This is a genomic window from Bacillus sp. BS3(2021) (assembly GCF_021043345.1).
In the GTDB taxonomy this organism is placed as follows: Bacteria; Bacillota; Bacilli; order Bacillales; family Bacillaceae; genus Bacillus; species Bacillus paralicheniformis.
Genome location: NZ_JAJNDM010000006.1, coordinates 112,921 through 310,148, shown reverse-complemented (window position 1 = coordinate 310,148; position 197,228 = coordinate 112,921). Strand labels below are relative to the sequence as shown.

The window sequence follows — 197,228 nt, the reverse complement described above, 5'->3', positions numbered from 1 at the left end:
TTTCGTGAACATGGACAAGCTGCCGCTCACCAAAAACGGGAAAGTGGACAGAAAAGCCCTGCCTGAGCCGGACAGAACGATGGGAGCGGAAAGTGAGTATGAGGCGCCGCGAAATGAAACGGAAGAAAAGCTGGCAGCAATTTGGCGTGATATTTTAAAGGTGGAAAAGGCCGGTATCAACGATCATTTCTTCGAGCTGGGGGGACATTCTCTCAAAGCGGCCGCGATGGCGGCAAGAATCCGAAAGGAGCTCAAAGCGGAAATCCCTCTTGGGCAAATCTTTAAAACGCCGACAATCAAAGGATTGGGAGAATATATCAGATCGACAAAAGATAGTGTTGATTCATCTATTAAAAAAGTGGAAGAAAAAGAATACTATCGTCTTTCATCCGCGCAAAAAAGACTGTACATTCTAGGTCAAATCGAAGGGAGCGGATTGTCCTACAACATCCCTTTTACCATGAAAGTCAAGGGCTCCTTCGATATACGCCGGTTTGAGAACGCATTGCAAATTGTCATTCAAAGACATGAAGCGCTTAGAACGTCCTTCTTGATGGCGGATGGAGAGCCAGTTCAAAAGATTGAAAAAGAAGTAGATTTCAGCATCAAATCCAGCGAAATAGAGTCTCTATCCATTCAAGAGATCATCAAACAATTTGTCAGACCGTTTGATTTAAAAAAGGCCCCGCTTTTTAGAACAGAGGTGGTCAAGGTTGACGACGAGGAACATATCATTCTGTTTGATATGCACCATATCATTTCAGACGGCGCATCGATGGGGGTTTTGACAAAAGAAATTTGCGATTTGTACGGCGGAAAAGAACTGGAGCCGCTCAGCCTCCAATATAAAGACTATTCAGAATGGCAAAGGGCTTTTTATCAAAAAGATGAGATGAAAAGGCAAAAAGAGTACTGGCTCAATATTTTCAAAGGCGAGATTCCAGTCCTCAACATGCCGACGGATTACCCGAGGCCGCAAATACACAGTGTTGAAGGCGATAGAATCGGTTTTGCAATCGACGGCGAATTGACGAAGAAGCTCAAGCGGATCGCCAAAAACAACGGAGCGACCATGTATATGCTTCTTCTGGCGGCGTATACGGTTTTGCTTAGAACATATAGCGGACAGGAAGATTTGATTATCGGAACGCCGATTCAAGGAAGAAAACATCACGAGCTGAAACATGTAATCGGAATGTTTGTCAATACGCTGGCGATGAGAAATCATCCGAAGGGCGACAAGACATTCGCTGAATTTTTGCAAGATGTAAAAGAGACGGCGCTGAAGGCGTATGAAAACCAAGATTATCAATTTGACGATCTTGTCGAACAGCTTGACCTTGAACGCGACATGAGCAGAAATCCGCTGTTTGATACGATGTTTGTCCTGCAAAACTTGGAAAAAGCGGATGCTGAAATAGAAGGGCTCACATTTGAACCGTTTGAAAGCGACATCCATATTTCAAAATTTGACCTCACTTTATCGGCAATCGAAAAAGACTCGAAGATCGAATTTGATTTGGAATACTGTACAAAGCTGTTTAAAAGAGAAACGGTCGAAAGGATGGCGGCGCATTTCGTCCGTGCTTTAGAGGATATTTCCAATCGGCCGGACAAGCGGCTTGATCAAATAGAGGCCATGTCAGAAGACGAAAAAAACACATTGTTATATCGGTTTAATGATACGAAAACTGATGCTCCAATAGACAAAACCATTTGCCGGCTGTTTGCGGAGCGGGCGGAGACATCGCCTGACCAAACCGCGGTCGTGTTTGAAGATCAAAAGCTGACATATCGACAATTGCATGAGAGGTCAAATCAGCTGGCCCGGTTTTTAAGAGACAAAGGGGTTAAACCGGACACAGCCGTCGGCATCATGGTGGACCGCTCTCCCGAGATGATCATCGGCCTTCTGGGAATTTTGAAGGCCGGAGGCGCGTACCTGCCGCTTGATCCGGCATATCCTGAAGACAGGATCAAATACATCCTAGGCGACAGCCAAACAAAGTTTCTTCTGTCGGAAGAGGCGCTCATCAAAAAACGGTCCTTTATCAAAGAGGCCGGCATGATCAACATTGATATTCACGATAAACAAATTGCCGCCCTGGATGCGGCTCAATTGGAGCCTGTCAGCCATAGCGGGGATTTGGCTTACATCATCTATACTTCAGGGTCCACAGGAAAACCGAAGGGCGTCTTAATCGAACAAAAAGGGCTGAGCAATCTTGTTTCAGCAGTTGTCAAATTGATGCATTTAAACACGGACAGCAGAGTGATTCAATTTGCTTCACTATCATTTGATGCGTCAGCATTTGAAATCTTTCCGGCGCTGGCAGCCGGGGCGGCTTTAGTGTTGGGACGGCAGGAGGAAATGATGCCGGGGCAGCCGTTAACAAGCTTTATAAGACAGTATGACATCACTCATGCGACTTTGCCGCCGACCGTTCTGAATGTGTTGGATGAATTCAGATTGGAAAACCTCAAAGTGATCGTTTCCGCGGGCTCTGCTTGCACTGAAGAACTCGCAAAAAGGTGGTTCGGAAATCGGCTGTTTATCAATGCCTACGGACCGACGGAAACGACGGTCTGTGCAACGGCGGGGGTTTACGGAGGATCCGGTCGTCCTCATATCGGCAGTCCGATTGACAATACAAACGTATATGTATTGGATCAAAACCAGAAGCCTGTGCCGACAGGCGTTGTTGGAGAGCTTTGCGTCGGCGGAATCAGTCTTGCACGCGGGTATTTAAACCGGCCGGAACTGACAGCCGAAAAGTTTATTTCACATCCGTTTGTATCAGGGGAAAGATTGTACCGGACGGGTGATCTGGCCAGATGGCTGCCCGGTGGACATCTCGAGTTTTTAGGAAGAATAGACCATCAGGTGAAAATACGCGGATACCGGATTGAACTGGGAGAAATCGAGAATCAATTGCTCAAGCTTGACAAAATCGACGAAGCGGCGGTTATAGCCAGGAAGGACGATGACAACAGCGATTATTTGTGCGCTTATATCGTCTCCAAAGAAGACTGGACATCAACCGAGCTCAGTGAATGGCTCGAAAAAGAGCTCCCTCACTATATGATTCCGGCTTATTTTGTCAGACTGGATAAGCTGCCGCTCACCGCAAACGATAAAGTCGATCGAAAAGCCCTCCCTGCACCTGACAGACATGTCGCAACAGGAGCGGAATACGAAGCACCGCGGAATGACACAGAAGCTAAGCTCGTTGACATCTGGAGGGATGTTCTCGGTGCCGGAGACATCGGTATCAGCCATCACTTCTTTGCAGCAGGAGGAGATTCGATCAAGGCGTTGCAAATCGTCTCAAGGCTGTCCAGGCTTGGCCTGAAGCTTGAAATGAAGGATCTGTTCGCCAATCCGAGAATCAAGGATCTTTCCAAGTATGTTAAAAAACAATCACAGCGGCAAAATGCCAATACAATCGTCACGGGACATGCAGAACTCACTCCGATCCAAAAATGGTATTTTGCTAATAACAAAGAAGAGCTGGATCACTTTAACCAGTCATTTGTGCTCTTCAGAAAGGGCGGATTTGACGAAAGCTGTGTCAAAAAGACTTTCAATAAAATAATGGAGCAGCACGACGCGTTAAGGATGATCTATGAGGAAAAAGGCGGGGACTTCATTCAGTACAACAGAAGCTTTCAGGAAGACCTGTTCGACCTGGATGTTTATGATGTAAGAGGGCTTGATCGTCAAGCGGAAAAGGTGTATGAGCTGGCGACAAGCATTCAAAAACAAACATCGATCAGAAAAGGAAAACTTGTTCATCTCAGCATCTTCCGGGCTGATGAGGGCGACCACCTGCTCATTGTAATCCATCACCTTGTCGTCGACGGTGTATCGTGGAGAATACTGTTTGAGGACTTCGAAACATTGTACAGTCAGGCATTAAAGGGGCAAACGCTCGAGATCGGCTACAAAACGGATTCCTATCAAGAATTCGCCCGCAGGTTAAAAGCATACGCCCGCAGCCGAACCTTATTGAAGGAAGCCAAATATTGGCGGAACGTTGCCAAGGCACGTGTCCGGTTTATTCCGCCAAAGAACATATTAAAGGAAGATGTATACGAAAACAGCACGACGTTGAGCATCAAGCTCGGCAAAGAGGCAACAGCGGACCTTTTGCGAAACACGAACAGAGCCTACAACACCGAAATCAACGATATTTTGTTAACGGCATTACTAACCGGAGCAAAGGACATCACAGGGGAAAACAAACTGAAGGTCATGATGGAAGGCCACGGCAGGGAAGATATTTTAGAAGGCGTTGACATCACGAGAACAATCGGCTGGTTTACGACGATGTATCCGGTGCTTCTTGATGCAGGAGAAGAAAAAGCCCTCTCCCAACATATCAAAATGGTCAAAGAAACGTTGAGAAAAATACCGAATAAAGGAATCGGCTACGGACTCTTAAAGTATATGGCTGAAGACCCGGATTTTATCAACGAAGAAAAGGCCCGGATTTCATTTAACTATTTAGGCGAGATCGATGCCGACATGAACCGCGGCGAATTTTCCGGCTCAAGCTTCTCCGAAGGGGAAAGCATCGGCGGAAAAATCGCGAGAAGTCATTCTATCGAAATCAACGCCATCGTGATTCATCATGAGCTGGTGATTCATACAACCTTTAATCAAATGGAATACGAAAAAGATACGATCAGCCGGCTGAATCATCAATTAAAAGAACGCCTGGAACAAATCATTAAGCACTGCACGCAACAGACGGAAAGCGAAAGAACGCCGTCCGACTATGGAGATACAAATATCAGTTTAGACGAACTTGAAGAAATCAAAGGAAAATACAGTAGCGTCATTGAAAAAATCTATCCGCTTGCCAACATGCAAAAAGGTATGCTGTTCCATGCCATCGAGGATCATACCTCAGATGCATATTTTCAGCAGACGGTCATGGATATTGAAGGATATGTCGATCCGGCGATTCTTGAGGCAAGCTTTAATGACATCATGAAACGGCATGAAATCTTAAGGGCCTCTTATGAATATGAAATTGTTGAAGAACCGAGGCAGATCATCATCGAAAACCGCAGCATCGATTTCACCTATTTCAATATCGCGAAAAGCTCCGCACAGCAACAGGAAATGTTCATTGAGAGATTGATCAATGAAGATCGAAAAAAAGGCTTTGATTTAAGCAGAGATGTGTTAATGAGGGCTTACTTGCTGAAAACGGCGGAGCGCTCGTACCGGCTTGTCTGGAGCCATCACCATATTTTACTCGATGGCTGGTGCCTTGGCATCATCATGCGTGAGCTGTTTGTCATCTACGAAAACCGGATGACCGGCAAAGCCAGTCCATTAAAGGAGACGAAGCCGTACAGCGATTATATTAAGTGGCTTGAAAGACAGGATCAGAAAGAGGGCCGTCAATATTGGCGCGAATATTTAAAAGGGTATGAGGAACAGGCACAGCTGCCTACATTAACAAAACGCAAAAAAAGCAGCCTGTATGACCGCCGGGAGAAGGTCATCCATTTGTCAAAACAGCTGACAAAACAATTGAAGGCGCTCGCTGCTAAAAACAGTGTTACGCTTCATACGGTGATTCAAACGATTTGGGGCTTGATGCTTACGAAATATAATAAGATCGATGATGTCGTGTTTGGAACGGTCGTATCGGGCAGGGAAGCAAACGTAGACGGAATCGAAGACATGATCGGTCTGTTTATCAACACCATCCCGACAAGAATCAGATTCAATGAGCAGGCGCGTTTTAACGAATGTTTGCAAAAGGTTCAGGAAGATGCGATTCAAAGCAACCGCTACAACTATATGAATCTCGCTGAAGTCCAGGCTTTGAGCAGCTTAAAGAAAGATCTGATCGATCATATTCTCGTATTTGAGAACTATGAAACTGATGAACAGGACTTTGAAGAGAGTCAAATGAAGACAGGCTTTAAGGTGAATGAGATCAGCGCTGCGGAACAAAGCAATTACAGCTTTAGCATGTCGGTGACTCCTGGCGAAGAGCTCACCCTTGTTTTGACATATGACGGCAATGTCTATGACAGGGATATCATCAACAATATCGAAGGTCATATCAAAAGGGTCGCTGAGCAAGTGACGGCAAATGAGAACCGGAAAATCGCAGAGATTGACATGCTGGCGGAGGAAGAAAGAAAGACGCTTCTATATGAGTTCAACCGGACAAACGCAGATTATCCAAGGAATAAAACGATCCATCAATTATTTGAAGAACAGGCGGAACGGACGCCTGGGCATACTGCGGTCGTATTTGAAAAGGAGAAGCTCTCGTACAAAGCACTGAATGAAAGGTCAAATCAGCTGGCGGGACTGTTAAGGGAAAAAGGCGTAAAACCTGACATGATCGTCGGCGTTATGGCAAAGCGTTCTGTGGAGATGATTGTCGGAATGCTGGCGGTGCTGAAGGCCGGAGGCGCATACTTGCCGATCGATCCCGAATATCCGGAAGACCGGATCAGATACATGATCGAAGACAGCGGCATCAGCATCCTGCTGAAAAAGGCGGACAAACAGATTGACGTTGATCTCACCTGTATCGATATGAACGAAAAAGGGCTGACAAAAGACAAAGCCACAGAGAACTTAGAGCACACGAGCGGTTCTTCTGACATGGCTTATGTCATCTATACCTCAGGTTCGACCGGAAAGCCGAAGGGTGTCATGGTCAACCATCAATCAATTGTTAATACGCTTTATTGGAGGAAACAATCGTATGGCTACAGTACAGCCGATGCCACACTTCAAGTGCCGTCCTTTTCATTTGACAGTTCTGTTGAAGATATTTTCACGACGCTTATATCTGGGGCGAAGCTGGTTTTAATTAGAGATTTGCGGATGAATCCGCGTGAGATCATCGGTGCGTTGCGAACGCATAAAGCGACAAACTTGCTGGCCGTTCCGAGCTTTTATCTAAGCCTGCTCGACACGATTGAGCAGCCTTTAGAGGATTTAAGATTTATCACGGTCGCAGGGGAAGGCTTCAATGAAAGTCTGATCCGGCAGCATTTTGAAAAGCTGCCGAACGTCAAATTGTTTAATGAATACGGACCGACGGAAAACAGCGTTTGCTCAACGCGGGGCGAGCTGCAAAAAGATGACGAAAAAGTCGTCATCGGCCGGCCGATCAGCAATCACAAGGCTTATATTTTAAATCACAACCAGCAACTGCTGCCGTTGGGCACACCCGGTGAACTTTGTCTGAGCGGGGAAGGCCTTGCCCGCGGATACTTAAACAGACCTGACCTCACGCTTGGAAAATTTGTTCCAAACCCGTTTGTTCCAGGAGAAAACATGTACAGGACGGGGGATCTCGCAAGATTTTTACCTGATGGCCAAATCGAATATTTAGGAAGAATCGACCACCAAGTCAAAATCCGCGGATTCAGAATCGAACTGAGCGAAATCGAAAACCAATTGCTGAAAATAGAAGGCATTGACGCGGCGGCAGTTATGGCGCGGGAAGATCAAGCCGGCGGAAAATACCTATGCGCATATATCGTCGCGGACAAAACGGCCGGCGTTGCAGACGTCAGAAAATGCTTGTTAAAGGAACTGCCGGATTACATGGTGCCGTCATACTTTGTCAAGCTCGATCAATTGCCGCTTACGGCAAACGGCAAAATCGACAGAAAAGCGCTCCCTGAACCTAGCGGCACAATCAGTGAAGCGACGTACGAAGCACCGAGGAACCGCACAGAGGAAAAGCTTGTCTCAATCTGGGAGGACGTTTTAGGGATCGAAAACATCGGAATCAGCCACAATTTCTTTGAACTTGGCGGCCATTCCTTAAAAGCTGCGGCATTGACTGCAAAATTGCATAAAGAAATGAAGATTGAAGTCCCTTTAAGACAAATATTCGAAACACCAACAATCAAAGACATCGGTGATTTTATCGAATCCATGAAAGAAAGCCCTTATGCGTCCATCACACAAGCGGAAGAGAAAGAGTATTACGCATTGTCATCCGCACAAAGAAGGCTGTATATCCTTAATCAAATCGAACCAGGCGGCCTCTCTTACAACATGCCTTTCGCCATGAAAATTGCAGGAGATTTTGATGTCGACCGGTTCGAGGATGCTTTTCGGCAATTGATAGAAAGACATGAAGCCTTGAGGACGGCCTTTGTGATGGTTGACGGCGAACCTGTACAAAAAATCGAAAAAGAAGTCGATTTTAAAGTGAAGTACGGACGACTCGGACAGGACCGGCTGGAAGAAAAAATCAAAGCGTTCATCAAGCCGTTTGCTTTGGAAAAAGCGCCGCTTTTAAGAGTGGAAGTATTAAAAGCGAGTGGAGATGAACATGTACTGATGTTCGACATGCACCATATCATTTCAGACGGGGTATCCATGGCCATTTTCACAAGAGAACTGGCCGAGTTGTATGAGGGGAAAACATTGCAGCCGTTAACGATTCAGTACAAAGACTTTTCAGAATGGCAAAAACTTTTTTATCAAAAAGATGAGATTAAACGCCAGGAAGACTACTGGCTCAACGTTTTTCAAGGTGAAGTGCCGGTGCTGAATTTGCCGGCGGATGAAAAACGTCCGCAAAAGCGTTCGATTGAAGGAGATATCGTTCAGTTTGAAATAGACGGCGAAACGTCCGCCATGCTGAACAAACTGGCGAAAGAGAACGGCGCGACGATGTATATGTTGCTTTTGGCGGGATACACAACGCTCTTGGCGAAGTATACAGGCCAGGAGGATATCGTTGTCGGCTCACCGATCGCGGGAAGGCATCACAGCGATTTGAAACATGTCATCGGAGTGTTTATCAACACGCTGGCGATGAGGAACCATCCAAAAGGAGACATGCCATTTGCCGAATATTTAAAAGAGGTTAAAGAAACGGCGCTGAAAGCTTATGAAAATCAAGACTATCCATTTGATGAACTGGTTGAAAAACTTGATGTCAAACGGGATATGAGCAGACACCCGCTGTTTGATACCATGCTTGTTCTGCAAAACTTCGACGGCGATGAAGCGGACATCGATGGCTTGATATTCCAGCCACTCCAAACCGAGGTGAACATCTCAAAATTTGATTTGACGCTGACAGCCGCTGAGACAAATGAAGGCATTCAATGTGTTTTCAACTACAGTACAAAATTGTTTAAGCGGTCCACGATTGAAAGAATGGCGGGCCATTTGATCAATATTTTAAAGGAAGCGGCAAACGATCCGCAAATGCCGTTGAGCGACGTGAACATGCTGTCAGATGAAGAAATGCGAGTGCTTCGGGATCAGAATCAAGGACAACAAACAGATTACCCTAAAGATCAAACGGTTCATCAGCTGTTTGAGCATCAGGCTGGCAAATCGCCGGAGCAAACAGCGGTGGTCTTTGCGGATGAAAAGCTGACGTACAGGGAACTGAACGAAAAAGCAAATCAATTGGCAAGGCTTTTGAGAGACAAAGGAGCAAGCGCCGGTGCGCCTGTAGCGATCATGATTGAACCATCGCTTGAGATGATCATTTCCATGATGGCGGTACTGAAAGCCGGAGCGGCTTACGTGCCGATCGAGTCGGAGCAATTGGCCAAACGGACGAATGAGATTTTAAGTGACAGCAGAGCTGCAATATTGCTTGTCAAAGGCTCTGTCAAAGAAAACGTCGCGTTCGCTGGAGAAATCGTCAATGTTGCCGACGGTTTGATTGATGCGAAGGCCGCGTCAAACCTGTCTACATCGGGTGCAGCCGATCAGAATGCATATATTATATACACATCAGGCTCCACCGGAAAGCCGAAAGGCGTATTTATCAGACACGGGAATGTGGTGAATTATACAGCATGGTTTATGAAGGAAGCGGGTCTTACAGAAAACGACAAAGCCATGCTTGTGTCTTCATATGCGTTCGATTTGGGCTATACGAGCATCTTTTCGGCGCTGTTAAGCGGAAGCGAACTGCATATCGCACGAAAAGAATGCTATACAAATGCGCACCGGGCTTTAAAGTATATCAAAGAAAACGGCATCACCTATATCAAACTGACGCCGTCTCTGTTTAACATTTTTGTCAATGATCCGGGCTTTTCCGCCGAAAAACCTTGCGCTTCTCTCAGGCTGGTCGTCTTGGGCGGGGAGATGATCAATACAAGGGATGTTGAGACATTTTACAACCAATATCCCGATCATGTAGTCATGAATCATTATGGCCCGACGGAAACGACAATCGGCTCAGTCTTTAAAGTAATCGACCCGGAACACCTCAATTCTTTCAAAGAATATCCGGTTATCGGCACTCCGATCCATAATACGAATGCATATGTGCTTGATGAAAATATGAAACTGCTTCCGGAAGGTGTGTACGGAGAGCTCTGCATCGCAGGCGCCGGAGTGACAGGCGGCTATGTAAACAAACCGGATATCACGAAAGAAAAATTCGTCGAAAATCCGTTTGCACCGCATACAAAAATGTACAGGACCGGGGACCTTGCCAGAAGGCTGAGCGATGGAAATATCGAACTTGCAGGACGGATGGACAGCCAAGTCAAGGTAAGGGGCTACAGAATAGAACCGGAAGAAATCAAAAACAGGCTGTTGGCTCATGATGATATCAAGGAAGCCTTTATTGCTGCAAGGGAAGACCATAAAGGTGCAAAACAGCTGTGCGCCTATTTCACAGCAAACGCCGAATTACCGTTCGAGGACATCAGGACGTATCTGATGCGCGAGCTTCCAGAATATATGATTCCGTCTTCATTTGTCCAAATTGAGAAGATGCCGCTTTCAGCCAACGGAAAGATCGATACAACCGCATTGCCTGAACCGCAGCCGGGAAAAGAGACGGAATACGATCCGCCGCGGAACGAGACGGAAGAAAAGCTTGTTCAAATATGGGAAGATGTGCTTGGCATTGACAAGATCGGGATCACTCATCACTTTTTTGCAGCAGGCGGCGATTCCATCAAAGCGCTGCAAATGATCTCAAGATTATCAAGAGAAGGCCTGTCGCTAGAAATGAAAGATCTGTTTGCAAATCCGCAAATCAAGTCTTTGAGCCGATATGTCAAGGCCGAAACCGACAAATCAGCATCATATGAAACGGTAGAGGGCGAGGTTCTCTTGACTCCGATTCAACAAGAGTATTTCTCGTTGAACAAAACGGACAGGAACCATTACAACCATGCGGTTATACTTTATAGGAAAAACGGATTCGACGAGAGCATCGTCAAACGTGTATTCAGAGAAATCATCCAACATCACGATGCACTCCGGACGGTGTTTAGAGAAGAAGGCGGAAAGATCATTCAGTACAACCGGGGACCGGGCAAAAAGCTGTTTGACCTATTTGTCTATGATGTCTCGAGCGAAAACGACCAGCCTCAGAAAGTGTACCAATTGGCAACGGAGCTTCAGCAAAGCATCGATATTAAAACCGGCCCTCTGGTTAAACTGGCGCTCTTCAAAACGAATAATGGGGATCACCTGCTGATCATCATCCATCACCTTGTGGTCGACGGTATCTCCTGGAGAATATTATTTGAAGATTTGGCGCTGGGGTACAGTCAGTTATCAAATGGGGAAAAAGTCGAGTTCTATCCAAAAACAGCTTCCTACCAGGAATATGCACATCACATCACGGAATATTCAAAAACTGAAAAACTGCTTGGTGAAAAACAGTATTGGCTGAAGGCCGTTTATGAAGACGTCAAATTCCTGGAAATGAATGAAGATGCAGGTGTCTTCAAAGTTGAGGACAGCAAAACATTCAGCACGGAACTCGAAAAAGAGGAGACAGCGCGGCTTTTAAGAGAAACAAACCAAGCTTACCGTACCGAAATCAACGATCTTCTGATCGCTGCGCTTCTGGTGGCGGCAAGAGATATGACCGGGCAAAATAAATTAAGAATCACGCTGGAGGGGCATGGAAGAGAACAGGTGGCAGATGGCATCGATATCAGCAGAACGGTCGGCTGGTTTACCTCGAAATACCCGGTATTCATCGATTTGGGACAAGAAACAGACATGTCCAGAACGATTAAAATGGTGAAAGAGCACTTGCGAAACGTGCCGAACAAAGGCATCGGCTACGGAATTTTAAAGTATCTCACCCGGGACAGTGAGATCGCAAAAGGCGCAACATCACCAATCTTGTTCAATTACCTGGGACAGCTTGATGAAGACATCAACAGCGGAGAATTTTCTTCATCACACCTGTCGCCGGGAGAAGCAGCCGGAAAGGGCATCACTAGAGAACATCCACTCGAAATCAATGCGGTGGTCTTCAGGGGACAACTGGCCATTCAAACGACCTATAACACAAGAGCATACAGTGAAGACGTCGTCAGAACTTTTGCTCAAAAATATAAAGAAGCCTTGAAAGCGGTCATTCGCCACTGCGCGGAACGAGAAGAGACGGAAAAAACGCCGTCCGATTACGGAGACAAAGGCATCAGCTTAGATCAGCTTGAGGAAATCAAACTGAAATATAAAGGGATGGAAATCGAAAAAATCTATCCGCTTGCCAACATGCAAAGGGGCATGCTGTTCCACGCACTCGAAGACAAGGAATCACAGGCGTACTTTGAACAAATGGCCATCGATATGAAAGGATTGATCGATGAGCGTCTGTTTGCAGAAACGTTCAATGACATCATGGAAAGACACGAGATTCTAAGGGCCTCGATCGAGTATGAAATAACGGATGAACCAAGAAATGTGATCATCAAGGACAGAAAGATCAATCTTGACTATCATGACTTGCGAAAGCAGAGTCCGGCGGAACGGGAGCAAGTGATTCAAACGTATCGCAAAGCAGATCGGGAGAAAGGTTTTTGCTTAAACAGCGAACCATTGATCAGAGCCGCGCTAATGAGAACCGAGGATGACAGTTATACGTTCATATGGACAAACCACCATATTCTGCTTGACGGCTGGTCCCGGGGAATCATTATGGGAGAGCTGTTCCAAATGTATCATATGAAAGAAGGCGGGCAAAAACACCGGCTTGAAGAGGCAAGACCGTACAGCGATTATATCGGGTGGCTAGAGCAACAGGATAAAGAAGCTCCAAAAGCGTACTGGAAAAACTATTTATCAGGCTTTACCGAAAAATCGCCGATTTCGGTTTTGGCGAGTTCTTCCGGACATGCGAAATATAAGAGAAAAGAGGCCGTCATAGAATTCCCGCAACAATTAACCGGCCGGATCACAGAGCTTGCCAGCCGTAACAATGTCACCCTCCATACTGTTTTACAATGCATTTGGGGAATGCTTTTGGCAAGGTACAATCAAACGGATGATGTCGTATTCGGTACAGTCATTTCCGGCAGGGATGCACAAGTAGCCGGAATCGAAAAAATGGTCGGATTATTCATCAACACTGTACCGACGAGAATTAGACTGGAAAAAAGCCAAAGCTTTAAGGAACTCATCAAAAGCGTTCAGGAACAGGCTTTGGAAGGCAGGACATATCATGACATGAATCTGTCGGAAGTACAGTCGCTCAGTGAATTAAAAAGAGAGCTGCTGGATCATATCCTGATTTTCGAAAATTACGCGGTTGATCAGAGTGCATTTGAGACAAGCGGCAAACGCGGTGCTGGTTTTATCTTTGAAGAAATTCACGCCGAAGAACAAACAAATTACGGATTTAATATTGTGGCCGTCCCGGGCGAACGTTTGGTCATCAAATTGACTTATGACGGAAATATCTATCATGACCACATCATCGCCGGTATCAAAGGACACCTTCAACAAGTGATGGAACAGGTCGTCCAAAATGAAGATCAGTCATTAAACGACATCACAGTCCTTTCGGAAGCTGAAAGAAACAGGCTGTTGTACGAATGGAATGACACGAAAGCGGAATATCCGAATCAGACGATTCACCGGCTGTTTGAGGAACAAGCCGAAAAAACCCCTGAGCATGCTGCGGTTGTCTCAGGAAATGACAAACTGACGTACCGTGAGCTCAATGAAAAATCAAATCAGCTTGCCAGATACCTCAGGGACAAAGGAGTCAAAGAGGATACGATTGTCGCCATCATGGCAGAACGCTCACCGGAAATGGTGGTCGGAATCATGGGCATTTTGAAAGCCGGAGGAGCCTATTTGCCGATTGATCCCGATTATCCGGAAGAAAGGATCAAGTATATGCTTGAAGACAGCGGAGCGGCCATCATCCTTGTGGATCACAAGCAGGACTTGGGCACACTTCATCAGGAAGCCGTCGAATTAACCGGAGATTTCAGCAGTTATCCGGCTGACAATCTGGAACTGGCGGGTAACACCGACAGCCTTGCATATATCATCTACACGTCAGGATCCACAGGAAAACCAAAAGGGGTCATGATCAGGCAAAGAGGGCTGGTTAACTATATTACCTGGGCTGCCCGTGTATATGTCCAAGGCGAACAGCTTGATTTTGCCCTCTACTCATCCATTGCCTTTGATTTAACGGTGACATCGATATTTACGCCATTAATCTCAGGCAACCGGGTGATTGTGTATCAGCATAGCAGGGACGGGGAACCGCTGATTCGAAAAGTGTTCAGAGACCAAAAAGCCGGGATTGTCAAATTAACCCCGTCTCATTTAAGCCTTGTCAAAGACATGGGTGCCAGCGGATCAAGCATCAAACGCCTGATCGTCGGCGGGGAAGATTTAAAAACGGAACTGGCCAAAGAAATCACGGAGAGATTTCATCACAACATTGAAATCTACAATGAATACGGTCCGACCGAAACGGTTGTCGGCTGCATGATCTATCAATATGATGCCGGACGGGACCGGCAAGTTTCTGTCCCGATCGGCAAGCCGGCCTCCAATGTCCAGCTCTATATTCTGGATGAGCGTCAGGAAGTACAGCCGGTCGGAATTGCCGGAGAGCTGTATATCAGCGGAGACGGAGTCGCAAAAGGCTATTTGAACAAACCGGAACTGACGTCTGAAAAATTCCTGCCAAATCCGTTTTTACCGGGTGAAAGAATGTATCGAACAGGAGATCTTGCAAGAATGAGGCCGGATGGACATATTGAGTATCTGGGCCGGATCGATCACCAAGTCAAGATTCGGGGCTATCGCATCGAACTTGGCGAAATCGAGCATCAATTGTTAAGGCACAGCGATATAAAAGAAGCGGCGGTTGCCGCCAAAACAGATCAAAGCAACGATCAAGTTCTTTGCGCATACGTCGTTTCCGAAAGAGACATCACACAGGAAGACATCAAAGCGTTTTTGGTGAAGGAGCTTCCGGAATATATGGTGCCGTCCTATTTGCTGAAGCTTGATGAGCTGCCGCTGACACCAAACGGAAAAGTCGACTTGAAGGCCCTTCCAGAGCCAGATCGAAGCGCGGGCGCTTTACTGGAATATGAGCCTCCAAGACATGAGTTGGAAGAAAAAATGGCCGCCATTTGGGAAGACATCCTGAATATCGAACTGATTGGCATCAACGCCAACATATTCGATATCGGAGCGAATTCTTTAAACATCATGTCATTTGTCTCTAGGCTATATGCAGAGCTTGGCTTCAGAGTTCCGTTTAAGGACATTTTCTCCAAGCCGACCATTAAAGAGCTGTCTGATTTTCTGAAGCATGCACAAGACCTGCTGAAAGACTACACAGATGATTGCATGCAGCTGACCAGGGCGGAAGAAGGCGGCAAAAACCTGTTCTGCTTTCCGCCGGCCGCGTCGATGGGCATTGCCTACATGGGCTTGGCCAAGTTTCTAAAGCAGCATTCGGTGTACAGCTTCAACTTCATTCCATCCGCAAACAGGGTTCGAAAATACGCGGATATCATTAAAAACATTCAAGGTGAAGGGCCGTACACATTAATCGGCTATTCATCCGGCGGAATCCTGGCATTTGATGTGGCGAAAGAATTGAACCGGCAAGGATATGAAGTCGAAGATTTGATCATCATCGATTCAAAATATCGGACAAAAGCCGAGAAACATCAGTTCACAGAGGAGGAATACAGAGAAGAGATATCCAAAACATTTGAACTTGAGAAATACCGCGATGCAGAGAAATTATTGAGCGACTATTTAGTGGACTTGGTGATGAAGTCTTATGTATATATACAAAACACAGTTACAACCGGCGCAATTGACGGACATATCAGCTATATCAAGTCAAGCGACAATCAGCGGGATGAAAATATGATGATGTGGGAAAAAGCGGCGTCCAAAACCTTTACAGTCGTTCAAGGAGCCGGAACCCATATGCAAATGATCTCCAAGTCCCATCCCGACATTCTTGAAAGAAATGCAAGATTGATCCATGATATCATCAATAAGACTGTCAAAATATGAACAAAACGGCATCCTTTTCAGGGTGCCTTTTGTTTGCCTTATCAACTCTCTGTTATAATGAAAGGCAAAGAAAAGAGAGGAAATATTTCAAAAAACAAGCAGCAGCTGGTGCTGCGGTGTGAACATCTATCAAGACAAAATAAAAGCGGGTGAACCAAGTGGAAACCATTCGAGTGCTCATAGCGGATGATGAAAAAGAAATCAGAGATTTATTGAAAACCTATTTAAAAAGAGAGTGTTATGAGGTTGACGTGGCAGTTGACGGAGAAGATGCGTTAAGGCTGTTTGAACAAAACCATTACCACCTCGTGATATTGGATGTCATGATGCCGAAAATCGACGGCATCGAGGTCTGCAGAAGGATGAGGAATCATACGAATGTTCCGATCCTGATGCTGACCGCCAAAGACCTTGAAGGCGATAAAATTTTAGGACTGTCCATCGGCGCCGACGATTATATAACAAAGCCCTTCAGCGTAAACGAAGTGCTTGCGCGGATCAAAGCCATGCTGAGGCGCTTTTTGGTCCTCGGAAGCGAAAGCCGCTCCGATGAACAATCGCTGATTCAATTTAAAGGATTGACCATCGATTTGAAAACATATACGGTCACCGCGGGCGGACAGGAGATCTCTCTGACGGCGAAGGAGTTTGAACTGCTGAAGTTTTTCGCCTCAAATCCGGGGCAGGTATTTACGAAAACGCAGCTGTTTCGAAACGCATGGAGCGATCAATACATAGAAGATGACAATACGGTCATGGTGCATATCAGAAGGCTGAGAAAAAAAATAGAGCCGGACCCTTCCGATCCACAATTTATTCAAACTGTTTGGGGAATTGGCTATAAGTTTGTAGGTGAGAAAGATGCTGACCGATAAAAAGCTGCTGCTTCTCATTCTGCAATGTGCGGCGATTGCAGCACTTTTGTTCATCTATATGAAAACGGCTTCCTTTGGGGTTTTCAGCACAATGTTGTTTATTTTTCTGTTTGCCGTTACCGCGCTGCTGTTTACGATGAGGCTTCGCTTCATCGATCGCTTAAAGCTGATCGAAACCGAGCTGAAGCGCGTGGCGGATGGAAATTTAAGAAGAAGATTGCTGGCGAAAGGCGGTCAGCCGTTTAATGAAATCATTTTTTCCATTAACGAATTGATAGAGCAGCTTGAAAAAGTTCAAATCAACGCCGCAAAATCGGAAGCGGCCAGAAAACGGCTGCTGTCTAATATTTCCCACGATATCCGAACGCCGCTCACATCAATTATTGGCTATGTTGATGCATTAAAAGACGGGGTCGCGTCTTCGGAAGAAGAGAAACAGGAATATCTCAATATCCTTTCTAAAAAATCCAACAGCCTCAAGCAATTGATCGATGAAATATTCAACATGGCGAAATTGGACGCGAATGAAGTCCAGTTGAAAACAGAGTTTTTTGACCTGGCCGAAGTCGCTAGGGAAACGCTGATCGACTTTTTGCCGGAACTGAAAAAACATGACATTGATTTGAATGTACAGATCCCGGAAAAGAAATGCTCTGTTATTGCAGATCGGCTCAGCTTGATCCGCGTGATCGAAAACATCGTGAGAAACGGCATTCATTATGGAAAAGAGGGAAAAGTACTTGGAATCGAACTGACGGAATCAGAACATGAATATCAGCTTCTCATCTGGGATCAAGGTCCGGGAATTCCGGAAAACGATATTGAAAACGTGTTTGATAGAATGTACCGCAGAGACCGGTCGAGAAGCCTTGATGACGGGAGCGGCCTGGGGCTTGCCATCGCCAAATCGCTCGTCGAAAAAAACCGCGGACGCATATGGGCACAGAGCGTCCCGTGGGAAAAAACGACGTTTGGTTTTTCGCTGCCTAAACAAAACCATCTCCAATCATTTAAGAATTAATTAAGAATTGGTTAAGAAGAAGTTAAATCCTTCTGTTTATGATGTAGTTATAAGGCGAGTGAAAGAGAGTGGATCAACTTTGAACACAATTATTAAAACGACGGATCTCACGAAAATGTACGGGCCGCAAAAGTCTGTAGACCATCTCAATATCAATGTAAAACAAGGAGATATATACGGATTTTTGGGACGAAACGGCGCCGGCAAAACGACGACGATCAGAATGCTGCTGGGTCTGATCAAACCGACCAGCGGGCAGATAGAAATTTTCGGAGAGAATTTTTTCAAGAATAAAAAAGAAATTTTAAGAAGAATCGGATCTATCGTGGAAGTGCCCGGCTTTTACGCGAACTTGACGGCAAGGGAAAACCTGCTGATCAATGCGAAAATCATAGGTATCCATAAAAAAAATGCGATCGATGAAGTATTGGAGATCGTGGGCCTGCAGCATGAAACGAAAAAGCTCGTCGGCAAGTTTTCCTTGGGCATGAAACAAAGGCTGGGAATTGCAAGAGCCTTGCTTCACTATCCGGAGCTGTTGATACTGGACGAGCCGACAAACGGCTTGGACCCGATCGGGATCAAAGAAATGAGAAGACTCATTCATTCTCTCGCCAAAGAAAGAAACATCACCATCTTTATATCAAGCCACATTTTGTCTGAAATCGAACAGCTCGTCGATCATGTCGGGATCATTCATGAAGGAAAACTGCTTGAAGAAATTCCGTTTGACCATCTCAAAAAAAGAAACCGCAAATATCTGGAATTTCAATTATCCGATCAAAATAAAGCGGTCGTTCTGATGGAACAGCATTTTGATATTCATGACTACGAAGTTCACCAGGACGGGATCATCCGGGTATACTCCCATTTGGGCCAGCAGGGAAAGCTCAATAAATTGTTTGTCGAAAACGGAATAGACGTATTGAAGATTGCGATGAGCGAAGACAGTCTTGAAGACTATTTCGTGAAGTTGATTGGGGGCGGGACGATTGGCTAATTTGCTATATACCGAATTGCTGAAGCTTAAGCGGTCACAGATGTTTCTTGTCAGTATCCTGGGAGCGGCGGCAGCCCCTTTCATCTGTTTTATATCGTCTTTGGCTAAAAAAGCCAAGTACCCTGATGTACCGATTCGCTTCAGTGAGACCTTTTCCGATACCAACCTGTATATTGTGCTTTTGATCGGAGTCCCGTTGTATGGCGTGATTACATCATATTTATTCAATCGGGAATACGCTGAAAGCACGCTAAAGAATCTATTGACGATTCCTGTTTCAAGAATCAGCCTTATTGTCAGCAAATTGGTTCTGCTCCTCATTTGGATCATGATGCTGACGTTAATCGCCTGGGTGCTGACGCTGCTGTTTGGGCTGATCGGCCAGTTTGAAGGGCTCAGTTCGGAGGTTTTAATAGATGGGTTTAAACAATTTATGATAGGCGGGGCACTTCTTTTCTTCCTGGTCAGTCCAATTATATTTGTGACACTGCTGTTTAAAAACTACGTGCCCACCATTATCTTTACAATCATTATATCAATGGTCAGCATTATGGTATACGGCACGGAGTACAGCGCTTTACTCCCCTGGTCGGCGGTATGGGTGATCGCTTCGGGTACGTTCTTTCCGGAATATCCGCCCGAATATTCTTTTATCAGTGTTGCCGCCACAACCGTTCTTGGATTAGCCGCGACAATCGTTTACTTTAAAAAAATCGATATTCATTGATGCAGGAGGAGTCTAAGGGAATGTGCAACACATGTTTGTACATCCCTAATCCCGATAAAGGCTTATTGCACAATTTTGATGGATATATTTAGGATAAAAGTATAAAAAAGGAGAATGGAACATGTCTTTTTCAGAATTAAATATTGATGCTTTTCGTTTCATTAATGATTTGGGAAAAGAGTATTCGATGCTGAATCCGGTCGTTTACTTTCTGGCCGAATATATGATGTACTTCCTCGCGTTGGGTCTTGTCGTTTATTGGCTGACCCGGACGACAAAAAACAGATTGATGGTCATTTATGCAGTCATCGCATTTGTGATTGCCGAAATTCTTGGGAAAATCATGGGCTTTCTGCATTCCAACTATCAACCGTTTGCCACGCTTCCGAATGTCAACAAGCTGATAGAGCATGAAATTGACAATTCGTTTCCGAGCGACCATACGATTTTGTTTTTTTCAATCGGCTTTTTAATCTTCCTGTTTCACAAAAAGACGGGCTGGCTGTGGCTTGTGCTTGCGTTTGCCGTAGGCATTTCCCGCATTTGGTCGGGCGTTCACTATCCGCTCGATGTTGCGGCGGGAGCCCTTCTTGGCGTGTTGTCAGCTCTGTTTGTATTCTGGACAGCACCGAAGCTGTCATTTATTCATCAAATGCTGTCCCTTTATGAAAAGGTGGAACACCGGATTGTTCCTTCCAAAAGCAAATCGAACGATAAATCGAAGAACTTTTAAAGGATGAGGCTGCCTTGGATTTAGGCAGCCTTTGCTATGTGCACTCACAAATACACGATCGGCTTCTTCATCCTCCAAATCGAAGGCGGTTCCCGACAGCAAGAGTATATGACCGTCTCCATGAAGGTAGACGGTCTGTCGGGTGCTTTGTTTTTTTGTACGAATAACAGCTGTAGAATCGCTTTCCAGGTATATAGGTTCCTCTTCTTCCTCCTTTTTTCATCCCCATTATAAAAGATGCGGGCTATTCATGACGAAAATTCCAAATAATAGGAATTGAATATAAGTAAAAATATGGTATAATATCAATTACATAGGAGGTGATAATTTCCAATAGGTAATGATAAAATGGTCCATTCTGCTAGAAATCTATTTTTTCATCCATTAAAATGAGAGAACTCGGACCTTAAATTGTTTTGGATGCGGCAGTAGCTTATGGATGGCAGCTGAAGACGTACATACGAATTATCAAAAATACGGAGGGAAACGAAATGAAAAAAGCGATTTTAGGGTTTTCTTTGTCTGCGGCGCTCCTGGTTCCATCCTCATTCGCTGCGGCTGCTGGGGACGGGCAGCTGACAAGTGAGCAAAAAGAACTGCTTGAAGCCAAGACAGAATACGTGCAGTCACTTCCTGAACAGGCATCTGTCCAAAGCGGTGTGACGGCATATGCAGGAAAAAGGCTCACAATTAAAAGAGGAAGCTTCCTCGCCTGGTCGAAAGATTATATCGACTGGTACTACAACGGCAAAAAAGTATCGAAAAGCAGCGGATCGCAGGATGTCGGCTACGTCTTTCCGAATGTCGTGAGAGCAAAAGGGATTAAAAGGTATTACAAGTCTTCAGGGCTTCACAAATGGAGAGCGAAAAAAACGCTGAGCTTCGGGACCGTTACACCGTGGGGAGATGTTGAATTCGCCAGCTCAACCTTTACAGACAGAAGGTGGGTCAATAAAAAAGGAAAATACGGAAACGATTAATTTGCCGTAAGCCATTTCATACAACGCTGCTAAAAGACTATTTTGAAATTAATGGCAGCGTTGTATAATGGAGAATGTTGCAACACCATCCTGATGCAAGAAAGGATTTTTTAAATTGATCAAAATCGATGACCTGACGAAATCTTATGGAAGCAAAAAGGTATTCAACCGTCTCAACATGAATATCGAAAAAAACAAAGTCACCTTCCTGATGGGGGAAAACGGCGCCGGGAAAACGACGCTCTTGAAATGCCTGCTCAAGCTGGAACATTTCGAAGGCGGCATTCTGTACGACGGAGAGCCGCTTGAAGCCGTCAGGAGCAAAGTGCACGTTATCTATGACGATTCCCCGTTTTACGATCATCTGAGCGGATATCAAAATATTAAACTGTTGATCAATAAACCTGCCGGCAAAGAAGAGCTGGAACAATTATCGCAAAAGTTCCTCGGCCGGGCGCTGCTGAAAAAAAAGGTTAAGACCTATTCATACGGACAAAAGAAAAAGCTGGCCTTAATGATCGCTGCATTAAACAAACCGTCATATTTGTTTTTGGATGAGATATCAAACGGGCTTGACTACCGGTCCATGATGGAGCTTCAGGCGCTGATCAATGACTGGTCGAGCAGGATGACGATTGTTGCCGCCGGCCATCAGTTTGAGTTTTATTCTTCAATCGTCGATCAATTATATGTGTTGAAAGACGGTTCAGCTATCCACATAGACAATTTTAAAACGAATGGAGCAGAATTGGGCGATGTCTATAAAGAATATTTATAATATTTTCAAAAAAGAGCTTGCATTTCAATCATATTCTAAAATGCTCGTCATGTTATTGCTTCCTCTATTATTCATTTCATCCGGATACATATATGTACATTATAAAAATACAATTGACAGCTATCAGCAGTTTAAAAAGACTGAAGACGAATATAAAGAACTCGGCATCGATATTAAGCAGGCGCTGGCGTCGCCCGTCAAGGTGAAGGAAGGGGAGCTGAAAAGCGAGGATGGCGACGGAGAGATCGTCGAAAATATTTTAAGGTTTGACTATGAGAATTTCGTCTTGTCCCTCCATCATCTGGAGCCCAAGCAGTCGGTTATCATGACGCTTGAGCTGATGGGCTTCATCATTTTTCCCTTGGCTTTTACGCTGTATGCCATCTATATCTCCTCTTACGACATCAGGTTCAAGACGGTGAAAGTGAAAGCTGTCAGCCATGATTGGAAATCCGTTCTGCTGGCCAAACAGTGTTCGGTTTACATGGTGATGGCTGCCGCCGTGATCGCCGTTGTATGTACGGCATATGTGTCAAGCTTCGTCTTTTATTCCCTGGCTTCAAGGGCCATACCGGTCGGCGAGTTCACAATACCCGCTGTTTCAAAAAGCAATATCCCGCTTCAGCTCGTTGTCGTTCTGGCGGTCAGCTTCATTTTTTCGACGGTCGGATTTTATTTGGGCGTCCTCTTCAGAAGCTTTATTACGCCTGCTTTGCTGTATATCGTTTACAGCCTGCTTATCCCTGCTTTGGGGAGATTCGATTTGAAAAACCTGCTGTCTAATCTCGGGCATGCGGTTTTCAGTTTCAGCGGCGGCTTTAAACTGTTTACACCGGTGAAGGTGGACATGATTCCGGTCGTCATCATTTTAGCCGCATCTGTCGGCTTGCTGTCTGCGGTTACTTATTATATGGCGCACAGGCAAAGCAAATATGTCGTTTGAAAAAAGAGCGCAGGCACTTGCGCTCTTTTTTTGCAAGCGACGGATGCCCGTTGGCTCAGGTTTGGCAGGCGAGTGTCAAATAGTTGGAACAACAGAATCTGCCGTCTCTGGATGAGGCGGTTGTTTTGATTGAAACCTTGTTCCTCGTAAATATTCGAAAAATTCTATATAATAATAAAGCGGTCTCAGGAATTCATGCACTTTTTAGTAAACAGCTTTTGAACAGAGGGCAGGTGAGTATAATGGCGAATCAGGATTTGAATTTGCACACGTTATATACGAGTCATACCCGCGATGCCTGGGCAAATCTCGGTGGGCATATGGCGGTAGAAATGACCGAAGAGGAAGTAAAAAGGCTTGAAGGTTTAAATGACTATCTGTCTTTGGAAGAAGTCGAAACCGTTTATGTTCCGCTGGCGAGGCTGCTTTATTTACACCGGACAACTCAATATGAACGGAACACCCGGGTGAACGGTTTTTTGAACCATCCTCACGCGGCCAAAATTCCGTTCATCATCGGGATTGCCGGAAGCGTCGCGGTTGGAAAAAGCACGACGGCCCGCATCATTCAGACGGTGCTCTCCCGTTTGCAGGAACGGCTGAAAGTCAGTCTGATCACAACCGACGGTTTTCTTTATCCCAATGCGGTGCTGACAGAAAAACAGATGATGTCGCGGAAGGGGTTTCCGGAAAGCTATGATGTCAAAGCATTGCTTGAGTTTTTAAACGATTTAAAATCCGGCAAGGAAATCGTTCGCGCACCCGTTTATTCCCATTTAACGTACGACAGATTGGAAGGGGTTTACGAAACGGTTGAACAAGCGGATATCGTGATCATCGAAGGCGTCAATGTGCTGCAGACACCGACGATCGAAGACGACCGGACAAAACCGCGGGTTTTCGTTTCCGATTTTTTTGACTTCTCAATTTATGTGGATGCCGAAGAAGACCTCATTATCAAATGGTATCTTGAACGCTTTCGCATGCTCAGAGAGACGGCATTTCAAGATCCGAGTTCTTATTTCCATAAATTCAAAGACCTTGCGGACGAAGAAGCGGACCATATGGCAAAGTCAATATGGGAGACCGTCAACCGTCCGAATTTGTATGAGAACATTCTGCCTACAAAATTCCGGTCTGATTTAATCTTGAGAAAAGGCGAAGGCCACAAGGTGGAAGAGATTCTCGTCAGACGGGTGTAGAAGAGGAGGCTTGCATGATCCATCATATTGAACTGTATGTTTCAGATTTGGAAGCGTCGAAGCGCTTTTGGGGCTGGTTTCTCGGAGAGCTCGGCTATGAGGTTTTTCAACAATGGGAAGACGGGATCAGCTGGAAAGCAAACGGCGCCTATCTCGTGCTTGTGCAGGCGAAAGAGCAGTTTGTCAAAGCAGGTTATCACAGGTGCCGCGTCGGTTTAAACCATCTTGCTTTTTACGCGGCATCCAAAGAACAGGTCGACGAAATGACAATGAAACTGAGGGAGCGGGGATGCCGCATTTTATATGAAGACAGACATCCGTTTGCCGGCGGAAGCGGGCATTATGCCTTATATACCGAAGATCCCGACCGCATCAAAGTCGAACTTGCGGCGCCTTGAGGCGGGCGTACGCCGGAAGGCCGGCCTTTGACCGAGCCGGCCTGTTTTCAATTAATGCTGCATCGTTTTTTTCGAACTTAATTTGACTTTTGCTTCATCTATTTTGAGCTTCCGGAAGGCTGCCACCAGGAAAGGAACGCCGCAAATAGTGACAGCAGACAGGATTGCAAAAGTGAAAAACGGCTTTTCCGCTCCAAAGGCGTCCAGCAGCATTCCCCCCGCCCAAGGGCCGATCACGCTTCCCAGCTGGGTGAAGCCTATAGCCCCGAAGTAAGTGCCTTTCAGCTCAGGCCGGGCAATCCGGTCGACCAGTAAATCCATCATCGAAAAGAGAAGCACTTCCCCGATCGTAAACACGATAATGATCAAGACGATGGACCATAGATCGTGGAAAAACGAGAGGCTGAACAGGCTTCCGCTAATCAGCACATTTCCGGCAATCAGCGATAAAATCGGTGAAAACCGTTTGGCGATATGTACGATCGGGTACTGTACGACAAGCACGGCCAAGGCATTCAGCGTCAGCATCATACCGAACACTTTCGTCCCGTCTTCGATGAACGGGCTGGCCGCCATGTATTGTGCGAGCGTGGATGTGAAGTGGGAATACCCGAATAAACAAAGAATCGAACCGATTAGTGTAATCGTAAATACCCGGTCTTTTTTTGTCACCTCCAGCGCGTCCCGCACTTTTATACGCTTATTCCGCTCAGTTGCCGGTACGGTGTGGTGTTTAAACTGAATGACCAGCACCGCCGCATAAATAAAATAAATGAAAGCCGCAATGAAAAACGGCAGCGTCGTTTTCGAAGATCCGAGGTACAGGCCTAAAAGCGGACCGAAGACGACGCCGAGGTTGATCGCGGTATAGCGGAGATTAAAGACGAAAAGGCGCGTTTCGGGTTTGGATACGTCTGAAAGCAGCGCTCTTGAAGTCGGTTCAAACAAAGCGCGGCATAATCCGTTTAAGGCATTCATGACAAAGAATGTCCAGACATGATCGGCGAGCGCGAAACCGGCGAACACGAATGTCCAGCCGAAAATCGAAACGAGCATGATGGTTTTCCGGCCGAACCTGTCTGATAAGTACCCGCCGTAAAAGCTTGCCGCAATTCCGATCAGAGAGCTCGCTGCAATAACGGCGCCGGCAAAGCCGGAAGAGGCGCCTTTCACTTGTGTCAAATAAATTGCTAAAAAAGGGATGCTCATGGCTGTGCCCATACGTCCGAAAATGGTTCCGACAATAATGGTCCAGCTGAGCGGGTGGATGTTCTGCCATTTTTGTTTCATGATAAACTCTCCGTTACGTTTTTATTTGTTTATCATACATGAAACAAATGGCGGTGAATAGAGGAATTTCTATATGCTGGGTGATCAAAAGGAGAACAAGCCTTGATTTGTGACATAATCATAGATGACATCTTCGATATGGGCATGCAGCCCCTCATTCGGTTCCTCGATCCGCCTTTCCTGCAAAGCCAGCTTCAGGATTTCTTTTTCGCCGGGGCTGAGCGGATCGGTTGCAACATTGCGTCCGTACTGCTTCAGCGCCTGTCCGAGCATTTTTTCAATCAGTTTCTCATCCATTTGTCTTTCTCCTTTAGGAGCGCTTTTTCTTTTATCTTACTAGGAAAAAACGAGGTTCTCAAGGGAGCTTTCAATTTGAGCCATTAAACCGGATGCGGCAGCATTCCGAACTGGAATGATCCGCCATGTCACCTTCTTTCCAAAGAAGGTGTTTTTTGTTGCTTTCAGCCAGGATTTTCTTTGGATAAAATTACGCCTGGAAATCGAACGTATATTCGGAGTATAGTATTCATACACTAATTGTGCGAACATCAGTTCTTTTTGGAGGGAGAGAGATGGATTACGGTCAATATCCGTCGCGTTCGGTTTTGTGCGTTGATATGCGGAGCTTTTATGCAAGCTGTGCCGCAGTCCTGCTCGGACTTGATCCGATGACTTGCCTGCTGGCGGTTGTCGGAAACACGGAGCGGCAGGGGAGCATCGTTCTCGCTGCTTCTCCGGCTCTGAAAAGAGAGTTCGGCGTGCAAACGGGAACAAGGCTTTATCAGCTGCCGGATGATCCGCGCATCAAGCTGGTCAATCCAAAGATGGGGCTGTTTGTCCGTGTTTCTACAGAGCTCACCCGGCTGTTCTGCCGCTATGTGCCGCCTGATGCCATTCATACGTACAGCGTGGATGAAAGCTTTATTCAGGTGGACGGTGTTGAGAGCATGTGGGGAGACGCCCGAACGATTGCGATGAAAATTCAAGATGATATGGAAAGGGAGTTTGGCCTTCCCTGTGCTGTCGGAATCGGACCGAATCTGCTGATGGCAAAGCTGTGCCTTGACCTTGAAGCGAAAAAATCAGCAGACGGAGTAGCCGTTTGGGGCTACGAAGACGTGAAAACGAAGCTGTGGCCGCTGTCTCCGCTGCGCCGCATGTGGGGAATCGGCTCCAGGCTGGAAAAGACGTTAAACCGGATGGGGATTTTTACAGTCGGTCAGCTGGCTCACTATGATCTCAAGCGGCTTGAGAAAACATTCGGGGTGATGGGAAACCAGCTCTATTATCACGCTTGGGGCATCGACCTTTCAGCGATCGGAGCGCCGCTCTTGGAGGGGCAGGTCAGCTATGGAAAAAGCCAGATTTTGCTTCGCGATTATCCGAATTCGGAGGAAATCAAGCATGTCATTCTTGAAATGTGTGAAGAAGTAGCCAAAAGGGCGCGCGCCCACCGCCAGGCCGGCCGGACCGTCAGTCTTGGCGTCGAATACAGCCGCGATGAGCTTGGCGGCGGGTTTTACCGTTCAAAAACAATGGAAAGCCCTTCAAATGTCACCCTTGATCTCTACCATACATGTCTGGCATTGTTCGAGCGGTTTTATGCCGGCAAAACGGTTCGGAAAATTTCCGTCTCTTTGTCCAATATTCAAGACGACACCAATATGCAGCTTGATCTTTTTCGTCCCGATCAGGAAAAGAAGCGGCAGCTCGGGTACGTGATGGACGGCATCAGAGAACGGCACGGATCAACAGCGCTTTTGCGGGCTGTTTCCTATACAAACGCCGGGACGGCCCGGCTGCGGTCAAAATTGGTCGGAGGCCATCAGGCATAGAAAGGAGAATCATTTATGCTTCGCGACAGAGGCAGTATCAAATGGGTTTCCATGATGCTGCCTGAGCACGTGGAATTGCTCAGGGAATATCATGAAAGCCTTCAAAAACTCAAAAAACCGATCCTGGATGAACAAAAATATGAAGAATTTAATGAAATCATTTGTGAAGCGATGGCAGAAAACAGAATGTTGCAATTTGCCTATTATCGGCAGGGGGAAGTGAAAACACTGGCCGGCCGGATTCACTATGCCGACGCCCTGAAAAGGGAGCTGCGGATCGTAAGCCGGGCGGATGAAATATGCATTTTAAAGATGGAGGATATCATTGAGATTGAATACGATTGTCGTTTATAATAGAATCAGTATTCGGAGGTGGATAAAATGGTAAATGACATTCATTTGCCGACTGCAGCGTCTCATGCAAAGCCTGTTATCTTGAAAGGCGATACTTTGCATGAGGCGGGGTTATAAACAAATCGCCTAAAAAAAGCAAGGTATCATTTCTGATCATCCGGCTTTGCACCTTATTTTTAAATATAGATCCATAAATAAGGAGCTGGCAGAAATGAAGACACCTTTTATCAGAAATGACCAATATAATTTTATTAAGTTTCAAACGGACAGCCTTGTTCAGGGACATGCGAACATCAATGACGAAAACGTACTTGACGCTTTGAAATGCAATGCGCTCGATCAAGTGTTCAACCTGTTTCCTGATCTCAGCAGCGATCAAAAGTCTTTGCTGCAGAAGATGGCAGAAGTGGAAGACAGCGGTGAAGCGATGCGCTTTTTAGCCGAATTAAAGCCTCATGTCATTCCATTTCAGCGTATAACAGTAAAAACCGCTAAAAAGCTATTTTCTAAAGTGAAGAAGTTAAAGACGCCCGATTTTGAACAGATGGATTTCAGCGGATATTCCTACCTGGGATGGAATGATGCAGGATCAGGCAGAAAGTACATGATTGTGGATGCCGGCGGAAAGCTGACCGGAATACACGGCACCATCAAATCCAGCAATAAAAAAGGAATCTGCGCGATATGCAACAGGACCGAAGAGATCGGACTGTTCATGGCCCGGGTGAAAAGCGGGAAAGAAACCTATACAGACAGAGGCAATTATATTTGCTGTGACAGTGAAACATGCAATCAAAATGTGATGACGCTGGATCATCTGAACCATTTCGTCGCACAATTAACGAAAGAATAAACGAGAACCCCCCGGCTAAGCTTTAGCCGGGGGGTTTTATGATTTGGCTTTTAGCCTGCCTCTTTCGCAGCACTTCGCTCTCCGAAGAGACGGGTGGTCAGCCCGGGAACAGCCATACATAAGAATACGGAACGTCCAAGGCTGAATAAAAGAAAAGCGAGCCACAGCCCATGGTTTCCGAAAGCGGGCACAGCGGTAAAAAAGGCGGCCAGGAAGACGAGAACAGCCAAGAACATTGAATTTCTGACCGGGCCTATTTCAGTCGCTCCTGTAAAAATCCCGTAAAAAACGAGTCCGAAACTTGCGGCCAAAGGAAAGAGAGCGATCCAAATATCGTAGGTTTTCGCTGCTTCCAAAACGCTTTCAAGCGGTGTAAACAAGGGAAGGATTACACCTTTCAAAAGAAAGTAGCCGACTGAAAGCAGCGCGGCCGAGATCAGCGACCACTGGATCGAAAGGGAAAGCGTACGGGAATAAAGTTCCCGATCCATTCTTCCAACGGCTTTCCCGGCAAAAATGCTCGATGCATTGGCAAATCCGTCAAACACATAAGCCATCATATAATGAATTTGAATTAAGATCGCATTTGCGGCCAAAACTTCAGCGCCGAAGCCGGCTCCTTTAGCCGTAAACAAATTAAAAACCGTTAAAAGGCACAATGTCCGAATCAATAGATCGCGGTTGACAACCATCATTTTTTTAAACGGTTTCGGGTCGAACAAAACCTTGACGGACGGCAGCTTAAACCGCATGGCGGCATTCGTTTTCACAAGCAAGCAGCCGATCAGGCAGCCCGTCACTTCCGCAATCAAAGTGGCTAGAGCGATGCCGTATACTTCCATGTGAAAGACGTAGACAAAAACGATGTCAAGCACGATATTCAAGACGTTCATCGAAATCTGCAAAAGCAATGTCACTTTGATAAGGGACATTCCCATCAGCCAGCCGAGAATGCAATAGCTGATTAAAGCAAATGGAGCGCCCCAAATCCTCAGCGAAAAATACTGCGAGGCGAATTCAGCGGTATGGCGGTCAGGCTGTATCAGCGTCAGCGCTGCGTATTCAAGCGGTTTTTGCAAGAGAATGAACATCAGTCCGGCAAAAACCGCGATGCAAACAGGCCGGGCAAGAGCCAAAACGCTCTCTGATCTGTTTTGGGAGCCGAGCGACTGAGCAGCGAACCCCGATGTGCTCACCCGCAAAAAGCCGAGGAGCCAATACATCGTATTAAAAATCATCGTTCCGACTGCAACACCGCCGATGTAAGCAGGGGAGGAAAGCTGCCCGGCTACCGCCGTATCGACCGCCCCCAGCAAAGGAGTGGTGATCGTTGAAATGATCAGCGGAACTGCGAGTGCTAGATAATGTCTGTGATTCATCTCTTATGACCCCCCTTAGGATTCAAACACCTGAAGCAGCTTTTTGGCGTATGGGTGCCTTTCGGCAGAAAAAAGCTCTTCTTTTTTAAATTGATCGGCAATCTGCCCGTCTTTCATGACCATGATGCGATGGCTCATAAAGTGGACAGCGGCCAGATCATGGGAAATAAACAAATAGGAAAGCCCCATATCATCCTGCAAATCTTTGAGGAGGTCGAGGATCTTCGCCTGACTGGTGACATCCAGGCTTGCCGTAGGCTCATCAAAGATGATTAAAGACGGGTGAGTGCTGATGGCTCTGGCGATTAAGGCCCTTTGGAGCTGCCCGCCGCTTAATTCATGCGGATAGCGGTCAAGGAGGCTCGAGGGAAGGCCGACCATTGAGAACAGACGCTCAACCGTCAGACGGCGGCTGCCTTGGAAGTCCTTTAAAAATGGCGGTATGTCTTGTTTGGAAACATCAAGCGGCTCCATAACTGAATCGATAATATTGAGCTTTGGATTCAATGATGCGGCTGGGTTTTGAAAAACAGCCTGCAGCTTTCGGCGCAGTCTTCGGGTCTCTTTTTTGTTTATGCCGGGAAGCGGATGTTGATGAAGCCGAATCTCTCCGTGATCGATTTTTTCGAGCAGGAGAAGGCAGCGCGCGAGGGTGCTTTTCCCGCTGCCGCTCTCGCCGGCGAGCCCGAGGCATTCGCCTTTTCGAATGGAGAACGATACATTGTCAACGGCTTTGTGGCCGCAAGCGTAATGTTTTGTCAGATTGCTGACAAAAAGAACGGTTTCTGCTGAATGGGTCATCACGCACCTCCTGTTCCCGCCAGCGCCGCTTCCTTTGTTTCAGGCGCGGCTGTCAGCCTCGGCGGAGGATTTTTCAGCGGCGGGACGGCTGCGAATAAACGTCTTGTACATTCATGTACCGGTTGTCTGATTAAATCAGCGGTTAAGCCGCTTTCGACGATTTCTCCGTTTTGCATGACAGCGGTTTGATCGGCGTACCTTTTGACAAGCCGGAGGTCATGAGTGATAAAAAGGATGGCGCAGTTTGTTTTGGCGCGCATCACGGTGAGCTGTTGCAAGACGTCCGCGGCCGTGATGCTGTCTAAAGCCGTTGTCGGTTCGTCTGCGATGAGAAGCTTCGGGCGGAGCACCATCGCTTGAGCGATCGCGGCCCTTTGGAGCTGCCCGCCGCTCAATTGAAACGGGTAGCTTTCATATACTCTGTTTTCCGGCAGAGAAACCTCCCGAAAAGCGCGGAGAATCGCTTCTCTTCGCTTGTTTTTAGACCAATCGGTATGCGTTTTGACCATTTCGTCAATTTGTTTGCCGATCCGTATAAAAGGGGTGAATGCTCCGTGACAGTCCTGAAAAATACAGGCGATATCCTTTCCGCGCATGCGTCGGAGCGCTTTGCGGCCGGCTTGAAGCATCTGGCGGCCCTCAAATATCACATCTCCGCCGGACACCGTTAGTCCGTCCGGAAGCAGCCCGGCTATGGCCGAAGCGGTCAGGCTTTTTCCGCTGCCGCTTTCCCCGAGCAGCGCGAACCATTCCCCTTCATGGATCGAGAAGGAGGCATTTTTGACAATGGTGTGCTGTCGGGAGCTGATTGATAAGCCCTCAATGGATAACATCGGCATGCTAAGAAACTCCTTTCTTGTGTTTAACGTCAAACCTGTCCCTTAAACGATCACCGTACAGGTTGGACAACAGAACGATGAACATGATCGCAAGACCGGGAATCACCATAAGCTGAGGCGCATGCAAAAAGTAATGTTTTCCGTCATTCAGCATGGCGCCCCATTCCGGGTATGGAGGCTGAGCACCCAGTCCGATATAGGACAGGGCAGCAATCATTAACACCGTTTTTCCGATATCAAGTGTCGCAAGTACGGAAACGTTGCCGAGAACATGGGGCAGCAAGTGCTTTTTTAAAATCGCCCCGGAGCCTAAGCCCGTCAGCTCGGCCAAGGCGATGTAATCTTTTTGTTTTTCCGAAAACACCGTGCTGCGGACCAGCCTTGCATAGCCGACCCATTTGACAGCGACAACGGCTAATATTAAGTTCATCAGACCGGGGCCAAGCAAACCGCTTAAAACAATCGCGACAATATAGTCCGGAAACGCCATGACCGCGTCAACGATTCTCATGATCATCCGATCCAGCCGTCCGCCGAAAAAGCCGGAGACAAGCCCGACGGGAACGCCTATGAAAACGGAGATCAGAATCGCGGCCAAGGCGGTGCCGACCGTCGCTTTCGCACCGGCGATCATTCGGGAAAATATATCTCTGCCCAAATGGTCTGTCCCGAGCCAGTGCTGCAAGCTGATCGGCTGGAGACGGTTGGCCATATCTGTGCGGAGCGGATCGAACGGCAAAAAGAAGGGGACGGTGAACAGCGCCGCGGAAAACAGCAGCACGAACCACAGTCCTGTTTTGGTTCGGAATATAAGTTTGACGTTTTTTCTCATCGGCGTCCAGCCTCCTTTAAGCGAATTTCCGGATTGAGGTACCGATAGGAGAGGTCGACCAAAAGATTGATCAGGACAACCGTGATCCCCATGAAAAGAATGTACCCCTGAATGATCGGATAATCACGCTGAACGATGGCGTCAACGACAAGCTTGCCGACGCCGGGATATGCAAACAGGACTTCAATAATCACCGTGCCGCCGAGCAGGCTGCCGAGGCTGACCCCGAATATCGTGATGACAGGGACAAGACAGTGGCGAAACGCGTGAAAGAAGAAAATTCTCGCCTCGCTGATACCGCGCGCCCTGGCTGATCTGATGAAATCCTGACCAAGGCTTTCGATCAAGCTTGACCGTACAAGGCGGACATAAACGCCGGACATCGCGATCCCGAGCGTGAGAGAGGGGAGAATCAAATGTTTAAACGTTCCGGCTCCCATCGACGGCAGCCAATTCAGCCTGACGGAGAAGAGATCGATCAGTATCAATCCGAGCCAAAAGCTTGGGAGCGCGGCTCCCACTAAAGCGAGCAAGCGGCCGAGATGATCGATCCACCGATCCCGGTATAAAGCGGAAAGCGTTCCGACCGGCACGGCGATCAGCAGCATGACGAGAAGCGATGCGCCGGTCAGAAGCAATGTCGCCGGGAATTTCCGGCTGAGCTCGTCGATGACGGGTTCGTGTGTTGTATAGGATTTTCCCAAATCAAATTGGAAAAAGCGTTTAAACCAGTTCCAATATTGAATATAAACCGGTTTGTCCAAACCGAGCTCCTCTTTGAATGCCTCGATCTGCTCGTCTGTTACCGCTACATCATCTACGCGAAGCATCTGTTTCACCGGATCACCGGGAGCCGCTTTCATAAATACAAAGCTGATAAACGAAAGCAGGAATAAGAATAGAACCAGTTCAAACAGCCGCTTAGCGATCTGCTTCATTTCGTTTTCACATCCAAATCTTTCGTCAGCATATAATACTCACTTTTGCTCGTTTCCCAATTTAATACACCGTCTCGGTATGCCGTGATGTTTTCGGGAGTGACGATAAAAGAGTTCAATGTCTCCTTCTCGATCAATTCAGCTGCTTTTTTAGCAAGGCGGTCCCGCTTCTCTTTGTCGATTGTGCGGTTGAATTCCTCAATCCATTTGATCAAGGTTTGATTTTCGATGCCGCTGTAGTTTAAAGCGCCATTCGGCATATAGGCGGTGTTCAGCAAATAGCCGGCATCGCCTCTGGGCGCGGTCATCGAGCTGTATGTCGCCAAATCCCAATCATCGTTCTTCGCCAAATACTCATCGATATTTTCGACTTGTTGAATCTTAATCGAAATGCCCAGTTCCTTCGCATTTGATTCAAGAATTTGTGCGATTAAAGGCAATTCCGGACGAGACTGATAGGTTAGCAGTGTAAAAGATAAGGCTTGTCCGTCCTTCACGGCTTTGCCGTTTTCAAGCTCGTAGCCGGCTTTTTTCAGCTCAGCTTTTGCCGCTTCCAGTCCGCTCGGCTTTTGAACCGTACCGGCGGAAAACGGGAAATCCGCTAAGAAAGGTCCGTCTGCCGGCTGAGCATGCCCGTTCAAAATGCTTTCAGCGATTTCTTTGCGGTCCAGTAATGCGTCGAAGGCGCGGCGCAGGTGACGGTCAGCGAAATGATCCTTCTTTGTATTGTAGAGAATCTGGTGAACGCGCAAGCTCGGCACCGAATCAACGGTAATCGATGAATCTTTTTGAATTTGGTCAATATCCTCCACGCTCGGTCTGTAAATAATGTCGGCATCTTTTGATTGGAGAGCCATGACGCGGGCGTTTGCGTCTTCATTAAACGAAAATGTGACGTGCTTCAGCTTCGGTTTGCCGTCCCAATAATCGTCATAGCGTTCTAACTCTATTTTATGGCCGGCCTCAAAAGAGGAAACTTGAAAAGGGCCCGTCCCAACGGGCTGTTGAGAAATGTTTGCTGCGCTGACGTCAATGATCGATGTGTTTGGATGAACCAATTCTGAAGGGAATTCGGGAAAAGGCTCCTTTGTTGTAATCGTCAATGTTTGTCCTGCAGCTTTGATTTCTTTAATTTTTAAGGCGTTATTCATCGCTTTGCTCTCGCGTATCGTCCGTTCTAAAGACGCTTTTACCGCTTTGGCATCCGCTTTTTTGCCATTTTGAAACGTCAGATTGTCTTTAAGGGTGAAGACCCATGTTTGTCCGTCTTTACTTTCCCAATCCTTGGCAAGCCAAGGTTCGATGGAAAGGTCAGCGCTGATTTTGACGAGCGTTTCGCTGATGCCGGCGCGGACAGCCGTATAATTGACATCGAGATTCGGGTCAAGGGTTTGACTTGGAATATTGAAAAGAAAGGTGAGTTTCTTCTCATCACCTTTCGCTGAGTCAGCGCCTCCGGCGGAGCAGGAAGCGAGAATGAAGAGAAAAACAATCGGTATGATCATGCGTTTTGCTATGTAAGCCATCGGTTAATACCCCCAAGTAGTAATGATTTCGATTTACCCTCATTATCATAGGGGATATTTCCTTTGTTGTAAAGGAATGTTTGTTCGTGTTTGACGAAAGTGCGTGGACAAATTTTTCGGAGCCCGGCCAGCTTTTCCATATAAAATAGGTCTGCAAAAAAGAAAGCCCGAATAATTTGAAACAAGGGAGTTAATGGAACGATTTACAGGGGAAAAAAATATGCTGTTAATAAGATGTTCAAACAGCAAGTGAAAGGAGCCATAAAGCGATGATGATTACAGTAAAAATACGCCATACCGCTGAAACCGAAGGCACAGACATAGGTGACTTCACTCCTGCTGAACTCGAAAGCATCGTCCAGACGATCAGAAAATACGGAGCTTGGCTTTCACCTGATGCCGACGCAGATGATTATAAATTTACATTCCAAGACGCTAAATACAATCTCGAACAAAGAGTCTTTGAAATCATTGTGGAATAATCATATATCGACGGGGTTGACGGACACTGAATGAACGATCGGAAATGGCGTTTATTTAGAGTCCTTTTTATTTTTGCCGGGCGGGAAGACAGTCCCGATAAATGAGGAGGAGCCTTGAAGAGATTTAGCTCTTCAAGGTTCCTTCACTTTTACTTCCCGTTGACGGTCAAACCGTCTTTAATCAAGGCATTCACTTTGCTGCTGAATAAAAGGCCGACATGGCTTACGCCTGAGATTTGCACATTGTTTGCACCATCAAGTTTGGAGAGGCTGTTTAAGACGATATAGTCGCTTGTGCTGTAAATCGAAGTGTATGAGATTTTGTCATTCGGAGCGATTCCCTGAGGCGCCGTGTTTGTAACCAGCCGGTTAGCACCCCCAAGGGTAACGACATGTCCGACTTTATCTGCTCCGTCCAGATTTTTAATATAATAGAGCGTATTGGCTCCGCCCATGCTGTGGGCGACAATATCGACTTTTGATGCTCCTGTTTGATTCAGCACATGCTTGATGTATTCGGATAATGTCGGCGCATTAATTTTATTATTTCCTGTTTTATCGATAAAGTTGATGGCGTAAAGCTCACTGCTTGTCCAGCCTTGAGATTGTAAATACGATTTAATGCCGATGAAGTTATAATTGGCTCCGCCGATGCCGTGAACCATGACGACCGGATTGTGGGAAGCGGCGGAAGCTGTTGAAGGCCGGCATGAAAATACGGACACAACAGACAGCATGCAAATCAATAGAATAGATAAAAATGAATGGCGACGCATTGTTTCTCCTCCTAAAAAAGTAATAAGTTCACAACAACGACAATTCTATAAAACGAACATATGAAAACGAAGTGTAAAATTATCTATTTTTTACACTCGGAAAAAGAGCAGTATATGAAACGTTTTTTTGCCGCTGGGCGCGCCGGTATCCTATGGGGCAAGGTGAGTGAAGCTTTTTAGGGAGATGGCAAATCGATTTGTGCTGTTGAATTAGAACTAAGAATTTACTCCCATTCATCTACTGACGTATTAAAATGGTAAATTGGGAGCGGGAAACGGTATAATAAGGAAGAATATCCATTGCTTAGTTGCAGAACATTTGTGCCGATGGTCAGGTATAATGTTGAAAGGAGAGGTTAGATTTTGATGAAAACATGGGCATTGAAAACAATGTGCCTGTGCTCTCATGTGCAGTTTTTTTCCGACTGCAAAGCGGTCCGCTGCATATCAACAAAGTGTTGATTGCTTATCAGCGGAAAACGGGATTTTCGTAAAAAAAAGACGTTTCGAATGATGACAGACCGGATCAGGATCAAGTCCTGTTTACCAAAGGGGGATGAACATGATTTCAAAAACGCCGGAGCCGCCGTATTACGCAGTGATTTTCACATCGGTCAGAACGAACGGGGATCATGGCTACAAAGAGACGGCTGCGAACATGCTAAAGCTTGCCGCAGCACAGCCAGGCTTTTTAGGAGCAGAAAGCGCAAGGGACATGAACGGAAAAGGAATAACGGTTTCCTATTGGGAAAGCCTTGAGGCGATTGAAAAATGGAAGTTTCACAGCGAACACCGGCAGGCGAAGGAAAAAGGCCGAACAAAATGGTATTCTGACTTTGCCGTGCGGGTTGCAAAAGTTGAAGCCGCAAGGATTTCGGAGCGGCCCGGCCGGCCCCCGTCAGATGGCACCGGCGGGGAGGAAATGCAATGATTCAATTGTTAAATCATAAAGACCCGCACACGGCCCGCTGCATTGTAAATGTTCAAAGGCCGGCTTATGAAAAAGAAGCGGAGATTATTCAATTTCAGGGCATTCCGCAGCTGAATGAAACAGCTTTTGATGTGATGGATTCCCGTGAAACTTTCATCGGCTGGTTTGAGGGAGGAGAATTAGCCGGAATCGCTTCCTTTATACATACAGCCGAAAAGCTGACGATCTGCAGGCTGGCCGTTCATCCCGTCCATTTTCGAAAAGGGATTGCGATGGCATTGCTTCGTTATCTATTGATGGAGAAGGAAGCCGAAGCGTTTGAAGTGACGACGGGAGCGGAGAATGAACCGGCAAAAGCGCTATATCAGAAATTGGGATTTTCCGAGATTGAGCAGTATGAACCTGAAAAAGGAATTGTTCTTTCAAGACTGACGCTGAATGCGCCGAGAAAGGTTAAAGTCGTCTCCTATCAAGAGGAGTGGAAGGGCGAATTTTTCAAAGAAAAAAAGCAGCTTGAAGCGCTTTTCCAGAATGAAGTCTTGCATATTCACCACATTGGAAGCACGTCAATTCCGGGGATGAGCGCCAAGCCTGTCATTGATATCCTGATCGAAGTAAACGATCTCGGCTCCGCAGCCCGCTTCGAAAAGGGGATGAAAATGCTCGGCTATGAATCGAAGGGGGAAAACGGAATTCCGGGGAGAAGGTTCTTTCAAAAAGGAGGACGGAAGCGTACACACCATGTCCATCTGTATGAAAGCGGGCATCCCGATATCAGGCGGCATCTCGCGTTTCGGGATTATTTAATCTCGCATCCGGAGCGGGCCGAAGAATATGCTGCTCTGAAGATGAAGCTGGCGGAGATGTTTCCGCTTGACATGGCAGGCTATGTTGACGGCAAAAACGGCTGGATAAAAGAGACTGAGCACTTGGCTGAACAATGGGAAAAGGGAGGGGAGGACAGGTAAAGCCCCCTCCTGTTTCAGGCTCTGACACAAGATTCAAACGTTCCTTTGTGGCTTCCGTCACAGTAAGGCATTTTCAGCGATTTTCCGCATCTGCAGAGCGAAAAAGCGGGTTTTTCAGGGAACGGGTTTCCTTCCATATCGATCAGTTCGACGTCTCCCGTGACCCGGAAACCGCCGTTGTCCATCACTTTAATCTGCACTTTTTTAGGCATCATTCCACCTCCGAATCCCTTCATATTTATGCCTGACAGTCGGAAACGATGCGCTTTTTCCCGCTCCTGTGGTACAATGTCCGTAAACGAAATAGAGAAGGATGATATCATGCAGCTTGAAATCACTGCACAGGCAAAACAAGCCATTCAACGGGCAACAGAGCCTTATCCTGATAAAAAGATCCAGCTTCGCTATGATTCCGAGGGCTGCGGATGCGCGGTCAGCGGCGTGCCGGTTCTGTGGCTGACGGACGAATTATCGGGAAGTTGCGAGCCCCTTGAGACAAACGGGCTTCCGATTTATATTCAGTCATCGCAAAAAGTCTTTTTTGATGAAGCGATGACCATCGACTATTATGAGAAAGCGGGTGCCTTGATGCTGAAAAGTCCGGCACAGGTGCTTTCTCCCAGAATGAGTATTTTAGTGAAATAGGGTGGCGTTCGATTTGAATCAAAAGGTAAAATCTTTAAAACAAACCGCTCAAAATAAAACATGGGCGTCCTTTTTACATCAAAATCATCCGTATACACTCCTTCATTGGTCAATCGGAGGGACAGAGTCCGTCAAAAAGGATGTCTGGCTTCTTCAGGATGAAATGACTTTTGAAACAAAGGAATTCGATACAATTGAGACGGCCATCTCTTGGATCGGCGATCATATGAGCGACATTACGGATATTTTGTAGCACAAAAGAAGGCGGACGAGACTTATGCTCGTTCGCCTTCTTTACGCCGATTTGTGATCTCTTGAAGAAAGTCCCGCACCGTGTTTTTGTAGCTGGTTCTGTTTTGGGTATAGCTCATCGCGTGCGCACCTTTTTCAGCGATATAAAGCCTTTTCTCCCCCGGCTTCTTCTCGTAAAGCATTTCGCTCGATTCAGCCGGGATATAGTCGTCTTGTTTGCTGTGAATGAACAGCACCGGTTTTTTGATCTTCCCGACGACGGATAAAGGGGAGACATCACCGATGCGGTAGCCGTCCCGCCATCTCAAAAAGAGGCTGGCAAGCGGCAAAATGAAAGCTCCCGGAAGATGAAAATCTTCTTTCAGCCGGTAAACGAGCTGATCCTCAAATGTGGCAAACGGACAGTCGGCCACGTAAAAATCAGCGTCGGCATCGTCCATTCCCGCGTAAAGAAGCGTCGTGACAGCGCCCATCGATTCGCCGTGAATGCCGATCAGCGCGTGTTCGCCGTGTTTTTCCCGAAGCCAATGGACAACCGTTTTCAAATCGTTTTTTTCATAATATCCGTAGCTCGTTGTTTTTCCGCCGCTTGTGCCGTGCCTCCGGTGGTCATATATGACGGCGTTCCAGCCGAGATCAAGAAACAGATTCATATATTTGATCGAATTCAGCAAATTCATCGTCACCCCGTGGCAGATAATCACGGTGTTTTTCGTTTTGTGCGGATGGACGTAGTATCCTTTAATATTGTAGCCGTAAGAAGAAGGGAGGTTGATTTCTTCTTTCGGGAGAGCGGCAAAAGCTTTTTCGTCATAATGGCCGTCAGCCGTTTCCCGCTCGATAATGTATTCGTCTGTCCGTTTTTTAATGTACATGATTTGATTCGTAAAATAGATTCCGAGCGCGGCAATAAACAGCAAAACCGCCCCGATAGCAGCCAGCCAAATCAACATCTGATGTATTCTTCCTTTCTTAAATGCTTCTCACTTTTATCATACCACACAACGATTGGCATTTGCCGAGAGAGACGGCTCTCCGAGTGACGGCTTGCCTGAACTTTTAGATTCCTGATAAACTATCATCACAAACAGGGAGAACGGAGGACAGGATATGGGAAAGAAAAAACAAGACCCAAATGCCCGGCAGCTGCTGAAAGATGCGCTCGCCGACGATTTGAAAGATAAACTTCAGCAAATGAAGAGCGAATTGAAAGAGGAGGACGAAAAAAGAAAAGAGCGTGAGAAAGAGCGGCTCATCAAGGAAAGACAGGAAAGGGAAAAAAATAAAAGCTTTGAAGAGCTCCTCAACGAAAGCGGAATTGACGACTGGAAGAAGTATAAGTAAGAAAGCCCCGTCTGATCAAGAGACGGGGCTTTCTTATTGCTTTATTCGCGATGTGCAGTGTACACGCCGCGTTTTGTATAAAAGCGGAGTGCTTTGATTTCCTGTTCTGTCAGACCGCGTCCGCCGACAGATTCAACGTTTTCCCGAAGCTGGGATATTTTGCTCGCCCCGGGGATGACCGCGCCGACAGCCGGCTGGGCGAGAATATACTTCATCGCGGTTTCGGTCGCGGATAAATCAGGCGCCGTTTTTTCAATGTCCGCTTTTGTTTTAACGAGTTCATCGTAGGAATACGATAAATAGCCGTTTTTCTTGATCGCGGCGTTTGCATCTGACAGAGGTTTTTCTGTCAGAATCCCTTTTGCCAAAGGTCCTCTTGCAATCACGCTGATTCCATGTTCTTCAAGGAGAGAAAGCCATTCCTCAGGCCGTCTGTCCAACAAGCTGTATTGCATCATGACCGTGACGATGTTTGATTTTTTGATGTATTCCTTAATGACGTTCGGCCGAATTGAAGAAATGCCGTAATGGCGGATGACGCCTTCCTGTTTTAATTCTTCAAAAGCTTCGATCGTTTCGTCGATATTGTCTTCAATCGTGCCGCCGTGCAGCTGATAAAGATCGATGTAGTCGGTTTGCAGCCGCTTTAAGCTGTACTTGACGGCTTCTTTTATGTACGCTTTCCGGGGATCCCAGAACCAGCCCGGTTTTCCTTCCTCCCAGCGGTTTCCTGCTTTTGTCGCAAGGATCACGTCTTGGCGCCTTGATTTGATCGCTTCACCGACAATCTCTTCGTTGCGTCCAAAATCGTACAAGTCGGCAGTATCCAAATAATTGATGCCAAACGCCAAAGCTTCATCCAAAATTGACAGTGCGTGCTTTTTGTCTGTTCCGAGAGACATGCAGCCGAGGCCGACTTCACTCACCTGTAAATCGGAATGTCCGAGCGTCCTTTTTTTCATAAGCTTCACTCCTTTTTTTCTTACTTTGAACGTAATACAAAGGAGCGAAGTTTTCAACCCATCGGCATCGGAATCAGAAGTACAGCTCGAAGATGATCACGCTTAGGGCGCAAATCAAACAAACCGCGGCAGGGATGGCCGTAAAAAAAGGCTGTCGCGCCCGGAATAGGTGGGCATGAATGGCGCCTGTCATAAGCAGGGAGAACAACAGTGCCGAGCCGACAGCCAGATGCACATTCCAAATCCCGGCGATCATGCCGAGCGCTCCGGCGATTTCAAGAAATCCTGTTACTGAAAGAAACCACAGCGGGTATTGATAATGGCGCCAATGTTCCACTTGAAAAGGAACGTGCATCGCCTTGATTACGCCTCCGGTCAGCATAAATGCCGCCAATCCTGCTTTTACGAAAATAAATGCCACCATGTTCACTCCGTTTCTGGATGTTGCGGATTAACGAGCATCCCGTGGATCAAAAGATCCGTGATTTGTTTTGCGAGACTTGAGGGGGCTTTTGATCCGTCAAACAAATAGATATCGGCAAGGTGCTCAATCATGCCTGTCAGGCATTCGGCAACGGTCTCCATTTCCAGGCCGGACCGGAAGTAGCCAAGCTCCTGCTCTGCTTTCAAGTTTTCTTTCAAGGCCAGTGTTAAATCTTTTTTCATTTTGCATGCTTCCGGGCTGAGAAAAAAACCGATGCGGGTCAAATCCGGGTCCTCTGCCAAAAACCGAAATACAGCCTCTACAGCAGCCGTTACCCGTTTTGATACGTGTTTTTTCTCGATTCCTTCTTCTAAACGAAACGATTCGATCAGATTTTTTAAGTTCGCGTGAAAGCCATTGATCAGCTCGTTATAGATGGCGTCTTTGCTTGGAAAGTATAAGTAGAAAGACGGCTGAGTCAGCCCCGCTCTTTTGACAATCGTACTTACTTTCGTCTCATGGAATCCCCGGTTTGCAAATTCGTTTGCAGCAACTGTGAGCAGCCTCTTCCGGCTTTCTTTACCTTTGCGTCCTTTTTCATTTCCCACATCCATCCGCCTCCAAAATAATACTTTCAAGTAATGTTACTGAAAAGTATTATTTCATGCGATCCTTCTTGATGTCAATCAAAATCATTCGATTTTCTTTTTCAGAAAGCCAGTCTTTCACATAGTGATACATTCGTCCGTATTCCTTCAGCTTGGCGCGGATTTCCCATGCTTTCCCCGACATGACGATGCGGTTGTTCAGCCGGTAGACCTTCATGGCGCGTCCCCCTTCCATGGTGTATGATAAAATGTATGGGATCAAAAGCCAGAGCAGAACTTAGGAGATGATCAAACTGAAGCATTTAGAGGAGAAAACCATAGCTAAAGAAAAACTTTTTTCGGGCAAGGTGATCGATCTTTATCTTGAAGACGTCGAACTGCCGAATGGTAAAACGGGAAAGCGCGAAATCGTGAAGCATCCGGGCGCTGTTGCGGTGCTTGCTTTGACTGATAAAGGAAACATCATTTTGGTGAAGCAGTACAGAAAAGCGCTTGAACGGACGATCGTTGAAATACCGGCAGGCAAGCTTGAAAAAGGAGAGAAACCTGAATATACCGCGCTGCGGGAGCTTGAGGAAGAGACGGGATACACGGCGGCAAAGCTGGAGAAAATCACCGCTTTTTACACATCGCCGGGCTTTGCGGACGAATTGGTGCACCTGTATCTTGCCGAAGAGCTGACACCGCTTGAAGAAAAGCGCGAACTTGATGAAGACGAATTTGTAGAAGTAATGGAGGTGCCGCTTACAGGTGCGCTGAAACTGATGGAAACTCAGGACATCTATGATGCGAAAACGGCTTATGCCGTGCAGTATCTGGAGCTGAGAAAGGCCCTGCAAGCAAAAAAATGAAAGAAATATTCGCAGACATGCATATCCATATCGGGCGGACGGAATCAGGCCGGCCCGTTAAGATAACGGCTGCCAGAACGCTTACGCTCGACGAAATTTTGATTGAAGCAAGCGAGCATAAAGGAATGGAACTGATCGGCATTATAGATTGTCATTCACCGGAGGTGCTGGCGGAAATTGAAAAAGGGGTGTCTTCAGGCCGTTATACAGAGCTTGCAGACGGCGGAATCAAATATAAAGATACCGTGCTTCTGTGCGGGTCTGAATTGGAAATCAATGATGACAGATGCCGGGGCCCGATTCATGTGCTGGCATTTATGCCGTCGATCTCCGCAATGAAGCAGTTTTCCGCCTGGCTCTCGGAAAGGGTGACGAATATCCATCTGAGCTCCCAGCGCATCTATGAGACAGGCATCGGCCTTCAGTGGAAGGTGAAAGAGCTCGGCGGCTTGTTCATTCCCGCGCACATTTTTACGCCGCATAAGAGCCTGTATGGCAAAGGAGTCAAATTTTCGCTGCAAGAAGTGCTTGACCCGAAGATGATTGATGCGGTTGAACTCGGGCTGAGCAGCGACACCGATATGGCTTCACACGTATCCGAACTGAATCCCTATGCATTTTTGACCAATTCGGACGCCCATTCTCTTGGGAAAATCGGCAGGGAGTATAATAAGCTACACATTAAACATGCCAGCTTTCAAGAGTTTTCACTTGCTTTAAGAGGACAAGAAGGGCGCTGCATTGCCGCCAATTACGGAATGAATCCGCAGTTGGGCAAATATTTTCAAACCGCTTGTGAAACATGCGGCAATTTGCAGGAGGCAGGTGAAACGGTGTGTAAAGCGTGCGGAAGCCGAAAGTTTACAAAAGGCGTCAGCACACGTCTAATGGAGCTTTACGATCAGGATAAAAGCCCGGTCAAGCGCCCGCCGTACGTTCACCAGGTTCCGCTGCAGCTGATCCCCGGCATCGGTCCGAAAACGATTCAGAAGCTGAAAGATGCTTTCGGCACTGAGATGAATATCCTTCACCGGGTAAAAGAAGGCGAACTAAAAGAAACCATTCGTCCGCAGACGGCTGATCTCGTGATCAAAGCAAGGAACGGGGATTTAGAGCTGAAAGCCGGAGGCGGTGGAACCTATGGAAAAGTGCAGAGCTGAAGGGGGCTTTGGAAAAAGGGATGGAGTGGAAACTAAAATCGTATGAGGAATTGTCGAAGGAAGAGTTGTACCGCATCATCAAGCTTAGAATAGACGTCTTTATCGTTGAACAAAACTGTCCGTATCATGAGCTTGATCACTTAGATGAGCGGGCACACCATTTATTTCTGAGCCAAGAAGGAGAGATCGCTGCGTATTGCAGGCTGTTCCCGAGCGGTACGGCTTACCCGGAGGCATCAATCGGCCGGGTGATCGTCCGTAAAGAGGACAGGGGAAAGGGATATGCGCAGACGCTTCTTGATCAAGCGCTCCGCTTTTTGGAAGACGAGCGGGGGGAGAAAAGGGTCAAGATCAGCGCCCAGAATCATTTGCGTTCCTTTTACGGCTCCTTCGGATTTAAAGCAATATCAGACGTCTATATGGAGGACGGCATTCCGCATGTGGATATGATCAAAACGGCAGAAACCGTATGACTTGCGTTCAGAACCCCGCCTTTCTATAATAATAAGATAAAAATTTGACAGGAGAGTGGGGAACATGGCCAAAAGCAAGGCAAGGAAAAAGCGTGAGCACATGTTGAGAAGCACAGGCAGAGATGCCGCCGCATCAAGAGGCAAGGCGCCTGATTTCAGCACACACGTCAGAAAAACGAAAAGCAGGCGGGAAGAGCTTGCAAAGCTGCATATGAAACATAAACGAAAGAACCCTTATGATTTGCTTCATGAAGATCATAAGGGTTCTTTTTTTAGAAGATGCGCGAATACATGCATGTGTCCCGATGTTCGCTTAAATCATTCGAAAGGTCATCGCTTTGTAAAACGGCTTCCAGCTGAAAGCCGAGGCGCTCAGCCATTTTTTTGCTTTTCGTGTTCATGCTGTCACAGCATATCTCAAGCCGCTTGGCTTTGATGTATCCCCTCGCGAAATCAATCAGTCCGTTAAGCGCTTCGGTCATGTACCCCTGTCCGGCAAATTCAGAACTGCGCCAATAGCCGATTTCAAACCGTTTCGCTTGCCAGTTCATACGGTGAAGGCCTGTGCTGCCGACGAATTTCCCCGTTTCTTTATGGAAAATATGCATCCGTAAATCGTTGCGCAAAATAAAATCGGCCTGTGCCTGCCTGACGTTGATTTCTACATGTTCTTCCTCGGGCATTTCCCTTGCAAACGGCATCCACGGCTTGAGCTCAGGCAACGATTTTCGAATGGCGTCATGGACGGCCGCGCCGTCGCCTGCCCTTGGCGCTCTGACAAAAAGGCGCGGGGTTTCAAAACTGTCCGGAAAATCGAGTAGTATCGGATTCATCCAGGTTCCCTCCAGATATTCTTTCTATTTTCGATTGTGCCATCTTCCCATCACAATCGTGTTGTTATATGTTCCGTCAGAAAGCCGTTTGTCTTTTTTTAAAATCCCTTCTATTTTAAAGCCATGCTTTTGATACAGGGCAGAAGCCCTCTCATTTGTTTCCGACACGCGCAGGGTCATTTTTTGAATGCCTGCGGCATCAGCCCAAACAATCGATTCGTTTAAAAGGCGTTTTCCAATGCCGTATCCCCAAAATTCTTTCAATACGCATACGCCAAACTCCACTTGATGAGAGAAGCGTTTTAAATCCTGTCCGGCACATCTTGAAAAGCCGACAATCCTGTTTCGAGCGACCGCCACTAAAAACAAGCATCGGTCATGTTCGCTGTCTCTTTTGATCAGCTCTCTAAAACCCGCTTCATCAATAAAACCTTCACCCTTTTCCCTGTCCAAATATTCGGTTTCTCCATCGATCTGTACCCTTACAGCAGATAATTCCTTTGCATCTTGTTGGACAGCTGGCCTGACGATGTAGCTCAGCCCTTTACCATCAAAGCGTTTGTTCATGAGATACTCCAATCATTTTTTATATCCATTAGTCTATCACATTCCTTAGCTCGAATTTGTTTAAAATGACTGAATATAACAAAAAATGGATCGCAAATGGCGTTTCGCGGTCCTTGAGCCGGCTCGGCCGTTACCTTGAGCCCGTGCTTATACATTGCTTTCGGCAGCATAGTCAGCGGTTTTATCTCTAAGGACGCCGGGTGGATGGATGCGCATCAAAAAGATGTATGCGGCAAATGCGAGCAGCACACCTGAAAACCATGAAATATCATAGAGGGGTTTCAGGGCCGGCAAGTATGTCCCGATCAAAGACATAAACGCTCCGAGTCCAACTGCGGCAAATGCGCGGTAATTGTAGCCTTTATAGTACGTATACCTCCCGGTTAGAGAGTAGAGATCTTCGATGTTAAGCGTGCGCTTCCGGATGATAAAATAATCGGCAAGCATAACGCCTGCGACCGGCCCCAATATTCCGCCGATTGTGCCGAGAAACGAAAACACGCTCGCTTCATTCTCCATCAGCTTCCATGGGAAAGTGAACAGGGCCAAAACAGCTGTCAAATAGCTGCCTCGCTTAAAATCGATATATTTCGGCAAAAAATTGGCCAGGTCATAGGCTGGCGAGACAATATTCGCTGCAACGTTTACCGAAATGGCGGCGATGCAAAGCGTAATGACCGAAAGCGCGATCACATACGGGTTGTCAAAATGGGCGAGAATATCGACAACATCCCAAATCGGCTCCCCGAAGGCAGCCTGTGAGCCGGAGGTGACGGTAATGCTTGCAAATGCAAACAGAACGAATGTGCCCGGCAAACCGTAAAACTGCCCTCTGATTTGTTCTTTTTGAGAGGCTGCAAACCTCGTAAAATCGGGAATGTTCAAAATGAGTGTCGCCCATATGCCGATAATTCCCGTCACACCGGCAAGAAACGGCCAAATCAATTCGCCGAATGTCTGAAATTTTCCCGGCTGCGAATAAATCGGACCGAGTCCTCCCGCAATATCGACTGCCCACCACACCATTCCGCCAAAGACGAGATAAACGAGCGGGCCGGCCCAGACTTCAAACTTTCTGATCGACTCCATTCCGTGGTGAAGGACAAGCAGATGAATTCCCCAAAAGAAAGCAAATGACAAAAGCCCTGATAAATGCAATCCAAACAAGTTCCAATCGCCGCCGATGTCTTTCCAGCCGCTCCACACATTTAAGATCAGGATGTTAAGCGCCATGCTTCCCGCAAACGCTTGAATGCCGAACCACATAATCGCCACAAAACCTCTGAGAAGCGCCGGAATATTAGCCCCGTATATCCCGAAAGAAGCCCTGATTAACACGGGAAAAGGCACGCCATATTTTGTGCCGGCATGTCCATTCAATGCGAGGGCTGCATAGAGCACGACCGAAGCGACAGCGATAATCCCAAGCACCTGCCACGGAGAAAGCCCGATCGCTATCAGTCCGCCAACCGTTGCGTAAGTCGGGATGTTATGGATGCAGCCCATCCAGATCGATGCGAAATTGACCGCTTTCCATGTGCGTTCCTCAGGCTTTAGAGGCTGCAGGTCGCTGTTTGAGAGTGTACGGTCTGATTGAACTTTTTCATATTGGACAGATTTCATATAATCCCTCCGCTTATTTTTAAGGGAAAATATAACTTATTATTCTGAAAAATTCATTAGATAAACTAAACAAATGTTTCAAGGCGTTTGTTGAGGTTGACTAAACGAGCCGTTTGAAACCGTTATAAAAATATTGATTTTTATGAAACAGTTGTCTATCTCGGTCATAGGATAAAAGACCAGGTTGAAATATTACTCCGCATTGTAATGAAAGCGTTTTCTAATCGGCGGGGAAAAAGGTGAAACTGAAGGGGGTTAACAAATAATGAAGAAAATTTTATTGGTTTGCGCGGCCGGCATGTCAACGAGCCTGCTTGTCAGCAGAATGAAAAAGCATGCCGAGGCGCTGAACGAAGAGGTCGACATCATCGCACTGCCTGTATCCGAAGCCGGGACTGCCGCGTCAAGCGCGGACGTCGTACTGCTGGGGCCGCAAGTCAGGTACCAAAAGTCACAGGTTGAGGCGAGCGCGGGAGACACGCCGGTTCAGGTGATCGACATGCGCGACTACGGCACCATGAACGGCGAAGCTGTGTTGCAAAAAGCGCTGCAGCTGATGAAATAAAAAGGAGGGGAGACAGGGATGAGCGGGTTTATGGAGAAGTTTGAGCGGAACGTGGAACGGTTTTTGGTTCCCGTTGCTGCAAAACTGAACTCACAGCGCCATATATGTGCGATCAGAGATGCTTTTATTCTATCATTTCCGATTATTATGGCAGGGTCGATTATCATTTTATTGAATTTCGCTATTTTATCTCCGGACGGGTTTATCGCCAACATTTTGTTCCTTGAAAAGATATTTCCGAACTTGGCTGATTATCAGTCGGTCTTTACCCCCGTACTGCGGGGATCGCTCGATATTATGTCCATATTTGTCGTGTTTCTCGTTGCACGCAATTTAGCCATCTCAATGAAAGCGGATGAACTGCTTGCCGGATTAACGGCCGTATCCTGTTATTTTATCATTTATTCACCGTACCGCCTGATCGAAAACGAGAGCTTTTTAACGACGAAGTGGCTCGGTGCGCAAGGGCTGTTCGTTGCCTTAATCATCGGGATCCTCGTCGGTGAAGTGTTCAGCAGGCTTTCAAATGCCAAGCGCCTGCAAATTCATATGCCTCCGCAGGTGCCGCCTGCGGTTGCCCGGACATTTAAAGTGCTGTTTCCGATCATCTTCATTACAATTGGTTTTGCGATGTTAAGCTTTGCGCTATTGTCTCTGTCGAAAAACGGTTTGCATGAATTGGTGTATACCGTGCTGCAGGCGCCGTTGAGAGAGATGGGAACGAATATTTTCACTGTTGTTTTCCTTGGAATCGTCGCCAACTTTTTATGGCTGTTCGGCATTCACGGCCCGAATACAATCGCGGCGATCAGAGAAACGATCTTTGCCGAAGCAAACCTTGAAAATCTCGCTTTTGCCGCCAAAACAGGCTCTGCCTGGAACGCTCCGTTTCCTGAAACATGGGCGCTGAATGACGCCTTTGCAAACTACGGGGGATCGGGCATGACGCTGGGGCTTTTGATCGCAATATTCATCGCTTCAAAGCGCCGGGATTATAAAGATATCGGTAAGCTTTCGATCGGGCCGGGGATATTTAACATTAATGAACCTGTTATTTTCGGACTTCCGGTCGTGCTCAATCCAATCTTCATGATTCCCTTTATCATCGTTCCGGCAGTCAACACTGTCATCGGCTACTTGTTCATCAAGTTTCAGCTGATTCCGCCGATCGCATACGCTGTTCCGTGGACAACGCCCGGGCCGTTGATTCCGTTTCTCGGGACAGGAGGAAACTGGCTTGCGCTCGGGGTCGGCTTTCTTTGCCTCGCCATTTCAACAGTGATTTATCTGCCGTTTGTAATGGCTGCCAACAAGACTGTGAATACGGACAGGGAGCATTCTTCGGAAAACAGGGAGGAATCATAACGTGATCAAGGCGCCTTTTACGGGCGCCTGTCTTTTTTCAAAAAAAGTCATGCGGCTCTCTTTTCTCTCATACAATCTATTAAAATCAAAAGCACGTCTGGGAGGAAGATACATGCGGAAGCCCACAATCAAAGAGCTCATCTTTCAACATATGAAGGATCATCTGTCAATCTATTTATTTGTTTCAGTACTGTTTTTAATGGGTGTGATTTTCGGCGCGGTCATCGTCAACAGCATGACGATCGGTCAAAAAGAAGATTTGTTCTACTATTTGAATCGATTTTTTGGACAGCTTTCCGAAGGAAAAGCAGCCAGCTCAAAGGAAATGTTTTTGCAGAGCTTTCTTCATAATATGAAATATTTAGGCTTAATGTGGATTCTCGGGATTTCCATCATCGGCTTGCCCGTTATTTTTATCATGGTCTTCTTAAAAGGGATCGTCGTCGGATTTACAGTCGGCTTTCTCGTCAATCAAATGGGAATCAACGGCTTTTTCCTGTCTTTTGTCTCCGTGCTCCCGCAAAATATGCTGCTGATCCCGGCTTACTTGATCATGGGGACTTGCGCCATCGCCTTTTCGATGAGGCTCATCCGCCAGCTTTTTGTCAAACGCAGCCTTGCAGAAGCGCCTGTCCATTGGTTTGGCCGGTACGCTTTTGTGCTCGTCCTGATTCTCGCGATGTCTCTTATATCCTCTTCCTTTGAAGCATATCTTTCGCCGGTGTTGATGGAAAAGCTGACGGAGTACGTCTTGCCGAAACAGCATTAATTTATAATGATTATTAAAAAATATTCATTTTGTTTCTCAATTTATAATGATTATAGTTGGCTCCCTGCGCTTGTTTTGTTATAATAAGCTAGGTAATGCGGCGTAGGAGGGAAAGTCAATGGAAACACGTATTGATCGGATTAAAAAGCAACTGCATTCTTCCAGCTATAAACTCACCCCTCAGCGCGAGGCTACTGTAAGGGTGCTGCTTGAGAATGAGGAAGACCATTTAAGCGCAGAAGATGTATACCTCCTCGTAAAAGAGAAATCTCCTGAGATTGGTCTTGCGACAGTATATCGGACTCTTGAACTGTTAACTGAATTAAAAGTAGTGGATAAAATCAATTTTGGCGACGGTGTGTCAAGATATGACCTCCGTAAAGAAGGTGCCGCGCATTTCCATCACCACCTTGTTTGCATGGAATGCGGTTCGGTTGTTGAAATTGAAGAAGATTTGCTTGAAGACGTGGAAGAAATCATTGAAAAGGATTGGAAATTTAAAATAAAAGACCACAGGCTGACGTTCCACGGCATCTGTCATGACTGTCAGCAAAAGGAATCGGAATAGTCTAAACCGGAGAGAACCCTTTCAGCCATGAGCGGGTTCTTTTTTGATTCAGACGTATAAAACTTGTCTCATTTGGCATAAGTTTTAGTAATCGAATCAAAAGAAGGGACCTGAAACCGTATGAAAATGCTGAAAACGGCTGCCGATATGATCAAGGTGTTCGTGCTGTTTACCGGTTTTACCGTCTTGTTTTATTATGCTATGATATGGATAAATTCAGAGTATGAAAACTATCATCGGTATGATAAACCTGAAGGAGCAGCCCTCAAGGTCGCCTCGATGGAAGGGGACGAGCAGGGCAGCTGGTTTAACCGGTTAATCTTTTTTTATTTGAACGGGGAGTAGGATAGCGTGAAAGTTCATATTAAAGACTTTATCCACTACGCCGTTGTTGAACGGGGGCTTTCCCACAACACGGTTGTGAGCTATGAACGGGATTTGAACAGCTACGCCGCCTATTTAGAGGAACAGGAGCAGCTGAGCTCTTTTGACCAGGTGACAAGGCTTACCATCATCCAGTTTTTAAAGCATTTAAAAGACGCCGGAAAATCCGGTAAGACGATTGCGAGGCATCTCGCTTCCATCCGCAGCTTTCACCAGTTTCTGCTGAGGGAAAAAGTAACGGCCCAGGACCCGTCCGTCCATATTGAGTCACAAAAAACGGAACGGACGCTCCCGAAGGTGCTGTCATTACAGGAAGTCGAAACGCTTCTCGATACGCCGAAGCTGACGGGGCCGTTCGGCTACCGCGATAAAGCGATGCTGGAATTACTGTATGCGACAGGAATCCGCGTCAGCGAGATGATCGCATTAAAGCTGTCCGATGTCCATTTATCGATGGGCTTTATCCGCTGCTTCGGGAAAGGAAGAAAGGAGCGGATCGTTCCGCTCGGCGAAGCGGCGTCACATGCGGTCGGCGAATATCTGTCAAAAGCGAGGGGAAAGCTTTTGAAAAAAAATTCCGAAGACGCCCTGTTTCTGAATCACCACGGCAGACAGATGAGCCGGCAGGGGTTTTGGAAAAATTTAAAGAAAATCGCCTTGGAAGCGGGAATTAATAAAGAGCTGACGCCGCATACACTGAGGCACTCATTCGCCACACACCTGCTCGAAAACGGAGCCGATCTCCGGGCCGTTCAGGAAATGCTCGGACACGCCGACATTTCGACGACGCAAATTTATACACATGTGACGAAAACAAGGCTGAAAGACGTATATAAGCAATACCATCCCCGTGCATAGCCTAAAAGAACAGGCGAAAGCACGGTTTTTCATGTTGAGTGTGCAGCAAATTGCGGGAAGTTTCTCACTATTCCCGTTCGTATTGTCAACTGTTGTGTAAACGGTTTATACTTGGCTAATAGCGGTATTTTGGTTTTTTTATGCCAAGCGTGACAGCCTACAGCTGACAGAAAGAAAAAAAGGAGGCCGACAAATGCCTGCATTTGATTACAACCGCGTATTTTTAATTGTGATGGATTCCGTTGGAATCGGCGAGGCGCCTGATGCCGATCAATTTAATGACAAAGGCGCAGATACATTGGGCCATATTGCCGAACACATGGGAGGCATCCGCCTGCCGAACATGTCGAAGCTCGGACTCAGCAACATCCGAGAAATCAAAGGTGTCGAAAAGGCAGAAGAGCCGCTTGCCTATTACGGCAAAATGAAAGAAGCCTCAAACGGAAAAGATACGATGACTGGTCATTGGGAGATAATGGGACTTTACATAGACAAACCTTTCCAGGTGTTTCCCGAAGGTTTTCCGGACGAATTGATCCATGAACTTGAACAGAAGTCCGGAAGAAAAGTGATTGGAAACAAACCTGCATCAGGCACTGCGATTTTGGATGAGCTCGGTGCGGAGCATATGGAAACCGGCGCGCTGATCGTCTACACCTCAGCGGACTCCGTTCTGCAGATTGCCGCACACGAAGAAGTCGTGCCTCTCGAGGAATTGTACAAAATCTGCGAGATCGCGCGCGAGCTTACGCTTGACGAGAAATATATGGTCGGACGCGTCATTGCGAGGCCGTTTGTCGGCAAGCCGGGCGAATTTAAACGGACGCCGAACCGGCATGATTATGCGCTGAAGCCGTTTGACAGAACCGTAATGAATGAATTGAAAGATGACAGCTTTGATGTGATTGCGATCGGCAAAATCTCCGATATCTACGACGGCGAGGGCATTACGGAATCGCTTAGAACGAAATCGAATATGGACGGGATGGATAAGCTGGTGCAAACGCTTGACAAAGATTTTACAGGGATCAGCTTTGTAAACCTCGTGGACTTTGACGCGCTGTTCGGGCACCGCCGCGATCCTGAAGGTTACGGAAAAGCGCTCGAGGAATTCGACGCGCGCCTTCCCGAAGTATTTGAAAAGATGCGTGAAGACGATCTGCTCATCATTACCGCCGACCACGGCAATGATCCGGTTCACCATGGCACAGACCATACAAGGGAGTACGTGCCGCTTCTTGTATACAGCAAAAAGCACGAAAAGCCCGGTGCGCTTCCGCTCGCAGATACATTCGCGGACATCGGCGCGACGATTGCCGACAACTTTAAAACGAATATGCCAAAGTACGGAAAAAGCTTTTTATCCCTGCTGAAATAGGAGGAAACGACGTGAAACAGATGATTGCAAATGCCGCAGACTATATTAAAAGCAAAACAGAAATCAAACCGGCGGTCGGCCTGATTTTGGGATCGGGCCTTGGCGTGCTTGCTGATGAGATAAAAGACGCCGTTCGCATTAAATATGAAGACATCCCGGATTTTCCTGTTTCCACTGTTGAAGGGCATGCCGGACAGCTTGTCATCGGCAGACTTGAAAAAGTGCAAGTCGTCGCGATGCAAGGGCGTTTTCATTTTTACGAAGGATATTCAATGGACAAGGTAACCTTCCCGGTACGTGTCATGAAAGAACTCGGGATCGAGACTTTAATTGTGACCAATGCCGCAGGCGGCGTCAATGAATCGTTCCGTCCCGGCGATTTGATGATCATATCCGATCATATCAATTATATGGGAACGAATCCGCTGATCGGGCCGAACGATTCCTCGCTGGGTGTCAGATTCCCTGACATGTCATCCGCATATGATAAGGAACTGCGCCTCTTGGCGAAAAAAACAGCCGAAGAATTGAACATCAGTGTACAAGAAGGGGTTTACACAGCCGTCACAGGACCTACATACGAAACGCCTGCCGAAGTGCGCTTCCTCAGAACGATCGGATCGGATGCTGTCGGCATGTCGACGGTTCCGGAAGTCATCGTTGCAAAACATGCGGGCCTTCGCGTGCTCGGCATTTCGTGTATATCAAACGCGGCAGCCGGAATCCTCGATCAGCCGCTCTCCCATGACGAAGTGATCGAAGTCACCGAAAAAGTAAAAGCCGACTTTTTGCGGTTTGTTAAAGCGGCCGTCGCCAAAATCGGCTAAAACCGCCGCGAAGTTGAAATGTGAGCCAATGCAAGTTCAAATAAGAACCTGCATTGGCTCTTTCTTTTTGCCTGATGAGAAATTTTTTCCAATCAATCCGTATAAATCCAACTGGATTGGAAAAAATAGAGAGGATTACGAAATGGAGGTCTGGGTGATGAAACGTCATTTATCCAAATTGCTGATTTTTACGATAATCCTGATGACTGCGCCGCCGGCGTTTGCAAAAGAGAGCGAAAAGAAACCGTCGGAGCTTGCTGATGACGCAAAATCTGCCGTTTTAATCGAGCGGGATACCGGTAAGGTGATGTATGACAAGAACAGCCGTGAAAAGCTTCCCCCGGCCAGCATGACAAAAGTGATGACCATGCTGTTGATCATGGAAGCTCTTGATGAAGGCAAGATCAAAATGAAAGACAAAGTCAGAACAAGCGAGTATGCCGCTTCAATGGGGGGATCGCAAATTTTCCTTGAGCCCGGCGAAGAAATGACGGTTGAAGATATGCTGAAAGGGATCGCCATCGGATCGGGTAATGATGCCTCTGTGGCAATGGCAGAGCATATTGCCGGATCTGAAGAGGAATTTGTCAAAAGAATGAATGAAAAAGCCGCTGAGCTCGGCCTCAAGGATACATCTTTTCAAAATACGACAGGTCTGCCTGAAGAAGGCCATTACAGCACAGCCTATGACATGGCACTCATGGCGAAAGAGCTTTTAAAATATGAAAACATCACGAAATTTACGGGAACATATGAAGACTATCTGAGAGAAAACAGTGATAAAAAATTCTGGCTCGTCAACACAAACCGCCTCATCAAATTTTATCCCGGCGTTGACGGAGTCAAGACCGGCTTTACAAATGAAGCAAAGTACTGCCTGACAGCTTCAGCGAAAAAAGGAAACATGCGCGTCATCGCTGTCGTTTTTGGTGCCAGTACGCCAAAAGAACGAAATGCCCAAATCACAAAAATGCTTGATTTTGCATTCAGCCAATATGAAACGCATCCGATGTATAAACGCAATGAAATCATTTCCGATTTGAAGGTCAATAAAGGCCATGAGCAAAAAATAAACCTTGTCACATCGGAACCGATTTCCCTTTTGACGAAAAAAGGCGAAAATATCGAAGCTGTTAAAAAAGAAATCAAACAGAAGGAAGATATCCAGGCCCCTGTCAAAAAAGGCACAGAGCTTGGGACGCTCGTATTGAAAAAGGACGGAAAGGTTCTCGCTGAAAGCCCTCTTGTCGCGGAAAAAGACATGGATAAAGCAGGGATGTGGACGATGTTCAAGCGGACGATGACCCACTGGACGAAGTGGAGTGAATAATGCCGAACGGTCACTAGTTTTGTCACGGTGAAGGAATTTATAAAGTCTGAAGCGAAACACTCATTATCCGATTTAAACCAAGGAGGAATGAGGATGAGCCTCGGAATCGATATTCACGTCAAAGAATCCGTACTATGCATTCGGTTGACAGGTGAACTCGATCACCATACAGCAGAAACCTTGAGAAAACAAGTCAGTGACCATCTGGAACAATCCGGCATTCGCCATATTGTCATGAATCTTGCAGACCTTTCGTTTATGGACAGTTCAGGACTTGGCGTCGTGCTCGGCAGATATAAGGAGATTAAACAGCTCGGCGGAGAAATGATCGTCTGCGCCATTTCTCCTGCTGTCAAACGTTTATTTGATATGTCCGGGCTGTTTAAAATCATTCGCCTTGAGCAATCAGAGCAGCGTGCACTTGAAACGTTGGGGGTGGCGTCATGAAAAATGAAATGAATATCCAGTTCACGGCACTCAGCCAAAACGAATCGTTTGCACGGGTGACAGTCGCTGCTTTTATCGCTCAGCTCGACCCGACGATGGATGAACTGACCGAAATTAAAACGGTCGTATCCGAAGCGGTCACAAACGCGATCATACACGGTTATGAAAACTCAGGGCAGGGAGACGTATACATTTCCGTCACCCTTCATGATCATATCGTCTACTTAACGATTCGTGACGAAGGAGTCGGCATCCCTGATCTTGAGGAAGCGCGCCAGCCCCTGTTCACGACAAAGCCTGAACTCGAGCGGTCGGGAATGGGCTTTACGATCATGGAAAATTTCATGGATGATATCTCGATCGACTCCTCACCTGAGATGGGAACCACAATACACTTAACAAAGCACTTATCAAAAAGCAAAGCGCTTTGCAATTAAGGGAGATTTGTTATGGATGTGGAGGTTAAAAAAGAAAACCAGAACACTCAGCTTAAAGACCATGAAGTGAAAGAACTGATTAAAAACAGCCAGAACGGCGATCAAAAAGCAAGGGACCTCCTCATAGAAAAAAACATGCGTCTTGTTTGGTCAGTCGTTCAGCGTTTTTTGAACAGAGGCTATGAGCCTGATGACCTCTTTCAAATCGGCTGCATCGGCCTCTTGAAGTCGGTGGACAAATTCGATCTTTCCTATGACGTTCGGTTTTCCACCTACGCCGTCCCGATGATTATTGGCGAGATTCAGCGGTTTATCAGAGATGACGGAACCGTCAAAGTGAGCCGCTCGCTGAAAGAACTCGGCAACAAAATCCGGCGGGCAAAAGACGAGCTTTCCAAGTCAAACGGCCGGATTCCGACCGTTCAGGAAATCGCCGATTATCTCGAAATCAGTTCGGAAGAGGTCGTGATGGCCCAGGAAGCGGTCCGCTCTCCCTCATCCATTCATGAAACGGTTTACGAAAACGACGGAGACCCGATTACACTTCTGGATCAAATCGCCGATCAGTCGGAAGAGAAGTGGTTCGATAAAATCGCTTTGAAGGAAGCCATCAAGGATTTGGATGAACGGGAAAAGCTGATTGTTTATTTAAGGTATTACAAAGACAAGACGCAATCTGAAGTTGCCGACCGCCTCGGCATATCCCAGGTGCAAGTGTCGAGGCTTGAAAAAAAGATTTTAAAGCAAATCAAAAACCAGATGGATCAATTTGAAAGCTGAGGCTGCTCGGATGTCTAATGAAAACCCGGAACGCTCCAAAAAAGAGCGTTCCGGGTTTTTTTGTGGTAATTTATGGTCTTTTGCCGCTTGCTGAATGATAAATGGGATGTACTTCATACTACAACTATAACCATCATATAGGAAGTGACCCAGATGGAACGTCAAGTTTTTATCAGACTCCGCCACCGGCTTGAGGCCGATCCCGATGAATTGATTCTGCTCGGCCATATCGCACAGGTAGCGGGCGACCGCCGATACAAAGAAAAGCTTGAACGGCTGCCTATTTATCAGGTCAGCAAAGCGGATCAAAGCATGGTGGTGTTGGACGTGATGAAGGTGATCGAAGCTGTACATAAATCGTTTCCTGACCTTGACGTCCAAACCGTCGGCGGTTCTGAAACCATCGTGGAGATCCAATATCCGAAAAGGGGGCTGTCTCCCGTACTGTTCGTCGGCGTCTGGCTGCTCCTGTTCGTCGGTGCCGGCCTTGCTGTCATGAACTTTCATGAAGATGTCAGCATGAGGGACGTACACATCTTGCTTTACGAAATGGTGACGGGCAAGGAGAACCGCTATCCATACCTTTTGCAGATTCCGTACAGCATCGGTCTCGGTCTCGGCATGATTTTGTTTTTTAATCATTTATTTAAAAAACGGTTTAACGAGGAGCCGAGTCCTCTGGAGGTCGAGATGTTTAAATATCAGCTTGATTTGGACCATTATGTGGCCTTGCACGAAAACAAAGAAACGACAAAGGATATTCATGATCATTAGCGTGATCTTTATCATCTTTCTCGGACTCGCAGGAGGGATTGCGGTTGGATCTGGATTTGTCGCTTTTCTTACCGTGCTTGGCATTATCCCGAGACTGACTCAGCTGACGAAAACGCAAGGGTTTATCCAGGCGTATGAATGGGCTGTCATTATGGGCGCGGTGTTCGGAGGATGGGAATCGCTGAACATGTCCCGCTTTTTTTTATCCAAATGGCTGCTTGTTCCGATCGGCCTTTTTGCGGGCGTTTTCATCGGAATGCTTGCAGCGGCGCTGACAGAAGTGTTGAACGTGCTTCCGATACTGGCGAAACGCATCGGTATGGGGGACAGGATTTTGATTCTTTTAATGGCCATTGTGTTCGGGAAGATCCTTGGCTCGATGTTTCAATGGCTCATTTTTGTTCATTTGTCATAAAAGGAGGAATATGATGTCAAGTTTGAAAGATAATTACCAATCGAAAGTCAAAGCTTATCAGCCTACGCCGCCTTATGTCCTGAACTGTATCAAGGCTTTTCTTGTCGGCGGTCTGATCTGTACGATCGGCCAGGCTCTCCAGAATTTTTATATGGCCGTATTCCACTTTGATGAAAAAACAGCTGGAAACCCGACGGTTGCTACGCTCATCTTAATCTCCGCTCTGTTAACAGGCCTTGGCGTCTACGACAGAATCGGCCAGTTTGCCGGTGCTGGTTCCGCCGTTCCGGTTACAGGGTTTGCCAACAGTATGACGAGTGCAGCCCTTGAGCATAAAAGTGAAGGCTATGTCCTCGGCGTGGGGACAAACATGTTCAAGCTTGCCGGAAACGTCATCGTGTTCGGCGTTGTGGCCGCTTATATTGTGGGAATGATCCGCTTTGCCTTTGACAAGTTGTTTTAGGAGGAAAACATCATGAAATTAACAGGAAAACAAACATGGGAGTTCGAGAACCCGCTGTTTGTTAACTCAAGCGGAACAGCGGTCGGACCTAAAGAAAAAGAAGGTCCGCTTGGACACTTATTCGACAAAACCTATGATGAAATGCACTGCAACCAGAAAAACTGGGAGATGGCAGAGCGCAAGCTGATGGAGGATGCGGTTCAGACCGCGTTATCAAAACAAAATCTTAAAAAGGAAGACATCGATATCTTTTTGGCAGGCGATCTGCTCAACCAAAACGTGACAGCCAACTATGTGGCGAGGCATTTGAAAATTCCTTTTCTTTGCTTATTTGGAGCATGCTCGACATCAATGGAATCGATCGCGATCAGTTCGGCATTGATTGACGGAGGGTTCGCAAAGCGTGCCCTAGCGGCAACCAGCAGTCATAATGCTACTGCTGAAAGGCAGTTTCGCTACCCGACGGAATACGGCGGCCAAAAGCCGGGAACCGCTACATCCACAGTGACCGGAAGCGGAGCAGTCGTCCTCAGTCAGCAGCCCGGCGGCATCAAAATCAGCAGTGCAACCGTCGGAAGAGTTATCGACTTGGGGATTACCGATTCGCAGGATATGGGGTCGGCGATGGCCCCCGCTGCGGCGGATACGATCAAGCAGCATTTAGAGGATCTGGGACGCACCCCTGATGATTACGATCTGATTTTAACCGGCGACCTTTCAGGTGTCGGCAGCCCGATTTTAAAGGATTTGTTAAAAGAGGAAGGAATCAATGTCGGGACAAAACATAATGACTGCGGACTGATGATCTATACACCTGACCAGCAGGTTTTTGCAGGCGGAAGCGGATGTGCTTGTTCCGCTGTCGTCACCTTTGGCCACATTTTTAAAGAAATTGAAGCGGGAAGGCTGAACAGAGTGCTTGTTGTAGCGACAGGCGCCCTTTTAAGCCCGACGATCGTCCAGCAAAAAGAATCGATACCATGCATTGCCCATGGCGTCGTATTTGAACGGGCCGAAGGGGGGAACACTTAAGATGGAATATGTCATTGCTTTTATTGCAGGAGGATTGATTTGCGTCATCGGCCAGCTTTTGCTTGATATCTTTAAAATGACGCCGGCTCATGTCATGTCAACTTTTGTCGTATCAGGAGCGATCCTTGACGGTTTCGGCCTTTACGACCGTTTTATCGAATTTGCCGGTGCCGGGGCTACAGTCCCGATTGTCAGCTTCGGCCATTCTCTTTTGCACGGCGCGATGCACCAGGCTGAGGAACATGGCTTTATCGGAATCGGCATGGGGATATTCGAACTGACATCTGCCGGTGTATCTGCCGCTATCTTGTTTGCTTTTCTTGTTGCCGTGATTTTTAAACCGAAAGGATAAAGGATAATGCCAGCAAAACGCAAGGTCATTTTGGTCACAGACGGCGATATATACGCTGCAAAAGCAATCGAATATGCGGCAAGAAAAACGGGCGGCCGCTGTATTTCCCAATCGGCGGGGAATCCAAGCATTAAAACGGGACCGGAGCTTGTATCCATGATCCTAGAAACCCCTCATGATCCTGTATTCGTCATGTTTGATGATTCCGGACTTCAAGGTGAAGGACCGGGAGAGACAGCGATGAAATATGTAGCGATGCATGCCGATATCGAGGTGCTCGGGGTCATCGCCGTCGCTTCAAAAACTCATTATGCAGAGTGGACAAGGATCGATGTATCAATCGATGCGGAAGGTGAACTGACGGAATTCGGCGTCGATAAACACGGGGTCAAAGAGCTCGATGTCAAACGAATGAACGGTGACACGGTCTATTGCCTTGATCAGCTGGATGTTCCGATCATCGTCGGAATCGGTGATATCGGTAAAATGAACAGAAAAGACGATGTGGAAAAAGGGTCGCCGATTACAATGAAAGCGGTCGAGCTCATTTTAGAAAGGAGCGGGTATCATGAGTGCTCAAAAGCAAGAGAAGACGAACGTATTCCTTGATCCTTCTAAGAATGAAGCGTATTTCAAGAAGCGGGTCGGCATGGGAGAAAGCTTTGACCTTGGCGTACGCAAGGTCTTTATCCTCGGCCATGAAGTTCAGCTTTATTATGTCAACGGGTTGTGCGACACCCAATACATCATTCACCTGTTAAGGGAACTGGTGCATCTCAATGATAAAGAAAAAGAGTCGGGCGAGGTCGAAGACATTGTCGAAAACAGGCTTTTGAACCAGCAGGTTTCAAAAGCAGAAACGCTTGATGAAGCGGTGGACCAAGTGCTGTCGGGACTGGTTGCCATCATCGTCGAAGATGCGGGATTTGCATTTATCATTGATGTCAGAAGCTATCCGGGCAGAACGCCGGAAGAGCCTGATACAGAAAAAGTCGTACGCGGTGCAAGAGACGGGCTCGTCGAGAACATCATCGTCAACACAGCCCTGATCAGACGCCGGATCAGAGATGAACGCCTGCGCTATAAAATGCTTCATATCGGTGAACGCTCCAAAACAGACATCTGCCTTTGCTATTTGGAAGATGTTGCAGATCCCGATCTTGTTGAAGTATTAAAAAAAGAAATTGAAAATGTGAAGATCGACGGACTGCCGATGTCGGATAAATCGGTAGAGGAATTCATTGTCGGCCAAGGCTTCAATCCGTTTCCGCTTGTCAGGTTTACGGAAAGGGCAGACGTAGCCGCAAGCCATATTTTAGAGGGGCATGTCATCGTGATCGTCGATACGTCGCCAAGCGTCATCATTACGCCGACGACTTTGTTTCACCATGTACAGCATGCTGAGGAATACAGACAGACACCGGCTGTTGGGACGTTTTTAAGGTGGGTGCGGTTTTTCGGTATTTTGGCCTCCACCTTTTTGCTGCCGCTTTGGCTATTGTTTGTCATTCAGCCGTCGCTCTTGCCTGATAATTTATCGTTTATCGGTTTAAACAAAGACACTCATATCCCGATTATCATGCAGATTTTCCTGGCGGATCTCGGCGTCGAATTTTTAAGAATGGCCGCCATTCATACGCCGACGGCGCTTTCGACTGCAATGGGCCTGATCGCTGCCGTATTGATCGGCGATATCGCGATCAATGTCGGCTTGTTTTCTCCCGAAGTCATTTTATACGTTTCCCTCTCGGCAATCGGAGCGTACACGACACCAAGCTACGAGCTGAGTCTGGCGAATAAAATGGTGAAGCTGTTTATGCTGATATTGGTGGCGCTTTTTAAAGTGGAGGGATTTGTCATCGGATTAACGATTTTAACTATAGTGATGACTTCGATCAGATCATTGCGGACGCCTTACTTATGGCCTCTCCTCCCGTTCAACGGAAAAGCGTTTTGGCATGTTCTCGTGCGCACTTCCGTTCCCGGGGGAAAAGTCAGGCCGAGCATCGTTCATCCGCGAAACCGCTCCAGACAGCCGTGAAGACGGTATTCCAAGAGGCTTTTCCCCGGGGAAAAGCCTCTTTTTCAGTAATCGAATTCAGGTCTTTGGGTCCCGATGCCTCTGTATTCGTTCGCAGAGATCGCGACTGCCCGGAGGCTGCAGATGTTGTTCTGTCTTCTGATCGGATAGACGACATACAGCATTTCGCGGCCGGACGGGTCAAACGTTGACGAATGAAGGAAAACCTCGGTTCCTCTCCGCCAAAATCTCGTATTCGCCGGAGCTGTAATAATCTGCCCTTCATAAGGCTCGTAAATTCGCTGTTCATGATGTACAGCCGGCTGATAAGAGCCGTACACATCTTCCGGTGTATAGCCTGGAGCCGGGGTGTAGGGGTAACGGTTTGGATACATATGATAACCTCTTTCCCACTTCGTTTTTTTAGGTTTCATCTTTAAGATTATATTCAGGTAAATGCCTATTTGTATGGGCGATAATCTCGATTTTTCAGCTCTTTTTTTAACTGAATGGACGTTATGTATGCCTATTTCTATCAAGTGCTGTTTTCTGTTATTCTATAATCAATAGAATGGATTGGTTTTTTAGGGGATTATTCCCTTTGTAAATCAAGAAAATTTGGACAAATGGTGGTTTAGTTTTTAAAACGAAATGTTATAATACAACATAAGAATCGCACTATCATGAAGCCGGAAGATGCATCGGGCAGCAATCGGACCGCCCCTTGCACCTTTGTAGATAGAGAAAGAGGGAATGACAATTGTTTTTACATGGTACTAGCAGACGAAATGAAAGTGGACACCTCGAAATCGGCGGTGTCGATGTTCTATCATTGGCAGAAAGATATGGAACACCTCTTTATGTATACGATGTCGCGCTGATAAGAGAGCGCGCCCGAAAATTCCAGAAGGCATTCAGGGAAGCCGGTTTAAAAGCGCAGGTAGCGTATGCAAGCAAGGCGTTTTCAGCGGTCGCCATGATTCAGCTTGCCGAACAAGAGGGGCTGTCTCTGGATGTGGTATCGGGAGGAGAGCTTTTTACTGCGATCAAAGCAGGGTTCCCCGCTGAACGGATTCATTTTCACGGAAACAATAAGAGCCCTGAAGAACTAGCCATGGCTCTGGAGCATCAAATCGGCTGCATCGTGCTCGATAACTTTCACGAGATCGCCATTACAGAAAAGCTTTGCAAGCAATCAGGACAAACTGTAGACGTTTTGCTCAGAATCACACCGGGAGTTGAAGCGCACACGCATGATTATATTACGACGGGACAGGAAGATTCGAAATTCGGTTTTGATCTGCACAATGGGCAGGTCGAACAAGCCATCGAACAAGTCCTTCGCTCATCTGCGTTTAAGCTCCTCGGCGTGCACTGCCACATCGGTTCGCAAATTTTTGATACGGCAGGATTTGTTCTTGCGGCAGACAAGATCTTTGAAAAGCTCGCTGAATGGAGGGAGACTTACTCATTCATTCCGGAAGTGCTCAATCTCGGCGGGGGCTTCGGCATCCGCTATACAAAAGACGACGAGCCGCTCGCTGCCGATGTCTATGTTGAAAAAATCATCGAGGCGGTCAAAGCAAATGCCGAGCATTTCGGCTTTGACATCCCTGAGATTTGGATCGAACCGGGCAGGTCTCTCGTCGGAGATGCGGGAACCACGCTGTACACGACCGGTTCGCAAAAAGAGGTGCCGGGCATTCGCAAATATGTGGCTGTTGACGGCGGCATGAGCGATAATATCAGGCCGGCGCTTTATGAGGCAAAATATGAAGCGGCCGTCGCCAACAGGATGAACGATGCTTGTCATGATACCGTATCAATCGCAGGAAAATGCTGTGAAAGCGGAGATATGCTGATTTGGGATTTGGAAATCCCCGAAGTTCGTGACGGAGATGTGCTCGCCGTTTTCTGCACCGGTGCATACGGCTACAGCATGGCCAACAACTACAACCGCATTCCGCGCCCGGCCGTCGTTTTTGTCGAGGATGGAGAAGCGCAGCTCGTCATTCAGAGAGAGACGTATGAGGATATCGTCAAGCTGGATCTGCCGCTGAAATCGAAAGTAAAACAATAAAAAATGGAGATTCCCTCAAGGGGGTCTCCATTTTTTTATTCAAAAAGAATTTTTTCCCGTTTGCCGCATGAAGAATATTTCCCGGCCATCGGGCGGTGTTTTTTGCAAAAAAGATCATGACATGCATAGAACAGCGACCGGGCTGATTGTATATAATATTGGGAATTTAACAAAAATTTAACAAAGGAGATGGTAAAGGCAATGATCAAGGTGAAAAGGATGAGATTTGCTGATTTTGCGGATTTAGAGGCGGAGTAGATGAAACCGGCCAAAGTATCCCTACTCCACCGCATGCTCCAGTGCCTGAAGCAATGTGTTGATTGTAACATAGCGAAGTGTTTTACAGCAATAAACAGTTCTGTGAATATTTTATTAATTTCTGCTGTGATTTCATTCCCATATTCTGCTGCGGCTCATCCTGCAACACAGTCCGCTGATAAATATTCAAGCTTTGAAGAATTGAAGCGGAATGAAGATCCGGCGTCTTACCGAATGACGGAGAAGGACGCAAAAGTGCCGATGCTCATCATGGCGATCCATGGAGGCGGCATCGAACCCGGAACAAGTGAAATCGCCAATGAAGTGGCGAAAAATTATTCCTTGTACTTGTTTGAAGGGCTGAAATCATCAGGCAATAGGGATCTTCACATTACAAGCACCCGTTTTGACGAGCCGGCGGCGCTCGCCATCACTGCGAGTCACCAGTATGTCATGTCGCTTCACGGCTATTACAGTGAAGACCGCGCTATTAAAGTGGGCGGGACAGACCGCGTTAAAATCAGAATATTGGTTGATGAGCTGAATCGCTCGGGGTTTGCCGCTGAAATGCTGGCGACGGACGACAAGTACGCCGGAACCCATCCGAATAACATCGCCAACAAGTCGCTTTCCGGGCTGAGCATTCAGCTTGAAATGAGCACAGGATTCCGCCAATCTTTATTTGATCGGTTCACGCTAAAAGACAGGGCAGCGACGCAAAACGAAACGTTTTACCGATTTACAAAACTGCTGACCGATTTTATTCACGAAAACTATGAAGAAGACGGAGGGGACTTCCCCTCTGCAAAAATAAAACACCCCCTTCAATTGAAAAAGGAGGTGTTTTGGCGGTTGTGTTAACCGTTGGACTCTGAGGTGCCGCCGCCGGTGAATACGGAAACGATGGCATTCCACAGAGACACAAAGAAGTCGATCAGTTTTTGAAGGAAATTTTGTCCTTCTTCAGAATCCAGGAATTTCGTGATTTTATCTTTTGCTTTGTCAAGCTGGTCTCCAACCTGGTTCCAGTCGATATTAATATTTTTCATGTTATTAAATAAAGACATGAGAGATTTTTTCTGATCCTCTGTGAGCGTCACTCCCAGATCGGAAGCGGCGGAATCAATCGTTTTTTCCAATTCCTCTTTTGATTCGGGAACCCCGTTTTTCGAGATTTCTTCCTTGACTTTGGCCATCAGCGCTGATGCATTCTCACTGCCGATTTTCTCGCCAAGCTCTGAAGTGGTGACTAGCTCTTCATTCGCGACTTTTTTCACGTCTTCGGAGATCTTTTCGCCCGAAGTCGTTTCATAGGCTTTCATTAAACCGGTCAAAGCGGCTGTGCCTGATACTTCAAATGGTGCAGTGATATAGACTTTAGCGTCTTTTACACCGGCTGTCATCAGCGCGTTTAAATACATTTCATCCGTAATTCTGCTGATATTGTGTGTCTGCACTTCCAAACCGGTGCCTTTTTTCGCTACGGTAATCGAAGAAGAAGAAATCGCTCTTGTTCCGATTTGTGCTTTCGGTATATAATCCCCTAAATATTTATGCTCCTCATCATTTGTCACCTCGATGATGGTCGCATTTTCAGGCGCATTCATTTCTTTTAATACCTTTTGTCTGTCCTGGCTTGACAAGTCTTTCCCCAGCGTGACGATCACATCACCCACTGCGGCGTCAGCAAAGCTGACCTGCGGGAAAATGAGCAGACACAATGCTGTAAAGATTCCTAGTATCGATTTTTTCAAGCTCAATGCCCTCCTTAAAAATGCAGGCTTCAGGCAGAATTGCTGTACTTTTAAAGAAGCCTGCCGGAACGGAAATAATGCGTTCCGAAATATAGACGGATGAAAGATGAGAGAGGTTTCAAAGAAAAAAAGAGATCCATTTTTCTTCAAGTCAAATGCCCTCCGGGTATCGTATCACACCGCTCTTTTATCATTCATGATTTTCACAGGCGATTCAACCTTTTTTTAAAATCTTTTACAAAAGTGATGCAAGAGCGCCGTTTATTTCAGGTAGATTGGCTCTGTGCTTCTTTGATATGATATAATGACCCTTGTGAAATGAAAGGAGAGAATCAAGATGGCTAAAAAAGGATACATACAACTGACAAACGGCAAAAAAATCGAGTTTGAACTATATCCGGAAGCGGCGCCGGGAACTGTCGCCAACTTTGAAAAACTTGCAAACGAAGGGTTCTATGACGGGTTGAAGTTCCACCGCGTCATTCCGGGCTTCGTCAGCCAAGGAGGCTGCCCGCACGGCACCGGAACAGGCGGACCTGGATATACGATTAAATGCGAGACAGAAGGGAATCCGCATAAACACGAAGCCGGTTCTCTCTCAATGGCTCACGCAGGAAAAGATACTGGAGGCAGCCAATTCTTTATCGTCCATGAGCCTCAGCCGCACTTGAACGGCGTACACACTGTTTTTGGAAAAGTCACATCAGGTCTTGATGCTGTCACTTCAATGGAGCAGGGACAAGGCATGGAAAAAGTCGAAGTATTTGATGCATAATTAGAAAGCGAAGAAACAGCCCGCTAAGCCGGGCTGTTTTTTTGTCTGAAACGGTGTTCATTTTCCAGATGCAATAGGACCAGGGACCGATTCTTCGACCGCGTTTTGCTAGGAAATGATGATCCTAATAAATAAAATAATTGTGAAAAAATGACCCTTTATGTAAAATATATTCAAGTGAAGAGCTAGAAAGAGAACGCAATCTGTATAAAAGGAAGGGGCGTAAGGGGTGAGCGTAAAAATCCCATCGACTGCAGTCGGCGTAAAAATTAATGACTGGTATAACGCGATACGCAAATTCAATGTTACGGACGCCGAAATGCTGAAGGCAGAAATTGAGCGCGAAATTTCTCAAATGGAAGAAGATCAAGACTTATTATTGTATTACGCCTTAATGGAATTCAGACACAGAATCATGCTTGATTACGTAAAACCATTGGAAGAAGGCGAAACCCCGCCTGACTTTTCTGAAATATTAAAAGATATCGAAGATGAACAAGGAAAGCTGACAGGCCTGCTTGAATATTATTTCAATTTTTTTAGAGGGATGTATGAATATAAAAACCATGATTATATTAAAGCGATCTCTTTTTACAGGCGCGCCGAAAAAAAGCTGCTGCATGTCGAGGACGAAATAGAGAGAGCCGAGTTTCATTTTAAAATGGCTGAAGTGTTTTATCATATGAAACAGAGCCACGTGTCGATGAATTATGCGCTTCAAGCGATTGAAACCTACCAGGCGCATGAAACTTACACGGTTCGGAGAATCCAATGCGAGTTCGTCATCGCAGGCAACTATGACGATCTGGATTCGAATGAAAAAGCGCTTTCGCATCTTGAAAAGGCGCTGAAGCTTTCACAGGAGAAAGGCCAGCTCATATTGGAAGGACACACCTATTACAATTTGGGTAACTGCTATTATAAGATGGGGGATTTTAATCGGGCGGCTGAATACTTTAACAGAGCTGCTGCGATTTATCAAGAAGAGTCATCAGATATTCTCCCAAAAGCGTTTTTTAGTCTTGCACATGCATATTTCAAGCTGAAGCAGCTGGAACAGGCGGATAACGCGTTAAACAAAGGGATTGACATCGCCCGGCGATCAGACGATTCGATCTATCTATCAAAATTTCATTTTTTGAAAGCCTTGTATCTTGATGATGACGGAAGAGCTCAAATGCTGGAAACTTTTAAGCTGCTCGGGTCAAAAAAGATGTATCCCGATATTGAGGACTTGGCATTGGAAGCTGCTGAATACTATAATGAAATTGGGCGCTTGAGCGACTCTGTTTATTTCTATCAAACGGTATTCAGTGCTCGAAAACAAATGAAAAAAGGGGACTGGTCGTATGAAATCTAAACTGTTGTTAACCGCCGCTGCTTCAGTAGCAGGACTTTCTCTGGCAAGTGCTGTGCTGATGACGCAAACAGATGGTATGAAAGTCGCCGAGAGAAATGTAACGTCCGCACCGACGCAAATCGCCGAGAGAAACGTAACGTCCACACCGGTGCAAATCGCTGAGAGAAATGTAACATCCGCACCGGTACATGTTGCTGAGAGAAACGTAACATCTGCCAAAACGTCACCAATTCATATCGGAGAACGAAATGTAACATAATATTCCGTCAAAGGGCAGTGCTCGCTTATATGAGCACTGCCTTTTTTATGTCCGATAAAAAGAGGATAGGTGTGAAATAACACGTAAAAAGTCCCCTTTAGGGGATGTTTTTTGTTTATTTTTTGAAACAAAATGCAAATAAGGACGTATATCCTTGGAAGGAATGCTAAATTTTTTTATAATAAAACTTATCAGAACTAAATAAGGAGATCAATAATGAGGACTTTGGTACTGCTTAGAGGCTGCCCTGGCACCGGAAAATCTACCTGGATCAGGGATCATCAATTGAATCAATATACACTGTCTGCTGATCAGCTGAGGCTGATCCATCAGTCACCCGTGTTAAATTTGGAAGGGAAATACGACATTTCTCAAAAAAATGACGGAAAAGTATGGAAGCTTTTGTTCACCCTCCTTGAAGAAAGGATGGAAAGGGGGGAATTCACCGTTGTTGATGCCACACATGCGAAACCAAGCATGATTTCAAGCTATAAAGCTCTCGTTTTAAAGTATCGCTACAGAGCGTATGTGGTTGATTTTTCCGATATTCCGCTTGAGACCGCTCTGTTGAGAAACCGGGAGAGGGCTGAGCATAAGCGGGTGCCCGACAGCGTGGTTCACGCCATGCACGAGCGGATTTTAACCGAACCGGCGCCTTCCTGGACAACGGTCATCAAGCCGGAAGAATTTGACGATGTGATGCAGTATAAGCCGAGGCGGCTCGACAGTTATGAAAAAATACATGTGATCGGGGATGTGCACGGCTGTTTTACGGTGCTGGATTCTTATTTGAAAGGCAGACTCGAAGATGACGAGTTATATATTTTTACAGGTGATATGCTTGATAGAGGAATAGAAAACGCAAAAGTCGTTCAATTCCTGCTCAGTATCAAAGATCGTAAAAATGTGATTTTGCTCGAAGGAAATCATGATAAATATTTGAAGCAATACGGGCATGATGAAGAAACAAGAAGCAGCGTATTCAACAAGAAGACAAAACCGGAATTAGACGAAGCAGGCTTTGACAAAAAAGATATCAGGGAACTGGCCAGGCGCTTCCACCAAATTGTCTACTTCACGTATGGAGAAGATACTTACATCATCACGCACGGAGGTATTTCCGCGCTTCCTGACAACCTTCTGCTTACAGCTACCAGCCAGCTGATCAACGGTGTCGGCGGATATGAGACAGATATCGACCATGTCTTTACGAAAAATATGGAAGGGCGGAACATCATTCAAATCCACGGGCACAGAAACATGTTCCGGCTTCCAGTGCATGCAGCCGCAAAATCATATAACCTAGAAGGGCAGGTGGAGCACGGCGGGCATTTAAGGGTTGTCACCATCGATCGGTCTGGCATTCAAACACATGAGATAAAAAATGATGTGTTTAAAACGTCCGCTCCTTCGCTTGATTCTCATCACGAACACGAGGAGCTGACAGTCGACCATTTTCTAAAGCATTTGGACGAACACGATTATGTATCTGAGCAAAAATTAGGCGGAGGCATTTCCTCTTTTAACTTTACGAGGAAGGCTTTTCAGGAGAGAAAATGGGACAGCGTCAGCATGAAGGCAAGAGGGCTGTTTATCAACAGAAACACCAAGGAAATCGTCAGCAGAAGCTACAACAAATTTTTCAACATCGATGAACGCCTGACGACGAAAATGCATGTTCTCGTTAACACGCTGCGCTTTCCGGTCACTGTTTATGATAAGGCGAATGGATTTTTGGGAACGGTCGGCTACAATTCTGAAACCGATGAGCTCGTCTTCACCTCAAAATCTTATACATCGGCAAGCGGACAAAAAGACGGCCATGCGAAATGGGTGGAAGAGCTGTTTCACAAAACGTTTGACGCATCTCAGATTGAGGATATAAAAGAATATGTAAAAACACGCAATGTTTCGTTAGTGTTTGAAGTCGTGCTGCCAGAAAAAGATCCGCACATTATCGAGTACAAATCGGATAAGCTTGTCCTTCTCGACATTGTCAAAAGACAGATGAAATATGAAAAGCTGCCGTATGAAGATGTCCTCTGTTTTGCTGAGACATTTCGCGTAGAATGTAAGCAAAAAGTCATTTCTTTTGACCAGTGGACCGATTTTTATAAATGGTACCTGTCTGTGTCAAATGACCCGTCGATTGAAGAGGAAGGATATGTGATTGAAGACTCGGCAGGATTTATGACAAAATTAAAACTGCCTTTCTATCAATATTGGAAGTTCGTGCGCGGTATCAAGCACAGACTCGGCGCGGCTGCTGGTCGCTCGCCCCATCACGAGGCCCTGTTCCATTCCGAGCATGTGAAGTTTCTCGCCTGGGCCAAAACGAAAGACAGCGAGTATCTTAAAAATCAGTCCGTTATCACCATCCGAAACGACTTTTACAGCGAAACCTAAAGCGAAGAAAACAGAACAAACGGTTTCTTGGAACATAGTTATTTAGACTCAATTTTCAAGCTTGTTTTCACACACACCCCTAAACCAGAATGTACATTCGTAGGTTATAAGTAGTATTTCGTCTGAATATGAAACGATTTCCCTTCATTTTGCGTTATACTTAAAAACCACATATTTTCCGTCTGAATCGAACATGTTTTATTTCATCATTCACAGGAAATAAACATAGGATAGTTCAGAACGTGTTCTGGAGGTTTTGATCATGGGGAAAATAAGATTCAAGCTCACGGTTCTGCTCGTTTTGGCTGCCGTACTGGCCGGAGGCTTTTATTATTTAAAAAACGGAAGCGTTCAAGATGTCTCAACGGCGCTCAGCCAAACCGTCTCATCTGAGGAAAAGAACTATACCATTTATCAATATAAGATCACCAAAATTGACGGCACTGAATACCACGGGGTATCAGATAACGGAACGAAGATCATTTTCAATGCGAAAAATCTCAACCAGGATCTGTCCGACATTAAAGAAGGAGACAAAGTAAAGGCCTACTTCTCTAATGCCAACAGAATCGACGGATTAATCAAAGTCGTCAAGGTGGCAGATTAAAAACCCTCTGTTTCTCAGAGGGTTTTTTTGTGCAAGCAGTTTTCATTGCAATTTTAATATGCGGCCGCTATAATTACGCATAAGGACAAGTAAATATCGATTGTATCCTTCGGGGCTGGGTGAAAATCCCGACCGGCGGTAATAAAGCGAGAGACAGCTTTAGAGCCCGTGACCCGCTGTGCTTCGTGCAAAGCGGTGGATTCAGTGAGAAGCTGAAGCCGACAGTGAAAGTCTGGATGGGAGAAGGATGAAGAGACTATGTGAAAAATAATGATGATGCATAGTTTTATTTCTCATGCACAAAAACAACCCCCCGGATCGACATCCGGGGTTATTTTTTTGGAAGAAGGGAGGGAAATTCATGACAGATGCGCATTATATGAATCTTGCATTGGAGCTTGCGAAGCAGGGTGAAGGTCAGACAGGAGCCAATCCGCTTGTCGGAGCCGTTGTCGTCAAAGACGGTGAAGTGGTCGGAATGGGGGCTCATTTAAAATACGGCGAAGCGCATGCAGAAGTGCACGCCATTCAAATGGCAGGCCGCCATGCGGAAGGAGCCGTCATTTATGTGACGCTTGAACCGTGCAGCCATTACGGCAAAACGCCTCCTTGCGCGGAACTGATTATCCGTTCCGGTTTGAAGCGGGTAGTCGTGGCGGCCGAAGATCCGAATCCGCTCGTTTCCGGAAGAGGAATCGGGATGCTGAGAAGTGCCGGGATCGAGGTCGAAACAGGCGTTCTCAAAGAACAGGCGGAAGAGCTGAACGAAAAGTTCATGCATTTTATGCGGACAGGCCTTCCGTATGTGACATTAAAAGCAGCTGCCAGCCTTGACGGCAAAACCGCTACCGCAACAGGCGACAGCAAATGGATTACTTCTGAAGAAGCGCGGATGGACGCTCACCAATACCGAAAAAACCACCAGAGTATTTTAGTGGGATCGGGCACAATAAAAGCAGACGACCCGAGTTTGACATGCCGTCTCCCCGGTGCAGTGAATCAGCCGGTGCGTGTCGTTCTCGATACGACGCTGTCAATCCCGCTTCAGTCAAAAGTCATTCAGGATAAAGCAGCGGCAACCTGGATTTACACGACGTCCAAGGCAGATCCCGAAAAGGTTCGGAACCTGGAAAAAGAAGGTGTACAGGTAACCGTGCTGGATGCGCATGAACTTCCGGTGCGCGACGTGCTTCTGCACCTTGCAGACCAAGGTATCGCTTCAGTCTTTGTCGAAGGTGGTGCGACGGTTCACGCAAGCTTCGTCAAAGAAGGACTCTATCAGCAAATGATCTTCTATCTTGCCCCTAAATTAATCGGAGGGCTGCAATCTCCCAGCATCCTCTCCGGTGAAGGCTTTCAATCGATGAAAGATGTCCCCTTACTGCATTTCACAACCATTACCAAAATCGGCCAGGATATAAAGCTGGCGGCAAAACCGATAAAAAAATAAGGCGGTGGCATATGTTTACAGGCATCATTGAAGAAGTCGGAATGATTTTGGACATGAAAAAGGCGGGAAGCGCCATGTCTTTAGTCATCCAATCCAACAAAGTGACCGAGGATGTGAAGCTTGGCGACAGCATTGCTGTCAACGGAGTCTGCCTGACCGTAAATGAGTTCGGTTCCGGCAGTTTCACGGCGGATGTCATGCTTGAAACCCTGAAAGCAACATCACTCGGCACATTAAAAAAAGGAAGCCGCGTCAATCTTGAACGGGCGATGGCGGCAAATGGCCGCTTCGGCGGGCATATGGTGTCGGGGCATGTCGACGGCACCGCGTCTATCGTGCGCATAGAAAAAGCGGCTAACGCCGTATACTATGATTTAAAACTTGACCCTTCACTGGCCAAAATGCTTGTGTTAAAAGGTTCGATCGCCGTAGACGGCGTCAGCCTCACCATTTTTGGACTGACGGAAGATCAAGTAACAGTCTCGCTTATCCCGCACACATTGGATGAAACGATTTTTTCGGAAAAAAAGCCCGGAAGCATCGTCAACATCGAGTGCGATATGATCGGCAAATACATTTACCGGTTTCTCCACCAAGCAAAACAAGACAAACAGGCAAAGCCATTGACTGAATCGTTTTTTAAAGAAAACGGGTTTTAAATGAAAGGAGGCCGCGCGCCTATGTTTCACACAATTGAAGAAGCGATACGCGATTTGAAGCAAGGAAAAGTCATCATCGTGGTCGATGACGAGGACAGGGAAAACGAAGGCGATTTCGTTGCGCTGGCAGAATACGCAACACCTGAAGTGATCAACTTTATGGCTTCGCACGGAAGGGGTTTGATCTGCGCGCCGCTTAATGAAGAGATCGCTTCACGGCTTGACCTCCATCCGATGGTGGACGAAAATACCGATTCTCATCACACGGCATTTACGGTCAGTGTGGATCACCGCGATACAAAGACGGGGATCAGCGCTCAAGAGCGGTCGTTGACCGTCATGTCGCTGATTGATGATCACGCGCTTCCGGGCGATTTTAAAAGACCGGGGCACATTTTCCCCTTGATTGCGAAAACAGGCGGCGTTTTAAAAAGAGCCGGACATACGGAGGCGGCCGTTGACCTTGCGGAGGCGTGCGGTTCCGCGCCGGCCGGCGTCATCTGCGAAATCATGAATGAAGACGGCACGATGGCAAGGGTGCCTGAACTCAAAAAAATAGCCGACCAGCACGACTTGAAAATGATTACGATTAAAGATTTGATCGAATACCGCTACAGCAAGGGAACGCTGATCAACCGAGAAGTGAAGATTACGCTGCCTTCCGAATTCGGCACATTCAAGGTTTACGGCTATACAAACGAAATCGATGACAAGGAACATATAGCACTCGTCAAAGGCGATATACCTTTTGGAGACGAGCCTGTCCTTGTCCGCGTACACTCAGAATGCCTGACGGGCGATGTTTTCGGCTCTTACCGCTGCGACTGCGGCCCGCAGCTTGCTGCCGCACTCGCGCAAATCGAACAAGCGGGCCGGGGCGTGCTCCTTTATTTGAGACAGGAAGGAAGAGGAATCGGCTTAATCAATAAACTGAAAGCTTATAAACTGCAGGAAGAAGGATATGACACCGTGCAGGCTAATGAAAAGCTCGGTTTTCTCCCAGATCTTCGCAACTACGGGATCGGCGCCCAAATTTTAAGAGACCTCGGCGTGAAACAAATGAAGCTGCTGACGAACAATCCGCGAAAGATTGCCGGTCTCGAAGGCTACGGACTGACGATCGCAGACAGGGTGCCGCTGCAGATGGAGACAAAAAAAGACAATGAAAAGTACTTAAAAACGAAAAAATCAAAATTGGGGCATATGCTTCATTTTTAAACTAAAATCAATCACAAAAAAGGACGGGATTCATATGAATAAAATAGAAGGTCATGTAATTGGAACAGATTTGAAAATTGGGATCGTTGTGTCAAGGTTCAACGATTTTATTACAAGCAAACTTCTAAGCGGTGCAGAAGATACGCTGTTGAGACATGGGGTCAAAGCTGATGATATTGATGTCGCCTGGGTTCCCGGCGCATTCGAGATTCCGCTGATCGCCAAAAAAATGGCTGAAACGAAAAAATACGACGCCGTGATTACACTGGGCACGGTCATCAGAGGAGCGACAAGCCACTATGACTATGTCTGCAATGAAGCGGCAAAGGGGATTGCGGCGAGCAGCATGTCAACAGGCGTTCCGGTGATCTTCGGCGTATTGACGACAGACACGATCGAGCAGGCGGTAGAACGCGCCGGAACAAAAGCCGGAAATAAAGGTGCAGAAGCTGCCGCGGCAGCGATTGAAATGGCGAACCTGACCCGGTCGCTTCAATAATTACCGAAAAAGAGTTTAAAAAGGTTATAAAAATGTTTATAATGTGATGTGAAGCGACTAGCCTTCGTTAGATCCACATTTTGATATATTGAGGGGTATTTATGTTAATTCGTTATAAAAAGTCATTCGAAAAGATTGCGATGGGGCTCCTTTCGTTTATGCCGAATGAGAAGGACGTCAAGCAGCTTCAGCAGACAATTAAAGACTATGAAACGGACACTGAAAGGCAGCTGTTCCTATGGAAAGAAGGCGAGGATATTGTCGGCTGTGTAGGAGTAGAGAAAAGAGAAGAAGAAGTCGAGATCAAGCATATCAGTGTAAACCCGTCTCACCGTCATCAAGGAATCGGCAAAAAAATGGTGTCGGCCATTTCGCAAATGTTTGCACCTAAACCGCTGGTTCCGAATGAATTAACTAAAGGATTCTTTGAGCGCTGTCAGGATCACGAAAATGAAGACATCACATATAACCAATGAGCAGAGGCTTCTAGCCTCTGCTCTTTTTTCGCCGTTCGATTTGTTTTTTCCTCTCGGCAACCACTTCAGTCCGGTCTCTCAGCAGGTGTTTATCAATGATGAAGGTGTCGGGTGGATCGTTTGCTCCCCACTCATACGACTTTTTTTCACATTGTTTCCGGCATGCTTTGATCAAAGATTCATCTGTGATCGGAAGCATGATGCTTTCATAAGGAGAATGGGCTTTGATTTTTTGGTAAGTCTTCCTTAACAGCTTGATGAAGCGGCTGTAATCTAATCCGAGTGATTCGACTGCGTCTTTTTCGGACACCAGGATGCGGATGCTGTTCGCCATTAATCTCTCTGCACCGGCAAAATTGTTTCTCCGCTGATGATAGAGTGCGACTGCCAGCTGAATCAATCCAACCCAGTATAATTTCCGCTCGCCGGGATTGTCCTTTTTCCAATGGTCTTCTAAAATTTCGTGGCATTCAAAATAATCCCTTGACCCGTGGAATTCGGCCAGGTAATCGATATAAGCTTGGGGATACATCTGACATCCTCCTTTAAGTTTCCGTTAAAGTGTATCATAAGAACGGAACGGAGGAAAAATGGAGATATATCCAGGCTATGAAAAAAGCGCCCGGGTAACGGACGCTTCTCATTTTTATGTTAATAGATCCATGCCGCTCCTACAATAATCAACAAAATAAACAGAACGACAATCAAAGCAAATCCTCCGCCGTAGCCGAAGCCTTTACCTCCCATGTTGTTCCCTCCTCAGGTTTAAGATTTTACACAGTATTCTATGCAGCATACGCTCAAATCGTATAGGCGAATGCCAAAGCTTCTTAAATTATATTGGACTTCATGCAGACGCGTAATTTATACTAAAGGGTAGCCAGTTTTAGCCGGCTTAGAAGCGATTTTGAAAATGGTGAGAAATGAACATGGAATATCAGGTGAAAATCGAGGCGTTTGAAGGGCCGCTGGATCTGCTGCTGCACTTAATCAACCGCCTTGAAATAGACATTTATGACATACCTGTTGCGAAGATAACCGAGCAGTATTTATTATATGTGCATACGATGCGCGAACTTGAGCTCGACGTGGCCAGTGAATATTTGGTGATGGCTGCGACCCTTCTCAGCATTAAAAGCCGAATGCTCCTTCCAAAGCAGGAAGAGGAGCTGTTTGACGAAGAGTTTCTCGAGGAGGAAGAGGACCCGAGAGGAGAATTGATTGAAAAATTAATAGAGTACAGAAAATACAAAAGTGCCGCGCAAAATTTGAAGGAGCGCGAGGAAGAGCGGCAAAAAGCATTCGCGAAGCCGCCGAGCGATTTAAGCGACTATGCCAAGGAAATCAAACTCAGCGAGCAAAAGCTGTCCGTCACCGTTTACGACATGCTCGGGGCGTTTCAAAAGGTGCTGAACCGCAAAAAAATCAGCCGGCCGTCTGAAACTAGAATTTCAAGACAGGAAATACCGATAGAAGAACGAATGACGCAAATCGTCGATTGTTTGAAATCGTCCCGTCAAAGGATGCATTTTATGGAACTGTTCCCATACGAACAGAAAGAGCATCTTGTTGTGACGTTTTTGGCGATTTTGGAGCTGATGAAAAACCAGCTGATCATCATTGAGCAGGAACACAACTTTTCAGACATTTACATAACAGGGAGTGAAGCGATTCATGACGCTTGATATCGTGAATTGGAAAGCCATTGTCGAAGCGCTTTTGTATGCCGCCGGCGACGAGGGCCTGACAAAAAAACAGCTATTATCCGTTTTGGAGATCGATGAAGCCGAGCTTCAGGATATTATGCTTGATGTCAAAGAAACCTATGAAAAAGAAGACAGGGGCATCGAGCTTGTCGAGTACGCGGATACGTACATGCTTTCGACCAAAAAAGAATTCGCCGTCTATTTGAAAAAGCTGATTGAAGCCCCTTCAAAAGGGCTTTCTCAGGCTGCCCTCGAAGTTTTGGCCATCGTTTCATATAAGCAGCCGATTACGAGAGCGGAAGTCGAGGAGATCAGAGGGGTCAAATCTGAACGGATTCTCCAGAGCCTTGTCGCAAAAGCGCTGTTGTGCGAAGTAGGCCGGGCGGACGGACCGGGCAGGGCAATCTTGTACGGTACAACCGAAACATTTCTTGAACAATTCGGCTTAAAAACGCTTGAAGAGCTTCCGCCGCTGCCCGAAAATGTAGAAGAAGACGGGGTTCAGGAAGAAGCCGATCTGTTCTTTGAGAACTTTAACCAGACGTTCGAAGATTTAAAATAGACTCACCTTAAGGACCGAAGTATGATAATATATATTATCGTATTTTTTATGTTTAATTTCATGCATGAAAGAATACGATTGTAACAAAGCGATGAGGAGAGGGTGCCGACACCAATGGGAAAATCTATGGCAAGAGCCCAAACCGAGCAGGCAGGCGAATTTTTAGCACAGACCGTTCAGACGCTGAGCGATTATTTAAACGAAACGACGCTCTCATCCCTTGAAGCCGAAGAGCCCGGGAGCAGAGATTATTATCGCGATGTCCTCAGTAACTTGAGAAAACTGGCGGTTTACTGTGAAGAAGGGCTTCTGGCTTGCCGAATCAGGCTGAAGCAGGTTCCTTTTCAGGACGCTGCCGCCGAAAGGACGCTCTATCAGATCTATCATCGATGCATAGAAGAATTTTTTACACCGAAAAAAGATACTTGGTACGAAGACAGCAGAGCGGCCTACACGGGAAAAAACGCCATTTGCTTTCACGAACCAGCGCCGGCCTCATTAAAAAATTTGATGGCTTCGCTTGAAACAGAATATCAATCGATGAGAGAAGAATTGGAATACTATGCGACTGACTATCGGATGAAGATGGTTCAGCCGAGATCATAGCTTAAATGAACCGTGTGCCGGAACTCCCCCTTTCATGAAAGGGGGAGTTTTAATGTTGCTTGAGATTTTTCTCGGGGAATCATCCAATTGGTGTTCATAACGGAAAGACAAGCGCATAAACTTGTACAAACAACCACAAGGACGTGAGAAAAAATGCGCTTTTTTCTAAAACAGGCTGCAGCAGCCATCATCATATGCTCTCTTTTATGCTCTTCATACCAAATCGCTGAAGCACAGCCTTCCCTTCATGTCAGCGCAAGAAGCGCGATTGTCATGGACGGGCAATCCGGACGGGTATTGTTTGCGAAGGATGAGCATGAAAAACGGCGCATTGCAAGCATTACGAAGATTATGACAGCCATTTTGGCCGTGGAATCGGGCAAATTGGATGAGACAGTCACGGTCAGCGACAGGGCGGTCAAAACGGAGGGATCATCAATCTATTTGACAAGCGGGCAAAAGGTGAAGCTGAAGGACCTTGTTTACGGTTTGATGCTGAGATCGGGAAATGACGCAGCCGTTGCGATTGCTGAGCATGTGGGCGGAAGCCTGGAAGGGTTTGTCTACATGATGAATCAAAAAGCGGCCGACCTCGGCATGGAAAACACCCTGTTCCGCAATCCGCACGGACTCGATGATCACCCTGACCACTATTCCTCGGCCTATGATATGGCGCTTTTGACGAAATATGCGATGACAAACGAAACGTACCAAAAAATCGCCGGAACGAAGCGCTATAAGGCAGAAACGATGCAAGGCATCTGGAGAAATAAAAACAAGCTTTTAACAGGGCTTTACGAATACAGTACAGGCGGGAAGACGGGATATACCAAGCTGGCGAAGCGCACGCTCGTCTCCACTTCATCGAAAGACGGAACCGATTTGATCGCCGTCACCATCAATGCCCCTGACGACTGGAATGATCATATGAACATGTTCAACTATGTATACGGCCACTACAAAACATATATCATCGCCAAAAAAGGCGAGGTTCCGAAATTAAAAGACTCTTTTTACGGGAATAAAGCTTTTATTAAACGGGATGTCACATATTTGTTAAACGAAGATGAAAAAGAAGACGTGAAGGTTGACATCGAGCTTCTTAAACCGAAAAAATCGTGGCGTAAAAACAAAAAAGAAATCCCGGACATCATCGGGGAAATGAACGTCATGTTCAACGGAAAAACGATTGCAAGTGTACCGATCTATTATGAAAACGAACGCAACAAAAAGCCGAAAAAATCGTTTTTCGAGACCTTTCAATCCGTATTCCAAAAAGCGGCAGGCGGTTCATCATGGTCAATATAATCTGGGTCGGCTTAACGGTGATCGGTCTGGTGTTTGCGCTTTTCAACGGAACGGTTCAGGAAGTCAATGAGGCCGTATTTAAAGGTTCGAAGGAAGCTGTCACGATTTCGATCGGCCTGATGAGCGTCCTTGTTTTTTGGCTGGGGCTGATGAAAATCGCCGAACAATCCGGGCTTCTCGAAAAATTCAGCAGGTTGTGCCGGCCGTTCATTTCAAAGCTGTTTCCCGAGATCCCTCCGGATCATCCGGCGATGGGGTATATTTTATCCAATTTAATGGCCAACTTTTTCGGATTGGGCAATGCGGCGACACCGCTCGGCATTAAAGCAATGGAACAGATGAAGGCGCTCAACCGGAACCGCAGGGAAGCGAGCCGCTCAATGATCACCTTTCTGGCGGTCAATACGTCAAGCATTACCTTGATTCCGACGACCGTCATCGCGGTCAGGATGACATATGATGCAAAGGCGCCGACAGACATCGTCGGGCCGACCATTTTGGCGACTTTAATATCGGGAATCTTTGCGATCTTCATCGACCGATACTTTTATTATAGAAGAAAAAAGAAGGGGTGAGCATTTGGAATTCATCAATTGGCTTTCTCTGGCCCTTATCCCGTTTATCATCGCCACGATTCTGCTGTATGGTACATTCAAAAAAGTCCCGACTTATGAAGCGTTTGTTGAGGGAGGGAAGGAAGGAATCCAAATTGCGTTTTCCATTATCCCTTATTTGGTCGGTATGCTTGTAGCGATCACCGTTTTCCGTGCTTCAGGGGCGCTCGATTTTTTTATGAATCTTTTAAAGCCGGTATTTTCCGCCGTGGGAATTCCGACGGAAGTGGTTCCGCTGGCTCTGATCCGGCCGATTTCGGGAACGGCGGCGCTCGGCATGACGACCGATTTAATCGCAGTTTACGGACCCGATTCGTTCATCGGCCGGCTGGCCTCTGTCATGCAGGGATCGACAGACACGACGCTGTATGTTTTGACTGTCTATTTCGGCGCGGTCGGAATCAAGAAAATGGGGGATGCTTTAAAAGTGGGACTGCTTGCTGATTTAGCGGGGATTATCGCGTCTGTGATTATTGTAACATTGCTGTTTGGAAGCGCCTGATCAACAGGCGCTTTTTTGCTTTTTTAGCCAAAACTGTTTTACTTTTGACGTGAGAAAGGATACATTTAAGGGCGGAGTGCTTCTTTCCTAAGGAAGAAGGCGCCCGCAAACTTGTTTGTTGGTCTGGAAAAAAGTAAGATAATACATGAGGTGAAAGATATGGAACGACTTCAAAAAGTAATCGCCCACGCCGGTATTGCATCAAGGCGAAAGGCGGAGGAACTTATAAAAGAAGGGAAAGTCACGGTCAACGGCAAAACCGTCAGAGAGCTCGGCGTTAAAGTATCAAGCTCAGACCGGATCGAGGTAAACGGCGTCCAGCTTGAAAGCGAAGAACCCGTTTATTTTCTCCTGTATAAACCGAGAGGGGTTATATCAGCGGTTAAAGACGATAAAGGCCGGAAAGTTGTGACCGACTTTTTCACAGAGGTGGAGGAGCGGATTTATCCGATCGGAAGGCTTGATTATGATACAAGCGGCCTCTTATTGTTAACGAATGACGGGGACTTCGCCAATAAATTGATGCACCCGAAATACGAAATTAATAAAACGTATGTGGCAAAGCTGAAAGGCATTCCTTTAAAGGAGAATTTAAAAAAACTTGAGCGGGGCGTACGCCTTGAGGAAGGAAAGACAGCTCCGGCAAAAGTGAAGCTTTTGTCACTCGATAAGAAAAAGCAGACCAGCATCGTCCAAATCACAATCCATGAAGGGCGAAACCGTCAGGTCAGGAGAATGTTTGAAGCCATCGGACACGAAGTGCTCAAGCTGAAAAGGGAAGAGTACGCTTTTTTGAACCTGGCGGGCTTGAAAACCGGGGAAAAAAGAGAGCTCACGCCTCATGAAGTGAAAAGGCTCAGGGCATTGGCTGAACACGGTAAAGCGGCTTTCTAAATTTTCACACAACCTTCAAAAAAGGCAAATGGCAGGCAGTCATGAGATGATATAATGATACTGAATGTCTAAATGAGGGGGCGGATTATGAAAAAAAAGCGTTTTTACATTCGGACAGGCATCCTCCTTGTGCTGCTTGCAGCGCTTGGCTACACGCTGTACAGCGCCGTGTTTCAAAAGACGGAGAGTGTGGCGGTGGGGGAAAAAGCTCCCAATTTTTCGCTGGAGGATGTTGACGGCAACCGTCTCAAACTGGACGATCTAAAAGGCAAAGGGGTATTTTTAAACTTTTGGGGAACATGGTGCGAACCATGCAAAAGAGAATTTCCTTACATGGCGAATCAATATAAAGTGTTTAAGGATCAAGGGGTTGAAATCGTCGCCGTCAATGTCGGCGAATCAAACCTTGCCGTCCGAAACTTTATGAAAGACTACGGCGTCAATTTTCCGGTTGTGCTTGATAAAGACAGGCAGGTTCTGAACGCATACGATGTCACACCGCTGCCGACCACGTTTTTGATCAATCCTGACGGAGAGATTGTCAAAGTCGTGTCTGGCACGATGACAGAACGAATGATCCATGATTATATGAATATGATCAAACCAGAGGGATCGTCATGATGAAAGAAATCAAATGCGAATGCGGCCATGTGAATCCGACGGGCACCGTTTTGTGTGAATCGTGCGGAAAGCCGCTCGTCAAACAGGATGCCAAACTCCTTGACATGCGGTATGACGGAAGTGCGAGACGCTCTCAAACATATAACAAAACAATCGTAGATAAAATATGGAATTTCTTTTCGTCTGTAAAGGTCGGCGTCTGGCTGATCGTCATTACGCTGACAGCATCTGCTTTTGGAACGATTTTCCCGCAGGAAATGTTCCTGCCGCCGGGTGCGCAGGCTGATACATACTACAGCGAACAATACGGGCTTCTCGGACAAATCTATTATACTCTCGGTTTCCACAATCTTTACGGTTCATGGTGGTTTATTGTTCTGGTTGCTTCAATCGGCATATCGCTTGTGATCTGCAGCCTTGACAGGGTCGTTCCTTTGTACAGGGCGCTGAAAAATCAGGGCGTCACGAGAAATCCGAACTTTATGGAGAGGCAGCGCCTTTTCAGCCGGACAGAAGCGGACATGTCTGAAGACACCAGATCACAAATCGTCGGTAAACTGAAGAAAAAACGATACCGAGTCAAAGAAGAAAACGGAAACCTGTTTGCGGAAAAAGGCCGTTTTTCAAGGTGGGGCCCATATGTGAACCATATCGGGCTAATCATATTCCTCATCGGTGTCATGCTCAGATTTGTTCCGGGCATGTATGTCGACGAAACCCTTTGGATCAGGGAAGGAGAGACCGTGCCCATCCCGGGAACTGACGGCCATTACTACTTGAAAAACAACCGGTTTACAAAAGAAATGTACGACAGTGAAAAAGAAAAAGAAGTATTTTCAGAGGCGATTACTAAAGCAGGTGACGGTACTGTCGCAAAAACATATCAAACCGATGTTGAACTATATGAAAGAAAAAATGACAGCCTCCCGGGTGAAGCGCCTGAATTGAAGAAAGTGAAAAGCGGCAAGATCAGGGTCAATGACCCGCTGAAATTCGGTTCATATGCACTCTATCAGCTGACTTACAAGGAAGGCGAGCTCGACAAAATGGTCTTTCAGCTGATTGAAAAAGACAGCGGGAAATCTTTCGGCAAAGTGGCAATCAACCTCTTGGAGCCGAAGCCGGAATATGATCTTGGCAACGGTTACAAAGTTCATATTGCAAGCTACCTGCCGGACTTTTATTTTAACAAAGACGGGGAGCCGAGCACGCAAACGAGGAATCCGAACAATCCGGCTTTTGTATTCCAGATCACCGCCCCGGATAAGCCTAAAGGAGAAAAGAGTTTCGTTGCGATTCAGGAAACAATCGAAGGTTCTGACGACAATAAATACAAAATGAAGTTTGACCACGTCGAAACGAAAAATCTCTCAGGCCTTACCATTAGAAAAGATTTGACTTTGTGGGTGCTCATGGTCGGCGGCGCCATCTTTATGATCGGCGTCATCCAGGGGATGTACTGGCACCACAGAAGGATCTGGCTCAGAACGCTGGACGGGCATGTGCTCGTCGCCGGACATACGAATAAAAACTGGTACGGGCTGAAACAGGACTTGAAGGCCGTACTTGAGGATACGGGGATATCCGAACCGGCCGATCAAAAAGAACTGTCAAAGGAAAAAAATAAACGGCCAGCATAGGGAGGGGTTTTCATGGCAGAGTTAAGCGGCAATTTATTGTACGCGGCATTTCTCTTGTATCTCTCAGCGGTCTTCTTTTTTGGCGGCTCCATCAGGAGCAAGGCTTCAGACCGGAAGAAGAAGAACCGCTGGGCGTCGATCGCAGTGTTGATCACGATCATCGGATTTGTATGCCAGTTTGGATATTTTATTGCGAGATGGATCGTTTCCGGACACGCACCGGTCAGCAATCTTTTCGAATTTACAACTGCTTTCAGCATGATGCTCGTTCTGGCGTTCATCATCATCTACTTTATTTACAAGCTGTCTGCTTTGGGGCTGTTTACACTGCCCGTTGTCCTGCTGTTAATCGCATATGCCAGCATGTTTCCGACCGATATCACACCGCTGATTCCGTCGCTTCAAAGCAACTGGCTTTATATTCATGTTACGACTGCAGCTCTCGGCCAGGCGATTCTCGCCATCAGCTTTGTCGCCGGCGTGATCTTTCTGCTCAAGCATGTGGATCAGTCACAGCCTGGCAAAAAAACGTTCTGGCTCGAATTTGTCATGTTTATGCTTGTGACAACGCTCGCGTTTATCCTTGTCACGACCTCATTCCGCATTGGGGGCTATGAAGCGCAGTTCAAGTGGATTGATAAAGACAACCAGGAAGACGTCATGATTTACGAGCTTCCCGCTCTGATCGGGCCGAACAAAGGCGAACTTTTAACAGAGGAGAGAATGGAGCCGCTTGTCAATGTGCCGCCTATTTTTTCAGGCCGGAAGCTGAATACGGTTCTCTGGTCGTTTGGAACCGGCGCATTGCTTTACGGTGTCATCAGGCTGATCATTAGAAAACGCATCAGTCAGCTTCTTCAGCCGCTCGTGAAAAATGTGAACCTTGACCTTGTCGATGAAATCGGCTATCGATCCGTTTCGATCGGCTTTCCGGTTTTTACGCTTGGCGCGCTTATTTTCGCGATGATATGGGCACAGCTGGCATGGAGCAGATTCTGGGGCTGGGATCCGAAAGAAGTCTGGGCGCTGATTACATTTTTGTTTTATGCAGCTTATCTGCATCTCAGGCTTTCAAGAGGCTGGCACGGCGAAAAATCGGCGTGGCTTGCCGTTATCGGTTTTGCCATTATTATGTTTAATCTTATTTTTGTAAACCTTGTCATCGCTGGACTTCACTCTTATGCATGATCCGTGCGGTGCAGGAAGGTCCGGGCTTTTCGCCGGGCCTTCCGCAGCTTATCGTTTTAAATTGGGAAAGGCCATTCTTAGCTTGGCTTACGATCGCTTTTCTAATAAAATGAATGTAAGAAGATTCAAATCAGGAGGTTTACGATGGAACAGACGAAAGAGACAAAAATATTAGTAGTAGACGATGAGGCAAGAATCAGACGACTTTTAAAAATGTACCTGGAAAGGGAAAATTATAAGATCGAGGAAGCCGAGAATGGCGACGAAGCCATCGATAAAGCCCTGGGCAACGAATACGATTTAATCCTGCTCGATTTGATGATGCCAGGAACCGACGGCATTGAAGTATGCCGCCAAGTACGCGACAAAAAAGCCACTCCGATCATCATGCTGACGGCGAAAGGCGAAGAAGCGAACCGGGTGCAGGGCTTTGAAGTCGGAACCGATGACTATATTGTAAAACCTTTCAGTCCGAGGGAAGTGGTGCTGAGAGTCAAAGCGCTCTTGAGAAGATCATCGCAAACCTCTTATCTGAATACAGATACAACGGCAAAAAATGTTCTTGTTTTTTCTCACTTATCCATTGATCACGATGCTCACAGAGTTATGGCGGACGGAACCGAAGTCAGCCTGACGCCGAAAGAATATGAACTGCTTTACTTCCTGGCCAAAACTCCTGATAAAGTATACGATCGTGAAAAGCTGCTGAAGGAAGTATGGCAATACGAGTTTTTCGGCGATTTGAGAACGGTCGACACCCATGTTAAACGTCTACGTGAAAAATTGAACAAAGTCTCGCCGAAAGCTGCGAAAAAAATCGTAACGGTATGGGGTGTCGGGTATAAATTTGAGGTCGGAAACGAATGAAGTTTTGGAAGAGCGTAGTCGGTAAACTGTGGTTTACCATACTGCTTTTGGTTTCATTTGTCTTATTTATCCTTACGTTCTTTCTGCTTGAGTTTATTGAAAACTACCATGTCGATGAAGCGGAAGCTGATTTGACAAAGCTCGCCAGCAAGGTGGCCGTCATCATGGAAAACCATAAAGACCAGGAGACGGCCAGATCGATCACATGGGAGCTTGCCGATGAACTGACGAGCATCACCGTTATCAAAAATGAGAATGAATATTGGTATTCACCGCGGGAAAATCAAAAAGTGGCTTCCATTACATTAAAAGATATTAAAAATGATTCCGATCTGAACGAAGCGCTTCAGAAGCATCAAAAAGTGCAGAAGCGGACGGTCATCTCCAATCAAAAGAACGATCAGCTGATTGTCGGTGTACCGTACGGGAAAGGCGAAGATGAAGGCATGGTGTTTCTTTCTCAATCGCTTCTTGCCGTGAAAGATACGACACAGCATACGACAAGGTATATTCTCTTTGCCGCTGCGATTGCGATTGTGTTAACGACGATTTTCGCTTTCTTCCTGTCAAGCCGGATTACCTACCCGCTCAGAAAAATGCGGCAGGGTGCACAGGATCTTGCAAAAGGGAAGTTTGATACGAAGATTCCGATCCTGACCCAGGATGAAATCGGCGAGCTGGCGATTGCCTTTAACCAAATGGGGCGCCAGCTGAAGTTCCATATTACAGCGCTCAATCAGGAAAAGGAGCATTTGTCGAATATCTTAAGCAGTATGGCAGACGGCGTGATCACCATCAATATCGACGGGACGATCCTTGTGACTAACCCTCCGGCTGAACGCTTTTTACAGGCCTGGTATTATGAGCAGAACATGAATGTAAAAGAAGGCCATGAACTGCCTCCTGAAGCGCGCGAGCTTTTTCAAAACACCGTCGGCACGGAGAAGGAGCAGATGATTGAAATGACCCTGCAAGGCAGAACATGGGTGCTGCTCATGAGTCCGCTGTACAATCAGTCACATGTGCGCGGAGCGGTCGCCGTTTTGAGGGATATGACGGAGGAAAGACGGCTTGATAAGCTGCGAAAAGATTTTATCGCCAATGTCAGCCATGAGCTGAGAACACCGATTTCGATGCTTCAAGGGTACAGTGAAGCAATCGTTGACGACATTGCAAGCTCTGAGGAAGAAAAAAAGGAAATCGCGCAGGTCATCTATGACGAGTCTTTACGAATGGGAAGGCTTGTGAATGATTTGCTGGACCTTGCCAGAATGGAGGCGGGCCATATTTCCTTAAACGTAGAACAGGTGGAGCTCCGCGAATTTTTCGAGAGGGTGTTCAGAAAGTTTTACGGAGTGGCCGGTGACAAAGAAATTACGCTTTCTCACAATCTTGATCTGCACGAAGCCAAATTTGTGTTTGATCCGGACAAAATGGAGCAGGTATTAACGAACCTGATTGACAACGCGATCCGCCATACAAATGCCGGCGGCACCGTACATGTCGATGTGCAGTCAGTGCAAAGCGGGCTGAAAATCGCCGTGAAAGACTCGGGCAGCGGCATCCCAGAAGAGGACCTGCCGTTTATTTTTGAACGCTTTTACAAGGCGGATAAAGCAAGGACGAGAGGAAAAGGCGGGACGGGCCTCGGACTTGCGATCGTTAAAAACATCGTCGATGCACACAACGGATCGATCACCGTCCACAGCATGCTGAACGAAGGTACTTCCTTCACGTTTTACATTCCAAGAAATAAGCAGGATGTTGGCCAAATTTGACGAAGAATCTTGTTCCATAAGAAACAAAGAGCACCTGTTCATGAAGAACAGGTGCTCCGTTATTTGAGGGCAATTTGTATCCAAGTTGTAAAATTTCTGCTTATCCTGAAACGTTTTTGCCTTTGTTGCCGTTAAAAGAGTGGGGATTCCAAAAGACAGATGAACATCAGAGGAAATGGATGAAGGATTTGGACAAATGGACTAGTGAAAATCACATATTGACATAATTGCTCCCGTTCTGATCATCTATAAAAGGCCGTTTATTTTTTCTGCGCCTTAAAAGTCCGCCAGCGCTCCAATTGCGGACCGTCAAAGGAAGAGTTTGGTTTGGATTTATGTATAATCTCTATAGAAGGATGCGAGAAACAAAAGAGGTTTCTAGACAAAATAAACTTGAAACAGGGAATGAGTGATGACTTTATGGATAAAACCAAAATACTGATTATAGAAGATGATGAAGCAATTGCTGATTTGCTTGCTTACGGGCTGACGTCCGAAGGTTTTGAAACGTGCACGGTCAATAACGGCTCTTCAGGCATGAGGGAATTAGATCAATTCAAACCTGATCTTCTGCTGCTCGATTGGATGCTGCCTGACTGCAGCGGATTGGATATTTGCAAAACAGTGACTGAAAGCTATAATATTCCGATACTGATGATCACCGCAAAATCAGATGTCACGGATAAAATACTCGGGTTGGAATTCGGGGCCGATGACTATATTACAAAGCCGTTTGATCTGCGCGAAGTTGTCGCGAGAATTCGCACGATCCTTCGGCGTCTGGAACAAGCCTATCATGTGAACGAACGGGAAACGGAAAAAGAGGATGAGATCCGGTTTAAAAATATTGTGATCATCCCGGGTGAAAGACTGGTGAAAAAAGACGGGGCAGCCGTCGAATTGACTCCTAAAGAATATGATCTGCTGATGACTTTGGTTGATCATCGGGGAAAAGTTTTTACGCGTTCAGAGCTTTTAGAATTCATTTGGGGATACGATTTTTTCGGTGACACCCGTACAGTTGATACCCATATTCAAAGACTCCGCAAAAAGCTCGATGCAAGCGACTTGATTAAAACGGTGTTCGGTATCGGATATAAATTCGAGAAGCAGGAGGAGTAGAGAGTGTTACGGACCATCAAGGGCAAGTTTATTGTTGGCTTTTTTCTGATTTTTTCTCTCTCTTTCCTTGTGCTCAATCATACGGTTAAGAACGTGATTTGGTCGAGTAATGAAAAAATTGTAACATCGGATTTAGTCGAACTGAAAAAAAACAGTACCGCCTATGTAAACCAGGCATTTTTAATCAATCATTATAAAAACAATGAACTTTATTTCGGTGATATGGCCGATGAAATGGTAGATAATTTGAATCACTCCACAGGAAGCAATGTCGGTGTTTATACCGTGAATGGCGCATTGTTGTCTGCTTCTGATCAGAAGGCGTTTTCCCGTGGAAGTGATGAAGATCTTAAACAGGCGATCAAAGGAAAGACTGCCTATCATATCACCTATAACCGCAATAAAGCAGAAGTGTTTTTTTCATACCCGGTTGTCGTTGAAGGCACAAAAGTAGGCATATTACGCTTTTCGAAAAATTTCGACCTGCAGTATAAGCAAAGCGGAGAGATTCTGGATATTGTTTTTTACATCGCACTTGCCATATTTTTGGCGGCGTTTCTTTTCTCCTATATCCTGTCCAGACATATCACGATTCCGCTCGTCAAGCTGACAGATGCCACCTCGCAAGTCAAGAAGGGTAAACTGGATATGGATATCCACTTTAATAGAAAAGATGAAATTGGCCAGCTTGCCATCAACTTTAACGATATGATCAGCAGAATTCGAGAACAAATTTTAACTATCGAAAGGGATCGTGACCGTTTAAAGGAATTGAACGAACAAGAAAAACGATTTTTTGACAATATGACGCATGAGCTGAAAACACCTCTGACTTCCATCCAAGGATATGCAGAGATCATAAAAGATAAAGGGGAATCGGATCGGGTGTTTTTTGATAAAGGAATGAACCACATTGTTGAAGAAAGCAGGCGCCTGCATCATTTGGTGATCAAGCTTCTTGAAGTATCCCGGGAACCTGCCAAGGGCGCTCAATTTGACAGGGTCGAGGCAGGGGAAATTTTAAAAGATGTTTGCGAATCGATGAAGTTTCGGGCAGAACGGTATAAGAAAAGGATTACCTGTGACATTGAAGATGGCCTGTACGTTCACGGTCAGGTGAGCAGGCTGCGCCAGCTTTTTATCAATCTGCTGGACAACGCCATCAAATACAGCTTATCTCATTCGGAAATCTTCATTAAGGCCGAAATCGTTGGTGAAAACATTCTTTTTACATTCAAGAATCCAAGTGCTCCATTGGAAAATGACCAACACTCCAAAATGTTCCAGCCTTTTTATTCAGTCAATCAGAAGATTAAGGAAGAGGGAAGTGTAGGTTTGGGATTAAGCATTGTGAAAACAATTGTTGACGAACACGGAGGAACAATCGAGATGTTCTACAAGGAAAACCATACAATGATTCATGTTGAATTAGCTTACGCAAAGGTTGAGAAATGATGAAAAACAAACCGTTTATCATATGGGCAGGAGTGCTGTTGTTTCTGGTCATTATCGTGTCCAGTTATAATGTCGGAAAAAGATCGGAAACGATTATTATCCATAGCGGGGAAGAAAATCATAGCGATGACCAGAAGACCCGCCCTTTTCAAGTCAATACGATTTATCGCCTTCCAAAAGCAGGGCAGCTGCTTGGGTGGTCTTCACCGGATTCCGTTGTCGGTTTTTTCAAGGGAGATGGGACATCCGAACGTACAGCGCGCAGTCTTCAGCGCCTTTCCTCCCCCTATGAAAAAGCTGAAATCGTAAAAGGCATTGAAAGCAACATGTCCAACCTGAAAATGTCTCCAGACGGAAAGCGTATCGCCGGAGTCACTTTGTCATTAAGTAAGACATCAATGCAGCTGTTTTCGCCGGCGAACGGAAAAAACACAGAAATCGCCAGCATCTCCGCCAGCAATGAGGTCTATGTCCAAGATGTTTCATGGTCAAATAATAGCAGATACGTTTGTTATCTCGTTTTAGATGTTGGGCAGGGGAATCAGACAAGCCTTCGTGTTTATGATACGGATTCCGGAACGCTCAAAACGTATACATTGAATGATTTTGCGGAGAAAGATTCGCTTACGGGAGTTAACATCTCTGATAATGGACGAGATTTGCTGCTTACCGTGTTGCAGCGTTCCGACGAGTACGGGATTAGAATGGGAACGATTGACGGCAACCGCATCAAAATCCAGGACAAGCGTCTGGACAGCCGCGGCGGGCCTGTTTGGTTAAACAATGATCAATTTGTATTCCTGGACACAGGGGAAACCCTGTACGAATATGATCGCAGAAACGGCGAGCTTTCTGCTCTGCTCGAAAAAGTAACTGTTTTTAAATTCTCAAACGACTTAAAGAAAATCGCCTACTCTTTGAAGGATGAAGACAATATCTATGCAGGCAAGCTTCAAGGGAAAAATATCCTGTATGAAGAACCGATATACCACGGCACCATCCCTTCGGAAATATATTGGAGCCCGGACGGCAACAGCCTGCTCGTTAGCGCACAATACCAGTATCCTTCTATGGAGAGTGCATCGGCGCGATTTTTAGAAGAACAAGCTTATATCATCACATTTAAATAACCGATCGTTTTATACTTTAATATCAGGCAAAAAAAACCTTATTTCAGTTAAATACCGAAATAAGGTTTTTCTTTTTATCCATTCCTTTCTCACTATCCCCTTCAAGGTAATAAGTCTTATTATTTACTGATTAACATCCCTCAAAAAATGATGTTTTTCCTCTTTTTGTGACGTTTTGTTTACAAGTTGGCCGAACTTCTGCGATATCTTCCCTTTATATTTAAAGAGCATCCTTCTTATAGAACGTTGTCTTCAAATAGCAGCTTAAAAATTGTCATTTGGATGTGACGAGATTAAAAGAAACCTAGTGATTGATAATTACAGCTTAAGGAGTTGGAAAAAGTGTCAAATTCACCAAAAGAAGATCGTAAATTGAGCGCACTAGGAAAATTAGTGCTGGGTATGTTGATTGTACTGGGGGTGACTTTGTTATGCATTTCGTGGAATGCACTCGCTGGTCCAAAGCAGGAACCGCTAAAAGAAAATTCCTCCGCTTCAGCACCTGTGACGGGAGGCAAACATAAAGCAGAGAAAAAAGAAAATAAGCAAACAGCGCCGGAAATCGGAAAGGTCGTCTATTTGTCATTTGACGACGGGCCGAATCCTGCGGCTTCAGATAAAATCTTAAGTTTGCTCGATAAGTATCATGCAAAAGCTACTTTTTTCATGTTAAAACCGAATATCGAACAAAATCCCGATATTGTGAGAAAAATGGTTGAAAGCGGCCACTCTGTCGGCTCTCACGGCGTGACGCACCAAGTATCGAAAATCTATAAATCTCCTGAAAGCTTTGCAGCAGAAATGAACGATACGTTGAAAACAATCAAAGAAACGACCAACGTTGACACGCATTTGATCAGATCGCCTTACGGATCAAAGCCTTATATTACCGGTCCATTTCAAGAAGTCATTAAGCGCGACCACTTTAATCTTTGGGACTGGACTGTTGATTCAGAGGACTGGAAATCTGCAAATACAAACGGTCAATTCGTCAATAATGTGATTCAGCAAGTCAATAACCTTTCCGGTGTTGAGCCGCTTGTCGTATTAATGCATGAAAAACCGACAACTGCGGCCCATTTGGAGAAACTATTGAAATACTTTCAGGAAAACGGATATGAAATGAAGCCTATTCATGATTCGATAAAACCGGTTCATTTCAGATGGAATTAAAAAATATGACCTGGATCAACAAGGAAGGGATACTATGGTGAAAATGAGAAAAAGAAAACTAAAGATGAAAAATGTGATATTGTTCGCCCTCGCGCTAGTGATAACGATTGGCAGTGTGGTTTCATACGGGATTTACCGTACCGTCGCAAAATCAATAAATGGAATGTACGAACCTCTTCACAAGGATGCCGAGCAGAAGGATACTGCTCCGCACGATCCTATATCCATTCTCTTATTAGGGATAGATGAGCGCCCTGGTGATAAAGGACGACCGGATTCTATGATTGTGATGACGATTAACCCGGAGACAAAGAAAACGACAATGACAAGTATTCCGCGTGATACAAGGGTGTTTATCAAATCGAAGAATAAATTTTCGAAAATGAATTCGGCCTACACCTATGGCGGAATTGAAGGGACCGTTGAAACTGTAGAACAATTTTTGAACATTCCCATTAATTATTATATTAAAATCAATATGGATGGGTTTAAAGATATTGTCGATGCAATTGGCGGCATTACGGTGGATAATCGGATTGATTTCACCCTTGAAGGCGTGCATCTGTCAAAAGGAAAGCAGCATCTTAATGGCAAAACTGCTTTGACATATGCTAGGATGAGAAAAGACGATCCCCGCGGTGATTTTGGACGTCAAGAGCGTCAGCGTGAGATCATCAATGAAATCATTCATGAAGGTGCCCAATTAAAATCATTAACAAACTATCAAGAAATTTTGACAGCATTAGAAAAAAACATCAAAACAAACTTAACACTGGACAAGATGATCGATATTCAACATTCTTATAAAGAAGCTGCCAAGGATATTAAACAGATAGAAATTGAGGGTGAAGATAAAAAAGTTGACGGCTTATGGTATCACCTGGTGACTGACGAAAAGAGAAAGGAGATTTCCAAAAAGCTTCGCCAACAATTGGACTTAAAGTCATAAACGGATGAAAATCAGTCCATTTCAAAGGATCCGCCTTAAGGAACGTTCCGATTATGAGTATACGGACGCAGCTTAGTGAGAAAGCGGAAGTTCCTGTAAGCTTGGCACCTGTTCATTTAGAACGGGTGCTTTTATGCTTGTTAAGTTAAAATTAAGCTTAACTTTAGTTAAACCCCCTTTCCATTTTCATATGTTCGTAATATAGTTGTAATAGTTGTAATGTAACCTTTTAAGATTGACAAACGACAATAAATTGAACGGAGGGGTTTCAGGTGGAAGAAACCTTTCAGAAAATATATGATCAGTATCATCAGGATTTATTTCAGTTTTTATTTTATATGGTAAAAGACAAAAACCAGGCAGAAGACTTAGTTCAGGAAGTATATATCCGCGTCCTGCATTCTTATGAAACATTTGAAGGCAGAAGCAGCGAAAAAACCTGGCTTCTTTCGATTGCGCGGCACGTTGCGATCGACTGGTTCAGAAAGCAGCAGACGATCCGCCAGCGGATTTTGGGGACGTTTGACTGGGAGAAGCAAGATGTAAAAGACCGCAAGCCTCTGCCTGAGGACATCGTGATGCAGAATGAAAACCTGAAGGAAATTTTCGAGGCCCTTGACAGGTGTACGCTTGATCAAAGATCCGTTATCGTATTGCGGTTTATCCAAGGGTATTCGATCAGTGAAACGGCAAAAGCCTTAAATTTTTCCGAAAGCAAGGTGAAAACCACTCAGCACCGCGGTCTGAAAGTGCTTCGTAAACAGATGGAGCTTTTGAAGGAGGATCCAAAGAATGAAGAAGTCAGAATGGAACGAAGAACGGCTGAAGGCGTTACTAAGCCAACTTCCAACGGTTAAGGATAATCGTTCGGCAAATCAGATCTATCAAAAGCTGATTTTCGCACCAAAGCGTAAATCACCGAAAAAACGGGTCGGCGCATTTGCTGCTACAGTTTTGGTTCTCTTTCTTCTGATGCTGATCACTCCTCAATTAATCGAACAGATCAGATCTCAAAACAGCGCCGACGCCAACATTTCATCTGACGGAAAATTGGTGCAGACGGAGGCTGATGCTGCCAAGTCTGAACCTGCAAATACGTTTGTCGTCTCCCAGAATCAAAAAGACGACTATATCACCTTCGCTTTCCTTGACAAGTCCAAGTCTGTCGTTGTCCCGATAAGTCTTGAGAAAAGCATAAGCATGACGAATCTTGAAGATGCACTTCACGCATACAGCCGGCTCAAAGTGGACCAATTTACATCATTTGATACATCTTATCTTGATCAGGTGAAGTTCAAAGAACAGAAAAACGGTAAAAAACTGACGATTCAAGTAAATGAAAAAATACCGGAGCTTTCAGTGGAAGATTTCGAACGGCTGAAAAATGTGATCAACGAAACCTTTAAATGGGGTTCATATGATTCTGTTTTGTTTATTTCCGATGATGAATCTGGCGTTGAATTTGAATCATTCGGAATGCTCGCTGATATGGCGATTATGCATCAGACGCAAAAAGGCTACTATTTATATGAAAGCTCTGACGGACGCCGGTTCCTTGCACCTTCAAGCGAATCTTACGAAACGGTGCAGGAAGCGATAAAGATGATGAAAGTTAAAGAAAGCGGCACTCATTTACAACCCATTCTATCCGATGATACAAAGATTGAAGATATTCAAAAGAATGGAAAAGAACTGATCATTCAATTTTCTTCCTCCGCGAATATTGAAAATAAACCTGAAGACGTTTTGATGGTTGAAGGCCTTCTATTGACCGCCAAAGATTTCGGGTTCACAAAAGTGAAATTTAAAAATGCATCCACAACCAAGGTCGGCGCCTATGACTTGTCGAAATCTGTACAGGTTCCGTACGCACCGAATCCGATAACGATAGAAAGCTAAAAGACTCCCCGCGCGGAGTCTTTTTTTGATGTATAAAATGTATTGATTTGGAAGTATACTAAGCTGTCTCCGAATAGGGGGAATTTTACCGCAGATGCTTGTAATAGGAGGATATGGAAACCCTTGAAGATACTCAGACATCAAAACTTCCTGTTCGCGATCGCATGGCTTTCGGGGCTTGCGTTTCTCGTCACTACGCCGGGAGCGGCAGCTTCAGAGTGGATTGAACCGATTAAAGGGGAGATCACAGATCAATTCGGGACGAGAGACGGAAAACATAAGGGGCTTGACATTGCCGCTCCTGAAGGGGAAGCTGTAGCGGCAGCCGCAGACGGAACGGTAAGCAAATCGTATCAATCGGACTCCTACGGCCACGTGATATTTATCAAACATGACAACGGATATGAAACCGTTTATGCCCACTTAAGCAAACGCCTGAAAAAGGAAAAAGAACGGGTGAAAAAAGGCGAGCAAATCGGAATCATCGGCAATACGGGAATATCGACCGGAACCCACCTGCATTTTGAAATGCATCACGGTTCATGGACTGAAGATAAAAGATATGCAATCAATCCGCTGACGGTGCTTCGTGAAGAAGCGTTCCAGCAAAATTCGGTCCACGTTCATCAAAACACCGGGACAATGAGCGGTGCCGTAACTGTTCAAAAAGGGGACACGCTCTGGAAAATCAGCAAGGATAGCGGTATATCTATCGAGGAGATCATGAGAATAAACGGGTTGAAACATTCGAAGCTTAAGGCCGGCCAAACACTCCGCCTTCATGACGATGAACCGAAGACCGGCACATATGTGGTGCAGAAAGGGGATACGCTTCATCATATCGCCGAAAAAATGGGCGTTACTGTCCGGCACCTCAAAGAATGGAACGATTTGAAAGGCGAACAGATTTATCCCCGCCAGCTGCTTGAGATCAGGGAGAGTTCCTAAAAAAAACGGAACCCGAAAGGAATTTCTTTCAGGTTCCGGGGCTTTTTATTAAGGAAGGTCGATGACTTTAACAGACACGATATCCGGGATGTTTTTCAGCTCATTTAAAATATCGTCCTCAAGGTGGCGGTCAAATGAAAGCATCATGATCGCTTCTCCGCCTTTTTCTTTTCGGCCCACCTGCATAGTGGCGATGTTGATGTCATGGTCTCCTAAAATTCGTCCGACATGGCCGATAGCCCCCGGTTTATCCTGGTGGTGAATATACACAAGGTGTCCAGCCGGATAAAAATCGATATCAAAGCCGTTTAAGGCAACGATGCGACCGCCGAAGTGCGGAATGTACGTCGCTCTTAAAGAGAATGTCGTCACATCTCCGGTGACAGTCACAGAAATGCAGTTTTCATAGCCTGACTCATTGGAAGAAATTTTTTCGCTGAAGCTGATGCCGCGCTCTTTCGCGACAGTGCCGGCATTCACTTCGTTGACGGTAGCCGCGACCCTCGGCTTCAGGAATCCGGCCAAAAGGCTTTTCGTAATAAATGACGTTTCAAGCTTGGCGATAGAGCCTTCATATTGAATGGCTACATCTTGAACAGGCTCATTCATACACTGAGACACAAGGTTTCCGATCGTATTGGCAAACTGATGATAAGGCTGGATTTTTTCGAATGAATCCTTTGTCATGGCCGGAAGGTTGATCGCGGACATCACAGGATTTCCTTGCGCATATTGAAGGACTTCTTCGGAAACTTGTGCAGCGACATTCAGCTGAGCTTCTTTCGTTGAAGCGCCCAAGTGAGGAGTCGCGACCACAAGCGGATGATCGATCAGTTTTGAATCGACCGGAGGCTCGACTTCAAACACATCGAGGGCAGCGCCTGCGACATGTCCGCTTTCCAAAGCTTCCAAAAGCGCCGCTTCATCGATGATCCCGCCTCTTGCACAGTTCACGAGACGAACGCCTTTTTTCGTCTTTGCGATGGTTTCTTTGTTCAAAAGTCCCTTCGTTTCTTTTGTGAGCGGGGTATGAACTGTAATAATGTCAGCGCATGCCAGAACTTCTTCAAAGCTGTTCGCGTTAACGCCGAGCTTGCTTGCCCTTTCTTGCGTCAGGAACGGGTCAAATACATGAACGGTCATGCCGAACGCTTTTGCGCGGCTCGCGATTTCGCTTCCAATGCGGCCCATTCCGATGATGCCGAGGGTTTTTCCGTAAAGCTCTGAACCGACGTAAGCCGAACGATTCCACTCCCTGGATTTAACGGAGATGTTTGCCTGCGGAATATGTCTCATTAACGCTGAAAACATTGCAAAAGTATGTTCAGCAGTTGAAATTGTATTTCCGTTTGGCGCGTTTACGACGATGACACCGTGCTTTGTCGCCTCGTCAATATCGATATTGTCGACGCCGACACCTGCTCTGGCAACAATTTTTAGCGAAGTCATCTTTTTAAACAATTCTTCGGTCACCTTCGTGGCGCTCCGCACCAAGAGAGCGTCAAACGTATGAAGCTCGTCTTCCGCTTCCGCAACATTCTTTTCTACAATTTCAATAAAATCTGCTTCCATTAATGGTTTGAGGCCGTCGCTGGACATTTTATCTGAGACCAATACTCGAAACATGTAAGATTTCCTCCTAAATAAGCGTCATAAATATCTGATAATTTACCATATTCCATAAAGGGTGTCAATGAGTTTCGCGCGGAAAGACGAAAATTAAAAATGAAATAACTGTGAATGTGCGGTTTTTAGTGTGTGGAAAAAGTGAGTTTGCCGAAATATTCTGAAGGACGCCCCAAAACAGCGCAATAAGCTTTGAATCTGTACATTTTTTCACAATTCATTTATAATAATATCAGTATCAAAAATAAATAAGATCAATCTTCGGGGCAGGGTGAAATTCCCTACCGGCGGTGATGAGCAAGCGCTCTAAGCCCGCGAGCCTCTTTAGGGGCAGGATTCGGTGCGATTCCGAAGCCGACAGTATAGTCTGGATGGGAGAAGATGGAGGTTCCGTGCGTTTTGAAATGATATTTTCAAACGTTTATTTGACCTGTCTGTAAAACAGCCCCGCTTTTTCAATAAAGCGGGTTTTTTGTTTAGGGCAGGGGGAAAGAACCATTCCTCTTTTCGTGAGATGTGATCGAAAAGGAGAGAGTGACAAAATGAAACACAACAAGGTGAGACGTCTCGTCTCAATCAGCATGCTGAGCAGCATCGCATTTATTTTAATGATGCTGAGTTTTCCGATCTTGGGGGCATTCCCGTATTTGAAAATCGATTTCAGTGATATCCCGGCACTGCTCGCTGTTATTTTGTATGGTCCGGGAGCCGGAATTGCCGTTGAAGCGATCAAAAACGTGCTGAATTACTTTATTGCCGGAAGCGCCTCAGGCGTTCCGATTGATCAGGCCGCTAACTTCATTGCCGGAACATTGTTTATCCTGCCGGCGGCTGTGCTGCTTAAAAAATCAAGTTCTGCCAAAGGGTTTGTCACAGCTCTTTTCGCAGGGACGCTTGTGATGGCCGTTTCGATGAGCATTTTAAATTATCTATTATTTCTGCCTGCCTACACTTGGTTTTTAAATGCTCCAGTGCTATCGGGAGAAGCGCTCAAAACCACAGTTTTGGCCGGAATCCTGCCATTTAATTTCATCAAAGGCATCGCTGTGGCTCTCGTGTCCACGCCGATTTTCCTTTCGTTGAAGCCGCGGCTGAAGGAAAACGTCCGCATGGCCGCCAAATAAATAGACATGAAAAATGCCCGGCACAGTGCCGGGCATTTTCAGCTGCAGAAGGAGCCGGCTTCTTTTTGCTTGTTGGCGAAGCAGTGCTTATCTGATAAAAAAACATCCGGCACTTTGTGCACCGGATGTTTTTTTGCTTTATTCGTGTTTAAGCGGGTCGCCTTCGAACGGCTCATCCGCAACTTTGATCGAATCTGTAGGACAGCCTTCAAATGCGTCCATCATGTCTTCTTCCAAGACGTCAGGGACTTCGACGACACCCTGATTGTCGTCAAGGGTGACAAACGCGATTCCCTCATCGTCGTAATCATAAATATCAGGAGCCGCAGCACCACAAGCTCCGCATGCGATGCACGTATCTTTGTCTACAATTGTATATTTTGGCATGAATAAAAAACCTCCCAGATTGTTCTTCGTTGGAACAAATGGTTTAACCCTCTATCTATCCGATATGAAACCTATTCCCATTCCTTATTGTAATGGTGTTAATCTTACATTTCAACTCAAAAATATTGAGAATGCTTATCACACAAGGGTTCTACTGCTAACATACCCCTTTTATATGAGTTTAAACGTCGATTTCTCCGCAAAATCTGTTAAAATAAAAAGAAGAAAAGATCGAATGTTGCCGGAAGATTGTAGGTGATGATATGCCGGTTCATTTTTTTGACGCCATTGTGCTCGACATTCTGTCATCCATGAAGGGTGAGCGTTCTTCAAGCGCGGTCTATCATTTATTAAAAGGAAAAAGGTCGTCACAGACGATACAGGACGCTGGTTTATTTGCCGTTTCAAAATACTTTGGCTTTTGCTCGGCTCTGTCCAGAGAGCAGGTGACAGTCAGCGTTCAACAATTGAAACAGGAGTCTTTGGTCAGAGAAAAAGCGGAAAGCGGCGCTTACATCGTCACCGAAAAAGGAGAAGCGGAACTTGCCGGCTTTTTTGCCCTTTACCCGTGGCCCCGCCATTTTCACGGCGGCTATTATCAGGCGGCAGCCAAAATCATGTGGGCAAGGATGTCGCTTTTGATTCAGGTGCTCTCCAACAAACTTTACCGCGAACGCGTGTATTTACCGATCGTAAAAGATTATCAGATTCAGAACTGGGTTAAACAATATTTAAGAAGCCGGAATGCCGCTGAAACAGCAGCCCAGTTTCACCATGAGCTGAAAGAGAAGCTGTCTGTTTTGAACGATGATGAACAGGCCGCTATTTTTGTCCACTCCCTGACTTCCGGGGCAAAAGCGGGCTATACATTTAGACAGCTTTCCGAAAAAATGGACCTTGATGAGTGGTACATATATGCACTGTTTTGGGATGTTCTGCATCATTTTATTCAATCCGCCCAAAATGGTGAAAGTCCGCTTTTTCAAACGCTTATTCAGGACATTCCTTTGAATGATGGCTTGACACAATCGACGAGAAAAACGCTTTTTCTTATAAAAGAAGGGCATACAATAGACCGGATCGCAGACATTCGAAAGCTGAAAGCGGCGACGATCGAGGATCACATTGTGGAAATTGCCATTCATGATCCGTCTTTTTCCATCGATCAGTACGTGTCGAAAGAGGAGCAGAAAATCATTGCCGATTATGCGAAAGCGAACCAAACCAATAAAATCAGACAAATTAAAGAGGGGCTCGGCGGCCGATACAGCTATTTTAAAATCCGCCTGGCCTTGTCGAAAACGGTGATCAGGAATGGATAAACTTCATCAGGCGCTCCGCCGGTACTTTGGTTATCATACTTTTAAAAACGGCCAGGAAACGATCATCAAAAGCGTGCTGGAGGGGCGGGACACGGTGGCGATGCTTCCGACAGGAGGCGGGAAATCGCTGTGCTACCAGCTTCCCGGATTGTTGAAAGACGGAACCGTCCTGATCGTCTCACCGCTTTTGTCTTTAATGGAAGACCAGGTGCAGCAATTAAAAATGCGCGGAGAGAAGCGGGCCGCGGCCTTGAACAGCGCTTTGACACACCAGGAAAAAAATGACGTATTAAGTCGGCTTCACTGCCTCAAATATCTGTATATTTCACCAGAAGCCCTCCAGTCCGGCCAAGTGCTGAAAAAGCTTCAATTGCTCAATGTCAGCCTTTTTGTCGTTGATGAAGCTCACTGCATTTCACAATGGGGGCATGATTTCAGGCCTGATTATTCGAAGCTTGGAGACATCAAGGCGCTCCTCGGTCATCCCGTCACCCTGGCGCTTACAGCGACGGCAACCGAAGCGACATTGAAGGACATTTCCAATATGCTGGGGCTTAAAGGCGCCAATTATTTGATCCATTCCGTTGATCGCCCGAACATTGCGCTTCATATTGAAAAGTTGCGGGATACCGCTGAGAAGACGGAGCGACTGACAGGGCTGGTTCAAAAGCTGCAAGGTCCCGGTCTTGTCTATTGCCCGACAAGAAAATGGGCTGAAGAACTGGCTGACAAGCTTCGTGATGAGACAAAATTGAGAACGGGATTTTATCATGGCGGGATGGAGGCAAGCGACAGGATGCTGATTCAGCAGCAGTTCATTCGCAACCAGCTTGATGTAGTCTGCTGCACGAACGCCTTCGGTATGGGAGTTGACAAGCCTGATGTCAGATATGTGATCCATTTCAGCCTCCCGCAGACGACAGAGGCGTATCTGCAGGAAATCGGACGTGCGGGCAGGGATGGAAAGCAGAGCGTCAGCATTTTGCTGAAAGCTCCGGGAGACGAGGAAATCCAGGAGCAGCTCATTCAAATGGAAGCACTCTCTCAAAGTGATATCGGCTTTTTATACGAAAAGCTTGCCGGAGTGAAAGATGAGCGAAACCGGCGGGAAGTTCTACAGCAGGCCGGTTTATCTGAAACGCAAGCCCGCCATTTTCTACATCTTTATCAGAAGGTGCATCACCTTGGCGACGACGGCCGGGCGGTCATTCAGAGGGAGATGGACAGCCGCAGGGAGCTCAAGTTGAAAAAAGCGGCTGGGTTCGCCGCCGTCACCGAAAGCGAAGGGTGTTTCAGGGAAAGCTTGCTCGCTTATTTTAATGAACAAAAAGAACCGCTGGAAACGGATGACACAGCGTGCTGTACATCCTGCGGTTTAAGTCTTGAAGCATACGAAGCCAAAGGAGACCGTCCGTCTATGAACAAATTGACAGCGTGGGAAGAAGAATTAGATGCCATATTTGCCGCCAGCTGTGATCGTGTATGCTGAAAAAGCAGTCGGAAATCATACGTCGCCTGTCAGACAGGGAAATGCTGAAACAGCTCTATTTTTCCCAGATGCTGATGCTTTTTACCGCATTATTGATGGGCATCTTTTTATTTGATGATGCAGACGATTTTTTGTCGCTTTGGAATCCATCGGACTTGAGCATCTTGAAATACGGGGCGCCGCTCGCGGCTCTCGTGATTATCGCCGACCTGATGGTGATGAAATGGGCTCCGAAGCATATGTATGACGATGAAGGGATAAATGAAAAGCTTTTTCGTGAACGCTCGTACCCGCATATCGTGATTCTTACCCTTTTCATTGCATTTGCAGAGGAAATATTGTTCAGAGGCGTTATTCAGACGCATTTCGGTCTCTGGGCAGCGAGCATTATTTTCGCGATTTTGCATTTTCGTTATTTGAAAAAATGGCTGCTGTTTGTAATGGTTGTGTCCATCAGCTTTTTGCTCGGATTGAGCTTTGAATGGACAGGGAATTTATTCGTTCCTGTGACGGCACACTTTTTGATCGATGTTGTATTTGCGTGCCAGATTCGTTTTCAACACGTAAGGAGGAGTTCGCATGACGGAGATGTCAAGGATAGAGAGGAAGAAGAAGGAGCAGGAGAAGGCCCGTGCTGAAATGAGCCGGGAGGCGGCCGCGGCTGTTGAACTGAAGACACCTGATGATGACATTCCTTCCAGGCAGACGTATCACAAAAAAAAGAAGCACAGCAAAAAAAAGAATAAAGACAGAAATCCGCTATTCACGTCACTTGCAGTCATGTTTGTTTTCATTCCGATCATCGTCTTCGTGGTGTTTATGTACATGCTGAACCAAGACAAAGGCGGCGATTCCAACTCTGATCAGTATGATAATGTGTTTTATGAAAACAAATCCGGTGAGACGGGAATGACGAATGAAAATCAAAACGGTGAACAAGAAGCGGATCAAAAGGCGGCTTCGCAGCATACAGCCGCCGCCCTTCAAGAAGAAAAGCTGAAAGAGAACAAACAATCGGAAAATAAAGAGGATGAACCGTCAAAAAAAGACGAGCAAAAGGAAAAAGAGCAGCCTAAAGAGGCAAAAAAAGCTGAGGAGAAGCCTGTCGCTGCAAAGAAGCCTACCGCACCGAAGCAGCCTGCGGAACAAGAGAAGAAAACGGCAAGCGCAGCTCAAACGCCGCCCGTTCAGCAAGCGCCGCAGCCCAAAAAGGTGCTGAAGCACACGGTTGGCGAAAAAGAGACGCTTTATCGGATTTCGATGAAATATTATAAGAACCGGTCAGGAGAGGAAAAAATCCGCAATTATAATCAATTATCAGGCAACAATGTCTACACCGGCCAGATTCTGAATATCCCGATTTATTAACAATGGCATCATTTTGCCCGCGAATACATATACATTGTACTATCAAATAGGACAAGGTGTGAGGACTGTGGGAAGCGAGCTTGAAGAGCTGAACCGTTTTACGGACGAACCGACGAAACAAATGCTCCGCGCCTTAATTAAAAGGAAGAAAAAGTACGAAAACTATGCCAGACAGACATTCAGGTGGCAGGCGCTGGCGGCGATATGCGCGGTTTCGTTTTGTTTGTTTGCAGCGTCAAAAGGGCTCGGGCAAAACGGCTTCCTTTCCGGCTTGCTGAATGACTCCGTCTACCTGCTTTGGATTTTGTCGGCCGCTTTTGCATACAGCACCGCTTACTATTTTAAAAAGAAGGAAGAAAAAGCAGAAGGGGAATTTCATAAGCTGAGATGCGAGATTATTCAGAAAAGCACGGATTTATGGCCCCAGCCTGAAGAGTGGAAATCAAGGGAAACGGTTTTTAAGATCATGAAACAGCAGTATGACATTAATCTTTATTTCGAAAGCAAATAAAAAAGACGTTTTCTTATTAAAAGAAACGTCTTTTTGCATAAAGCCGTCTTATGATAAACAAAACAGATTGGAGAATGCACATGATCTATTGGCTCAGTCTGGCTTCGGCCGTTTTCATCGGTTTTGCTGCTTTAGTGTGGAAAATGTCAGGTATCGCGCGAGAAAACCGGGTATTGAAAGCCGAGTTTTCGCTCAGGCGCCTAAATAACGAATTGACCGTCTTTTTTATTTCGGATATTCATAGGCGGACAGTCAGTGAAGACATTATTCGTGAAGTGAAAGAACACGGGGTTCAGCTCGTCTTGATCGGCGGCGACTTAGCGGAGGGCGGCGTTCCTTATTCGAGAATTGAAGAAAATATCAAAAGGCTTTCAAGTTTGGGAAAAACGTATTTTGTATGGGGAAATAACGATTATGAAGTTGATCAGGAAAGGCTGCAGGAAATATTCAGGGCACATGGCGTAACGCCTTTGCGCAATGCTTCGGTTTTGCATGACCATCAAGGACAAGCCGTCAATATTTGCGGAGTGGATGACATCAGGCTCGAATTGGATGATTACCCGGCAGCGCTCAGAGGCGTGCAGCAGGATTTTCCGACCATCCTTGTGTCACATAATCCGGAGATTCATCATCAAATACAGGAGACGGACGGTATTGATCTCATATTGAGCGGTCATACCCACGGAGGACAGATTCGCCTCGGCAGATTCGGGCTCTGTGAAATCGGAGGAACCGGAACCGTTCATCAGGCGCCGTACTTGATCAGCAACGGCTATGGCACATCGAAGCTTCCGCTGCGGCTGGGAGCGAGGCCGGAAACCCATCTGATTAAGCTGGTCCCGGGACCCTGCATGGAAGGAAACTGATGCTTTTTCACTGAAAAGGAACGAAAAGGCGGCATTGTGCTTGTCTTCCGCCCAAACACAGTGTAAACTGGTATCAAAATTAAGAACCTATGACTCATCATCTCCATATAATAAGATATATGATGTGTGCAAGAAGAGGCAGGAGGGAACGTTATGCGGCTTGAGCGTCTAAATTATAATAAGATCAAAATCTTTCTGACACTTGACGATCTGACAGACCGGGGGCTGACGAAAGAAGACCTTTGGAAAGACTCATTTAAAGTTCAGCAGCTGTTTAAAGACATGATGAACGAAGCGAATACAGAGCTCGGGTTCGAAGCGAATGGCCCAATCGCTGTTGAAGTGTATTCTCTTCAAGCACAAGGAATGGTCATCATTGTCACAAAAAATCAAGAAACAGATGAAGACGATAATGAGTATGATGAGGACTATATTGAAATGCAAGTCAAACTTGGCGAAAGTGTTGACATTATATATGAATTTCAAACGTTTGAGCATCTGATTGAACTTTCCAAAAACCTGGACCGCATCGGTATTCAAGGCGGGACAGTCTACCACTATGAAGACAGGTATTTCTTAAGTCTCGACGATTTTGACTCCCATGAGGCTGACGGCGTGATTTCGATTTTAGCCGAATATGGGAATCCGACGACTTTAACGATTTACAGGCTTCAGGAATACGGAAAGAAAATCATGGAAAACAATGCCGTTCAGACCATTCAGACATATTTCAAATAGCCCGCATTTAAAAAAGATATTCTGCTGTGTTAAACAGCAGTTTTTTTCTGCCGAAAATAAGAATATAACAAAAAAGATTTTTCTCGAATATTTTCACGAAAAATGGTTGATTGTTCTTTGCATGATTAGTGCAAGGGTGTATACTATTCTCTGAAAGGACAACATGCCAGAAAGACTTTAGGAGGTTAACTTATAATGGTAGCCGATCAAAACACCGGTCATACTGAAGAAAACACACATGACGTTTTGAAATCAACGCAAACGGTGATACATAAGGCGCTTGAAAAATTGGGGTATCCTGAAGAGGTGTATGAATTACTAAAAGAACCGATCCGTTTTTTAACGGTGAAAATTCCGGTTCGCATGGACGATGGATCTGTTAAGATTTTCACGGGCTACCGAGCCCAGCACAATGATGCAGTAGGGCCGACAAAAGGCGGCATCCGTTTTCATCCGGGAGTTACAGAAAAAGAAGTTAAAGCGCTTTCTATTTGGATGAGTCTGAAATGCGGCATCATCGACCTTCCATATGGAGGCGGAAAGGGCGGGATCATCTGTGATCCGCGGGATATGTCCTTTCCTGAACTGGAACGTTTAAGCAGAGGGTACGTCCGGGCGATCAGCCAAATTGTCGGACCGACAAAAGACGTGCCGGCTCCCGATGTATTTACCAATTCTCAAATCATGGCATGGATGATGGACGAATATTCAAGAATCGACGAATTCAACTCGCCGGGCTTCATTACCGGCAAACCGCTCGTTTTAGGTGGTTCTCACGGCAGAGAATCTGCGACAGCAAAAGGGGTTACAATCTGCATTAAAGAGGCGGCGAAAAAGAAAGACATCGACATCGAGGGAGCTTCTGTCGTCGTGCAGGGGTTCGGAAATGCGGGAAGCTACCTTGCGAAATTCATGTATGACGCGGGTGCAAAAGTTGTCGGCATTTCTGATGCATACGGCGGCCTGTATGATCCTGAAGGGCTTGACATCGATTACCTGCTTGACCGCCGGGACAGCTTTGGGACGGTCACAAAGCTGTTTAATGACACCATTACAAACAAAGAACTGCTGGAACTGGAATGCGACATTCTGGTGCCGGCTGCAATAGAAAATCAAATTACCGCGGAAAACGCCCATAACATCAAGGCGAAAATCGTTGTCGAAGCAGCCAACGGCCCGACGACGCTCGAAGCGACGAAAATTCTTTCCGACCGCGGCATTCTTCTTGTACCGGACGTGCTGGCAAGCGCCGGCGGTGTAACCGTATCGTATTTTGAGTGGGTGCAAAACAACCAGGGATTCTACTGGACTGAAGAAGAAGTTGAAGAACGTTTGGAAAAAATGATGGTCAAGTCGTTCAACAATATTTACGAAATGGCGCACAACCGCAGAATCGACATGCGGCTTGCAGCCTATATGGTGGGCGTCCGCAAGATGGCGGAAGCATCCCGCTTCAGAGGCTGGATATAGGTTCAAACATTTGCAACAACCCAAAAAATCTCCTATCATAAAATAGGAGATTTTTTGATTTGCCCGATATGACAGGAGATGAACGGAACATGAAAGAAGAAAAAGTGATCATTATCGGCGGTGGCCCCTGCGGGCTTTCAGCAGCTATTCACATGCAAGAGATCGGAATAGATGCACTCGTCATTGAAAAAGGAAACATCGTCAACAGCATTTATCAATATCCTACACACCAAACCTTTTTCAGCTCAAGCGAAAAACTTGAAATTGGCGATGTCGCTTTTATTACTGAAAATCACAAGCCGGTCAGAAATCAGGCGCTTTCTTATTACAGGGAAGTCGCCAAGCGGAAAAATTTGCGGATCAACGCGTTTGAGAAAGTTCAATCCGTCACAAAAACAGAAAATAACCAATTTGTCGTGGAAACATCAAAGGATACGTATTTGTCGTCATTTTGCGTGATCGCAACGGGATATTATGACAACCCGAACTATATGAACGTCCCGGGAGAAGACCTTCCGAAAGTGTTCCATTATTTTAAAGAGGCTCATCCGTATTTTGATAAAGATGTTGCGGTTATCGGCGGGAAAAACTCAAGCGTCGACGCGGCGATGGAGCTCGTTAAAGCGGGCGCAAGAGTGACCGTTCTGTACAGAGGGAACGAATATTCCTCCAGCATCAAACCATGGATCCTTCCCGAATTCCTTTCGCTTGTCAAGCACGGAAAAATCAGAATGGAATTCCGGGCGGTCGTCAAAGAAATTACGGAAGAAGAGCTGATTTTTTCTGTCGACGGAAAAGAGACCAAGATCAAAAATGATTTTGTATTCGCGATGACAGGCTATCACCCTGATCACGGCTTCCTTCAAAAAATGGGAGTCGAAATTGACGCGGAGTCGGGCCGTCCTTCCTTTAATGAAGAAACGATGGAGACGAACGAAGAAGGCATCTTCATCGCCGGCGTTATTGCGGCCGGGAACAACGCAAATGAAATCTTCATTGAAAACGGACGTTTTCACGGCGGCTTAATTGCAGCTGAAATTGCTAAACGAATATAAAACCAATATTTTATGATTTGTATCAGGCAAAAGAGAGCATATTCTATATATAGATGTGCTCTCTTTTTTTATCGGCACACAGATCAACATGAAAAGGGGCAGCCTGACATGAAAAAGAAAGTAGCTCTTATTACAACAGGAGGAACGATCGCCAGCCGGAAAACCGAAAGCGGCAGGCTTGCGGCAGGGGCGATCAGCGGTCCTGAATTAGCCGAAATGTGCAGCCTGCCGGAAGATGTCCAGATCGATGTCTATCCGGCGTTTCAGCTTCCGAGTATGCATATTACATTTCAGCATTTACTAGAACTCAAACAAACCGTCGAACGCGTTTTTCAGGACGGCAGCTATGACGGCGTGGTTGTGACGCATGGTACGGACACGCTTGAAGAAACCGCTTATTTTTTAGATTTAACCTTGCAGGATGAGAGGCCGGTCGTTGTCACAGGCTCACAACGAGCCCCCGAGCAGCAAGGAACAGATGCATATACAAATATCAGACACGCCGTTTATACAGCGTGCAGCCCAGATATAAAAGGAGCCGGCACGGTCGTTGTTTTTAACGAGAGGATCTTCAACGCGCGCTACGTTAAAAAAGTGCACGCTTCGAATCTGCAGGGTTTTGACGTATTCGGCTTCGGTTACTTAGGGATTATTGACAATGATAAAGTATACGTTTATCAAAAGCCATTAAAGCGGGATGTTCATCAGCTGCAAAGACCGCTTCCTGAAGTGGATATCGTCAAATGCTATCTGGATGGAGACGGCAAGTTTATCAGAGCCGCTGTCCGCGAGGGTGCAGCAGGGATCGTCCTTGAAGGAGTCGGAAGGGGACAGGTACCGCCGAATATGGTGGGCGATATTGAGCAAGCTTTACATCAGGGCGTTTATATCGTCATCACGACGAGCGCAGAGGAAGGCGAAGTGTATACGACCTATGACTATGCGGGCAGCAGCTATGACCTCGCAAAAAAAGGGGTCATCTTAGGCAAGGATTATGACAGCAAAAAAGCGAGAATGAAACTGGCCGTCCTTCTTGCAAGCTATGAAGAAGGCATAAAAGACAAATTCTGCTACTAGGCGGCCCGTTCTTTTTCAATTTCAAAACAATCAGAATCATGGTAGGATAGAATGAGATGAAAAGGAAAGAGGTTTCCTCATGTTCGGAATTATCTCAGCAGGCTTAGCTCCCGGAATCGCACTGTTAATGTATTTTTACTTAAAGGAAAAATATGAATCCGAGCCCATTCATATGGTCATCCGCCTTTTTATACTGGGGGTCTTGCTCGTTTTTCCGACGATGTTTATCCAGTATGTATTGGAAAAAGAACACATTTCTGAGGGCAGTTTTGTCGTTTCATTTTTAACTTCCGGCTTTTTGGAAGAATTTTTAAAATGGTTTTTGCTGATGGTCAGCGCTTTTCAGCATATCGATTTTGATGAACACTATGACGGGATCGTATACGGGACAAGCCTTTCATTGGGGTTTGCGACGCTTGAAAATATATTGTATCTCATCGGGAACGGGGTGGAGTACGCTTTTATGCGCGCTTTGCTTCCGGTTTCCAGCCATGCCTTATTCGGAGTGATCATGGGCTTTTACATCGGCAAAGCCCGTTTTTCCTCAAGTAAAACAAAGATGAAATGGCTGTTCTGCTCGCTTTTTATTCCGGCTTTGCTTCACGGTCTCTACGATTATATTCTGCTTGCCTTAAAAAACTGGATTTATTTTATGCTGCCCTTTATGGCGTTTCTTTGGTGGTTCGGCTTGCGCAAAGCAAAAAAAGCCCGTTCCGTCAAAGCCGGCGGGCAGTCTCTTCAGCAATAGCCGCCTCGAGCATAGGCGGTTTTTTTCATTTTCTGTCCGGCATATTTACCTAAAGTTGAAACAGAAAGGAAAGCGTGTATAAAATCTGCCTCTCTACAAAAGATATGGGTACAAAAATGCTGGAGGAGGCTTAAAACATGAAGTCGAAAGGTTCTTTTTGTTTGAATGTCATTTTATGTACCATTATGGCAACCAGTCTTTCACTTCCATTCAGTCAAAAAAGCGCTGCCTTTTCTGAACAGGTGATACAGCGGGGGGCGACAGGGGATGATGTGATTGAACTGCAGGCAAGGCTTCAATACAACGGCTATTACAATGGCAGAATTGACGGAGTATACGGATGGGCGACATACTGGGCCGTCCGCAATTTCCAAAATCAGTTCGGCTTAAAGGATACAGACGGCCTGGTCGGGCCGAAAACAAAACGATTTTTAATCAATCATACTAAATATTACAGCGACTACGTGCACAGACAACTTCGAAAAGGAAACCAATTTACACATTACGGCGGACTGCCGCTAAAGTATCAGACGAAGCCTTCAAAAGAAGTGCAGCAGCAGGCGAGAAAAAAGGCGGAAGCAAGACAGCAGCAGGGCGCACAGCAGCAGGGCACTGCCCAAAAGCAGCCGCAGCAAAAGCAGCAGGCCGCTCCTGCACAGCCGAAAAAACAAGCGCAACCAAAGGCTGCACCTAAACAGCAGGCGCCTAAAAAACAGGATGCCGTTGCAGCCAACATGCCGGGCGGTTTCTCGAACAACGACATCAATCTGTTGGCCCAAGCGGTTTACGGTGAAGCGCGCGGAGAACCGTATGACGGCCAGGTTGCTGTTGCAGCCGTTATTTTAAACAGGCTCGACAGCCCTACCTTCCCGAACACGGTGGCTGGTGTTATCTTTGAACCGCTTGCATTTACAGCTGTCGCGGATGGACAGATTTACATGACCCCGGATGAAACGGCGAAAAAAGCCGTTCTTGACGCCATCAATGGCTGGGATCCGTCAGAAAATGCGACTTACTACTTTAACCCTGACACGGCCACTAGCTCATGGATTTGGGGCAGACCACAAATTAAAAGGATCGGTAAACACATTTTCTGTGAATAAAAGCGAGGTGCTATAAATGATCAGAGGAATTTTAATCGCCCTTTTAGGTGTCGCCATCGTCGGAACAAGCTATTGGGGCTATAAGGAACATCAGGAGAAAGACGCCGTTTTGCTTCATGCCGAAAACAACTATCAAAGGGCATTTCACGATTTAACTTATCAGGTGGATCAGCTGCATGACAAAATCGGGAGCACACTTGCGATGAACAGCAAAAAAACCCTGTCTCCCGCCTTGGCGGAAGTATGGAAGACGACTTCTGAAGCGCATAACAATGTCAGCCAGCTGCCGCTGACCTTAATGCCGTTTAACAAGACAGAAGAATTTTTGGCAAAGGTCGGAGATTTCAGCTACAAAGCAGCCGTGCGCGACCTTGACAAAGAGCCGCTTAATAAAAAAGAGTACGCTTCTTTAAATCAGCTATATGAAAATTCAAAGGATATACAAAATGAATTGCGTAATGTCCAGCATTTGATTATAGACAAAAATCTGAGATGGATGGATGTAGAGCTTGCGCTCGCGTCCGGCCAAAAACAAAGCGACAATACGATCATTAATGGATTTAAAACCGTTGAAAAAAGCGCAAGTGCGTTTTCTGATACGGATTTAAGCGCGACAGAGATGACGAACACGAAAAAAGAGCAGCAAGGGTACGACCATTTAAAAGGCAAGAGAATAACCGAAAAAGAAGCGCGCAAGATTGCCCAAAAATTCGCTCAGGACAAAAATTACAATATCAAAGTGTCGAAAAGCGGCAAGAAAACGAACAGGGATGTATACAGCATCAGCATGCAGGACCCTGATCAAAAAGCGGATATTTATATGGACATTACCGAAAAAGGCGGATATCCGGTTTATCTGATCCAAAACAAAAAAATTAAAGATGAAAAAATCAGCCTGAACGACGCGTCGAACAAAGCCCTTCAATTTTTGAAAAAAAACGGCTATAAAACCGAAGACCTGAAGATGGATGAAAGCTCGCAATACGACGGCGTCGGCGTATTTTCGTTTGTTCCGGTCCAGGACGGCGTCTGGCTCTATCCGGACAGCATCCGCATCAAGGTCGCGCTTGACGACGGCGAAATTACCGGATTTAATGCAAAGGATTTCTTAATCTCCCATAAAAAAAGAGACTTGCCGAAGCCGAAATTAACGCTTGAAAAAGCGAAAGCAAGCCTGAATCCCAACGTAAAGGTTCAGGAGACGCGCCTTGCTTTAGTCACAAACGAGCTTTCACAAGAAGTGCTCTGCTACGAAATTCTCGGCACGATTGAAAATGATACATTCCGCATGTTTATCAATACCGAAGACGGCACGGAAGAGAAGGTCCAAAAAATGAAAAGTGCAGAACCGATATATAACGATTTGTAAAACGATAGATCAGAGGGAAAAGGCGGATACATGCCTTTTCCTTTTTAGCATTCGGAATAATTCGTCCTAAACATTTCCATACTGAACGTATGGGCGGAACGTCCGCCGGTGAAAATTGAACATGCCCGGTGCCATAAACTTTCCGGGCAGCGGAGGAATGTTATGAAAACAATTGAACGGTTATTATTTAAGATTCTTGTCGTACAGGCGGTCATATTAATCAGCGTGCAGCTTCTTTTTCATTTCTCCAAGGCTGAGCCTTATCTGTCAAAAGTTGTGCAGTATGAAGGCGTGAACAACATGAAAATCGGCGAATGGATCGAGACATTTAAGCCGTAAATTCACGCTAAAATCTCCCCTTTTTCGCCTGATACATGATACAATCCTATAAGGAGTACCAGATAGCAAGGAGAGGAATTATGGAAAAGAAATTATGCATTGCAATAGACGGCCCTGCGGCAGCCGGAAAAAGCACCGTGGCTAAAATCGTGGCCGGAAAAAAGTCGTATATTTATATCGATACGGGTGCCATGTACAGGGCGATTACGTATTTAGCGCTGAAAAAGGGCGTCGATTTAAACGACGAAGCGGCGTTGACGGCCTTGTTAAAAGAATCTGCCATCGATCTCACGGTTTCGCCTGAAGGGGAGCAAAAGGTTTATATCGCAGGCGAAGATGTAACAGAGGCGATCCGCACGGATGACGTGAGCAACCAGGTTTCAATCGTCGCCAAATACGCCGGGATCCGCGAAGAAATGACGAAAAGGCAGCAGCAGCTGGCTGAAAAAGGCGGCGTCGTCATGGACGGCCGCGACATCGGTACCCACGTTCTCCCGAATGCGGAAGTGAAAATATTTCTTTTGGCGTCCGTTGAAGAGCGGGCAAAACGCCGCTTTGAAGAAAACGTCAAAAAAGGGTACAATGTAAACTATGAAACGCTTGCAGAAGAAATCAGGCGCCGTGACAAACTCGATTCAGAGCGCGAGATTTCGCCGTTGAAAAAAGCGGACGATGCGCTTGAAATCGATACGACTTCACTGACGATCGATGAGGTGGCCGAAAAAATCCTGCAGGTTGTAGACAAAAAGGCTCAAAAATAAAAAATCCGGGCAAATTACTTATTGTCTGCATGTTTTGACTTGACAAACACAGGCTTTTATTAGAAGTTAGTAATAATAAATCATGTTTTAGAACATTCAAATATCCATTTTTGAATGGTTCTTTAATACATATCGGCTGTCCGGATCGGATATCAATTCGTCTGGAATAACCGTTTTTACAAAAGCTGTGTAGGTTTGGACCAAGGAGGTTATTGAAATGACAGAGGAAATGAATCAAATTGATGTTCAAGTACCAGAGGTTGGAGATGTGGTGAAAGGTATTGTAACGAAAGTTGAGGACAAGCATGTCGATGTTGACATCCCCAACTGCAAGCAAACCGGAATTATCCCAATCAGTGAATTATCAAGTCTTCATGTTGAAAAAGCATCAGATGTCGTCAATGTAGACGATGAGCTTGAATTAAAAGTGACAAAAGTGGAAGACGATGCATTGATTTTATCAAAACGTGCTGTTGATGCAGACCGCGCTTGGGAAGACCTAGAGAAAAAGTTTGAGTCAAAAGAAGTGTTTGAAGCCGAAGTAAAAGACGTCGTCAAAGGCGGTCTGGTCGTCGATATCGGCGTGCGCGGATTCATTCCCGCATCGCTTGTAGAGGCGCATTTTGTTGAAGATTTTACAGATTATAAAGGAAAGACGCTTACTTTAATCGTCGTTGAGCTTGACAGAGATAAAAACCGCGTGATTTTATCACACCGTGCGGTTGTTGAAAAAGAGCAGTCGGAAAGAAAGCAGGATTTTCTTCAAACGCTGGAAGCCGGACAGGTACTTGAAGGAAAAGTGCAGCGCCTGACAGATTTCGGTGCTTTCGTTGACATCGGCGGCATTGACGGTCTTGTTCACATCTCCCAGCTGTCGCATTCACACGTTGAAAAACCGTCAGACGTAGTCGAAGAAGGCCAGGATGTCAAAGTCAAAGTGCTGTCCGTCGACCGCGACAATGAGCGAATTTCGCTATCAATCAAAGAAACGCTTCCTGGGCCTTGGTCCAACATCGGCGAAAAAGTGAAGCCTGGAGACGTATTGGACGGAAAAGTCCAGCGCTTGGTGAGCTTCGGTGCGTTTGTCGAAGTGCTGCCTGGAGTTGAAGGCCTCGTCCACATTTCGCAAATCTCGAACAAACACATTGGAACACCTCATGAAGTCCTTGAGGAAGGCCAGGACGTTAAAGTGAAAGTTCTTGACGTCAACGAAGAGGAAGAGCGCATTTCTTTAAGCATGAAAGAGCTTGAAGAAAACACCGATAAAGCAGAGCAGGAAGATTACCGTCAATACCAGGCGAAGGAAGAGTCTTCAGGATTCCAGCTTGGTGAAATGATCGGAGACAAACTGAATAAATTAAAGTAAAATTTGGTGATGATGGTGACGCGAGCAAAAAGAAAAAAAGAACACATTGATCATGCCTTGTCCACCGGACAGAAACGTCAGACCGGGCTTGATGATATTACGTTTGTTCACGTCAGCCTTCCGGAAACGGAATTGTCACAAGTTGATACTTCAACCAAAATAGGCGAACTGTTTTTAAGTTCGCCTATTTTTATCAATGCGATGACAGGCGGGGGCGGGAAGGCGACGTTTGAGATCAACAGGGCTTTGGCGAGGGCGGCTGCACAAACGGGCATACCGGTCGCTGTCGGCTCGCAAATGTCCGCTTTGAAAGACCCTGAGGAACGTCCTTCATACGAGATCGTCAGAAAAGAAAATCAGAAGGGTCTTGTATTCGCCAATTTGGGGAGCGAAGCGACGGTGGACCAGGCCAAACGGGCGGTCGACATGATTGAAGCCGACATGCTTCAAATTCACCTCAATGTGATTCAAGAAATTGTCATGCCTGAAGGCGACCGCAGCTTTACAGGTCGCCTGCACCGGATTGAAGACATCTGCCGAAATGTCAGTGTACCGGTCGCCGTAAAAGAAGTGGGCTTTGGCATGAGCAGGGACACCGCGGCCCGGCTTTTTAACGCCGGGGTCCAGGCGGTCGATGTCGGCGGTTTCGGAGGAACGAATTTTTCGAAAATCGAAAATTTGCGCAGAGATAAAGCGGTTCAGTTTTTCGATCAATGGGGCATATCGACAGCAGCCAGCCTGGCCGAAGTCAGCTCTCTGTTCGGCGATCAGCCGATTATCGCATCCGGAGGCATTCAAGATGCCCTTGATCTGGCCAAATCGATAGCGCTGGGTGCGTCTGCGGCGGGGATGGCGGGCTATTTTCTCCAAGTGCTGACAGCTTCGGGAGAAGAGGCGTTAGCCGCCGAAATCGAGAGCCTGATCGAAGATTTAAAAAGGATCATGACCGTCTTGGGGTGCCGGACGATTGAACAGTTGAAAAAAGCACCGCTCGTCATCAAGGGCGATACATATCATTGGCTGAAAGCGAGGGGTGTTGACCCCTTTGTTTACAGCAAGCGCTAAAAAAACCGGCTTCTCATGAGCCGGTTTTTTTACGGGTTTCGCTTCCGTGCGTCCTCCACACTTTCGAGAGAGGCGGCCCCATTGTAGCTGATGGACTGGTCACGGTCGGATTCGGTTCGCTTCTGCTGTTTCAGCTTCTTTTCCTGCCTGTCTTTTCCCAACGCTGTTCCCTCCTTATCGCACGTTTAAAAAATCTCAAGTCACTCCATACTGAAAATGGAGGACGAAAACATATGGAAGAATTCTATTATTATTGGTCAATGTGGTTTTTATGGGTGTTAACGACTTTTATTCTTGAGAAAAACAGCTTTCGCTTTTATGCGTCAGCATTTATTCTGCTCAACATCATGTTAAGTATGTATCAGATTCAGCTCTTTCTGCATTTTAATGCCGCCTATTTGTCGTTTTATATAGGAGCTTTCATGCTGTGCGGTTATTTAAGGCTTCATAAAAGCGTCAAGCGGCTCCTGCTTCATTTGTCGATGGTGTCCGCCTACGGTTTTTTGTTTCTGTTTGCATTATATGACCCTGTTTGGTTTATCCTAAAGCCTGAATGGCTGACCATCATTCTGTTTGTCATCATGACGACGGCTTTTGAAAGAAGCTTCGCCGCCCGTCTCGGGATGTTTGTGCTCGGTGCGTGCCAGGGGGAGCTCTTGTATACATTCGTCATCAGAAAGCTTTATGGAGACATTGCAGCCGGCGGTTATTCATGGCTGTCAATGTGCGCTGCGGGGATCGTTCTCGTTTACGGAATCTCCCAGTATGAACGGCTGATGCATCAGTTCTATCACAAATGGAAGCGATTGAATAAAGGAGCAGCAAAAATGTCATGAGCCAATATACTTATCCGATCATCTTGGGAATTATCGCCGGTATTGTTGTCAGAGTGTACATGCTCCGAACCGACTACCGCCAGTACCCTACATATCTTCATGGGAAAACAATACATATTGCGCTGGCTTTGATCGCTGCCAGCATTGGAGCGATCATTATTCCGTCGATCTTAAAATCGGATTATACAGCGATTACGTTTTTAACGCTGGCTGCAACCCAATTCAGGGATGTCCGGAATATGGAACGCGAAACATTGACGCAGCTTGACGGCTATGAACTTGTTTCAAGAGGCAGCACGTATATCGAAGGAATTGCGATCGCCTTTGAAAGCAGAAATTACATTGTCATTTTCACATCGCTCCTGACGACCCTCGCATATATTCTGTTTTCATCGGTATGGGCAGGCCTTGCTGCAGCTTTCATCTGTTTTATCTCGGGCAGGATCTTAATGTCCGGAAGCTTTATTAAGGACATCGTCGATATAGAGTATAAAAAGCCTCATTTTGAAGGAGCCGGCCTTTATGTCGACAATATTTACATTATGAATATCGGGCTTCCTGAAAAACAGAAGCTGATTTTGGAACACGGCATGGGTTTTATTTTAAAACCGAAAAATTTTAATTCCGCAGTAACCATTGCCAATCTCGGGCAAAGGCAGGCGATTTTATTCGACGTTTCCAATGTGCTCGGCGTGTATCGAGACTCCGGAGAACCCTCTCTTTCGCCGCTGGCGAAAAGGGATTTGAATGACGGGCGGGTCGCGGTTTTTGTCCTTCCGGTCATCAAGGACAAGGAGACGGCGATCAGGGTCATCGGCGATGTTCCGACGCTGGAAAACGCCATTCGCGTACCGATGGAATTTATTAAAGAAAAGCACAGCAAGGTGATAAAATGAGCGAATCAATCGAAAAATTCATCCTCGCCGTCGTCACAACAAGGCGAGAGCGAGTGATCGGAGGGACGGCTGCATTTTTCTGCGACACCCCCGAGGAAATGAACACGTACGCGAAAAACCTTGAAGCCATTCTCGACGGAATCGCCCACGGAATAGGAGATGACCTTTATTTGATTGTGAAACATTTTTAATTACAGTTGTGATCTTTTTAGAAATTGATATAATATATGAGTTAAGCCCTTCTCATGGAATAAGAAGGGTTTCTTTCTTCAAACTGATTTTTTGAAAAGAGAAATAAATGATGATTCATTTAAAGATGGAAAAGCTTTACTGAATTGAAAGGAAGGGTACTATGGGAAAACCTGTCGTAGCCATAGTTGGAAGGCCCAATGTGGGGAAGTCCACGATCTTTAACAGGATCGCTGGCGAAAGAATTTCGATTGTGGAAGATACACCTGGCGTGACGCGGGATCGAATATACAGCTCTGCCGAGTGGCTGAATCACGACTTCAACCTGATTGATACAGGCGGAATCGAAGTCGGCGATGAGCCGTTTTTGGCGCAGATTCGCCATCAGGCCGAAATCGCCATGGAAGAAGCAGATGTGATTATTTTCATGACGAACGGCCGCGAAGGCGTCACGGCTGCTGATGAAGAAGTGGCAAAAATTTTATACCGTACAAAAAAACCTGTCGTTCTGGCGGTTAATAAAGTGGATAATCCTGAAATGAGAGCAAACATTTACGATTTTTATGCCCTCGGCTTTGGCGAGCCGTACCCGATTTCAGGGACGCACGGCCTCGGTCTCGGCGATCTGCTTGACGCGGTCAGCGAACATTTTAAAAACATACCCGAAACGAAGTATGAGGATGAGGTCGTTCAATTTTGCCTCATCGGCCGGCCGAACGTCGGAAAATCCTCTCTTGTAAACGCCATGCTTGGAGAAGAGCGCGTGATCGTCAGCAATATTGCGGGAACAACGCGCGACGCCATTGACACGAGGTTTACATACAATCAAAGAGACTTTGTCATCGTTGATACAGCCGGGATGAGAAAAAAGGGAAAAGTGTATGAGGCAACTGAAAAATACAGCGTCCTCCGGGCTTTAAAGGCGATCGACCGCTCAGAAGTCGTCTGCGTCGTCTTGGACGGCGAAGAAGGCATCATCGAGCAGGACAAGCGGATTGCCGGCTATGCGCATGAAGCGGGAAAAGCCGTCGTCATCGTCGTGAATAAATGGGATGCAGTCGAAAAAGACGAGCGGACGATGAAAGAATTCGAAGAAAAGGTTAGAGATCACTTTCAATTTTTGGACTACGCGCCTGTTTTGTTTATGTCCGCTTTGACGAAAAAGCGCATCCATACGCTGATGCCTGCAGTCATGACGGCAAGCGAAAACCATTCGATGAGGGTGCAGACCAATATTCTTAATGATATCATTATGGATGCAGTGGCTATGAACCCGACGCCGACGCATAATGGCAACCGCTTAAAAATTTATTATGCGACACAAGTGGCTGTGAAGCCGCCGACATTTGTCGTATTTGTCAATGATCCTGAGCTGATGCATTTTTCTTACGAACGCTTTTTGGAAAACCGGATACGCGACGCCTTCGGATTTGAAGGAACACCAATCAAGATTTTCGCAAGAGCAAGAAAATAAAGAGGTGTAGTAAAAATGACAAAAGTATCGATTTTGGGAGCCGGAAGCTGGGGAACAGCCTTGGCGCTCGTTTTGGCGGACAACCAGTACGATGTGTGCATTTGGGGCCATCGTGAAGAACTGATTCAGCAAATCAATGAACACCATGAAAACAAAGATTATCTGCCGGGTGTCAAACTTTCTGAAAACGTGCATGCCACAACAGATCTTGAAGCTGCAGTGGCCGATGTCAAGACGATCATCGTCGCCGTTCCGACAAAAGCGATCCGCGAAGTTCTCGCACAGGCTGTTTCCTTCATCGACCAAAAGGCGATTTTTGTACATGTTTCAAAAGGAATTGAGCCTGACACACTGCTCCGCATTTCTGAAATGATGAAAGAGGAAATTCCGGCTGAATTAAGGGAGGACATCGTCGTTCTCTCCGGGCCGAGCCATGCGGAAGAAGTCGGTTTAAGACACCCGACGACGGTAACCGTATCTGCCGACAGCAGCATTGAATCGGCACAGGCGATCCAGGATATGTTTATGAATCAGAATTTCCGCGTGTATACCAATCCGGATATGATCGGCGTAGAGATCGGCGGCGCGCTGAAAAACGTCATTGCGCTTGCCGCGGGCATTACAGACGGTTTGGGGTACGGAGATAATGCGAAAGCCGCGCTGATTACAAGGGGCTTGGCAGAGATCGCCCGACTCGGCACGAAAATGGGCGGAAACCCGCTGACATTCTCGGGGCTTACAGGAATCGGAGATTTGATCGTCACCTGCACGAGCGTCCATTCACGAAATTGGCGAGCCGGTAATATGCTGGGTAAAGGCTTCAAACTGGATGAAGTTCTGGAAGAAATGGGGATGGTCGTTGAGGGGGTCCGCACGACAAAAGCCGCTTATCAGCTTTCAAAGAAATTTGATGTGAAAATGCCGATTACCGAGGCATTGCACAAAGTATTGTTTGACGGCGAAAAAGTTGAGACGGCAGTCGAATCATTGATGGCGAGAGTCAAAACACACGAGATGGAAGATCTTGTGAACACATTTGAAAATCAAATGAAATGACCACTCCATCACCAACTGCTTTATACTCTCCTCTAAGTTCGTTTTAAAAAAACCGAAACATTTTGGAGACTTAGGCAAGAGAGGATACATTTGTCCGAAGACTTGCATAAAATAGAATCGAAGTCTGGAAGAGCTGTATCTTACCAATTGGGTTATATAGTCACAATCGTTATGCCTGAAGCAAAGCCCCCCTCTTTGCTTCAGGTTTTTTTTGCGGTTTTTTCCGTTTCGAAATATTGGAAAAGCTGTTGAACTTCTGGTTTTTCTTATATAAAATGAAATATAACGCTTACATCACAAGAAAAGGTAGAAGGAGGGCTTCAATGTGAATGTCGGTCTGTTAAAAATGTGGTTTGCCTTGGGATCAATGGGCCTGATGTTCTTAGCGGTGATTGCCATATACATAAGCAGATATAAATTTAAAAACCGTTTTTTAAAAGTGCTCACGTCGTTCGTCGCCTATACATGTATGCTCATCTCCGGCGTGATCGTCTTTTTTGTCGTCTTCAGCGGTCCCGTCAACGAATAAAGCATAAAAAAGGAAGATTCATATGAAAATCGTAAACGCACTGCTTGTTACTGTATTGACCGCAATCATGCTAAGCGGCTGTTTGTACCCTGAAGAAAGAAAGGCGAAAAACAGCGTGCCGTATCAGCACCAGCTCAAAGAAGTGCAGGCGGCCGTTGATGAATTCAGGGAGGCGACGGGAGGGCTTCTGCCGATTAAGACAAGGGATATGAGCGTTCCAATCTATCAAAAATACCCTATCGATTTTAACAGGCTGTCCCCCCGGTATATGGCTGAGCCGCCGGGTACTTCCTATGAAAGCGGCGGAGAGTACTTGTACGTTCTTGTCGATGTAGAAAAAAAGCCGACGGTCAAGCTCATTGATATAAAAATGTCGGAAATGATCAGAGAGCTAAAGCTTCGGGTCGAAATGTATAAAGATCAGCACAAGTATCCGCCGTATAAAAAAGTCGTATCCAATCACTTATTCATGCTTGACCATGAAAAGCTCGGACTGAAAGAGGCGCCTTCTGTCACGAGTCCGCTTTCCGGCACCTCGCTGCCGCTTCTCGTCGATGAAAAAGGCGACATTCAAGTGGATTACCGAGTGGATTTGGCCAACCTGATAAAGCGGTCGAAAAAAACGGTAAAGCCGGGTGAGGAAATTCAGGATTTGATGTGGAAAGAGACGCCTTTTGTTCCGGCGTTTTCGGTAAAGTATACAGTGAATGACAAACAGGAACCTGTTTTTCTCGAATAGAATATCGGTCAAAATGCAAGTATCAGTCATGAACCTTTCTCCTCAGCATACAATGAGGAGAAAGGTTTTTTCATGCATGCCGAAAAAATTTCCCTAAGCTGTCATATTGAAATAGGACAACGTCATACACTATAGTGTCCTGTTTTTGATTGATGAAGAAGTAAAAAATTGAAAAGGATTGGAAGTCCGGGAGGGGATCACTTGGAAAAGGTCGATATTTTCAAGGATATCGCTGAACGAACAGGAGGCGATATATACTTAGGTGTCGTAGGAGCTGTACGTACAGGAAAATCTACGTTTATCAAAAAATTTATGGAGCTAGTGGTGCTCCCGAATATCAACAATGAAGCAGACCGGGCGCGCGCACAAGATGAGCTCCCCCAAAGTGCCGCTGGCAAAACCATTATGACAACTGAACCGAAGTTTGTTCCGAATCAGGCAATGTCAGTTCATGTCAGTGACGGACTCGATGTGAATATAAGGCTTGTCGACTGTGTCGGCTATACTGTACCCGGAGCAAAGGGATACGAGGATGAAAACGGGCCGAGAATGATCAACACTCCTTGGTATGAAGAGCCGATTCCGTTTCACGAAGCTGCCGAAATCGGCACGAGAAAAGTCATCCAGGAACACTCCACCATCGGTGTTGTGATTACGACTGACGGCACGATTGGAGAAATCGCCAGACAGGATTATATCGAGGCTGAAGAACGGGTGATCGATGAATTAAAAGAGGTTGGAAAACCGTTTATCATGGTCATCAATTCCGTAAGGCCGTACCATCCGGAAACGGAAGCGCTCAGGCAAGAGCTGATGGAGAAATACGACATTCCGGTGCTGGCGATGAGCGTTGAAAGCATGAGGGAAGCAGACGTTCTGAGCGTTCTCAGAGAAGCGCTTTACGAATTCCCTGTACTCGAAGTCAACGTCAATCTTCCGAGCTGGGTCATGGTATTAAAAGAGAATCATTGGCTCAGGGAAAACTATCAAGATTCCGTTAAAGAAACCGTCAAAGATATTAAAAGACTGAGAGATGTCGACCGCGTCGTCGGACACTTCAGCGAATTTGATTTTATCGAGCGCGCCAGCCTCGCCGGAATTGAAATGGGCCAGGGGATCGCCGAAATCGATTTGTACGCGCCGGATTACCTGTACGATGAAATTTTGAGGGAAGTCGTCGGCGTTGAAATCAGAGGAAAGGATCATCTCCTTCAGCTCATGCAGGATTTTGCCCATGCCAAGACCGAATATGATCAAGTATCAGATGCGTTGAAAATGGTGAAACAAACCGGTTATGGAATCGCTGCTCCCGCATTAACCGATATGAGCCTTGATGAACCGGAAATCATCAGGCAGGGGTCAAGATTCGGAGTCCGCCTGAAAGCGGTGGCGCCGTCGATTCATATGATCAAAGTCGATGTGGAGAGCGAGTTTGCGCCAATCATCGGAACAGAGAAGCAGAGCGAAGAGCTTGTCCGCTATTTAATGCAGGACTTTGAGGATGATCCGCTGTCAATCTGGAATTCCGACATTTTCGGAAGGAGCCTGAGCTCCATCGTCAGAGAAGGGATTCAGGCGAAGTTGTCCCTCATGCCTGAAAATGCAAGATATAAGCTGAAGGAGACGCTCGAGCGCATCATCAATGAAGGATCAGGCGGCTTGATTGCGATCATCTTATAAAAGGGAAGGCCTCTTATCATACGGGAGGTCTTTTTTTCATGCCTGAAACAGGATGAACAGGCGCCGTGAAAGGGATTGAGACGGCAGGGGCAAGCGGCTGGAAATATAGGAAAGATTATGATTAAAAAAGGAAAAACAGGAATATTTGTTCGTTTCATTCTGCTTAAACCTTGACGAATAAGGGATCATCGCTTTAAAATGCTTGATATGGTTATTCAGATGTGTTAATCTACATACAGAAAATCTTCACTTTACTGGACAAACGTTCCTCTCAAAGTGAAATTTTCACTGAAAGCCGTGAAATGCCTTTTCTATATTTATTTGAAATTTCTGTTCAAACAGGTATAGAAACAGGTTGAACTGTGAAGAAATGATGATAATCTATTGTTTGATACCTTTTGGGAGGAGGTGAAAGGCATGAACAAGACAGAACTAATCAATGCGGTTGCAGAAGCAAGCGAACTATCTAAAAAAGACGCTACTAAAGCAGTTGATTCTGTTTTTGATACAATTTTAGATGCACTTAAAAACGGTGAAAAAATTCAATTGATCGGTTTTGGTAACTTTGAGGTTCGTGAGCGCTCAGCTCGTAAAGGACGCAATCCTCAAACAGGTGAAGAAATCGAAATCCCTGCAAGCAAAGTACCTGCTTTCAAACCAGGTAAAGCGCTTAAAGACGCTGTAGCAGGAAAATAATTGTATGTATATATGCCGTTTTCGCGCGTAATACATACCATGTTGTTTCTTCACAGGAAAGCCCCTTTTCAAAGGGGCTTTTCATAATTTTAAGGCTTTTTTTCAGATGGAAAACATTTTGCCGGCAAAAAACCTTTCATTTTGCTTTTATAAGCTGAAGTGTGCTAGAATCTGAATTAAATGTATGCGTTTCTGGAGGATATAAAACAATGAGAGAAATCAACAAAGAACAAATTGAACAAGCTGTCCGGCAAATATTGGAGGCGATCGGAGAAGATCCGAACCGTGAAGGCCTTCTTGATACACCGAAAAGAGTCGCGAAAATGTACGCCGAAGTATTTGCAGGGTTAAACGAAGATCCGAAAGAGCATTTCAAAACGATTTTCGGCGAGGATCACGAAGAGCTTGTTCTTGTTAAAGATATTCCCTTTTATTCAATGTGTGAGCACCATTTAGTCCCTTTCTACGGGAAAGCCCATGTAGCTTATATCCCTAAAGGGGGAAAAGTGACAGGGCTCAGCAAATTGGCGAGAGCCGTTGAAGCGGTGGCAAAGCGCCCGCAGCTGCAGGAGCGGATTACGTCAACAATCGCCGACAGCATTGTTGAAACGCTGACTCCGCACGGTGTCATGGTTGTTGTTGAAGCCGAGCACATGTGCATGACGATGCGCGGCGTGAAAAAGCCGGGTTCAAAAACTGTCACTTCAGCCGTAAGAGGAACGTTTAGACAAGATGTAGCCGCTCGCTCTGAGGTGTTGGAGCTTATCAAAACATCATGATTAAAAATGAGAAGGTGTGCGATGAACATGACCAATAATCAATCGAATGATTTTGTCGTTATCAAAGCCGTTGAAGACGGCGTCAATGTGATCGGCCTGACGAGGGGCACGGACACAAGATTTCATCATTCAGAAAAGCTTGATAAAGGAGAGGTGATGATCTGCCAGTTTACCGAGCACACCTCTGCGATCAAGATCCGGGGCGAGGCCCTGATTCAGACGGCAAACGGCGAGATGAAAAGCGAGTCGAAAAAATAGATAGCCGGCCTTTTATGGCCGTTTGCGTGGCATAAGACAATATCTTTCAACATATTATGGTATAATTAAACTTTCTCCGCTCAAAAAAGATACATAATCAATCAAAAAGAAAAACTGCGAATTTTGGGACAAGGGTGATATCTTTGCAAGACATCTACGGACAATTATCTTATTTGAAAATCAAGCTGAATCAAAAGCTTTCACATCCATATTTGGCGAAGCATTTGACTGCGCCGAAAGTTGATGAGGATAAGCTGTTTCTTTTCTACGCTCTGTTTGAGGAAACGGATTTAAAAGAAGCTGACAAGGAAAGTTACATCTTAACGGCGATGCTTGTTCAAACAGCCCTTGATACCCATGATGAAGTCACGACCGCAGCTTCAATTAAGCAGGACGACTATAAAAACCGCCAGCTGACCGTATTGGCCGGTGATTATTTCAGCGGCATGTACTACTCGCTGTTATCGGGTATGAAGGATATTTATATGATTCGGACGCTCGCTGCGGCCATCAAAGAAATAAACGAACATAAAATCAGGATTTACGACCATTCCGCAAAAGATGCGGACAGCCTGAAAAAAAGCGTCAGCATAGTGGAAGCTGCACTTTTTCACCATCTCGCCGACCACTTTTACCTGCCTCACTGGAAAACAGCCGCCAATGACTTTCTTGTGTTTAAAAGGTTTGCGGCCGAAGAAAAAGCTTCAGATTCCCGGCTGCTGGAGACGATCATACAGAAAGAGTTTCCGGAAGACCAGGCTTCATGCGGACAGCTGGCTGCAGCGGCTTATGAAGAAGCCAAGCTTGCGATCAACCAGTCGCTTGCTGCAAAGCCCGCCGTCCAAAAATGGCTTCTGAAACGCCTGCAGGAAATTCGGCCTGAAAAACGAACTTATCATCAGAAAGTGGAAGAAGGGTAATCATGGTGCAGTCAAAAGAACAGCGCGTACACGGCGTGTTTGAAAAGATTTATAAAAATTACGACCAGATGAACTCCGTCATCAGCTTTAAACAGCATAAAAAATGGCGCGACAAAACGATGCAGCTCATGAACGTACCAAAAGGAGCCAAAGCCCTTGACGTCTGCTGCGGGACGGGCGACTGGACAATCGCGCTCGCTGATGCGGCCGGAGAGACAGGGGAAATCAAGGGCCTTGATTTCAGCAAAAACATGCTGAGCATCGCCGAACGAAAGACCGACAGCTACAGCCAGATCGAACTGATCCACGGCAACGCGATGGAACTGCCCTTCCCGGACAATACGTTCGACTATGTCACCATCGGCTTCGGGCTTCGCAATGTTCCCGACTATTTAACCGTATTAAAAGAGATGGCGCGCGTGGTAAAACCCGGCGGCCAGGTTGTATGCCTTGAGACGTCCCAGCCTGAAATGTTCGGGTTCAAACAGCTGTACTTCCTGTACTTCCGTTTTATTATGCCCATGTTTGGAAAGCTCTTTGCCAAAAGCTTTAAGGAGTATTCATGGCTTCAGGAATCGGCCAGGGAATTTCCTGGTATGAAAGAGCTTGCTGCATTGTTTGAAGAGGCTGGATTAGAAAATGTTCAATATCATCCGTTCACAGGCGGCGTAGCGGCTACACATGTCGGCTTGAAGCGATGATGACTACTGAAATACTCGGGTGAATCGATATGAAATTGACAACGTTTTATTCTTTTTTAAATGACGATATTGAATTAATAGAAAAAGAGCTTGAAAAGACCGTGCACTCCGACTATCCATTGCTAAGTGAAGCGAGCCTGCATTTGCTGCAGGCCGGAGGCAAGCGGATTCGTCCTGTGTTTGTCCTGCTTTCCGGCATGTTCGGTGAATACGATATCAACAAAATTAAAAATGTCGCTGTTTCATTGGAATTGATACATATGGCTTCGCTCGTACACGACGATGTCATCGATGATGCGGAGCTTAGAAGGGGACAGCCGACTATCAAAGCGAAGTGGGATAACCGGATTGCAATGTACACAGGTGATTATTTGTTCGCTCGCTCACTTGAAGCGATGACGAAAATAAACGAACCGAAAGCCCATGAAATCTTGTCCAAGGCGATTGTCGAAGTCTGTCTTGGAGAAATTGAACAAATCAAAGATAAATATAATATGGAGCAAAACCTCAGAACCTATTTGCGGAGAATCAGGCGCAAGACAGCCCTTCTGATCGCATCGAGCTGCCAGCTAGGCGCCATTGCTGCCGGCGCGGGTGAAAACATTCATAAAACGTTGTACTGGTTTGGCTATTATGTCGGCATGTCCTATCAAATTATTGATGACATCCTCGATTTCACCTCAAGCGAAAAAGAGCTTGGCAAGCCTGTGGGCAGTGATCTGCTTCAGGGGAATGTCACGCTTCCCGTATTATATGCACGGAAATCGCCTGAATTAAAAGCGCGGCTGATGCTGGTCAACAGTGAAACGACTCCGGAACAGATCAAACCAGTGATCGAAGAACTGAAGAAAACCGATGCTATCGAACAATCGTTCAGAGTCAGCGAAATGTATTTAAATAAGGCTTTCGCACTGCTTGAAACGCTCCCGAAAAACCGGGCGCGGACGGCACTGGGCCAAATTGCGAAATACATCGGTAAACGAAAGTTCTAAAAAAAGACAAATGAGTCGAAAGTATGAATATTCTCCACCCTTTATTGATTAATTGTTTGAAAAATGCTATATTTCTGTTGTAGTGTTGAAAGCCTATACATATTAGCGGGGTGGAGAATCGACTATGGAAAAAACCTTTGTGATGGTAAAACCTGACGGCGTTCAGCGTCAGCTGATCGGCGAAATTTTGTTAAGATTCGAACGTAAGGGCTTACAATTAATCGGAGCCAAGCTGATGAAGGTCTCAGAAGAGACGGCAGGCGAGCATTATAAAGAACATAACGGCAAACCGTTTTTCGGCGAGCTTGTCGACTTTATTACTTCAGGCCCGGTATTCGCCATGGTGTGGGAAGGCGAAGACGCAATCGCGGTCGCCAGACAGCTGATCGGGAAGACGAACCCTAAGGAAGCGCTCCCAGGAACAATTCGCGGAGACTTCGGCATGTTTGTCGGAAAAAATATCATTCACGGTTCAGATTCTCCTGAAAGTGCAGCACGCGAAATCAACTTGTTTTTTAAAGAAGACGAACTTGTTGAAGACGAGAAGTTAATGAATCAATGGATTTACTAAAAATCAGCTGAAAAGCTGATTTTTTTATATGGATCAGAATGGCTGCCGCCGGGCAGGCTTTTTTCTTTTTAAAGATACAAATTTAAAAGAAAACAAGCTATAATTGTACTCATATCAGCACGACGATTAGGAGAGAAAACATGGACAATTACAGTTTCTTTGTTGATAAATGGAAAAAAATAACTGGTGTGGATTTGGCATTGTACAAAGAGGCGCAAATGAAAAGAAGGCTAACATCTCTTTATGAAAAAAAGGGGTACGGCGATTTCCGCGAATTTGCGCTCGCTTTAGAAAAGAATGAAGCTCTTCTGCAGGAAACGCTGGACAGGATGACGATTAATGTTTCAGAATTTTACAGAAACTATAAGAGGTGGGAGGTTCTCGAAAAAACCATCCTCCCGCTCTTAAAGCCTGCGAAAACATTGAAAGTATGGAGTGCAGCATGTTCAACCGGTGAAGAGCCGTATACATTATCGATGATTTTAAGCAGACAGAAAGGCCTCTCAGACTATCAGATCATCGCAACAGATATCGATGACAAAGTTCTTGCGAAAGCGAAAGAAGGCGTGTATCAGGAAAGATCTCTGCAGGAAGTGCCGAAAGAGATAAAGGAACTTTATTTTACGCAAGACGGAAACCGATTTGCCGTCAAAGACGAGATCAAGAAAAACATTCGCTTTCAAAAACACAATTTACTGGCTGATGCATATGAGAAAGATTTTGATATCATCGTATGCCGCAATGTTCTCATATATTTTACAGAGGAAGCAAAAGAGAAGATCTATCATAAGTTCAGCGGCAGTTTGAAGAATAATGGAGTTTTGTTTGTCGGAAGCACGGAACAGATCTTCAATCCGGAAAAATACGGTTTTCAATCGACAGATACGTTTTTCTATCAAAAAAGTTAGCTGACTTTTTATAAAAGGTTATGTTATAGTTTTACTTAAAAGCGTTAATGTGATGAAGGGAGAACGAAAGCATGAGGTATTTAACAGCCGGTGAATCTCACGGTCCGCAGCTTACGACAATTATCGAAGGAGTCCCAGCAGGGCTTTATATCACAAAAGAAGACATTGATTACGAGCTTCAAAGACGTCAAAAAGGCCACGGCCGCGGACGCCGGATGCAAATCGAAAAAGATCAGGCACGGATCACAAGCGGTGTAAGGCACGGGCGTTCTCTTGGATCGCCGATCGCTCTCGTCGTCGAAAACAACGACTGGAAACACTGGACGAAAATCATGGGATCAGAGCCGATCACGGCTGAAGAAGAAAGCGAAATGAAACGACAGATTTCAAGGCCAAGACCGGGTCACGCTGATTTGAACGGCGCGATCAAATACGGGCACAGAGATATGCGCAACGTGCTTGAACGTTCATCTGCCAGAGAAACGACCGTCCGTGTGGCGGCAGGAGCCGTCGCCAAAAAGATCCTTTCCCAGCTCGGCATCCAAGTGGCCGGCCACGTGCTGGAGATCGGCGGAGTAAAAGCCGAAAAAACAAATTATGAATCTATCGAAGACTTGAAAAAAGTAACCGAAGAGTCTCCTGTCAGATGCTATGACGAAGAAGCGGGCAGAAAAATGATGGACGCGATCGATGAAGCAAAAGCAAATGGCGATTCGATCGGCGGAATCGTCGAGGTGATTGTTGAAGGGGTGCCGGTAGGAGTCGGCAGCTATGTCCATTACGACCGCAAACTCGACAGCAAGCTGGCTGCCGCCGTGCTGAGCATCAATGCTTTTAAAGGTGTTGAATTCGGCATCGGCTTTGAAGCTGCACGCAAAAACGGCAGTGAAGTCCATGACGAAATCATTTGGGACGAAGAAAAAGGCTATACGCGCGCTACAAACCGTCTCGGCGGCCTTGAAGGCGGGATGACAACGGGAATGCCGATTGTCGTCAGAGGCGTGATGAAGCCGATTCCAACGTTATACAAACCGCTCAAAAGCGTTGATATCGAGACGAAAGAGCCGTTTACAGCAAGCATCGAGCGTTCCGATTCCTGCGCTGTCCCTGCCGCAAGCGTAGTGGCTGAAGCGGTTGTTGCATGGGAAATCGCCAAGGCGATCGTCGAGCAGTTTGGCGTTGACCAAATGGACCGGATCGCTGAAAATGTTGAGAAAATGAGAAAGCTTGCGAGGGAGTTTTAATGAAATCACTTCAAATCGAAACCGCTTCTTTGTCCTACCCGGTGTTCATCGGGGGAGGCATTAGAAAAAACGCGGCAGAGCTCTTGTCATCCTTGAACCTTCCGATGACGAAAGTGCTATTGATCACCGACGAAGAAGTTGATAAACACTATGGAGAAGAACTGTTCGGCCTTCTCCGCAGCAAATGGCCCGTCAAAAAGGTTGCGGTGCCAAGCGGTGAACAGGCCAAATCAATCGATCTGTTTATGAAGCTCCAGACGGAAGCCATTCAATTTCACCTTGACCGTTCGTCATGCATTGTGGCGCTGGGCGGCGGCGTTGTCGGCGATCTTGCAGGGTTCGTCGCTTCAACTTTTATGAGGGGCATCGATTATGTGCAATTCCCAACGACTCTGCTGTCTCATGATAGCGCGGTCGGAGGGAAAGTTGCCATTAATCATCCGCTCGGAAAAAACTTAATCGGCGCTTTTCATCAGCCGAAGGCGGTGGTTTATGATACCGAATGCTTGAGCACGCTTTCTGAAAAAGAAATGCGTTCAGGTCTTGCGGAAGTCATTAAGCACGCATTTATCCGTGATGAATCTTTCTTGAACGAATTGCTTAAAATTGATTCAATTAAAGCGATTACGACCGGCCAGCTCAGTGAAATGGTGTACAAAGGCATTTCGATTAAAGCGGAAGTTGTCTCACAAGACGAGCGCGAACAGGGAATCAGGGCCTATCTGAATTTTGGGCATACGCTTGGCCACGCCGTTGAAGCCGAATACGGCTACGGAGAGATGACCCATGGCGACGCTGTCGCTTTAGGCATGCAATTTGCTTTGTTTGTCAGCGAGAAGGTGTTGAATTGTCCTGTTGACCGCACAAAAATCGCCGCCTGGCTGAAAAATCTCGGCTATCCGGAAAGCGTAAAACGCGAAGTTTCAACAGAAGCTCTCATCAATCGAATGATGAACGATAAAAAAACACGCAGAGGCATCATTCAGTTTGTTCTGCTGGATAAGATCGGCAGTGTGCGGCTGCACTCCTTTAAAGCCGATGAAATTGAACGATGGCTGAATATGTGGAGATTGGAGGGAGGCAAATGATGATGCGCGGAATTCGGGGAGCGACGACAGTTGACCAGGATACAGAAAAAGACATTACGGAGCGGACGAAGCAGCTGATCGGAAAAATGATCGATGAAAATCAACTCAAACCTGAGCAAGTCGTGCAGATCTTCATTTCTGCCACTTCCGATATTCACGCTGCTTTTCCCGCAAAGGTCGTCAGAACGTTTGACGGCTGGCAGCATGTGCCCGTCATGTGCATGCAGGAAATGGATGTTGAACACGCCCTTAAAAAATGCATCAGAGTGATGATGACGGTTCAGACGGATATGCGGCAGGATGAAGTCCGCCACGTTTATTTAGAAAATGCCGTAACGCTCAGACCTGATTTATCATTGACAAAAAATACTGAATTGTAATACGATTGTAGAAACCTTGAAATACACAGGAGTGTGTATGGGGTTTTAGTCTAGAAAAGCTGAGTATGAGACTAGGGTAGATTGAGAATGAGCTGAGATGAGCTGAGTTGAGACAAAACGTTTATTCATTCTACCCAAAAGACGCTGTTCTTTTGGGTTTGTTTCGTTTTCCCCTCTTCAATTCAATCATTTGTCCTCTAAAGGCCTTCTTCTCATTCTCTCCGCCTGAAAAAGGAGTGAGAGATTGTTGAGTCTGCAAACCGATTTTGCCTCTTTTTCAGAGGATACTTCACACTTTAAAACAATACCGATAATTGAGAGTTTTTCCGTCGATACGCTGACGCCCGTTCAATTGGTCGAGAAGCTGCAGGAAAACATCGTGTATTTGCTGGAAAGCCAGGATGAAACCTCTGCATGGTCAAGATATTCTTTCATCGGTCTGGACCCCTTTTTGACGATCAAAGAAGAATGCGGCCGGTTTCACGCCTGCGATCAAAAGCAGAAAAAGCTATATTCAGCTTCACAGTTAAAAGAAATTCTCGAATGGATGTCGGAGACATATTCGATCAAAGCGCCTGAGCTCGACATCCCGTTTACAGGGGGAGCGGTCGGCTATTTAAGCTATGATTTAATGCCGCTCATTGAACCGTCCGTCAAAGGGCACAGCAAAGAAACGGAGATGGAAAAATGCCTCCTGTTTGTCTGCCGGACGATGATCGCCTATGATCACGAGCTGAAAAAGCTGCATTTCATCCACTATGCAAGGCTTGAAGGCAGTGAAACAAGGGAGGAGAAACAGCGCATTTTTAAAAAGGGGAAAGAAGAGCTCAAACAGCTTACACAAAGGCTGTCAGGCCGGAAAACGACGAAAGAGCTGTTTCTCCCGCAAGGACGGCACACGGCCCCCAGCTTTAAAGGGGTTCAATCAACATATGAGAAATCCCGGTTTTTGGCCGATGTTAATCGCTTGAAAGAGTACATTAAAGCGGGAGACATTTTTCAAGGCGTCCTTTCGCAAAGGTTCGATATTCCGGTGAAGGTCAGTTCTTTTGAGTTATACAGAGTGCTGAGAATGGTCAACCCGTCCCCGTACATGTACTACATGAAGCTTCCTGACCGCGATCTCGTCGGAAGCTCGCCTGAACGCCTGATCCATGTTCAAAACGGTCATCTTGAAATTCATCCGATTGCCGGCACGAGGAAAAGAGGCGGTGATCAGGCTGAAGATAAGCGGCTCGAAAAAGATCTTTTAGCTGATGAGAAAGAAAAAGCGGAGCACTACATGCTCGTCGATTTGGCGAGAAATGATATCGGCAGAGTAGCTGAGTACGGATCTGTCCAAGTGCCCGAGTTTACGAAAATCGTTTCCTTTTCACACGTCATGCACATCATTTCGATCGTAACCGGCTCGTTAAAAGCGGGCGTTCATCCGGTAGACGCTTTAATGAGCGCATTTCCGGCCGGAACTTTGACCGGCGCTCCGAAAATCCGCGCGATTCAGCTTTTAAATGAACTTGAGCCCGAACCGAGGGAAACATATGGGGGATGCATTGCTTATATCGGATTTGACGGAAATATCGATTCATGCATCACGATCCGGACGATGAGCGTGAAAAACGGAGTGGCGTCCATCCAGGCCGGAGCAGGCATCGTAGCCGACTCCGTGCCTGAAAAAGAGTGGGAAGAGACCTGCAATAAAGCGGGGGCTCTGTTAAAAACGATTCAAATCGCTGAAGAAATGTTTCTCGAAAAGGGGGAGGACGGCAATGAACGAACTGCTGAAATCATGCGTTAATGGAGGAACAATGAATGAAACCGAGGCACACAGCATCATGCGTGACATGATGACCGGCTCGCTGAGCGCCGCGGAAATTGGAGGCCTCCTATCCGTTCTCGCCTACAGGGGAGAAACGGCTGAAGAGATTGCGGGATTTGTCAGAGCCATGCGGGAGCAGGCGCAAACAATAAACGGGCCGGAAGATGTTGTTGATACGTGCGGAACCGGAGGAGACGGAAGCTCCACCTTCAACATTTCCACAGCGGCGGCGATCATCGCTTCATCAGCCGGGGCAAAAATCGCCAAACACGGTAATCGTTCCGTTTCTTCAAAAAGCGGGAGCGCTGATGTTCTCGAATATCTCGGCGTTTCAATTCAGACGTCGCCTGAAGAAACGATTCAGAGCATTGAACGCCGCAATATGGGATTCCTCTATGCGCCAAGCTATCACTCTTCCATGAAGCACGTGGCCGGCGCAAGGAAGGATTTGGCTTTTAGAACCGTATTCAATCTGCTCGGCCCGCTCAGCAATCCAATGAAAGCCAAGCGCCAGGTGATCGGCGTCTACTCGATTGAAAAAGCAAAGCTCATGGCCCGCGCACTTGAAGCGTTTGAACCGGAACACGTATTGTTTGTATCGAGCCGGGACGGTCTTGATGAACTGTCGATCACATCGCCGACAGATGTGATTGAACTGAAAGGCGGCAAAACATACGAATACACCGTTGAGCCTGGCGATGTCGGTCTGCCGTTCGGCAGCATAAGCGACATTCAGGTGGCGACGCCTGAAGAAAGCGGCCGTCTCATCGTCGATATTTTGAAAAACCGCGCTCCGGATTCGGCTGTTCATATCGCAGCGTTTAATGCCGGAGCCGCTTTATACGTCGCAGAACAGGCGCCGGGTTTAAAAGAAGGCGTTGCACTCGCTTTAGAAGCTGTTGCAAGCGGTGAGGCGCTTGATCAGCTGGAACGATTAAAACAGAAAGAGGAAGAGTTGTATGCTTAATCAAATTATTGATAGAAAACGAGAAGACATTCTGAAAATCGAACTGCCGGAAGATTTGAAGCTGCCAAAGCGGTCATTTAAAAAGGCGCTTCTTTCTCCTAACCGGTTTGTCGCTTTAATTGCGGAGGTGAAAAAAGCTTCACCGTCAAAAGGTGTGATTCAGGAAAACTTTGAGCCCGTACAAATCGCTAAACAGTACGAACAGGCTAAAGCCGACTGTTTGTCTGTTCTGACAGATACACCTTTTTTTCAAGGGAAGAACAGTTATTTGTCAGATGTGAAACGCTCGGTTTCGCTGCCAGTACTGCGCAAGGATTTTATCATTGATTCCATTCAGGTTGAAGAAGCGGACCGCATCGGAGCGGATGCGATCCTGCTGATCGGAGAAGCGCTTGAACCGCAAAAGCTGTTTGACCTCTATCAGCAAGCTGCTGAAAAAGGTATGGATGTGCTTGTCGAAGTTCATGGCGAAGAGACGCTTGAAGGTATTTTAAATGTCTTTACACCCGAAATCATCGGCGTAAACAATCGAAATCTAAAAACCTTTGAAACATCCGTCGGGCAAACGGAGCGTATGGCAAAACTCGTTCCGTCAGGGAGCGTTCTTATCAGCGAAAGCGGCATCGGACAATCGGAAGACCTCGCTTTTGTAAAAGCGTGCGGAGCCCGGGCTGTGCTAGTCGGCGAATCGTTAATGAGAGAGCCGTCACAGCTGAAGGCTGTCCATGCGTTATTCGGAGAGAACGGATGATGGAGAAACCGGGCTTAAAATATTGCGGGATTCATTCATTGGAAGATTTAAAGGTGACAGCCCGCTCGAAAGCCGATTACCTCGGATTTATTTTCGCCGAAAGCAGACGGTCGGCAGACCCGGAGGATGTGAAACGCTGGTGTGGCAAAACGGATACAGCGGGTAAAAAGCTTGTCGGCGTCTTTGTTAATGAAAATATTTGCAGAATAGCAGAAATCGTAAAAGATGCCGGTTTGGACGTGATCCAGCTTCACGGAGATGAAACAGAGGCAGACATCAAGCGGCTGAAAAGCATGACAGACTGCGAGATTTGGAAGGCGCTCCACCATGGGGATGATACCGTTCAGCGCATGGCATCTTTCGCACCTTACATCGACGGGTATGTCATCGACTCGTCTGTTAAAGGGCTCAGAGGAGGAACGGGCGTTTCGTTTTCGTGGGACAGCGTTCCGATGTATAAAGATGCAGCGCAAAGAGAAAGAAAGCGACTGTTTATCGCCGGGGGCGTGAACCCGGACACAATCGCGGATCTTTTAAAGCGGCGCCCGCCGGGAATCGACCTGGCAAGCGGAATTGAAGAAAGAGGCAGGAAAAGCGAAAAGCTGATCGGCCTTTTAGAAGAAAGGATGTTCGAACATGTATTCATATCCGAATGAACAAGGCAGGTTTGGTGATTTTGGCGGGAAATTCGTGCCGGAAACACTCATGCAGCCTTTGGAAGAAATCGAAAAAGCGTTTCTTGAACTGAAAGACGACCCCTCGTTTCAAAAGGATTATCAAAAGCTTTTAAAAGACTACTCAGGCAGGCCGACGGCTTTGACGCTCGCTGACCGGCTCACAAAGCAGCTGGGCGGAGCGAAGATTTATTTAAAAAGAGAAGATTTAAACCATACAGGCGCCCACAAAATCAACAATGCCCTCGGCCAGGCTCTGTTGGCCAAGAAAATGGGGAAAACAAAGCTCATCGCTGAAACCGGCGCAGGGCAGCACGGCGTGGCTGCGGCGACTGTCGCTGCAAAGTTCGGCTTGTCATGCATTGTCTTTATGGGTGAAGAAGATGTTGCCAGACAATCGCTGAACGTGTTCCGGATGAAGCTCTTGGGAGCGGAGGTCGTTCCGGTGTCAAGCGGAAACGGGACATTAAAAGATGCTACAAACGAGGCGATCCGTTACTGGGTTCAGCATTGCCAGGATCATTTTTACATGATCGGTTCCGTCGTCGGGCCGCACCCGTATCCTTATATCGTCCGTGAATTTCAACGGATGATCGGCGAAGAGGCGAAAGCGCAGTTTTATCAATTGGAGCAAAGCCTCCCCGATAAAGTTGTCGCCTGTGTCGGAGGCGGAAGCAATGCGATCGGGATGTTCAGCGCGTTCATTGAAGAAACTGTTGAACTGATCGGAGTCGAAGCTGCGGGAAAAGGTGTCGACACCCCCCTTCACGCGGCAACGATCACAAAGGGTACAAAAGGCGTTATCCACGGTTCTTTGACCTACTTGATTCAAGACGAGTACGGACAGATCATTGAGCCTTATTCCATCTCAGCAGGACTTGATTATCCGGGGGTCGGCCCCGAGCACGCTCATCTTCATCAAACAGGGCGCGTCACGTATGAATCTGTCACTGATGATGAAGCGGTCTCGGCATTAAGGCTGCTGACAGAGACAGAGGGCATTTTGCCGGCTATTGAATCCGCCCATGCATTGGCAAAAGCATTTGACATCGCTAAAGAACTGCCGAGAGAGAAAAGTGTTCTCGTCTGCCTTTCAGGCAGGGGAGACAAAGACGTCCATACCTTGATGAAGGTGTTGGAAGAAGAGGTGAATCAAGATGTTCAATCTGAAAAAACAGCCGTCCGATAAGTTATTTGTTCCGTTTATTACAGCGGGAGACCCGCTGCCTGAAATCTCGATCGAGCTGGCGAAATCCCTTCAAGAGGCGGGGGCGTCCGCCCTTGAACTCGGGGTTCCGTATTCTGATCCGCTCGCTGACGGCCCGGTGATTCAGCGCGCGTCCAAAAGGGCGCTTGACAACGACATGAACATCGTAAAAGCGATCAGGCTTGGCGGTGAAATGAAAAAAAACGGCGTCCATATTCCGATTATTCTCTTTACGTATTATAATCCTGTGTTACAATTAGATACAGATCACTTTTTCGCTTTACTGCGACAAAATCGGCTAGACGGACTCCTTGTACCGGACCTTCCTTTTGAGGAAAGTGTATATTTGCAGCAGCAGTGTAAAAAACACGGGATTACCTATATTTCGCTGGTCGCGCCGACAAGCGAATCGCGCATTCAAAAAATAACGCAGCAAGCGGAAGGTTTTGTGTATTGCGTTTCTTCGCTCGGTGTGACAGGTGTGCGCAATGAATTCGAAGATTCTGTTTCTTCATTTATCAGGTCAGTTAAAGGAATGAGCTCCGTCCCGGTTGCCGTTGGGTTTGGGATTTCCAGCTCCAAACAAGTGGAGATGATGAATGAACTGGCGGACGGCGTTGTCGTGGGAAGCGCCCTTGTCAGAAAGATCGAAGAGCTGAAAGACGAACTCATCGCCCCTGAGACAAGGGAACAAGCCTTAAAGGCGTTTGAGGCATACGCTAAGACATTTAGCGGATCGTACATGGTAAAATGAGGTGACAGAATGTTGCAAATTAAAGAACAGTTAAAACAATTAACGCCTTACAAGCCGGGCAAACCGATTGAAGAGGTCAAAAAAGAATTCAACCTCGACCGGGTCGTCAAGCTCGCTTCAAATGAAAATCCTTACGGCTGTTCGGAAGCGGCAAAAGCAGCGCTCCAGACCGAAGTGCAGCAAATGGCTCTCTATCCTGACGGCTATAGTGCGGCATTAAGAACAAAGCTTGCCTCCCATCTCGGCGTAAACGAAACGAACATCATCCTTGGAAACGGAACGGACGAAGTCATTCAAATTATTTCCCGCTCTTTGTTGGATCCTGCATCAAACACTGTAATGGCGAATCCGACATTTTCACAATACAAGCACAATGCTGTCATCGAAGGAGCGGAAGTCAGGGAAATCGGCCTGCTTGAAAACGGCTGCCACGACCTGGATGCAATGCTGGAGGCGATCGATGAACAGACGAAGGTTGTCTGGGTTTGCAGCCCGAACAATCCGACCGGAACGTATGAATCCAGCCGCAACCTGATCCGTTTTCTTGAAAAAGTCCCGGAACATGTCCTTGCTGTCGTCGATGAAGCTTATTACGAATACGTAACGGCTCAAGACTACCCTGAGACCATTCCGCTTTTGGAACGCTTTTCGAACTTGATGATTCTCAGGACGTTTTCAAAAGCTTACGGTTTAGCGTCTTTGAGGGTCGGCTACGGGATTGCCTCTGAACAGCTGATTCAGGCGGTTGAGCCGGCGAGACAGCCGTTTAATACAAACCGGCTCGGCCAGGCTGCCGCGCTTGCCGCCCTGGGTGATCAGGCATTTATCGACGATTGCGTGAGAAAAAACAATGAAGGGCTCAAACAGTACTACGATTTCTGTGATGAGCACGGGCTAAATTACTATCCTTCACAAACGAACTTTGTGCTGATCGATTTTAAACGGGATGCAGACGAACTTTTCATGGAGCTGCTGAAAAAAGGCTATATCGTCAGATCGGGGAATGCGCTCGGCTTTCCGACATTCCTTAGAATATCGGTCGGTACTAAGGAACAGAACGAAGGCTTGTTGAAAACGTTAGCCGGCATGTTGTAAGAGGTGATGATTCAGTCACCTCTTTAGTCTATTGATGAACTTAGGTGATAAAAAATGACTCAACCAAATGAAACGATTTTATTGGCCGGTTTGGGCTTAATCGGCGGTTCGATCGCCCTTGCCATCAAAAAGGAACACCCCGGCAAACGGATCATCGGGTTTGACGTGTCAGAAGAGCAGGCAAGAGCTGCACAAAAGCTTGGCGTTATTGATGCTCCGGCTGTTTCTTTTTTAGAAGGGGTGAAAGAAGCATCAACCGTTTTTTTAGCGGCGCCGGTCGAACAGACGCTTCACATGCTTGATGAACTTGCCGCTTCAGGCATCAGAAAAAAGCTGCTCATTACAGATGTCGGCAGCACGAAACAAAAGGTCGTCAGCCATGCCGAGAAAGTGCTGCCGGATGAATACAGGTTTATCGGGGGCCATCCGATGGCCGGATCGCATAAATCGGGCGTCGCAGCCGCCAAAGACTTCCTTTTCGAGAACGCGTTTTACATTTTGACGCCTTCCGGCTCCGCCGGCAAAGAAGCGGTTGCTTCCTTAAAAGATCTGCTCAAAGGAACAAATGCAAAGTTTGTGGAAATGTCTCCGGCTGAACACGACGCCGTTACAAGCGTGATCAGCCACTTTCCGCACGTCGTAGCGGCAAGTCTCGTCCACCAGACCGTCAAATTCGAAGATCATTATCCGCTCGTCAAGCGTTTTGCCGCAGGGGGCTTCCGCGATATTACGAGAATTGCCTCAAGCAGCCCGGCGATGTGGCGCGATATTCTTTTGCACAATAAAGATAAAATATTGGAACGGTTTGACGAATGGAAATTTGAGCTGGACAGAATCCAGTCTTTTATCGAAAATGAAGATGCAGACGGGCTGTTTGAATTTTTTCGGCAGGCCAAGGAATACCGCGACGGTCTGCCTTTGCGGCAAAAAGGCGCGATTCCTTCCTTTTACGATCTTTATGTCGATGTCCCCGACCATCCCGGGGTCATCTCGGAAATTACGGCGATTCTCGCTGACGAGAAAATCAGCATTACGAACATCCGGATTATTGAAACAAGGGAAGACATAAACGGTGTTCTCAGAATCAGCTTTCAATCCGATGAAGATCGAAAACGCGCCGAAAAATGCATTCAAACCCGCGCAAAATATGAAACATTTTATGCTGATTGAGGTGGAACACATGAAAAGAGGAAAAATCAGTTCACTAAAAGGAGAGCTTCATATTCCGGGAGATAAATCCATCTCTCATCGCTCTGTTATGTTCGGAGCCATAGCAGAAGGGAAAACGGTCATCAAAAACTTTTTGCCAGGAGCCGACTGCTTGAGCACGATCGCCTGCTTTCGGAAAATGGGTGTGGAAATCGAACAGAATGGCAGTGATGTCACCGTCCTCGGCAAAGGGCTCGATCAGCTGGCTGAACCTGCGGAACTCCTTGACGTGGGGAATTCCGGAACGACGATCAGGCTGATGCTCGGCATTTTGGCGGGACGCCCGTTTCACAGCACAGTCGCCGGCGATGAGAGCATCGCCAAAAGGCCGATGAAGCGTGTCACAGAACCGCTTCGAAAAATGGGAGCGAAAATCGACGGCCGCGCCGGAGGGGAATATACACCGCTCTCTGTCCGCGGCGGACATCTGGCAGCGATCGATTTTCAGTCGCCTGTTGCAAGTGCGCAAATCAAATCTGCCGTTTTGCTTGCAGGTCTGCAGGCCGAAGGCGCCACAACGGTGACGGAGCCTCATAAATCAAGAGACCATACGGAACGGATGCTGTCAATGTTCGGTGTCAGCCTTCAGGAAGATGAAACAAGCGTAACAATTGAGGGCGGGCAGCAGCTGAAAGCGGCCGAAGTCTTCGTGCCGGGTGATATTTCATCAGCTGCGTTTTTCCTGGCAGCGGCTTCCCTAGTTCCTGACAGTGAAGTCGTGCTTCGCAATGTCGGACTCAATCCGACCAGGACGGGAATCATCGATGTCTTGAAAGAAATGGGGGCCGATCTTGAAATCGAAGAAAAAAATGCCGGAAACGCCGAGCCGTACGGCGATCTGAGAATCAAAACGTCCTCTTTGAAAGCCGCTGAAATTTCGGGCGATTTGATTCCGCGCCTCATCGATGAAATACCGATCATCGCTCTTCTCGCTACACAGGCTGAAGGAACGACGGTCATCAAAGACGCGGCTGAGCTCAAAGTAAAAGAAACGAACCGAATCGATACCGTCGCCTCAGAGCTGAAAAAAATCGGTGCGAACATCGAGCCGACAGAAGACGGGATGAAGATTCACGGCAGGACGCCTCTTACAGGCGGCGCGAAAGTCTCAAGCCACGGGGACCACCGGATCGGAATGATGCTGGGAATCGCCGCCTGCATCTGCGAGCAGCCGATCGACATTTTACAGCCTGAAGCTGTGAGCGTCTCATATCCTTCGTTTTTTGAACATATTGAAAAGCTTGCAAAAAAAGCCTGAAGCCTTGTGCTCAGGCTTTTTCAGCCCGGAAAATCATGAAAGCCGGGCGTTTGATCATAAAACGAATGTCTCCCGCATAGCTTGTCTTAACAGAATCAATCTGCTTCATACAGGTGTGCGGGCAACATATTTGCCGGAAGCCGCCGCGTGAATTATGATAGTAAGTAACTCACCGCGATATGCCGGCTGATACGGCAGGCGATGAATTGACGAAAGAAAGGGACGTTTAGATTTGAATACTTCGATTCAAGAAGCCATAAAATTAGTTGAAGCAGGCCACCCGGAAAGCGGATTGAAAAAGCTTGCTGATATCGAGTCTGACCTTCATGATGAAGACAAAGCCATAGTAGCTCAGCTGTATTACGAATGGGGCATTGTCGATAAGGCTATCGCCATAGCGAATGATCTCCATGAACTGTATCCGGATGAAACGGAACTGACATGCTTTTATGCCGAACTCCTCATCGAAACCGACCAGGAAGAAAAAGCGCTCAGCGTGCTCGAAACGATTCCGGAAACAGATGAAGCGTACCCGCAGTGCCTGCTTTTAATGGCTGACCTCTATCAGATGCAGGGTCTGTTTGAAGTCAGCGAGCAAAAGCTGTTAAAGGCCCAAGCCATTTTGCCGGATGAGCCGATTATCGATTTTGCCTTGGGAGAGCTGTATTTCACTCAGGGAGCTTACGGCAAAGCGGTCCGTCAATTCAAAAAAGCGGCCGAAGAAGAAGCCGTCATCGGCGGCGTCAATGTGTACCAAAGGCTGGCGGAATCATTAAGTTCATCCGGCGCGTTTGAAGAAGCGCTTGAATGGTATGAAAAAGCCGTCAAGGAGAACCCGGAGCCCAACACACTGTTCGGGTTTGGTTTTACGGCGCTGAAAGCGGGGTATCCTAAAACTGCGATTAAACAACTGACAGAGCTGAAGGAAATGGATCCTGCTTATTCTTCACTTTACAAGCCTCTGGCAAACAGCTTTGAAGCAGAAGGGCTTTATGAAGAAGCATTTGAAACGGCAAAAGAAGGAATCCGCTTCGATGAATTCAACAAAGAGCTTTATCTTTCTGCTGCAAAAGCAGCCTTTAAAACGAAAAGGCATTCGGAAGCGAAAGAGCTGCTTCGTGAAGCGCTCGCGCTGGACCCCGGATTTCTGGAAGCCGTCCATACCCTGCTTGCCCTGTTTCTTGAAGAAGACGACGATGAGAGCATTATTGAACTTGTACAGGAAGTGCGCAAATACGGAGAGGATGATCCGAAGTTCAGCTGGCATCTGGCATCGGCGTTCGCCCGGACAGAGGTGTACGACAAGGCGCGTGAGGAATATGAGAACGCATTTTTGCACTATCGGGATGACGCCGATTTCCTTTACGAATATTCAATGTTTCTGCTAGAAGAAGGACGGCGAAAAGAAGCGCTGCCTCTGCTGAAAAAACTGGCAGAGCTCGACCCGGCAAACGAGGAAGTCCAGGAGACGATTTTCAGAATCGAAGATGAAAATTCCTTTGAATAAGCAGGATATGATCGGTTTGTGTGGAATTTATAAAGTAATACACAAGATGCGATAGAGGAGGGAATAACATGCAGACCCCTGTTTCTGTCAATGAAAAAAAAGATTTTATCCGCTGGTTTCTCAACCATTATCAGCTGAAACGAAGAGAGTGTGTATGGATTCTGAATTATTTAATGAGCCATGACTCGCTGATGGAAAAAGTGCATTTTGTCGAGCAGGCCGAATTTTGTCCGAGGGGCATTATCATGTCTACCCACTGCGTTGAGGAAGTGCCTTTTCGTTTTTATAAAGAAAATGTCATGACGACCGATGCAGAAAAATCATTTCATGATATCAGGCTGAATAAGCAGCAGGATCTCTTTATCCAGCTGAACTTCCGCTCAGCCTATAATTCTCCGGAATATGCGGCGGTACTCGAAGCCAACCCCCATATTCCGAAAGACCTATATGAAAATGAAAAAGATAAAATTGTCGCTGAACAGATTTTGGAGCATTCCATTTCCACTTTTCAGAGACAAAAGCTGCTGCGGGAAATCGATGAAGCGCTTGACCGCCAAGATAAAGAGAGCTTCGAAAAACTAGCTAAACAACTGAGCCAGCTGCGATAATCCGCTGCCAATCAAGCCTTGCCGAGAGCAAGGCTTGTTCAGCTCCGGAGAAAGCGCTGTCAAAACGAGGAGGCCGGGAGCCGTGAAATGGAATACGCACGATGCGGATATTTACTTGAACGCGAAAGAATACATCGATACAGCTGTCATCCCTTTAATATCGGTTAATTTGGGAGATCAGTTTAAATCGGCCGTATCAAAAGGGGAATTTACGTCTATACTTGCAGAAGAACTTGAAAGGCAGCTGAAGGGCAGAATCTATTTGTTTCCGCCCTGTACATATTTAGATGCGAATGAAAAATCGGCGCAGCATATCGCCGATTTAAAAGAAATGGCCGGAAAACATTTTCGCCACATCGTTTTTTTAACGACGGATGAACGCTGGAAGCAGGTGCTCGAAAGCGAGCAAAAGCTGCTGTGGGTTCCGGCGATTCCTCTCGAACATATGAAGGATTCGTTAAAGCAGAAGCTGCTGGAAGACCAAATTGAGCAAATATTGAACATTTTGTTACAATATTGGAACTCTTAATAAAAACACTTACATTTCCTTTGTATAATGATTTTGGGAATGTTGACCTTCCTAAAATATTGATATATTATGAGGGTGTCCTAGTTTCATGAATTTTTTTCTATTTCAGTTATATTGTAGCTGGGGACTTGAGGGGGGATATGAAGATGAGCGAAAAAAGACATCGGGTATCCAGACGTCAGTTTTTAAACTATACGCTGACCGGAGTCGGCGGCTTTATGGCGGCGGGGATGCTCATGCCTATGGTTCGCTTCGCGCTCGATCCGGTTTTAAGGCCGACTGAAGATCAGGACATGGTTCAGGTTGTCAGCGTTGATGAATTGACAAATGAACCGCAGCGCTTCGATTTTAAAATCAAACAAGTGGATGCCTGGTACGAATCGGAAGAATCGAGATCAGCGTGGGTTTTCAAAAGTGGGGACGAAATTGTAGCTTTATCACCGGTTTGTAAACATTTGGGGTGTACGGTCAACTGGAACAGCGATCCTAAAAATCCGAATAAGTTCTTTTGTCCGTGCCATTACGGACTTTATGAAAAGGATGGTACCAACGTGCCCGGAACTCCGCCGCTTGCTCCTTTGGACCGCTATGAGCAAGAGGTTAAAGACGGCTACCTTTACTTAGGGAAAGCCAAGCCGAGGAAGGATGGGTGATCATGCTAAACAAAATTTATGACTGGGTGGACGAAAGACTTGACATTACGCCGCTCTGGCGGGACATCGCCGACCATGAAGTTCCTGAACACGTGAACCCGGCTCACCATTTTTCAGCTTTCGTGTACTGCTTCGGGGGATTGACGTTTTTCGTTACGGTGATTCAGGTGCTGTCCGGCATGTTTTTGACGATGTATTACGTTCCGGATATTAAAAACGCCTGGGAATCTGTTTATTATTTGCAGAATGAAGTGGCGTTCGGACAGATTGTAAGGGGAATGCACCACTGGGGTGCAAGCTTGGTCATTGTGATGATGTTTCTTCATACGCTCAGGGTTTTCTTCCAGGGGGCCTATAAGAAGCCGAGAGAGCTGAACTGGATTGTCGGCGTTTTGATCTTCTTTGTCATGCTCGGTTTAGGTTTTACAGGCTACCTTTTGCCTTGGGATATGAAAGCTCTGTTTGCGACAAAAGTAGGTTTGCAGATTGCTGAGGCGACGCCGCTGATCGGCTCGGAAATTAAAACGCTGCTTGCCGGTCATCCGGATATTGTCGGCGCTCAGACGTTGACGCGCTTTTTTGCCATACACGTCTTTTTCCTGCCAGCCGCTCTGTTCGGACTGATGGCTGCACACTTTATCATGATTCGCAAGCAAGGAATTTCTGGGCCGCTGTAAGCGAGCGACTCAATTGAGAAGGAGGGGATGGCATGAAGAGGGGAAAAGGGATGAAGTTTGTCGGTGATTCACGGATCCCGGCGGAAAGAAAACCGAATATTCCAAAAGATTATTCCGAATTTCCAGGGAAAACGGAAGCGTTCTGGCCGAATTTCCTGTTGAAAGAATGGATGGTCGGGGCGGTTTTCCTTGTCGGTTTTCTCGTGCTGACCATCGTGCATGAGCCTCCGCTCGAGCGGATGGCAGATCCGACCGATACCGGCTACATACCTTTGCCAGACTGGTATTTTCTATTTCTTTACCAATTGCTGAAATACGAATATGCTGCCGGGCCGTATACGGTGGTCGGCGCAATTATTATCCCGACAATTGCATTCGGAGCGCTATTATTGGCACCGTTTCTTGACAGAGGCCCTGAAAGAAGGCCGTTTAAACGCCCGGTTGCCGTAGGGTTGATGCTTTTGGCAATTTCAGCGACGATTTTCTTAACATGGCAGTCCGTTGTCACCCACGACTGGGCCGCTGCTGAAGAGCAGGGTAAGATCAAGGAAGAGGCCAATATAGATACGAGTGCAGCAGGGTATAAGATTTATCAGGAGCAAGGCTGTATTTCGTGCCATGGAGACAACATGCAGGGAGGAGCGGCAGGCCCGTCTCTCGTTGACAACGGCTTGTCTCCGGAAGAGATTGCGAAAATCGCCAAGGAAGGAAAAGGCGAAATGCCTGCTGGCGTTTTTAAAGGATCTGATAAAGAGCTTAAAGAACTGTCTAAATTCATCTCCGAAACAACGGCGAAATAAAACGGTTGTCAAGTTGATGAAGGCAGGCTATACTCTTGATAGAGCTGAAGCTGACGCCAAGTCAGCCTCTCGGGCTGTCGACGATGTCGATGGCCTTTTCAATTTTGACCGCTGCTGATCGTGAACCGTACGGAAGCCGGAAAGGCCGCTGCTTCTTGGCGCACGTTTCTGCGGTCAGTCTGTGAAGCTGACTCGGCGGCGGCTTTTTTTATTTAAAGAGACTGTGAGTTGATTGCTTTGAAACTGATTTCCTACATGCTCGCTCAAAAGCCGCTGCTTCTGCTGCTTTTGATCATTAATTTCTTCGGTACGGTTTACGGGTATTACTGGTACCTTCCGCAACTGACGAATACGCCTGCGAAATTTCTGATTTTCGTTCCCGACAGCCCGACGGCGACATTGTTTTTTTTATTTGTTCTCATCGGACTTTTATTGGGAAGGAATGCTCCTCTCTTTGAGGCGCTTGCGCTTGTTACGCTCGTCAAATACGGGCTGTGGGCGGTTGTGATGAATATTCTTGTGCTTGCGGTGTCCGGAAGCCTCCATTGGACGGGCTATATGCTGATCGCGTCGCATTTCGCAATGGCTGTGCAAGGCGTGCTGTACGCCCCTCATTACCGGTTTAAAGGGTGGCATTTGGCGCTTGCGGCTGTTTGGACGCTGCATAATGATGTCATTGATTACTTGTTTGGCATGATGCCGAATTATTCAATGCTCGATCAATATATGCCGCAGATCGGCTATTTTACATTTTGGCTCAGTATCGCTTCGATCGCTTTGGCCTATTACTTGGTTTTGTCCCGGAAAGCTTTTAAGCTGTAACACGGATTCACAATCTAGGTCTAACCTTGTCCCTCTCTTCATACGCTTTAATAGAAGGAGTGGGAGGGACCGTAATGATACGAAAGGTGATCCTTTGCATGATGCTTGCGCTTGTTTTTCCTGCGGCCGGTTTAAAAGCGAAAGAATCATTGGCTTTGCAGGAATTGACGGAACTGTCAGATACGGTATTCCAGCTAACAAGGCAGTCTCAATATGAGGAAGCGGTACAAATTCTTCAATACTTTGAAAAACGGCTGAAAGCAGCGGAGAATGGGGAAACAGAGGGTATTATGACAGGCTCGGAAATCCGCCAGGTCAGTCTGGCCTACCATGATACGCTGAAAAGGCTGGAAAGCGAAGATGTCGCACAGCAGGAGAAATTTAAAGCCGCTGCCCAGTTTAGAATGCTGATGGACGCCATAGAATCTGACCATGATCCGCTGTGGAGCAGTTTGAAAAAGCCGATCATGGATTCTTTCAGCGCTTTGAAGGCCGGGATTCAGAAAGAAGACAACCTGACATTCAGGGAAAAGTGGAATCATTTTTTATCCTTGTATGATACGATTTATCCAAGCTTAACGATTGATGTTTCGCCAAAGCAGTTAAAAAGCGTCTCCAACCATATTGCAGTCGTGGAAAACGGGGGCTTTCAGCAAATGACGGAAAGCAGCAAGCTGGAAAGGCTGACGCTTTTGGAAAAAGATTTGGAAGATGTGTTTGATCAAGTAGAAGAAGATGATGCAGACCCTTCACTGTTATGGGTCATCCTGACGACAGGAAGCATTATCCTCTCGACGCTGACATATGTCGGTTTCAGAAAGTATAAAGCTGAAGAGGACAGGCGCAGAAAAAGAGAAAAAGATTGGCCGAAATAAGAAGCTCCGCTGATCGCGAGCTTCTTTTTTTTGCTGACCTTCAATCAGCGTGTGATGGGATTTTTGTTCTCATCAAGCGTAAACCCTTCTCCCAGAACGTCGTGTACGTCGCTTACGGCTACAAAAGCGTGCGGGTCGACCGAGGTAATCACGTTTTTCAGCTGGAAAACCTCATTTTTCGGAACGACGCAGTAGAGAACGTCCCGCTCTGTTTTCGTATATGACCCCTGACCTTTTAAAACCGTGACGCCTCTTTCCATTTCTTCAATGATTTTGCGCTGGATCTGGTCGTTCTTTTCAGAGATGATGGTGGCGCCTTTTGCAGCATAACCGCCTTCCTGCATAAAATCGATGACCTTTGAGGCGACAAATACGGCAACAAGCGTGTACATCGCTTCCTTATAGGAGAGGTAAAAAATAAGGGATAATGTAATGACGCAGGCGTCAAACACAAACATGGCTTTGCCCATCGGCACTTGAAAATATTTGTTGATCAGCCGCACAATAATATCGACGCCGCCCGTCGTTCCGCCGTATCTGAAAATAATGCCCAATCCGGTACCGATAAACACGCCTGCAAAAAGAGCCGCGAGCGCAAGATCGTTTTGTAGCGGCATATGAATCTGGAAGCGCTGAAAAATCCATAAAAACACCGACAGACTGACTGTGCCGAGAATGGTATATGAGAAGACCGTTCTGCCGAGGAGTTTCCAGCCGATGAAGAAGACCGGGATGTTCAGCACCAGATTGGATATGGAAGGATCGATGTTAAACAGGAAATAAAGCAGCAGGGTAATGCCGGTAAAACCGCCTTCCGACAAGTTGTTCTGCATATTAAAATGAACGAGTCCAAAGGAAAAAACAGCGGCGCCTGCTAAAATAAACAGGACGTTTTTCATTCTGATGTCTCCGAACATAAAAAAACTCCTTTCCTTCCATAAGCTGGCGTTAATATTATAGTGTATCCGTTTTAAAACAGCAAACCCGTCTTAAACATTTGTCAAACTTGTTTGAATTCGCTAACATGTAAGAGATGACAGGAGGTTTTGTCAGCATGACGAAAGAAAAAACGATGAAAGATATACAGCGTGAGGTTGACGAATATATCGGCCAGTTTAAAGAAGGCTATTTCAGTCCGCTTGCCATGATGGCCAGGCTGACGGAAGAGCTTGGCGAACTGGCGAGGGAAATCAACCATCATTACGGTGAAAAACCGAAGAAAAAAACCGAATCGGAAAAAAAGATCGATGAAGAAATCGGCGACGTATTGTTCGTTTTAGTTTGTCTTGCGAATTCGCTTCATATATCATTGGATGAAGCGCATGATATGGTCATGGAGAAGTTCAACACCCGTGACAAAGACCGCTGGACAAGAAAAGAAGAAGGAAAGTAGAGGAGAATCAAGATGCAAAAGGAGACCATTAAAATCGCAATAGCAGGACCGCGCGGAAGAATGGGAAGCGAAGCGGTCAAACTTGTTGAAGATACCGCACATTTTGAGCTTGTCGGTGCAATCGACCGTACATATAACCGTGAAAAGCTGTCAGACGTGATGATATCAAGTTCAGAAGCCGTCATTTACACCGATATTACCGAATGCTTTTCAGAAACGGCTCCGGACGTTCTGATTGATTTGACAACGCCGGAAATCGGCAAGCTACATACAAAAATCGCGCTGGAGCACGGCGTCCGTCCTGTTGTGGGAACGACAGGATTTTCTGAGAGTGACCTGAACGAGCTTATGGAACTGACCGACGAGAAGGGGATCGGAGCCATCATCGCGCCAAACTTCGCGCTCGGAGCCGTGTTGATGATGAAGTTTTCGCAAATGGCTGCCAACTATTTTACCGATGTCGAAATCATTGAACAGCACCATGATCAAAAGCTTGACGCACCAAGCGGAACGGCCTTGAAAACGGCGGAAATGATTTCGGCTGTTCGCGAAGCGAAAACGCAGGGGCATCCGGATGAAAAAGAAATTCTGCCGGGAGCAAGAGGAGCCGATCAAAACGGAATCCGTCTCCACAGCGTTCGTCTGCCGGGATTGATCGCCCATCAGGAAGTGATGTTCGGCGGAGACGGCCAAACCTTGAAAATCCGTCATGATTCATACAACCGCGCATCTTTTATGTCTGGTGTGAAACTGGCTGTTGAACAAGTGATGAAAATCGATCAGCTTGTCTACGGCCTTGAAAATATCATAGAGTAACAAGAAGGGGGAAATCGCTTTGAAAATCGCCTTAATTGCCCATGACCGAAAAAAACAGGACATGATTCAGCTGACGACCGCTTATAAAGATATTTTAAAAAAGCACGAGCTGTTTGCGACAGGGACGACCGGTTTAAAAATCACCGAAGCGACAGGGCTGCCCGTCGTGCGTTTTCAATCGGGACCGCTTGGCGGAGACCAGCAGATCGGTGCTTTAATCGCGAAAAATGACATCGACCTTGTGATTTTTCTGAGAGACCCGCTGACGGCCCAGCCGCACGAACCTGATGTGTCAGCTCTTATCCGCTTGTCTGACGTTTATGCCATTCCGCTCGCCACCAATATGGGAACGGCGGAAATCTTGATCCGATCTGTCGAGGAAGGCGCGTTTGAATTCAGAAACATTGTCCACGGCGGGGATCGAGATGCTTGATATACTGGCTTTCGGCGCGCACAGCGATGATGTAGAAATCGGCATGGGAGGAACCATTGCCAAATATACTAAAAAAGGCTTTCAAATTGGCATCTGCGATTTAACCCAGGCTGAACTGTCTTCAAACGGAACAGTCGAAACGAGAAAAAGCGAAGCGGCGCAGGCGGCCGACATTCTCGGCGCCAGCGCGCGGATTTCCCTCACGCTGCCGGACAGGGGGCTGTTTCCCAGCCAGGAGGCGATCAGGGAAGCGGTTGCCGTCATTCGAAAACATAAGCCGAAGCTTGTCTTTGTCCCTTATCCGAAGGACCGGCATCCCGATCACGGGCACGCAGCGGAAATCGTCGAAGAAGCGGTCTTTTCCGCTGGAATACATAAATACGAAGATGCAGAAAAACAGCCGGCCCATAAAGTCCAAAACGTGTACTACTATATGATCAACGGTTTTCACAAACCTGAATTTGTCATCGACATTTCCGAAACGATCAATCAAAAAAAGGAAAGCCTTGCTGCTTATCAGAGCCAGTTCACCCGTTCCCGGCAGTCGGTTGAAACACCGCTGACGAACGGATATATTGAAACGGTCGAAGCAAGGGAAAAGCTTTTGGGAAAAGAGGTCGGCGTCGCATACGCGGAAGGGTTTTTTTCAAAGCGGACTCTTCTGTTAAACAACGATTTATTTGGGGGCGGATGATGAAACAGTTAAAAATCGGAATCACATGTTATCCGAGTGTCGGAGGATCAGGAATTATCGCTACCGAACTCGGCAAGCTCCTTGCGGAAAAAGGACATGAAATTCATTTTATTACATCAAGTGTTCCGTACAGGCTCAATAAAGTGTATTCCAACATCTATTTTCACGAAGTCGAAGTCAATCAATATGCCGTGTTTAAGCACCCGCCGTATGATTTGGCTTTGGCCAGCAAAATGGCGGAGGTGGCGAAGCGGGAACAGCTTGATGTTCTGCATGCCCACTACGCGGTGCCTCACGCGATTTCCGCTTTTTTAGCGAAGCAAATGCTGAACGGAAACATTAAAACGGTCACAACGCTGCACGGCACAGATATAACCGTTCTCGGCTATGATCCGTCTTTAAAAGATCTGATCAAGTTTGCGATCGAGTCGTCTGACCGCGTAACAGCGGTTTCTTCAGCTCTTGCCGCGCAAACGTACGATTTGATCAAACCGAACAAAAAAATCGAAACGATCTATAATTTTGTGGATGAGCGCGTGTATTTAAAAAAGCAGGAGCATCATTCGCTGAAAGAGCAGTACGGCATTGCCCCTGATGAAAAAGTGATCATCCACGTATCCAATTTCAGACAGGTGAAGCGCGTGCAGGACGTCATCCATGTCTTCAGCCGCATTGTCAAACGAATGAAGTCGAAGCTGATTCTCGTCGGCGACGGGCCGGAGATGACCGTGATCTGCCAGCTTGTCAGACAGCTCGGACTAAAAGATGATGTTCTTTTCCTGGGCAAACAGGACAGCGTAGAAGAGCTTTACGCCATCAGCGATTTAAAGCTGCTTTTGTCCGAGAAGGAAAGCTTCGGTTTAGTGCTGCTGGAGGCGATGGCCTGCGGCGTTCCGTGCATCGGCACCAATATCGGAGGGATTCCCGAGGTGATCAAAAACGGTAAATCCGGTTACTTGGTCGATGTAGGAGATATTGAAGGCGCAGCTCGTAAAGCGCTCCATTTGCTGACTGATGAAAGCCTGCAGCGCCAGTTTGCGGAAGCGGCGCTAGAAAGCATCAAGGAGCGCTTTTCTTCCAGTAAAATCATCGCGCAATATGAAGAAATTTATCAACAATTAACAGACGGGGAGTGTGACAATGGAGGATCTCTTTTTGAAGGCTCTTCCTCTCCTTCGTGAGCTGAAAAAACACGGCCGGCAGGCCTACTTTGTAGGCGGATCTGTCAGGGATGCCCAAATGAACCGGGATATCGGTGATATTGACATCGCTACAGATGCATCCCCGGAAGAAATTGAAGCCATTTTTCCGAAAACCGTTGATGTCGGAAAGGAACACGGAACCATCATCGTCCTCTTTGAAGGAGAATCCTATGAGGTGACGACCTTTCGCGCAGAGCTTGAGTACGAGGATTACAGAAGGCCGAGCGGCGTTCAGTTTATCAAATCGCTGAAAGAAGACCTGAAGAGGCGGGACTTGACGATTAATGCCATGGCGATGGATGAACAGGGGAGACTGATCGACTATTTCGGCGGACTCCGCGACATACGGGAAAAATTGATTCAAACGGTCGGCGACCCGGCGGAGCGTTTTCACGAAGATGCGCTACGCATGCTGCGGGCGCTCCGTTTTATGAGTCAGCTCGAGTTTGAGCTTTCTCCAAATACAAAAAAAGCGATTTGCGAAAACCGTCTGCTCTTGGCTCATATTTCTACAGAGCGGAAAACGGTTGAATTCGAAAAGCTTTTAAAAGGAAAAGCGGCGGACAGGGCTTTGGAAGCGGCGGCTGAAACAGGGCTTTACAAAGAGCTTCCGGGGCTGGACGGCAAAAAGGAGCGCGTTCTGGCTGCCCGTGCTTTTCCTTTTTACCAACTTCAAAAAAGAGCGGATATATGGGCGGCTTTCATTCACATGATATCACTCGATTCCGCTGAGGCTCACCAGTTTTTAAAAGGGTGGAAGCTTCCGGGGAAAGTCATAAAACAGGCGCTCCTGACGGCTGAACGAATCGATCAAAAATGGGATGCCGTCTCGATGTATGAGGCGGGGGAAGAGACGCTGCTGTCCGCTTCCGCCATCCGCAGCTTAAGGGACAAGCAGGCAATCGATGAAAAGCGGCTGGCTGAAATCAGACAGTCGTACCGCGCGCTTCCGATTAAAAGCCTGAAAGACCTGGCGGTGTCTGGAAGCGATTTGTTGAATTTCAGAAAGAAGCCGGCCGGGAAATGGGTGTCCGATGATTTGAAACGGATTGAGCGGGCCGTGTTAAACGGGGAGCTTGCCAATCAAAAAAAAGCCATAGAGGAGTGGCTGGATTCATGCAGTCAAATTTAAGAAAGAAACTCATTCAATTGTTTACAGAGGCCGACGGCGAATTCATTTCAGGCCAGAAAATCAGCGAAGAGCTCGGATGCTCAAGGACCGCCGTTTGGAAGCATATCGAAGATCTGAGAAAATCGGGATATGAACTTGAAGCGGTCCGAAAGCTCGGCTATAAAATGATAAAAAAACCTGACAAAATCACCGAAGATGAAATCAGGCTCGGGTTAAAAACGAAAAAAATGGGACAGACCATCCATTTTCAGGATGTCGTCTCATCAACTCAAAAAATCGCCCATGAGCTAGCAAACAACGGTGCGCCGGAAGGAACGATCATCGTTGCCGACAAGCAGACTGAAGGAAGGGGAAGAATGGCGAGAGCATGGCATTCCCCAGAAGGAAACGGCATTTGGATGAGCATCATTTTAAGACCTGAAATGCCCGTGCAAAAAACGCCGCAGCTGACGCTTTTAGCCGCAGTCGCGATCGTTCAGGCAGTCGAAGAGCAAACCGGCATCGCAGCTGAAATCAAATGGCCGAACGATATTTTGATCAACCGCAAAAAAGTCGTCGGGATCTTAACCGAACTGCAGGCGGAAGCCGATCAGGTCCATTCTGTCATCGTCGGAATGGGGATCAACGTCAATCAGCTTGCTGGCGACTTTCCGGAAGAATTAAAAGAAACAGCGACAAGCCTTCGTCTCGCAAGCGGTGAAAAAATCGACAGAGCCGCTTTGATTCAAACGATAATGGCGGCATTTGAAAAAAGGTATGAAGACTATCTCGCCTACGGTTTCGAACCGATCAAGCTTTTATGGGAGAGCTACGCTTTGAGCCTGAACCGTGAATTGACGGCCAGAACGCTGAACGGAACGTTTCACGGCAAAGCGCTGGGAATAGACGAAGAAGGCGTCTTGATCCTGGAAACGAGTGACGGCATCAAAAAAATATACTCCGCCGATATCGATATAAATCCGTCATAGTTGGAAGGATCCATGCGTTTTTGGTATACTTCGGATGGGCAGTATCCTGTAGGAACTGCACCTGGAAAACATGCAACTGATAAAAAACAGTCTGCCTTGATCCAAAAAGGACTGGGACAGAGGGATGATTCTTGCCGAACACGGACGATTCGAAATCCTTCTTCTTGCCGGAAGGTTTTTTTGCTGTCCGAAAAGATGCTCATGCAAGCACGGCAGCTCATCTCCTCTGAAAAAGAGGAGGAGAAAACATGAAGACAAAGATTGATTTTCTAAAAATGAAACAAGAGGGAGAGCCGATCGTCATGCTGACGGCCTACGATTACCCGGCGGCAAAGCTTGCCGAACAGGCCGGCGTCGATATGATTCTTGTCGGCGATTCGCTCGGCATGGTTGTGCTCGGCCTTGATTCGACCGTATCTGTGACGGTCGCTGATATGATCCACCATACAAAAGCCGTAAAACGCGGGGCAAAAGATACGTTTGTGGTGACGGATATGCCGTTTATGTCTTATCACTGCTCTTTGGAAAGCGCTCTGAATAATGCCGCGGCGATCGTTCAGGAAAGCGGAGCCGATGCTTTGAAGCTTGAAGGCGGTGACGGTGTATTTGAGACGATCACGGCTTTAACACGCGGCGGAATACCTGTTGTCAGCCACTTAGGCTTGACTCCTCAATCCGTCGGTGTCTTGGGAGGCTATAAAGTTCAGGGGAAAGATGAAGAAAGCGCCCGCAAGCTGATTGAAGACAGCAGGCGCTGTGAAGAAGCAGGCGCAATTGCGCTCGTTCTCGAATGCGTCCCGGCAGCGCTCGCTGAACAGATTTCAAAGGAGCTCACGATTCCTGTCATCGGCATTGGAGCAGGCCCTGGTACAGACGGACAAGTTCTCGTTTACCACGATGTTGTTGGACACGGAGTAAGCCGGACGCCTAAATTTGTAAAACAGTATGTGCAAATCGATCAGCCGCTTGAACAAGCGCTTCGAGGATATGTTGAGGATGTCAGAAGCCGCGTGTTTCCTGAAGATGCTCATTCATTCCGTATCGATCAGCAAGTTCTTGAAGGATTATACGGAGGGAAATAAGCATGATTCAGATCCATACAGCAAAAGATATACAAAATGTAACGAAAAATTATCGCAAAGAAGGCAAAACGATCGGTTTTGTGCCGACAATGGGCTTCCTTCATGAAGGCCATATGTCGCTTGTGGAAAAAGCGCGAAAAGACAATGATATTGTCGTGATGAGCATTTTTGTCAATCCTATGCAGTTCGGTCCGGGTGAAGACTATGAAGCGTACCCGAGAGATATCGAAAGGGACCGGCAGCTTGCGGCTGACGGAGGAGTGGACATCTTGTTCACTCCTGAGCCTGAAGAAATGTACGGTCAGGAGCCGACGGTTACCGCAAGCGTGAAAAAGCGGACGGACGTCCTTTGCGGCCGTTCAAGGGAAGGTCATTTCGACGGTGTCGCAACAGTGCTCACAAAGCTGTTCAATCTCACCTTTCCGACAAGGGTTTATTTTGGCATGAAAGATGCGCAGCAGGTTGCCGTTGTCGACGGGCTGATCAACGACTTTTTCATGGATATTGAGCTGATCCCGGTTGAAACAAAACGGGAAGAAGACGGGCTTGCCAAAAGCTCAAGAAATGTCAACCTGCGAGCAGAAGAACGGCAGGAAGCACCCGCTCTCTATCAAGCCCTTCAGCGCGGCGCCGAGCTGATCCGTGATGGAGAGAGGGATGCGGAAGCTGTTAAGCGAGAGGTTCGGAGCATTCTTGAAAAAACGAGCGGTGTCATCGATTATGCGGATATTTATTCATATCCCGATCTGGAGATCAGGGAGCCATTGACTGGAAAAGTCATCATAGCGGTTGCCGTTCAGTTTTCCAAAGCCCGCTTAATTGATAATATCATCGTCGATATCCCGGCAGATCAAAAGGAGGATTTATGATGTACCGTACGTTAATGAGCGCAAAACTTCACAGAGCGAGAGTGACGGAAGCCAATTTGAACTACGTCGGCAGCGTGACAATTGATGAAGATTTGCTGGATGCCGTCGGAATGATGGCAAATGAAAAAGTGCAAATTGTGAATAATAATAACGGGGCCCGGCTGGAAACGTACATCATTCCCGGTGAAAGGGGGAGCGGCGTCGTTTGTTTAAACGGAGCTGCCGCCCGCCTTGTTCAAGTGGGAGATGTCGTCATCATCGTTTCTTATGCCATGATGTCTGAAGAGGAAGCAAAGACCCATAAGCCGAAGGTTGCCGTTTTGAACGAGAGAAACGAAATCGAGGAAATGCTGGGTCAGGAGCCCGCCCGTACCATTCTGTAGCCCCCTTGCCTTTAGGGGGCTTTCATATCGTTTAGAAAGAGTAGAAGGCGAAGCTTTTTCCCCGCATCTTTCTAAAACGTGTTACACTTTTGTCGAAGGTATCGAAATTGAGGTGTCCATTGAATGAACAATCAACGATATGTGGTCATTGATGTGGAAACGACAGGGAATTCGCCGAAAAAAGGCGACAGAATCATTCAAATTGCAGCGGTTGTGATTGAAAATGGACAAATGACCGAACGTTTCTCCAAATATGTGAATCCCAATCAGCCGATTCCCGCTTTTATCGAGCAGCTGACGGGAATTTCGAATGAAATGGTTGAAAATGAAGAGCCATTTTCGGCGATTGCCGAAGATATTTTTGAGCTGCTTCAAGACAGCTGTTTTATCGCTCATAACATTCATTTTGATCTTGCTTTTGTAAAGTATGAGCTGCAGCAGGCCGGTTTTGGCGAGCTTGAATGCAGCGTTCTCGATACGGTGGAGCTTTCGAGAATCGTTTTTCCGGGTTTTGACGGCTATAAATTGACTGAGCTGAGCGAAGAGCTTCAGATTCGCCATGAAAACCCGCACAGGGCTGACAGCGATGCGGAAGTGACCGCTTTGATCTTTTTACATATGATGGACAGACTGAAAAGGCTGCCGATTCCGGTTTTGAAATCAATCAGACGTCTATCCTGGCATTTGATCAGTGACGCGCAGGAGCTTTTTGACGGCTTGATCGCTGAAAAAGGTGCCGATGCCGAACTTGATGCCGGCTTTATGAAGGTTGGTTCCTTTGTGATCAGGACCCCTGAAGACGAGGATGAAGAGGCCGGTCATAAGAGCCGGGACCCGCAGACAGAGCCGCTTATTTGGGAAAAAGACGGCGGGCTTTCTTCATTGAACGACCGGTTTGACAAGAGAGAAGGACAGACGAAAATGATGCGGGAGGTCTGGACCGCTTTTCAAAATCATGAGCATGCTCTGATCGAAGCTGCCACTGGAATCGGAAAAACGCTCGGATATCTCGTGCCGGCTGCAATCCGCGCCAAGCAAACAGGCAAGCCGGTCGTGATCAGCACATATACGACATTGCTTCAGCAACAGATGATCAACCGTGATATCCCGCTTTTGGAAAAGATTTTTCCTTTCCCGGTCAAAGCCGCGGTTTTAAAGGGCCGCTCTCATTATTTATCCATTCGCAAGTTCAAGCATATTTTACAGGAAGATGATGACAATTATGATAGCGTCCTTGCAAAAGCGCAAATTCTCGTCTGGCTGACAGATACAGAAACGGGCGATTTATCGGAAATTAATCTTCCGTCAGGCGGAAAGCTTCTGTGGGACAGACTGGCATATGATTCGCATTCATATGCAGAAAACAGCAGCTTAAGGAAACTGTGTTTTTATGAGAGAGCCAAAGCGCGGGCGCAGAAGGCTGATATGATCATTACCAATCATGCGCTTCTGTTGACTGACGAAGCCAATCAGCGAATTCATACCGGTGATGCCGATACGTTTGTTATTGATGAAGCCCATCACTTTGAACGCGCAGCGGGCGAGCAGTATGGGGCAAGAGCAGACTATGTCTTTCTCCATAAAAGGTTGATGCGGCTCGGCACCCTCAAACAAAGGGGGATTTTAAAAAAAGCCGAACGCCTCTACCGGTCAGCAGGCATTTCACCAGAATCTTTTTTCCAAATGGACGAATGGCTCGCTCAGCTTCTTGAAGAAAGCGATCTGTTCTTTACGGCTGTTCATTCTTTTGTCAAGCGGAGGAAACCAAGAAACGATCTCAACCGTCTCTTATATAAGATCGGCGAAATCGGTGAAAGCAGGGCATGGAACAGGCTTGAAGAAAGCGCGAGAAGACTGTGTTCCTTGCTGTATGACATGCACCGGCTGTTTTCGGATCAAAAGAAAAGCCTCGCTGAAAAACAGGCTTCCTTCACCAGCCGCCAGGTGTTTTTGTTAGAGGAATACGATTCATGCATGGACGACCTTGAAGAATATCGAAAGACGCTCGCCCGCTTGATGTTTGACCCTGTCGAAGATGAGGTCGTCTGGATTGAAATTGACGCGAAGGGCGCAAAAAACGCCGCGGCCATTTACGCTCAGCCGCTTGATACAAGCGAAATTCTGGCCGACCGGTTTTTCACCGAGAAAAAAAGTGTTGTGCTCACATCGGGGACGCTTGTCGTCGAGAACTCATTTGACTATATGATCAAAAAGCTCGGTTTAAGCGATTTCTATCCGAGGACCTTGCAAATCGAGGCGCCTTTTTCTTATGATAAGCATATGAACATCATGATTCCGACGGATGTCAGCCCGATTCAAAACGATCCTGAAGACTATATTCGAGATGTCTCACGTTATGTCAAGGCGCTTGCAAAACAGAAAAACGCCAAAGTGCTCGTCCTGTTTACGTCTCATGATATGCTGCGAGATGTCTACCATGCAATAAAACAAGAGGAAGACTTTCCTTGTCAGCTCCTTGCACAGGGGATTTCCGGCGGAAGCCCCGTCAAGGTTATGAAATTGTTTAGATCGTATCCCCATGCGGTTCTTCTCGGAACGAACCATTTTTGGGAGGGCGTTGACTTTCCGGGTGACGAGCTGACGACGCTGGTCATCGCAAGGCTGCCGTTCAGGCCGCCAGACCACCCCGTTGAATCAGCCAAGTGTGACCGGGCAAAGAGAAGGGGAGAAAGCCCGTTTCAAGCGGTATCTCTGCCGGAAGCTGTCCTGGCATTCAGGCAGGGCATCGGCAGGCTGCTTCGCTCGGAGAAAGACAGCGGAACGGTCGTGATTCTCGACCGCCGCATCCGAACCTCTTCCTACGGTACGGTGTTTATGAAGGCTCTGCCCCCTGCAAAAGTCATGGAGCCTACATTCCTTGAACTTGAAGCCTACATAGCCGGGAAAAACGGCTAAAAGCCGCATAAAGCGGCTCTTAAATGGTGTGGATTAAGGTTTTATTTTTTAGGCTGTTTATTTAAACGGTTATCCCGTTGTAACAACTAGTATGGCTTTAGGCACAGAGAGTATGAATTACAATTATTGTTTCGTTCGGAGGTATTTGAAAAATGGAAAACAAAATCGAAATTTTATCTACCGTAAGCGTCGAGCATTCAGAAGACCTGTATAAAATCGTCGACCTTTTGAACCGCACGCTCAAACGCGATGATCTCATGTTCGGCCTCGCTCTCGATGAAGAAGATCAAAAACAGGCCATTTTTACGATTTATCGTACTTAGGAGCAGAAAATGGGCAAAAAAACATTAATTTTCATACTGATATTTGGTATTATCTTTTTAACAGCACTTCTTGCGGGAGCGAATGTCTACCGTACCGCTATGGATCAGAAAGAAAGCGGCCACGAGCAGGCTGCCGAAACAGCCAAGCAGGAAGCAGGCTTAAAACAAGTTGACAGCGTGGAGACGTTTGTCGGCAAAGAAAAGCAGTACATTGTCACAGGGACGGACAAAAAAGGCGGCAAAATGTATGTTTGGGTGCCTGCTGACAAAAAGCAGAAAACGATTTACAAAAAAGCGGCAGACGGCATTACCGGCCGCCAGGCTTCAAAAGCGGTTCAGGATGAAGGCCTTGTGTCTGAGCTTAAAGAGGTGCACCTTGCAAGGGAAGGCAATGTTCTATTGTGGGAAGTTACATACTTAAATAAAGATGGGCAGTACAGTTTAAGCTATGTGGACTTTATAAACGGAAAAATTCACAAAAATATTACGCCTTAGACGAAACAGGGGGAAATCGAGTTGAATCTAGCTAAAAGAGTATCAGCGTTAACACCATCTGCAACACTGGCAATCACTGCAAAAGCAAAAGATTTAAAAGCGGCAGGGCACGACGTCATCGGTCTTGGGGCGGGTGAACCGGATTTTAATACGCCTGAGCACATCATTGAGGCGGCTGTCCGTTCGATGAATGAAGGACATACCAAATACACGCCTTCCGGAGGTCTTGCGGCGCTGAAAGACAGCATCCGCGAAAAATTCAAGCGCGATCAGGGAATCGAGTACCGCCAATCTGAAGTTATCGTGTGCACAGGTGCAAAGCATGCTCTTTACACCCTATTTCAAGTGCTCCTCGACGAAGGGGACGAAGTGATTATTCCGACTCCGTACTGGGTCAGCTATCCTGAACAAGTCAAGCTTGCAGGCGGCAAACCGGTATTTGTGGAAGGCCTTGAGGAAAACAGCTTCAAAATTTCTCCGGAGCAGCTTGAAAAAGCCGTCACGGAAAAAACGAAGGCTGTGATCATCAATTCCCCAAGCAATCCGACAGGCATGATGTATACGGAAGAAGAGCTGAAAGCGCTCGGTGAAGTATGCCTTCGCCGCAACATTCTAATCGTATCTGATGAAATATATGAAAAGCTGATTTACGGCGGAAAAAAACATGTATCCATCGCACAGCTTTCTCCAGAACTTAAAAATCAAACCGTAATCATCAACGGGGTTTCCAAGTCACACAGCATGACCGGCTGGAGAATCGGGTATGCGGCAGGCAGCGAACCGATCATTAAAGCGATGACGAACCTTGCCAGCCACAGCACGTCAAATCCGACATCTGTCGCACAATACGGAGCCATTGCCGCTTACAATGGACCAAACGAGCCTGTTGAAGAGATGAGAAAAGCTTTTGAAGATCGGCTGAACAAGGTGTATGAACTGCTTGTTGACATTCCGGGATTGACATGCCTGAAGCCTGAAGGGGCCTTCTACTTGTTCCCGAATGCAAAAAAAGCGGCAGAATCGTGCGGCTTTTCAAGCGTTGATGAATTCGCCGAAGCGCTTTTGGAAGAAGAAAAAGTTGCGATCGTTCCCGGTTCAGGGTTCGGCGCACCGGACAACATCCGTCTGTCGTATGCGACATCCCTGTCACTTTTGGAAGAAGCGGTCGCACGGATTCGCCGCTTTGTCGTGAATCGCAGCCGCTAGAAGCAGAAAGCGTCCGCAGCTGGACGCTTTTTGCATGCACGCAAGCTGCATTGACCTGATCGAATCAAAAAAGGTATAATATACGTTATGGACGTCAGAAAGAATGAGGGCTTGACCGAATTCTTTCGTGTTTTGGAGGGAAACGATAGTGAAAACAACAATAAACCAAGTGTACAAGCATGTTGGTGAAGAAGTAACAATCGGCGCTTGGATCGCCAACAAACGCTCAAGCGGCAAAATTGCGTTTTTGCAGCTTAGAGACGGGACAGGCTTTATCCAAGGAGTCGTCGTCAAAGCGGAAGTGGACGAAGAAACATTTCAAGCCGCTAAATCTGTCACACAGGAAACATCTTTATATGTAAAAGGCGTCGTCAAAAAAGACGAGCGTTCGCCACTCGGCTACGAGCTTGCAGTCACATCGCTTGAAGTCATCCATGAAGCGACAGATTATCCGATTACGCCAAAAGAACACGGAACAGAATTTTTGATGGATCACAGACATTTGTGGCTCCGTTCAAAACGGCAGCACGCAACGATGAAAATCCGCAATGAAATCATTCGCGCTACATACGAATTTTTCAATAAGGAAGGCTTTGTTAAAGTCGATCCTCCGATTTTGACGGGAAGCGCACCTGAAGGAACGACAGAGCTTTTTGCGACAAAGTATTTTGACGAAGATGCCTACCTTTCGCAAAGCGGCCAGCTTTACATGGAAGCTGCTGCAATGGCTTTAGGAAAAGTCTTTTCATTCGGGCCGACTTTCAGAGCTGAGAAATCAAAAACGAAGCGCCATCTGATTGAATTCTGGATGATCGAACCGGAAATGGCGTTTGTCGAATTCAATGAAAACCTTGAAGTTCAAGAGAACTATGTCTCTTTCATCGTTCAAAGCGTACTTGAAAACTGCAAAATTGAACTGAATACGCTCGGCAGAGACACTTCCAAACTGGAGCTTATCAAAGCGCCTTTTCCAAGAATCACGTATGATGAAGCGATTCAGTTCTTAAAAGAGAAAGGCTTTGACGATATTGAATGGGGCGATGACTTCGGCGCTCCTCACGAAACGGCGATTGCCGAAAGCTATGACAAGCCGGTATTTATTACACACTATCCGACATCATTAAAGCCGTTTTATATGCAGCCTGCACCTGACAGGGACGATGTCGTACTGTGCGCTGACTTGATTGCGCCTGAAGGCTACGGTGAGATTATCGGCGGATCTGAACGGATCCATGATCTTGAGCTTCTCGAAGCGCGCCTGAAAGAGCATGGTTTAGAATCGGATGCTTATCAATGGTATGCAGAGCTGAGAAAATACGGCTCAGTTCCGCATTCAGGATTCGGACTCGGACTCGAACGGACGGTTGCCTGGATCTGCGGTTCTCCGCACGTCCGCGAAACGATTCCGTTCCCAAGACTATTAAATCGCTTATATCCTTAAGAAAAAAGTCTCCTGATTGCAGGAGACTTTTTCACAGTCATCCATGATATACTGGAAGGTAAGAGGTGTATCAAATGAAAAAACAGCACTTTATTAAGATGCAGGAGATGGGATCTGTCACCATTCCGAATCTGCTTTTTTTGAACTATCGGGAGCTTGGCTTAAATGAGACAGAATTCATGCTGCTCTTAAACATTAAAATGCATGTTGAAAGAGGTTCATTTTTTCCGACGCCGGAGGAATTAAGCAAGACGATGTCGATTGAAACCGAACAATGTATGAACATGCTGAGAATGTTCATTCAAAAAGGCTTCATCTATATAGAAGAATGCGAAGACCAGAACGGCATTAAGTTTGAAAAATATTCGCTCGAACCTCTCTGGGGCAAGCTGTTTGAGCATCTTGAAATGGACGAGCAGAAGAAACTCGCTGAACAGAATGAAGGCGAAGAGAAGAGCCTTTATACGATCTTTGAAGAGGAATTTGCGCGGCCGCTGTCTCCGCTTGAATGCGAGACGCTCAGCATCTGGCTTGACCAGGATCATCACGATGCACAGCTGATCAAACAAGCTCTCAAAGAAGCCGTCATATCAGGAAAACTCAATTTCCGCTACATTGACCGGATTTTGTTTGAGTGGAAGAAAAACGGCATTTCAACAGTCGAACAAGCCGCAAACTACAGCCAAAGATTCAGGCGGAAGACCGCACCGCGGCAGAGTGAGCAAAAGGAGTATACAAGACAGGTTCCTTTTTACAATTGGCTTGAACAATAAAGTGAAAGGTGAAGACATGCTGACAAAAAAACAGATCGAGTTTTGTTTAGAAACAATCGGTGAAATGTTTCCGGATGCTGAATGCGAATTAGTCCATGACAATCCGTTTGAACTTGTCATCGCCGTCGCTTTATCGGCCCAATGCACAGATGCGCTTGTCAATAAAGTGACGAAAACGCTTTTCAAAAAATATAAAAAGCCTGAAGATTATCTTGCTGTTCCGCTTGAAGAGCTGCAGCAGGACATCAAATCGATCGGCTTATACCGGAATAAAGCAAAAAATATTCAAAAGCTCTGCAAAATGCTGCTGGAAGAATACGGCGGTGAAGTGCCGAAAGACCGGGACGAGCTGGTGAAACTTCCGGGCGTCGGGAGAAAAACCGCCAATGTCGTCGTTTCCGTTGCATTCGGTGTTCCCGCCATTGCCGTCGACACCCACGTGGAAAGGGTCTCAAAAAGGCTCGGCATTTGCAGATGGAAGGATTCGGTCACGGAAGTCGAAAAGACGCTGATGAAAAAAGTGCCTGAATCAGAGTGGTCCGTTACTCATCACCGCCTGATCTTTTTCGGACGCTATCACTGCAAGGCGCAAAGGCCGAAATGTGAAGAATGCCCGTTGTTTTCTCTGTGCAGGGAAGGGCAAAAACGATATAAAAAAGGGCTGGTGAAGATGCCGTGACAAGCGTTTCTCTGTTGGACGAATACGAAAAAACGCTGCGTAAGAGAAGACCGGAATCCGGCGAAAGGCTTGACGTTCTTTTGGAAAATCCGCTCTGCTGCGATTTTTTTCAGGACATAGAAGAGGACAAGCCGTGGGAGCATGCGGAAGAATGGGTTCCGCTTCTGTTTGCGGCTTGGGAGCGTACAAAAGAAAAGCTTCTGCCCGTCTTTAAAACGAGAAAGTCAAGGTGCAGCCAGGATGATATGCTGAACGGGGTGTGCTGCTTGATCGCAAGCCTTCACTGGACGATGGGGGAGCCTGTCACAAGTCTCAACTGGGAGGCTATCACCCGTAAGGATTTTGGAGCCAAGCCGATGAACTGGACGGAACGCCTCGAGTTTATCCTCCAGAAACCAACGCAGTATCATTGTTTTATTCAGCTTGACGAATTGTTTACGGAAATGAAAAAGCAATTTTATAAATATGTTACCATCAATCATAAAAAAGCCACTCACTAAACTGTGAGTGGCTTTTTAGATTAATGGGTTCCGGTTGATTGACCATTGGAATTTGTTTGTTGATCATCTGTGTTGCTGTCTTGATCCGGGTTTTTGTTTTTGTCTTTATTCTGATCTTTGTTTTGATCATCGGCGTCATCATCTTTTCTGCCGTCTGTATTTCCCGGATTTTGATTGTTTTGATCTGGATTGCCTGAATTTTGATCATCCGGCTGATTAGAGTTGCCGTTATTTTGTTTGTCTTTGTCCTGATCATCATCAGCATCCTGCTTCTTCTCGTCATCCTCGTCTTTCTTTTCATCGTCCGCTTTTGACTCATCATCTTCAGCCGCATTGACTTTAAGCGTCACAGAAGCAGGGTCGCTTTCGCTATCTTCAGTAACGGCCGTGACTTGGAATTTGTAGACGGATCCTTCTTTTGCATTCGGTATGACGGCTTCTTTCGCACTGCTGCTTTGAATTTCGCTGTATCCGCCTCCGTCAACAGATTGTTTGACTTTAAAGGATACATCACCGTCTCCGGAATATGACCATGAAAGCTTGATGCTCTTTGATGCTTCATCATATTCTGCGCTCAAACCTGTCGGCTTGTCGGCATCTTCTTTTTCCTCATATTTTTTCGAAACAGTCGTCGGCTGTGTGCCTTTTACAAAGTACTCAGTGACTTTTTTATCGCTAGGCGTGTTGCTGCTGGCGAGCACCGGCGGGTTCGAGCCTTTTAGAACGGTCGCTTCAACGACGCTGTCAGGCTTTTCAAATGAGCCGCTGCCGTTGTCCACCTTGGCAATCAATTTTTTGAACAGAAGTTTGGCGACTTGCTGTTCGTTCGCGCTCAGCGAATTATGGCCAGATTTTCCGGTCCAGACGGCAGCTGTGTATTGCGGTGTATAGCCGACAAACCAAGAATCTCTTGCTCCATTAGGATTTATGCCATATTTTTTGATATCGGCTTCTTCAAAGTTGGTTGTACCTGTTTTACCAGCTACAGTAACATTAGGAACTTGTGCGGCTCTACCTGTTCCCGTCTGGACGGCTGTTTGTAGCATATCCGTCATCATGAATGCCGTGTAGTCGCTCATGGCAGCCTTTGATTCAGGCGTCAAGTCAAGTTTTGTGCCGTCATTGAATTCCACCGCTGTGACGGTGTGCGGCTCATTGTAGTAGCCGTTGTTGCCGAATGCGCTGTACGCTCCGGCCATTTGCAGTGTCGATACACCGTTTCCGAACCCACCGATCGCATAGGATTCGTGTAACTCATCCTTATCAATCGAAAGGCCAAGGCCTTTTGCAAAATTTAACACGTTATCTTTACCGGCAGCCTGAAACGCTTTTAAAGCAGGGATGTTTCTTGAATCGGCGAGTGCCTCTCTCATTGACATCCAGCGTTTGTAATTCCGGTCATAGTTATGAATTTCCTGGCCAGTTGAATATTTGTACGGCTCATCTTTAATCTGTTCATATGTCGACCATTTTTTGTTCTCAATAACAGGTCCGTAGTCAAGGATCGGTTTGATTGTTGAACCCGGTTGGCGTTTTTCATCAACTGCATAATTCCAGTCGCCCGTATTTCGATTTCGCCCGCCGCCGATCGCGCGGATTTCTCCGGTTTTTGTATCAAGCAAGGTGAGGCCGGCCTGCATTTTTTCGGTATACTGGATCGAATCGCCGTCCATCAGCTCATCCACATAATCCTGGGCGTCTGTATCAATCGTCGTGTAAATCTTCAGTCCGTCCGTTCCCGGAGTGACGTTCGCTTTTTCTTTTACTTCGGCGACGGCCTGCTCGACAAACGCGCTGTATTTGTTGGACGTTGTTTTTGCGTACTCCTTCGGAGAGACAAGGCCTTTTGTGACGGCTACTTTTTTCGCTTTGTTGTACTCTGCGTCAGAGATAAAGCCGTGTTTATTCATCAGACTCAGCACGACATTGCGCCGTTTCTCGGCTTTTTCCGGATGTTTAATCGGGTTGTAGTTATTCGGGCTTTGCGGCATGCCGGCAAGCGTTGCGGCCTGCTCGACCGTTAAGTCGTTTAGATCTGTCACCCCGTAGAATTGCTCAGCCGCTTTTCCGACACCATAGGCTTGCGGCGAGAAGTAAATCCGGTTTAAATACATTTCCAGAATTTCGTCTTTTGAATATTTTCTTTCGAGCTGGAACGACAGCCAGACTTCCTGGACTTTCCGTTTCAGCGTTTTTTCATGTGACAGAAGGGAGTTTTTGACGACCTGCTGTGTGATCGTACTTCCGCCTTCAGAACCGAATCCGCCTTCGAAGTTTGCCAGAAGCGCTCCTCCGATCCGGATCGGGTCGACGCCGTGGTGGTCATAGAAACGCGCGTCTTCCGTTGCAAGAAATGCGTTTTTGACGGAATCAGGGATGTCTTTAATCGACACGTACGTCCGCTTTTCCGAACCAATTTCGGCGATTTCTTTTCCGTTTTTGTCATAGACGGTGGAAGAGTACGGTGTTTTCAGTTTTGCGTCATCAAGGGACGGCGAGTCCGCTACCATCACTGCAAAAGTGACGCCCCCGGCAATCAAGCCGATAACACCAATGATTAAAATGGATAAAAGAATTTTCTTAAACAATCCTGCTTTTTTCTTTTTCTTGGGTTTAGAATGAGTATTAGACCTGCTATTGCCCTGCTGGGCTTTTCGCCGTTCCTGGCGGCTGTTAAATTGATCTGACATAACATCTCAACCTTTCGTAGTTAAACCTTTCCGCTCACATGACTTTAAAATCATAATTTATGATGGCGAAAAATACAACTGATCAATAATCTTAATATAATCAATTCTTGGCGAGTATCCAAGTGAAATAGGGTGAGCGGCTTCCTGAAGCTCGTCTTTTCGGATCGATTTTCTGCCGTTTTGCTTTTTCCGCTCCCAGAAATAAAATAATTTTTCTGCTTCCAAAAAATAAATTTCTTCAAAAGCGGATATGATAACAAAACAAATGCCGTCTTGCGCCACAACCTGCTTCATATGCTCGATCTGATGATCGTGGAAATTCTGAAGCGGGAAAGAGGTCCGGCTCTTCGTTTCTTTCGCTTCAAAATCGATGTAGCGGCCTTTATAAACCCCATTATAATCAGTAGTTGACGACTGCTTGAAATATGCTTCCTTGATCACCGCAGCGCTTCGCTTCGGATAATCGACCTGAACAATCTGTACAGGAGTCGGTTTTTTATGGATGACCGCAATCGAATGAGATTGATAATACATATTCGTTTCATTCAGGTCATCTTCGAGGGTCATGCCGCGATTGGAATACGACGGCTTCTTTTGCAAGGATGAGGCAGCTGTTTTCGGCTGATACGATTTGCCGTTCGGGTAACGAATCACTTTCTTCATCCTCCTTTTACAAAAATCTGGATACTAACGGAAGTGGCTGATCTTGCACAACACTTTTTCCGCGGCGGAGCTGACGAGCCGCATTCAAGAGCTGACCGCAAAACTGAACAAGGACAATATCTCACGGACAAATGCCTACAAACGCTACTTTGACCGCCATCCTGAAATCAAGTGGTCGCTTTTGGCTTCATTTGTTTCCAGGAATGCCGGCTGGTCGATGACCGATTTAAAAGGGCGTTTATTCGAGCTCGGACTTACGGCTTTTCAGCAGAACTGGCTGTTTTTAACGTATGAAAGAGCGAACTGGCTGATTTTTTCGGACGCCTATCCGCAGCTCCTGTTATACCATTGGTCCAAGCAGCTTGGCCAGCCGCTGTTTCATTTGCTCCCCTCATTTGGTGTGTCTTCATTTATGAAAACGGAGTGGGAGCGGTTCTGGCATGAGCGCGATCAAAAGCGGCTCATGTATGCTCTCATTATAAATGAACAAAACACTATCCAAACTCCTATTATACAAAATCCTTTGTTTAAAAAGAATGTTTTTCAGACGATTCCTTTTCAGCTATGTGAATGGTTTCACTTCAACACAGTCATTTTTCCGACGGTAGAAGGCGTTTTTTACGGCGTGTCTGTCAAACGCTTCACTAGTTTAAAGGAAAGGATCAAGCTCGGCAAGCAATTAAGCGAGCTGCTGTTTTCGCCTGAGCTTTTCCCCGGTTTTTTTCACTTTACATCATGTGTTCCGCATACCGGGTCGCGCTTTGATATGGAACGCTGGGCAGGGGTTAAAATCAGAACCTCGCCATTTTTGAGAACGTGTTATCCCGTTGTTGCCCATTCATTAGACGGATTAAAATCCGATTGGTTTCGCGGAGGAAAGAGAGAGGCGATGTTCAAAGATGAAAAACTGCCGAAAACGATCGAAATCACCGATTGGTATTTTCAAAAAAGAAGGCAGCTGCAGGCATTGTTTTCACTGGAGCATTGGCTGAATAAGAGGTAAAACAGAAAAAAGCAAGGGTTCTCCTTGCTTTTTAAGTGGACGGGCGGTTAGGTCCGCCTAATTTTTTATCCAGTGTGTCTGTTTGTTTAGCATCAGGTTTTGTTTTCGCAGGTGATTTCTTTTTGTTGTTTTCCACAGCGGGCACCTCCTTACCTTTTTAGATTTTGCAAAAAAGCGCTGATCATACCATTTTTCGCAAGATCACTTGTCGAAAGCGGCGCGTTTGGCTGGAAAATGAGTTTCTTTGGCGGTTTGCTTCTAGTTTTGTCAGCTGCGGAGGAGAGGGGGCGCATAGGGGAGAATGCATAGAAGGCGATCAAAAAGGAGGGAAGCAAATGAACGGATTTGCAAGCAAAGACTCGGTCCTTCAAATGCTTTTGGAAACGGAATCAGACATGTCGTCTGCTGAGAAAGCTTTGACAGAAGCCGTACGCCGGGCGGAGCATGAAAAGCGGGCTGGCTGGAACGAACGGCTCGATCTGATTGAAAAAGAACTGGCAGAGCTCTCAGCTTGTTTAAACAGCACGTTAATGGGAGTGGAGCCAAGAGGAGAGACGGCATAAGCCGGATTCGTTGTAACGGTCGTCTTCCTTTGGTACGATAAACCCGAGGTGAAAAAATTGGATACACAATCTCTTCTTGTACAGACACGGGAATTAATCCGCCTCGTAAAAGAAGCGGAAGAACGATACAGTAAGGGAAAAGAGGAAGGGACGGAATACGATTTTTTCGAGGTTGTCAAACCTTCTGTCGAGAGATTCGAACAAACAGTGAAAAGCTGGCTGGCGGAAAGCCTGCCTTATATCAAGGCGAATCGGCCAAAATACATTTATGAAGAGCAGCTCAGCTCGGTTGAGGAAAATGCAAATGAAATTTTCATGCAGTCCTATTTCTGCAAAATCCATAAAAAACGCTTTAAAGATCTGACGGAGTCCGTCCTCTATACGCTGAAAAACGTAGAAGACGATATATTAAAAGAAGACCGGGATTAGAACCCGGTCTTCTTTTTGTTTGTTTAGCTGGCGTCCGTATTCATATCATAAGCAGGGTGCTGTGCGCCATTCGCTTCAAGAACTTTCATACTTGTGCGAAATTCGTTTAATGTCAGATGTCCCTGGATATACAAAAACTTGGCAAAATCCATCAGTTTGTTCATGCAGTCTGTCTCATACTGTTTCATCTCGGCAAAACAATTTCTTAAGTATGATACGTTCATATGGTGCATCCCCTCTCCTTTATATTAATAATATCGTACCATAACAATTCGACTTTTTTCTGTTTTTCAAATATTAAAATTTTCGACACTTTTTGACAAACTTGTGACAGAACCTTTGGAACAGGAAATGCCTTTATATCATACACATATAAAAAAGGGCTTTAGGAGGAGAGGAAAGATGGAAGAGAGGAGAACCGCCGTATATCCTTATTCCGGCCCCGGTGCATATGTTCAAGCCGATCAGCAAAACCATCATGCCTATCATCCCGTTCAGCCGTACTACAGCCAGGAAACCGTCCCGTACGCTCATCCAGCTCAGCGGCCGCAGGCCTATCAGCAGCCGATCGAGCAGAATGTGGACCCGTTTTCAGTCTATCATCAGCCTGTTCAGCAGCAAATGCAGCCGCCGCTTCCGCCGTTTCAGGCATTTCCTTATCAGCATCCATATCCCTCGCCGCGGCCGAATCTCCACCAGCCATCACAGTTTCAAAGCTTTCTGTCGCAATTCAAAAAAAAGAACGGGCAGTTTGATTTCAGCAAAATGATGGACACCGCTGGCCAGATGGTGAGCACGGTCAACCAGGTCGGAGCGCTGGCCAAAGGGTTTATGGGATTCTTCAAATAAAAAAAGCATGGATGAAGGTCATTCATGCTTTTTTTGCTCCGGAAATGAGACCGTGAGGATATTTCGGTTCCACGACGTCTTCATTGTTTCTTCGCGGACGGGATATGGGAGCAAAACGGTTCTGGACAGGCTTGTAAACGATGAAGAACCGCCGCTTTCTTTTTTCTCCTTCAAGGCGACATGAAGATACCTCGATTTCGCTTCAATCATGATATCTCCGTTTTGAAACGATTCAGGAACGGCAATGTCGACGTGAAGCGCCTCATTCTCCTCTCTGATGTTCATGGAAATGGTGGAATTCTGAAGCTGGTCTGATATCAGTTTTTGGAATGAATTTAAAATATCGTGGAAAGGTGAATTGTAAAATAACTGTTCAACCGCTTCTTGAATTTCGTCTTTCTTGCTGAGCGAGTGATTGTCGTTTTCCTTGAAATCCATTCTTCATCACCCCGGTTTTTTATTTTCAGCTTATGCAGGGGCTCTTGGTATGGTTATTCATTGATGGGAATTTGAAAGTGTGGTTAAATAGTGGGGAATCCAAAGATTTATTTAACCTGTTCCTCTTTTAATAGCCATCATAAAGAGGCGTTTTGAAAGGAGCCCAACTGTATTGCTGAAAAAATTATTCGGTATTGGTCAGAAACAAAATGAAATGAAAGAAGAAACCGTTTTTTCACCGGTAGACGGACAAGTTTTGGAACTTTCAAAAGTCCCTGACCCCGTTTTCTCCCAAAAGATGATGGGTGACGGAATGGCTGTCGAGCCTTCCGCAGGCGAGATCGTCTCACCTGTCGACGGGGAAGTGATCCAGCTGTTCCACACAAAACATGCCATCGGCATCCGTTCACTGTCCGGCGTGGAACTCTTGATTCATATCGGTCTGGAAACCGTAGCGATGGAAGGCGAAGGTTTCACAGCCCATGTCAAAGAAGGAGACAAAGTAAAAGTCGGCGATCCTTTGATAACGTGCGATTTGGAACTGATCAAGGAAAAAGCGAGCAGCACCATTACGCCGATCGTCATTATGAACGGCGATGTGTTGGAGCGCGTCACAAAACATGAAGAGGCAAAGGCGAAAAAAAGCGAGACAAAGCTCATGGAGCTTAAAGTTAAGTAACAGCAAAAAAGCAGGGAGCGATTCTCTGCTTTTTCATTTTCTCAGGAAATCACCTCTTTCAGAACGAACGGACATTCGCTAAAATAGAAGGGAGAGGTGACAGCGTTGTTTCAAAAACGAAATTTGACAGATATGATTCAGCTTCTGAAAGAAGACCAAGCTTTCAGCAAGCAAATTGTTCATTGGCATACAATTGAGGAAAAAGAAGCGGATTACCGCGATTTTCCTGAAGGTTTAGATAAAAGAATCGTGCATGCTTTACAGCAGAGAGGGATAGAAAAGCTGTATTCCCATCAGGCTGACGCGTTTCTGCACAGCGCCGCCAGCAAAAACGTGACGCTTGTGACGCCGACGGCATCCGGGAAGACGCTTTGCTACAATCTGCCCGTCATTCAGCGGATCACAGAAGACCAGGATGCGCGCAGCTTATATCTTTTTCCGACAAAGGCATTGTCACAGGACCAAAAAAGCGAACTGAACGAATTAATCGATGAAATCGGTGCGTCGATCAACTGTTATACATATGACGGAGATACGTCGCCTTCGATCAGGCAGAAAGTCAGAAAAGCAGGACATATCGTCATTACAAACCCGGATATGCTGCATTCGGCGATCTTGCCCCACCATACAAAATGGGTGTCATTGTTTGAAAATCTGAAATATATCGTCATCGATGAGCTTCACGTATACAGGGGAGTCTTTGGCAGCCATGTAGCCAATGTCATCAGACGGCTGATGCGGATCGCTGAATTTTACGGAAGCAAGCCGCAGTTTATCTGTACATCCGCGACGATCGCCAATCCATTGGAGCTCGCTGAGACGCTCACAGGGCAGCCGATGCATCTGATTTCAAACAACGGCGCCCCGTCGGGAAGAAAGCACTTTTTATTTTACAACCCGCCGATGGTCAACCGTTCGCTTAACATCAGGAAAAGCGCGACCCTTGAAGTGAGAAAGCTCGCATCCGAATTTCTGAAAAACGGCATTCAGACGATTGTGTTTGCAAGAAGCAGAGTCCGGGTTGAAATTATATTGACATACTTGCAGGAAGTGATGAAACCGATTGTCGGCCCTCATTCGATTCAGGGGTACAGGGGCGGCTATCTGCCGAACGAGCGGCGCGTCATTGAAAAAGGCCTTCGCAGCGGGGACATTAAAGGCGTTGTCAGCACGAATGCGCTTGAGCTGGGCGTTGATATCGGACAGCTGCAGACATGCATCATGACCGGATATCCGGGAACGATCTCGAGCGCCTGGCAGCAGGCCGGCCGTGCTGGAAGAAGGCACAACGAAGCGCTGATTGTCATGGTGGCAAGTTCCGCCCCGCTCGATCAGTACATTGTACAGAATCCGGACTATTTCTTTAAACAAAATCCCGAGACTGCCGTCATTAATCCGGATAACCTGGTCATTCTTGTCGATCATATTAAATGCGCAGCCTTTGAACTGCCTTTCAAAAGAACGGACACATTCGGCGGTGCCGAAATCGAGGATATTCTTGACTACTTGGCAGAAGAAAGAGTCCTCCACTTAACCGGGAACACGTATCACTGGATGAATGACGCTTTTCCGGCGCATGGCATCAGCTTGAGGTCGGCTTCTCAGGAAAATGTTGTCATTATTGATCAGTCAAAGCGCGAGAAGGCGAAAGTGATCGGGGAAATGGACAGGTTCAGCGCCATGACGCTTCTGCACGATGAAGCCATTTATTTGCATCAAGGCATCCAATACCAGGTGGAAAAGCTTGACTGGGAGGAGAAAAAGGCGTTTGTCCGCGAGGTTCAAGTTGATTACTATACGGATGCCAATCTTGCCGTCCTATTGAGAGTTCTCGAAGTTGACAAGGAGAAAAAGACAGAAACCGCAGCGTTCGGTTTTGGGGATGTGACCGTTCAGGCGAAAGCGACGATTTTTAAGAAAATAAAATTTGAGACGCATGAAAATATCGGCTCAGGCCCGATTCATCTGCCTGAAGAGGAACTGCATACCAATGCGGCTTGGGTGCAGGTGAACGATGAGGAGCGGCAAAATTGGAACGACATCAAATTGGAAGAAGCTTTGCTTGGGACTGCAAACGTCCTGGGACATGTCGCCGCCTTAAAAGTGATGTGCGATCCGTCTGATCTGCACGTTTTTCCGCAAATTAAAGCCGTTCATAACGAAAAGCCGACGATCTTTTTGTATGATCGCTATCCCGGCGGAGTGGGGCTGTCTCAGAAAGTGTATGAACAAATGCCTGAGATCATCAGTGAAGCGCATCGGCTGATTTCAAGATGTCCGTGTGAGTCAGGATGCCCTTCCTGCATAGGAGTGGGCGGCAGCGGCGATCAGACAAAAAACAATGCGCTGCGCCTTTTAAAAGGCTGGAAAGGTTGAGCGGAATGTCTTTAAAACGAAAACTTAACCGCTATAAGCATCACCTGGGAAATCAAGCGAAAGAAGAAAAAACGGATTCTCCGGCAGAAAAGCGGACTTCCGTGTCCGTCGGCTTTGAGAAAGAATGGGCCGAATTCGGTGTTAAACCGTATGTGTTTGAGGACTGCTATTGCCTGATCAGGGAAGTCGTTTATCCGTTGACACATGTTCATGGCCATTACGCATTTTCTGAGCTACATGAGACGGTTAGGCGCTGGAACAACAGCGACGTTTCCCATTCGCTTTCAAGCAAAGGGTATACACCGAGCCAGCTTTTCTTCTTTGATACGGAAACGACCGGTCTCGGGGGAGGAGCCGGCAATGCGATCTTTTTGCTCGGCCATGCACGGGTGTATGATGACCGCGTAGTCGTCAAACAGCATCTGCTGCCAAAGCCGGGGCACGAAGCCGCCCTCTATCACAGCTTCCTGAGTGAAGTCGATATTCAGTCTCTTGTCACCTATAACGGGAAAGCGTTCGACTGGCCTCAGGTGAAAACGAGGCACACGCTGATCCGCGACAGGGTTCCGAAGCTGCCGGATTTCGGCCATTTTGACCTGCTCCACGGATCCCGCCGCCTTTGGAAGCATAAGTTTGACCGAGTCTCTTTGGGGACGGTGGAAAAGGAAGAGCTGGATGTTGTAAGAACTGAAGATACGCCGGGCTACCTGGCGCCGATGATGTATTTTCATTTTTTAAAGGAGGAGCGTCCGGAAATCATTGAAGGCGTTTTGCGCCACAATGAGCTTGATGTGCTTTCTTTAATTTCTCTTTACATCCATTTATCGAAGAAAATCCTCACTCCGGAGCAGACGGCGGAAGCAAACGAAAAGTACGCGATGGCCAAATGGCTTCTCGCCAACCGGGAGACAGAGCTTGCGACAGCGCAATTGCAGGAGCTTGAAAAAAAGCCTTTCGAGCAGTCTGAACGCGCATCATTCGATTTATCCATGCAGTATAAAAAGCAAGGCATGCTAAAAGAAGCCGCATCCCTTTGGCTGAAGCTCCAAAATGGAACAGACGGAAAAACCGCCTGGCGCGCAGGCATCGAACTCGCCAAATACTTTGAACATCGAAAGCGGGACATTCGGGCCGCCCTCGAGGTAACGGATAACCTGATGCTGCAGCACGGTTCACAAAAGTTTGAGCTGACCGAAAAAGAAGTAGCCGGCCTTTTGAAACGGCGCGAGCGGCTGGAAAGGAAATTCGGACGAAATATTCCCCGGGCAAGCGCAGAAAACGACGATCTTCGAAAGCCAAACATTTCAAGCATGTTATGAATTGTAGAAACCGATCGCTTCTTGTAAAATAGCGTTAGAATGGTTTGAAGGGAGCGTCGATATGTATAAGGGGCTGTTTTATCTGTTTTTTGTCGTCGTACTGTTTATCGTATTAATCATGACGAATTTCAAGGAAAGCTTTATGGCTTACTTTTAAAATAGGTTTTTATATTAGTACATGTTTACCCCTTGCTTCATAGTTTAATAGTGTATATAGAAGCTTAAAGAAAGGGGAATTTTCATGCACTGTAAACCGCATGTAATGGCGCCGATTGTTCATCCTACTCAATGCTGCTACAACCATACGCAAAGCAAAACCGTCGTACCGCACATTCACCCGCAGCACACAACGAATGTCAACCATCAGCATTTTCAGCATGTTCATTACTTCCCGCAAACTCAATCAGCTGTCAACCAGGCATCACATCAGCACTTCGTGAGCCCTGGCGCAGGAATGATGCCCGGGCCTGGAGCGATGCCAGGACCTGGAATGGGTATGGGTCCTTACTAAAAAGGATTTTCGGAAGTTTTGTCAGGATGAACGAGCGCCGGATTGAACGTGAGCAACAGAATATCTTTTAAAAAAATGGGGCGGAATACGGCCCCATTTTTTAGCAGGTGATCATAATGAAAGTATTGGCCGTTACAGGGTACAAGCCGTTTGAACTGGGGATTTTCAAACAGGATGACAAGGCCCTGTTCTACATAAAAAAAGCGCTTGAAAACCGATTGACCGCCCTGCTTGAGGAAGGGCTGGAATGGATCCTTATCTCAGGCCAGCTCGGCACGGAACTATGGGCGGCGGAAGTTGCGTTTTCGCTGCAGGAAGAATATCCCGACTTGAAAGTGGCGGTTATCACTCCGTTTTTGGAACAGGAAAAGAAGTGGAACGAGAAAAATCAAGAGCAGTATGAAGCTGTGCTCGCAGCCAGCGATTTCACTGAAAGCTTGACACACAGGCCGTACGAAAGCCCGGTCCAATTTAAACAAAAAAACCGGTTTTTCATCGAAAAGGCGGATGGCTTATTGATTCTGTACGACGAAGAAAGAGAAGGCTCGCCTGTGTATATGCTGAATGAAGCAAAAAAAGCTCAAGAAAAACGCGATTTTCCGATTTACACGATTACGATGGATGACCTGAGAGTCACCGTTGAAGAAAGCAGCTTTTACGAAGAGTAAAAAGTGCAAGAGAAAATTTGACATTGCACACGTTTTCTGAAAAAATATAAGATGATGATTCACGATATGAGGTGAAAAAGATGCTTGCTGATAAAGTGAAGCTTTCTGCTAAAGAAATTTTGGAAAAAGAATTCAAAACAGGAGTCAGAGGCTACAAGCAGGAAGATGTTGACAAATTCTTGGACATGGTCATTAAAGACTATGAAGCCTTCCATCAGGAAATCGAAGAATTGCAGCAGGAAAACCTGCAGTTGAAAAAACAGCTTGAAGAAGCGAACAAGAGACAGCCGGCTCAATCAAATACGACCAATTTTGATATTCTAAAACGGCTTTCCAATTTGGAAAAACATGTGTTTGGAAGCAAATTATACGATTGATGAAAACCGCTTGCCCTTTAGAACAAACTAAGCTATAATAGTTGATGTCTTAACGTTCGGGTAATCGCTGCAGATTTTACATCTGTAGAGGAAAGTCCATGCTCGCACGGTGCTGAGATGCCCGTAGTGTTCGTGCCTAGCGAAGTCATAAGCTAGGGCAGCCTTGCAGAAGGCTGACGGCAGGAAAAAAGCCTACGTCCTTTATGGATATGGCTGAGTATCCTTGAAAGTGCCACAGTGACGAAGTCTCACTAGAAATGGTGAGAGTGGAACGCGGTAAACCCCTCGAGCGAGAAACCCAAATTTTGGTAGGGGAACCTTCTGGACGGAAATGAACGGAAAGAAGGACAGAGTTGACTCTGTAGATAGATGATTACCACCCGAGTACGAGGCTTAGCAGCCGACAGCAGTACGACGGAACAAAACATGGCTTACAGAACGTTACACACTATTATGATGATGACAATGTATAAGCTCTCCGCAGGTAGGAGAGCTTTTATCATGTAAAAAACATACATAAAAACAGGTGATATGATGAAAACCTATACATTAATTGCAACAGCGCCGATGGGAATTGAAGCGATCGTTGCCAAAGAGGTGCGAGATCTAGGATATGATTGTACGGTTGACAACGGCAAAGTCGTGTTCGAAGGTGATGCCCTCGCCATCTGCAGAGCCAATCTGTGGCTGAGAACTGCTGACAGGGTGAAAGTGCAGGTTGCCGAATTTACGGCCAAGACCTTTGACGAGTTATTCGAGAAGACAAAAGCGATCGACTGGAGCGCCTATCTTCCTGAACACGCCTCATTCCCCGTGACGGGAAAGTCTGTTAAATCAGTGCTTGCAAGCGTGCCGGACTGCCAGCGCATCGTCAAAAAGGCGATCGCCGAGAAGCTGAAATCAGCGTATCAGACACAAGGCGGGTGGCTTGAGGAAACAGGCCCGGAATATAAAATCGAAGTCTCCCTTTTAAAAGACAAAGCGGTCATTACGCTTGATTCATCCGGAGCCGGGCTTCATAAACGGGGATACCGAACCGGTCAAGGGGAAGCGCCGCTGAAAGAAACCCTCGCTGCAGCATTGATTCAATTGACAAATTGGACGCCTGACAGACCTTTCGTCGATCCGTTTTGCGGTTCGGGCACGATACCGATCGAAGCGGCTTTGATCGGCCAAAATATCGCGCCGGGTTTCAACAGGGATTTTGCATCCGAAAGATGGGCATGGATCGGCAAAGAAGTGTGGGATCAAGCAAGGCTTGAAGTCGAAGACAAAGCGAATTATGATCAGCCGCTGTCAATTTCGGGGTATGACCTGGATCATCGTATGATCGAGATCGCCAAAGCGAATGCCGAGGAAGCGGGACTAGCCGATTTCATCGAATTTAAGCAAATGCAGGTAAAGGATTTTCGGACGAAAGAGGAATACGGCGTGATTGTCGGAAATCCGCCGTACGGGGAACGCCTCGGTGAAAAGAAAGCAGTCGAAGCCATGTATAAAGATATGGGCGAAGCATTTGCCGGACTTGATACGTGGTCTGTTTACATGCTGACATCAAACGAGCGTTTTGAAGAGTGCTACGGGAAAAAAGCGACAAAAAAACGGAAACTCTTTAACGGTTTTATTAAGACGGACTATTACCAGTATTGGGGGAAAAGGCCGCCAAAACCGATCAAAGAGAAGTGAAGCTAAAAGGCTGCCATGAAACGGCAGCCTTTTTTCTTTCCATAGCTGGAAAGCCGCCGAACGGCGTTTTTAAATTTGCGCGCCCGCGGGATTATCCCCTTAAAAGCGCATGGCAAAACATCGATTCACTAGTAAATCCATGAATCATTTTTCTTTTTATAAGACGAATCATAGCATTTTTTGCGCGGCTCATAGTAGCAGTCTTTCTTGCAAGGTTTGTGGTAATCGTAGTCTTTTTTACAAGGCTCATGGTAGTAATAATCCTTTTTGCAATAATCGTAATCCTTCTTGCAAGGCTTATGGTAATCGTAGTCTTTTTTGTAATCCTCATGGTAGTAATAATCCTTTTTGCAATAATCGTAGTCCTTCTTGCAAGGCTTGTGGTAATCATAGTCTTTTTTGTAATCCTCATGGTAGTAATAATCCTTTTTGCAATAGTCGTAATCCTTCTTGCAAGGTTCATGGTAATAGAAGTCTTTTTTGCAAGGCTCATGGTAGTAGTAGTCCTTTTTGCAATAATCGTGATCCTTCTTATAAGGATCATAATCATAATCCCAATAATCTTTCTTTGCCGGTTCATAATAGTACATAAACTCTCCACCTTTAGTCTATAAATTTTTAAGTCCCTACAGGATATGATAGAAAAACAGAATAGACTGGGTTTTTATTGTGGATAAAGCGCACATTGTCTAACACAGCCCTTACTATCTGATGTTAAGCTTTTGTTTGACTGGAAAAAGGGTGTTTGACCGCTGTGAAAACGGTTAAACGTAAATGTTGATATTTGATAACTTCCCCGAAATTTTGATACAATCAAAATCAGAACAAATATTCGATGGTAAGTTATCAAGGTGAGCAAAGCGTTTAGCAACTTGTTAAAGGATATCGGCAGATTACCACACACCCAAAAAGAACAAGATGGGTTAAACGCTATGTTGAACCTTCTTCCACTGTGGGTGGTCGATTAATCAAGGTGTCGCTGCGAAATATCTTGATTTTTATTTGTCGATAGTCGAAATGACAGTTTACGACTCGCAAAAATGAATGTGCAGTCCTAATTCAACCATTAAGCAGATTGTTAAAAAATGTTGAATCATTAAAAATGAAAAATGAGGTTTGTATATGAATTCTGTCAGCCAAGAAATCCAAGATTTGTCCATTCAATCGTTGGAGTCAACTTTTAATAAACTAACAAATGCTTATAAAAGCACGAAAGAAAAAGGTTCAAACACAACTCTTGTCAAAAAGAGACTAAACGCAGTGAAAATTGGTTTAGAAAGCCTAAAAGGTATTTGGAATGGAGAAGATTTTGGCTATAACGAAGAAATCATATTGACTTCTAAAGAAGTTTTACAAGGTATCATTCCATCTATTGAAAAACAAATAGCAAAAGCAAAAGAAGGCAGTCCTCAAAAAACATTAAATGAGCGTCGCTTGACTGCACTAAAACTGGCAAGCGAATCTTTGGAGAACCGTCTTATATAAGACGGTTCTTAAATTTTTTAATTGTTCCGGAATCGGGTGAGTTACATAACAAGATTGAAGGAAACCATATATACTATGGATTCCCTTTATTTTTACGTATTTATCAAGAGCAAAGAAAAAACATAAAATCAGCCTGTATAAAAACGATTCATCCTGCATATACTCGGGATTATTGATTTTGAAAAGGGGTGATTTCATGTTGAACAGCGATCACATTCATATGATTCAAAAAGCGCTGGAGACGTCAGAAAACCAGCTCGAGGACATTGGCGAAGAGCGCCTTACATATGCGAAGGAAGAATTGAAAAACGCGATCAGCCATATGGAATCGACGGATCATCCGTTTTTGACGCATTCGATTTACCGGAAATAGTTAAGAGAGGCTTCCTGCTCCTTTTCTCAAATCTTTCTTGTTGAATTTCCCGAATCATAGTGATAGGATAGAAGTTCTGAAAACTCGATAGTTGGGGGTTGGAGCAGGGTGACAGCATCTCGTCTGCCTTTTTCATTAACAAAAACAAAAAACTTTTATGAAGAACTGAACAATTGGATCGGTGATGTATTTTACGATATTCTTCCTGAAAAAGGCTTTGATTTGCGCGATGAGCAAATATTCATGGCTTTTCAATTAGAACGGGCATTTAAGGAAAAGAAGGTCATGTTTGCAGAAGCCGGAGTCGGAACCGGAAAAACGCTCGTCTATCTTCTGTTTGCCTTGAGCTATGCCAGGTATACGGGCAAGCCGGCGGTCATCGCTTGTGCGGATGAGACGCTGATCGAACAGCTCGTCAAAAAAGAAGGCGATATTTACAAAATTTCCGAGCATTTGGGCTTGACGATTGACGCACGGCTCAGCAAATCGCATGATCAATATTTATGTTTGAAAAAACTGGAGAAAACGATGCAGCGATCTGATGATGAGAAATGGCTTGACCTCTACGAAAGTCTGCCGTCTTTCGTTCATGAATCGCAGGGCATGCAGTCTTTTTATCCGTACGGCGACCGCAAAGAGTATTCGTCTTTATCAAATGATGAATGGTCTGAAATCGGTTACGATTCTTTTCAAGACTGTCTCACGTGCGACATGAGGCACCGATGCGGACTTACACTGTCAAGAGACCATTATCGAAAATCAACCGATTTCATCATCTGTTCCCATGATTTCTATATGGAGCACGTTTGGACAGAAGAGGCGAGAAAACGGGAAGGCCAGCTTCCGCTTTTGCCGGAACACAGCGCTGTGGTTTTCGATGAAGGGCATCTGCTCGAGTTTGCGGCGCAAAAGGCGCTGACGTACAGGGTGAAGCAATCGACGCTCGAAATGTTTCTCGAGCGCCTGCTCGGCAATGACATCAGAGAAGAATTTGCAGAGCTTGTCGAAGAAGCGCTTCGCGCCAACGACGAATTTTTCGGTTTGCTTTCAGAAAACGCCGAAAAAGCAGAGGGTTCTGAGCGCATGCGCATCAAAGATCATGCCAATCTGAAAAAAGCGGCCGCCGAGCTGTATGATTTGCTTGAAAAGATCGGGGAGGCGCTCGTTTTTGAAGGCGAGCTGTACACGATCGACCAATACGCTTTAACCGTTGTTGAAGAGTATCTCGAACAGATGGCTTACTCCCTTTCGCTCTACAGGAAAAATGCGATCAGCTGGCTTGAGCAAAAAGAGCTTGAGTCAACATTCGTCGTCATGCCGAGAACCGTCTCCGAAGTTCTCGGAGAAAAAGTGTTCTCCAAGCAGATTCCATTTATTTTCTCATCGGCGACATTATCGGAAAACGGATCGTTCGATTATTTAGCGACAAGCCTTGGGATCCGCGACTACTTATCATTTACCGTTGATTCGCCGTACGACTATGAAGAGCAGATGAAAGTGTACATCCATCGAATTGAGGAAAAAGAAGCAAAAGAAAAAGCGGCAATCCGTGCAATCAAAGAATCCGGCGGGAAAACGCTGATTCTGTTTCCGTCTTTTGAGGAGCTTCTGTCCTTCAAGCGCCGGACTGCACAGGAATCATTTTCGTTTCCTGTTTACTTTGAGGGGGATGAAGAAATCAGTACAATTGTTGAAAAGTTTCAAACGGTTGAAGAATCCGTTTTGTGCTCTGTGCATCTATGGGAAGGGCTCGATATTCCCGGAGATCCGCTGCAACATGTCATCATCTGGTCGCTTCCTTTTCCGCCGCATGATCCTGTGTTTGAAGCGAAGCGGAGCGGTTTGGAAAACGCCTTTCGCGAAGTAGACCTTCCTTACATGCTGCTAAGGCTGCGCCAAGGCATCGGCCGTCTGATCAGATCAAACAGCGACCGCGGCACGATCAGCATTTTTGCGGGCGATGAACAAGAATGGAATGTGATAAAAGAAGTCGAATCTGTGCTTCCTGTTCAGCCGGTTTATGTATAAAGAAAAGCGGACATCCCGCTTTTCTTTTTTTTGGCTGCATAAAAGTTGACTTTCGTAAATATTTCCATTAGTCTGATTACAATTCGCATCATATAAGGGAAGAGGAGGATGAATGATGTCGATCAATACATATGAAAAAGAGTTTTTAGAAACATTAAAGAAAATCAGCCGGTATGAGCAGGCGATTAACGTGATGTATTGGGATATGAGGACGGGCGCGCCGAGAAAAGGCGAAGAAAGCCGCGCCGAAGCGATCGGACAATTGTCGGCAGACGTCTTTCAAATGAGAACGTCCCCGCGGATGAAGGAGCTTTTAGATGCCCTTGCCGAGCAAAAACAGGATCTGCCTGCCGATACACAGAAAGCGGTTGAGGAAGCGAAAAAAGAATACGATTTAAACAGCAAGATTCCGGAAGAGGAGTTCAAAGAATATACGACGCTGACATCCAAAGCGGAATCCGTCTGGGAAAAAGCGAAAAAGGCGTCCGATTTTTCTCTCTTTGCTCCGTATTTAGAAAAAATCATCGACTATAAAAAACGGTTTATCTCGTACTGGGGATATGAAGGCCACCCCTATAACACCCTTCTGGACCAATACGAACCAGGCGTTACAGTCGAAAAGCTCGACGGCCTTTTTTCTGAATTGCGGGAGGCGATCGTTCCGCTTGTACAAAAGATTGCCGCCAGTGATCAAAAGCCTGATACGGGCTTTGTGCACGAACGTTTTCCAAAAGAGCGGCAGCGCGATGTATGCCACTTTTTCTTAAAAGAACTGGGCTATGATTTTGAGGCGGGGCGCCTGGATGAGACGGTTCATCCTTTCCAGGTGACGATCAGTCAAGGGGATGCCCGGGTGACCACAGCATATAATGAAAACGATTTTCGCTCGGCCGTTTTCGGAACGATTCATGAATGCGGCCATGCCATTTATGAACAGAACATTGATGAAGCGCTGGGCGGAACCAATTTAGCAGACGGCGCATCAATGGGGATACATGAATCCCAATCCCTTTTCTATGAGAACTTTATCGGCAGACATCACGGTTTTTGGAAGCGGTATTTTGAGAAAATAAAAGAAGCAAGTCCTGACCAGTTTGCAGGCGTTACTGCCGAAGGGTTCTACAGGGCCGTTAATGAATCAAAGCCGTCGCTGATTCGGATTGAGGCTGATGAGCTGACATATCCGCTGCATATTATGATTCGCTACGAAATTGAAAAAGCGATTTTCAGCGGCGAAGTATCGGTCGGAGACCTTCCGAAACTATGGAATGACAAATATGAAGCATATCTGGGCATTACGCCTCCTGACGATGCTAAAGGAATTCTCCAGGATGTCCATTGGTCCGGCGGCGATTTCGGTTATTTCCCTTCATATGCGCTCGGATATATGTATGCGGCTCAACTGAAATCAAGCATGCTGAAAGATTTTCCGGAGTTTGACCGCATGATTGAAAACGGCGAATTTGAACCGATCAGAAAGTGGCTGACAGAGCACGTTCACATCCACGGCAAAAGAAAAAAACCGTTGGACATCATCAAGTCTGCGACAGGCGAAGAATTAAACGTCCGTCATTTAATCCGCTACCTGAAAGAAAAATATACAACACTCTATTTGTAAAAAAGAAATCCCTCCCGTGAGCCCGGGAGGGATTTTTGGATCAGAATTTTCTGTTAAATACGAACATTAAACTGAAAAAAATGTGTGCAGGTTCGTCTTTTTTTGTTTTATCCCTTTTCAACCGGATCGAAAGTTGATATAATTTGATACATTATATCACTCATATAATCGCGTGGATATGGCACGCAAGTTTCTACCGGACACCGTAAATGTCCGACTATGAGTGGGCGCTAAGAAAACGAACGTCTTTTTAGTGAAACAGACGGAATTCGTCTTTTTAAGCATTGCCCGCTCGCATGCAAAATCCGAGCGGACAATGCTTTTTTTTATGAAGGGCAATTGATGAACGGAGGGGTTTAATGGAAAAGCTAAAACGAAAAATTGCAGAGCATGGCACGGTGTTGTCTGACGAAGTGCTGAAAGTTGATTCATTTTTAAATCATCAAATCGATCCGGAATTAATGCTTGCTGTGGGCGAAGAGTTTGCCTCGCTTTTCCGGGAGGAAGGCGTCACGAAGATTGTGACGATCGAATCCTCAGGCATCGCACCTGCTGTGATGGCAGGCTTGAAACTGGGCGTGCCGGTAGTATTTGCAAGAAAGCGTCAATCGCTTACCTTAACGGAAAATCTGTTGACGGCTTCTGTCTATTCATTTACAAAAAAAACGGAAAGTACGATTGCCGTATCAGCCAGCCATCTTTCAAAGGATGACAAAGTTCTGATCATCGACGATTTTTTGGCAAACGGACAAGCGGCGAAAGGGCTCGTTTCCATCATTGAACAGGCCGGCGCAAAGGTGTGCGGAATCGGGATTGTCATCGAAAAATCATTCCAGACGGGCAGGGAGGAGCTTGACAATATTGGAATCAGAGTCGAATCCCTTGCGCGTATTGCATCTCTTGCCGATGGAAAAGTTACCTTTTTACAGGAGGTTGGGTCATGAAACTTACGGCCGGTAAAACCGTTTCATTAAGCATTCAGCACGTCCTGGCCATGTATGCAGGAGCCGTTGTCGTGCCGCTGATCGTCGGCGGCGCTCTCGGCTTGACGCCGGCTGAGCTCACATACCTTGTGTCTGCCGACATTTTGATGTGCGGTGTGGCGACACTGCTGCAAGTTTGGAAAAACCGCTTTTTCGGAATCGGTTTGCCTGTTGTATTGGGGTGTACGTTCACAGCCGTTTCACCGATGATTGCGATCGCTTCGAAATACGGTATTCCAGCGATCTATGGAAGCATCATAGCAGGCGGTGTGATTGTCGTTATCGTTTCTTTTTTCTTCGGAAAGCTTGTTAAGTTTTTCCCTCCCGTGGTCACAGGATCGGTCGTCACGGTGATCGGTATTACCTTGATTCCCGTTGCGATGAACAACATGGCCGGCGGTGAAGGCAGCAGCGATTTCGGTGAGCTGTCCAATCTTGCTTTAGCTTTTTCCGTTTTACTGGTCATCGTCCTTTTATATCGTTTTACAACAGGATTTATCAAATCCATTTCCATTTTAATCGGTTTAATTGCAGGAACAGCCGGCGCCGCTCTGATAGGAAAAGTTGATTTTACAGAAGTGGCAAACGCAGGCTGGGTGCAGATGATCCATCCGTTTTACTTCGGCACTCCCGTTTTTGAGATCACACCGATCTTGACGATGTCTCTCGTCCTGATCGTCAGCCTTGTCGAGTCTACAGGCGTCTACTTTGCATTGGGTGATTTGACGGACCGCCGGCTGACAGAAAAAGATTTGGCAAAAGGATACCGTGCCGAAGGGATTGCCGTGCTGTTGGGCGGGGTTTTCAACGCCTTCCCTTATACGGCCTACTCGCAAAACGTCGGTCTCGTCCAGCTGACAGGAGTTAAGAAAAACAGCGTGATCGCGCTCGCTGGAGCTTTTCTAATTATGTTGGGGCTGTTTCCGAAAGCCGCTGCTTTAACGACGATCATTCCTAAACCTGTGCTCGGCGGCGCTATGGTCGCGATGTTCGGCATGGTGATCGCCTACGGGATCAAAATGCTGAGCCGGGTTGATTTCGGAAAGCAGGAGAACTTATTGATCGTAGCGTGTTCCATCGGAATCGGCCTAGGCGTGACGGTTGTACCGCAAATGTTTCAAAACCTTCCTGATGCCGTCAAGCTTTTGACAGAGAACGGAATTGTCGCGGGAAGCTTTACAGCCATTCTCTTGAATGCGATCTTTCATATCCATCCGTTTTCTCGTCATGCTGAACAGCCTGAAGCAGTTCCAACTGAAAAATCAGCCGTTTAAAACCTCACAGATTGTGAGGTTTTTTTGCATTGCGGATAAGCCATACTACCGGTATGAAGAGGAGGCGTAACGAATGGAAACTGTGAATGAGCTTGTCGAACGTATCAGCACGAAAGACGGCGGTGAAGCTGTCATCCGTCCCGTCAAAATGGCGGATGCCCCCGACATCATTGAAGCAGTAAAAGATGTGATTCAAACCGGTGTGTACATCCAAAAAGAACGGCCGCGCACACTTGAGGAAGAGCGGGCATTCATCAGCGATATGATGGAAAAGGATAACATGTATGCGGCGGTTGAAATCGATGGTGCGGTGTACGGAATTGCCCGGGTCATTCGCGGCGACCTCAAAATGAAGCGGCACACGGGGCTGTTCAGAACATGGCTTCACAGCAAAGCGCAAGGGCTTGGGATTGGCAGGGAAATCATGTCCTACACCCTCAACTGGTGCAGGCTGCATCGTCTGCATAAGCTCTGCCTGACCGTATTTTCTGCAAATAAAGCAGCGCTGTCGCTCTATGAGAAAAGCGGCTTTATCATTGAAGGGGTTCAAAAGGAGCAGGTTTTTGCGGACGGGAAATACGAAGATGAAGTGCTGATGGCCTATTTTTTCGAGAGGTCCACATAAGGCCGGGCGATTCGGGAGACGCTGTAAATAGAGGTGGTATTATGGCCTACGTCATTTCGGCGGGGACAAGCCTTCCCCGCTGCCATGTTGACCAGAAGGAAGCGGCCGTTTTTGCGAGGGAGATGTTCAAAGATTCATTTAAAGACATTGACCGGCTGCTGTCAGCTTTCCAAAATGGAGAAATCGCTTCAAGACAATTTGTCATGCCTTTGGATTGGTATAAAGAATCTAGGAGCTTCAAGGAAAAAAATCAGGCGTACATTGAAATGGCTGTCAGACACAGTGCAGAAGCCGTTTCGAATTGCCTGTCAGACGAACGGTTTTTGAAAAAAGAAATCCCTTTCGAAAAAATTGAAGCGATTTTTTTTATATCTTCTACAGGCATCTCGACTCCCGGCATTGAAGCGAAGCTCATGAACATTCTGCCTTTTTCAAAACAGATGAAGCGGATTCCGATTTGGGGGCTCGGCTGTGCAGGAGGAGCTTCAGGTATAGCGCGGGCATTCGAATACTGCAAAGCGTTTCCAAAAGCCCATGTCCTTGTGATTGCGGCGGAGCTGTGCAGCTTAACGTTTCAAAAGGATGATCAATCGAAAAGCAACCTTATCGGCACATCTTTATTTGGCGATGGAATCGCCGCGCTCTTAATGTGCGGCAAGGAAGCGGATATCTCATCAGCCAGATTGGAGGTTCTTCCGGAAGTAGTGAGCTCACAATCAGCCACCTTGGAAGATTCGGAAGATGTCATGGGCTGGGAAATCAATGACAACGGTTTCCGTGTCGTTTTTTCCAGGGACATTCCGACATTAATCAAAACACATTTAAAGAACGATGTCGAAGCATTTCTCAATAGGGAACAACTCGCTTTGGAGAACATTCAAGTATTTCTTGCCCATCCTGGCGGAAAAAAAGTTCTCGACGCTTATATGGCAAGCCTCGGCTTTTCCGAAGCGCACATCGACTGTTCACGAAAAATTTTGGCCAGGCACGGCAATATGTCATCAGCCACTGTGATGCATGTTTTAAAAGAATATTGCCTGCATGGCAGTCCCATACCGGGAAAATACGGTCTTTTAGGGGCGCTCGGCCCGGGCTTTTCATCGGAGCTGCTGCTTTTGAAATGGACAAAAAGAGAGTGACTGACACATGTTTTGGACAATTTTAAGCATTTTTGCCGCCCAGCGCCTGCTTGAGCTGGCAGTCGCGAAGTTTAATGAAAAAAACGCTCTGAAAGAGGGAGCGGTCGAATACGGGAGACGTCATTACCCTTATATCGTCGCGATGCATGTTTTGTTTTTCATATCTTTGATTTGGGAAACGATCGCTTTTCAACGCGGACCTCTTCCGATGGCGCTTGTCGTATTAACAGGCCTCATCTTCACTCAGGCCCTCCGGTATTGGGCGCTCTTTTCTCTGGGGAGATGCTGGAACACGAAAATCCTTGTCATCCCTGGAACGAACCTTGTCCGAAAGGGGCCTTATCAATGGTTCAAACACCCGAACTATGTGGCGGTGGCTCTTGAATTTCTGCTTTTGCCCCTGCTTTTCCAGGCATACGCCACCGCACTTTTATTTACGGTGCTCAACGCTGCTGTCATGTACATCCGCATCCGCACGGAAGAACAGGCATTAGAAAAATTACACCATTGAAAATGATTATCATTTCATTTATAATGATGATAAACATTCTCATTATAGGATGGTGAGTCGCGTATGACGATGTTTTTTTTGCTGGCGGCGGTCAGTACATACAGTTTATTGATTGGTTATGTCTTAAAAGGTATCGCAGGAGCGAATCCGCAAAAATAAATAAATACACGTGCTGAAGCTGCCGAAACAGGCAGCTTTTTCTCGTTTTTTCTTTCAGATTGTGAAGAAAAATACAGCAAGGTTGTGTAAAATGGGAGAAAGGGCTAAGATGGCAAACAACAACGCAAAAAGGGGTAGGAAACATGGCACAAATAAACACGAAAGACGACCTGTTGAAAAGAGCCGGAGCGGTTTTCGGGGAGCTCAGGAAGAACGGGGATGACAAGCGGTCTGCGCAGCTTGCGGGAATCATCCGAAAATGGCTGAGAAAAGAAGTGTACATTGCGTTAACCGGACATTATTCAGCAGGAAAATCATCGCTATTGAACGCGCTGCTTCAGGAAGACGTCCTGCCGACAAGTCCGATACCGACGAGCGCCAATCTTGTGCTGGTCCGCCGGGGGGAAATGAAAACAACACTCCATACGATCGATGGAAGATACGCCCGGATGGATGGCTCTTATGATAAAGAAAAAGTGCAGGCGTACTGCAGGGACGGCAGCCAGATTGAAATGGTGGAAATCGAGGGGCCATTTTCAGGAATCGCGCCTCAGGCCGTCTTAATTGACACGCCCGGAATTGATTCGACGGACGATGCCCATTTTTTATCGGCGTCTTCGATACTTCACCAGGCGGATGCCTTGTTTTATGTCGTGCATTACAATCATGTCCATTCCGAAGAAAATGTGAAATTTCTTCGATCAATAAAAGATCAGATACCCAATATTTTTTTCATCGTGAACCAGATTGACCGTCATGACGAAGCAGAAACAGGCTTCCATGCCTATAAAAAGCAAGTGCTTGATATGCTGCAGAAAGAAGGGATCGATGAAGATCATCTCTTTTTTACATCGGTCACCGAAGCCGGTCATCCGCTGAACGAATTCACCCGGCTTCGCGCTGTGCTGGAAAGGTTGCAGCATCAATCCGAACAGCAGCTAAAGGCATATACGGAGCAAAAAATCAGCAGCCTGATTCATGAACATATCAAAATGCTGATCAGTGACGAAGACATGGCTCTGTCTGAAGAAACCGCTTCCTTAAGAGAAAAAGTCGAGTCTGTAAAAGCACGGCTTGCCGATTTGATAGAACAGGAAAAACGGGCGGAGGAACAAATCAAAAAAGACATTCATACAATTGCCCAAAACGCAAACTTAACGCCGTTTGAGATGAGAGAACTGGCCAAATCGTATTTGGAATCTATCGAAAAAGGCTTTAAAAAAGGATTTCTTTTCAGCAAGGCCAAAACGCTTGAAGAAAAACAAAAACGAAAAGAAGTGTTTCTTGCCGACGTTCAAAAAAGGGTTCAAGCCGAAATCGACTGGCATGTCATTGAAGCAATCAAGGCTTTCATGAACCGCTTTAACGTCCAGAGTGATGAACTGCTTCGGGACGTTCTTCAATTTCGGACAGAGGTAGATGAAAATGAACTGCTTCGTTCCCAGAAAAAAGGGGCTGAGCTTACACCGGAATACGTGCTGAACTATACGAAAGAACTGGCTGAAAACATCAGAAGAAAGGCAAAAAGACAAGCGCAGCCGCTTATCGATCAGCTCAAAACATTCATCAAAGAAAGAAGCGGCCTGCAGGCGGAAGCGATGAAAGTCGAATATGAAGCGGAACAGGCGAAGCTCGCCGAGCTCGAAAGCCGGTTGATCGAACAGCAGAAGTCATATGAAAAAGCAAACCGTCTCTGGGATCAATGGGAACACGGCGATCAGAGCGAGCTGCCAGCGAATTGGTATGCCGAAGAAAAAAAGCCCCTTGAAAAACCGCTTGATGCCCGACGAGCGGAACCGGTCCGTGTGCAAGGGGAAAACAGCAGCCGTAAAGACGATGTGCTCCATCCGAAAAAGGGCGTTTCTGAGTACATTGAGCACTTTTTCGACTTGGCCCGGTTTTTGGCGGATATTCCTGCTTTGGAAAAGCAGCGAAAAGCATTCTTGGACAAAACGGAACGCCTTTATACAAGGCAGTTTACCCTGGCGCTCTTCGGCGCATTCAGTTCCGGCAAATCGTCTTTTGCAAATGCGCTCTGCGGGCGGAAAGTGCTGCCGTCATCTCCGACGCCGACAACGGCAACGATTAATAAAATAACAAAACCGTCGGGAACCAAAAGGAACGGGACGGCTGAAGTCGTTTTTAAAACGGAAGAGGAAATCAGAGCGGAACTGGATCAGCTATTGGAGGGGAAAATGGCTGCGGCAAAAGGCTCCGCTTTTGGCGAAAAACTTGGAAACCTTTTGAAAAAAGGAGACCTGGATGATGATGAACGGCTGCTGATCAAGAACTTCCTCAAAGCTTATGAGCGTTATGGTTCATATATCAACGATCGGGAAATCCTGACGATTTCCGCTGAAGATCTGCATCCGTATGTCGCTGAAGAACAAACGGCCTGCGCCGTCCGTGAAGTCACCGTTTATTTGAGCACACCGGTCACGGAGAAAGGAATTACGATCGTCGATACACCGGGTGCCAGCAGCATGAATAAGCGGCATACTGAGCTTGCGTTTCAATACATGAAAGATGCCGATGCTCTGCTTTACTTAACATACTACCAGCATGCATTTTCCAAAGCGGACCGGTCGTTTTTGCGCAAGCTCGGACTCATTAAAGACGCTTTCAGCATGGATAAAATGTTTTTTATTTTAAATGCGGCAGACCTCGCGGAAAACCCGGCCGAATTACAGACGGTTGAAGACTATGTTAGGGGAGAGCTCTTGAAAGAAGGCATTCAAAACCCGCATCTGTATCACGTATCGAGCAAACAGGAGCTCAGCAAAAAAGCTTCGCCGAATAACGATTTCAGCAGATTAAAGCGGGAGCTCGACGATTTTATCGAAAATGGTCTAGCCAGAACAGCTGTCGAAGAGCTGCTTGATGAAGGCAAAAAACTGTGTGAAACCGTCTTTCAGCTCCGCCGTTCACTGCACCGTTCCGCTGAAGAAAAGGAAGCGGAGCAAAAGCGGATCGCCAAAGCTTATCAAGCGGCTTTAGCTGTCATTGAAGAAGCAGAAAAGGGATCATCAATCCTTCAAATGACCGAAAAGGATGTGGAAGAGCAATTTTACCACATGAGGCAGCGCCTGGCCTTTTATGCACACGATTTATTTAAAGCTGCAATCCATCCAGGGCTTCAGAACGGAGATTGGCGCGCCAATCTGCAAACCGCTTTGAAAAGCTGCTTAAAGGAGTATGAATTCGAATTTTTGCAGGAACTAAAAGCGCTTGATATCAGAATGGAAAACATCATGCTCAAGTATGCCGGCGAACAGTGGGCAAATGCCGTAAAAGAGCGGCTTGCCGATAATCCTTATTTTGCGGTTCATATCACAGCTGACCGCCCTGAGACCGGCAGCTGGGAAACAGCTGCACCGTCAGCGGATGAAGGGGAATTTGCAGATGAACTGAAAATGTTCAAAACGCCTAAAGCGTTTTTTCAGCAAAATGGCAAAGCCCGGCTTGTCGAGGCGTTTACTGCAAAGCTTTCGGCTATCACGGACGAATGGATTCAACGTGAAAAGCGGACATGTTTAAAGCGCTGCAAAACGAGCGCCGGACAATTACAGAAAGCGGCTGTTCTGTCCGCAAAAGCTCAACTCGAAGAACAAAAAGAAGCGTACTTTCATGAGCCGTTGGAAAGCGCAGAGCGTGAAAACATTGAAAAAGCGCATAACTTGGCAGGCGAATGGCTCCGCTCAAGTTGAATTAGATTGATATTGGTATGGATATCTGGCCGGCAGACATGATAGACTGAATAAAAAAAGAAGGGAATTAGATGATGACAAACGTTCATGAAGCCATTACAGCACATTCCAAAAAACAGCACCAGCACATCAAGCAGTTCGTGCGTCTCGAACAGGAGAGGGAAAAAGCGATCGATGAAGCGGTTGATAAGTGCCGGCAAAATGAAGCATTTTCAACCGGCCTTATCAACCAAATTACCATGCAAATGAACGAATTGGCCAAAAAAGGCATCGTTCCCACGAGACGGCTCGTCTCGAAAGAAATGGTCGCCGAATACGTCAGCCGAAAATATCCGCAGGCCTAGCTGGTGAATCCTTCCGCGTGTGGCGTCATGTTTTTTTGCAAAACATAAACCATGACACGCCCGCTGGAGGTGAAGTGTGATGGGAAGAACAAAGCTTGGCAACGCCAATGCACAGCGAAACAACAACGCTAAAAAGAAGAACGGCTTTAATACTGAATTTGCGACTGAATCCTATTCGCAAATGGAAGCCGCCAAATTAATTTCTAGCAAAAAACAGCACCAAAAATAGAAACAGCGTCGATTGACGCTGTTTTCATCATTTTTGCTCCTGTGGTACAATAAGTGCATTGTATGATGAAAGGAAGTTTCCATAATGAACAAGAAGCTGCTGCTTGTAGACGGGATGGCTTTATTATTCCGGTCTTTTTTTGCGACTGCGGTGCACCGCAATTTTATGCTGAATGACAAAGGGGTGCCGACAAACGGGGTTCACGGCTTTTTAAAGCATCTGTTAACCGCGGTGTCTGCGTTTGAACCGAGTCATGTCGTCTGCTGCTGGGACATGGGAAGCAAAACGTACCGCAACGATTTATTTAAGGACTATAAAGCGAATCGCGGCGAGCCGCCTCTAGAATTGATACCGCAATTTGACATGGCAAAGGAAGCGGCGGAAGAGCTCGGGATTTTAAATATCGGCATTGCGGGCTATGAAGCCGATGACTGCATCGGCACGCTGTCAGCGATGTTCAGCGAAGAAGCGGAGATCACGATCGTCACCGGTGATAAAGATTTGCTTCAGCTTTTAACAGTCAATGTTAAAGTCGCCCTGCTACAAAAGGGAATCGGCAATTATAAAGTATACACGGAAGAATCATTCAGTGAAGAGACCGGTGTCGAGCCGAAGGCTTTGATTGACATCAAAGCGCTGATGGGTGATACAAGCGATAACTACCCGGGTGTAAAAGGCATCGGCGAAAAGACGGCCTACAAACTGATTAAGGAATATTCGACTGTTGACCGGCTGCTGGAAAACATCGGACAGCTGACAAAGGGTCAGCAGACGAAAATAACCGAATGTCTTGAAGACCTGAAGCTGTCCAGAATCCTTGCAGAAATCAAATGCGATGTACCGCTTTCCTGCTCATTGGACGACGCAGACTTCACCTTGATGCATGACAGGGCGAAAGCGATGCTGAGACTTCATCAAATACGGGGAATCGAACCGCTGCTGGTGAAATTCGAAAAAAGAGAGATCGGATAACCGATCTCTCTAATGTTTTGTATTGCTTTTTTTCGCCCGGTTTTCAAGCTCGGTTTTTGGGTCTGTATGCCGGTTATCCCGGTTTAATACAATATCTCCCTGGGGCGTGACACCGCCTGTCAGGCGGCCTCTTCCTGCTGAATGCTGTTTTTCCACATGAACCACCTCACTCGTTATGATGTGCAGCGGGAATGGATTTTACTCGGGGTGATTCAGCAATATCGCCTTTTTCGCAAGCTTGTCAGCCGCCTGGTTAGACTTCGAAGGAAT

General features: G+C 46.4%; 205 protein-coding genes, 1 other RNA gene, 2 pseudogenes and 3 riboswitches (1 of these 211 running past the window's edge). Of the genes and pseudogenes, 174 read left to right on the top strand and 34 right to left on the bottom strand.

Annotation, left to right across the window (positions count from 1 at the left end; translation table 11 throughout):
* The 11 genes from bacC to LQ247_RS15670 form a co-directional block, all read left to right on the top strand.
* Window positions 1–16,303: bacitracin non-ribosomal peptide synthetase BacC (gene bacC / locus LQ247_RS15720; protein WP_231006244.1), on the top strand; the 16,303-nt coding region annotated here is incomplete at its 5' end.
* Window positions 16,304–16,461: 158 nt separating this feature from the next.
* A complete protein-coding gene (locus LQ247_RS15715) occupies window positions 16,462–17,178 on the top strand; it encodes a response regulator transcription factor (protein ID WP_025811198.1) in 717 nt (238 codons plus the stop codon).
* Complete coding sequence (locus LQ247_RS15710) at window positions 17,165–18,199, top strand: sensor histidine kinase (RefSeq protein WP_023855963.1); 1,035 nt, start codon at window positions 17,165–17,167, stop codon at window positions 18,197–18,199. Before LQ247_RS15715 ends, LQ247_RS15710 begins: the two co-directional genes overlap by 14 nt.
* A gap of 79 nt (window positions 18,200–18,278) precedes the next feature.
* Window positions 18,279–19,199, top strand: coding sequence for a bacitracin resistance ABC transporter ATP-binding subunit BcrA (bcrA, locus tag LQ247_RS15705; RefSeq protein ID WP_023855962.1), 921 nt, complete (start codon window positions 18,279–18,281; stop codon window positions 19,197–19,199).
* Window positions 19,192–19,926, top strand: a complete 735-nt coding sequence (locus tag LQ247_RS15700) for an ABC transporter permease (protein WP_145930203.1) — start codon at window positions 19,192–19,194, stop codon at window positions 19,924–19,926. Before bcrA ends, LQ247_RS15700 begins: the two co-directional genes overlap by 8 nt.
* Before the next feature lie 121 nt (window positions 19,927–20,047).
* On the top strand, window positions 20,048–20,659 hold the full coding sequence (gene bcrC, locus LQ247_RS15695; protein WP_023855960.1) for a bacitracin resistance undecaprenyl-diphosphatase BcrC: 612 nt from the start codon (window positions 20,048–20,050) through the stop codon (window positions 20,657–20,659).
* Between the two features lie 491 nt (window positions 20,660–21,150).
* Window positions 21,151–21,639 carry a hypothetical protein gene (locus LQ247_RS15690; RefSeq protein WP_023855959.1) on the top strand — a complete coding sequence of 163 codons (489 nt, stop codon included), beginning with the start codon at window positions 21,151–21,153 and terminating at the stop codon, window positions 21,637–21,639.
* A 115-nt stretch (window positions 21,640–21,754) separates the two neighbouring features.
* Window positions 21,755–22,417: an ATP-binding cassette domain-containing protein gene (locus LQ247_RS15685; protein WP_023855958.1), complete on the top strand. Its 663-nt coding sequence runs from the start codon at window positions 21,755–21,757 to the stop codon at window positions 22,415–22,417.
* On the top strand, window positions 22,395–23,360 hold the full coding sequence (locus LQ247_RS15680) for an ABC transporter permease (protein ID WP_023855957.1): 966 nt from the start codon (window positions 22,395–22,397) through the stop codon (window positions 23,358–23,360). Before LQ247_RS15685 ends, LQ247_RS15680 begins: the two co-directional genes overlap by 23 nt.
* A 242-nt stretch (window positions 23,361–23,602) precedes the next feature.
* Window positions 23,603–24,562 carry a type I pantothenate kinase gene (gene coaA, locus LQ247_RS15675; protein WP_020452068.1) on the top strand — a complete coding sequence of 320 codons (960 nt, stop codon included), beginning with the start codon at window positions 23,603–23,605 and terminating at the stop codon, window positions 24,560–24,562.
* A 14-nt stretch (window positions 24,563–24,576) separates the two neighbouring features.
* Complete coding sequence (locus LQ247_RS15670; RefSeq protein ID WP_023855956.1) at window positions 24,577–24,960, top strand: VOC family protein; 384 nt, start codon at window positions 24,577–24,579, stop codon at window positions 24,958–24,960.
* A gap of 51 nt (window positions 24,961–25,011) precedes the next feature.
* Here the strand turns inward: LQ247_RS15670 and LQ247_RS15665 are convergent, their stop codons facing one another.
* Both LQ247_RS15665 and LQ247_RS15660 read right to left on the bottom strand, forming a co-directional pair.
* A complete protein-coding gene (locus tag LQ247_RS15665) occupies window positions 25,012–26,250 on the bottom strand; it encodes an MDR family MFS transporter (protein ID WP_023855955.1) in 1,239 nt (412 codons plus the stop codon).
* A gap of 84 nt (window positions 26,251–26,334) precedes the next feature.
* The gene (locus tag LQ247_RS15660) at window positions 26,335–26,547 is read right to left on the bottom strand and encodes a YqzH family protein (protein ID WP_023855954.1); all 213 of its coding nucleotides are present in this window, start codon (window positions 26,545–26,547) and stop codon (window positions 26,335–26,337) included.
* A gap of 275 nt (window positions 26,548–26,822) precedes the next feature.
* Between LQ247_RS15660 and LQ247_RS15655 the strand changes: the two genes are divergently transcribed.
* The 3 genes from LQ247_RS15655 to LQ247_RS15645 all read left to right on the top strand — a co-directional run bounded on the left by LQ247_RS15655 (window position 26,823) and on the right by LQ247_RS15645 (window position 29,292).
* Window positions 26,823–28,085 carry a Y-family DNA polymerase gene (locus LQ247_RS15655; RefSeq protein WP_231006243.1) on the top strand — a complete coding sequence of 421 codons (1,263 nt, stop codon included), beginning with the start codon at window positions 26,823–26,825 and terminating at the stop codon, window positions 28,083–28,085.
* A 15-nt stretch (window positions 28,086–28,100) separates the two neighbouring features.
* The gene (locus tag LQ247_RS15650; RefSeq protein WP_020452064.1) at window positions 28,101–28,439 is read left to right on the top strand and encodes a YolD-like family protein; all 339 of its coding nucleotides are present in this window, start codon (window positions 28,101–28,103) and stop codon (window positions 28,437–28,439) included.
* Between the two features lie 211 nt (window positions 28,440–28,650).
* Window positions 28,651–29,292, top strand: a complete 642-nt coding sequence (locus tag LQ247_RS15645) for a FusB/FusC family EF-G-binding protein (RefSeq protein ID WP_020452063.1) — start codon at window positions 28,651–28,653, stop codon at window positions 29,290–29,292.
* Between the two features lie 50 nt (window positions 29,293–29,342).
* Here LQ247_RS15645 and LQ247_RS15640 read toward each other — a convergent pair whose 3' ends face one another.
* From LQ247_RS15640 to nikA, 6 genes are read right to left on the bottom strand one after another with little or no spacing between them, the layout of a single operon-like run.
* Window positions 29,343–30,671, bottom strand: coding sequence for an MATE family efflux transporter (locus tag LQ247_RS15640; RefSeq protein ID WP_035338458.1), 1,329 nt, complete (start codon window positions 30,669–30,671; stop codon window positions 29,343–29,345).
* 15 nt (window positions 30,672–30,686) lie between these two features.
* A complete protein-coding gene (locus LQ247_RS15635; protein WP_231006242.1) occupies window positions 30,687–31,472 on the bottom strand; it encodes an ABC transporter ATP-binding protein in 786 nt (261 codons plus the stop codon).
* Window positions 31,472–32,311, bottom strand: coding sequence for an ATP-binding cassette domain-containing protein (locus tag LQ247_RS15630; RefSeq protein WP_075754062.1), 840 nt, complete (start codon window positions 32,309–32,311; stop codon window positions 31,472–31,474). The genes LQ247_RS15635 and LQ247_RS15630 overlap by 1 nt, the downstream gene beginning before the upstream one ends.
* Window position 32,312: 1 nt before the next feature.
* Window positions 32,313–33,143: a nickel transporter permease gene (nikC, locus tag LQ247_RS15625; RefSeq protein ID WP_020452059.1), complete on the bottom strand. Its 831-nt coding sequence runs from the start codon at window positions 33,141–33,143 to the stop codon at window positions 32,313–32,315.
* On the bottom strand, window positions 33,140–34,081 hold the full coding sequence (gene nikB / locus LQ247_RS15620) for a nickel ABC transporter permease (RefSeq protein WP_020452058.1): 942 nt from the start codon (window positions 34,079–34,081) through the stop codon (window positions 33,140–33,142). Before nikB ends, nikC begins: the two co-directional genes overlap by 4 nt.
* Window positions 34,078–35,607, bottom strand: coding sequence for a nickel ABC transporter substrate-binding protein (gene nikA / locus LQ247_RS15615; protein WP_026579342.1), 1,530 nt, complete (start codon window positions 35,605–35,607; stop codon window positions 34,078–34,080). The genes nikB and nikA overlap by 4 nt, the downstream gene beginning before the upstream one ends.
* Window positions 35,608–35,876: 269 nt before the next feature.
* On the opposite strand from nikA, the gene LQ247_RS15610 reads away from it, so the two are divergent.
* Window positions 35,877–36,089, top strand: a complete 213-nt coding sequence (locus LQ247_RS15610; RefSeq protein WP_023855949.1) for a hypothetical protein — start codon at window positions 35,877–35,879, stop codon at window positions 36,087–36,089.
* A 149-nt stretch (window positions 36,090–36,238) separates the two neighbouring features.
* Here the strand turns inward: LQ247_RS15610 and LQ247_RS15605 are convergent, their stop codons facing one another.
* The gene (locus tag LQ247_RS15605; RefSeq protein WP_043054382.1) at window positions 36,239–36,865 is read right to left on the bottom strand and encodes an esterase/lipase family protein; all 627 of its coding nucleotides are present in this window, start codon (window positions 36,863–36,865) and stop codon (window positions 36,239–36,241) included.
* Between the two features lie 556 nt (window positions 36,866–37,421).
* Between LQ247_RS15605 and LQ247_RS15600 the strand changes: the two genes are divergently transcribed.
* On the top strand, window positions 37,422–37,796 hold the full coding sequence (locus tag LQ247_RS15600) for an antibiotic biosynthesis monooxygenase family protein (protein WP_223254782.1): 375 nt from the start codon (window positions 37,422–37,424) through the stop codon (window positions 37,794–37,796).
* Window positions 37,793–38,764, top strand: coding sequence for a bifunctional GNAT family N-acetyltransferase/GrpB family protein (locus LQ247_RS15595; protein ID WP_023855945.1), 972 nt, complete (start codon window positions 37,793–37,795; stop codon window positions 38,762–38,764). Before LQ247_RS15600 ends, LQ247_RS15595 begins: the two co-directional genes overlap by 4 nt.
* A gap of 14 nt (window positions 38,765–38,778) precedes the next feature.
* Here LQ247_RS15595 and LQ247_RS15590 read toward each other — a convergent pair whose 3' ends face one another.
* Entirely contained in the window at window positions 38,779–38,976 is a 198-nt protein-coding gene (locus tag LQ247_RS15590) for a CDGSH iron-sulfur domain-containing protein (RefSeq protein ID WP_023855944.1), read from the bottom strand.
* A gap of 109 nt (window positions 38,977–39,085) precedes the next feature.
* On the opposite strand from LQ247_RS15590, the gene LQ247_RS15585 reads away from it, so the two are divergent.
* Both LQ247_RS15585 and LQ247_RS15580 read left to right on the top strand, forming a co-directional pair.
* A complete protein-coding gene (locus LQ247_RS15585; protein ID WP_020452052.1) occupies window positions 39,086–39,409 on the top strand; it encodes an iron-sulfur cluster biosynthesis family protein in 324 nt (107 codons plus the stop codon).
* 13 nt (window positions 39,410–39,422) lie between these two features.
* Window positions 39,423–39,662 (top strand): YqkC family protein, encoded by a 240-nt coding sequence (locus LQ247_RS15580; protein ID WP_003183211.1) that lies wholly within the window; start codon window positions 39,423–39,425, stop codon window positions 39,660–39,662.
* A 22-nt stretch (window positions 39,663–39,684) separates the two neighbouring features.
* Here LQ247_RS15580 and LQ247_RS15575 read toward each other — a convergent pair whose 3' ends face one another.
* Entirely contained in the window at window positions 39,685–40,614 is a 930-nt protein-coding gene (locus LQ247_RS15575) for an alpha/beta hydrolase (RefSeq protein ID WP_231006241.1), read from the bottom strand.
* A gap of 157 nt (window positions 40,615–40,771) precedes the next feature.
* Between LQ247_RS15575 and LQ247_RS15570 the strand changes: the two genes are divergently transcribed.
* Complete coding sequence (locus LQ247_RS15570) at window positions 40,772–41,005, top strand: YqkE family protein (RefSeq protein ID WP_023855942.1); 234 nt, start codon at window positions 40,772–40,774, stop codon at window positions 41,003–41,005.
* 41 nt (window positions 41,006–41,046) lie between these two features.
* Here LQ247_RS15570 and LQ247_RS15565 read toward each other — a convergent pair whose 3' ends face one another.
* The 4 genes and pseudogenes from LQ247_RS15565 to mciZ form a co-directional block, all read right to left on the bottom strand.
* A complete protein-coding gene (locus tag LQ247_RS15565) occupies window positions 41,047–41,967 on the bottom strand; it encodes an aldo/keto reductase (RefSeq protein WP_231006240.1) in 921 nt (306 codons plus the stop codon).
* 73 nt (window positions 41,968–42,040) lie between these two features.
* The gene (locus tag LQ247_RS15560; protein ID WP_144498487.1) at window positions 42,041–42,388 is read right to left on the bottom strand and encodes a DoxX family protein; all 348 of its coding nucleotides are present in this window, start codon (window positions 42,386–42,388) and stop codon (window positions 42,041–42,043) included.
* Window positions 42,389–42,393: 5 nt separating this feature from the next.
* Window positions 42,394–42,999: a TetR/AcrR family transcriptional regulator gene (locus tag LQ247_RS15555; protein ID WP_231006236.1), complete on the bottom strand. Its 606-nt coding sequence runs from the start codon at window positions 42,997–42,999 to the stop codon at window positions 42,394–42,396.
* Window positions 43,000–43,099: 100 nt separating this feature from the next.
* Window positions 43,100–43,216: pseudogene (gene mciZ, locus LQ247_RS15550) on the bottom strand (Z-ring formation inhibitor MciZ); the annotation flags it as partial.
* Window positions 43,217–43,292: 76 nt separating this feature from the next.
* Between mciZ and LQ247_RS15545 the strand changes: the two are divergent.
* From LQ247_RS15545 to LQ247_RS15535, 3 genes are read left to right on the top strand one after another with little or no spacing between them, the layout of a single operon-like run.
* Window positions 43,293–43,850, top strand: coding sequence for an NUDIX hydrolase (locus tag LQ247_RS15545; protein WP_231006251.1), 558 nt, complete (start codon window positions 43,293–43,295; stop codon window positions 43,848–43,850).
* Window positions 43,847–45,010: a TIGR00375 family protein gene (locus LQ247_RS15540; protein WP_231006234.1), complete on the top strand. Its 1,164-nt coding sequence runs from the start codon at window positions 43,847–43,849 to the stop codon at window positions 45,008–45,010. The genes LQ247_RS15545 and LQ247_RS15540 overlap by 4 nt, the downstream gene beginning before the upstream one ends.
* A gap of 20 nt (window positions 45,011–45,030) precedes the next feature.
* Window positions 45,031–45,483: a GNAT family N-acetyltransferase gene (locus tag LQ247_RS15535; protein ID WP_023855935.1), complete on the top strand. Its 453-nt coding sequence runs from the start codon at window positions 45,031–45,033 to the stop codon at window positions 45,481–45,483.
* A 272-nt stretch (window positions 45,484–45,755) separates the two neighbouring features.
* Here LQ247_RS15535 and LQ247_RS15530 read toward each other — a convergent pair whose 3' ends face one another.
* From LQ247_RS15530 to LQ247_RS15520, 3 genes are all read right to left on the bottom strand, one after another.
* Complete coding sequence (locus LQ247_RS15530) at window positions 45,756–46,316, bottom strand: GNAT family N-acetyltransferase (protein WP_231006231.1); 561 nt, start codon at window positions 46,314–46,316, stop codon at window positions 45,756–45,758.
* Between the two features lie 24 nt (window positions 46,317–46,340).
* The gene (locus LQ247_RS15525; RefSeq protein WP_043054374.1) at window positions 46,341–46,883 is read right to left on the bottom strand and encodes a GNAT family N-acetyltransferase; all 543 of its coding nucleotides are present in this window, start codon (window positions 46,881–46,883) and stop codon (window positions 46,341–46,343) included.
* Between the two features lie 147 nt (window positions 46,884–47,030).
* Window positions 47,031–48,506, bottom strand: a complete 1,476-nt coding sequence (locus tag LQ247_RS15520) for an NCS1 family nucleobase:cation symporter-1 (RefSeq protein ID WP_231006229.1) — start codon at window positions 48,504–48,506, stop codon at window positions 47,031–47,033.
* A gap of 265 nt (window positions 48,507–48,771) precedes the next feature.
* Here LQ247_RS15520 and LQ247_RS15515 point away from each other — a divergent pair, with 265 nt between their 5' ends.
* The 19 genes from LQ247_RS15515 (at window position 48,772) to LQ247_RS15425 (ending at window position 63,291) form a co-directional block, all read left to right on the top strand.
* Complete coding sequence (locus LQ247_RS15515; RefSeq protein ID WP_003183185.1) at window positions 48,772–49,071, top strand: PTS sugar transporter subunit IIB; 300 nt, start codon at window positions 48,772–48,774, stop codon at window positions 49,069–49,071.
* A gap of 18 nt (window positions 49,072–49,089) precedes the next feature.
* Window positions 49,090–50,436: a PTS sugar transporter subunit IIC gene (locus LQ247_RS15510; protein ID WP_023855931.1), complete on the top strand. Its 1,347-nt coding sequence runs from the start codon at window positions 49,090–49,092 to the stop codon at window positions 50,434–50,436.
* Between the two features lie 112 nt (window positions 50,437–50,548).
* Window positions 50,549–51,205 (top strand): stage II sporulation protein M, encoded by a 657-nt coding sequence (spoIIM, locus tag LQ247_RS15505; protein ID WP_026579353.1) that lies wholly within the window; start codon window positions 50,549–50,551, stop codon window positions 51,203–51,205.
* Between the two features lie 118 nt (window positions 51,206–51,323).
* The gene (gene fur, locus LQ247_RS15500) at window positions 51,324–51,773 is read left to right on the top strand and encodes a ferric iron uptake transcriptional regulator (RefSeq protein WP_003183178.1); all 450 of its coding nucleotides are present in this window, start codon (window positions 51,324–51,326) and stop codon (window positions 51,771–51,773) included.
* A gap of 120 nt (window positions 51,774–51,893) precedes the next feature.
* A complete protein-coding gene (locus LQ247_RS15495; RefSeq protein ID WP_023855929.1) occupies window positions 51,894–52,118 on the top strand; it encodes a YqzK family protein in 225 nt (74 codons plus the stop codon).
* A gap of 6 nt (window positions 52,119–52,124) precedes the next feature.
* Complete coding sequence (gene xerD, locus LQ247_RS15490; RefSeq protein ID WP_023855928.1) at window positions 52,125–53,015, top strand: site-specific tyrosine recombinase XerD; 891 nt, start codon at window positions 52,125–52,127, stop codon at window positions 53,013–53,015.
* Window positions 53,016–53,208: 193 nt separating this feature from the next.
* Window positions 53,209–54,393, top strand: a complete 1,185-nt coding sequence (deoB, locus tag LQ247_RS15485) for a phosphopentomutase (protein ID WP_043054372.1) — start codon at window positions 53,209–53,211, stop codon at window positions 54,391–54,393.
* 20 nt (window positions 54,394–54,413) lie between these two features.
* Window positions 54,414–55,220 carry a purine-nucleoside phosphorylase gene (locus LQ247_RS15480; RefSeq protein ID WP_231006250.1) on the top strand — a complete coding sequence of 269 codons (807 nt, stop codon included), beginning with the start codon at window positions 54,414–54,416 and terminating at the stop codon, window positions 55,218–55,220.
* Between the two features lie 157 nt (window positions 55,221–55,377).
* Entirely contained in the window at window positions 55,378–56,550 is a 1,173-nt protein-coding gene (locus LQ247_RS15475; RefSeq protein WP_020452034.1) for a D-alanyl-D-alanine carboxypeptidase family protein, read from the top strand.
* A 93-nt stretch (window positions 56,551–56,643) separates the two neighbouring features.
* Window positions 56,644–56,997, top strand: a complete 354-nt coding sequence (spoIIAA, locus tag LQ247_RS15470; protein ID WP_020452033.1) for an anti-sigma F factor antagonist — start codon at window positions 56,644–56,646, stop codon at window positions 56,995–56,997.
* The gene (gene spoIIAB / locus LQ247_RS15465; RefSeq protein WP_020452032.1) at window positions 56,994–57,434 is read left to right on the top strand and encodes an anti-sigma F factor; all 441 of its coding nucleotides are present in this window, start codon (window positions 56,994–56,996) and stop codon (window positions 57,432–57,434) included. Before spoIIAA ends, spoIIAB begins: the two co-directional genes overlap by 4 nt.
* Before the next feature lie 12 nt (window positions 57,435–57,446).
* The gene (sigF, locus tag LQ247_RS15460) at window positions 57,447–58,214 is read left to right on the top strand and encodes an RNA polymerase sporulation sigma factor SigF (RefSeq protein ID WP_020452031.1); all 768 of its coding nucleotides are present in this window, start codon (window positions 57,447–57,449) and stop codon (window positions 58,212–58,214) included.
* A 153-nt stretch (window positions 58,215–58,367) separates the two neighbouring features.
* Entirely contained in the window at window positions 58,368–58,988 is a 621-nt protein-coding gene (locus LQ247_RS15455; protein ID WP_020452030.1) for a stage V sporulation protein AA, read from the top strand.
* Complete coding sequence (locus LQ247_RS15450) at window positions 58,978–59,403, top strand: stage V sporulation protein AB (protein ID WP_231006226.1); 426 nt, start codon at window positions 58,978–58,980, stop codon at window positions 59,401–59,403. The genes LQ247_RS15455 and LQ247_RS15450 overlap by 11 nt, the downstream gene beginning before the upstream one ends.
* A gap of 13 nt (window positions 59,404–59,416) precedes the next feature.
* Window positions 59,417–59,866 (top strand): stage V sporulation protein AC, encoded by a 450-nt coding sequence (gene spoVAC, locus LQ247_RS15445; RefSeq protein WP_020452028.1) that lies wholly within the window; start codon window positions 59,417–59,419, stop codon window positions 59,864–59,866.
* Window positions 59,867–59,878: 12 nt separating this feature from the next.
* Window positions 59,879–60,898: a stage V sporulation protein AD gene (spoVAD, locus tag LQ247_RS15440; RefSeq protein WP_043054371.1), complete on the top strand. Its 1,020-nt coding sequence runs from the start codon at window positions 59,879–59,881 to the stop codon at window positions 60,896–60,898.
* A gap of 1 nt (window position 60,899) precedes the next feature.
* Window positions 60,900–61,250, top strand: a complete 351-nt coding sequence (gene spoVAE, locus LQ247_RS15435; RefSeq protein ID WP_020452026.1) for a stage V sporulation protein AE — start codon at window positions 60,900–60,902, stop codon at window positions 61,248–61,250.
* Window positions 61,251–61,256: 6 nt separating this feature from the next.
* Window positions 61,257–61,859 carry a stage V sporulation protein AE gene (locus LQ247_RS15430; protein WP_020452025.1) on the top strand — a complete coding sequence of 201 codons (603 nt, stop codon included), beginning with the start codon at window positions 61,257–61,259 and terminating at the stop codon, window positions 61,857–61,859.
* Window positions 61,819–63,291, top strand: coding sequence for a spore germination protein (locus LQ247_RS15425; RefSeq protein ID WP_035338481.1), 1,473 nt, complete (start codon window positions 61,819–61,821; stop codon window positions 63,289–63,291). The genes LQ247_RS15430 and LQ247_RS15425 overlap by 41 nt, the downstream gene beginning before the upstream one ends.
* 44 nt (window positions 63,292–63,335) lie before the next feature.
* On the opposite strand, the gene LQ247_RS15420 is transcribed toward LQ247_RS15425, so the two are convergent.
* Entirely contained in the window at window positions 63,336–63,665 is a 330-nt protein-coding gene (locus tag LQ247_RS15420) for a hypothetical protein (protein ID WP_023857499.1), read from the bottom strand.
* A 365-nt stretch (window positions 63,666–64,030) separates the two neighbouring features.
* On the opposite strand from LQ247_RS15420, the gene lysA reads away from it, so the two are divergent.
* The gene (lysA, locus tag LQ247_RS15415; protein WP_020452022.1) at window positions 64,031–65,350 is read left to right on the top strand and encodes a diaminopimelate decarboxylase; all 1,320 of its coding nucleotides are present in this window, start codon (window positions 64,031–64,033) and stop codon (window positions 65,348–65,350) included.
* A gap of 258 nt (window positions 65,351–65,608) precedes the next feature.
* Window positions 65,609–66,469: a poly-gamma-glutamate hydrolase family protein gene (locus LQ247_RS15410; protein ID WP_023857497.1), complete on the top strand. Its 861-nt coding sequence runs from the start codon at window positions 65,609–65,611 to the stop codon at window positions 66,467–66,469.
* Here the strand turns inward: LQ247_RS15410 and LQ247_RS15405 are convergent.
* Window positions 66,466–67,362 carry a DUF1002 domain-containing protein gene (locus LQ247_RS15405; protein ID WP_020452020.1) on the bottom strand — a complete coding sequence of 299 codons (897 nt, stop codon included), beginning with the start codon at window positions 67,360–67,362 and terminating at the stop codon, window positions 66,466–66,468. The two genes, LQ247_RS15410 and LQ247_RS15405, sit on opposite strands and share 4 nt — an antisense overlap.
* Before the next feature lie 337 nt (window positions 67,363–67,699).
* On the opposite strand from LQ247_RS15405, the gene LQ247_RS15400 reads away from it, so the two are divergent.
* The 10 genes from LQ247_RS15400 (at window position 67,700) to LQ247_RS15355 (ending at window position 77,071) form a co-directional block, all read left to right on the top strand.
* The gene (locus LQ247_RS15400; RefSeq protein WP_020452019.1) at window positions 67,700–68,137 is read left to right on the top strand and encodes a peptidylprolyl isomerase; all 438 of its coding nucleotides are present in this window, start codon (window positions 67,700–67,702) and stop codon (window positions 68,135–68,137) included.
* A 229-nt stretch (window positions 68,138–68,366) separates the two neighbouring features.
* Window positions 68,367–69,497, top strand: a complete 1,131-nt coding sequence (locus LQ247_RS15395; protein WP_146874500.1) for a Rap family tetratricopeptide repeat protein — start codon at window positions 68,367–68,369, stop codon at window positions 69,495–69,497.
* Entirely contained in the window at window positions 69,487–69,756 is a 270-nt protein-coding gene (locus LQ247_RS15390; protein WP_023857494.1) for a hypothetical protein, read from the top strand. Before LQ247_RS15395 ends, LQ247_RS15390 begins: the two co-directional genes overlap by 11 nt.
* Before the next feature lie 216 nt (window positions 69,757–69,972).
* Window positions 69,973–72,162, top strand: coding sequence for an RNA ligase (locus LQ247_RS15385; protein WP_035338484.1), 2,190 nt, complete (start codon window positions 69,973–69,975; stop codon window positions 72,160–72,162).
* A 262-nt stretch (window positions 72,163–72,424) separates the two neighbouring features.
* Complete coding sequence (locus LQ247_RS15380; RefSeq protein ID WP_020452015.1) at window positions 72,425–72,769, top strand: hypothetical protein; 345 nt, start codon at window positions 72,425–72,427, stop codon at window positions 72,767–72,769.
* Window positions 72,770–72,870: 101 nt separating this feature from the next.
* Window positions 72,871–73,021: riboswitch (FMN riboswitch) on the top strand.
* 109 nt (window positions 73,022–73,130) lie between these two features.
* Window positions 73,131–74,219 carry a bifunctional diaminohydroxyphosphoribosylaminopyrimidine deaminase/5-amino-6-(5-phosphoribosylamino)uracil reductase RibD gene (gene ribD, locus LQ247_RS15375; RefSeq protein ID WP_101561050.1) on the top strand — a complete coding sequence of 363 codons (1,089 nt, stop codon included), beginning with the start codon at window positions 73,131–73,133 and terminating at the stop codon, window positions 74,217–74,219.
* A gap of 11 nt (window positions 74,220–74,230) precedes the next feature.
* Window positions 74,231–74,878, top strand: coding sequence for a riboflavin synthase (gene ribE / locus LQ247_RS15370; protein ID WP_023857491.1), 648 nt, complete (start codon window positions 74,231–74,233; stop codon window positions 74,876–74,878).
* Window positions 74,879–74,899: 21 nt separating this feature from the next.
* On the top strand, window positions 74,900–76,096 hold the full coding sequence (locus LQ247_RS15365) for a bifunctional 3,4-dihydroxy-2-butanone-4-phosphate synthase/GTP cyclohydrolase II (RefSeq protein WP_020452012.1): 1,197 nt from the start codon (window positions 74,900–74,902) through the stop codon (window positions 76,094–76,096).
* Between the two features lie 34 nt (window positions 76,097–76,130).
* Window positions 76,131–76,595 (top strand): 6,7-dimethyl-8-ribityllumazine synthase, encoded by a 465-nt coding sequence (ribH, locus tag LQ247_RS15360; protein WP_003183115.1) that lies wholly within the window; start codon window positions 76,131–76,133, stop codon window positions 76,593–76,595.
* A gap of 101 nt (window positions 76,596–76,696) precedes the next feature.
* Window positions 76,697–77,071: a GNAT family N-acetyltransferase gene (locus LQ247_RS15355; RefSeq protein ID WP_020452011.1), complete on the top strand. Its 375-nt coding sequence runs from the start codon at window positions 76,697–76,699 to the stop codon at window positions 77,069–77,071.
* Between the two features lie 10 nt (window positions 77,072–77,081).
* Here the strand turns inward: LQ247_RS15355 and LQ247_RS15350 are convergent, their stop codons facing one another.
* Window positions 77,082–77,603, bottom strand: coding sequence for a DUF309 domain-containing protein (locus tag LQ247_RS15350; protein ID WP_145930208.1), 522 nt, complete (start codon window positions 77,601–77,603; stop codon window positions 77,082–77,084).
* 119 nt (window positions 77,604–77,722) lie between these two features.
* Complete coding sequence (locus LQ247_RS15345) at window positions 77,723–77,818, bottom strand: YjcZ family sporulation protein (protein ID WP_003183108.1); 96 nt, start codon at window positions 77,816–77,818, stop codon at window positions 77,723–77,725.
* 182 nt (window positions 77,819–78,000) lie between these two features.
* Here LQ247_RS15345 and LQ247_RS15340 point away from each other — a divergent pair, with 182 nt between their 5' ends.
* The 20 genes from LQ247_RS15340 to LQ247_RS15245 all read left to right on the top strand — a co-directional run bounded on the left by LQ247_RS15340 (window position 78,001) and on the right by LQ247_RS15245 (window position 98,033).
* A complete protein-coding gene (locus tag LQ247_RS15340; RefSeq protein ID WP_231006224.1) occupies window positions 78,001–78,756 on the top strand; it encodes a segregation/condensation protein A in 756 nt (251 codons plus the stop codon).
* Complete coding sequence (scpB, locus tag LQ247_RS15335) at window positions 78,746–79,339, top strand: SMC-Scp complex subunit ScpB (RefSeq protein WP_023857488.1); 594 nt, start codon at window positions 78,746–78,748, stop codon at window positions 79,337–79,339. Before LQ247_RS15340 ends, scpB begins: the two co-directional genes overlap by 11 nt.
* A gap of 114 nt (window positions 79,340–79,453) precedes the next feature.
* A complete protein-coding gene (locus LQ247_RS15330; RefSeq protein ID WP_023857487.1) occupies window positions 79,454–79,945 on the top strand; it encodes a YpuI family protein in 492 nt (163 codons plus the stop codon).
* A 153-nt stretch (window positions 79,946–80,098) separates the two neighbouring features.
* On the top strand, window positions 80,099–81,253 hold the full coding sequence (locus LQ247_RS15325) for a D-alanyl-D-alanine carboxypeptidase family protein (RefSeq protein ID WP_023857486.1): 1,155 nt from the start codon (window positions 80,099–80,101) through the stop codon (window positions 81,251–81,253).
* The gene (locus LQ247_RS15320) at window positions 81,241–81,828 is read left to right on the top strand and encodes a nucleoside recognition domain-containing protein (protein WP_020452005.1); all 588 of its coding nucleotides are present in this window, start codon (window positions 81,241–81,243) and stop codon (window positions 81,826–81,828) included. The genes LQ247_RS15325 and LQ247_RS15320 overlap by 13 nt, the downstream gene beginning before the upstream one ends.
* 4 nt (window positions 81,829–81,832) lie before the next feature.
* A complete protein-coding gene (locus LQ247_RS15315; RefSeq protein WP_023857485.1) occupies window positions 81,833–82,369 on the top strand; it encodes a spore maturation protein in 537 nt (178 codons plus the stop codon).
* 159 nt (window positions 82,370–82,528) lie between these two features.
* Window positions 82,529–83,263 (top strand): 23S rRNA pseudouridine(2605) synthase RluB, encoded by a 735-nt coding sequence (gene rluB, locus LQ247_RS15310; protein ID WP_020452003.1) that lies wholly within the window; start codon window positions 82,529–82,531, stop codon window positions 83,261–83,263.
* An 84-nt stretch (window positions 83,264–83,347) separates the two neighbouring features.
* On the top strand, window positions 83,348–83,884 hold the full coding sequence (gene resA / locus LQ247_RS15305) for a thiol-disulfide oxidoreductase ResA (protein ID WP_023857484.1): 537 nt from the start codon (window positions 83,348–83,350) through the stop codon (window positions 83,882–83,884).
* Entirely contained in the window at window positions 83,884–85,524 is a 1,641-nt protein-coding gene (gene resB, locus LQ247_RS15300) for a cytochrome c biogenesis protein ResB (protein ID WP_180806811.1), read from the top strand. Before resA ends, resB begins: the two co-directional genes overlap by 1 nt.
* Window positions 85,525–85,536: 12 nt before the next feature.
* Window positions 85,537–86,712, top strand: a complete 1,176-nt coding sequence (ccsB, locus tag LQ247_RS15295) for a c-type cytochrome biogenesis protein CcsB (protein WP_020452000.1) — start codon at window positions 85,537–85,539, stop codon at window positions 86,710–86,712.
* Between the two features lie 144 nt (window positions 86,713–86,856).
* Window positions 86,857–87,579, top strand: a complete 723-nt coding sequence (locus LQ247_RS15290) for a response regulator transcription factor (RefSeq protein WP_020451999.1) — start codon at window positions 86,857–86,859, stop codon at window positions 87,577–87,579.
* Entirely contained in the window at window positions 87,576–89,357 is a 1,782-nt protein-coding gene (locus LQ247_RS15285; protein ID WP_101561045.1) for an ATP-binding protein, read from the top strand. Before LQ247_RS15290 ends, LQ247_RS15285 begins: the two co-directional genes overlap by 4 nt.
* Before the next feature lie 420 nt (window positions 89,358–89,777).
* On the top strand, window positions 89,778–90,479 hold the full coding sequence (locus LQ247_RS15280) for a response regulator transcription factor (RefSeq protein WP_101561245.1): 702 nt from the start codon (window positions 89,778–89,780) through the stop codon (window positions 90,477–90,479).
* A 3-nt stretch (window positions 90,480–90,482) separates the two neighbouring features.
* On the top strand, window positions 90,483–91,934 hold the full coding sequence (locus tag LQ247_RS15275; RefSeq protein WP_101561044.1) for a HAMP domain-containing sensor histidine kinase: 1,452 nt from the start codon (window positions 90,483–90,485) through the stop codon (window positions 91,932–91,934).
* Complete coding sequence (locus LQ247_RS15270; protein ID WP_101561043.1) at window positions 91,931–93,064, top strand: WD40 repeat domain-containing protein; 1,134 nt, start codon at window positions 91,931–91,933, stop codon at window positions 93,062–93,064. The genes LQ247_RS15275 and LQ247_RS15270 overlap by 4 nt, the downstream gene beginning before the upstream one ends.
* 342 nt (window positions 93,065–93,406) lie before the next feature.
* Window positions 93,407–94,237, top strand: coding sequence for a polysaccharide deacetylase family protein (locus LQ247_RS15265; protein ID WP_035338499.1), 831 nt, complete (start codon window positions 93,407–93,409; stop codon window positions 94,235–94,237).
* 34 nt (window positions 94,238–94,271) lie between these two features.
* A complete protein-coding gene (locus LQ247_RS15260) occupies window positions 94,272–95,186 on the top strand; it encodes an LCP family glycopolymer transferase (protein ID WP_101561042.1) in 915 nt (304 codons plus the stop codon).
* Between the two features lie 272 nt (window positions 95,187–95,458).
* Entirely contained in the window at window positions 95,459–96,043 is a 585-nt protein-coding gene (sigX, locus tag LQ247_RS15255; RefSeq protein ID WP_023857476.1) for an RNA polymerase sigma factor SigX, read from the top strand.
* Window positions 95,979–97,085: a GerMN domain-containing protein gene (locus LQ247_RS15250; protein ID WP_023857475.1), complete on the top strand. Its 1,107-nt coding sequence runs from the start codon at window positions 95,979–95,981 to the stop codon at window positions 97,083–97,085. Before sigX ends, LQ247_RS15250 begins: the two co-directional genes overlap by 65 nt.
* A 123-nt stretch (window positions 97,086–97,208) precedes the next feature.
* Window positions 97,209–98,033, top strand: a complete 825-nt coding sequence (locus LQ247_RS15245; RefSeq protein WP_035338504.1) for a M23 family metallopeptidase — start codon at window positions 97,209–97,211, stop codon at window positions 98,031–98,033.
* A 48-nt stretch (window positions 98,034–98,081) separates the two neighbouring features.
* Here the strand turns inward: LQ247_RS15245 and serA are convergent, their stop codons facing one another.
* Entirely contained in the window at window positions 98,082–99,659 is a 1,578-nt protein-coding gene (gene serA, locus LQ247_RS15240; RefSeq protein ID WP_023857473.1) for a phosphoglycerate dehydrogenase, read from the bottom strand.
* Between the two features lie 253 nt (window positions 99,660–99,912).
* Window positions 99,913–100,046, top strand: a riboswitch (FMN riboswitch).
* 155 nt (window positions 100,047–100,201) lie between these two features.
* On the opposite strand from serA, the gene LQ247_RS15235 reads away from it, so the two are divergent.
* On the top strand, window positions 100,202–100,783 hold the full coding sequence (locus LQ247_RS15235; protein ID WP_035338506.1) for an ECF transporter S component: 582 nt from the start codon (window positions 100,202–100,204) through the stop codon (window positions 100,781–100,783).
* Window positions 100,784–100,921: 138 nt separating this feature from the next.
* Here LQ247_RS15235 and LQ247_RS15230 read toward each other — a convergent pair whose 3' ends face one another.
* Window positions 100,922–101,170, bottom strand: a complete 249-nt coding sequence (locus tag LQ247_RS15230) for a ferredoxin (RefSeq protein WP_003183064.1) — start codon at window positions 101,168–101,170, stop codon at window positions 100,922–100,924.
* A 263-nt stretch (window positions 101,171–101,433) separates the two neighbouring features.
* On the opposite strand from LQ247_RS15230, the gene LQ247_RS15225 reads away from it, so the two are divergent.
* The 17 genes from LQ247_RS15225 (at window position 101,434) to fni (ending at window position 117,817) form a co-directional block, all read left to right on the top strand.
* Window positions 101,434–102,492, top strand: coding sequence for a helix-turn-helix domain-containing protein (locus tag LQ247_RS15225; RefSeq protein WP_023857471.1), 1,059 nt, complete (start codon window positions 101,434–101,436; stop codon window positions 102,490–102,492).
* On the top strand, window positions 102,485–103,981 hold the full coding sequence (locus tag LQ247_RS15220) for a RecQ family ATP-dependent DNA helicase (protein WP_105980428.1): 1,497 nt from the start codon (window positions 102,485–102,487) through the stop codon (window positions 103,979–103,981). Before LQ247_RS15225 ends, LQ247_RS15220 begins: the two co-directional genes overlap by 8 nt.
* Complete coding sequence (locus tag LQ247_RS15215; protein WP_023857469.1) at window positions 103,975–104,619, top strand: CPBP family intramembrane glutamic endopeptidase; 645 nt, start codon at window positions 103,975–103,977, stop codon at window positions 104,617–104,619. The genes LQ247_RS15220 and LQ247_RS15215 overlap by 7 nt, the downstream gene beginning before the upstream one ends.
* A 1-nt stretch (window position 104,620) precedes the next feature.
* Window positions 104,621–105,349, top strand: a complete 729-nt coding sequence (locus tag LQ247_RS15210) for a LysM peptidoglycan-binding domain-containing protein (protein WP_026579370.1) — start codon at window positions 104,621–104,623, stop codon at window positions 105,347–105,349.
* Between the two features lie 121 nt (window positions 105,350–105,470).
* Window positions 105,471–105,860, top strand: coding sequence for a YpbF family protein (locus LQ247_RS15205; protein WP_229029999.1), 390 nt, complete (start codon window positions 105,471–105,473; stop codon window positions 105,858–105,860).
* 80 nt (window positions 105,861–105,940) lie between these two features.
* On the top strand, window positions 105,941–106,726 hold the full coding sequence (locus LQ247_RS15200) for a metallophosphoesterase (protein WP_020451982.1): 786 nt from the start codon (window positions 105,941–105,943) through the stop codon (window positions 106,724–106,726).
* 153 nt (window positions 106,727–106,879) lie between these two features.
* The gene (locus LQ247_RS15195) at window positions 106,880–107,464 is read left to right on the top strand and encodes a genetic competence negative regulator (protein ID WP_020451981.1); all 585 of its coding nucleotides are present in this window, start codon (window positions 106,880–106,882) and stop codon (window positions 107,462–107,464) included.
* Between the two features lie 195 nt (window positions 107,465–107,659).
* On the top strand, window positions 107,660–108,934 hold the full coding sequence (locus LQ247_RS15190) for a Glu/Leu/Phe/Val family dehydrogenase (RefSeq protein WP_020451980.1): 1,275 nt from the start codon (window positions 107,660–107,662) through the stop codon (window positions 108,932–108,934).
* 89 nt (window positions 108,935–109,023) lie between these two features.
* The gene (locus tag LQ247_RS15185; RefSeq protein ID WP_023857466.1) at window positions 109,024–109,989 is read left to right on the top strand and encodes a YpdA family putative bacillithiol disulfide reductase; all 966 of its coding nucleotides are present in this window, start codon (window positions 109,024–109,026) and stop codon (window positions 109,987–109,989) included.
* Between the two features lie 108 nt (window positions 109,990–110,097).
* Window positions 110,098–111,066, top strand: a complete 969-nt coding sequence (locus tag LQ247_RS15180; RefSeq protein WP_020451978.1) for an asparaginase — start codon at window positions 110,098–110,100, stop codon at window positions 111,064–111,066.
* A 79-nt stretch (window positions 111,067–111,145) separates the two neighbouring features.
* Window positions 111,146–111,814 (top strand): glutamic-type intramembrane protease PrsW, encoded by a 669-nt coding sequence (gene prsW / locus LQ247_RS15175; protein WP_023857465.1) that lies wholly within the window; start codon window positions 111,146–111,148, stop codon window positions 111,812–111,814.
* Between the two features lie 185 nt (window positions 111,815–111,999).
* Window positions 112,000–112,917 (top strand): spore cortex-lytic enzyme, encoded by a 918-nt coding sequence (gene sleB / locus LQ247_RS15170; RefSeq protein ID WP_371268733.1) that lies wholly within the window; start codon window positions 112,000–112,002, stop codon window positions 112,915–112,917.
* Window positions 112,918–112,933: 16 nt separating this feature from the next.
* Window positions 112,934–114,286, top strand: a complete 1,353-nt coding sequence (gene ypeB / locus LQ247_RS15165; protein WP_023857463.1) for a germination protein YpeB — start codon at window positions 112,934–112,936, stop codon at window positions 114,284–114,286.
* A 162-nt stretch (window positions 114,287–114,448) separates the two neighbouring features.
* Window positions 114,449–114,625, top strand: coding sequence for a YpfB family protein (locus tag LQ247_RS15160; protein WP_023857462.1), 177 nt, complete (start codon window positions 114,449–114,451; stop codon window positions 114,623–114,625).
* 80 nt (window positions 114,626–114,705) lie between these two features.
* On the top strand, window positions 114,706–115,386 hold the full coding sequence (gene cmk, locus LQ247_RS15155) for a (d)CMP kinase (RefSeq protein ID WP_025811219.1): 681 nt from the start codon (window positions 114,706–114,708) through the stop codon (window positions 115,384–115,386).
* A 217-nt stretch (window positions 115,387–115,603) separates the two neighbouring features.
* Entirely contained in the window at window positions 115,604–116,752 is a 1,149-nt protein-coding gene (gene rpsA, locus LQ247_RS15150) for a 30S ribosomal protein S1 (RefSeq protein ID WP_023857460.1), read from the top strand.
* Window positions 116,753–116,767: 15 nt separating this feature from the next.
* Window positions 116,768–117,817 (top strand): type 2 isopentenyl-diphosphate Delta-isomerase, encoded by a 1,050-nt coding sequence (fni, locus tag LQ247_RS15145; protein ID WP_199792216.1) that lies wholly within the window; start codon window positions 116,768–116,770, stop codon window positions 117,815–117,817.
* 29 nt (window positions 117,818–117,846) lie between these two features.
* On the opposite strand, the gene LQ247_RS15140 is transcribed toward fni, so the two are convergent.
* Window positions 117,847–117,978, bottom strand: a complete 132-nt coding sequence (locus LQ247_RS15140; protein WP_075213454.1) for a YpzI family protein — start codon at window positions 117,976–117,978, stop codon at window positions 117,847–117,849.
* Between the two features lie 72 nt (window positions 117,979–118,050).
* Here LQ247_RS15140 and LQ247_RS15135 point away from each other — a divergent pair, with 72 nt between their 5' ends.
* From LQ247_RS15135 to ypjB, 37 genes are all read left to right on the top strand, one after another.
* Window positions 118,051–118,653, top strand: a complete 603-nt coding sequence (locus LQ247_RS15135; RefSeq protein WP_023857458.1) for a YphA family membrane protein — start codon at window positions 118,051–118,053, stop codon at window positions 118,651–118,653.
* Window positions 118,650–119,549, top strand: coding sequence for a YIEGIA family protein (locus LQ247_RS15130; RefSeq protein ID WP_020451970.1), 900 nt, complete (start codon window positions 118,650–118,652; stop codon window positions 119,547–119,549). The genes LQ247_RS15135 and LQ247_RS15130 overlap by 4 nt, the downstream gene beginning before the upstream one ends.
* Window positions 119,546–119,740, top strand: coding sequence for a capping complex subunit for YIEGIA (locus LQ247_RS15125; RefSeq protein ID WP_023857457.1), 195 nt, complete (start codon window positions 119,546–119,548; stop codon window positions 119,738–119,740). The genes LQ247_RS15130 and LQ247_RS15125 overlap by 4 nt, the downstream gene beginning before the upstream one ends.
* Before the next feature lie 161 nt (window positions 119,741–119,901).
* Complete coding sequence (gene der, locus LQ247_RS15120; protein WP_020451968.1) at window positions 119,902–121,212, top strand: ribosome biogenesis GTPase Der; 1,311 nt, start codon at window positions 119,902–119,904, stop codon at window positions 121,210–121,212.
* Between the two features lie 15 nt (window positions 121,213–121,227).
* Entirely contained in the window at window positions 121,228–122,268 is a 1,041-nt protein-coding gene (locus LQ247_RS15115; protein WP_020451967.1) for an NAD(P)H-dependent glycerol-3-phosphate dehydrogenase, read from the top strand.
* Window positions 122,269–122,593: 325 nt separating this feature from the next.
* Window positions 122,594–122,797 (top strand): DUF2768 domain-containing protein, encoded by a 204-nt coding sequence (locus LQ247_RS15110; RefSeq protein ID WP_020451966.1) that lies wholly within the window; start codon window positions 122,594–122,596, stop codon window positions 122,795–122,797.
* A 22-nt stretch (window positions 122,798–122,819) separates the two neighbouring features.
* On the top strand, window positions 122,820–123,536 hold the full coding sequence (locus tag LQ247_RS15105) for a hypothetical protein (RefSeq protein ID WP_020451965.1): 717 nt from the start codon (window positions 122,820–122,822) through the stop codon (window positions 123,534–123,536).
* A gap of 201 nt (window positions 123,537–123,737) precedes the next feature.
* Entirely contained in the window at window positions 123,738–125,216 is a 1,479-nt protein-coding gene (gene spoIVA / locus LQ247_RS15100) for a stage IV sporulation protein A (protein WP_020451964.1), read from the top strand.
* 417 nt (window positions 125,217–125,633) lie between these two features.
* Complete coding sequence (gene hbs / locus LQ247_RS15095; RefSeq protein ID WP_003183006.1) at window positions 125,634–125,912, top strand: non-specific DNA-binding protein Hbs; 279 nt, start codon at window positions 125,634–125,636, stop codon at window positions 125,910–125,912.
* Between the two features lie 209 nt (window positions 125,913–126,121).
* Complete coding sequence (folE, locus tag LQ247_RS15090) at window positions 126,122–126,691, top strand: GTP cyclohydrolase I FolE (RefSeq protein WP_020451963.1); 570 nt, start codon at window positions 126,122–126,124, stop codon at window positions 126,689–126,691.
* A gap of 27 nt (window positions 126,692–126,718) precedes the next feature.
* Window positions 126,719–126,949, top strand: a complete 231-nt coding sequence (gene mtrB, locus LQ247_RS15085; protein WP_023857455.1) for a trp RNA-binding attenuation protein MtrB — start codon at window positions 126,719–126,721, stop codon at window positions 126,947–126,949.
* Between the two features lie 143 nt (window positions 126,950–127,092).
* The gene (locus LQ247_RS15080; protein ID WP_023857454.1) at window positions 127,093–127,869 is read left to right on the top strand and encodes a heptaprenyl diphosphate synthase component 1; all 777 of its coding nucleotides are present in this window, start codon (window positions 127,093–127,095) and stop codon (window positions 127,867–127,869) included.
* Window positions 127,870–127,871: 2 nt separating this feature from the next.
* Window positions 127,872–128,570, top strand: coding sequence for a demethylmenaquinone methyltransferase (locus LQ247_RS15075; protein ID WP_151253413.1), 699 nt, complete (start codon window positions 127,872–127,874; stop codon window positions 128,568–128,570).
* Window positions 128,571–128,599: 29 nt separating this feature from the next.
* The gene (gene hepT, locus LQ247_RS15070; RefSeq protein ID WP_020451959.1) at window positions 128,600–129,562 is read left to right on the top strand and encodes a heptaprenyl diphosphate synthase component II; all 963 of its coding nucleotides are present in this window, start codon (window positions 128,600–128,602) and stop codon (window positions 129,560–129,562) included.
* Between the two features lie 124 nt (window positions 129,563–129,686).
* Complete coding sequence (gene ndk / locus LQ247_RS15065; RefSeq protein ID WP_003182994.1) at window positions 129,687–130,133, top strand: nucleoside-diphosphate kinase; 447 nt, start codon at window positions 129,687–129,689, stop codon at window positions 130,131–130,133.
* Window positions 130,134–130,273: 140 nt separating this feature from the next.
* Entirely contained in the window at window positions 130,274–131,041 is a 768-nt protein-coding gene (locus LQ247_RS15060; RefSeq protein WP_020451958.1) for a CheR family methyltransferase, read from the top strand.
* A gap of 71 nt (window positions 131,042–131,112) precedes the next feature.
* On the top strand, window positions 131,113–132,285 hold the full coding sequence (gene aroC / locus LQ247_RS15055) for a chorismate synthase (protein WP_025811222.1): 1,173 nt from the start codon (window positions 131,113–131,115) through the stop codon (window positions 132,283–132,285).
* The gene (gene aroB, locus LQ247_RS15050) at window positions 132,285–133,373 is read left to right on the top strand and encodes a 3-dehydroquinate synthase (RefSeq protein ID WP_035338513.1); all 1,089 of its coding nucleotides are present in this window, start codon (window positions 132,285–132,287) and stop codon (window positions 133,371–133,373) included. The genes aroC and aroB overlap by 1 nt, the downstream gene beginning before the upstream one ends.
* On the top strand, window positions 133,370–133,753 hold the full coding sequence (gene aroH, locus LQ247_RS15045) for a chorismate mutase (RefSeq protein ID WP_023857449.1): 384 nt from the start codon (window positions 133,370–133,372) through the stop codon (window positions 133,751–133,753). The genes aroB and aroH overlap by 4 nt, the downstream gene beginning before the upstream one ends.
* Window positions 133,754–134,000: 247 nt before the next feature.
* On the top strand, window positions 134,001–135,548 hold the full coding sequence (trpE, locus tag LQ247_RS15040; RefSeq protein WP_025811223.1) for an anthranilate synthase component I: 1,548 nt from the start codon (window positions 134,001–134,003) through the stop codon (window positions 135,546–135,548).
* A complete protein-coding gene (gene trpD, locus LQ247_RS15035) occupies window positions 135,520–136,536 on the top strand; it encodes an anthranilate phosphoribosyltransferase (protein WP_020451953.1) in 1,017 nt (338 codons plus the stop codon). Before trpE ends, trpD begins: the two co-directional genes overlap by 29 nt.
* Window positions 136,529–137,287, top strand: coding sequence for an indole-3-glycerol phosphate synthase TrpC (gene trpC / locus LQ247_RS15030; protein ID WP_020451952.1), 759 nt, complete (start codon window positions 136,529–136,531; stop codon window positions 137,285–137,287). The genes trpD and trpC overlap by 8 nt, the downstream gene beginning before the upstream one ends.
* Complete coding sequence (locus tag LQ247_RS15025; RefSeq protein WP_025811224.1) at window positions 137,287–137,943, top strand: phosphoribosylanthranilate isomerase; 657 nt, start codon at window positions 137,287–137,289, stop codon at window positions 137,941–137,943. The genes trpC and LQ247_RS15025 overlap by 1 nt, the downstream gene beginning before the upstream one ends.
* Complete coding sequence (trpB, locus tag LQ247_RS15020) at window positions 137,924–139,150, top strand: tryptophan synthase subunit beta (protein WP_020451950.1); 1,227 nt, start codon at window positions 137,924–137,926, stop codon at window positions 139,148–139,150. Before LQ247_RS15025 ends, trpB begins: the two co-directional genes overlap by 20 nt.
* The gene (gene trpA / locus LQ247_RS15015; protein WP_026579384.1) at window positions 139,119–139,922 is read left to right on the top strand and encodes a tryptophan synthase subunit alpha; all 804 of its coding nucleotides are present in this window, start codon (window positions 139,119–139,121) and stop codon (window positions 139,920–139,922) included. The genes trpB and trpA overlap by 32 nt, the downstream gene beginning before the upstream one ends.
* Window positions 139,923–139,931: 9 nt before the next feature.
* A complete protein-coding gene (gene hisC, locus LQ247_RS15010) occupies window positions 139,932–141,017 on the top strand; it encodes a histidinol-phosphate transaminase (RefSeq protein ID WP_224067145.1) in 1,086 nt (361 codons plus the stop codon).
* A 54-nt stretch (window positions 141,018–141,071) separates the two neighbouring features.
* Entirely contained in the window at window positions 141,072–142,187 is a 1,116-nt protein-coding gene (locus LQ247_RS15005) for a prephenate dehydrogenase (RefSeq protein ID WP_025811226.1), read from the top strand.
* 10 nt (window positions 142,188–142,197) lie between these two features.
* Window positions 142,198–143,484 (top strand): 3-phosphoshikimate 1-carboxyvinyltransferase, encoded by a 1,287-nt coding sequence (gene aroA / locus LQ247_RS15000; protein ID WP_023857440.1) that lies wholly within the window; start codon window positions 142,198–142,200, stop codon window positions 143,482–143,484.
* 232 nt (window positions 143,485–143,716) lie between these two features.
* Complete coding sequence (locus LQ247_RS14995; RefSeq protein WP_231006222.1) at window positions 143,717–144,991, top strand: tetratricopeptide repeat protein; 1,275 nt, start codon at window positions 143,717–143,719, stop codon at window positions 144,989–144,991.
* Window positions 144,992–145,059: 68 nt separating this feature from the next.
* Window positions 145,060–145,599 (top strand): ReoY family proteolytic degradation factor, encoded by a 540-nt coding sequence (locus LQ247_RS14990; protein ID WP_020451944.1) that lies wholly within the window; start codon window positions 145,060–145,062, stop codon window positions 145,597–145,599.
* An 82-nt stretch (window positions 145,600–145,681) separates the two neighbouring features.
* Entirely contained in the window at window positions 145,682–146,128 is a 447-nt protein-coding gene (locus LQ247_RS14985) for a YpiF family protein (RefSeq protein WP_025811228.1), read from the top strand.
* 146 nt (window positions 146,129–146,274) lie between these two features.
* Complete coding sequence (locus tag LQ247_RS14980; protein ID WP_003182954.1) at window positions 146,275–146,781, top strand: QcrA and Rieske domain-containing protein; 507 nt, start codon at window positions 146,275–146,277, stop codon at window positions 146,779–146,781.
* Between the two features lie 2 nt (window positions 146,782–146,783).
* Window positions 146,784–147,458, top strand: coding sequence for a menaquinol-cytochrome c reductase cytochrome b subunit (gene qcrB / locus LQ247_RS14975; protein WP_003182952.1), 675 nt, complete (start codon window positions 146,784–146,786; stop codon window positions 147,456–147,458).
* A 32-nt stretch (window positions 147,459–147,490) separates the two neighbouring features.
* Window positions 147,491–148,258 carry a menaquinol-cytochrome c reductase cytochrome b/c subunit gene (locus LQ247_RS14970; protein WP_020451942.1) on the top strand — a complete coding sequence of 256 codons (768 nt, stop codon included), beginning with the start codon at window positions 147,491–147,493 and terminating at the stop codon, window positions 148,256–148,258.
* Window positions 148,259–148,293: 35 nt separating this feature from the next.
* Complete coding sequence (locus LQ247_RS14965) at window positions 148,294–148,443, top strand: hypothetical protein (RefSeq protein ID WP_164468298.1); 150 nt, start codon at window positions 148,294–148,296, stop codon at window positions 148,441–148,443.
* A 70-nt stretch (window positions 148,444–148,513) separates the two neighbouring features.
* Entirely contained in the window at window positions 148,514–149,080 is a 567-nt protein-coding gene (locus tag LQ247_RS14960; RefSeq protein ID WP_371268734.1) for a DUF1405 domain-containing protein, read from the top strand.
* A gap of 74 nt (window positions 149,081–149,154) precedes the next feature.
* Window positions 149,155–149,955, top strand: coding sequence for a sporulation protein YpjB (ypjB, locus tag LQ247_RS14955; protein ID WP_035338516.1), 801 nt, complete (start codon window positions 149,155–149,157; stop codon window positions 149,953–149,955).
* A gap of 44 nt (window positions 149,956–149,999) precedes the next feature.
* On the opposite strand, the gene LQ247_RS14950 is transcribed toward ypjB, so the two are convergent.
* On the bottom strand, window positions 150,000–150,872 hold the full coding sequence (locus LQ247_RS14950) for a YitT family protein (protein ID WP_023857433.1): 873 nt from the start codon (window positions 150,870–150,872) through the stop codon (window positions 150,000–150,002).
* Between the two features lie 137 nt (window positions 150,873–151,009).
* Here LQ247_RS14950 and LQ247_RS14945 point away from each other — a divergent pair, with 137 nt between their 5' ends.
* The 18 genes from LQ247_RS14945 (at window position 151,010) to LQ247_RS14860 (ending at window position 167,260) form a co-directional block, all read left to right on the top strand.
* Window positions 151,010–151,348 (top strand): nucleotide pyrophosphohydrolase, encoded by a 339-nt coding sequence (locus LQ247_RS14945; RefSeq protein WP_023857432.1) that lies wholly within the window; start codon window positions 151,010–151,012, stop codon window positions 151,346–151,348.
* 12 nt (window positions 151,349–151,360) lie between these two features.
* Window positions 151,361–152,164: a 4-hydroxy-tetrahydrodipicolinate reductase gene (dapB, locus tag LQ247_RS14940; RefSeq protein ID WP_050820863.1), complete on the top strand. Its 804-nt coding sequence runs from the start codon at window positions 151,361–151,363 to the stop codon at window positions 152,162–152,164.
* A 19-nt stretch (window positions 152,165–152,183) separates the two neighbouring features.
* The gene (gene mgsA / locus LQ247_RS14935; RefSeq protein ID WP_020451936.1) at window positions 152,184–152,597 is read left to right on the top strand and encodes a methylglyoxal synthase; all 414 of its coding nucleotides are present in this window, start codon (window positions 152,184–152,186) and stop codon (window positions 152,595–152,597) included.
* Window positions 152,590–153,291: a bacillithiol biosynthesis deacetylase BshB1 gene (gene bshB1, locus LQ247_RS14930; RefSeq protein ID WP_020451935.1), complete on the top strand. Its 702-nt coding sequence runs from the start codon at window positions 152,590–152,592 to the stop codon at window positions 153,289–153,291. The genes mgsA and bshB1 overlap by 8 nt, the downstream gene beginning before the upstream one ends.
* Window positions 153,291–154,472: an N-acetyl-alpha-D-glucosaminyl L-malate synthase BshA gene (gene bshA / locus LQ247_RS14925; RefSeq protein ID WP_025811230.1), complete on the top strand. Its 1,182-nt coding sequence runs from the start codon at window positions 153,291–153,293 to the stop codon at window positions 154,470–154,472. The genes bshB1 and bshA overlap by 1 nt, the downstream gene beginning before the upstream one ends.
* Complete coding sequence (locus LQ247_RS14920) at window positions 154,432–155,625, top strand: CCA tRNA nucleotidyltransferase (protein WP_048350231.1); 1,194 nt, start codon at window positions 154,432–154,434, stop codon at window positions 155,623–155,625. Before bshA ends, LQ247_RS14920 begins: the two co-directional genes overlap by 41 nt.
* Window positions 155,610–156,593, top strand: coding sequence for a bifunctional biotin--[acetyl-CoA-carboxylase] synthetase/biotin operon repressor (locus LQ247_RS14915; protein WP_023857428.1), 984 nt, complete (start codon window positions 155,610–155,612; stop codon window positions 156,591–156,593). The genes LQ247_RS14920 and LQ247_RS14915 overlap by 16 nt, the downstream gene beginning before the upstream one ends.
* A gap of 248 nt (window positions 156,594–156,841) precedes the next feature.
* The gene (gene panB / locus LQ247_RS14910; RefSeq protein ID WP_020451930.1) at window positions 156,842–157,675 is read left to right on the top strand and encodes a 3-methyl-2-oxobutanoate hydroxymethyltransferase; all 834 of its coding nucleotides are present in this window, start codon (window positions 156,842–156,844) and stop codon (window positions 157,673–157,675) included.
* 2 nt (window positions 157,676–157,677) lie between these two features.
* Window positions 157,678–158,544: a pantoate--beta-alanine ligase gene (panC, locus tag LQ247_RS14905; protein WP_095291607.1), complete on the top strand. Its 867-nt coding sequence runs from the start codon at window positions 157,678–157,680 to the stop codon at window positions 158,542–158,544.
* Window positions 158,544–158,927: an aspartate 1-decarboxylase gene (panD, locus tag LQ247_RS14900; protein ID WP_003182918.1), complete on the top strand. Its 384-nt coding sequence runs from the start codon at window positions 158,544–158,546 to the stop codon at window positions 158,925–158,927. Before panC ends, panD begins: the two co-directional genes overlap by 1 nt.
* A 123-nt stretch (window positions 158,928–159,050) precedes the next feature.
* Window positions 159,051–161,843, top strand: coding sequence for an ATP-dependent DNA helicase DinG (dinG, locus tag LQ247_RS14895; RefSeq protein WP_231006221.1), 2,793 nt, complete (start codon window positions 159,051–159,053; stop codon window positions 161,841–161,843).
* A 152-nt stretch (window positions 161,844–161,995) separates the two neighbouring features.
* Entirely contained in the window at window positions 161,996–162,166 is a 171-nt protein-coding gene (locus tag LQ247_RS14890) for a YpmA family protein (RefSeq protein ID WP_003182913.1), read from the top strand.
* Window positions 162,167–162,175: 9 nt separating this feature from the next.
* Window positions 162,176–162,661 (top strand): cell wall elongation/penicillin-binding protein regulator TseB, encoded by a 486-nt coding sequence (tseB, locus tag LQ247_RS14885; RefSeq protein WP_020451926.1) that lies wholly within the window; start codon window positions 162,176–162,178, stop codon window positions 162,659–162,661.
* 21 nt (window positions 162,662–162,682) lie between these two features.
* Window positions 162,683–163,867 carry a pyridoxal phosphate-dependent aminotransferase gene (locus LQ247_RS14880; RefSeq protein WP_023857423.1) on the top strand — a complete coding sequence of 395 codons (1,185 nt, stop codon included), beginning with the start codon at window positions 162,683–162,685 and terminating at the stop codon, window positions 163,865–163,867.
* 148 nt (window positions 163,868–164,015) lie between these two features.
* A complete protein-coding gene (gene asnS / locus LQ247_RS14875; protein WP_144499151.1) occupies window positions 164,016–165,308 on the top strand; it encodes an asparagine--tRNA ligase in 1,293 nt (430 codons plus the stop codon).
* Window positions 165,309–165,382: 74 nt separating this feature from the next.
* The gene (locus LQ247_RS14870; RefSeq protein ID WP_023857421.1) at window positions 165,383–166,081 is read left to right on the top strand and encodes a DnaD domain-containing protein; all 699 of its coding nucleotides are present in this window, start codon (window positions 165,383–165,385) and stop codon (window positions 166,079–166,081) included.
* A gap of 16 nt (window positions 166,082–166,097) precedes the next feature.
* Window positions 166,098–166,760 (top strand): endonuclease III, encoded by a 663-nt coding sequence (gene nth / locus LQ247_RS14865; protein ID WP_224067142.1) that lies wholly within the window; start codon window positions 166,098–166,100, stop codon window positions 166,758–166,760.
* Window positions 166,757–167,260 (top strand): YpoC family protein, encoded by a 504-nt coding sequence (locus LQ247_RS14860; protein ID WP_411220885.1) that lies wholly within the window; start codon window positions 166,757–166,759, stop codon window positions 167,258–167,260. Before nth ends, LQ247_RS14860 begins: the two co-directional genes overlap by 4 nt.
* A gap of 20 nt (window positions 167,261–167,280) precedes the next feature.
* On the opposite strand, the gene LQ247_RS14855 is transcribed toward LQ247_RS14860, so the two are convergent.
* Both LQ247_RS14855 and recU read right to left on the bottom strand, forming a co-directional pair.
* On the bottom strand, window positions 167,281–169,950 hold the full coding sequence (locus LQ247_RS14855) for a PBP1A family penicillin-binding protein (protein WP_224067141.1): 2,670 nt from the start codon (window positions 169,948–169,950) through the stop codon (window positions 167,281–167,283).
* 57 nt (window positions 169,951–170,007) lie between these two features.
* The gene (recU, locus tag LQ247_RS14850) at window positions 170,008–170,604 is read right to left on the bottom strand and encodes a Holliday junction resolvase RecU (RefSeq protein WP_003182896.1); all 597 of its coding nucleotides are present in this window, start codon (window positions 170,602–170,604) and stop codon (window positions 170,008–170,010) included.
* 52 nt (window positions 170,605–170,656) lie between these two features.
* On the opposite strand from recU, the gene LQ247_RS14845 reads away from it, so the two are divergent.
* A complete protein-coding gene (locus tag LQ247_RS14845) occupies window positions 170,657–171,616 on the top strand; it encodes a DUF2515 domain-containing protein (protein WP_145930231.1) in 960 nt (319 codons plus the stop codon).
* 31 nt (window positions 171,617–171,647) lie between these two features.
* On the opposite strand, the gene sspM is transcribed toward LQ247_RS14845, so the two are convergent.
* Window positions 171,648–171,752: an acid-soluble spore protein SspM gene (gene sspM / locus LQ247_RS14840; protein WP_009328007.1), complete on the bottom strand. Its 105-nt coding sequence runs from the start codon at window positions 171,750–171,752 to the stop codon at window positions 171,648–171,650.
* 199 nt (window positions 171,753–171,951) lie between these two features.
* Between sspM and LQ247_RS14835 the strand changes: the two genes are divergently transcribed.
* On the top strand, window positions 171,952–172,179 hold the full coding sequence (locus LQ247_RS14835; RefSeq protein WP_035338535.1) for a YppD family protein: 228 nt from the start codon (window positions 171,952–171,954) through the stop codon (window positions 172,177–172,179).
* 57 nt (window positions 172,180–172,236) lie between these two features.
* Entirely contained in the window at window positions 172,237–172,608 is a 372-nt protein-coding gene (locus LQ247_RS14830) for a YppE family protein (protein ID WP_026579400.1), read from the top strand.
* 23 nt (window positions 172,609–172,631) lie between these two features.
* Here the strand turns inward: LQ247_RS14830 and LQ247_RS14825 are convergent, their stop codons facing one another.
* Window positions 172,632–172,832 (bottom strand): YppF family protein, encoded by a 201-nt coding sequence (locus tag LQ247_RS14825; RefSeq protein ID WP_011198064.1) that lies wholly within the window; start codon window positions 172,830–172,832, stop codon window positions 172,632–172,634.
* A 178-nt stretch (window positions 172,833–173,010) separates the two neighbouring features.
* On the opposite strand from LQ247_RS14825, the gene LQ247_RS14820 reads away from it, so the two are divergent.
* Window positions 173,011–173,457 (top strand): YppG family protein, encoded by a 447-nt coding sequence (locus LQ247_RS14820; RefSeq protein ID WP_020451916.1) that lies wholly within the window; start codon window positions 173,011–173,013, stop codon window positions 173,455–173,457.
* Window positions 173,458–173,475: 18 nt separating this feature from the next.
* On the opposite strand, the gene LQ247_RS14815 is transcribed toward LQ247_RS14820, so the two are convergent.
* Entirely contained in the window at window positions 173,476–173,895 is a 420-nt protein-coding gene (locus tag LQ247_RS14815) for a hypothetical protein (protein ID WP_020451915.1), read from the bottom strand.
* A gap of 172 nt (window positions 173,896–174,067) precedes the next feature.
* Between LQ247_RS14815 and LQ247_RS14810 the strand changes: the two genes are divergently transcribed.
* The 8 genes from LQ247_RS14810 (at window position 174,068) to LQ247_RS14775 (ending at window position 181,511) form a co-directional block, all read left to right on the top strand.
* Entirely contained in the window at window positions 174,068–174,574 is a 507-nt protein-coding gene (locus LQ247_RS14810; protein WP_020451914.1) for a PTS sugar transporter subunit IIA, read from the top strand.
* 132 nt (window positions 174,575–174,706) lie between these two features.
* Complete coding sequence (locus LQ247_RS14805) at window positions 174,707–176,950, top strand: DEAD/DEAH box helicase (RefSeq protein ID WP_231006248.1); 2,244 nt, start codon at window positions 174,707–174,709, stop codon at window positions 176,948–176,950.
* 5 nt (window positions 176,951–176,955) lie between these two features.
* Window positions 176,956–178,269, top strand: coding sequence for a ribonuclease H-like domain-containing protein (locus LQ247_RS14800; RefSeq protein ID WP_231006220.1), 1,314 nt, complete (start codon window positions 176,956–176,958; stop codon window positions 178,267–178,269).
* A 241-nt stretch (window positions 178,270–178,510) separates the two neighbouring features.
* On the top strand, window positions 178,511–178,780 hold the full coding sequence (locus LQ247_RS14795) for a CotD family spore coat protein (protein WP_020451911.1): 270 nt from the start codon (window positions 178,511–178,513) through the stop codon (window positions 178,778–178,780).
* Between the two features lie 116 nt (window positions 178,781–178,896).
* Window positions 178,897–179,448 (top strand): DUF1273 domain-containing protein, encoded by a 552-nt coding sequence (locus LQ247_RS14790; protein ID WP_039072801.1) that lies wholly within the window; start codon window positions 178,897–178,899, stop codon window positions 179,446–179,448.
* 80 nt (window positions 179,449–179,528) lie between these two features.
* A complete protein-coding gene (gene gpsB, locus LQ247_RS14785) occupies window positions 179,529–179,825 on the top strand; it encodes a cell division regulator GpsB (RefSeq protein WP_003182873.1) in 297 nt (98 codons plus the stop codon).
* Between the two features lie 52 nt (window positions 179,826–179,877).
* An RNA gene (gene rnpB / locus LQ247_RS14780) (RNase P RNA component class B) lies at window positions 179,878–180,264 on the top strand.
* Window positions 180,265–180,359: 95 nt separating this feature from the next.
* Window positions 180,360–181,511: a THUMP domain-containing class I SAM-dependent RNA methyltransferase gene (locus tag LQ247_RS14775; protein ID WP_231006247.1), complete on the top strand. Its 1,152-nt coding sequence runs from the start codon at window positions 180,360–180,362 to the stop codon at window positions 181,509–181,511.
* Window positions 181,512–181,639: 128 nt separating this feature from the next.
* Here the strand turns inward: LQ247_RS14775 and LQ247_RS14770 are convergent, their stop codons facing one another.
* Window positions 181,640–182,101 carry a hypothetical protein gene (locus tag LQ247_RS14770; RefSeq protein ID WP_020451908.1) on the bottom strand — a complete coding sequence of 154 codons (462 nt, stop codon included), beginning with the start codon at window positions 182,099–182,101 and terminating at the stop codon, window positions 181,640–181,642.
* A 261-nt stretch (window positions 182,102–182,362) separates the two neighbouring features.
* On the opposite strand from LQ247_RS14770, the pseudogene LQ247_RS22205 reads away from it, so the two are divergent.
* The 15 genes and pseudogenes from LQ247_RS22205 to LQ247_RS14695 all read left to right on the top strand — a co-directional run.
* Window positions 182,363–182,481: pseudogene (locus LQ247_RS22205) on the top strand (IS1595 family transposase); the annotation flags it as partial.
* A 152-nt stretch (window positions 182,482–182,633) separates the two neighbouring features.
* The gene (locus tag LQ247_RS14760; protein ID WP_231006219.1) at window positions 182,634–182,996 is read left to right on the top strand and encodes a hypothetical protein; all 363 of its coding nucleotides are present in this window, start codon (window positions 182,634–182,636) and stop codon (window positions 182,994–182,996) included.
* Window positions 182,997–183,192: 196 nt separating this feature from the next.
* The gene (locus LQ247_RS14755; protein WP_020451906.1) at window positions 183,193–183,369 is read left to right on the top strand and encodes a hypothetical protein; all 177 of its coding nucleotides are present in this window, start codon (window positions 183,193–183,195) and stop codon (window positions 183,367–183,369) included.
* Window positions 183,370–183,477: 108 nt separating this feature from the next.
* Entirely contained in the window at window positions 183,478–185,397 is a 1,920-nt protein-coding gene (locus LQ247_RS14750) for an ATP-dependent DNA helicase (protein ID WP_075213141.1), read from the top strand.
* A gap of 115 nt (window positions 185,398–185,512) precedes the next feature.
* A complete protein-coding gene (locus tag LQ247_RS14745; RefSeq protein WP_231006245.1) occupies window positions 185,513–187,015 on the top strand; it encodes a carboxypeptidase M32 in 1,503 nt (500 codons plus the stop codon).
* A gap of 140 nt (window positions 187,016–187,155) precedes the next feature.
* Window positions 187,156–187,255, top strand: a riboswitch (purine riboswitch).
* 119 nt (window positions 187,256–187,374) lie between these two features.
* Window positions 187,375–187,959 carry a xanthine phosphoribosyltransferase gene (xpt, locus tag LQ247_RS14740; RefSeq protein ID WP_231006218.1) on the top strand — a complete coding sequence of 195 codons (585 nt, stop codon included), beginning with the start codon at window positions 187,375–187,377 and terminating at the stop codon, window positions 187,957–187,959.
* Complete coding sequence (locus LQ247_RS14735; protein WP_231006217.1) at window positions 187,956–189,272, top strand: nucleobase:cation symporter-2 family protein; 1,317 nt, start codon at window positions 187,956–187,958, stop codon at window positions 189,270–189,272. Before xpt ends, LQ247_RS14735 begins: the two co-directional genes overlap by 4 nt.
* Before the next feature lie 73 nt (window positions 189,273–189,345).
* A complete protein-coding gene (locus LQ247_RS14730; RefSeq protein WP_020451901.1) occupies window positions 189,346–189,897 on the top strand; it encodes a GNAT family N-acetyltransferase in 552 nt (183 codons plus the stop codon).
* Between the two features lie 41 nt (window positions 189,898–189,938).
* On the top strand, window positions 189,939–191,036 hold the full coding sequence (locus LQ247_RS14725) for a type III polyketide synthase (RefSeq protein WP_231006215.1): 1,098 nt from the start codon (window positions 189,939–189,941) through the stop codon (window positions 191,034–191,036).
* 7 nt (window positions 191,037–191,043) lie between these two features.
* Entirely contained in the window at window positions 191,044–191,547 is a 504-nt protein-coding gene (locus tag LQ247_RS14720; protein ID WP_039072797.1) for an isoprenylcysteine carboxyl methyltransferase family protein, read from the top strand.
* 63 nt (window positions 191,548–191,610) lie between these two features.
* Window positions 191,611–191,706, top strand: a complete 96-nt coding sequence (fbpC, locus tag LQ247_RS14715; protein ID WP_003182857.1) for a Fur-regulated basic protein FbpC — start codon at window positions 191,611–191,613, stop codon at window positions 191,704–191,706.
* Between the two features lie 143 nt (window positions 191,707–191,849).
* Window positions 191,850–195,413, top strand: coding sequence for a dynamin family protein (locus tag LQ247_RS14710; RefSeq protein WP_231006213.1), 3,564 nt, complete (start codon window positions 191,850–191,852; stop codon window positions 195,411–195,413).
* A 74-nt stretch (window positions 195,414–195,487) separates the two neighbouring features.
* Entirely contained in the window at window positions 195,488–195,757 is a 270-nt protein-coding gene (locus LQ247_RS14705) for a YpbS family protein (RefSeq protein ID WP_095291674.1), read from the top strand.
* Window positions 195,758–195,836: 79 nt separating this feature from the next.
* Entirely contained in the window at window positions 195,837–195,986 is a 150-nt protein-coding gene (locus LQ247_RS14700) for a hypothetical protein (protein WP_003182852.1), read from the top strand.
* Window positions 195,987–196,070: 84 nt separating this feature from the next.
* Window positions 196,071–196,958: a 5'-3' exonuclease gene (locus LQ247_RS14695; RefSeq protein ID WP_020451896.1), complete on the top strand. Its 888-nt coding sequence runs from the start codon at window positions 196,071–196,073 to the stop codon at window positions 196,956–196,958.
* 9 nt (window positions 196,959–196,967) lie between these two features.
* Here LQ247_RS14695 and sspL read toward each other — a convergent pair whose 3' ends face one another.
* Window positions 196,968–197,114, bottom strand: coding sequence for a small, acid-soluble spore protein L (gene sspL, locus LQ247_RS14690; protein ID WP_003182847.1), 147 nt, complete (start codon window positions 197,112–197,114; stop codon window positions 196,968–196,970).
* Window positions 197,115–197,156: 42 nt separating this feature from the next.
* Window positions 197,157–197,228: the 3' end of a reverse transcriptase-like protein gene (locus LQ247_RS14685; RefSeq protein ID WP_020451895.1), read on the bottom strand. 327 nt of this gene lie beyond the right edge of the window; 72 of the gene's 399 nt are visible here — the last part of the coding sequence; the start codon falls outside the window, past its right edge; it ends in the stop codon at window positions 197,157–197,159.

What these genes read in the sequence shown, in the direction of transcription:
- LQ247_RS15710 (WP_023855963.1), top strand. Translation starts at nt 17,165, where the DNA reads ATGCTGACCGATAAAAAGCTGCTGCTTCTCATTCTGCAATGTGCGGCG.
- bcrC (WP_023855960.1), top strand. Translation starts at nt 20,048, where the DNA reads ATGTCTTTTTCAGAATTAAATATTGATGCTTTTCGTTTCATTAATGAT.
- LQ247_RS15690 (WP_023855959.1), top strand. Translation starts at nt 21,151, where the DNA reads ATGAAAAAAGCGATTTTAGGGTTTTCTTTGTCTGCGGCGCTCCTGGTT.
- LQ247_RS15680 (WP_023855957.1), top strand. Translation starts at nt 22,395, where the DNA reads ATGTCTATAAAGAATATTTATAATATTTTCAAAAAAGAGCTTGCATTT.
- coaA (WP_020452068.1), top strand. Translation starts at nt 23,603, where the DNA reads ATGGCGAATCAGGATTTGAATTTGCACACGTTATATACGAGTCATACC.
- LQ247_RS15670 (WP_023855956.1), top strand. Translation starts at nt 24,577, where the DNA reads ATGATCCATCATATTGAACTGTATGTTTCAGATTTGGAAGCGTCGAAG.
- LQ247_RS15665 (WP_023855955.1), bottom strand. Translation starts at nt 26,250, where the DNA reads ATGAAACAAAAATGGCAGAACATCCACCCGCTCAGCTGGACCATTATT.
- LQ247_RS15660 (WP_023855954.1), bottom strand. Translation starts at nt 26,547, where the DNA reads ATGGATGAGAAACTGATTGAAAAAATGCTCGGACAGGCGCTGAAGCAG.
- LQ247_RS15655 (WP_231006243.1), top strand. Translation starts at nt 26,823, where the DNA reads ATGGATTACGGTCAATATCCGTCGCGTTCGGTTTTGTGCGTTGATATG.
- LQ247_RS15650 (WP_020452064.1), top strand. Translation starts at nt 28,101, where the DNA reads ATGCTTCGCGACAGAGGCAGTATCAAATGGGTTTCCATGATGCTGCCT.
- LQ247_RS15645 (WP_020452063.1), top strand. Translation starts at nt 28,651, where the DNA reads ATGAAGACACCTTTTATCAGAAATGACCAATATAATTTTATTAAGTTT.
- LQ247_RS15640 (WP_035338458.1), bottom strand. Translation starts at nt 30,671, where the DNA reads ATGAATCACAGACATTATCTAGCACTCGCAGTTCCGCTGATCATTTCA.
- LQ247_RS15635 (WP_231006242.1), bottom strand. Translation starts at nt 31,472, where the DNA reads ATGACCCATTCAGCAGAAACCGTTCTTTTTGTCAGCAATCTGACAAAA.
- LQ247_RS15630 (WP_075754062.1), bottom strand. Translation starts at nt 32,311, where the DNA reads ATGCCGATGTTATCCATTGAGGGCTTATCAATCAGCTCCCGACAGCAC.
- nikC (WP_020452059.1), bottom strand. Translation starts at nt 33,143, where the DNA reads ATGAGAAAAAACGTCAAACTTATATTCCGAACCAAAACAGGACTGTGG.
- nikB (WP_020452058.1), bottom strand. Translation starts at nt 34,081, where the DNA reads ATGAAGCAGATCGCTAAGCGGCTGTTTGAACTGGTTCTATTCTTATTC.
- nikA (WP_026579342.1), bottom strand. Translation starts at nt 35,607, where the DNA reads ATGGCTTACATAGCAAAACGCATGATCATACCGATTGTTTTTCTCTTC.
- LQ247_RS15610 (WP_023855949.1), top strand. Translation starts at nt 35,877, where the DNA reads ATGATGATTACAGTAAAAATACGCCATACCGCTGAAACCGAAGGCACA.
- LQ247_RS15605 (WP_043054382.1), bottom strand. Translation starts at nt 36,865, where the DNA reads ATGCGTCGCCATTCATTTTTATCTATTCTATTGATTTGCATGCTGTCT.
- LQ247_RS15600 (WP_223254782.1), top strand. Translation starts at nt 37,422, where the DNA reads ATGAACATGATTTCAAAAACGCCGGAGCCGCCGTATTACGCAGTGATT.
- LQ247_RS15595 (WP_023855945.1), top strand. Translation starts at nt 37,793, where the DNA reads ATGATTCAATTGTTAAATCATAAAGACCCGCACACGGCCCGCTGCATT.
- LQ247_RS15590 (WP_023855944.1), bottom strand. Translation starts at nt 38,976, where the DNA reads ATGCCTAAAAAAGTGCAGATTAAAGTGATGGACAACGGCGGTTTCCGG.
- LQ247_RS15585 (WP_020452052.1), top strand. Translation starts at nt 39,086, where the DNA reads ATGCAGCTTGAAATCACTGCACAGGCAAAACAAGCCATTCAACGGGCA.
- LQ247_RS15575 (WP_231006241.1), bottom strand. Translation starts at nt 40,614, where the DNA reads ATGTTGATTTGGCTGGCTGCTATCGGGGCGGTTTTGCTGTTTATTGCC.
- LQ247_RS15570 (WP_023855942.1), top strand. Translation starts at nt 40,772, where the DNA reads ATGGGAAAGAAAAAACAAGACCCAAATGCCCGGCAGCTGCTGAAAGAT.
- LQ247_RS15565 (WP_231006240.1), bottom strand. Translation starts at nt 41,967, where the DNA reads ATGAAAAAAAGGACGCTCGGACATTCCGATTTACAGGTGAGTGAAGTC.
- LQ247_RS15540 (WP_231006234.1), top strand. Translation starts at nt 43,847, where the DNA reads ATGAAAGAAATATTCGCAGACATGCATATCCATATCGGGCGGACGGAA.
- LQ247_RS15535 (WP_023855935.1), top strand. Translation starts at nt 45,031, where the DNA reads ATGGAGTGGAAACTAAAATCGTATGAGGAATTGTCGAAGGAAGAGTTG.
- LQ247_RS15530 (WP_231006231.1), bottom strand. Translation starts at nt 46,316, where the DNA reads ATGAATCCGATACTACTCGATTTTCCGGACAGTTTTGAAACCCCGCGC.
- LQ247_RS15525 (WP_043054374.1), bottom strand. Translation starts at nt 46,883, where the DNA reads ATGAACAAACGCTTTGATGGTAAAGGGCTGAGCTACATCGTCAGGCCA.
- LQ247_RS15520 (WP_231006229.1), bottom strand. Translation starts at nt 48,506, where the DNA reads ATGAAATCTGTCCAATATGAAAAAGTTCAATCAGACCGTACACTCTCA.
- LQ247_RS15515 (WP_003183185.1), top strand. Translation starts at nt 48,772, where the DNA reads ATGAAGAAAATTTTATTGGTTTGCGCGGCCGGCATGTCAACGAGCCTG.
- LQ247_RS15510 (WP_023855931.1), top strand. Translation starts at nt 49,090, where the DNA reads ATGAGCGGGTTTATGGAGAAGTTTGAGCGGAACGTGGAACGGTTTTTG.
- spoIIM (WP_026579353.1), top strand. Translation starts at nt 50,549, where the DNA reads ATGCGGAAGCCCACAATCAAAGAGCTCATCTTTCAACATATGAAGGAT.
- fur (WP_003183178.1), top strand. Translation starts at nt 51,324, where the DNA reads ATGGAAACACGTATTGATCGGATTAAAAAGCAACTGCATTCTTCCAGC.
- LQ247_RS15495 (WP_023855929.1), top strand. Translation starts at nt 51,894, where the DNA reads ATGAAAATGCTGAAAACGGCTGCCGATATGATCAAGGTGTTCGTGCTG.
- deoB (WP_043054372.1), top strand. Translation starts at nt 53,209, where the DNA reads ATGCCTGCATTTGATTACAACCGCGTATTTTTAATTGTGATGGATTCC.
- LQ247_RS15480 (WP_231006250.1), top strand. Translation starts at nt 54,414, where the DNA reads ATGATTGCAAATGCCGCAGACTATATTAAAAGCAAAACAGAAATCAAA.
- LQ247_RS15475 (WP_020452034.1), top strand. Translation starts at nt 55,378, where the DNA reads ATGAAACGTCATTTATCCAAATTGCTGATTTTTACGATAATCCTGATG.
- spoIIAA (WP_020452033.1), top strand. Translation starts at nt 56,644, where the DNA reads ATGAGCCTCGGAATCGATATTCACGTCAAAGAATCCGTACTATGCATT.
- spoIIAB (WP_020452032.1), top strand. Translation starts at nt 56,994, where the DNA reads ATGAAAAATGAAATGAATATCCAGTTCACGGCACTCAGCCAAAACGAA.
- sigF (WP_020452031.1), top strand. Translation starts at nt 57,447, where the DNA reads ATGGATGTGGAGGTTAAAAAAGAAAACCAGAACACTCAGCTTAAAGAC.
- LQ247_RS15455 (WP_020452030.1), top strand. Translation starts at nt 58,368, where the DNA reads ATGGAACGTCAAGTTTTTATCAGACTCCGCCACCGGCTTGAGGCCGAT.
- LQ247_RS15450 (WP_231006226.1), top strand. Translation starts at nt 58,978, where the DNA reads ATGATCATTAGCGTGATCTTTATCATCTTTCTCGGACTCGCAGGAGGG.
- spoVAC (WP_020452028.1), top strand. Translation starts at nt 59,417, where the DNA reads ATGTCAAGTTTGAAAGATAATTACCAATCGAAAGTCAAAGCTTATCAG.
- spoVAD (WP_043054371.1), top strand. Translation starts at nt 59,879, where the DNA reads ATGAAATTAACAGGAAAACAAACATGGGAGTTCGAGAACCCGCTGTTT.
- spoVAE (WP_020452026.1), top strand. Translation starts at nt 60,900, where the DNA reads ATGGAATATGTCATTGCTTTTATTGCAGGAGGATTGATTTGCGTCATC.
- LQ247_RS15430 (WP_020452025.1), top strand. Translation starts at nt 61,257, where the DNA reads ATGCCAGCAAAACGCAAGGTCATTTTGGTCACAGACGGCGATATATAC.
- LQ247_RS15425 (WP_035338481.1), top strand. Translation starts at nt 61,819, where the DNA reads ATGAGTGCTCAAAAGCAAGAGAAGACGAACGTATTCCTTGATCCTTCT.
- LQ247_RS15420 (WP_023857499.1), bottom strand. Translation starts at nt 63,665, where the DNA reads ATGTATCCAAACCGTTACCCCTACACCCCGGCTCCAGGCTATACACCG.
- LQ247_RS15410 (WP_023857497.1), top strand. Translation starts at nt 65,609, where the DNA reads ATGAAACCGGCCAAAGTATCCCTACTCCACCGCATGCTCCAGTGCCTG.
- LQ247_RS15400 (WP_020452019.1), top strand. Translation starts at nt 67,700, where the DNA reads ATGGCTAAAAAAGGATACATACAACTGACAAACGGCAAAAAAATCGAG.
- LQ247_RS15390 (WP_023857494.1), top strand. Translation starts at nt 69,487, where the DNA reads ATGAAATCTAAACTGTTGTTAACCGCCGCTGCTTCAGTAGCAGGACTT.
- LQ247_RS15385 (WP_035338484.1), top strand. Translation starts at nt 69,973, where the DNA reads ATGAGGACTTTGGTACTGCTTAGAGGCTGCCCTGGCACCGGAAAATCT.
- LQ247_RS15380 (WP_020452015.1), top strand. Translation starts at nt 72,425, where the DNA reads ATGGGGAAAATAAGATTCAAGCTCACGGTTCTGCTCGTTTTGGCTGCC.
- ribD (WP_101561050.1), top strand. Translation starts at nt 73,131, where the DNA reads ATGACAGATGCGCATTATATGAATCTTGCATTGGAGCTTGCGAAGCAG.
- ribE (WP_023857491.1), top strand. Translation starts at nt 74,231, where the DNA reads ATGTTTACAGGCATCATTGAAGAAGTCGGAATGATTTTGGACATGAAA.
- LQ247_RS15365 (WP_020452012.1), top strand. Translation starts at nt 74,900, where the DNA reads ATGTTTCACACAATTGAAGAAGCGATACGCGATTTGAAGCAAGGAAAA.
- ribH (WP_003183115.1), top strand. Translation starts at nt 76,131, where the DNA reads ATGAATAAAATAGAAGGTCATGTAATTGGAACAGATTTGAAAATTGGG.
- LQ247_RS15355 (WP_020452011.1), top strand. Translation starts at nt 76,697, where the DNA reads ATGTTAATTCGTTATAAAAAGTCATTCGAAAAGATTGCGATGGGGCTC.
- LQ247_RS15350 (WP_145930208.1), bottom strand. Translation starts at nt 77,603, where the DNA reads ATGTATCCCCAAGCTTATATCGATTACCTGGCCGAATTCCACGGGTCA.
- LQ247_RS15345 (WP_003183108.1), bottom strand. Translation starts at nt 77,818, where the DNA reads ATGGGAGGTAAAGGCTTCGGCTACGGCGGAGGATTTGCTTTGATTGTC.
- LQ247_RS15340 (WP_231006224.1), top strand. Translation starts at nt 78,001, where the DNA reads ATGGAATATCAGGTGAAAATCGAGGCGTTTGAAGGGCCGCTGGATCTG.
- scpB (WP_023857488.1), top strand. Translation starts at nt 78,746, where the DNA reads ATGACGCTTGATATCGTGAATTGGAAAGCCATTGTCGAAGCGCTTTTG.
- LQ247_RS15330 (WP_023857487.1), top strand. Translation starts at nt 79,454, where the DNA reads ATGGGAAAATCTATGGCAAGAGCCCAAACCGAGCAGGCAGGCGAATTT.
- LQ247_RS15325 (WP_023857486.1), top strand. Translation starts at nt 80,099, where the DNA reads ATGCGCTTTTTTCTAAAACAGGCTGCAGCAGCCATCATCATATGCTCT.
- LQ247_RS15320 (WP_020452005.1), top strand. Translation starts at nt 81,241, where the DNA reads ATGGTCAATATAATCTGGGTCGGCTTAACGGTGATCGGTCTGGTGTTT.
- rluB (WP_020452003.1), top strand. Translation starts at nt 82,529, where the DNA reads ATGGAACGACTTCAAAAAGTAATCGCCCACGCCGGTATTGCATCAAGG.
- resB (WP_180806811.1), top strand. Translation starts at nt 83,884, where the DNA reads ATGAAAGAAATCAAATGCGAATGCGGCCATGTGAATCCGACGGGCACC.
- ccsB (WP_020452000.1), top strand. Translation starts at nt 85,537, where the DNA reads ATGGCAGAGTTAAGCGGCAATTTATTGTACGCGGCATTTCTCTTGTAT.
- LQ247_RS15290 (WP_020451999.1), top strand. Translation starts at nt 86,857, where the DNA reads ATGGAACAGACGAAAGAGACAAAAATATTAGTAGTAGACGATGAGGCA.
- LQ247_RS15285 (WP_101561045.1), top strand. Translation starts at nt 87,576, where the DNA reads ATGAAGTTTTGGAAGAGCGTAGTCGGTAAACTGTGGTTTACCATACTG.
- LQ247_RS15280 (WP_101561245.1), top strand. Translation starts at nt 89,778, where the DNA reads ATGGATAAAACCAAAATACTGATTATAGAAGATGATGAAGCAATTGCT.
- LQ247_RS15270 (WP_101561043.1), top strand. Translation starts at nt 91,931, where the DNA reads ATGATGAAAAACAAACCGTTTATCATATGGGCAGGAGTGCTGTTGTTT.
- LQ247_RS15260 (WP_101561042.1), top strand. Translation starts at nt 94,272, where the DNA reads ATGGTGAAAATGAGAAAAAGAAAACTAAAGATGAAAAATGTGATATTG.
- LQ247_RS15250 (WP_023857475.1), top strand. Translation starts at nt 95,979, where the DNA reads ATGAAGAAGTCAGAATGGAACGAAGAACGGCTGAAGGCGTTACTAAGC.
- serA (WP_023857473.1), bottom strand. Translation starts at nt 99,659, where the DNA reads ATGTTTCGAGTATTGGTCTCAGATAAAATGTCCAGCGACGGCCTCAAA.
- LQ247_RS15235 (WP_035338506.1), top strand. Translation starts at nt 100,202, where the DNA reads ATGAAACACAACAAGGTGAGACGTCTCGTCTCAATCAGCATGCTGAGC.
- LQ247_RS15230 (WP_003183064.1), bottom strand. Translation starts at nt 101,170, where the DNA reads ATGCCAAAATATACAATTGTAGACAAAGATACGTGCATCGCATGCGGA.
- LQ247_RS15225 (WP_023857471.1), top strand. Translation starts at nt 101,434, where the DNA reads ATGCCGGTTCATTTTTTTGACGCCATTGTGCTCGACATTCTGTCATCC.
- LQ247_RS15220 (WP_105980428.1), top strand. Translation starts at nt 102,485, where the DNA reads ATGGATAAACTTCATCAGGCGCTCCGCCGGTACTTTGGTTATCATACT.
- LQ247_RS15215 (WP_023857469.1), top strand. Translation starts at nt 103,975, where the DNA reads ATGCTGAAAAAGCAGTCGGAAATCATACGTCGCCTGTCAGACAGGGAA.
- LQ247_RS15210 (WP_026579370.1), top strand. Translation starts at nt 104,621, where the DNA reads ATGAGCCGGGAGGCGGCCGCGGCTGTTGAACTGAAGACACCTGATGAT.
- LQ247_RS15205 (WP_229029999.1), top strand. Translation starts at nt 105,471, where the DNA reads ATGCTCCGCGCCTTAATTAAAAGGAAGAAAAAGTACGAAAACTATGCC.
- LQ247_RS15200 (WP_020451982.1), top strand. Translation starts at nt 105,941, where the DNA reads ATGATCTATTGGCTCAGTCTGGCTTCGGCCGTTTTCATCGGTTTTGCT.
- LQ247_RS15195 (WP_020451981.1), top strand. Translation starts at nt 106,880, where the DNA reads ATGCGGCTTGAGCGTCTAAATTATAATAAGATCAAAATCTTTCTGACA.
- LQ247_RS15190 (WP_020451980.1), top strand. Translation starts at nt 107,660, where the DNA reads ATGGTAGCCGATCAAAACACCGGTCATACTGAAGAAAACACACATGAC.
- LQ247_RS15185 (WP_023857466.1), top strand. Translation starts at nt 109,024, where the DNA reads ATGAAAGAAGAAAAAGTGATCATTATCGGCGGTGGCCCCTGCGGGCTT.
- LQ247_RS15180 (WP_020451978.1), top strand. Translation starts at nt 110,098, where the DNA reads ATGAAAAAGAAAGTAGCTCTTATTACAACAGGAGGAACGATCGCCAGC.
- prsW (WP_023857465.1), top strand. Translation starts at nt 111,146, where the DNA reads ATGTTCGGAATTATCTCAGCAGGCTTAGCTCCCGGAATCGCACTGTTA.
- sleB (WP_371268733.1), top strand. Translation starts at nt 112,000, where the DNA reads ATGGCAACCAGTCTTTCACTTCCATTCAGTCAAAAAAGCGCTGCCTTT.
- ypeB (WP_023857463.1), top strand. Translation starts at nt 112,934, where the DNA reads ATGATCAGAGGAATTTTAATCGCCCTTTTAGGTGTCGCCATCGTCGGA.
- LQ247_RS15160 (WP_023857462.1), top strand. Translation starts at nt 114,449, where the DNA reads ATGAAAACAATTGAACGGTTATTATTTAAGATTCTTGTCGTACAGGCG.
- cmk (WP_025811219.1), top strand. Translation starts at nt 114,706, where the DNA reads ATGGAAAAGAAATTATGCATTGCAATAGACGGCCCTGCGGCAGCCGGA.
- rpsA (WP_023857460.1), top strand. Translation starts at nt 115,604, where the DNA reads ATGACAGAGGAAATGAATCAAATTGATGTTCAAGTACCAGAGGTTGGA.
- LQ247_RS15135 (WP_023857458.1), top strand. Translation starts at nt 118,051, where the DNA reads ATGGAAGAATTCTATTATTATTGGTCAATGTGGTTTTTATGGGTGTTA.
- LQ247_RS15130 (WP_020451970.1), top strand. Translation starts at nt 118,650, where the DNA reads ATGAGCCAATATACTTATCCGATCATCTTGGGAATTATCGCCGGTATT.
- LQ247_RS15125 (WP_023857457.1), top strand. Translation starts at nt 119,546, where the DNA reads ATGAGCGAATCAATCGAAAAATTCATCCTCGCCGTCGTCACAACAAGG.
- der (WP_020451968.1), top strand. Translation starts at nt 119,902, where the DNA reads ATGGGAAAACCTGTCGTAGCCATAGTTGGAAGGCCCAATGTGGGGAAG.
- LQ247_RS15115 (WP_020451967.1), top strand. Translation starts at nt 121,228, where the DNA reads ATGACAAAAGTATCGATTTTGGGAGCCGGAAGCTGGGGAACAGCCTTG.
- LQ247_RS15105 (WP_020451965.1), top strand. Translation starts at nt 122,820, where the DNA reads ATGAAAATCGTAAACGCACTGCTTGTTACTGTATTGACCGCAATCATG.
- hbs (WP_003183006.1), top strand. Translation starts at nt 125,634, where the DNA reads ATGAACAAGACAGAACTAATCAATGCGGTTGCAGAAGCAAGCGAACTA.
- folE (WP_020451963.1), top strand. Translation starts at nt 126,122, where the DNA reads ATGAGAGAAATCAACAAAGAACAAATTGAACAAGCTGTCCGGCAAATA.
- mtrB (WP_023857455.1), top strand. Translation starts at nt 126,719, where the DNA reads ATGACCAATAATCAATCGAATGATTTTGTCGTTATCAAAGCCGTTGAA.
- LQ247_RS15075 (WP_151253413.1), top strand. Translation starts at nt 127,872, where the DNA reads ATGGTGCAGTCAAAAGAACAGCGCGTACACGGCGTGTTTGAAAAGATT.
- hepT (WP_020451959.1), top strand. Translation starts at nt 128,600, where the DNA reads ATGAAATTGACAACGTTTTATTCTTTTTTAAATGACGATATTGAATTA.
- ndk (WP_003182994.1), top strand. Translation starts at nt 129,687, where the DNA reads ATGGAAAAAACCTTTGTGATGGTAAAACCTGACGGCGTTCAGCGTCAG.
- LQ247_RS15060 (WP_020451958.1), top strand. Translation starts at nt 130,274, where the DNA reads ATGGACAATTACAGTTTCTTTGTTGATAAATGGAAAAAAATAACTGGT.
- aroC (WP_025811222.1), top strand. Translation starts at nt 131,113, where the DNA reads ATGAGGTATTTAACAGCCGGTGAATCTCACGGTCCGCAGCTTACGACA.
- aroB (WP_035338513.1), top strand. Translation starts at nt 132,285, where the DNA reads ATGAAATCACTTCAAATCGAAACCGCTTCTTTGTCCTACCCGGTGTTC.
- aroH (WP_023857449.1), top strand. Translation starts at nt 133,370, where the DNA reads ATGATGATGCGCGGAATTCGGGGAGCGACGACAGTTGACCAGGATACA.
- trpD (WP_020451953.1), top strand. Translation starts at nt 135,520, where the DNA reads ATGAACGAACTGCTGAAATCATGCGTTAATGGAGGAACAATGAATGAA.
- trpC (WP_020451952.1), top strand. Translation starts at nt 136,529, where the DNA reads ATGCTTAATCAAATTATTGATAGAAAACGAGAAGACATTCTGAAAATC.
- LQ247_RS15025 (WP_025811224.1), top strand. Translation starts at nt 137,287, where the DNA reads ATGGAGAAACCGGGCTTAAAATATTGCGGGATTCATTCATTGGAAGAT.
- trpB (WP_020451950.1), top strand. Translation starts at nt 137,924, where the DNA reads ATGTATTCATATCCGAATGAACAAGGCAGGTTTGGTGATTTTGGCGGG.
- trpA (WP_026579384.1), top strand. Translation starts at nt 139,119, where the DNA reads ATGTTCAATCTGAAAAAACAGCCGTCCGATAAGTTATTTGTTCCGTTT.
- hisC (WP_224067145.1), top strand. Translation starts at nt 139,932, where the DNA reads ATGTTGCAAATTAAAGAACAGTTAAAACAATTAACGCCTTACAAGCCG.
- LQ247_RS15005 (WP_025811226.1), top strand. Translation starts at nt 141,072, where the DNA reads ATGACTCAACCAAATGAAACGATTTTATTGGCCGGTTTGGGCTTAATC.
- aroA (WP_023857440.1), top strand. Translation starts at nt 142,198, where the DNA reads ATGAAAAGAGGAAAAATCAGTTCACTAAAAGGAGAGCTTCATATTCCG.
- LQ247_RS14990 (WP_020451944.1), top strand. Translation starts at nt 145,060, where the DNA reads ATGCAGACCCCTGTTTCTGTCAATGAAAAAAAAGATTTTATCCGCTGG.
- LQ247_RS14980 (WP_003182954.1), top strand. Translation starts at nt 146,275, where the DNA reads ATGAGCGAAAAAAGACATCGGGTATCCAGACGTCAGTTTTTAAACTAT.
- qcrB (WP_003182952.1), top strand. Translation starts at nt 146,784, where the DNA reads ATGCTAAACAAAATTTATGACTGGGTGGACGAAAGACTTGACATTACG.
- LQ247_RS14970 (WP_020451942.1), top strand. Translation starts at nt 147,491, where the DNA reads ATGAAGAGGGGAAAAGGGATGAAGTTTGTCGGTGATTCACGGATCCCG.
- LQ247_RS14960 (WP_371268734.1), top strand. Translation starts at nt 148,514, where the DNA reads ATGCTCGCTCAAAAGCCGCTGCTTCTGCTGCTTTTGATCATTAATTTC.
- ypjB (WP_035338516.1), top strand. Translation starts at nt 149,155, where the DNA reads ATGATACGAAAGGTGATCCTTTGCATGATGCTTGCGCTTGTTTTTCCT.
- LQ247_RS14950 (WP_023857433.1), bottom strand. Translation starts at nt 150,872, where the DNA reads ATGTTCGGAGACATCAGAATGAAAAACGTCCTGTTTATTTTAGCAGGC.
- LQ247_RS14945 (WP_023857432.1), top strand. Translation starts at nt 151,010, where the DNA reads ATGACGAAAGAAAAAACGATGAAAGATATACAGCGTGAGGTTGACGAA.
- dapB (WP_050820863.1), top strand. Translation starts at nt 151,361, where the DNA reads ATGCAAAAGGAGACCATTAAAATCGCAATAGCAGGACCGCGCGGAAGA.
- bshB1 (WP_020451935.1), top strand. Translation starts at nt 152,590, where the DNA reads ATGCTTGATATACTGGCTTTCGGCGCGCACAGCGATGATGTAGAAATC.
- bshA (WP_025811230.1), top strand. Translation starts at nt 153,291, where the DNA reads ATGAAACAGTTAAAAATCGGAATCACATGTTATCCGAGTGTCGGAGGA.
- LQ247_RS14920 (WP_048350231.1), top strand. Translation starts at nt 154,432, where the DNA reads ATGGAGGATCTCTTTTTGAAGGCTCTTCCTCTCCTTCGTGAGCTGAAA.
- LQ247_RS14915 (WP_023857428.1), top strand. Translation starts at nt 155,610, where the DNA reads ATGCAGTCAAATTTAAGAAAGAAACTCATTCAATTGTTTACAGAGGCC.
- panB (WP_020451930.1), top strand. Translation starts at nt 156,842, where the DNA reads ATGAAGACAAAGATTGATTTTCTAAAAATGAAACAAGAGGGAGAGCCG.
- panC (WP_095291607.1), top strand. Translation starts at nt 157,678, where the DNA reads ATGATTCAGATCCATACAGCAAAAGATATACAAAATGTAACGAAAAAT.
- panD (WP_003182918.1), top strand. Translation starts at nt 158,544, where the DNA reads ATGTACCGTACGTTAATGAGCGCAAAACTTCACAGAGCGAGAGTGACG.
- dinG (WP_231006221.1), top strand. Translation starts at nt 159,051, where the DNA reads ATGAACAATCAACGATATGTGGTCATTGATGTGGAAACGACAGGGAAT.
- LQ247_RS14890 (WP_003182913.1), top strand. Translation starts at nt 161,996, where the DNA reads ATGGAAAACAAAATCGAAATTTTATCTACCGTAAGCGTCGAGCATTCA.
- tseB (WP_020451926.1), top strand. Translation starts at nt 162,176, where the DNA reads ATGGGCAAAAAAACATTAATTTTCATACTGATATTTGGTATTATCTTT.
- LQ247_RS14870 (WP_023857421.1), top strand. Translation starts at nt 165,383, where the DNA reads ATGAAAAAACAGCACTTTATTAAGATGCAGGAGATGGGATCTGTCACC.
- nth (WP_224067142.1), top strand. Translation starts at nt 166,098, where the DNA reads ATGCTGACAAAAAAACAGATCGAGTTTTGTTTAGAAACAATCGGTGAA.
- LQ247_RS14855 (WP_224067141.1), bottom strand. Translation starts at nt 169,950, where the DNA reads ATGTCAGATCAATTTAACAGCCGCCAGGAACGGCGAAAAGCCCAGCAG.
- LQ247_RS14835 (WP_035338535.1), top strand. Translation starts at nt 171,952, where the DNA reads ATGAACGGATTTGCAAGCAAAGACTCGGTCCTTCAAATGCTTTTGGAA.
- LQ247_RS14825 (WP_011198064.1), bottom strand. Translation starts at nt 172,832, where the DNA reads ATGAACGTATCATACTTAAGAAATTGTTTTGCCGAGATGAAACAGTAT.
- LQ247_RS14820 (WP_020451916.1), top strand. Translation starts at nt 173,011, where the DNA reads ATGGAAGAGAGGAGAACCGCCGTATATCCTTATTCCGGCCCCGGTGCA.
- LQ247_RS14815 (WP_020451915.1), bottom strand. Translation starts at nt 173,895, where the DNA reads ATGGATTTCAAGGAAAACGACAATCACTCGCTCAGCAAGAAAGACGAA.
- LQ247_RS14805 (WP_231006248.1), top strand. Translation starts at nt 174,707, where the DNA reads ATGATTCAGCTTCTGAAAGAAGACCAAGCTTTCAGCAAGCAAATTGTT.
- LQ247_RS14800 (WP_231006220.1), top strand. Translation starts at nt 176,956, where the DNA reads ATGTCTTTAAAACGAAAACTTAACCGCTATAAGCATCACCTGGGAAAT.
- LQ247_RS14795 (WP_020451911.1), top strand. Translation starts at nt 178,511, where the DNA reads ATGCACTGTAAACCGCATGTAATGGCGCCGATTGTTCATCCTACTCAA.
- LQ247_RS14790 (WP_039072801.1), top strand. Translation starts at nt 178,897, where the DNA reads ATGAAAGTATTGGCCGTTACAGGGTACAAGCCGTTTGAACTGGGGATT.
- gpsB (WP_003182873.1), top strand. Translation starts at nt 179,529, where the DNA reads ATGCTTGCTGATAAAGTGAAGCTTTCTGCTAAAGAAATTTTGGAAAAA.
- LQ247_RS14775 (WP_231006247.1), top strand. Translation starts at nt 180,360, where the DNA reads ATGAAAACCTATACATTAATTGCAACAGCGCCGATGGGAATTGAAGCG.
- LQ247_RS14770 (WP_020451908.1), bottom strand. Translation starts at nt 182,101, where the DNA reads ATGTACTATTATGAACCGGCAAAGAAAGATTATTGGGATTATGATTAT.
- LQ247_RS14760 (WP_231006219.1), top strand. Translation starts at nt 182,634, where the DNA reads ATGAATTCTGTCAGCCAAGAAATCCAAGATTTGTCCATTCAATCGTTG.
- LQ247_RS14755 (WP_020451906.1), top strand. Translation starts at nt 183,193, where the DNA reads ATGTTGAACAGCGATCACATTCATATGATTCAAAAAGCGCTGGAGACG.
- LQ247_RS14745 (WP_231006245.1), top strand. Translation starts at nt 185,513, where the DNA reads ATGTCGATCAATACATATGAAAAAGAGTTTTTAGAAACATTAAAGAAA.
- xpt (WP_231006218.1), top strand. Translation starts at nt 187,375, where the DNA reads ATGGAAAAGCTAAAACGAAAAATTGCAGAGCATGGCACGGTGTTGTCT.
- LQ247_RS14735 (WP_231006217.1), top strand. Translation starts at nt 187,956, where the DNA reads ATGAAACTTACGGCCGGTAAAACCGTTTCATTAAGCATTCAGCACGTC.
- LQ247_RS14730 (WP_020451901.1), top strand. Translation starts at nt 189,346, where the DNA reads ATGGAAACTGTGAATGAGCTTGTCGAACGTATCAGCACGAAAGACGGC.
- LQ247_RS14725 (WP_231006215.1), top strand. Translation starts at nt 189,939, where the DNA reads ATGGCCTACGTCATTTCGGCGGGGACAAGCCTTCCCCGCTGCCATGTT.
- LQ247_RS14720 (WP_039072797.1), top strand. Translation starts at nt 191,044, where the DNA reads ATGTTTTGGACAATTTTAAGCATTTTTGCCGCCCAGCGCCTGCTTGAG.
- fbpC (WP_003182857.1), top strand. Translation starts at nt 191,611, where the DNA reads ATGACGATGTTTTTTTTGCTGGCGGCGGTCAGTACATACAGTTTATTG.
- LQ247_RS14710 (WP_231006213.1), top strand. Translation starts at nt 191,850, where the DNA reads ATGGCACAAATAAACACGAAAGACGACCTGTTGAAAAGAGCCGGAGCG.
- LQ247_RS14705 (WP_095291674.1), top strand. Translation starts at nt 195,488, where the DNA reads ATGACAAACGTTCATGAAGCCATTACAGCACATTCCAAAAAACAGCAC.
- LQ247_RS14700 (WP_003182852.1), top strand. Translation starts at nt 195,837, where the DNA reads ATGGGAAGAACAAAGCTTGGCAACGCCAATGCACAGCGAAACAACAAC.
- LQ247_RS14695 (WP_020451896.1), top strand. Translation starts at nt 196,071, where the DNA reads ATGAACAAGAAGCTGCTGCTTGTAGACGGGATGGCTTTATTATTCCGG.